Source organism: Clostridium sp. AM28-20LB, assembly GCF_003480665.1.
Classification (GTDB): domain Bacteria; phylum Bacillota; class Clostridia; order Lachnospirales; family Lachnospiraceae; genus Otoolea; species Otoolea fessa.
The window spans coordinates 394-231,079 of sequence record NZ_QUJN01000004.1 but is presented as its reverse complement, the minus strand read 5'-3'; the positions used below and the strand labels follow the sequence as shown (position 1 = coordinate 231,079).

General features: G+C 47.6%; 211 protein-coding genes, 4 tRNA genes and 6 pseudogenes (1 of these 221 cut by a window edge). 55 read left to right on the top strand and 166 right to left on the bottom strand.

Translation table 11 applies throughout. From position 1 onward, the window contains the following. From DW739_RS10380 to DW739_RS10350, 7 genes are all read left to right on the top strand, one after another. A protein-coding gene (locus DW739_RS10380; protein ID WP_044942463.1) for a C40 family peptidase crosses the window boundary here: on the top strand, positions 1-1,449 show its 3' portion. It extends 519 nt beyond the left edge of the window; the window shows 1,449 of its 1,968 coding nt (coding positions 520-1,968); its start codon lies beyond the left edge, outside the window; the stop codon is at positions 1,447-1,449. A 21-nt stretch (positions 1,450-1,470) separates the two neighbouring features. Beyond that, positions 1,471-1,737 carry a DUF4315 family protein gene (locus DW739_RS10375; RefSeq protein WP_003508256.1) on the top strand — a complete coding sequence of 89 codons (267 nt, stop codon included), beginning with the start codon at positions 1,471-1,473 and terminating at the stop codon, positions 1,735-1,737. After that, the gene (locus DW739_RS10370; RefSeq protein WP_044942466.1) at positions 1,727-2,452 is read left to right on the top strand and encodes a DUF4366 domain-containing protein; all 726 of its coding nucleotides are present in this window, start codon (positions 1,727-1,729) and stop codon (positions 2,450-2,452) included. The genes DW739_RS10375 and DW739_RS10370 overlap by 11 nt, the downstream gene beginning before the upstream one ends. Beyond that, on the top strand, positions 2,449-4,524 hold the full coding sequence (locus DW739_RS10365; protein ID WP_044942468.1) for a type IA DNA topoisomerase: 2,076 nt from the start codon (positions 2,449-2,451) through the stop codon (positions 4,522-4,524). Before DW739_RS10370 ends, DW739_RS10365 begins: the two co-directional genes overlap by 4 nt. Further along, positions 4,521-4,889, top strand: a complete 369-nt coding sequence (locus DW739_RS10360; protein ID WP_002584962.1) for a cysteine-rich VLP domain-containing protein — start codon at positions 4,521-4,523, stop codon at positions 4,887-4,889. The genes DW739_RS10365 and DW739_RS10360 overlap by 4 nt, the downstream gene beginning before the upstream one ends. A gap of 125 nt (positions 4,890-5,014) precedes the next feature. Next, positions 5,015-8,362 carry a YodL domain-containing protein gene (locus tag DW739_RS10355; protein ID WP_058118381.1) on the top strand — a complete coding sequence of 1,116 codons (3,348 nt, stop codon included), beginning with the start codon at positions 5,015-5,017 and terminating at the stop codon, positions 8,360-8,362. Between the two features lie 4 nt (positions 8,363-8,366). Beyond that, positions 8,367-8,576: a transposon-transfer assisting family protein gene (locus DW739_RS10350; protein ID WP_002584960.1), complete on the top strand. Its 210-nt coding sequence runs from the start codon at positions 8,367-8,369 to the stop codon at positions 8,574-8,576. 201 nt (positions 8,577-8,777) lie between these two features. Here DW739_RS10350 and DW739_RS10345 read toward each other — a convergent pair whose 3' ends face one another. The 3 genes from DW739_RS10345 to DW739_RS10335 all read right to left on the bottom strand — a co-directional run bounded on the left by DW739_RS10345 (position 8,778) and on the right by DW739_RS10335 (position 10,958). Next, a complete protein-coding gene (locus tag DW739_RS10345) occupies positions 8,778-10,112 on the bottom strand; it encodes a relaxase/mobilization nuclease domain-containing protein (protein ID WP_044942473.1) in 1,335 nt (444 codons plus the stop codon). Then, complete coding sequence (gene mobC / locus DW739_RS10340; protein WP_002584958.1) at positions 10,073-10,402, bottom strand: plasmid mobilization relaxosome protein MobC; 330 nt, start codon at positions 10,400-10,402, stop codon at positions 10,073-10,075. The genes DW739_RS10345 and mobC overlap by 40 nt, the downstream gene beginning before the upstream one ends. A gap of 199 nt (positions 10,403-10,601) precedes the next feature. Further along, positions 10,602-10,958, bottom strand: coding sequence for a helix-turn-helix transcriptional regulator (locus tag DW739_RS10335; protein WP_044942672.1), 357 nt, complete (start codon positions 10,956-10,958; stop codon positions 10,602-10,604). A gap of 398 nt (positions 10,959-11,356) precedes the next feature. On the opposite strand from DW739_RS10335, the gene DW739_RS10330 reads away from it, so the two are divergent. The 6 genes from DW739_RS10330 to DW739_RS10300 all read left to right on the top strand — a co-directional run bounded on the left by DW739_RS10330 (position 11,357) and on the right by DW739_RS10300 (position 16,059). Beyond that, positions 11,357-11,542, top strand: coding sequence for a cysteine-rich KTR domain-containing protein (locus DW739_RS10330; protein ID WP_003431289.1), 186 nt, complete (start codon positions 11,357-11,359; stop codon positions 11,540-11,542). Between the two features lie 16 nt (positions 11,543-11,558). Then, positions 11,559-12,542 (top strand): 23S rRNA (adenine(2503)-C(2))-methyltransferase RlmN, encoded by a 984-nt coding sequence (gene rlmN / locus DW739_RS10325; protein ID WP_002584956.1) that lies wholly within the window; start codon positions 11,559-11,561, stop codon positions 12,540-12,542. Between the two features lie 473 nt (positions 12,543-13,015). After that, on the top strand, positions 13,016-13,453 hold the full coding sequence (locus DW739_RS10320; protein WP_003502131.1) for a sigma-70 family RNA polymerase sigma factor: 438 nt from the start codon (positions 13,016-13,018) through the stop codon (positions 13,451-13,453). After that, the gene (locus DW739_RS10315; RefSeq protein ID WP_002604473.1) at positions 13,437-13,679 is read left to right on the top strand and encodes a helix-turn-helix domain-containing protein; all 243 of its coding nucleotides are present in this window, start codon (positions 13,437-13,439) and stop codon (positions 13,677-13,679) included. Before DW739_RS10320 ends, DW739_RS10315 begins: the two co-directional genes overlap by 17 nt. A gap of 455 nt (positions 13,680-14,134) precedes the next feature. Further along, positions 14,135-14,308, top strand: a complete 174-nt coding sequence (locus DW739_RS10305; protein ID WP_002604472.1) for a transposon-encoded TnpW family protein — start codon at positions 14,135-14,137, stop codon at positions 14,306-14,308. Positions 14,309-14,385: 77 nt separating this feature from the next. Further along, positions 14,386-16,059, top strand: a complete 1,674-nt coding sequence (locus tag DW739_RS10300) for a recombinase family protein (RefSeq protein WP_058118380.1) — start codon at positions 14,386-14,388, stop codon at positions 16,057-16,059. A gap of 7 nt (positions 16,060-16,066) precedes the next feature. On the opposite strand, the pseudogene DW739_RS10295 reads toward DW739_RS10300, so the two are convergent. Together DW739_RS10295 and rhuM are read right to left on the bottom strand one after the other, a co-directional pair. Then, positions 16,067-16,255, bottom strand: a pseudogene (locus DW739_RS10295) (recombinase); the annotation flags it as partial. A gap of 86 nt (positions 16,256-16,341) precedes the next feature. Continuing rightward, positions 16,342-16,551 (bottom strand): annotated as a pseudogene (gene rhuM, locus DW739_RS10290) (RhuM family protein); the annotation flags it as partial. Position 16,552: 1 nt separating this feature from the next. Here rhuM and DW739_RS14795 point away from each other — a divergent pair. The 5 genes and pseudogenes from DW739_RS14795 (at position 16,553) to DW739_RS10270 (ending at position 18,501) form a co-directional block, all read left to right on the top strand. Next, entirely contained in the window at positions 16,553-16,771 is a 219-nt protein-coding gene (locus DW739_RS14795; protein ID WP_147341928.1) for a hypothetical protein, read from the top strand. Between the two features lie 85 nt (positions 16,772-16,856). Further along, positions 16,857-17,129, top strand: a complete 273-nt coding sequence (locus tag DW739_RS10285; RefSeq protein WP_118743009.1) for a type II toxin-antitoxin system RelB/DinJ family antitoxin — start codon at positions 16,857-16,859, stop codon at positions 17,127-17,129. Beyond that, positions 17,126-17,407: pseudogene (locus DW739_RS10280) on the top strand (type II toxin-antitoxin system YafQ family toxin). Before DW739_RS10285 ends, DW739_RS10280 begins: the two are co-directional and overlap by 4 nt. A gap of 34 nt (positions 17,408-17,441) precedes the next feature. Next, a complete protein-coding gene (locus DW739_RS10275; RefSeq protein WP_107001131.1) occupies positions 17,442-17,978 on the top strand; it encodes a TIGR00730 family Rossman fold protein in 537 nt (178 codons plus the stop codon). A gap of 79 nt (positions 17,979-18,057) precedes the next feature. Then, positions 18,058-18,501, top strand: coding sequence for a GNAT family N-acetyltransferase (locus DW739_RS10270; protein WP_118492283.1), 444 nt, complete (start codon positions 18,058-18,060; stop codon positions 18,499-18,501). Between the two features lie 301 nt (positions 18,502-18,802). Here DW739_RS10270 and DW739_RS10265 read toward each other — a convergent pair whose 3' ends face one another. The 9 genes from DW739_RS10265 to DW739_RS10220 all read right to left on the bottom strand — a co-directional run bounded on the left by DW739_RS10265 (position 18,803) and on the right by DW739_RS10220 (position 30,667). Further along, on the bottom strand, positions 18,803-21,247 hold the full coding sequence (locus tag DW739_RS10265) for an ABC transporter permease (protein ID WP_118743008.1): 2,445 nt from the start codon (positions 21,245-21,247) through the stop codon (positions 18,803-18,805). Further along, complete coding sequence (locus DW739_RS10260) at positions 21,244-21,918, bottom strand: ABC transporter ATP-binding protein (protein ID WP_006426335.1); 675 nt, start codon at positions 21,916-21,918, stop codon at positions 21,244-21,246. Before DW739_RS10260 ends, DW739_RS10265 begins: the two co-directional genes overlap by 4 nt. A 176-nt stretch (positions 21,919-22,094) precedes the next feature. Next, positions 22,095-23,777, bottom strand: coding sequence for a recombinase family protein (locus DW739_RS10255; RefSeq protein WP_014080196.1), 1,683 nt, complete (start codon positions 23,775-23,777; stop codon positions 22,095-22,097). A gap of 118 nt (positions 23,778-23,895) precedes the next feature. Then, positions 23,896-24,162: a DUF6870 family protein gene (locus DW739_RS10250; protein ID WP_007884026.1), complete on the bottom strand. Its 267-nt coding sequence runs from the start codon at positions 24,160-24,162 to the stop codon at positions 23,896-23,898. Positions 24,163-24,631: 469 nt separating this feature from the next. After that, on the bottom strand, positions 24,632-25,042 hold the full coding sequence (locus DW739_RS10245; RefSeq protein ID WP_014080198.1) for a sigma-70 family RNA polymerase sigma factor: 411 nt from the start codon (positions 25,040-25,042) through the stop codon (positions 24,632-24,634). A 580-nt stretch (positions 25,043-25,622) separates the two neighbouring features. Beyond that, positions 25,623-28,133: an ABC transporter permease gene (locus DW739_RS10235; RefSeq protein WP_118544538.1), complete on the bottom strand. Its 2,511-nt coding sequence runs from the start codon at positions 28,131-28,133 to the stop codon at positions 25,623-25,625. Positions 28,134-28,148: 15 nt separating this feature from the next. Beyond that, on the bottom strand, positions 28,149-28,814 hold the full coding sequence (locus DW739_RS10230; protein ID WP_005335790.1) for an ABC transporter ATP-binding protein: 666 nt from the start codon (positions 28,812-28,814) through the stop codon (positions 28,149-28,151). A gap of 141 nt (positions 28,815-28,955) precedes the next feature. Then, positions 28,956-29,987: a HAMP domain-containing sensor histidine kinase gene (locus DW739_RS10225; RefSeq protein WP_117461331.1), complete on the bottom strand. Its 1,032-nt coding sequence runs from the start codon at positions 29,985-29,987 to the stop codon at positions 28,956-28,958. Continuing rightward, positions 29,984-30,667, bottom strand: coding sequence for a response regulator transcription factor (locus DW739_RS10220; protein ID WP_117461330.1), 684 nt, complete (start codon positions 30,665-30,667; stop codon positions 29,984-29,986). The genes DW739_RS10225 and DW739_RS10220 overlap by 4 nt, the downstream gene beginning before the upstream one ends. A 246-nt stretch (positions 30,668-30,913) precedes the next feature. Between DW739_RS10220 and DW739_RS10215 the strand changes: the two genes are divergently transcribed. Continuing rightward, entirely contained in the window at positions 30,914-31,273 is a 360-nt protein-coding gene (locus DW739_RS10215) for a helix-turn-helix domain-containing protein (protein WP_054754179.1), read from the top strand. Positions 31,274-31,474: 201 nt separating this feature from the next. Here DW739_RS10215 and DW739_RS10210 read toward each other — a convergent pair whose 3' ends face one another. The 28 genes from DW739_RS10210 to DW739_RS10095 form a co-directional block, all read right to left on the bottom strand. Further along, a complete protein-coding gene (locus DW739_RS10210; RefSeq protein ID WP_182427977.1) occupies positions 31,475-32,821 on the bottom strand; it encodes a relaxase/mobilization nuclease domain-containing protein in 1,347 nt (448 codons plus the stop codon). A 158-nt stretch (positions 32,822-32,979) separates the two neighbouring features. Next, entirely contained in the window at positions 32,980-33,327 is a 348-nt protein-coding gene (locus DW739_RS10205; protein ID WP_117819240.1) for a plasmid mobilization relaxosome protein MobC, read from the bottom strand. After that, entirely contained in the window at positions 33,324-33,488 is a 165-nt protein-coding gene (locus tag DW739_RS14935; protein ID WP_014080207.1) for a hypothetical protein, read from the bottom strand. The genes DW739_RS10205 and DW739_RS14935 overlap by 4 nt, the downstream gene beginning before the upstream one ends. Positions 33,489-33,500: 12 nt before the next feature. Further along, entirely contained in the window at positions 33,501-34,085 is a 585-nt protein-coding gene (locus tag DW739_RS10200; protein ID WP_118743006.1) for a hypothetical protein, read from the bottom strand. Between the two features lie 13 nt (positions 34,086-34,098). Further along, the gene (locus DW739_RS10195) at positions 34,099-35,058 is read right to left on the bottom strand and encodes a hypothetical protein (protein ID WP_118743005.1); all 960 of its coding nucleotides are present in this window, start codon (positions 35,056-35,058) and stop codon (positions 34,099-34,101) included. Between the two features lie 179 nt (positions 35,059-35,237). After that, positions 35,238-35,591, bottom strand: a complete 354-nt coding sequence (locus DW739_RS10190; RefSeq protein ID WP_118743004.1) for a cysteine-rich VLP domain-containing protein — start codon at positions 35,589-35,591, stop codon at positions 35,238-35,240. 4 nt (positions 35,592-35,595) lie between these two features. Continuing rightward, entirely contained in the window at positions 35,596-35,772 is a 177-nt protein-coding gene (locus DW739_RS14930) for a hypothetical protein (RefSeq protein ID WP_014080211.1), read from the bottom strand. Beyond that, positions 35,769-36,518 (bottom strand): DUF4366 domain-containing protein, encoded by a 750-nt coding sequence (locus tag DW739_RS10185; RefSeq protein WP_118727025.1) that lies wholly within the window; start codon positions 36,516-36,518, stop codon positions 35,769-35,771. Before DW739_RS10185 ends, DW739_RS14930 begins: the two co-directional genes overlap by 4 nt. Positions 36,519-36,520: 2 nt before the next feature. Beyond that, positions 36,521-36,772: a DUF4315 family protein gene (locus tag DW739_RS10180; RefSeq protein ID WP_015563850.1), complete on the bottom strand. Its 252-nt coding sequence runs from the start codon at positions 36,770-36,772 to the stop codon at positions 36,521-36,523. A 14-nt stretch (positions 36,773-36,786) separates the two neighbouring features. Continuing rightward, a complete protein-coding gene (locus DW739_RS10175) occupies positions 36,787-38,505 on the bottom strand; it encodes a C40 family peptidase (protein ID WP_118743003.1) in 1,719 nt (572 codons plus the stop codon). Further along, positions 38,486-40,756: a VirB4-like conjugal transfer ATPase, CD1110 family gene (locus DW739_RS10170; protein ID WP_118743030.1), complete on the bottom strand. Its 2,271-nt coding sequence runs from the start codon at positions 40,754-40,756 to the stop codon at positions 38,486-38,488. Before DW739_RS10170 ends, DW739_RS10175 begins: the two co-directional genes overlap by 20 nt. Before the next feature lie 46 nt (positions 40,757-40,802). Next, a complete protein-coding gene (locus tag DW739_RS10165) occupies positions 40,803-41,192 on the bottom strand; it encodes a PrgI family protein (RefSeq protein ID WP_097786401.1) in 390 nt (129 codons plus the stop codon). A gap of 3 nt (positions 41,193-41,195) precedes the next feature. Beyond that, on the bottom strand, positions 41,196-41,765 hold the full coding sequence (locus DW739_RS10160) for an MT-A70 family methyltransferase (protein ID WP_257319276.1): 570 nt from the start codon (positions 41,763-41,765) through the stop codon (positions 41,196-41,198). Positions 41,766-41,767: 2 nt separating this feature from the next. Further along, on the bottom strand, positions 41,768-42,547 hold the full coding sequence (locus tag DW739_RS10155) for a site-specific DNA-methyltransferase (protein ID WP_110104195.1): 780 nt from the start codon (positions 42,545-42,547) through the stop codon (positions 41,768-41,770). Further along, complete coding sequence (locus DW739_RS10150; RefSeq protein WP_118743002.1) at positions 42,537-43,268, bottom strand: septation protein SpoVG family protein; 732 nt, start codon at positions 43,266-43,268, stop codon at positions 42,537-42,539. Before DW739_RS10150 ends, DW739_RS10155 begins: the two co-directional genes overlap by 11 nt. 15 nt (positions 43,269-43,283) lie before the next feature. Then, complete coding sequence (locus DW739_RS10145) at positions 43,284-44,150, bottom strand: VirB6/TrbL-like conjugal transfer protein, CD1112 family (protein WP_118743001.1); 867 nt, start codon at positions 44,148-44,150, stop codon at positions 43,284-43,286. Between the two features lie 11 nt (positions 44,151-44,161). Continuing rightward, positions 44,162-44,374 carry a Maff2 family mobile element protein gene (locus DW739_RS10140; RefSeq protein WP_044963257.1) on the bottom strand — a complete coding sequence of 71 codons (213 nt, stop codon included), beginning with the start codon at positions 44,372-44,374 and terminating at the stop codon, positions 44,162-44,164. Between the two features lie 95 nt (positions 44,375-44,469). Beyond that, positions 44,470-46,305, bottom strand: a complete 1,836-nt coding sequence (locus DW739_RS10135) for a VirD4-like conjugal transfer protein, CD1115 family (RefSeq protein ID WP_118743000.1) — start codon at positions 46,303-46,305, stop codon at positions 44,470-44,472. Further along, entirely contained in the window at positions 46,292-46,690 is a 399-nt protein-coding gene (locus tag DW739_RS10130) for a PcfB family protein (protein ID WP_118718066.1), read from the bottom strand. The genes DW739_RS10135 and DW739_RS10130 overlap by 14 nt, the downstream gene beginning before the upstream one ends. Positions 46,691-46,814: 124 nt before the next feature. Continuing rightward, on the bottom strand, positions 46,815-47,528 hold the full coding sequence (locus tag DW739_RS10125) for an antirestriction protein ArdA (RefSeq protein ID WP_118742999.1): 714 nt from the start codon (positions 47,526-47,528) through the stop codon (positions 46,815-46,817). Further along, positions 47,528-47,869, bottom strand: a complete 342-nt coding sequence (locus DW739_RS10120) for a hypothetical protein (protein ID WP_118742998.1) — start codon at positions 47,867-47,869, stop codon at positions 47,528-47,530. The genes DW739_RS10125 and DW739_RS10120 overlap by 1 nt, the downstream gene beginning before the upstream one ends. A gap of 283 nt (positions 47,870-48,152) precedes the next feature. Continuing rightward, complete coding sequence (locus tag DW739_RS10115; RefSeq protein WP_118742997.1) at positions 48,153-49,601, bottom strand: ParB/RepB/Spo0J family partition protein; 1,449 nt, start codon at positions 49,599-49,601, stop codon at positions 48,153-48,155. A gap of 186 nt (positions 49,602-49,787) precedes the next feature. Then, positions 49,788-51,071: a HAMP domain-containing sensor histidine kinase gene (locus DW739_RS10110; RefSeq protein ID WP_118742996.1), complete on the bottom strand. Its 1,284-nt coding sequence runs from the start codon at positions 51,069-51,071 to the stop codon at positions 49,788-49,790. After that, a complete protein-coding gene (locus DW739_RS10105) occupies positions 51,047-51,736 on the bottom strand; it encodes a response regulator transcription factor (protein WP_118742995.1) in 690 nt (229 codons plus the stop codon). The genes DW739_RS10110 and DW739_RS10105 overlap by 25 nt, the downstream gene beginning before the upstream one ends. Positions 51,737-51,760: 24 nt before the next feature. Further along, on the bottom strand, positions 51,761-51,937 hold the full coding sequence (locus DW739_RS14925) for a DUF6019 family protein (protein ID WP_021939191.1): 177 nt from the start codon (positions 51,935-51,937) through the stop codon (positions 51,761-51,763). 164 nt (positions 51,938-52,101) lie between these two features. Next, complete coding sequence (locus DW739_RS15165; protein ID WP_243023761.1) at positions 52,102-52,227, bottom strand: DUF6040 family protein; 126 nt, start codon at positions 52,225-52,227, stop codon at positions 52,102-52,104. Next, positions 52,227-53,579, bottom strand: a complete 1,353-nt coding sequence (locus DW739_RS10100) for a HAMP domain-containing sensor histidine kinase (RefSeq protein ID WP_107001139.1) — start codon at positions 53,577-53,579, stop codon at positions 52,227-52,229. Before DW739_RS10100 ends, DW739_RS15165 begins: the two co-directional genes overlap by 1 nt. Continuing rightward, a complete protein-coding gene (locus DW739_RS10095; protein WP_338108859.1) occupies positions 53,576-54,370 on the bottom strand; it encodes a response regulator transcription factor in 795 nt (264 codons plus the stop codon). Before DW739_RS10095 ends, DW739_RS10100 begins: the two co-directional genes overlap by 4 nt. A gap of 36 nt (positions 54,371-54,406) precedes the next feature. Here DW739_RS10095 and DW739_RS10090 point away from each other — a divergent pair, with 36 nt between their 5' ends. Beyond that, complete coding sequence (locus DW739_RS10090) at positions 54,407-54,892, top strand: entericidin EcnA/B family protein (protein ID WP_107001141.1); 486 nt, start codon at positions 54,407-54,409, stop codon at positions 54,890-54,892. A 303-nt stretch (positions 54,893-55,195) separates the two neighbouring features. On the opposite strand, the gene DW739_RS10080 is transcribed toward DW739_RS10090, so the two are convergent. Then, complete coding sequence (locus tag DW739_RS10080; RefSeq protein ID WP_107001142.1) at positions 55,196-55,432, bottom strand: hypothetical protein; 237 nt, start codon at positions 55,430-55,432, stop codon at positions 55,196-55,198. A 120-nt stretch (positions 55,433-55,552) separates the two neighbouring features. Here DW739_RS10080 and DW739_RS10075 point away from each other — a divergent pair, with 120 nt between their 5' ends. Further along, a complete protein-coding gene (locus DW739_RS10075) occupies positions 55,553-55,891 on the top strand; it encodes a helix-turn-helix domain-containing protein (protein WP_107001143.1) in 339 nt (112 codons plus the stop codon). A gap of 66 nt (positions 55,892-55,957) precedes the next feature. On the opposite strand, the gene DW739_RS15160 is transcribed toward DW739_RS10075, so the two are convergent. The 12 genes and pseudogenes from DW739_RS15160 to DW739_RS10020 all read right to left on the bottom strand — a co-directional run. Beyond that, positions 55,958-56,101, bottom strand: coding sequence for a zinc-ribbon domain-containing protein (locus DW739_RS15160; RefSeq protein ID WP_243023760.1), 144 nt, complete (start codon positions 56,099-56,101; stop codon positions 55,958-55,960). A 12-nt stretch (positions 56,102-56,113) separates the two neighbouring features. After that, positions 56,114-56,383, bottom strand: a pseudogene (locus tag DW739_RS15155) (zinc-ribbon domain-containing protein). A gap of 255 nt (positions 56,384-56,638) precedes the next feature. Further along, complete coding sequence (locus DW739_RS10065; RefSeq protein WP_107001144.1) at positions 56,639-57,394, bottom strand: 4Fe-4S binding protein; 756 nt, start codon at positions 57,392-57,394, stop codon at positions 56,639-56,641. A gap of 466 nt (positions 57,395-57,860) precedes the next feature. Then, complete coding sequence (locus DW739_RS10060) at positions 57,861-59,882, bottom strand: hypothetical protein (RefSeq protein ID WP_107001145.1); 2,022 nt, start codon at positions 59,880-59,882, stop codon at positions 57,861-57,863. A 1-nt stretch (position 59,883) separates the two neighbouring features. After that, entirely contained in the window at positions 59,884-62,505 is a 2,622-nt protein-coding gene (locus tag DW739_RS10055; RefSeq protein ID WP_181357226.1) for an ATP-binding protein, read from the bottom strand. 13 nt (positions 62,506-62,518) lie between these two features. After that, the gene (locus tag DW739_RS10050; protein ID WP_243023759.1) at positions 62,519-63,661 is read right to left on the bottom strand and encodes a DNA cytosine methyltransferase; all 1,143 of its coding nucleotides are present in this window, start codon (positions 63,659-63,661) and stop codon (positions 62,519-62,521) included. Continuing rightward, positions 63,651-63,902 (bottom strand): single-stranded DNA-binding protein, encoded by a 252-nt coding sequence (locus tag DW739_RS10045; protein ID WP_107001148.1) that lies wholly within the window; start codon positions 63,900-63,902, stop codon positions 63,651-63,653. Before DW739_RS10045 ends, DW739_RS10050 begins: the two co-directional genes overlap by 11 nt. Positions 63,903-64,031: 129 nt before the next feature. Next, positions 64,032-65,210 (bottom strand): recombinase family protein, encoded by a 1,179-nt coding sequence (locus DW739_RS10040; protein WP_347560716.1) that lies wholly within the window; start codon positions 65,208-65,210, stop codon positions 64,032-64,034. 87 nt (positions 65,211-65,297) lie between these two features. Continuing rightward, positions 65,298-66,389 (bottom strand): recombinase family protein, encoded by a 1,092-nt coding sequence (locus DW739_RS10035; protein ID WP_347560715.1) that lies wholly within the window; start codon positions 66,387-66,389, stop codon positions 65,298-65,300. Between the two features lie 179 nt (positions 66,390-66,568). Continuing rightward, a complete protein-coding gene (locus DW739_RS10030; protein ID WP_107001149.1) occupies positions 66,569-66,985 on the bottom strand; it encodes a recombinase family protein in 417 nt (138 codons plus the stop codon). A 167-nt stretch (positions 66,986-67,152) separates the two neighbouring features. Continuing rightward, the gene (locus DW739_RS10025; RefSeq protein ID WP_107001150.1) at positions 67,153-67,557 is read right to left on the bottom strand and encodes an SH3 domain-containing protein; all 405 of its coding nucleotides are present in this window, start codon (positions 67,555-67,557) and stop codon (positions 67,153-67,155) included. Between the two features lie 217 nt (positions 67,558-67,774). Then, positions 67,775-67,927 (bottom strand): annotated as a pseudogene (locus DW739_RS10020) (phage portal protein); the annotation flags it as partial. Between the two features lie 269 nt (positions 67,928-68,196). On the opposite strand from DW739_RS10020, the gene DW739_RS10015 reads away from it, so the two are divergent. Beyond that, positions 68,197-68,718 (top strand): type III toxin-antitoxin system ToxN/AbiQ family toxin, encoded by a 522-nt coding sequence (locus DW739_RS10015; RefSeq protein ID WP_107001151.1) that lies wholly within the window; start codon positions 68,197-68,199, stop codon positions 68,716-68,718. A 51-nt stretch (positions 68,719-68,769) separates the two neighbouring features. Here the strand turns inward: DW739_RS10015 and DW739_RS10010 are convergent. Continuing rightward, positions 68,770-69,363, bottom strand: a pseudogene (locus DW739_RS10010) (terminase TerL endonuclease subunit); the annotation flags it as partial. Between the two features lie 295 nt (positions 69,364-69,658). Here DW739_RS10010 and DW739_RS10000 point away from each other — a divergent pair. Next, complete coding sequence (locus DW739_RS10000; RefSeq protein WP_107001152.1) at positions 69,659-70,045, top strand: BlaI/MecI/CopY family transcriptional regulator; 387 nt, start codon at positions 69,659-69,661, stop codon at positions 70,043-70,045. 1 nt (position 70,046) lies between these two features. Beyond that, a complete protein-coding gene (locus tag DW739_RS09995; RefSeq protein ID WP_118742994.1) occupies positions 70,047-71,843 on the top strand; it encodes a BlaR1 family beta-lactam sensor/signal transducer in 1,797 nt (598 codons plus the stop codon). Between the two features lie 589 nt (positions 71,844-72,432). Here DW739_RS09995 and DW739_RS09985 read toward each other — a convergent pair. The 15 genes from DW739_RS09985 to dapF (DW739_RS09915) all read right to left on the bottom strand — a co-directional run bounded on the left by DW739_RS09985 (position 72,433) and on the right by dapF (DW739_RS09915) (position 88,624). Continuing rightward, positions 72,433-73,659: a hypothetical protein gene (locus DW739_RS09985; RefSeq protein WP_118742993.1), complete on the bottom strand. Its 1,227-nt coding sequence runs from the start codon at positions 73,657-73,659 to the stop codon at positions 72,433-72,435. Positions 73,660-73,675: 16 nt separating this feature from the next. Further along, positions 73,676-74,116, bottom strand: a complete 441-nt coding sequence (locus DW739_RS09980; protein ID WP_118742992.1) for a hypothetical protein — start codon at positions 74,114-74,116, stop codon at positions 73,676-73,678. Positions 74,117-74,175: 59 nt separating this feature from the next. Continuing rightward, complete coding sequence (locus DW739_RS09975; protein ID WP_118743029.1) at positions 74,176-75,441, bottom strand: DUF6070 family protein; 1,266 nt, start codon at positions 75,439-75,441, stop codon at positions 74,176-74,178. Between the two features lie 4 nt (positions 75,442-75,445). After that, positions 75,446-75,745, bottom strand: a complete 300-nt coding sequence (locus tag DW739_RS15150; RefSeq protein ID WP_233430257.1) for a DUF6070 family protein — start codon at positions 75,743-75,745, stop codon at positions 75,446-75,448. Between the two features lie 136 nt (positions 75,746-75,881). After that, positions 75,882-78,005: a penicillin-binding transpeptidase domain-containing protein gene (locus DW739_RS09965; RefSeq protein ID WP_118742991.1), complete on the bottom strand. Its 2,124-nt coding sequence runs from the start codon at positions 78,003-78,005 to the stop codon at positions 75,882-75,884. A gap of 575 nt (positions 78,006-78,580) precedes the next feature. Beyond that, positions 78,581-79,294 (bottom strand): hypothetical protein, encoded by a 714-nt coding sequence (locus tag DW739_RS09960; RefSeq protein WP_118629645.1) that lies wholly within the window; start codon positions 79,292-79,294, stop codon positions 78,581-78,583. A 21-nt stretch (positions 79,295-79,315) separates the two neighbouring features. Then, positions 79,316-80,011, bottom strand: coding sequence for a hypothetical protein (locus DW739_RS09955; RefSeq protein WP_107001159.1), 696 nt, complete (start codon positions 80,009-80,011; stop codon positions 79,316-79,318). Positions 80,012-80,161: 150 nt separating this feature from the next. After that, a complete protein-coding gene (rlmD, locus tag DW739_RS09950; RefSeq protein WP_118742990.1) occupies positions 80,162-81,568 on the bottom strand; it encodes a 23S rRNA (uracil(1939)-C(5))-methyltransferase RlmD in 1,407 nt (468 codons plus the stop codon). 32 nt (positions 81,569-81,600) lie between these two features. Next, positions 81,601-82,983: an MATE family efflux transporter gene (locus tag DW739_RS09945; protein ID WP_118482005.1), complete on the bottom strand. Its 1,383-nt coding sequence runs from the start codon at positions 82,981-82,983 to the stop codon at positions 81,601-81,603. A gap of 131 nt (positions 82,984-83,114) precedes the next feature. Next, positions 83,115-83,747, bottom strand: coding sequence for a cytidylate kinase-like family protein (locus DW739_RS09940; RefSeq protein ID WP_022358543.1), 633 nt, complete (start codon positions 83,745-83,747; stop codon positions 83,115-83,117). A gap of 170 nt (positions 83,748-83,917) precedes the next feature. Then, complete coding sequence (locus tag DW739_RS09935) at positions 83,918-84,718, bottom strand: N-acetylmuramoyl-L-alanine amidase (RefSeq protein WP_118482004.1); 801 nt, start codon at positions 84,716-84,718, stop codon at positions 83,918-83,920. A gap of 72 nt (positions 84,719-84,790) precedes the next feature. After that, positions 84,791-85,591: a diaminopimelate epimerase gene (gene dapF, locus DW739_RS09930; RefSeq protein ID WP_118482003.1), complete on the bottom strand. Its 801-nt coding sequence runs from the start codon at positions 85,589-85,591 to the stop codon at positions 84,791-84,793. 46 nt (positions 85,592-85,637) lie between these two features. After that, positions 85,638-86,192, bottom strand: a complete 555-nt coding sequence (locus tag DW739_RS09925) for an ANTAR domain-containing protein (protein WP_022358539.1) — start codon at positions 86,190-86,192, stop codon at positions 85,638-85,640. 31 nt (positions 86,193-86,223) lie between these two features. Continuing rightward, entirely contained in the window at positions 86,224-87,543 is a 1,320-nt protein-coding gene (locus DW739_RS09920; RefSeq protein WP_118742989.1) for a glutamine synthetase family protein, read from the bottom strand. 220 nt (positions 87,544-87,763) lie between these two features. Beyond that, complete coding sequence (dapF, locus tag DW739_RS09915) at positions 87,764-88,624, bottom strand: diaminopimelate epimerase (protein ID WP_118742988.1); 861 nt, start codon at positions 88,622-88,624, stop codon at positions 87,764-87,766. 358 nt (positions 88,625-88,982) lie between these two features. On the opposite strand from dapF (DW739_RS09915), the gene DW739_RS09910 reads away from it, so the two are divergent. Continuing rightward, on the top strand, positions 88,983-89,924 hold the full coding sequence (locus tag DW739_RS09910; protein ID WP_118742987.1) for an AraC family transcriptional regulator: 942 nt from the start codon (positions 88,983-88,985) through the stop codon (positions 89,922-89,924). Between the two features lie 13 nt (positions 89,925-89,937). Here DW739_RS09910 and ytvI read toward each other — a convergent pair whose 3' ends face one another. The 8 genes from ytvI to DW739_RS09870 all read right to left on the bottom strand — a co-directional run bounded on the left by ytvI (position 89,938) and on the right by DW739_RS09870 (position 97,859). Then, the gene (gene ytvI / locus DW739_RS09905) at positions 89,938-91,053 is read right to left on the bottom strand and encodes a sporulation integral membrane protein YtvI (protein WP_118629679.1); all 1,116 of its coding nucleotides are present in this window, start codon (positions 91,051-91,053) and stop codon (positions 89,938-89,940) included. A 38-nt stretch (positions 91,054-91,091) separates the two neighbouring features. Further along, a complete protein-coding gene (locus DW739_RS09900; protein WP_107001247.1) occupies positions 91,092-92,282 on the bottom strand; it encodes a pyridoxal phosphate-dependent aminotransferase in 1,191 nt (396 codons plus the stop codon). A gap of 139 nt (positions 92,283-92,421) precedes the next feature. Beyond that, positions 92,422-93,723, bottom strand: coding sequence for an O-antigen polymerase (locus DW739_RS09895; protein WP_118684823.1), 1,302 nt, complete (start codon positions 93,721-93,723; stop codon positions 92,422-92,424). Between the two features lie 53 nt (positions 93,724-93,776). After that, entirely contained in the window at positions 93,777-94,040 is a 264-nt protein-coding gene (locus tag DW739_RS09890) for an HPr family phosphocarrier protein (RefSeq protein ID WP_107001249.1), read from the bottom strand. Between the two features lie 43 nt (positions 94,041-94,083). Beyond that, positions 94,084-95,460: a CdaR family protein gene (locus DW739_RS09885; protein WP_107001250.1), complete on the bottom strand. Its 1,377-nt coding sequence runs from the start codon at positions 95,458-95,460 to the stop codon at positions 94,084-94,086. Continuing rightward, the gene (gene cdaA / locus DW739_RS09880; RefSeq protein WP_117795982.1) at positions 95,438-96,313 is read right to left on the bottom strand and encodes a diadenylate cyclase CdaA; all 876 of its coding nucleotides are present in this window, start codon (positions 96,311-96,313) and stop codon (positions 95,438-95,440) included. The genes DW739_RS09885 and cdaA overlap by 23 nt, the downstream gene beginning before the upstream one ends. Positions 96,314-96,411: 98 nt before the next feature. Then, entirely contained in the window at positions 96,412-97,347 is a 936-nt protein-coding gene (locus DW739_RS09875; RefSeq protein WP_118742986.1) for an ABC transporter permease, read from the bottom strand. Continuing rightward, complete coding sequence (locus DW739_RS09870) at positions 97,344-97,859, bottom strand: hypothetical protein (protein ID WP_243023758.1); 516 nt, start codon at positions 97,857-97,859, stop codon at positions 97,344-97,346. The genes DW739_RS09875 and DW739_RS09870 overlap by 4 nt, the downstream gene beginning before the upstream one ends. A 283-nt stretch (positions 97,860-98,142) precedes the next feature. On the opposite strand from DW739_RS09870, the gene DW739_RS09865 reads away from it, so the two are divergent. From DW739_RS09865 to DW739_RS15145, 3 genes are read left to right on the top strand one after another with little or no spacing between them, the layout of a single operon-like run. Then, complete coding sequence (locus DW739_RS09865) at positions 98,143-98,877, top strand: LytTR family DNA-binding domain-containing protein (RefSeq protein WP_118742985.1); 735 nt, start codon at positions 98,143-98,145, stop codon at positions 98,875-98,877. After that, complete coding sequence (locus DW739_RS14920) at positions 98,874-100,010, top strand: hypothetical protein (protein WP_182427975.1); 1,137 nt, start codon at positions 98,874-98,876, stop codon at positions 100,008-100,010. The genes DW739_RS09865 and DW739_RS14920 overlap by 4 nt, the downstream gene beginning before the upstream one ends. Beyond that, positions 100,003-100,149, top strand: coding sequence for a GHKL domain-containing protein (locus DW739_RS15145; protein ID WP_243023757.1), 147 nt, complete (start codon positions 100,003-100,005; stop codon positions 100,147-100,149). The genes DW739_RS14920 and DW739_RS15145 overlap by 8 nt, the downstream gene beginning before the upstream one ends. Positions 100,150-100,204: 55 nt before the next feature. On the opposite strand, the gene DW739_RS09845 is transcribed toward DW739_RS15145, so the two are convergent. Then, the gene (locus DW739_RS09845) at positions 100,205-100,699 is read right to left on the bottom strand and encodes a DUF2798 domain-containing protein (RefSeq protein WP_117795985.1); all 495 of its coding nucleotides are present in this window, start codon (positions 100,697-100,699) and stop codon (positions 100,205-100,207) included. Between the two features lie 516 nt (positions 100,700-101,215). On the opposite strand from DW739_RS09845, the gene rpsT reads away from it, so the two are divergent. After that, a complete protein-coding gene (gene rpsT, locus DW739_RS09840) occupies positions 101,216-101,479 on the top strand; it encodes a 30S ribosomal protein S20 (protein WP_022358531.1) in 264 nt (87 codons plus the stop codon). Positions 101,480-101,639: 160 nt separating this feature from the next. Here rpsT and holA read toward each other — a convergent pair whose 3' ends face one another. The 8 genes from holA to DW739_RS09800 all read right to left on the bottom strand — a co-directional run bounded on the left by holA (position 101,640) and on the right by DW739_RS09800 (position 110,544). After that, positions 101,640-102,623, bottom strand: a complete 984-nt coding sequence (gene holA / locus DW739_RS09835) for a DNA polymerase III subunit delta (protein ID WP_107001255.1) — start codon at positions 102,621-102,623, stop codon at positions 101,640-101,642. Between the two features lie 212 nt (positions 102,624-102,835). Next, positions 102,836-105,196 (bottom strand): ferrous iron transport protein B, encoded by a 2,361-nt coding sequence (gene feoB / locus DW739_RS09830; protein ID WP_117795987.1) that lies wholly within the window; start codon positions 105,194-105,196, stop codon positions 102,836-102,838. Between the two features lie 255 nt (positions 105,197-105,451). Further along, positions 105,452-105,524, bottom strand: a tRNA-Gln gene (locus DW739_RS09825). A 286-nt stretch (positions 105,525-105,810) separates the two neighbouring features. Then, entirely contained in the window at positions 105,811-107,265 is a 1,455-nt protein-coding gene (locus DW739_RS09820) for a hypothetical protein (protein WP_118742981.1), read from the bottom strand. Next, positions 107,262-107,852 (bottom strand): sigma-70 family RNA polymerase sigma factor, encoded by a 591-nt coding sequence (locus DW739_RS09815; RefSeq protein WP_117795989.1) that lies wholly within the window; start codon positions 107,850-107,852, stop codon positions 107,262-107,264. Before DW739_RS09815 ends, DW739_RS09820 begins: the two co-directional genes overlap by 4 nt. A gap of 120 nt (positions 107,853-107,972) precedes the next feature. Then, positions 107,973-108,728: a tRNA pseudouridine(38-40) synthase TruA gene (gene truA, locus DW739_RS09810; RefSeq protein WP_118742980.1), complete on the bottom strand. Its 756-nt coding sequence runs from the start codon at positions 108,726-108,728 to the stop codon at positions 107,973-107,975. A gap of 26 nt (positions 108,729-108,754) precedes the next feature. Then, positions 108,755-109,324 carry a VanZ family protein gene (locus DW739_RS09805; RefSeq protein ID WP_118742979.1) on the bottom strand — a complete coding sequence of 190 codons (570 nt, stop codon included), beginning with the start codon at positions 109,322-109,324 and terminating at the stop codon, positions 108,755-108,757. 44 nt (positions 109,325-109,368) lie between these two features. After that, positions 109,369-110,544, bottom strand: coding sequence for an aminotransferase class I/II-fold pyridoxal phosphate-dependent enzyme (locus DW739_RS09800; protein WP_118742978.1), 1,176 nt, complete (start codon positions 110,542-110,544; stop codon positions 109,369-109,371). Between the two features lie 442 nt (positions 110,545-110,986). Here DW739_RS09800 and DW739_RS09790 point away from each other — a divergent pair, with 442 nt between their 5' ends. Together DW739_RS09790 and DW739_RS09785 are read left to right on the top strand one after the other, a co-directional pair. Beyond that, on the top strand, positions 110,987-111,841 hold the full coding sequence (locus tag DW739_RS09790; RefSeq protein ID WP_118742976.1) for a 4Fe-4S binding protein: 855 nt from the start codon (positions 110,987-110,989) through the stop codon (positions 111,839-111,841). A 65-nt stretch (positions 111,842-111,906) separates the two neighbouring features. Then, positions 111,907-112,251 carry a cupin domain-containing protein gene (locus tag DW739_RS09785; RefSeq protein WP_118493210.1) on the top strand — a complete coding sequence of 115 codons (345 nt, stop codon included), beginning with the start codon at positions 111,907-111,909 and terminating at the stop codon, positions 112,249-112,251. A gap of 114 nt (positions 112,252-112,365) precedes the next feature. On the opposite strand, the gene DW739_RS09780 is transcribed toward DW739_RS09785, so the two are convergent. Next, a complete protein-coding gene (locus tag DW739_RS09780; RefSeq protein WP_118742975.1) occupies positions 112,366-113,277 on the bottom strand; it encodes a LysR family transcriptional regulator in 912 nt (303 codons plus the stop codon). Between the two features lie 214 nt (positions 113,278-113,491). Here DW739_RS09780 and DW739_RS09775 point away from each other — a divergent pair, with 214 nt between their 5' ends. Further along, positions 113,492-114,634, top strand: coding sequence for a hypothetical protein (locus DW739_RS09775; protein WP_107001263.1), 1,143 nt, complete (start codon positions 113,492-113,494; stop codon positions 114,632-114,634). Between the two features lie 117 nt (positions 114,635-114,751). Continuing rightward, positions 114,752-115,600, top strand: coding sequence for an aminotransferase class IV (locus DW739_RS09770; protein ID WP_107001264.1), 849 nt, complete (start codon positions 114,752-114,754; stop codon positions 115,598-115,600). Between the two features lie 180 nt (positions 115,601-115,780). Here the strand turns inward: DW739_RS09770 and DW739_RS09765 are convergent. The 5 genes from DW739_RS09765 to nifS form a co-directional block, all read right to left on the bottom strand. Beyond that, positions 115,781-115,870 (bottom strand) — tRNA-Ser (locus DW739_RS09765). 80 nt (positions 115,871-115,950) lie between these two features. After that, the gene (locus DW739_RS09760) at positions 115,951-117,171 is read right to left on the bottom strand and encodes an N-acetylmuramoyl-L-alanine amidase (protein ID WP_118742974.1); all 1,221 of its coding nucleotides are present in this window, start codon (positions 117,169-117,171) and stop codon (positions 115,951-115,953) included. A gap of 140 nt (positions 117,172-117,311) precedes the next feature. Beyond that, on the bottom strand, positions 117,312-118,391 hold the full coding sequence (mnmA, locus tag DW739_RS09755) for a tRNA 2-thiouridine(34) synthase MnmA (protein ID WP_118742973.1): 1,080 nt from the start codon (positions 118,389-118,391) through the stop codon (positions 117,312-117,314). Further along, entirely contained in the window at positions 118,391-118,828 is a 438-nt protein-coding gene (gene nifU, locus DW739_RS09750) for a Fe-S cluster assembly scaffold protein NifU (RefSeq protein WP_022358753.1), read from the bottom strand. The genes mnmA and nifU overlap by 1 nt, the downstream gene beginning before the upstream one ends. Positions 118,829-118,892: 64 nt before the next feature. After that, on the bottom strand, positions 118,893-120,080 hold the full coding sequence (gene nifS, locus DW739_RS09745; RefSeq protein WP_022358754.1) for a cysteine desulfurase NifS: 1,188 nt from the start codon (positions 120,078-120,080) through the stop codon (positions 118,893-118,895). A gap of 781 nt (positions 120,081-120,861) precedes the next feature. Between nifS and DW739_RS09740 the strand changes: the two genes are divergently transcribed. Next, entirely contained in the window at positions 120,862-121,800 is a 939-nt protein-coding gene (locus DW739_RS09740) for a LysR family transcriptional regulator (RefSeq protein WP_118471832.1), read from the top strand. Between the two features lie 219 nt (positions 121,801-122,019). Here the strand turns inward: DW739_RS09740 and DW739_RS15000 are convergent, their stop codons facing one another. Both DW739_RS15000 and DW739_RS09730 read right to left on the bottom strand, forming a co-directional pair. Continuing rightward, entirely contained in the window at positions 122,020-122,229 is a 210-nt protein-coding gene (locus DW739_RS15000) for a hypothetical protein (protein WP_118471830.1), read from the bottom strand. Between the two features lie 10 nt (positions 122,230-122,239). Then, complete coding sequence (locus DW739_RS09730) at positions 122,240-122,623, bottom strand: nuclear transport factor 2 family protein (protein WP_118471828.1); 384 nt, start codon at positions 122,621-122,623, stop codon at positions 122,240-122,242. 230 nt (positions 122,624-122,853) lie between these two features. On the opposite strand from DW739_RS09730, the gene DW739_RS09725 reads away from it, so the two are divergent. Continuing rightward, positions 122,854-123,186 (top strand): helix-turn-helix domain-containing protein, encoded by a 333-nt coding sequence (locus tag DW739_RS09725; protein WP_118570462.1) that lies wholly within the window; start codon positions 122,854-122,856, stop codon positions 123,184-123,186. 136 nt (positions 123,187-123,322) lie between these two features. Here the strand turns inward: DW739_RS09725 and DW739_RS09720 are convergent, their stop codons facing one another. The 10 genes from DW739_RS09720 to DW739_RS09675 all read right to left on the bottom strand — a co-directional run bounded on the left by DW739_RS09720 (position 123,323) and on the right by DW739_RS09675 (position 133,682). Beyond that, positions 123,323-123,868 carry an NAD(P)H-dependent oxidoreductase gene (locus tag DW739_RS09720; RefSeq protein ID WP_118652971.1) on the bottom strand — a complete coding sequence of 182 codons (546 nt, stop codon included), beginning with the start codon at positions 123,866-123,868 and terminating at the stop codon, positions 123,323-123,325. Positions 123,869-123,986: 118 nt separating this feature from the next. Beyond that, a complete protein-coding gene (locus DW739_RS09715) occupies positions 123,987-124,274 on the bottom strand; it encodes an antibiotic biosynthesis monooxygenase family protein (protein ID WP_182427973.1) in 288 nt (95 codons plus the stop codon). A 101-nt stretch (positions 124,275-124,375) separates the two neighbouring features. Next, positions 124,376-125,713, bottom strand: a complete 1,338-nt coding sequence (locus DW739_RS09710) for an amino acid carrier protein (protein ID WP_118742972.1) — start codon at positions 125,711-125,713, stop codon at positions 124,376-124,378. 35 nt (positions 125,714-125,748) lie between these two features. Further along, positions 125,749-126,492: a gamma-glutamyl-gamma-aminobutyrate hydrolase family protein gene (locus DW739_RS09705; protein WP_182427972.1), complete on the bottom strand. Its 744-nt coding sequence runs from the start codon at positions 126,490-126,492 to the stop codon at positions 125,749-125,751. Between the two features lie 278 nt (positions 126,493-126,770). Continuing rightward, the gene (locus tag DW739_RS09700) at positions 126,771-127,949 is read right to left on the bottom strand and encodes a pyridoxal phosphate-dependent aminotransferase (protein ID WP_107001267.1); all 1,179 of its coding nucleotides are present in this window, start codon (positions 127,947-127,949) and stop codon (positions 126,771-126,773) included. A 129-nt stretch (positions 127,950-128,078) separates the two neighbouring features. Further along, positions 128,079-129,326, bottom strand: coding sequence for a dicarboxylate/amino acid:cation symporter (locus DW739_RS09695; RefSeq protein ID WP_118742971.1), 1,248 nt, complete (start codon positions 129,324-129,326; stop codon positions 128,079-128,081). Positions 129,327-129,599: 273 nt separating this feature from the next. Further along, positions 129,600-130,394, bottom strand: a complete 795-nt coding sequence (locus DW739_RS09690) for an SDR family oxidoreductase (protein ID WP_107001269.1) — start codon at positions 130,392-130,394, stop codon at positions 129,600-129,602. Positions 130,395-130,627: 233 nt separating this feature from the next. Next, the gene (locus DW739_RS09685) at positions 130,628-131,557 is read right to left on the bottom strand and encodes a fumarylacetoacetate hydrolase family protein (RefSeq protein WP_118742970.1); all 930 of its coding nucleotides are present in this window, start codon (positions 131,555-131,557) and stop codon (positions 130,628-130,630) included. Positions 131,558-132,182: 625 nt separating this feature from the next. Beyond that, positions 132,183-133,139, bottom strand: a complete 957-nt coding sequence (locus DW739_RS09680) for a LysR family transcriptional regulator (protein WP_117795998.1) — start codon at positions 133,137-133,139, stop codon at positions 132,183-132,185. 321 nt (positions 133,140-133,460) lie between these two features. Beyond that, entirely contained in the window at positions 133,461-133,682 is a 222-nt protein-coding gene (locus DW739_RS09675) for a DUF1858 domain-containing protein (RefSeq protein ID WP_107001272.1), read from the bottom strand. Positions 133,683-134,046: 364 nt separating this feature from the next. Between DW739_RS09675 and DW739_RS09670 the strand changes: the two genes are divergently transcribed. Continuing rightward, positions 134,047-135,003, top strand: coding sequence for a DUF3878 family protein (locus tag DW739_RS09670; RefSeq protein WP_118742969.1), 957 nt, complete (start codon positions 134,047-134,049; stop codon positions 135,001-135,003). A 92-nt stretch (positions 135,004-135,095) separates the two neighbouring features. Here DW739_RS09670 and DW739_RS09665 read toward each other — a convergent pair whose 3' ends face one another. Genes DW739_RS09665 through DW739_RS09655 form a run of 3 tightly spaced genes read right to left on the bottom strand, consistent with a single transcriptional unit; the run spans position 135,096 to position 138,785 of the window. Continuing rightward, the gene (locus DW739_RS09665; RefSeq protein WP_333490944.1) at positions 135,096-136,820 is read right to left on the bottom strand and encodes an NADH-dependent [FeFe] hydrogenase, group A6; all 1,725 of its coding nucleotides are present in this window, start codon (positions 136,818-136,820) and stop codon (positions 135,096-135,098) included. Next, entirely contained in the window at positions 136,817-138,280 is a 1,464-nt protein-coding gene (gene nuoF / locus DW739_RS09660) for an NADH-quinone oxidoreductase subunit NuoF (RefSeq protein ID WP_181986212.1), read from the bottom strand. Before nuoF ends, DW739_RS09665 begins: the two co-directional genes overlap by 4 nt. A gap of 1 nt (position 138,281) precedes the next feature. Continuing rightward, positions 138,282-138,785 (bottom strand): NAD(P)H-dependent oxidoreductase subunit E, encoded by a 504-nt coding sequence (locus DW739_RS09655; protein ID WP_107001275.1) that lies wholly within the window; start codon positions 138,783-138,785, stop codon positions 138,282-138,284. A gap of 436 nt (positions 138,786-139,221) precedes the next feature. On the opposite strand from DW739_RS09655, the gene DW739_RS09650 reads away from it, so the two are divergent. Continuing rightward, positions 139,222-140,022: a helix-turn-helix transcriptional regulator gene (locus DW739_RS09650; protein WP_118467018.1), complete on the top strand. Its 801-nt coding sequence runs from the start codon at positions 139,222-139,224 to the stop codon at positions 140,020-140,022. A 186-nt stretch (positions 140,023-140,208) separates the two neighbouring features. On the opposite strand, the gene DW739_RS09645 is transcribed toward DW739_RS09650, so the two are convergent. Together DW739_RS09645 and DW739_RS09640 are read right to left on the bottom strand one after the other, a co-directional pair. After that, on the bottom strand, positions 140,209-141,123 hold the full coding sequence (locus DW739_RS09645) for an AEC family transporter (protein WP_117796001.1): 915 nt from the start codon (positions 141,121-141,123) through the stop codon (positions 140,209-140,211). Positions 141,124-141,142: 19 nt separating this feature from the next. Further along, the gene (locus DW739_RS09640) at positions 141,143-142,438 is read right to left on the bottom strand and encodes a Na+/H+ antiporter NhaC family protein (protein WP_118742968.1); all 1,296 of its coding nucleotides are present in this window, start codon (positions 142,436-142,438) and stop codon (positions 141,143-141,145) included. Positions 142,439-142,720: 282 nt separating this feature from the next. On the opposite strand from DW739_RS09640, the gene DW739_RS09635 reads away from it, so the two are divergent. The 4 genes from DW739_RS09635 to DW739_RS09620 all read left to right on the top strand — a co-directional run bounded on the left by DW739_RS09635 (position 142,721) and on the right by DW739_RS09620 (position 147,883). After that, positions 142,721-144,211 (top strand): polysaccharide biosynthesis protein, encoded by a 1,491-nt coding sequence (locus DW739_RS09635; RefSeq protein ID WP_118742967.1) that lies wholly within the window; start codon positions 142,721-142,723, stop codon positions 144,209-144,211. 118 nt (positions 144,212-144,329) lie between these two features. Beyond that, positions 144,330-145,262 (top strand): LysR family transcriptional regulator, encoded by a 933-nt coding sequence (locus tag DW739_RS09630; RefSeq protein ID WP_118481986.1) that lies wholly within the window; start codon positions 144,330-144,332, stop codon positions 145,260-145,262. Positions 145,263-145,494: 232 nt separating this feature from the next. Next, the gene (gene glsA / locus DW739_RS09625; protein WP_118652785.1) at positions 145,495-146,427 is read left to right on the top strand and encodes a glutaminase A; all 933 of its coding nucleotides are present in this window, start codon (positions 145,495-145,497) and stop codon (positions 146,425-146,427) included. A gap of 40 nt (positions 146,428-146,467) precedes the next feature. Beyond that, positions 146,468-147,883 (top strand): alanine/glycine:cation symporter family protein, encoded by a 1,416-nt coding sequence (locus tag DW739_RS09620; protein WP_118742966.1) that lies wholly within the window; start codon positions 146,468-146,470, stop codon positions 147,881-147,883. 308 nt (positions 147,884-148,191) lie between these two features. Here the strand turns inward: DW739_RS09620 and metA are convergent, their stop codons facing one another. The 5 genes from metA to DW739_RS09590 form a co-directional block, all read right to left on the bottom strand. After that, on the bottom strand, positions 148,192-149,115 hold the full coding sequence (metA, locus tag DW739_RS09610) for a homoserine O-succinyltransferase (protein ID WP_118652781.1): 924 nt from the start codon (positions 149,113-149,115) through the stop codon (positions 148,192-148,194). A gap of 171 nt (positions 149,116-149,286) precedes the next feature. Beyond that, positions 149,287-151,248, bottom strand: coding sequence for an NAD-dependent DNA ligase LigA (ligA, locus tag DW739_RS09605; protein WP_118742965.1), 1,962 nt, complete (start codon positions 151,246-151,248; stop codon positions 149,287-149,289). A gap of 112 nt (positions 151,249-151,360) precedes the next feature. Next, entirely contained in the window at positions 151,361-152,149 is a 789-nt protein-coding gene (locus DW739_RS09600) for a pseudouridine synthase (protein WP_118742964.1), read from the bottom strand. Between the two features lie 192 nt (positions 152,150-152,341). Then, the gene (gene queA / locus DW739_RS09595; RefSeq protein WP_107001497.1) at positions 152,342-153,367 is read right to left on the bottom strand and encodes a tRNA preQ1(34) S-adenosylmethionine ribosyltransferase-isomerase QueA; all 1,026 of its coding nucleotides are present in this window, start codon (positions 153,365-153,367) and stop codon (positions 152,342-152,344) included. Between the two features lie 72 nt (positions 153,368-153,439). Next, positions 153,440-154,225 carry a hypothetical protein gene (locus tag DW739_RS09590; protein WP_118494285.1) on the bottom strand — a complete coding sequence of 262 codons (786 nt, stop codon included), beginning with the start codon at positions 154,223-154,225 and terminating at the stop codon, positions 153,440-153,442. Between the two features lie 120 nt (positions 154,226-154,345). On the opposite strand from DW739_RS09590, the gene DW739_RS09585 reads away from it, so the two are divergent. After that, positions 154,346-154,417: transfer RNA gene (locus DW739_RS09585), tRNA-Arg, on the top strand. A gap of 75 nt (positions 154,418-154,492) precedes the next feature. Then, positions 154,493-155,392 (top strand): MBL fold metallo-hydrolase, encoded by a 900-nt coding sequence (locus tag DW739_RS09580; protein ID WP_182427971.1) that lies wholly within the window; start codon positions 154,493-154,495, stop codon positions 155,390-155,392. Between the two features lie 33 nt (positions 155,393-155,425). Here the strand turns inward: DW739_RS09580 and DW739_RS09575 are convergent, their stop codons facing one another. The 22 genes from DW739_RS09575 to DW739_RS09470 form a co-directional block, all read right to left on the bottom strand. After that, a complete protein-coding gene (locus tag DW739_RS09575) occupies positions 155,426-156,028 on the bottom strand; it encodes a DedA family protein (RefSeq protein ID WP_118638582.1) in 603 nt (200 codons plus the stop codon). 107 nt (positions 156,029-156,135) lie between these two features. Further along, on the bottom strand, positions 156,136-156,798 hold the full coding sequence (gene phoU / locus DW739_RS09570) for a phosphate signaling complex protein PhoU (protein ID WP_118742962.1): 663 nt from the start codon (positions 156,796-156,798) through the stop codon (positions 156,136-156,138). Positions 156,799-156,902: 104 nt separating this feature from the next. Next, entirely contained in the window at positions 156,903-157,658 is a 756-nt protein-coding gene (gene pstB / locus DW739_RS09565; RefSeq protein ID WP_022359895.1) for a phosphate ABC transporter ATP-binding protein PstB, read from the bottom strand. A gap of 21 nt (positions 157,659-157,679) precedes the next feature. Further along, positions 157,680-158,555 carry a phosphate ABC transporter permease PstA gene (gene pstA / locus DW739_RS09560; protein ID WP_118742961.1) on the bottom strand — a complete coding sequence of 292 codons (876 nt, stop codon included), beginning with the start codon at positions 158,553-158,555 and terminating at the stop codon, positions 157,680-157,682. Next, positions 158,545-159,483: a phosphate ABC transporter permease subunit PstC gene (gene pstC, locus DW739_RS09555; protein WP_118743028.1), complete on the bottom strand. Its 939-nt coding sequence runs from the start codon at positions 159,481-159,483 to the stop codon at positions 158,545-158,547. Before pstC ends, pstA begins: the two co-directional genes overlap by 11 nt. A gap of 197 nt (positions 159,484-159,680) precedes the next feature. Next, positions 159,681-160,598, bottom strand: a complete 918-nt coding sequence (locus DW739_RS09550; protein ID WP_118523121.1) for a phosphate ABC transporter substrate-binding protein — start codon at positions 160,596-160,598, stop codon at positions 159,681-159,683. Positions 160,599-160,899: 301 nt separating this feature from the next. Then, entirely contained in the window at positions 160,900-162,123 is a 1,224-nt protein-coding gene (gene tyrS, locus DW739_RS09545; protein WP_107001489.1) for a tyrosine--tRNA ligase, read from the bottom strand. Between the two features lie 663 nt (positions 162,124-162,786). After that, the gene (locus DW739_RS09540; protein ID WP_107001488.1) at positions 162,787-163,011 is read right to left on the bottom strand and encodes a hypothetical protein; all 225 of its coding nucleotides are present in this window, start codon (positions 163,009-163,011) and stop codon (positions 162,787-162,789) included. A 103-nt stretch (positions 163,012-163,114) separates the two neighbouring features. Beyond that, positions 163,115-164,080: a M56 family metallopeptidase gene (locus DW739_RS09535; protein ID WP_118742960.1), complete on the bottom strand. Its 966-nt coding sequence runs from the start codon at positions 164,078-164,080 to the stop codon at positions 163,115-163,117. Continuing rightward, entirely contained in the window at positions 164,077-164,472 is a 396-nt protein-coding gene (locus DW739_RS09530; RefSeq protein WP_107001486.1) for a BlaI/MecI/CopY family transcriptional regulator, read from the bottom strand. The genes DW739_RS09535 and DW739_RS09530 overlap by 4 nt, the downstream gene beginning before the upstream one ends. A 64-nt stretch (positions 164,473-164,536) precedes the next feature. Further along, positions 164,537-164,842, bottom strand: a complete 306-nt coding sequence (locus DW739_RS09525; RefSeq protein ID WP_107001485.1) for a hypothetical protein — start codon at positions 164,840-164,842, stop codon at positions 164,537-164,539. 17 nt (positions 164,843-164,859) lie between these two features. Further along, positions 164,860-165,444 (bottom strand): hypothetical protein, encoded by a 585-nt coding sequence (locus tag DW739_RS09520; protein WP_107001484.1) that lies wholly within the window; start codon positions 165,442-165,444, stop codon positions 164,860-164,862. A gap of 195 nt (positions 165,445-165,639) precedes the next feature. Further along, on the bottom strand, positions 165,640-169,170 hold the full coding sequence (mfd, locus tag DW739_RS09515) for a transcription-repair coupling factor (RefSeq protein ID WP_118742959.1): 3,531 nt from the start codon (positions 169,168-169,170) through the stop codon (positions 165,640-165,642). Beyond that, complete coding sequence (gene pth / locus DW739_RS09510) at positions 169,167-169,796, bottom strand: aminoacyl-tRNA hydrolase (protein WP_118742958.1); 630 nt, start codon at positions 169,794-169,796, stop codon at positions 169,167-169,169. Before pth ends, mfd begins: the two co-directional genes overlap by 4 nt. Positions 169,797-170,035: 239 nt before the next feature. Continuing rightward, positions 170,036-171,304, bottom strand: a complete 1,269-nt coding sequence (locus tag DW739_RS09505; protein WP_118742957.1) for a S41 family peptidase — start codon at positions 171,302-171,304, stop codon at positions 170,036-170,038. Between the two features lie 212 nt (positions 171,305-171,516). After that, on the bottom strand, positions 171,517-172,794 hold the full coding sequence (locus tag DW739_RS09500) for a M23 family metallopeptidase (protein WP_118638589.1): 1,278 nt from the start codon (positions 172,792-172,794) through the stop codon (positions 171,517-171,519). A gap of 67 nt (positions 172,795-172,861) precedes the next feature. After that, positions 172,862-173,770 carry a permease-like cell division protein FtsX gene (gene ftsX / locus DW739_RS09495; protein WP_022359886.1) on the bottom strand — a complete coding sequence of 303 codons (909 nt, stop codon included), beginning with the start codon at positions 173,768-173,770 and terminating at the stop codon, positions 172,862-172,864. Continuing rightward, the gene (gene ftsE, locus DW739_RS09490) at positions 173,760-174,443 is read right to left on the bottom strand and encodes a cell division ATP-binding protein FtsE (RefSeq protein WP_022359885.1); all 684 of its coding nucleotides are present in this window, start codon (positions 174,441-174,443) and stop codon (positions 173,760-173,762) included. The genes ftsX and ftsE overlap by 11 nt, the downstream gene beginning before the upstream one ends. A 79-nt stretch (positions 174,444-174,522) precedes the next feature. Next, on the bottom strand, positions 174,523-175,611 hold the full coding sequence (locus DW739_RS09485) for a helix-turn-helix domain-containing protein (RefSeq protein WP_107001479.1): 1,089 nt from the start codon (positions 175,609-175,611) through the stop codon (positions 174,523-174,525). 293 nt (positions 175,612-175,904) lie between these two features. Continuing rightward, positions 175,905-176,279 (bottom strand): RidA family protein, encoded by a 375-nt coding sequence (locus DW739_RS09480; RefSeq protein WP_118293414.1) that lies wholly within the window; start codon positions 176,277-176,279, stop codon positions 175,905-175,907. A gap of 21 nt (positions 176,280-176,300) precedes the next feature. Next, a complete protein-coding gene (locus tag DW739_RS09475; protein WP_022359882.1) occupies positions 176,301-177,134 on the bottom strand; it encodes a S1-like domain-containing RNA-binding protein in 834 nt (277 codons plus the stop codon). Between the two features lie 135 nt (positions 177,135-177,269). Next, the gene (locus DW739_RS09470; RefSeq protein WP_118293429.1) at positions 177,270-177,986 is read right to left on the bottom strand and encodes an acyl-ACP thioesterase domain-containing protein; all 717 of its coding nucleotides are present in this window, start codon (positions 177,984-177,986) and stop codon (positions 177,270-177,272) included. A 283-nt stretch (positions 177,987-178,269) separates the two neighbouring features. Here DW739_RS09470 and DW739_RS09465 point away from each other — a divergent pair. Then, positions 178,270-178,342: transfer RNA gene (locus DW739_RS09465), tRNA-Gln, on the top strand. A 183-nt stretch (positions 178,343-178,525) separates the two neighbouring features. Here DW739_RS09465 and DW739_RS09460 read toward each other — a convergent pair. Next, positions 178,526-179,026 carry a DUF1700 domain-containing protein gene (locus DW739_RS09460; RefSeq protein ID WP_118742956.1) on the bottom strand — a complete coding sequence of 167 codons (501 nt, stop codon included), beginning with the start codon at positions 179,024-179,026 and terminating at the stop codon, positions 178,526-178,528. Positions 179,027-179,116: 90 nt separating this feature from the next. Then, complete coding sequence (locus DW739_RS09455; protein ID WP_022359879.1) at positions 179,117-181,054, bottom strand: fructose-bisphosphatase class III; 1,938 nt, start codon at positions 181,052-181,054, stop codon at positions 179,117-179,119. A 232-nt stretch (positions 181,055-181,286) separates the two neighbouring features. Between DW739_RS09455 and DW739_RS09450 the strand changes: the two genes are divergently transcribed. Next, on the top strand, positions 181,287-182,099 hold the full coding sequence (locus tag DW739_RS09450; RefSeq protein ID WP_118742955.1) for an MBL fold metallo-hydrolase: 813 nt from the start codon (positions 181,287-181,289) through the stop codon (positions 182,097-182,099). A gap of 15 nt (positions 182,100-182,114) precedes the next feature. Here the strand turns inward: DW739_RS09450 and DW739_RS09445 are convergent, their stop codons facing one another. Continuing rightward, positions 182,115-182,564 (bottom strand): PaaI family thioesterase, encoded by a 450-nt coding sequence (locus tag DW739_RS09445; protein ID WP_182427970.1) that lies wholly within the window; start codon positions 182,562-182,564, stop codon positions 182,115-182,117. A 319-nt stretch (positions 182,565-182,883) separates the two neighbouring features. Here DW739_RS09445 and DW739_RS15140 point away from each other — a divergent pair, with 319 nt between their 5' ends. Further along, positions 182,884-184,161 carry a M23 family metallopeptidase gene (locus tag DW739_RS15140; RefSeq protein WP_347560726.1) on the top strand — a complete coding sequence of 426 codons (1,278 nt, stop codon included), beginning with the start codon at positions 182,884-182,886 and terminating at the stop codon, positions 184,159-184,161. Between the two features lie 199 nt (positions 184,162-184,360). Here DW739_RS15140 and DW739_RS09430 read toward each other — a convergent pair whose 3' ends face one another. The 10 genes from DW739_RS09430 to scfA all read right to left on the bottom strand — a co-directional run bounded on the left by DW739_RS09430 (position 184,361) and on the right by scfA (position 197,304). After that, the gene (locus tag DW739_RS09430; protein ID WP_022359875.1) at positions 184,361-185,524 is read right to left on the bottom strand and encodes a phosphoglycerate dehydrogenase; all 1,164 of its coding nucleotides are present in this window, start codon (positions 185,522-185,524) and stop codon (positions 184,361-184,363) included. 140 nt (positions 185,525-185,664) lie between these two features. Continuing rightward, positions 185,665-186,750: a 3-phosphoserine/phosphohydroxythreonine transaminase gene (gene serC, locus DW739_RS09425; RefSeq protein ID WP_107001472.1), complete on the bottom strand. Its 1,086-nt coding sequence runs from the start codon at positions 186,748-186,750 to the stop codon at positions 185,665-185,667. Between the two features lie 54 nt (positions 186,751-186,804). After that, the gene (ilvB, locus tag DW739_RS09420; RefSeq protein WP_107001471.1) at positions 186,805-188,487 is read right to left on the bottom strand and encodes a biosynthetic-type acetolactate synthase large subunit; all 1,683 of its coding nucleotides are present in this window, start codon (positions 188,485-188,487) and stop codon (positions 186,805-186,807) included. 239 nt (positions 188,488-188,726) lie between these two features. Next, positions 188,727-190,403, bottom strand: a complete 1,677-nt coding sequence (ilvD, locus tag DW739_RS09415; protein ID WP_107001470.1) for a dihydroxy-acid dehydratase — start codon at positions 190,401-190,403, stop codon at positions 188,727-188,729. Between the two features lie 107 nt (positions 190,404-190,510). Continuing rightward, positions 190,511-191,596 carry a 3-isopropylmalate dehydrogenase gene (gene leuB, locus DW739_RS09410; protein ID WP_117796026.1) on the bottom strand — a complete coding sequence of 362 codons (1,086 nt, stop codon included), beginning with the start codon at positions 191,594-191,596 and terminating at the stop codon, positions 190,511-190,513. Between the two features lie 343 nt (positions 191,597-191,939). Further along, entirely contained in the window at positions 191,940-192,215 is a 276-nt protein-coding gene (gene yajC / locus DW739_RS09405; protein WP_022359870.1) for a preprotein translocase subunit YajC, read from the bottom strand. A gap of 17 nt (positions 192,216-192,232) precedes the next feature. Next, positions 192,233-193,369 (bottom strand): tRNA guanosine(34) transglycosylase Tgt, encoded by a 1,137-nt coding sequence (gene tgt / locus DW739_RS09400; RefSeq protein ID WP_118742954.1) that lies wholly within the window; start codon positions 193,367-193,369, stop codon positions 192,233-192,235. Between the two features lie 17 nt (positions 193,370-193,386). Continuing rightward, positions 193,387-195,549: a protein translocase subunit SecD gene (gene secD, locus DW739_RS09395; RefSeq protein ID WP_118742953.1), complete on the bottom strand. Its 2,163-nt coding sequence runs from the start codon at positions 195,547-195,549 to the stop codon at positions 193,387-193,389. A 19-nt stretch (positions 195,550-195,568) separates the two neighbouring features. Continuing rightward, positions 195,569-196,972 carry a thioether cross-link-forming SCIFF peptide maturase gene (gene scfB, locus DW739_RS09390; protein WP_107001519.1) on the bottom strand — a complete coding sequence of 468 codons (1,404 nt, stop codon included), beginning with the start codon at positions 196,970-196,972 and terminating at the stop codon, positions 195,569-195,571. 185 nt (positions 196,973-197,157) lie between these two features. Next, positions 197,158-197,304 carry a six-cysteine ranthipeptide SCIFF gene (scfA, locus tag DW739_RS09385; protein WP_022359867.1) on the bottom strand — a complete coding sequence of 49 codons (147 nt, stop codon included), beginning with the start codon at positions 197,302-197,304 and terminating at the stop codon, positions 197,158-197,160. A gap of 336 nt (positions 197,305-197,640) precedes the next feature. Here scfA and DW739_RS09380 point away from each other — a divergent pair, with 336 nt between their 5' ends. Continuing rightward, positions 197,641-198,000, top strand: coding sequence for a TIGR04086 family membrane protein (locus tag DW739_RS09380; RefSeq protein WP_107001467.1), 360 nt, complete (start codon positions 197,641-197,643; stop codon positions 197,998-198,000). Here the strand turns inward: DW739_RS09380 and DW739_RS09375 are convergent. Beyond that, positions 197,935-199,263 carry a hemolysin family protein gene (locus tag DW739_RS09375; protein ID WP_118742952.1) on the bottom strand — a complete coding sequence of 443 codons (1,329 nt, stop codon included), beginning with the start codon at positions 199,261-199,263 and terminating at the stop codon, positions 197,935-197,937. The two genes, DW739_RS09380 and DW739_RS09375, sit on opposite strands and share 66 nt — an antisense overlap. Before the next feature lie 645 nt (positions 199,264-199,908). Between DW739_RS09375 and DW739_RS09365 the strand changes: the two genes are divergently transcribed. Then, positions 199,909-200,751, top strand: a complete 843-nt coding sequence (locus DW739_RS09365) for a BadF/BadG/BcrA/BcrD ATPase family protein (RefSeq protein WP_118742951.1) — start codon at positions 199,909-199,911, stop codon at positions 200,749-200,751. Here DW739_RS09365 and DW739_RS09360 read toward each other — a convergent pair. Beyond that, complete coding sequence (locus DW739_RS09360) at positions 200,681-201,220, bottom strand: signal peptidase II (protein ID WP_118742950.1); 540 nt, start codon at positions 201,218-201,220, stop codon at positions 200,681-200,683. The genes DW739_RS09365 and DW739_RS09360 overlap by 71 nt on opposite strands. Positions 201,221-201,357: 137 nt before the next feature. Between DW739_RS09360 and DW739_RS09355 the strand changes: the two genes are divergently transcribed. Continuing rightward, positions 201,358-203,049, top strand: a complete 1,692-nt coding sequence (locus tag DW739_RS09355) for a S8 family peptidase (protein ID WP_118742949.1) — start codon at positions 201,358-201,360, stop codon at positions 203,047-203,049. Between the two features lie 110 nt (positions 203,050-203,159). Here the strand turns inward: DW739_RS09355 and clpX are convergent, their stop codons facing one another. After that, positions 203,160-204,647, bottom strand: a complete 1,488-nt coding sequence (clpX, locus tag DW739_RS09350; protein WP_118522674.1) for an ATP-dependent Clp protease ATP-binding subunit ClpX — start codon at positions 204,645-204,647, stop codon at positions 203,160-203,162. Between the two features lie 291 nt (positions 204,648-204,938). Further along, entirely contained in the window at positions 204,939-206,468 is a 1,530-nt protein-coding gene (locus tag DW739_RS09345) for a trypsin-like peptidase domain-containing protein (RefSeq protein WP_118742948.1), read from the bottom strand. A gap of 290 nt (positions 206,469-206,758) precedes the next feature. Here DW739_RS09345 and DW739_RS09340 point away from each other — a divergent pair, with 290 nt between their 5' ends. Next, on the top strand, positions 206,759-207,967 hold the full coding sequence (locus DW739_RS09340) for a class I SAM-dependent rRNA methyltransferase (protein ID WP_118743027.1): 1,209 nt from the start codon (positions 206,759-206,761) through the stop codon (positions 207,965-207,967). 472 nt (positions 207,968-208,439) lie between these two features. On the opposite strand, the gene DW739_RS09335 is transcribed toward DW739_RS09340, so the two are convergent. The 9 genes from DW739_RS09335 to DW739_RS09295 all read right to left on the bottom strand — a co-directional run bounded on the left by DW739_RS09335 (position 208,440) and on the right by DW739_RS09295 (position 221,852). After that, on the bottom strand, positions 208,440-209,354 hold the full coding sequence (locus DW739_RS09335) for an AEC family transporter (protein WP_182427969.1): 915 nt from the start codon (positions 209,352-209,354) through the stop codon (positions 208,440-208,442). Positions 209,355-209,382: 28 nt separating this feature from the next. Next, complete coding sequence (locus tag DW739_RS09330; RefSeq protein ID WP_118742947.1) at positions 209,383-211,080, bottom strand: LCP family protein; 1,698 nt, start codon at positions 211,078-211,080, stop codon at positions 209,383-209,385. A 13-nt stretch (positions 211,081-211,093) separates the two neighbouring features. Further along, the gene (locus DW739_RS09325; RefSeq protein WP_107001458.1) at positions 211,094-212,515 is read right to left on the bottom strand and encodes an undecaprenyl-phosphate glucose phosphotransferase; all 1,422 of its coding nucleotides are present in this window, start codon (positions 212,513-212,515) and stop codon (positions 211,094-211,096) included. Between the two features lie 21 nt (positions 212,516-212,536). Beyond that, the gene (locus tag DW739_RS09320; protein ID WP_107001457.1) at positions 212,537-214,402 is read right to left on the bottom strand and encodes an LCP family protein; all 1,866 of its coding nucleotides are present in this window, start codon (positions 214,400-214,402) and stop codon (positions 212,537-212,539) included. Positions 214,403-214,561: 159 nt separating this feature from the next. Further along, positions 214,562-215,560 carry a glycosyltransferase family 2 protein gene (locus DW739_RS09315; protein ID WP_022359149.1) on the bottom strand — a complete coding sequence of 333 codons (999 nt, stop codon included), beginning with the start codon at positions 215,558-215,560 and terminating at the stop codon, positions 214,562-214,564. Between the two features lie 6 nt (positions 215,561-215,566). Continuing rightward, positions 215,567-217,753 carry a glycosyltransferase family 2 protein gene (locus tag DW739_RS09310; RefSeq protein WP_118742946.1) on the bottom strand — a complete coding sequence of 729 codons (2,187 nt, stop codon included), beginning with the start codon at positions 217,751-217,753 and terminating at the stop codon, positions 215,567-215,569. Beyond that, complete coding sequence (locus DW739_RS09305) at positions 217,743-218,717, bottom strand: glycosyltransferase family 2 protein (protein ID WP_107001455.1); 975 nt, start codon at positions 218,715-218,717, stop codon at positions 217,743-217,745. The genes DW739_RS09310 and DW739_RS09305 overlap by 11 nt, the downstream gene beginning before the upstream one ends. 251 nt (positions 218,718-218,968) lie before the next feature. Beyond that, the gene (locus tag DW739_RS09300; RefSeq protein WP_118742945.1) at positions 218,969-219,904 is read right to left on the bottom strand and encodes an NAD(P)-dependent oxidoreductase; all 936 of its coding nucleotides are present in this window, start codon (positions 219,902-219,904) and stop codon (positions 218,969-218,971) included. 16 nt (positions 219,905-219,920) lie between these two features. Next, positions 219,921-221,852 carry a thiamine pyrophosphate-binding protein gene (locus DW739_RS09295; RefSeq protein ID WP_107001453.1) on the bottom strand — a complete coding sequence of 644 codons (1,932 nt, stop codon included), beginning with the start codon at positions 221,850-221,852 and terminating at the stop codon, positions 219,921-219,923. A 624-nt stretch (positions 221,853-222,476) separates the two neighbouring features. On the opposite strand from DW739_RS09295, the gene DW739_RS09290 reads away from it, so the two are divergent. From DW739_RS09290 to DW739_RS09270, 5 genes are all read left to right on the top strand, one after another. Further along, the gene (locus DW739_RS09290; protein WP_118652010.1) at positions 222,477-223,283 is read left to right on the top strand and encodes a 3-deoxy-manno-octulosonate cytidylyltransferase; all 807 of its coding nucleotides are present in this window, start codon (positions 222,477-222,479) and stop codon (positions 223,281-223,283) included. Next, positions 223,280-223,945 (top strand): HAD hydrolase-like protein, encoded by a 666-nt coding sequence (locus DW739_RS09285; RefSeq protein ID WP_022359155.1) that lies wholly within the window; start codon positions 223,280-223,282, stop codon positions 223,943-223,945. Before DW739_RS09290 ends, DW739_RS09285 begins: the two co-directional genes overlap by 4 nt. 30 nt (positions 223,946-223,975) lie before the next feature. Then, a complete protein-coding gene (locus tag DW739_RS09280) occupies positions 223,976-225,586 on the top strand; it encodes an aldolase catalytic domain-containing protein (RefSeq protein ID WP_118652012.1) in 1,611 nt (536 codons plus the stop codon). A 311-nt stretch (positions 225,587-225,897) separates the two neighbouring features. Continuing rightward, complete coding sequence (locus DW739_RS09275) at positions 225,898-227,277, top strand: cell wall-binding protein (protein ID WP_118472958.1); 1,380 nt, start codon at positions 225,898-225,900, stop codon at positions 227,275-227,277. 224 nt (positions 227,278-227,501) lie between these two features. Next, positions 227,502-228,041, top strand: coding sequence for a hypothetical protein (locus DW739_RS09270; protein ID WP_118472959.1), 540 nt, complete (start codon positions 227,502-227,504; stop codon positions 228,039-228,041). A gap of 154 nt (positions 228,042-228,195) precedes the next feature. Here DW739_RS09270 and DW739_RS14910 read toward each other — a convergent pair whose 3' ends face one another. Then, on the bottom strand, positions 228,196-228,351 hold the full coding sequence (locus tag DW739_RS14910) for a hypothetical protein (protein ID WP_182427968.1): 156 nt from the start codon (positions 228,349-228,351) through the stop codon (positions 228,196-228,198). Between the two features lie 269 nt (positions 228,352-228,620). Continuing rightward, a complete protein-coding gene (locus DW739_RS09265) occupies positions 228,621-230,276 on the bottom strand; it encodes an O-antigen ligase family protein (RefSeq protein ID WP_118472960.1) in 1,656 nt (551 codons plus the stop codon). Positions 230,277-230,686 lie beyond the last annotated feature (410 nt).

Sequence of the window (230,686 nt, the reverse complement as noted above, 5' to 3'; positions counted from 1 at the left end):
AAAATCTATGAGGTGGAGAAAGAAAACGTCGGTGTGGAAAGCGGACACAGGATAGAACTTGTGGGCGAGAAAGCGGGCGGCATGACGACGCGGGCAGTAAAACGCGGCATACGCAGCCATAAGCTGAAACCTTACCGGGCGGCGGCAGCAGCCGAGAAAAAGGCAGCAAAGGCAAACGCCGATTTTCTCTATCAAAAGGCGCTGCATGATAACCCCGCCCTTGCGCACTCTAACCCGATTTCCCGTTTTTGGCAAAAGCAGCGCATTAAAAAGCAGTATGCAAAGGCGTTGAAAACGGGCGGCAAGGTGAAAAAGACCGCCGAAGCCACCGCAAAGGCAGCAAAGAAAACGGCGCAGGAAACCAAACGGGCGACGTTCTTTGTCGTCCGGCATTGGAAAGGCTGTTTGATCGTGGGCGGGATTGCCTTTATCGTGCTTCTGTTTTTCGGCGGTTTGTCCTCTTGTTCCCTGTTCGGCGGCAACAGCGGAAGCGGCTTGATTGCGTCGTCCTATCTCTCCGAGGACGCGGATATTACAGGCGCAGAAAGCGCGTATGTCGCTATGGAAGCCGAGTTACAGGATATGCTGGATAACATCGAAAGCGAATACCCCGGCTATGACGAATACCGGGTAACGGCTGACGAGATCGAGCATGACCCGTATGTGCTAATCTCTATCCTCTCCGCTTGGCATGAGGGCGTGTTTACTCTCGATGAAGCGCAAAGCACCCTTGAAATGCTCTTTGATAAACAGTATATCTTGACGGTTACGGAGGAAGTCGAGGTACGCTACCGCACCGAAACGCGGACGGACAGCGAGGGCAACGAATACGACGTTGAAGTAGCCTATAACTATTACATTCTCAATGTGGATTTGGAAAACTTCAACCTCTCCCATGTTCCCGTTTACATTATGGGCGAGGAACAGCTATCCATGTACGCTATGTATATGTCGTCGCTTGGGAACAGACCCGACCTTTTCCCGCAATCCGGCTATATTTCAAAATACTATGAAAACCCGCCAGCGGATTATGAAATCCCGCCCGCCTATCTGGAAGATGAACAGTTTGCGCGGCTCATTGAGGAAGCGGAAAAGTATGTCGGTTTTCCTTATGTGTGGGGCGGCAGCAGCCCGGAAACCTCTTTTGATTGCAGCGGTTTTGTTAGCTATGTGCTGACGAACAGCGGCCTATACAATACGGGCAGACTTGGGGCACAGGGGCTTTACAACATTTCAACCCGCGTTTCCAACCCGCAGCCGGGGGATTTGGTTTTCTTTACGGGTACATACGACACACCGGGCGTATCTCATGTGGGTATCTACGTTGGCGAGGACGGGGACGGAAGCCCCGTCATGCTGCATTGTGGCGACCCGATACAATACGCAAAACTTGATACAAGCTATTGGCAATCCCATTTTTACGCCTATGGGCGGCTACATTACAACTGACTTTGAAAGGAGTTTATTTCTATGGCAAACACGAAACTTGACCGTATCGAACGGGATATTGAGAAAACGAGGGCGAAAATCCTTGAATACCAAAAAAGACTGAAAGACCTTGAAGCGCAGAAAATCGAGGAAGAAAATGCGCAGATCGTTCAAATGGTGAAAGCGGTACACCTTGACGGGGCGCAGCTTGCCGCGTTCCTCTCCGCTTACGCCAGCGGCGAAATTGCTTTGCCGCAGCCGGACGCAGACTATACCGACGAACAGGAGGAAACCGAAGATGAAGCATAAAAAACTGTTCCGCAGCGTTACCGCTTTGCTTGCCGCCCTTGTACTCATGGGCGGCTTTTCTGTTACCGCTTTTGCGGGCGGCGGTGACGTGAGCGACGAGCCGCCTACCCCCGTAACCGAAACCGAGCCGGAAGAAACGACGGGCGGCTATGAGCCGCAGCCTTTAACGCCGGAGGGCAACATGAGCCTTGTGGACGACATAACGGGCGAAGCGTCCGGCGATAAGCAGTTTATTACCGTCGTTACGAAAAACGGAAACTATTTTTACATCATCATTGACCGCGCCGAGGACGGAGAAAACACCGTCCATTTCCTCAATCAAGTTGATGAAAAAGACCTTTTGCAGCTTATGGAGGACGAACAGACCGAAGCCCCCGCTTGTAGCTGTACTGAAAAATGCGTTGCCGGAAGCGTCAACACCGATTGCCCCGTTTGCAGCGTCAATATGAGCGAGTGCGCGGGCAAGGAAGCCGAGCCGGAGCCGGAAGAAACCGAGCAGCCGGAGCCGGAGGAAGATAAAGGCGGCGGCATGGGCGGTGCTATTCTGCTTGTCGTGCTGCTTCTTGCCGCAGTAAGCGGCGGCGCGTTCTATTACTTTAAGATTATGAAGCCCAAAAAGGACGCGGCAAAAGGCAGCAGCAACCTTGACGATCTCGATTTTGACGAGGACGACGAGGAAGAATTAGAAACCGAGCAGGAGGACGAGGAAGTATGAAACTTGTAATTGCAGAGAAACCGAGCGTCGGGGCGGCGATTGCCGCCGTTATTGGCGCGAATGAAAAGCGCAGCGGATATTTTGAGGGCAGCGGCTACCTTGTGTCGTGGTGTATCGGGCATTTGATTAGCCTTGCAGACGCGGCAACCTACAACGAGCAGTACCGAAAATGGAAGTATGACGATCTCCCCATTGTCCCGCAGGATTGGCAGTTTACCGTTGCCAGCGGCAAGGAGCAGCAGTTTTCCGTACTCAAAGACCTTATGCAGCGCAGCGACGTTTCCGAGATTGTCAATGCGTGCGACAGCGGGCGCGAGGGAGAACTCATTTTTCGATTTGTCTACGAACAGGTAAATTGCCAAAAGCCCTTTTCCCGCCTTTGGATTAGCAGCATGGAAGAAAGCGCAATCCGCGAGGGCTTTTCAAACCTCAAAGACGGGCGCAGCTATGACAACCTCTATCAATCCGCGCTTTGCAGAGCAAAGGCAGATTGGCTTGTCGGGATTAACGCGACCCGCCTTTTCTCTATCCTCTATCACAAAACGCTGAATGTCGGCAGAGTGCAGACGCCCACCCTTACCATGCTGGTAAACCGCGACTATGCGATCAGCAGCTTTAAGAAAGAAAAATATCATGTTGTCCGTCTGGACGCGGGCGGTGTTTCGGCTTTGTCCGAAAGGCTGAACGAAGAAGCGGCGGCGCAGCAGATGAAAGCGGCTTGCGAGAAATCGCAAGCCGTTTGTACTTCCCTCAAAAAAGAGAAAAAGACCGTTGCACCGCCGAAGCTGTTTGACCTTACCGCGTTGCAGCGCGAAGCCAACCGCCTGTACGGGTTTACGGCGAAACAGACCCTTGATTATGCGCAAGCCCTCTACGAAAAGCGGCTTTTGACCTATCCCCGCACCGACAGCAAATATATCACTTCCGATATGCAGCGCAGCACAAAGGAACTCATTACCGGGCTTTGTTCGCTGCTTCCCTTTATGCGGGACGTGAAGCTGCAAGCAGACCTTACAAGGGTTTGCGACAACAGCAAAGTAACCGACCACCACGCTATTTTGCCGACAGCCGAGTTTTTGAAAACGGGCTTTTCTTCCCTTACCGACAGCGAAACAAAACTTATGACCCTTGTATGCGCGAAGCTGCTTTGCGCCGCAGCCGCGCCCTATGAATATGAAGCGGTTACGGCGGTTATCTCTTGCGGCGGTTATACCTTTACCGCAAAGGGAAAGACGACGCTTTGCGAGGGGTGGCGTGAGATTGAAAAGCTGTCCCGCGCCGCGTCCGAGGAACAGGACGAGGACGCAGAGCCGGAAACCGTTTTGCCGCCGCTTGCCGAGGGGCAGACCTTTGACAATCCGGCAGCGGAGATCTCCGAGCGTTACACGCAGCCCCCAAAGGCATTTACCGAAGATACGCTTCTGTCCGCTATGGAGAACGCGGGCAAGGAAGAAACGCCGGAGGACGCAGAGCGCAAAGGGTTAGGCACTACCGCAACGCGGGCGGGTATCATTGAAAAACTCATTAGCGCGGGCTTTGCCGAGCGCAAGGGCAAAAAGCTAATCCCCACAAAGGACGGGTATAACCTTGCCGCTATCCTGCCCGAAGTCCTTACGTCCCCGCAGCTTACGGCAGAATGGGAAACCCGCCTTACCGGGATTGCCAAAGGCAGCGACAGCCCGGACGATTTCATGCGCAGCATTGAGGAAATGACAGCGGGGCTTGTCAAGACCTATTCCGCGATTTCCGAGGATAAAGCGAAGCTGTTTACCCCGCAGCGGGAAGCAATCGGCACTTGCCCCCGTTGCGGCGCGGCGGTTTACGAGGGCAAGAAAAACTTTTACTGCTCCGACAGGGCTTGCAGCTTTGTGATGTGGAAGAATGACCGCTTTTTTGAGCAGCGCAAAAAGGCTTTCACAAAGGCGATTGCCGCCGCCCTTTTGAAAGACGGAAAGGTAAAAATCAAAGGTATGTACTCGACCAAGACGGGAAAGACCTTTGACGGAGTTGTGCTGCTTGCCGACACAGGCGGCAAGTATGTAAACTTCCGCGTCGAGCAGAACCGAAAATGATAAGGCTTGATGAAAAGCAATACCGCGCCGTAAAGAAAATGACCCGCGCCGCTTGTGCAAACAACGATTGCGGGAATTGTCTGCTGCTGGACGACGGGGAAACTTGCGTTTGTGTGCAGAGTATCAGCTATTCGCTGCTATGCCGCTATTTCCGCGAAGCGGTATTACCCGCCGACAGGCAGCTTTGCGAACAGATCACCCGCAGCGGGGAAACCGATTTGAAGCGTTGCGCGGTATGCGGCAGCACGTTTGCGGCGGGCAGCAACCGGGCGAAATACTGCCCCGATTGCGCGGCAAAGATACGCCGCAGACAGAAAGCCCAAAGCGAGAGAAACAGGCGTTTACGGATAAAAACAACTACATAGCAAGCACAGCAAACGAGTACCCGTTTGCGAGAAATGCCCGCGCTTCCCATAGAGAGCGCGGGCATTTTGCTTGTTGGGATAGTCCCAAACCCTTATATGACCGAGAAAGGACGTGATGAAAGAATATGCCGTATTCCTCATACGACCATGACAAATTGGAAACCGCCGAAACCATGCGGATAGAACGCCGGATATATTTTGAAGCAAAGGACAGGGAGATTGCCCCTTATGCTTCCTTGCCGATTGCGCAGCTACTTTCCATGCGCAGCGAAAGCGCGGCGGCAGAACAGGCGATTTTTGACGACCTTAAAGAACGCGCCGCCGCATGGGAAGAACAGGCGGGAAGAACGCTTTTGCTGGATAAAACACTTGAATATGTGAGAACGCCGCACGTCCAGCACACCGCTAACGAGTGGCAGACCACCGAGCATAACCGCCATATTCGCAGCAACCGGGTATATCAGATGAATTACTACATTTACGAGAATACCCGCTACGACAAAGAAGCGCAGAAATCTATCCCGTATTCATGGACGCTTACATGGAGCGTGCGCACCAACAGCCCAAGCAGAACCCAAGCGAAGATTGCCGGACAAGATAGAAAGGTTTTCACCGACAAGGCAGCTATGGAAAAGTATCTGAATGGGCGTATCAAAGCGTATGACCGTCTGTTTACGGAAATCTCCCCGCCTATCCCGCAGGAGTACGCCGACTATTTCAAAGTAAACGGTATGCTCATGCCGGACTACACCATAGAGGGCGAAGAACCCCCGCAGCAGCAACAGGCGGCAGCTATCCCCGAAAATACCGGGCAGGAAAAGGAGCGTGAACACATGAGCGAACAGTTTTCTATTATGATAGGCAACCGCAGCCGCTTTGACGCGGGCGACCCCGGCGGCTATTGGCTGGATATGCCCGCCACAAAGGAGCAGTTGCACGAAGCTATGCGGAACGTCGGCATTACCGCCGACAACCCGCAGGATTTTTCCATTCGCGGCTATTCCGACGACCCGGAGAAACATATTGCCTTGCCTTATGAAATGGTATGCGCCGCCGACGTGGACGAACTCAATTTTCTTGCGGCGCGGCTCGAACAGCTTGACCCCGCCGAGGTTGGCAAGCTGAACGCAGCCTTGCAGCAGAAAAACGGGCTTGCAAATATTGGACAGGTAATTGACTTCACCTACAACGTGGATTTCTACGTCCATATCCCCGAAGTACATAACTACCACGATTTGGGCGACTATTACTTAAATCAATCCGGCATGGTACAAATGCCCGAAGAATGGAAAGGCGGCATTGACCTTTCTACTTTTGGCAGGAACGCTGCCGCGCAGGAAAAAGGCGCGTTTACCGAGTACGGCTATATCGTGGAAAGCGGCGACGAGTGGGAACGGCAGTTTGAGGGGCGCGAAGTGCCGGAAGAATACCGCATTATGAGTTACCCGCAGCCGGAGCGCGGCGAACAGGACAAAGCCTATATGGACGCAGCCGAAACGCAGCAAGCAGACGCACAGGCCGCAGAGCCGCAGCAGCCCCGCCCCGTCGTCCCCATTATCCTTACTTCCGAAAAGCCCGCCGAAAAGGTAAAGGAGATCACCGCGCGTTTGGAACAGGGCGTACAGGCGATTTTTGACAGCGACCGCTACAAAGAGTTTCTTACTGCCATGTCGAAGTTTCACGATTACAGCTTGAATAACACTATCCTAATTGCCATGCAGGGCGGCAATTTGGTAAAGGGCTATTCACAATGGCAGAAAGAGTTTGACCGCCATGTAAAGAAAGGCGAGAAAGGCATTAAAATCTTTGCCCCCGCGCCCTACAAGGTGAAAAAGCTGGTTGATAAAATCGACCCCGAAACGAGAAAGCCCATGCTTGACCGCGAGGGAAAAGTGGTAAAGGAAGAAAAGGAAATCACCGTCCCCGCCTTTAAGGTTATAACCGTCTTTGATATTTCGCAGACCGAGGGCAAGGAGTTTCCCGACCTTTCCGTTAAACCGCTGCTTGCCGATGTGGAGCAGTACGAGGATTTTTTCGCCGCCCTTGAAAAAGCGTCCCCCGTCCCGATTGCATTTGAGCAGATCACAAACGGCGCAAATGGGTATTTCAGTTTGACCGACAAGCGTATTGCAATCAAAGAGGGCGTGAGTGAATTACAGGCGGTAAAGACCGCCATTCACGAAATCGCCCATGCGAAGCTGCACGACGTAGACTTAAACGCCCCGCCGGAGCAGCAAAACCGCGTTGACCGCCATACCTGCGAGGTAGAAGCGGAAAGCGTCGCTTATACGGTTTGCCAGCATTTCGGCCTTGATACTTCCGATTACTCTTTCGGCTATGTGGCTGGTTGGAGCAGCGGCAAGGAAATGACCGAGTTAAAAGCGTCCCTTGAAACAATACAGACCACCGCAAAGGAACTCATTACCGAGATTGAGGGGCATTTTACCGAGTTGCAGCAGCAGCGGCAAGCCGAGCAGGAGCAGGGCGATACCTTTTCCATTTATCAGTTAAAGCGCGGGGACGAAACAAGGGACTTGCGCTTTGAGCCTTATGACCGTCTGCAAGCGGCTGGACTTACCATTGACCGGGTAAATTATGAACTCGTCTATACTGCACCGCTTACAAAGGATATGACGCTGGGCGACATTTGGGAAAGGTTTAATATCGACCACCCCGCCGATTTCAAGGGGCATAGCCTTTCCGTTTCCGACATTGTTGTGCTTCATCAGAACGACGAGGACACCGCCCACTATGTAGACAGTATCGGTTTTCAGCAAGTGCCGGAGTTTTTGCAGGAGCAGCAGACCCCCGTATTTGACAAGCTGCCGCCCGAACAGCAGCAAGCCTTGTCCGACACCGTACAAGACACTTTGCAAATGCTGGTTGACGCAGACAAGCGGATTTATGGCGACGTTACGGGCAAGACCCTTGAAGCAATCGCGGCGCAAGGATATTCCTACAAGGACGGGCAGCTTGAAAAGCAGCAGCCGGAAGCGACCCCCGACAGCCTTTTGACGGGTGAAACCGTCAGAACGCCGAGGGGCAATTTTCATATTACCGATATGAGCCGTGAACAGATCGAAGCGGCGGGATTTGGTTTTCACCATGCGTCGGAGGACGGGAAGTATCTCATTATGGGGAATGGCACACAGGCTTATGCCATAGCCGCCGAGCAGCCGCAGCGGGATAATCCCTTAAAGCACGTCGAGGACACCATAGAGCAGAACGACAACAATTTTGACGGGCTTATCAACAATACGCCGCAAACGCCCACCGTTGCAGATTTTGAGCAGCGGGCAAAGGCGGGGGAAGCGATTTCCGTTACCGACCTTGCAAAAGCGGTAAAAGCCGAGAAACGGGAACAGCCGCAGAAAAAACCGTCCATTTTGAAGAAGCTGGACGAATACAAGAAACAGGCGGCGCAGCAGCCGAAAGATAAACAGAAAGAGCATAAAAAGGATTTGGAGGTTTGATAGCATGAATACCCGCTTTACCATTGAGGAAGAAAACATTGTTGCGATCTACGCCGAGGACAGCCGGGAAACAACGCTTGAAAATATCCTTGCCGCCATGCCCTACATGGACGAGGATATGCGCCAGCTTGCCGCCGCAGCGGTGAACAAGCTGCAAGCCATGACGGACAGCGAGTTTTCCGAAAGGGAGTTTATCTTGACCGACGAGGAATAGCCCATAGAAAACAGGGGCGCGGTTGCCGATTTCCGGCACCGCGCCCCTGTTCTTTTTTTGTCCTTGCGTGGACAATTAGAAAGCCGTTTTTGCGGGTTTGAATATACTTTATCGTCTATGCTGTTTCCCCGCGCTGGAAGCCGCAGAAACACAGGCGTTTTCAGCCCTTAACGTTCCACTTGCCACCCCATGTTTTGCGCCTTATCGCTCCTGCTCCCGCGCCCTGCTTTGGGACGGGTAAAGAATACTATCGACGTTCTTTTTGACAATGCCGTATTCTTGCATTTGCTTTTTCGCTTGGCGGTAATCCTCATACAATTTGCTTTTTCTGTCGTTTAAGCTGCTATACTCCTTGCGCAGCGCGGCGAGATCGGGCAGCTTCTTTATCTGCATTTCCTTTAATGCCCTTGCCGCAGCTTCAAACAGGATAATTTCGCTTTCATGCCCCCGCAGATACTTTTCCTTGTCCCGCGACTTCTTGTATTCCTCGTAAATCGGTTTTAATTGTCGGTATGTGGTCGTGTGCTTGATAAGCAGCGACAAATCAGACATACGCTGCTCTACGTCCTTAACCGCCCTTGCCGCCGCGTCATGGGCGGTCATAATATCGGCTATCTTGCTTTCAAGTTCGCTATAATACTCAATCTTGTTTTCGGTTAGGAAGTTCATGCTTTTAGCAGCCTGTTTCAGATTATGGATTTTTGCCCACCGTTCATAGCCCGCCGACTGTTGGGCTTTGATACTGTTTTCAAGATCGACGACAAGCCGGATTTTCTTATCTTCCCGCAGCGTTTTTGTTTTGGCAACATACACGCCCTTGATACGCTCCTTTATCGCTTCTTCCGTATAGGCCGCGCCGAGCGTCTTTGTGCGGGTAAACCGTTCCTGTCCGGCAGCGCGAAAGGAAATGTATTTGCCCTGTTTGATTTCATACCCCATTTCCTGCAAGCGGCGCAGCAGTTCGTCAAAATCTTTCACTTGGGGAATGAGAGTATCTATCGCCGTTTTCAGCTTTGCTTTGTAGCTTGTCCCTTGCTTTTCGGCGGTGTATTCTGCATAGCTTTTTCCCTTGTCCTGTCCCGGTACGACGACGGATAGCCCATGCTCTTTACATATCCTGTCGCTGGTGCGCCGGATAAAGTGATAGCTTTGCTTGTTGGAATGGTACTTTTTGTAGTCAACGAAGCTAACCGCGTTGAAAATCAAGTGATTATGCAGATGGTCTTTATCGACGTGAGTTGTCAAAACAAACTCATACTTGCCGCCTAATACCGCCCCGGCAAGTTCCATGCCGATTTTGTGCGCTTCTTCCGGTGTGGTTTCTCCCACCGCAAAGGATTGTATCAAGTGCCGCCCTAAATGTGTGCCGCGATCTCCGGCAGCTTCCCGCGTCCATGCAAACTCAATATCGGCGGTTTCCAGCCCGCAGCCGAAAGAGGACGCAAGCAGCTTCCCGTCTGTCTTTTCGGGATTTAAGATATAGTCTATCGCAGCCTTTAAGGTTGATTTAATAGGGTGCGTCTTTGTAACCGCCATATCTCGTCCACCGCCTTTTTAATGTCCTCTATATCCTGCCTGTAAACCGTCCCCGTCGCATTGGCGCGTTTTGCAATCTGGTTGATGTTCCGGCTCACCGCTTGCAGTTCCCGGATATATGCTTTTGTGTCGCTTCGGTCAACGACAAGAATATACCCGTCTATCGCCATTTTACGGAAGTATGCCCCATACTGCTTTATGGGAAGCTGCTTCATCTTCTCGTCGATCAGCCGCTTTTCTTCTTCCGTAACGTAAAACTTCATCTGTATATTTCTCTTTCGGTTTTCCATTTCCGCACCGCCTTTCGGTATAAGGGTTTGGGATTATCCCAACAAGCACTTTTCGCAAACGGGTACTCGTTTGCTGTGCTTGCTATCTACTCCTTATCCCGTTTCAAAGGCAGCGTTTGTTGCACTCTCTTTCTAATTTGGCGCAAAAAAAGATTGCAGCCCCTATGCGCTGCAATCTCCTGCTTCCCATATTGTGAGGTTAGTCCTCTGCTTGTTCGACTTCTGTTATCTCCCTTGCCGTTGCGGTTACAATCCGTATGCCTTTATCGCTCATACCGTCCAGCAGCGCGTCAAGCTGCCGCCGCCCGGTGGATTTCTCCGCATTGCTGTTCGGGAAGAAAAATTGATCTACCGAAATATGATACCGGGTTACAAGGTCATAGAATACCTGTAAACTCGGCTGTTGTCCCTTGTTCTCGATATTCGCAAGGTAGCGCGGGGAAATATATAACTCGTCGCTTACCTTTTTGCGGCTCTCGCCGTATTCATTTCTCGCGGCTTTTATAGCTGCCCCGAAAGCCTTAAAGTCGTACAATGGTACGGGTCTTTTTGCCATTTTCATTCACCCTGTTACATTTTACAGTTCACCTTTCTTTTTGGATATGTCCACACAATTCATATCATTAGGTTAAATACTTCCTGTTGTGTATTGACAGTAGACTGATTTTCTGATAAAATAAAATTTATGTAAAAGGAGGCGGCGTTTATGTTGCATAGCATGCGTATTAGATAAGCATTGAAAAAAAGGATTTTCCCATTTTCAACATGGGCTTTTTTGTCATGCTTATTTTGCGGATGCTATACAAAAAACTAACGACGTATAGATATAGTATAGACATAGTGCAAGCTATGCCTTAGTTTTGTTGTACTGCTCTGTGCATTATAAATGCAGGTCAATGCTCATGTTGAGGATTGACCTGCATTTTTTTGTGTAAAAAGGACGAGTGAAATATAATGCTTAAAAAATATTGGATAAAATGTCCGATTTGTAACGGAAAGACGAGAGTTCAAGTATTTCATAATACTGTATTAAAAGATTTTCCTCTTTTCTGCCCTAAATGCAAATTGACGCATATCATTGATGTAGAAAAATTAGAGATTGTAATCAAAAATACAGAAAAACAAACTTTTATTATTTAGAAGAAAGGATATAAAAATGAAACGTTTACCTAAATATACGCCTGCGGAAGTACGGAATGATCCATACGGATTTACTTACAAAGAAATGTCGGAAGTTATTGGCGAGAATGAAGCAAAAGCCTTATATGAAGAATTATATAAGCAATTACCACGCAAAAAAAATCTATCAATGTTGGTAAAAAATATTTGCAAAAGCAGTGATACTGAAAAGTATGTTTACGAACTGAAAGACAACAAATACATTGAAACGGTTTTTATCAAGCGGCGAGATGGTGGAACTGTTTGCGTGAGCACACAAGTCGGTTGTCCTGTTGGTTGTATTTTTTGTGAGTCCGGGCGAAATGGCTTTGTTCGTAATCTAACATCGTCAGAAATCGTACAACAGATTATATTGTTGCGTCGAAAAGTAAACCGTATCGTTTTTATGGGTATGGGAGAGCCTTTATTCAATTATGACAACTTGATAAAAGCAATCCATATTCTCCGAGATAGATATGGGCTCAACTTTCCAACCGACGGCATTACCATATCAACAGTTGGTCCGGTCGATCAATTAAAAAAATTGCGCGAGGAACATCTTAAAATTCAGTTGACAATATCTTTACACGCAGCAACACAATCTGCAAGAAATCGTATTATTCCTCACATGCGCATATATGCTATTGAAGATGTTGTTAAGCAAGCCTTATCCTATTCTGAAAGGCATAATCGCAAAATTGTCTTTGCGTATTTGCTTTTACCGGGTATAAATGACCGGCCCTCAGATGTAAGACAACTTGCAAAATGGTTTCGGGGCAAAAAAGTTATGATTAACGTGTTACAATACAACCCAACAAGCAATTCAAGAATTAAAGCACCACAGAAACGGGAAATAGTTGCATTCAAACATCAATTAGAGCAAGCAGGACTTGAAGTTACTATGAGAGTTTCTCATGGCAGAGAGATTAACGCGGCTTGTGGACAGTTAGCTAACACATATAATAAATTCAAAAAAAAATGATTAAAAGTGCCAGACGCATAGACGCAGAGCCGATAACGCATTAGGTCAAAAAACCTATGTGTTATCGGCTTTTTTATTTAATATTGCGCAAAAGCCGCTGTTCCCTATTATAGAATGGATTGCGGGTAGTGTATTAAAGTCGCCCTTTTTTAAGGATACGGCGGTATCGGGGAGGTATCGCCGTGTCCATTTTTATTTACTGTAACCCGCCTAATGCTTTGCGGTCAAAAAAAGCTATGCTCCGCAAGCGGGATATTCCGGCTATGAGTATGAACTGTCAATACATCTAAATACTTCTTACATTTCCTTTGCGCTCGTCCGCGTCTTGCGGACGGGCGCATTTTGCTTTTTTCAACTTTTTTCTGAAAAACGCACTCAAGAGCCATCTCCCGAACGGGTACGGAGCGAAAGGGGCAGAGAGGACAAGCCCTTAACTCCCGTCCTCTACTCCACGCGGGAAGGAGGTGAACTCTATGGAGCTATCTTCTTCCGACAAGGAAAGAATACAACATCAGTACGACGCATTAGCAAAGAAAACTTTGGTTGGCGAAGCGAAAAGCCACCGCCGCACTCTTGCGAAACGCGCAGCACGCGAAGTACCTTTTTCGGATTTGAGCGAAAGCGAACTCGCGCAGCTTTTCACAACGGACGAATACAAAAGCGATTATTTCCGTTTTCAAGTGTCCGGCTTTGATGTACTCGTCAAAAATGAACTGCTTGCCGAAGCCCTTAACGCTTTGCCCGAAAGGAAACGCGACATTATCCTTTTGTCCTACTTCTTGGACATGAGCGACGCGGAAATTGCTGAACTGCTGAATGTTGTACGCACGACGGTTTTCCGGCACAGGAAATCCGCGCTTGCGAAAATCAAACAGTATTTGGAGGGAAAAGCAGATGATGAATACCGTTAGGAAATCTGAAAATCTGTTGCCGTTCCCTGTCATTTCCGCAGCGGCAAACGGCGACACAACCGCCATGTGCGCGATCTTGAAGCATTACGAGGGTTACATAGCGAAACTTTGTACCCGCACGCTGAAAGACGACGCGGGCAATACCTATTCCTATGTGGACGAGGAAATGCGTAACAGGCTGCAAGTGCGCCTTATTACCCGCACCCTTGCTTTTCATGTAGGATAATCTTTTAGCCCATGCGGGGAGCGTGTCCCCTTTCCACGCTTCCCGTTATGGGCTATTTGTCGTTCCGTAACAGCACATCGGAAACGGTGTACTGTTACAGGCCGACAAAGCCTATTGTTCCTTGACAAAGAAAGCGGCCTTTGGTGCGCAGCATAACAGGCAACGGGTACATTCCGTCTGTACCGAGCCGGGCGGCGGGTACGCCATGACCGCTTTTCCCCGTTGGGGAAAAGTCGAGCGAGAACTACCGCGCCGTAAAACAAGTTTAGCAGCTTGTGGGCGACGACATACAAGGCGGCACAATGATACTCCCGCGTTGAACACCCTCAAAGTATTGCGCGGCGCACCCATAAGCATGGGCCGGGGTGAAACTCCCGTGAGGTTGCAGCTAACAACCGCCCGTTTTGCCTTTTGACGAATATAGTTTATCCATACAGGAAAAGGAGGTTTTTCTAATGGATAAAAAACAGACAATTACAACCGAACGCAAAATAGGGAAAATCACCTATCTTGTTCAAGCGTTGCCGAGTGAAAAGGCAACCGATACAATCCATAAAAAGATTGAAAAACTCATTGTAAAGGATTTGCAGAAAAAGCCCGGAAATCCGGGCTTTTTAGCGTCCGAGTAGTGCATTAGGCGGCGGGATATGGTATAATGATAGCAACACATTATACCTGTTTATTCGGCTGTCGGAAAGGAGGACTAATGTTACAGTCGAATAAAATCACCGCCCTTTACTGCCGTTTAAGTCAAGAGGATATGCAGGCCGGAGAAAGCGGAAGCATACAGCACCAAAAAATGATACTTCAACGCTATGCGGACGAACACCATTTTTTGAACACAAAGTTTTTTGTGGACGACGGATTTTCCGGCGTGAGTTTTGAGCGCGAGGGGCTGCAAGCGATGTTGCAGGAAGTGGAAGCCGGACGAGTGGCGACGGTTATTACCAAAGACCTCTCCCGTCTTGGCAGAAACTATCTGAAAACGGGCGAACTCATAGAGATTGTATTTCCCGAAAACGGAGTGCGCTATATCGCGATTAACGACGGAGTTGACACAGCGCGGGAGGATAACGAGTTTACCCCCTTGCGGAACTGGTTTAACGAGTTTTACGCCCGCGATACAAGCAAGAAAATCCGTGCAGTTAAACAGGCACAGGCGCAAAAAGGCGAGCGTGTCAACGGGGAATATCCATACGGCTATATCCCAGACCCGAACAACCGCCACCACCTTATACCCGACCCGGAAACCGCGCCGATTGTCAAACAGGTTTTCGCTATGTTTGTTAGCGGCGTGCGTATGTGCGAAATCCAAAAATGGCTTGCGGAAAACAAAGTCTTGACGATTGGAGCGTTGCGCTATCAGCGCACAGGACAGGCGCGGTATCAGCGGGCAATGATCGCCCCCTATACTTGGCCGGACAAAACGCTCTATGACATATTAGCAAGGCAGGAATATTTAGGGCATACCATAACCGCGAAAACTCACAAGGTATCCTACAAGTCGAAAAAGACCCGGAAGAACGAAGAAGAACAACGCTATTTCTTCCCAAACACCCATGAGCCGCTTGTTGACGAGGAAACCTTTGAACTTGCGCAAAAGCGGATTGCTACCCGCCACCGCCCGACAAAAGCAGCGGAGATTGATATTTTTTCCGGCTTGCTGTTTTGCGCTGGTTGCGGACATAAGATGTATTACCAACAGGGCGTAAATATCGAGCCGCGCAAGTTTTCCTATTCTTGCGGCGCATGGCGCAACAGGGCAAGGACAGGCAGCGAGTGTACCTCTCATTATATCCGCAAAAACGTACTTCTTGATTTAGTGCTGGAAGATATGCGGCGGATTTTGCGGTATGTTAAGGAACACGAACAGGACTTTATCTGTAAAGCTACCGAGTACGGCGACATGGAAGCGAGAAAGGCATTAGCGCAGCAGCAAAAGGAACTTTCCAAAGCACAGGCGCGTATGACCGAACTTGACACGCTTTTCCGCAAGCTGTATGAGGACAACGCATTAGGCAGACTGACAGATGAACGGTTTGTGTTTCTAACTTCCGGCTATGAGGACGAAAAGAAATCCCTTGCCGCAAGGATAGACGAGTTACAACAGCAGATCGCAACCGTTACCGAGCGAAAAAGGGATATATCAAGGTTTATTCAGATTGTCGGGAAATACAGCGACATACAGGAATTGACCTATGAAAACGTCCATGAGTTTATCGACCGTATCTTGATACACGAATTGGATCGGGAAACCAACACCCGGAAAATCGAAATCCATTACAGCTTTGTCGGACAGGTTGATACCGAGCAGGAGCCGACGCAAGTTGTCAACCATGACCGCCGTAACATGGTTGATGTAAAAAGTATCGCTATCTAACCTCAGCAAAGGTCGCTCCACTCCAACCATCATCGGTAAAATGAACAAGATTCGTAAAACCATGTTTCATAGCATAATCTTCAAGCATTTGCTTTTGATGAACTATACTGTTACTCTCTCCAGCATTATCATCATCACGAGACAGTCTTTCATACAAAGCAGTAATGCCATTGCTTTTATCTTTTTTTCTTCTCATGCTGAACTCCTTTCTTCAATTCCTATCCACTCCTTACGCTCACAAAATATCACATCAGTGTATAGGATAGGAGGAATGGAACATGGAATACGCTCTAACTGCTCGTCGAAATACTTCTCTGTCAGATACGTTCCTCGTTTCAGCCGTTCATCATCCATCACCCAGCCTTTTATGGTGTAGTCCTTGGCGATCTGGTTTACCCATTTACGAAACTGTACGGCACGCTCGGAATTGACCTTGAAGCCTACGGCAATGATCATTTGAAGGTTATAGTGTTTGGTATCGCGTGTGACCTGAATGTCCAGACGGATATGGAGTCTAAAAAAACTTCACGCAACTGACCGCCCGATGACCACACCATTGTTTCTGCTTCGCTGCGTACAGCTCGGCATCTCCATCCGGGATCTTGACTTACTCACAATCGGAATGGTGAACGACATGTACGCGGAAAGCAGCAATGATGAGTACAAAGCCTATTCGCAGATTGCTACGCAGAAGGACTTCGATGCATTTTAACAGAAAATTCACAGCTTGTATAATGACATTGTGTTGACATCACCCGAATTTCTGCATATACTATACTTGAATGGAGGTGTTCTGTATGGCAACAACTAATTTAAATATTCGTACAGACAAGGCAATCAAGGATCAGGCGGAGGAAATCTTCAATGAGCTTGGTCTGAATATGACAACTGCTGTAAATATATTCCTGAGAACCGCTATCCGTGAGCATGGTATTCCTTTTGAATTAAAACTGGAAGTACCGAATGATACCACAGCCGCTGCTATTGAGGACGGCAGAAAAATGATGAAGGATCCTTCTACTCCGCATTATTCCAGTATGGATGCGCTTAAGGCAGCTCTCGATGTATGAAATACGACATTTAGTTTACCAATCAGTTTAAAAAGGATTTGAAGCTTGCCAAAAAGCAAAATAAAAATCTTGATAAGCTGTTTGAGGTAATCGATATTCTGGCGAATGGCGGTATGCTGGAAGCAAAATACAGAGATCATGATCTTACAGGCAACTATAAAGGCACGCGTGAATGTCACATCGAACCAGACCGGCTGCTTATTTATGAGATTCGTGGAGAAGTTCTTCTTTTGATGCTTTATCGCCTTGGTTCACATTCTGAGCTGTTTAAGAAATAATCCCAAAATCGGAAGTTGTAGGAGGAAATTTTTAATGAATATAACGGTTTATCTTGGGGCAAATGAAGGAAATGACCCATGCTTACGAAAAGCAGTTGAGGAATTGGGGGCATGGATTGGAAACAGTGGAAATGCACTTGTTTACGGCGGTTCTAAAGGTGGTTTAATGGGAGCATTGGCAGACAGTGTATTGAAGGCAGGCGGTGATGTTACGGGTGTTGAGCCGAATTTTTTTATTGAAAATGAGTTTCAACATGATGGACTGACAAAACTGATTGTGACTAAGGATATGTCTGAGAGAAAAAACAAAATGATTGAGTTAGGAGAAGCCTTTATTGCCTTCCCGGGCGGCACGGGAACATTGGAGGAAATTGCAGAGGTAATGTCGAAGGTGTCTTTGAAACATCTGGAGGCACCCTGCATTCTCTACAACCTGAACGGTTACTACGATGATTTGAAAGCACTTCTAAATCATATGATTGAAAAAGGATTATCTTCTAACGAGCGACAGGAGGGAATCTTTTTTGTTGAAAATCTGGATGATATAAAGCGAATCTTGAGACGGGCATAACTTATGTTTGCACAGTAAAATGGAGTTGCATTAGCGAAAGACAGAGCACGATCAATTCCAATTTGACGGAGTAATGGATATGAAAATCCGAGAAGTGAACGAAAATAAAAAGCAATTTATATCATTATTGTTATTAGCTGATGAACAGGAGAGCATGGTTGAGCGCTATCTTGAAAAAGGTACTATGTATGTGCTTGAAGACAATGATGAAAAAGCAGAATGTGTTGTTACCGATGAAGGTAATGGAATACTTGAAATCAAGAATATCGCAGTCGATCCGGAAAATCAGAGAAAGGGCTATGGCAAAGCACTAATTGATTTTCTTGCCAGTAAATATGCAGATGAATATTCTGTTTTGCAAGTTGGAACAGGTGACAGTCCATTGACGATACCATTTTATGAAAAATGTGGGTTTGTTCGTTCTCACAAGATTCCCCATTTCTTTACTGACAATTATGACCACCCAATTTATGAGGGCGGTGTACAGTTGATAGATATGATATATTTGCAAAGATGTTTATAACTTCCAGTATTTGTCAACTTCTTACTTTTGCTCATATTATCACCTCATCAAATTCCGATTGAGATTTCACCTGTTTTAAGAGATTTAATAACTGTTATATTTTCTTATTAAATTCTCCGCAAACCCTTGAAAACACTGGATTTGTCGCAGGTGAGCTTTCCCTTATTTTTTCCCTTGTGTTATATATTCCCATATAAGTTTACAAACTCTGATAAGGGAAAATACAAGGGCACAGAATCTTTTGACGTATACTCGCAAACCAAGCTGTCACTCATTGTCCGAGTGACAGCCTGGTTACTTGCTATCCCTGATACCTTATTCTTTCTACCAGCGTTTCCTTTTTCAGATTACTGCTTAAAACGCAGGAAAGCACAATCTGCAAAAGGCTGACCAGCAAAATCATAGCAAGAATTGGTGTAATTGGAACATGATAGACATTCATTCCAAATATCCCATTATGCTTTGCATAGGCAAAGAGCACGTAGCCAAGTGGCAGACCAACGACAAGTGCTACACATATGGTGCCAACCGTAAAAATCAGTCCCTGTAACTGCAGACATAAATTTAATTGTTTATTTGTCATACCCACAGCCTGTAATACACCATATTCCTGCTTTTTTATCGTAATATTCATGATCATGGTGTTTGCCATATTCATAAAACCGATGAATCCTACAACCGCCATAAACAGATAACAGCCAAGCTTCATCGTGCGAGCTGAGAATTCTGCAGATTGTAACTGCGCATGATAAGTACCCATTTTTATATGCGAAGTATTAGAAATCAATGTATTCAGATTTTGCTCCACAGATGCCACATCTTTTTTGTCACAGTCCACCCACAGATAGCCATAGGCTGTTCCTCTCGGATTCATGGAACGGTATACACCTTCTGGAATGACAAGATAAGTGTCCGCGCTTACAAAGGATCCTGCAATCTTTCCCTGATAGGTATAGGTTTCACTTCCATTCTCAAAGTCAAATGCAATGGATTCACCCGGAGCATATCCATCTTGTTCCATCCACGTTGACCAGCCAAAGAAAATATCACCATTCTTTACCGCCTGATCATAGTCCATAGAGCCAATATCCCCATCCTGGCGCATAAAATCAAAATCATTTTTACTCACAATATCAGCCGGAAATCTTGTTCCGTTCAGATTTACAGAGACTATCTCTCTCGTCATGACATCTGTCACTCCCGGAATGCTTTTGATTTCTTCAATCAGCGAATCATTCAATGGATTATCCGTCAGAATCGTATCCAGATTATTCTCCGGATATCTTTCATCATACTCAGCAGAATAGTCAAGCTGCAGTTCAAATTGTCCATGATTAACGGAAAGACGTGCTTCATGCTCCGTGTCAATATTTCCCACATAATTAGAAATAATCACAAACAATGCGCAGGAAAGCCCCAGTGTGAGGATGGTACCAATGGTTCTTTTTTGGTTACCCATTACATTTGCCATTGCCATAGAAAACACGGTGACATTTTTTCTGCCATTTCGTTTTCCTTTTTTTTGTGTTTCTGCATTTTCTAAATACCGTATTGCTTCGATAGGTGAAATCCGTGAAACAATTTTCATTGGTTTACGCAGTGCCAAAGCAACGGTAAGAAATGATACGAAAATACAGAGAAACATAACAGGCAGGGAAAACAGAGGCACCTGCTGATTTTGAACTCCCATAGAGCCAGTTCCGGTTGATACAAGGTTCCCCTGTTCTACCAGCCAGTTAAAACCGCATTTTGCAATCAGAAAGCCCAGAAGCAATCCAACCGGTATTGAAAAAATTGTCAAAAAAATGCCCTCTCTGAAGATCAGTTGTTTCATCTGCTTTTTTGTTGCTCCCAGAGCCTTGATTTTTCCATACTCCTGTATCTTGTTGGCAATACCGACCTGAAAAATATTATAAATGACCACAACAGAGAAAAGTACAATTGCAAGAATCAACCCCCCGCATACCGCAATCGTTTCATAACTCGGCTGCAAGACCCATTGCAAATAGAGATCATTGACTATAACGTTTTTTTCTTCGATCCCACAAGCTGCTGCAATCTGCTTTATAACCGAATCAATATTATTCATAGATACATTTGCAGAATCATTTAAAGTAAAATAAATATTATACTGTCTGTCATTCTCTGCGACGTGCTCATCATAAAACTCCTGTGACCCGAAAGCAACATAAGATGCCTCGATGGTATACTCATCCCGATCATATAGGATTCCGCTGACAACAAATTCTTCCGGCTTATATTCTGACTGCATCCCTGCGCGGTAATCCAGTGTAACCGTATCTCCGATCTTTACATCACCATACCCCATTGCACGAAAAAATGCTCTTCCTGCGGCAATTTCCTGCATTTTTTCCGGATACTTTCCTTCCTTCAACTCATATTCTTTATTATAAGGAAGCATTTTTCTTGCAGTCTCATCCATGCAGACAAACCCGCCTTTTTCATTGCCTTTTATGATACCTTCGGTGCACATAGTGCCTGTAGCATCTATTTCCGCACGGCGGTTTACTTCTTTTAACTGCGATCCGTCTGCGGAAACAAACAGACCATAATTGCTTCCATATGATCCTGCCGCCTGACTTTTCTGTAAATGAATTACCCCATTTCCCACAGTACTGATGATAACAAGCAGCATCGTGGTCAGACAGATTGCCATCATGATCAGTATACTTCTTGTCCTGTTCCTTTTGTCATTGCTATATGCAATCCTGCTTATTGTCTTCATCTGAAATCCACCACCTGTCCATCCTCAATCACCAGAATGCGATCAGCGACCTGTGCAATTTCGTCATCATGGGTAATCATTACAATTGTCTGTCCATATTTTTTTGCTGTCATCTTAAGCAGAGCGATTACCTCATCACTGGTCTTAGAATCAAGATTTCCTGTCGGCTCATCTGCAAATATAATTTCTGGACGATTCACCAGTGCTCTTGCAATTGCTACTCTCTGCTGCTGTCCTCCGGATAACTGATTTGGCAGATTATAAATCCGGTTTTCAATCCCCAGAGTTGCAATAATATCATTTACATACGCTTCATCCACTTTTCTTCCATCCAGCCCCAGTGGCAGTACGATATTTTCCCAGACATTAACAGATGAAACCAGATTAAATGCCTGAAAAACAAATCCGATTTTTCTTCTGCGGAAAACAGCAAGGGCATCTTCCTTCATCCTGTATAAATCTTTACCGGCTAAAGTAACACTGCCTTTTGTAGGGGTGTCAAGCCCTCCAAGCATATGAAGTAATGTACTTTTACCGGAACCTGACTTTCCGACAATTGCGACAAATTCTCCCTGCTCAATCTGAATGTCCACCTGATTGACCGCTTTGACCTGATTCTCACCCGCGCCATAAAATTTACAAAGCTGCTTGGTTTCTAATATCACACTCATGTGTTGCCTCCTTTTCATCTTACATCCAAATTGTATCAGGGCAATCTTTCATTTCACTTTCAAAAAACGAGCAGAAGTCTTACAGAATTGTAAGATTTCTGCCCACTTAAAATTTAACCAACATATGATTAGCGCCTATTAGGAAAACACACTGTCAAAGGGGTTTGTAGCGGGGGTTAGCCCGCTACTGCGGTATCTTCCGTAGTGTTGATTTCAATGTACTCGGCAATCTTGCGGAGCTCGTCAGCAAATTTGAATTTCACGCTGATATTGCCGTTTTCATAGACCTTGATATAGTCCACAAGTTCAACCAAGATTTCACGGTTGAGGGCTTCAATGTTCTGATACTTCATAAAGGCTACCAGTGCAGGATGCTCATTGTCCACACCGTTTGCCAGTTCTGCGCGTTCAGCGTTCAGCCGGGTAAGCACCGCGGAAATATCAGAAGTCTGCCGTTCATAGTCAGCCTTCATATCCCGGTATTCCTGCTGGGTGATTTCACCGTCTTTCCAGTCCTGATAAAGAGATTGCTTGTAGCGTGTTATCTTTGTCAGTTCCCGCTCTTTTGCAGCTATCAGATCGTCCAGTCGGTAAGACTGGCTTTTTTTGATTGGAGCGGAATTGATCTGCGTGACGATTTCCGAGTAGGAAACAGCCAAATGTACCTGATGCTGTACAGCGAACAAAACAGCAGCCTCCAGCCGTTCATGCTTGATTGAGTGCATGGTGCAGGCTGTCCGGGAACGGTTCTTGTAGGTTGAGCAAGAATAATATACATTGTTGTTCTTGCCAACGCATCGGGTAATGGCCCGCCCGCAATCGGCACATTTCAGAAAGCCGCTGAATAAATGTACCTCACGGCCTTTCGGGGAAGTACGGGTATCACGCTGTAAGAGAGCCTGTACCTTGTCGAAAGTTTCATAGTCGATAATGGCCTCATGCGTTCCAGCCACTTCCACCCATTCCTCGCGTGGAACAGCTTCAATCTGGTGTACCTTGTAGCTTTTCACCCGGCTTCGGCCTTGGGCTAAATCCCCGGTGTAGGTCGGATTGGTAAGAATGGAGTGGATCATGCGGACTCCCCACATAGGATCGTCATACCCTCTTGTCGAAACAGGCAAGCCCTTTTGTACCTTGTAAGCCGAGGGGCTCGGTACGCCGTGTTCGTTCAGGTACAGCGCGATAGCACGTTTTGATGACCCTTGAATAAGCATTGTGAAAATGAGTTTGACATTTTCAGCAGCATCGGGATCAACAATCAGCCTGTGCTTGTCCTTTGGGTGCTTTACATAGCCGTAAGGAGCAAATGCTCCGATATACTGGCCGTTGCGCCGTTTGTAATCAAATACCTGCCGGATCTTTTTGGAAGTCTGATAGCAGTAATTATCGTTCATCACGTTTGTAATGGGAACGATGATATTTGAAACGCTGTCGGGGTTCTTGTAGCTGTCCACATTCTCAGCAAGGCTGATAAAGCGAACACCCATTTGAACAAACAGGTTGTCGATCAAACTTCCGGCATCGCTATAATTTCGTGCGAAGCGGGACAGGTCTTTTACTATAACGCAGTTGATTTTACCACTCATGACATCCGCCAAGAGCCGTTGAAAATCTTCACGGTTGGCGTCCGTTCCAGTATGACCATCATCCACATATTCCGTGATGCTTTCAAACTCGTCAATGTTTCGTCGGTAAAAATCGTTCAGTAGGTCACGCTGGTTCTTTACGCTGTTGCTATCGTCTTTTCCTTTTTTCAAATCTTCCTTTGAAAGCCGGATATAGATGCCCAGCCGCCAGCGGCGGATTGTGTAAGAGGGAGAGAAACTCTGCTGATACCCTCTGTTTTTTGCTCGTGCCATTGTTCCTCCTTCCCTATCACATTACACTTATATTATAACTCTGTCCGGGGAGGACAACAAGGATGCCTCCACTTCGGGACACTTTGTCTCGAAGAAGCAAAACGAGCTGTAACCGAAGTTACAGCCCGCTTCTTTGCCGCAGCAGGAAATCCGTCAGCTTATCTTGGAGAGATGGCCCGCTTTCAGCAAATTCAATTTTCACGCCAACACCACCGATGCAAAAGCAGTATGGATTTTTGACAGTCTGCAAAAATCGAGAGATGCGCTCCTTTCGGGAAAGCGCATTGTCAAAGGTCATACCGCTCACATCAGGCAGGGACTCGGCAGCCACCGCGCCAATGTCAACGCTTCTCATTTGTTCAAGTTCCTGTGTAGTTAATTTCACGGTAAACCTCCTTCGCAGATTGATAGAACGCCTCCCTCTGTTTGGTGGGGAAACGCAACAGACCAGCACCGCCGGGATGCTGGTCTGTTGCCTTACTCCACCTTGGGACACTTTGTCTCGAGGTTTATTATAGTTTTTGAATATTAGAGAGCGCCGCACATATTTACTTGGCCTGTCCAAAGACAATCGTTATTTTCTGTGCGGCGCTCTCAACGCAAGCAAAGCGACAAGCCCGGAGGAACAGGCAGCCAACCTGTTCAGCACCGGATCATGGCCTTGGGATGGCTGGGCCCATTTACAGTGTTGGTGTTGTTCGCTCAATCTCTTTTGGGAAATGTCACCGCGCACCCACCGTCTGGCGCCCCGTACTTACTCAGGGTTGCCGTTATTCCCTTGCGTTAGGAAGAAAACCTCCTCTCATAAACCGAGACATTTTTTCATCAATTCCAAGTGGGTTAAGAAGAAAAAATCAAAAAGTTTTTTTCATGCGTTCAAGGCCACGCTTGATCGACTGGCGAATAGACTCCTCATGTACGCCCTCGGCCTCGGCAATTTCCTTAATCGACTTGCCAAGAATGATATGTGCGTCAATTCTGCGGCCCTGGATCTCCGGCAGAGAATTGAGAGCGTTCCACAGACGAAGAAAGGTTTCCATCCGTTCAAGGAGCTCCTGCGGGGTCGGCTCATGCAGGCAAGCGGAATATTCAATCCCGTCATCGCAGTCCAGAGAATACTGCGCCTTGTGCCGGGAGAGCCGCCGCTGGTAGGCCATTTCATAGCGGGCATCGGCCTTGAATACCTCGGCCACCTCGTCAGAAACTTCGATAAGCTGATCCTGCGTGTACCAATAATAAAAATCTTTCAAATTGATAGTAGTCATCGTAAAATCCTCCATTTCAGTTTGTTCGGGGTTGGTCGGAAACGAAATGGAGTAACGGCGGAGAACGGCACCGCACCTCGGGACACTTTGTCTCGAAGTCTGGAAAGCAAAATGCGCCTGTGCGACACAAGGCCGCACAAGCGCACGAAAAAGTATTATCGGTTATGTACTGTTTAATTTCATGTTCAAAACCGGACTGCTCCGACGGAGGGGCTACGCTTTTTTTAGCTGGTGCAGATCACGCGAACAATGAAATAATAAAATGAACACGGCAAAATAACCTCCCATCGGCTACCGTGTCCCTACAAGTCGTCATTGGTTTGTGTAGACGCAAAGAAACGGCGGCTCTGAAAATCAAAGCCGCCGTTTCAAATGGGCGTGTTGATAGGCTGCTGTACGACGGCTTTTTTTCTTTTGCCGTCGTGCGGCAGCTTGTTCCTTTTGCGCTTATCTTAACAAGCAATCCTCACAGAAATGTCACTGACACACGCTGTTTCGACAGAATAATGGGCTGAAATCTCACGAACCTGTGAGATTTGAAAAACCGGGAGAATAATCTCCCGGTTTTCATCGCAAATATTTAATTCTGCCGCAGTCTCTCTACAACGCTTTGCTTAACATTTTGCATGAAAGTTATGACGGGGGTTGCCAAGCAGACCAGCAAAACAATAGCTGCGACAACCAACAGAGAAATTACAGGATAGTGAAAAGCTGCATAAGGAACCATTCTTCTAAAGGCTGAGTATATTGGAATATATATCGCTGTTCCCAGTGTGGCAAGCAGTAGGAAAGAAATACTCCAATAATACCCGCCTTCCCAAAGCAATACATTTCTAATTTGCTTTTTCGTCATTCCTATACTTTCAAGTGTTGCAAATTCATGTTTCCGAGTATTTACACTAACAACCATTGTGTTAATGAAATTCATAATTCCTATCAGCAAAAATACAGCGGACAACCCTGCGGCTATAATCCTTGAGGTCAGCAAATATCCGGCCATTTCTTGCTGCTTTTCATATCGTGACAGAATCGTAATGCCCGGTGACGAAGCAGTAATGGATTGAAGCTGCTCCATAATCCCTTTGTCATAACTGCTATCAATCGTATCAAAAGCAATCCGAAAGATTTTGGTTTCTCCAGACAACTTCTCTATTGCCTGCTCACTGATATACAAATCAGGGGCAGTACCTCTCTCATTTCCTCGACCATTCTGAAAATCAGCGTCCAGAAAGCCAGTTGCCACTGTAAAGACCTGTTCCCCGGACTCACCGACAACGGTGATTGCTTGCCCTGGCTGAATCAATAGGTTTCCCTCATCATCCGTCATAGCGGACAAAACCACCAACTCTCCCTTTTCAAAGGCGGTTAAGTCAATAGGCTTATCAAGCGTTTTATTAAGTTCTTCGATATATCTGGAATCTATTCCGTAAACGCCGCTCCAAAAATTATCTGTATAGTTTTTTCGTGTTTCCGCATTTGAAAAATCAAGACCTGATACGCCATCCAAGGAATCAATATATTTCCCGAATACATTTTCGTCGTAAATGACATCCATAGTGGGCCACGGTGAAGCAGAATAAGTGACGCGCAGATTTTCAATTCCCTGCATTGTTTCAATTTGCTGCAACATTTCATCAGAGAGCAGGTTTCCTTCTTCGGAAATGCTGTAAGTCAATGCGAAATCACTTTCTCCCCATTGATTTACAAAATTGTCGGGACTTAGGCTTGATAGTAGACCAGCAGAAACCAAAAACAATATTAAGCCTAAAAATAAGGACGCAAAAGTAAGGAAAGCGCTTTTAGGGTTTCTAAAAATATTATCTCGTGCCATCCGAGATAATTTTGTTCTATGGCTCTTATGATCTCGGTAACTCCTTGTATTTGCCTCCGTATAGCGTGAAGCCGCAACAGGAGAAATACTTGCAGCTATTTTCGCTGGTTTCATGCTGCCGATGATTGCAGTAAAAAATGTGAAGATTGCGGCACCCGCAAAAATAATGGGGGAAAAGGACACTATCTCCCCAAGGTCTGTATCGCTTGAGTACATCATATTCATGGCAAACGGAACAAGTCCAAGCGAAACAATACCACCGACAATCAGGCCGCTGGGAATACCGATCACCGCCGTTCTGAATATTTGAGAACGCACGATCCGCTTGATTTGTCTTTTTGTCGTGCCTATCGTTTTAAGCTGTCCATAGAATTGTGTATCTCTTGAAATTGAGATATACAGAATGTTATAAATCAGCAAATAGCCGCTGATAATGATAAAGACGATAATAGCAGCCAGTGGAAGAACAATGGTGGTGGAATTGCTCTGAGCAATAGGTACAATTTCAAAGGACTGACTTTCTGTAAACGAAATCTTCCGTTTTAGTTTTTCACAGGATCGCAGGGCATTACTGTCATCAGAAAAAGAAATCATTGCGGTAGACACACTATCAAAGGGAAGCCCTGTTTGTGTTGCAAAAAGCTCCGAAACATAAGCGGCACCACGGTTGCCTGCACGTGAAGCCGAATAATCTGTGTAATAGCCCGACAAAACAAATTCATCGGAGATATATTGATAATCTGTTCCGAGTTGATAGGAAAGGGAAATATTCATCCCTATCTGTGGATCATCAATCCCCATTGCACGCAAAGCCCATGTAGGGAGCATAATTTCATTTTTTGCTTGCGGATAATCTCCGTGTATATCCGAAATTGTTGGTACACGGTGTTCTTGCCATTCTGTTTCGTCTATCCAGGTAATACTCAGCAGGGCATCGTCCATTCCAGATGTATCAATGCTGCCCAATCTCTGACTGACACCAACTACGGATACCAAGCTGGATCGGCTCAATTCTTCATATTGTTCTTCTGAGAGGCTTGTAATTGCCACATCCGCAGTCGTGCCCATCGCACGAATTTGCTGCATTTGATAGGTTTCAAAATAACTGCACCCCAAACTAAATACAGATGTAATCATAAAGGCGGTCAAGAATAATGCGATGGTAACGAAAACATTTCTCTGCTTATTAGCGCGGTAGCTTCTTTTGGCAAGACGATTGATTGTTGCCTGATTATTGTTCCCAAATAAAATATCATCCATCAATGTCACCCCCTGTCACTGTGCGATTTTTCCGTCCTCAATACGGATAATTCGGTCGGCAAGCTGGGCAATTTCATTGTTATGGGTAATCATTACAAGCGTTTGATGGAACTTCTGACTTGTAACTTTCAGCAAACCAAGAACATCACTACTTGTCCGGCTATCCAAATTGCCTGTCGGTTCATCTGCAAGTATAATAGCTGGTTTGGAAACAAGGGCGCGGGCAATCGCTACACGCTGCTGCTGGCCGCCGGACAGATTGTTAGGCATACTGTTCAGCTTCCCATCGAGAGCCAACATTTTCACGACTTCATCCATAAACCGCTTGTCCACGGTATCACCATCCAGCTCCACCGGCAGGACAATATTTTCATAGACATTCAGCACAGGAACAAGATTGTAATTCTGAAAGATAAACCCGATGTTACGTCTGCGGAAGATGGTAAGCTGTTCATCCTTGAGTTTCGATAATTCTTTCCCTTTTACTTTAATACTGCCGGAAGTTGGCGTATCTAACCCGCCCATCATGTTCAGCAAAGTAGACTTACCGCTGCCGGAAGTACCAACAATGGCAACAAATTCACCTTCCTCAATGGATAGGGTCACGCCATCCAATGCTTTTGTAATGTTCGGTTCGGTGCCGTAATATTTCTTCAAATCTGTCGTTTGTAATATGTTCATATAGAACACCACCCTTTCTTTTTGATGGCTCTATCATAAAAGGTAAACCTCACAGAAATGTCACGGGAAACAAAATACCTCTGTTTAATTAAAGCTCAAATGTCATAGGCCTGTGACATTTTGTTTTTTAGCGTACTTATTTTATTGTCGAGGCAGAAAGACGGAAAAAGTTGAACCCCTCCCAACCTCGGATGTTACCCGGATATAACCGCCTTGCAAGGTTACGATCTCACGAGCCAGATATAGACCAATACCAATTCCATCTACATCATGTACGATGTCCTCTCGATAGAAACGCTTGAAAATTGCTCCCTGATGCTGTTCTGAAATGCCAATGCCTGTATCTGCAATGTCGATTTTCACATACATTTCCCAACTTTCAACCGAAACACGGATTTGACCGCCCTCCGGCGTATATTTCACTGCATTGTCCAAAATATTGAACAGTGCTTCGCTTGTCCATTTTCTGTCATGGGAAACGACCAAGTTCTCCGGGCAGTCCACTTGAACATTGATCTGTTTTTTCTCGGCGTTCAGAAGAATACCTCCCAATGCGGCGGCAAGCGTGTCATAAAGCGGCTGGCTTTTCTTTTCCAGAGAAATAACACCTGTTTCCAAACGAGAGGTTTTAATCATAGCCTGCATGAGAAAATCCAGTTTATCAAGCTGGCTGGCCTGTGCCGTTAGAAACTCTTTTTGTTTTTGCACAGGGACTTCATTTTCAAGCAGAGTGCTGTTAATCATTTTCAAGTTCGCAATCGGGGTCTTGACCTGATGGGAGATGTCGGAAATCAGTTCTTGCAGGTCAGCCCGTTCTTGTGCAATGCCGTTCTTGTTTTCCTGCATGACTTCATATAAACGGTTCAGCCGATATTCAATTTTATAGAAAAGACTTTCTTCTTCCACAGTCTGTTTCGGCTGCATATTCCCGGATAACATATCATCCATTAAACTGCAAAAAGCATCGGAGAACATTGCCAGTTTGCGGCGAACCAGCACCATAAAACAAACAGCGCAAACCAGCACAAAAATGCCGAACAATAATACATACCAGACAGCGGTTATATTTTGGGTCAGCCCATACAAAGCTGCTGAAACCGTCCCCATTGCCACCAGCAGGAGAACAGCAAAAAAGATACAGGCTTTGTTGACGGAAAGTTTTCGCACATTCATTTCAGCACTCCTCCGATCCACATATAGCCCATACCATATACCGTTTTGATATACTGACGGTCAGGTGTTTCGATTTTGTTTCGTACCCGGCTGATCGCCGCAGTCAGAGCGTGTTCATCCACAAAATTTCCGTCTGCGTCCCACAGCTTTTCCAACAAGACTTGCCGGGTCAAAACAATCTGCGGATTTTTCATCAGGATTTTCAAAAGTCGATATTCCAGTGGGGTGAATGTAAGTGGCTTTCCTGATAGAGTAGCACTCATTTCTGAAAAATTGATGGTCAGTGTGCCATCCTCATAAGTATCACCACCATATTGTTTTGTCAGCCTACCCAGCACTACCGCTAATTTCTTTTGAAAGACGCTCATAGGGAAAGGTTTTGTCACATAATCCTCTGCGCCCAGTTCATACCCTTTGAGCATATCGCTTTCCATATCATTTGCGGTCAGAAAAATAATAACGGTATCAGGGCGACGCTCTTTTATTTCCCGGCAGAAGTCAAAACCGTTCCCGTCCGGCAAATTTACATCCAGCACAATCAGGTCATAGTCCTGCTTTGTCAAGAAACTACTGGCCACTGATTTTGTCAGTGCAGAATCAACCGTATAGCCCGCAGTATTCAAGTTATAGCATAAAGTATTATTCAAAAGCCGATCATCCTCGACTACTAAAATTCGCATGGTATCACACTCCTTCATTTTCAGTATAGCACCCAAATGTCACAGAAACCTCACAATATTTCTGATTTTATTTTAGATACCAACCTCTGATCTTCGGGACAAATTGTCCCAAAGTTATAGGTATATTGTACCTCACATTTCCGCGATCATCAATTTTGCGTATGTGAAATTAAATAGTCAGTAGTATGAAATACACAGTCGTTCAAATAATATCACATGAAATGTAAAATCATATCAGGTGATGTTATGAAGATAGAACGAGATGAAAGACGCTTTGATTTTCACGATATAGGGCTCGCCATCAAGCGTGCAAGAGAAGCCAGCGGCATGACACAGGAGCAACTGGCCTATATTGTTGACCGCGCTCCGCGTACCATTATGTATAATGAAAATGATGGTCAGCATCCAAGCTTCAACACCTTTTATCAGATGGTTACAATGTTTGATATATCGGTGGATCAATACTTTTACCCGTCCCAGAATAGCGGGAGCGAGTGCAGGAAGCGGATTGATGCCATGTTGAACGCCTTGGACGAAAGAGAATTGAAAATCGTTGAAGCTACAATCCAAGCGATGAAAGCATCGAAAGAAACGGAGGAAACGTAAAAGAAAGCGTAACCTCCGTTTTTTGCGCCATGTTGCGGGTTGCGCGTTTTGGCAAGCAATTCGGGTGTGGCCACACTCCGAAATTTTTGCTGGCCGCAGGGCCCGCAAAAATGCTTGTTGGGGAGCTCCCCAAACCCGCTGTACTTCGGGACAAATTGTCCCAAAGTCCCGGTGTGCTGCACCGTAGTCTGCGGCCCGTCACTATCGTTCCTGGGCCTTATTTTCCCGCCCGTCCGTCACGCCGAGCAGATGGTCAATGTTCGCTTTGACCGCCACAGCCTGCCGCATATCCGCCTGGGCCTTGCGGTATTCCGCATAGAGGGCTTTTTTCTTTCCCGCCAATTCCTGGCGGGACTTTTTCATATCCGCCATCTTTGGCAGTTTTGCCCCGTCCAAAAGCTCATTCATAGTGGCCCGGGCCGCCCGATAAGCGGCAAGCTCCGCCTCATGCTCCGACATATATTTTTTACTGTACCGGGCCGCCTTGTAACCGTCAAACACGGGCCGGGTTTTTGCGTAGTCCACAGTAGCCGCCATGAGCCCGGAGGTCTTTTCCAGCTCCGCCTCCGTTTGCCGCAATTCCTCGGACAGCGTGTGAAAACGCGCTACTGCCTTTTCTGTACTGGCCGCCAGCGCCTCATAGTCCATCAAATCATTTTCCCGCAGATACTGGAGCGCAGCAGCCATCTGTTTCAGATTGTAAACCTTGGCCCACCGTTCATAAGCCGGGCCCTTGCCCTGTGCCATGCGCTCTTGAATGTCTATAATCAGATTGATACGCCGAGCAGGAGCCGGGGCCTCCTGCGTGAGCTCCGGGATCGGGCGTTTCCCGGCAATCACAGCCCGGATGTCCTCGGGATCAAAACCATCCCCGAGAGTGGATGCCCGCAGGCGGGTGGGCTTATCCTGCCCGGGAGCAAGGAAGGAGATCACACCGCCACGGCCATGCTTTACCGCAAAGCCGGACTCCTCCATAAGCCTCAGAAACGCTGGAAAATCGGCGGGCTGTTTTTGTAGGGACTCCACGATGGCCAGCCGTACCCGCTGCTTGGCAGAGGGTGGCTTTTCTCCGATCCACTGGCCATAGTGAAGAAAGCAGCCCTTGCTGTGCTGGCGCGGATTTTGGATAACAGACAGTTCATGTTCGATGCACACGCGGTCAGAGAGCCGCCGCAGGGCAAAGGACGAACCAATAAAATTATGAAATTTCCGGGAGCGGTCAAAGGCCGTTGCATTAAAATAAATGTGATTGTGGATATGGGCCTTATCGGTATGCGTACAGACAAAGAATTGATGCTTTCCCTTTGTCCAGCGCATCGCCGTTTCATAACCGATACGGTTTGCTTCTTCTGCCGTAACCTCCCCGGGCAGAAACGCCTGCCGGATCTGAAAGAACAGTGCCCCGCGAGATACGGCCCGGCCTGTCTCTGCAAGGTATTGACTTTTTACCAGAAGAAACTCGGCGGGAGCCGTGTTCGGATCGCAGAGATAGGAAGATACGGCTCCCAGCTTTTCCGGGTTCAGGCCATAGGTAAAACGATCCTCCATCGTTTGAATTGCACTTTTTCCCGCCGCTGTTTTATAAGGGCGGATGTAGGTGGTCGCCGTAAAAATCCCTCCTTCCGGCAAACAGTATTTTTACTTTGGGACACTTTGTCCCGAAGTAGAAAAAGCCGGGGAGCGGTATCAACCACTCCCCGGATGGGTCAGAGCTCTACCAGCGCGGAGAGCTGTTTCAAGAGATCAGACAGAGGCCCCCACAAAGCGGCATAGTCCCGCTGCAAGGCCGCGAGTTCTTCGGGATAAATCGCGCCGTAGGTGTTGGCTTGAATTGCCACTTGGTTCAGATTGTTGGAGCAGCGCCGCTGGAGCGAAACCAGCTCACGAACCGGCGAAAGGTCAACATGAAGCACATACCCACTCAGGGCCATTTTCCGAATATAGGCTCCCATGTTACGGATGCCGGCCTCCGCCATACGTTCTTGAATCAGGGCCTGCTCCGTTTCCGACACCATCACATGAAGATGGATCGGACGGCGGCGTTTCTTTGTCATCGCTCCTCACGCTCCCGGCTGCGGCAGGCGCGGGGCGGCTCCTTTACCTTATCCAGCGGCTTTTCCTGTTCGTCTGCCGGAACAGGGTGCGGCAAATGAAATTCACGGTGCAGGCGCAGCACCTCCAGTACAGACAATTCCTGTTCACGTTTCTTTTCCATATACGCACCTCCTTATCTATCGCCACGGTCAGGCTGCCTCCGTTGGGGAGCCGGAGCCTCCGAGCCGCGATCTGCTTCCGCCAACTTTGCCGCATTTTTCATCTGCTCGGCAATCGGACGGGGCCTGTCGGGATTATCAGGCGCAGGACGCAGCTCATAGTCGGATGCCTGTTTTTCCGTTAGCGGGCGGGTATAGGTAAGATAGCCCCAAGCCAAGAACGAGCCATTTTCCACCGGGACGCGCTGATCGTAATTGAAGATTTCATCCGGCTTGTTATAAGGCGGCTTCGGGAATGTCCCGATGTCCACAGGCCGCTGGGTCGAATAATACTTGTAAAGGCCGGGAGCCTCGGTCTGCCTGATCCCGACGTTATAAATACGCTGATAGTCCTGCACCCGGTCTGTGAAATCCTGTTCCATCGCGGTGCGGTCATTTCCATAGTGACCCCATTCATACTGCCGCTGGCCGTCCTTGTCATCATAGCAGGCCCATGTGACATAGCGGGATGGCGCGGTGGGATGTTCGCCCAATGCAAATCCCCGCCCATTTTCCAGCATGACCGCCTTCAAAATAGCATAACCTTGATTTTTGTCCATAGTACACCTCCCATCATCGAGACATTTCTTTGTTTTCTCTCTTTACAAACGGCTGGAGCTGATAAGGACTTGTACCGTCCTCGGGCCGCAGAAAGTCTATCCGGGCCGCAGCACGGATGGCGTTCTGGTTAAGCTGCCGCTGCCATGCCCCTTGGCTGGGAGCCCACTTAAAGCCGTTACTTTTCAGTTCCTGCCGCTGATCGGCATCGGGCTTTTCCTCAAAAATAAGCTGCAAACGGTTTTCAGCCTCGTTGATTTTGGCCTCACCTCCGGGGAATGTCCAGCCAGCAAACTCGGAGCGGCTGCTCAGTTCCTCAATGCGCTGGCGTACACGGCGGATGTTGGCGTTGTTGTTGGAAAGCAGATAGGCGGGGTATGGCTTGCTTTTGTCCAAGTGCCATGACTGCGCCATATCTGCTTTGAGCTTTTCTGCCTGCTCCGGCGTAAGCGCCGGGCAGCCGTCCAGCGTTTTGTGTTTCCGAAAATACGCATTGACCGCCTGCATAGTGGCCTGCTGGGACTCCAGCCCCTCCAGCTTTTTTGTCAGCTTTTCCACGGCCAGATCGTCATCCGCGCTGATCCCACCCATTCCAACAGAGCGGATTTTATCAAGCAGTTTTGAAATCTCCGCATACTCTCCATAGTTGCGATCCCGGGCGGCGTTCTGCTTGTGCTTTTTTGCCACAGGGAAATTACCGCCCCCGGAGATCAGAATAGAGGGCACCCGGGCATCAATCACATTGCGTTCATTCAGATTTTCCGCAAGTTTCCGGGCATAGCGATCCACCAGCGCGTCAATCTTATCATGGTACATGGGATCGACACGGGCTTTCTGGCGTTCCGCCGCTGCATACGCTTCATCGACCATTGCCCGGTAGCCCGCCGTAGCGGAGCCGGGCTGATAGTCGGAAAAGCTGTTCATATCTTTTGCCCGCTTTGCGGCTTCTTCGTTGATCGGATAATATTTCGGCATAGTACCTCCTTCCACAAAAGCCGGAACTTTGGGACAAATTGTCCCAAAGCCCCGGCAGCTAAAATGTTGACAGCATCTCACGGAAACAGGGCCGGACATAGAAACATACACCTCCCGCAGAAAAGGGCCTTAAAAAGCCTTGTCATAAGCGGGTTTAGGCTGGCCTAATTGTCAACACATCAGCCCCGTTTTTTCCGCATATATTCCCGCTGCTGTCTGCGGTGTGCCGCCTTTGCACAGGCCGCCGAACAATAGGTTTGCCGTCCATCAGGAGCCACGGCTCTGCCGCATACCGGGCAAGCCTTGAAATCTGGCCTTGGCCCTTCTGTCAGCAGCGCAACCTCCAGCGCCGGATCAAGGGGCAGAACTGCCTCGCGGAAGTAGCGGCAATAAGCCCCTGTCCAGCATTTCCCAAACATATAGCACTCGCAATCCAGCGGCAGGCAGCCGCAGTCCCGGTCATAGTTGGCACACCATTTTGACACCAGCCTGCGGATTGCCGCTTTTTCTGTCCGGGTCAGTTCTCGGCCCACAGTATCACCTCCCGTTGCCCGGTGGTTTGAGCTGCTCCCGGTAGCAGAACACGCAGCCGATCCCGCGCCAGTAAGGGCAGCCGTCACAACGGGAGCCCTTCGGCGGCAGGCTTGGCGGCACACCCTTAAAGTAGCTTTTTTCTTTCATAAATCCCTCATAGGGGTTGTTGGTAAATCTCATTCATTATCCTCGCTTTCGGTATCGTCCTCGTCCCAAGGCGGCCCATCGTCCTCGGAATCGTCATAATCAGCCAGTTCCTCACTATAATCTTCTTCGGGTACAGCAGCTTTTTCATGCTTCGGGCGGTAAATTTTGAAGTACCAGCCTGCACCGCCGCCCAGAACAGCCACTGCCAAAATCAGCAGAAGCATCCCGGTATTGCTTTTCTGCTGGGGCTCGGGTTCCGGCTCCTCCGCAGGTTCTGTCACCGGGGCGGGTTCGGGAGCTGTGCCAGCACACTCGGTCATGTTGACCGCGCAGACCTCGCAATCCGTATGGATGGCTCCGGGCGCACATTTTTCTGTGCAGGAGCAGGCCGGAAGTTCTCCGCCAGCGGCCTCCAGTGCCGCCAGCAGATCGGCTTCATCCACCATGTTCAAAAAGTAGGTGTGATACTGTTCGCCGTCCTCGTCCACAGGCTTGTCATAGTCAATGACAATGTAAAAGGTGTTGCCGCCGCTGGTTTCCACCGTGATGAACTGTTTGTTGGTTGCGGCATCGTAGAGCAGATCGCGGGTCACAAGGTTTCCATCCTCCGAAAAGCCCTCGCCCGGGGTAATGGTAGGCGCTGGCTCCGGGGCCGGAGTTTCTTCCACAACAGGCGGTTCCTCATTCCCGCCGTCCGAATAGGCATAGGCCGGAATCGCAAAGCCGCATAAAAGAACGGCGGAGCAAAGCCCCGCCGCCAACATACGAAAGTGTTTCATATTCAGTTTTCCTCCTTTTCTTCTTCGGACTTCGGGACACTTTGTCCCAAAGTACCTCCGTCCTTCAGCTTTTCAAACAGCAGCGGGAGCTCCGTAAGGGAAATGCTCATACCGCGCACAATGTCCACGATCTCGCTGTTTTCCGCCTCCAGCTTTTTCTGCTCCAGCTCCTTGAGCCGGGCCTGCTGTTCACTGATTTTGGCCTTGACCTTATCAATCTCGGCCTGAATTTTCATGCTTTTGGTAGTTGCCATTTCAAAACCTCCTGTCACGGTAAACGCCCGTAGGCGTAAAAATGAGATTGCCAGTAGCTTGTATTCAAATTTGCGTAGCCGATGGGATCTCCGCAATGCAGCATTTTTCCATCACCGACATAAATCCCGCAATGGCTCACGCCCGGCGTGTCATAGGTGCCTTTGAAGAACACCAGATCACCGGGTTTGGGAGAACTGGTCGGCGTACAGATGTTATAGAGCCCCTGGGCTCCCAGCCTGCCCACATTCCAGCCGGAGTGATTGATGACCCACGAAACGTACCCCGAGCAATCAAAGGAAGTGGCAGGAGAACTGCCGCCCCACACATAGGGATAGCCGATATATTTCTGCGCCTCGGCAAGCATCGCGGCAAAGGTTTCATCGTCCAGATATTCTCCGGGCACTTCGTAATCACCGGGTTTCCCGGTAATGTACTTATTCACATAGGGAGAATCCGGAAACAGGTCAGGACGGTTTCCCAGCGTTGCCATATAGATGGCATACCGGGAAAGCTGATCCTCACCCATAACGTATACAGGCACATGGGAAAAATCAAAATTTTCCAGCGTGACCGTACAGATGTAATAATCGTAAGGCACCTGATAGGTGTCCGTATGGGAGTTGCCATCCTCGTCCGTCCATGTGTCGGTTTCCGTGCGATACCGGGTTTCCACCACTACATCCTCCGTGAGAATATACTGGCGGTCAAACAGCATTTGCAGCGTTCCCTGTACTTCGTCTATTGTCCATTGCCCCTCATGGAGCGCACACAAAAGAGAAAGCAGCACATAGGGGTCATGTTCGATTTCGTCCAGATCGAAGTGGTATTCGTCATAGTCATGGGTGCTTTCATAGGTGTCCAGATAATGCTGCAAATCATCTTCCAGCGCACAGTAGGCAGCTTCGGCGGCCAGCATATCCCGATCCTCGCAAGGATAGGTGCTGGCCCCTAATGCACCGGCCCCGGCGTTCCCCAGCATAAGCATGGTAGAGGAACAGGACTGCATAGCAAACAGGAGTAACACACAGAGCACCGCAACCACGGCACCTGCGGGATGACTTTTGACAAATTCCACTGCCCGGGCGGTCAGGCGTTCTGTGGCTGTGGCAGTTTTCCCCGCCGCAGCCGCGCCCTGCTTTGCAGCCTCCTTTGCCTGCTTGCGATATTGCCTGCGGAGCCGTTGCTTCTGCCAGTAGCGGGTAAGCGCATTTTTCGTCAGCTCCGGGTGCTCCTGTGCGGCGGTGTGAAAATGGTAGTCCGCCGTGTACTTGGTATAGCGGGCCTCGGCCTTGCGTACCACTTTTGCCGGATGTTCCCGGACTTTACGGCGCACAAAGCGGGAGCCATGCCGCAGTGCGGTTTCTCCCACAAGCTCAGAACGGTGTGCGCCTTCTGTGCCGACATTTTCCTGTTCCACTTCAAAAATCTTGCCATGCACGAAGCTGTGAACGGAACCACTGGCAACACGGCCTATGCGTTTTACCGGGCCGGGCTTTTTCGGCGGCTTTTGTTTTGCCAGCTTCTCCCGGGCCTGTTCCAGCTTTTCGCCTTGGGACTCCATACGGAGCTTTGCTGCCGCAGCCTGTTCTTGCTGGCTCTTTTTGCGGAACTTGGACTTTGGGACACTTTGTCCCGAAGTGTCGGAAGCCTCCGGCCCGGACTGCTCCTCGTCAGGGGCGTGGGCGGTCTGCGACCAAGCCTCCTCCTTGGCCTTATTCGTTTTTCGTTTCATTCTTCATATCCTCCGGGCGGGTAGTCAGCAGGTCATAGATTTCTCCGCGAGGGAACCGATCCACAAACGGGATGGTCACATTTCCATAGAACAACAGCCCCTCGCCGGAATTGCTGTGTGTGATATAGGAAAGCTGGTGCTCGGAAATACCGAGCTGTTTTGCCAGAATGGTACGGTCACTCTGCGCCTGCGAAAGCAGAATCATAAAATCCGTGTTGTCCAGAATGTTCTCGATTTCACGGCTTGCCAAAAGGTCTTTGACGTTCTGCGTCAAAGCAGACGGCACACATCCTTTTTTACGCAGCATTTTCCAGACCGCCACAAAGTAGCTGGCTGTCAGTGGATCACGGAGCAGAATGTGAAACTCGTCAAAGTAGCACCAAGTTGCCGCGCCCTCGTGGAAGTTCTGATCCACCGCCTGCGAAACAAACTCGTTTGTGATGTGCATTGCAATCTTTCTAAGGTTTTCGCCCATGTTTTTCAGAACGATGCACACCACACGGCTGTCCGTCTTGACGTTGGTAGGATGGTTAAAAAGATTGAGGGAGCCTGTACAATAAAGCTCTAAGGCAGTTGCCACGCGCCGGGCCTCGGGCTCCGGCTGGCGTAAGAGCTCTTCGTACAAATCCTGCAACAGCGGTGCTTTTGCAGTTTCCAGTCCGAGCGCCTGTTCCCGGTACACCAAACGCACACAGCGGTCAATGACCGTCTTTTCAATGGGCTGCAAGCCTTCCTTGCCGCCGACCACCAGCTCGCATAGGGACAAAAGAAAATCCGCCTTCATGGAAAGCGGGCTTTCTCCGGCGGCCATATTGAGCTCCACATCCATCGGATTGAGGTGGTGCGGGCTGTCCGGGGCAATCTCGATCACCTGGCCGCCCAGCCTTCGCACCAGCGGAGCGTATTCGCCCATCGGGTCAACCACGATGATCCGATCCTGCGGGATGGTGAGAAACACATTCAAGAGCTCGCGCTTTGCGGCAAAGCTCTTGCCGGAGCCCGTAGAGCCCAAATACATCCCGTTTGCCGATTTCAGCTTTTTGCGGTCAGCCATGATGACATTGTGAGAAAGTGCGTTCATGCCATAGTAGAGGGCCTGCCCAGCCATGCGGAGCTCCCTTGTCATAAAAGGAATAAAGATGGCTGTGGAGCTGGTGGTCATACCGCGCTGGATTTCTACCTCGTTGTAACCAAGGGCCAACGAGGAAACAAAGCCCTGTTCCTGTTGCCAGTCCAGACGGCGCAGAGCGCAGTTGTATTTCTGCGCGATACCGCCCACGGTAAACACATCGTTTTCCAGACGCTGGCGGGTAGGGGCAAGGTTTACCACCGTAAAGGTCAGCAGAAACATTCGTTCATTGCGGGATTGCAAATCAGCCAGAAGCTCCGCTGCATCCTTGCTGAATGTGATCAGGTCAGGGGGAAGAATATCCGGGTCATAGCCGGAACGCACAGCCTTTCTCTGTTCCTCCACCTTCATTTTTCCGATGTCCGAGATTTTCCCCTTGATGGTTTTAATTGCCTTGAGCTGATCCACGGTCTGAATGTGCATGGTCACGGTCATTTCAGCATCCAGCTCCAAGATTTCCGCCAGCAGCTTATCCGAAAGCTCCGATGCCATAATCTGCAAGTAGGACACCGCGCCCCAATACTGGCCAATACGGAATGTGCGGGACTGGTGGAAGTCGAGGCTGTCCGGGGCAATAAAGTCTTTTGTGCCGAGCCCGGTCTGCGGGATGTCTTTCCACGAAAAGCGAAACGCCTCGCGGCTCCCCGGATGCATCTGGCTATGAAGCAGCGCAAGGCGGGCCCGCCCGTCCATCGGCTCCGAGGGAACGCCCAGCCGCTTAAAGTTTCCCATGACATCAGCCTCCACACGCTCCAGACGGGGCCGTGCCTCCGCAATCCCCTCGGCGGGTATGCCAAAGGTAATGTATTTTGAGCGTTCAATGCCGTTATTGCTTTTGGCAATCTGATTTTTCAGCATCCCGGTAAACTCATCCCGGACGCTGTTATAGTTGTCATCCGCTTTCGGGATATTGACCTGATAGCGGCTGCGGGAATGGGAACGGCGGTTGATAAAGGAAAGCTGGAACGGCAGCGAACTGTCAAAGTAGTTGAGAAATGAGCTCCATCCGCTGAATATGGCAGTCTGATCCTCGGTGGATGCCACGGAGTAATTGATGTCCTCATATTCCACGGTTTTTGTATAGAGCCCACCCGGGAGCTTGCACACACCGTCCGGGTGCATGGACAGATACGGGATTGTCTGTTGGGCAGACAGGGTCGCCCGGCCTTTACCCTTGGCGGCGGCTCCGTTTTTTTTCTTTGTGTTTTTCAATCACATCCTCCTTTCCAGCGCCCGGCCCGGCAAAGGGCGCATAAATGTTTTCGGTTCGGTAGGCCCTGATCCCCGGCCTTAGAAACTTGGCCCGGATGATATTCCGCACCACCTTTTCAAAGGGTAAGCCGTCCTTTTCATACATGGCCAGCAGGAACGCCGGGAGCATAATTCCCAGCATGAGAAACATCGCCCCGGTATTGCCGAGGGTGCCACGGGTCAGCAGATAGGCCGGAATCCCCACTGCGCCCGCGCTGCCGAAGCAGACAAGCTGGCGTTTGGTGAGGTTGAAAGCCATCTTTGTTTTGATTTTGGATAAATCGTTTGGTACGTTTACATAGGGCATAGATCACACTCCTTTCTGTACTTCGGGACAATGTGTCCCAAAGTCCGGGATGGTTGGTGTTACTTCATTTCCCCATACAGCCCAGCCGGGCGGGGTCTGCCTGGCAAAGAGCTCCACGCGGGGCAGATCGCCCATCAGGGAAATGATTTTGGCGCGGGCCTCGTCCGGCTTTTTGCTATGGGCTTCAATCGGGGAAATGATGAATTGATGAATGTTGGCAGCCTGCCGCTTTGGATGTCCCTTGGTCGCCAGCAGGCAGATTTCTGCATTGCCCCTTGTCCAGAAGCCAAGGCCGTAAAACCAACTATCCGCCTTCTTGTTCTTTTTCAGCCAGACGAAAGCAACGCTTTTGTAGGTGAAGCCCCAAGCCTCGATCAGCCGGAGCGCCTCCGGGAGCTGCGGGAAGGTGGCCCATAAAAAGAGTGCGCTGTCCGGGGCTGCAAGATCAGCCACAGGCAACGCACATAAATCCTCAATGCTCATAGTGGGATAATGATTTTCCGCCGCGCCCTGTACTTTCTTAGCCGAGTAGCGCCAAGGGGGATCGGCGTAAATGATAGAATACTGCTGGATAATTACACTCCTTTCTCGCCGGAGCTTTTTACTGCCTGCGCCGCACGGATGCGCTCACTGGCGGCGGCATAAAAGGACGGGGCCGTTTCAAAGCATACAAAGCGGCGTTCTGTGTTGATGGCTGCAATCGCGGTTGTGCCGGAGCCAACGCAAATGTCCGCGACCAGTTCTCCGGGGTGGGTATAGGTGCGGATCAGATACTCGCAGAGCTCCACGGGCTTCTGCGTGGGGTGAATGCCGCCGGACACCGTAGGCACAAAAAGTACATTTCCGGGATAGCGGCGGCCATCGTTGGACTCCGATCCCTGCCGTTCAAATTTCCCATAGTTGGAGCTTGTACCGCTTCGGGAATGAACGCGGGCATAAGGCTTGCCATAAGTAAACTGCGGATTGTAGACCGGGGACTTCTGGTAAAACACCAAGATATTCTCGGACTTTTTTAGTGGAGCCCGGTTTGCATTGAGAAAGCCCGTTCCGCGCTCCTTGTACCAAATCCACTCATAGCGGAGCATGGCGAGGTTGGATGCGCCCAGCACCTTGTCAAAGGGGCACTGTGCGAAAAACAGCACTGCGCCATTCGGCTTGACCGCCCATTTCACCGCCTCCCACAGCTCCGGGAGCGGCAGGGGCACATCCCAATAATTCCGGGTTGTGCCGTAGGGCGGATCAGTCAGCAGCATATCCACGCTATGTTTTGGCAAAGAACGCAGGCCCTCGATGCCGTCCATGAGAAACAAGCCCTCCTTCGGGACACTTTGTCCCAAAGTGCGGCTATCGGTCATTGCGGGCCTCCTTTGCTTTGGCAGGTGCAAGCCGGGCGGCATTTTCTTTTCCCGCTTGTTTCGCGGCCTCGGCCATCTGCTCCTTGATCGGGGCAGGCCGTACCGCCTGGGCCCGTGCAACAAGCTGTTCCACCGCCGCATGATACGCCTCCACACCAGCCGCATTGATCCGTTCCTGGGTGGCACGGTCAGGAATCCGAACCGTAGCCCGGTATCCCGTCCGGCTGGCAGGATCTGGTTTAGAGGGAGCACCGAGGAAAATCCCGTTTTTCCCATCCACAACCTTAAAATCGTCGATGACCACACCGCCAAAGTTGACGCTGGCGAAGCCGATCAGTTTACCCTGCGGCTCAATCGGGCGGACAGACACCGAGATCGGAACAACCGCCTCTTGCAAGACGGCATCCGTCCGCATTTTTACCGCCTCGTCAATGTTAACGCCCTTGACTTCTGCAAGCTCCGCGATGGGGGCATCAAACAGCCAGCGCCGCTCCTCCGCAGCAATCTGCTCCGGGGTCAGCAATACATCGTCCTTCTTACTCAGATAAAATTCCTCCTTTCCGTTTGCCGGAGCAGGCTGGGCGGGGTCGTCCATCAACTCTTTTCTTTGCAGGACGGCCTCTGTTTCCGCCATAAAGCGGTAAGCGTCCGCCTCAGTAAACTCCTCAGGTGTTTTTCCATTCCATAAGCGCGTTCCGTCTGCCCCGTATCTTCTCGGCATAAGTACCACCTCCTGTTAATGAGCGCCGAAGATACGCTGGGCAATGCTCCCGGTCTTAAAGAGCATGAAGCAAAGCAAAACCGTGTAGCCCACAGTTCCCCAAATTGCCCCGATGGGATCGCCGCTTGTTGCGATGCCTTGAATGAGCACTGCGTAAATTGCAACACATACAAGGATCAGCAGCCCTTGAAAGCCCACGGCAAACAAGGACTTGATGTAGTTCTGCCCGGTGCCGCCAAACTCCCGGTTGGAAAGCGTAGCAACGGGGATGGGGGCCAGACTGGTCAGCAGATAGATTTCCAGCATCCTGCCATACACCAAAACGAAAATGATAATTCCCATCGCCTTCATCGTGAAGCCAATGAGCGCAGACTGCAGCCACAGCCCCAAAAGTGGCCCCAAGTCCATCGCCTCCAGCGAGGTTTCCAGTTCGGCAAGCATATCCGCCGAAACATCGGTAGAGCCTTGAATCAGCCCGCCTGCCTGCGCGATAACGCTCTGCGACACATCGAACACGGCCATGACGATATTGAATGTATTTGACAGGATCAGGATTGCACAGGCCGTTTTGAACATCCATTTATAAAGGTTCGCAACGTCAACCTCGTGCATATTGTTCTTTTCCAAAAGCATCTGTATGAGCTCATAAGTGGCAACAAAGGTCAGCACCATTCCGGCAATCGGCAGGATCACCGTTTCGGAAAGCTGTCGGATCAGGGAGAAAACCCCGGCGTGCCACGCCGCCGGGGTAGTCCCTACCTGTGCCGCAATCTCTCCGACTTGGGCATTGACGGTATCAAAAAGCCCTTCGAGGTTCCCCATGATCCCGCCAATCAGAAGCTCTTTGAGCCAGTTTGTGAGCCAGTCGGTGAGAAAATCCATAAGCGCCTACCTTAAAACAGGCCAGACAGCAGAGGGATCAGTGTGGTGCCAATGACGATGATGCCGCCGCCCGCCATGAGCTGCTTCATGCCCTGGGACTTGGAGCCCGGGTTATCCGAGCCGTAGCCCTCCAGCAGATTAACCACGCCCCACACGCCAAGGCCAGCACCGAGAGCAATAACGAGGGTCTGTAAAGTGTCGATTGCAGATGAGAAAAATGCCATATAAGCCTCCATTTCTCCGGGATTTTCCCGGTAACAAAAAAGCCGCCCATACAGGCGGCAGGTTACAAACTTCGGGACACTTTGTCTCGAAGCGTTTATGCAAAGGCGTCTGGATCGTCGATGTCATCATAGTTGAGGATGTCCTCGTCCTCTTCCGTGAGTGCATCGTCCGGCACAGTCACCTCATACATCGTACACGCCTCGTTCAGCCGGGGCCGCCTGCGGCGGTTAATGAGCCTGTCGAGGTCAAAAGCGTTTTTCTGTTTATCGGCCTCCGCCGTATAACGGTAGTTCGGATGCCGTTTCAGATCATACTTGGGAGAGAAAAACGGGGGCAGACCCCGAAGCTGCAAAATACATTTGTCTCCCGGCATGGTTGCAAGCTCGGCTGGGGTCATTAGTTCCCGGCCCAGCCGCTGGGTGTTTTGACTGTAGCTTTCCGACTGGCCACGGGAGCGGCTGTCGGTCTGCATACTGATTGTGGCTTTTCCCAGCCAGTTCTCGGAGATTTCCTTGATAGTGCTGGCTTCGCGGCCACCGAGGAACACCACGCTGTCCATGTTGCCGAGGATTGTCTCGGCGTGCTTATCGTAAATGGCCTTGCACTGTGCCAACTGCTGATACAGCAGGCAAAGACTCACCTCGCGGGAGCGGATAACCGCGACCAGCTTTTCGAGCTGGGGCACCTGTCCCGTGTTGGCTGCCTCGTCCCACAGCACCCGTACATGGTGCGGCAGGCGGCCACCGTGAACATTGTCCGCACGTTCACACAGGAGGTTGAACATCTGCGAAAATGCAAGTGCCACTAAAAAGTTGTAGGTCTGCGTGGTATCGGAAATAATGAAGAATACCGCCGTTTTCCGATCTCCGATGCGGTCAAGCTCCAATTCGTCATAGGCCATGACCTCACGAAGCTGCGGGATGTCAAAGGGAGCCAGTCGCGCACCGCAGGAAATCAAAATGCTTTTTGCCGTCTTGCCGCTGGCCAATTTGTACTTTTTATACTGTTTGACCGCGAAGCAATCCGGCTTGCGCTTTTCGAGCCCGGCAAACATATAGTCCACCGCGTTCATAAAATCCTCGTCATCCTCCTTGACCTCCATGCCAGAAATCATATCCACAAGGGTGTTCATGTTCCGATCCTCGGCAGGCCCCTCGAAAATGATGTAGGCAATCAGGGCGCAGTACAAAAGCGTTTCCGATTTCGTCCAGAATGGATCGCCTTCCTTGCCTTCGCCCTTTGTGTTGGAAATCAGGGCATCCACGAATTTCAGAATATCGGCCTCATTGCGGATATACGCCAGCGGGTTATAGTGCATGGATTTTGAAAAATCTATGCTGTTGAATACCTTGATTTTGTACCCGCGTTTTTGCAGGAAACCCCCGACCTGTCCCAGCACACCGCCTTTGGGATCGACCACCACATAAGAGGAATGAGCCTGTAAAAGCTGGGGCGTGAGCCAGAAGCGGGTTTTGCCGGAGCCGGACGAGCCGATAATACAGCAATTCAGATTTCGGGCATTTGCGGGAATTTTCGGACGGGTATTCATCGTGAGAAACTCCGTCCCGGTCAAAATCACGTTGTTTTCAAACTTCGGATCGACAAACGGTTTGATGTCTTTTTCCGTTCCCCACCGGGCGCTGCCGTATTCTGCATCCCGCCGGAACTTCTTGGCGTTCTTGCTTTTGAAATAGATCAGCAGCCGGAAAACGATTGCGCCCACAATGCCGACAAGCCAATCCAGCGGGGCAAGACCGGGTGCAAAGTCAGCAAAGGCCGGGCCAATCGTCTGGCCCAGCCCGATGAGCTTATGTGCAAAATCGTTACCCGCCGCCAGCCGGTAGGCCGTTCCCAGCTTGAGGAACGCCCACAGGATGAACAGATAGGGAATGTTCAGAATGAGATATTTTCTAATCTTATCTGTCCTCATGGGCCACCTCCTTTGCATGTTCTTTCTGTTTCGGCTTTTCTTTGGAAAGCTGATCCGCCGCCTGTTGCAGTTGTTCTCGGATGGGAACTCGGTTCGATTTTGCTTTGCTTAACACCTTCCGGGAATACTCAGAAAAGCAGGCGGTCATTGCGTCTGCCTGTCCAGCCTTGAAAAACAACAGGTATTTGTCCGGCCCGGTTTTATAGAACGCATAGTCTACATTCCATTTCCGGGCCACGCGGTCAAAGGACTTGGCATCCCCGGATAGCTCAATGCTGTTGGTGGCTGTACCGTGGGCCATGAGCTTTCGCACACTTTGTTTTCCGTGCGGTACTTGCCGCCCACGGTATGCCTTGCGGATCTTCCGGCCCACCATGCCCAGCACATACGCCAGTCCCCGCGCCGTCAGCTTGGTTGTTTTTACGGATATGGCTATCGTGCGCCGGGAAATATCTTCATCAATCAGTTACACCGCCTCCTTCCTTGGGACAATTTGTCTCGAAGTGCCATCACCGATCCCCACGGTCTTTTTTCTGCATTTGACGGTAGCCCTCCAAAGAAGAACCGTCTATGATTTCCTGATAAGCGGCCATTTGCTCCCGGATAGAGAGCTTCGGGAAAGAGAATACCTTATGCTCCTTGGGAATATCCTGCAAGCCGTGATACACTTCCACGAAATGATCGCTTTCTTTGACAACATAGCCGCCCGGGGCAAAATGGCCGTTTTCGTGGATGCAGGCATCCCGGCCATACGCCTCATAATCGAAATACGGTTTTACCTGATTCGGCACATCCAACATTTCCAGATCGTCCACATAAATACGCCCCAGCGTTTCCTCATCGGATACGCCGGGGTAAAAGCCGTAACAGTCCAGATTTTGTGTCAGATTGATGATGTCCCGCACCGAGGAACAGTGATCGCCGCTGTCGAGGACGGCCTCCAGTGTTTCCAGCTCCGATGAGGTAAGCTCGGAAAGCAGGCAGGCCAGATGATTAAGCTCGTCCAGATTTTCATACTCGCTCAAATGATCATAGAGCCCCAGCACATCCCCATCGAAAGAGGTAATAAAAATTTCCTGATAGCGGACGCCATCCACGCCGATCCGTTTCAAGAGAGCCTCCACCTCCTGGGCGGTTGTGGGAAATTTCAGTGTTTCACCCACAAGCTGGCCCTCGCTGTACTTTCCGGCGTTGGTAACGTAGGCTTCAAACAGGGTTGCCATTAGCGGCGGCCCTGTCCCTTGACGGTCAGGATGCCCTCAAGGGTTGTTGCCGTAATTCCCAGCCGCTGGGCCACGGCAATATCATTTTTCATGGCTTCGGTCATACTGTGCCCGCAAACAACCAGCACATGAGAACGGCGGAGCAGGTCACGGCACATGTCGATGCCGCTTTTATGCTCCTCGGGAACAGCATCATTGAGAAACAGGGGCAAGTACAGGGGCGGGCAAATAGGAGAAAAGCCTGCTTCATACACGGTGCGGCAATACTGCGCCGCCAGTTCTGCGTTTTCGCTATCGCCGCAGAGCCATGCAGCGGTGATATAAGCAAGGGGTCGTTTCATCGTTCATACCTCCGATATTTTAATAAGAAAGTTCAACCCAAACCCCACGCCCTTTCCCAGTCTTGGGAAAGGGGGCGGCTCTGGAGGATATACCCCCGCCGCTTGCCGGGGAAATAGCACAGCCGGAGCAGACCGTCAAGGGCGAGCCGCCGAAAACGGCGGTGCGCTGCACCCTTGACGGCCCACTCCCGGCTGTACTAAAAAACAGGCGGCGACGGGGGATATATACCACCAGAGCCTCTGCGCGAGGGCGGGGCCCTCGGGACAAAGTGTCTCGAAGTTGTTACTTGTCAAGTTCCTGCTTTTTCGGGGCTTTTGCCTGCTCCGGCGGCTGTTTTTCTTTCCAGTCATCCAGCAGGGACATAATCTGTTCTTTCATTTTGGCGGGAGTGACCTCCTTGCCAAAATACTTTTCCAGTTCCGCAGTAGAAATAATCACGCCTCGATCCTCCTTTTTCTGTTCTGATAAGATACCGTCAATGACATCGCCGTTAAGCTTACCTTCCTTATCCAGCTCCCGGAGCCGTTTAGCCTGGGCCAGCGAGGGCGAAGCCTGCTCCCCGTCAATGGAAACAGCAATAAGCCTCTGATTTTTCGGTTTGATGTAGGAAAGCTCCACGGCAGGCATGAAGCCCATCTTTTTATCGTCTACCTTATCCAGAAGCTCCGGCACAAGGGAGTTGAGCCGCAAGTAGCGCATGACCTTTTTATAGTTCATTTCATGCGCCTCGCCTACAATCTCAACCGAGCGTTTCCCGACATCGCCTTCCGCAACACCTTTCAGCCGCCCGCCCTGATGCTTGATGTCCTCAACCTCGAGTTCCAGCAGCGCGGCCAATTCGCTGGGGAGCATCCCGTCACGCTGCTTGTTGCTGTCCTTCATGGCCTGTACCGCTTCGTGGTCGGTCATTTCACGGACGATAAAGGGCATTTCCTCCAGTCCAGCCAGCTCACTACCGTGGGTACGGCGATGGCCCGCTACAATTTCATAGCCGTTTCCATCTTTCTCCGGGCGGGCAAGACCGGGAACCATTACACCGTTTACGCGGATAGAAGCAACGATTTCCTGCATCTTCGCATCGTCCCGTACCTTAAAGGGGTGCGGACGGAATGTGTGAAACGGATGAACCTCGGAAAGTTTCAGATAAACCAGCTTGCCTTCCTCAACCGGGCGGGGCGGTGTAGTCGGCTCGGGAGCCGTCTGTTCCACAGCGGCAGTTTCCTTCAGTGCCGTATCCTGTGCGGGCTTAATGGGCTCCTTGGCATCCGGGGCCTTTCCATCGCTTCGGGACACTTTGTCTCGTTTGGACGGCTTGGGCTTGTCAGGGGCCGCCTTATCCGCCTTGGGTGGGCGGCCCTTGCGGGCCCCAGCCGATTTCTCCGCTTTCTGATTTTCAGTCGCAGCCTTTTCCGCTTTCGGCGGACGGCCACGGCGCGGCTTTTTCGGTTCCTCCGTATTGGCGGGCTGCGGTGTTTCTCCGGGGGCTGCCGCCTCTGGCGTTTCGGAGGTTTCCGCCTTTTCGACTTCGGCGCGGGCGTTCTGCCTCTTTTCCGCCATAAGTTCATTGATTTTGTCAAAGGACACAACCACATCGCCGGACTCAGGTATGGCAGGCCCGGTCTGTTCCTGCTGGGGCTCAGACGCTGCGGCCTGTTCGGGTGTAATGATAGGCTCGGCGGCCTCCGGGGAAATATTCTCCGCAGGGCCAGTATTCAATTTTTCATCGGCCATTTACGATCCTCCTTTTCGTTAAAGTTGCACAAATTTGAACGCTAAAATTTTGTAGTTATTTTTGTGCCTCCTTTCCGTCTATCCACGCAAAAAAGCCGCCCGTTTTTTATGCCGGACGGCTTTTTGCGTAATGTGATAGATCAAATATTATTTTTTCTGGTTTGTAGGCTCCGAAAAGCCTTGTATTTACAGTGTTCCTAATAGGAAGTAATCATATGGTAATTGAATCACAAACGTGCTTCCTTTTTTCTTTTTACCGGAGGTTACCGTAATCGTACCTGCGTGTTTTTCGATAATTTCTCTCGATAGAAAAAGTCCGATTCCTGTACCACTCTTTTCCATGACCTTCCTGGAACTTCCTCTGTAAAATCGTTGAAAAATTTTGTGATACTCATTCTGCGGAATACCAATTCCCTGATCCTCAATTTCCATTCTTACAAGATCGTTTCTTTTTTGTAACCGGATAAATATTTTTGAACCATCCGGGCTGTACTTGATTGCATTATCCAGAACGTTGATCACAGCTTCACCAAGCCATCTTTTATCCTGCATAACCATGCATGTTTCCAGCTCTTTTGCATAGTCAAAAACGAATTCAATTTCTTTCTCATCCGCTTTTGGATAAGTACAGTTCACAGCAGATATGACAGTATCCATAAGCGGAAGTTTTTTCTTATTAATCTGAATCAGTCCAGTTTCCATCTTGGATATTTCAAGAAGCGACTGCAATAATGTCTCCAGTCCATCCAGAGCACTCCGACAACGGATACGAAACTCCTCCTGTTCTGTGGCACTTAAGTCATTCTGCATCAGCACACTAAAACATGTATCCAAAGCTGCAACCGGTGTTTTTAACTGGTGAGAAATATCAGAAACCATTTCTTTCGTGTTCTCCTTTTCTGCCCTTGATTCTTCCTTTATCAACTGAATATGATGTCCGATTGCTTCAAGCTGGTCATTCAATTTTTCCAGTTCTGCATGATTTTCCGTTTTCAGTAAATCATCAAATTTATTTTCACGGAATCTGATCAGAATTTCTTCCAACTGGTCTAAAATTTTCTGATGACACGCATCTTCTTTTTTCTTCCAATAAAGTAAAAAAGTCAAAAGAAGCACGCATATCACAGTGCTTACAGCACCGGTCACCATAACCTGATGCCGGAATTGCGAATAAAATGCATTCCCTTTATTCCCCCAGTATCCATATTGCTCCAATAATCGCCTTCCCTGTTCGTTAGTTTCAATATCCTTATCCTTAAGCAATTCCGAAACAGCATCCAGCCCGGAAAATTCTTCCTTTGCAGCAATCTCTGTCATAAGATTCATTTTATATTTATAATCTTCATAAAACACATACGTGGTAAAGCAATTTAATATTGCAAACAATACTATGACAGGTAATACCAAGGAGAGCGCTACTGTAATCTTCTTGCGATATCTCTTTGTCACTGCCTTACCTCCTGATTCCATATATACCCAAGACCTCTGATATTCTTTATATAGACCGGTGCAGCCGGATTGTCTTCGATTTTCTCACGGAGTCTTCTGATATTGACAGCGATTGTATTTTCATCCACAAAATCCCCTTCCAGATCAAACACATTTTCCAATATTTGTGTTTTTGAAAGAATCTGTTTCGGATTCTGAAGAAAAAAAGTCAGCATTTTCAACTCCGTTTTTGTCAGACTGGTTTCACGACTCTTTATCAGGACTTTCATTTCTCCTGCGATAAATACGATATCTCCCGAAATCATCTTTCCGGCTTCCGTTTTCTCCTGTCTGCGGCGGAAATGTGCTTCTATTTTCAAAAGAAGTACCGAAAGACTAAACGGCTTTGTAATATAATCATCTGCCCCTGCTTCATATCCCATGACCTGATCCATCTCCTGATCTAGTGCTGTAAGACAAATAATGTATGTATTATAATTGCATCTCATCCACCTTACAAATTCCAGTCCATTCCCATCCGGAAGATTCACATCACAAATGGTAACATCCACATTATTATCACTTGCAATTCTTTTCGCTTTTTTCACTGATTCTGCTGAAAAAACCTCATATCCGGATTTTTGCAATGAAAATGTAATTCCACGATTTAAATTTTCATCATCTTCAACCACGAGTATACCTGGCATAGCATATGCACCTCTCTTTATTAACTATTTTTCCTCTTCGTTACATATTTGTTCTGCCTCAATATCCTCGGTAGTGACTTTCCCTGTAATATCCCTATAGGCTTCTTTTATTCCATTTTTGACCGCCCATTTAATTATAAAATATAATGCAAGTAATACGATTAGTGCTGTGCCAAAACTAATTCCTAATTCTTCAAACATTTCATTACCTCTGTCAATCTCGATTGAGATTTCACCTGTTTTAAGAGATTTAATAACTATTATATTTTGTTATTAAATTCTCCTCAAACCATTGAAAACACTGGGTTTATCGCAGGTGAGCTTTCCCTTATTGTTTCCCTTGTGTTATATCGTCCCACCAGCGTTTATGGACTCTGATAAGGGCAAATACAAGGGTGCAGGGCATGCCCAAGTAGTAACAGTACAATGAGGTTTATCGGAATGACAGATTTTATCCATTTTCCAAAATAGATTACGATAGCTGTACTCATTATATTTTCGGAAATCGGAAAATAAAACTCGTTCCGATACCTTCGATACTTTCGACGTGAATGGTTCCATTGTGGAGGTTTACAATCCAGCGCACCATAGAAAGGCCGAGACCGGTACCGCCATTTTCTCTGGAACGGCTTTTGTCTATGCGATAGAAACGCTCCCAGATTTTGTCCAGGTGTTCCTCACTTATTCCAATACCATCATCTTTCACTTCACCGACAATCTGGTCATTTTCGCCCTTCAGGATAACATGAATATGTCCATTTGTTTTTCCGTAATTGATGGCATTGGTTATTAAATTCATCATCATACGCAAAATCAATGTCTGGTCGCCATTCATAAATAAGTCGTCCTGCTTTTGCAGGGTGATCTCAATATTTTTTTCCTGTGCTTTTGTCTGCAGTTCTTCTATTACAAGTTCGCTTAATAATCCAAAATCCAGTTTTTCCATCAGATGCTGCTCATCCTGTTCGTTTCTGGCGATCATTAACATTTCTCTTGTCAGCTTTGACATTCGTTTTGCCTGCCTTAAGATGACTGCAATCTCTTCCTTATCTTCCGCAGATAAGTTTTCATTTTCCAATAAGTACTCACACTGGGAAATGATAACAGCAACGGGAGTCCGCAATTCATGGGATACGTCTGATGTGAATTGACGTTCCTTCTCAAACGAAAATTCCAAGCGCTCGAACATTTCGTTAAATTTCTTCGACAATTCGTATAATTCATCTTTTGCTTTTGGCAGAGACAATCGTTTGGAAAGATCTTTTCCATTGCTGATGTTTTCAACTTCATCGCAGATACGATCCACCTGTCTCAATGCCTGCTTGATCATAAAATATCCGATGGCCCCGATCAGAATAATGAGTAATGGGAATACAATCAACAGCATTTTCTCGGATGTCTGTATGAAAAGTTCTATAGAATGTACAGAGGTAATTCCTCGTACCCACATTTCGTCATCATCACCGTAAGTGTAAACGCTGTCATATATCATCCATTTTCGATTTGATTCGCTTATCGTTCGCGGTGTATTCGACATGAGGATAGTTTCTTCTGGAAATTGGGCTGGAATCGTTCCATAAAGTAATCGTCCGTTTTTGTCATAAATACAAAACATAATACCGTTATCGTAAAATTCGGTATCGCCGTCAAGATAAAAGGAATCATCCTGAAAATTAATATTTGAAGAGAATCCGGTCACTGCGGCACTGATTGCTTCTTCTGTCGCAGAAATTCCAATCCTATCCACAAAAAGAAGGAAGAGAACTAGAATAGTCCCAAGAACTACGGCGATGATTCCGGTGTACCATAGCGTAATTTTTTTCTTGATCGTCATCTGTTTCATTCGTTTTCCCTCATTACATATCCAACACCGCGAACAGTGTGGATGAGTTTTTGTTCATATTGTGCATCGATTTTTTTTCGCAAATAGCGAATGTATACGTCGATCACATTGGAACCGCCTTCAAAATCAAAGTCCCACGCATTCTGTTCAATCTGCTGTCTTGTCATTACGATATTTTTGTTGCGCATAAGACATTCCAGAACCATAAATTCTTTTGCAGAAAGATCAATTTCATTTCCGGCTCTTGTAACCTTTCTTGTGTCACGATCCAGAATAAGATCTGCTATTTTTAGTTGATTGGATGTAAATTGTGGCTTTCTACGCATCATGACACGGATTCTTGCAAGCAGTTCTTCAAATGCAAATGGTTTGATCAGGTAATCATCGGCACCAAGATCCAGTCCTTTGACACGGTCTTCAATGCTGTCTTTTGCTGTCAGTAACAGAACCGGTGTATCATCTTCTCGTTGCCTTAATTCTCTTAAGATTTCATATCCGTCCTTTCCCGGCAACATGATGTCAAGAATAATACCATCGTAGGAAGTCATATCGATATAATCCATCGCTTCCAGACCATCCCCACAGGCATCTACACTGTAATGTTCCTTGACAAGCCTTTTTTTGACAATGTTTCTTAAATCATTCTCGTCTTCTACAATCAGTAATCTCATAATGTAATTATTATAATACCAATCATTTTCGTGTGCTAGAGTCCTTTTTTCATTTTTTGAAATTACTATTTGTTTTAATCTTTTTTTAATCTTCCCCCTATATGATACATATAACAGCAAAAACAAAACATCCAAGAGACGGAAGGAGAACACGTTATGAAAAAAATATTAGTAGTTTTATTATCTCTCACATTAATATTTGCTTTTACAGGATGCACTTCATCCAATAATAGAGCAGCAGAAGATATAGAAATTAAGACACAGGAAGTTGTAACATCAAATACAGATGACAATGATGATAATATCAGCAACACAGAAAACGCAGTAGAGAATGCGAACGAAATGGATTATGATTTCTCTTCTTATGAAAACGATATCCGTAATATAACAAAAAGTGTAAACAATGCAAAAACATCTACAAATGCATCTGAGAATCACGAACAATTCTACGCTTTGAAAAAACAGGTAGACGCAGTTGATGACGAACTGGATAAACTTGATGATGAATTTGAGTATGCTTACCAGATGAAAGAGATTAGCTTCGAGATATACAAAGCGAGAGAACGCGCGATTGAAAAACTGGAAGATGAACTGGAATTAGCAGAAGAAGCGCTGGAAAACAAATACGGCATTGATGATTAATTCCATCCGGGCTACAAGAATGTGGCAGAACTTTCTTAATTTCTAAAATCGGGTAGGAGGTAGATAATTATTTTATCTACCGACCTCCCACACCACCTGGCATACGGTTCCGTACCAAGGCGGTTCTTTAGTTTTCACAAACTGTTAGATAGTAGTCAAGCATGGATATATATCCCAGCTTGGCTATTATTTTATTGATGATTACCGAATTTAGCACCTGTGCCATTCTCCATATAATATTAAATTTTGTGTCTATGTTTTATGAAAGAATCTTCTCTTAATCAATTTTTCTTTCCTGTAGCTTTACTTTTTCAGTTTTAACCCATCTTTGAAAGCTTCACCCACACGCTCTGTAACCTTGTAGTAACCATGAGCATAAGGGTCAAATGCAATGGCATTTACCTTGGAAATATCAATTTTACCGTCTACCATAACGCTCTCATCGGCAGTTACATTCACACTGTTGTCCTCATTATAAGTTGCCACCATCAACACTGGCATAGGAAAAATTCCTTCCGTAATTTTCAACTTTGTTCTCATAATAATCTCTCCTTAAAATTAAATTGACAGAATTATTTATCCTGCTTATAATTATATCCAATCAATTCAGAATTTCAAGTACTGGTCAAAATGATAGGTACTATCCAAGGAGAAAGTGTAATGATACAAAACTACATTGAAAATGCCAATTTTGAAGATACAGGCTTTGCTTACACCTTGTCCCTGATTTCCGGCAAACATAAAATGGTCATTCTTTATTGTTTAATGGAATTTAAAACTGTAAGGTTCAATGAGCTGAAGCGTTATCTGAAAACAATTTCCGATAAAACATTAAGTACCAATCTCAAGGAACTAGAGTCTGACAAACTGATTATCCGTACTGAATATCCTCAAATTCCACCCAAGGTGGAATACTGTCTTTCGGAACGTGGCAAGTCACTAATGGTAGTGTTAGATCAGCTTTGTGTTTGGGGTGAAGAAAACAAACTGACAGATTAACATCTTCTAATTTTTTTGAAAATATTATTTCTGACAGTATAACTTTGTACCATCTCACCTAACATACTATCTGCGGTATGGGATTTTTCCATACCGCAATACCGTACCTTTCACACGGGCATTGATAACAGATTTCCACTCGTTACCGCATTTACTGCATCTCCACCAGACATTTTTCCTCGACTTTGCATTTACTTCATCAGGCTTCAATGGCAAGTTCTTCTACGACCACTCCGAAGCAATTTCAGGGTGTGTTGTCTGCAAATCGTTAAACCCTTTCAGGAGTATGTACCCACTGCAATACGGGCAACCTGTTTTATTTATTGTCCTGCTCTTAACAGCAGCTTCCCACTCGTGTCCTTTCTCTCATCTCCAAATCACTTTCTTATGAGAACCAATAGAAACTTCTGTCGGTTTTATCTTATTCTTTTCCGACCACTGCTTTTCCAGTAGCGGCTCTAATGTCGCCAAATCGTTAATCCCTGCAATCACTCTCGCACCGGAACATATCGGTATGCACTGCTCTTAGAAAACGATTTAATATTTACCCTAACAATGGGTTCTTCTGGACATGCAACGGTAAAGGGTAAATCTCAGGAAAGGCCTGACATTAATAATGTTCTCTCTTTTGAAATGGATACAGATCAATCATGTTTCCTCTCTGTAATTAGCGGAATAGAAAGTCTGAAAGATAAATATGGAGATATGCAGGATATAAAATAAGTGGAGTTGTCGATAAATTTCGATTTATATGAACAATTCACATTCTTTTCTGACTGAGCAAGCCTTTTTAATTGCCATACCCGCAACTGCCGTCATAAAGCCACTTACCTTCCGAGCATGCTTTGGACATACGGCTACGCACCGCATACATGAAATACATTTACTTTTATCTGTCATTCCTGGCTTTTTCCTGTCAATTGCTCCTGCAGGGCATTTATCCGCACATAATCCACAACCAGAGCATGAAGCATTTGCTTTTGGAATCAGAACTGCACTAGATTTTTTATATGGTCTATTCCCCAGAATGCTTGGCGTAGATTCATTACCACTTCCCGTTTTTTCTAATATTTGATTACCAAATTCAGTTAATTGATTGTCATCATTTTCATCCGGTCTTCCGGTCGCATACTGATGCAAAATAGAATGCTCCGCAACTGCTGATACAGCTGCAATCACATGAAAACCTGCTTTAACAGCATAATCTTCCATCTGTACAAGCGTATTCTCATATGCTCTGTTTCCGTATACAGCAACAATCACACACTTACACTGATTACCTTTCATCTTCGCAAGCCGATCTAATGCAAGCTGTGGTGCTACTCCACCAAAAGAAGGCATTGCAATCACAGCTATGTCTTCTTTTGTTAATGAAATGGAACTAAAATCCAAATCTGTTTTTGAAAGGTCTATGTCTTTCACTTCATTCCAGAATTTTGTCATCGTATTTGCTACCTTTTCAGTTCCACCTGTTGGGCTAAAAATAATTCTATATTTGTTCATTTTATATTTTTCTGACCTCCGATTTAATCTGCTTTTCCTTCACATCTATCCCATTGCCTACAAACACCCAAAATGGTCGAGTTGCCGGATTGGTTGTCATCCGTTTTCATTTTCCAAAAATCATCCCAAAATGCCTGACATCTAATCCACTGTCTCAAATCGTGACATCTAATCCGAGGTTACAACCTGACACACTTTTTGCAGTAGATATGTTTCAATATAAGAAAACCGAGCTTTTTCGGAAGTCTGGCTTCAAATCCAACCCTCCGAAAAAGCCCGGAAATACACCGCTTTCTGGCACTTGATTTTATTTTCTTGACATCAAGACTACCGTCTCCACATGCGGTGAAAGTTACTTCTTATACTAAATAGCGAAACTGGTAGCTTTTGCGAAATTATTTCTATCTCTATAGTGGGGATAGGTAAACCTCCCCACTATAGAGAGCATCTCGACACTTATTGCATGTCACTTCAACTGAAGTTGTACACCTTTTTTAGTTTTAGTAAGGATTATCTTTTTATTACCAGTACATTCTATGTTATTTTCACTATCTGTCAAAACAAGTAACTTCGAATCTTTTATTTGAACAGCTTCATTAAATAATTCCTTTATTACCTGTTCTAAATTGTTTGGATATATATACCAATCTAATTTTTTGCAATAGTGTTTTCTATTATCCTCCCGATTCGTGGACAAAATCACTTCTATCGGAAGTTCTATATTACTGCCAACCACAGGTATTGTTAAGCTTGCATGGCGTGTCAAATTAATACAATCAAACGGATGTCTCCCTCTGTATTCTAAGAACAATTTATACAAATACAATACATAGCTTCTGTTCAATCGGCCAATTCTTCTATACGGATATTCTATGCAACCATCTTGATCTTTTTCATAATGCACGATAGATGTTAATCGCGGCGAAAATTCCGACTCCAGAACCGCATTCATTTTATCACCAACTGTTTGTTTAAGTTCATCTATATTTCTCAAAAACTGTTGGATTTTTACATATGTATCACACAAGTATGGCGATATTATATCCTGTATTACAGGATCAAGTTTTTCGTTTAAACTTATTTTACATTTTCCGTCTTTATTAAAACAACATAATCGTATAACTACATTATCAAGATATACCCTTGATGAATATTTGATTTCTAACCCTTTCGGCTGCTCTGTATCGGACTCCCTAAAATTATTAACATACATATACTCCAAATTTTTCTCATATTTTTCAATATCCTTTTGACTAACAACCGAAGCCTTAACCAATTCTATCACAGCGTTATTTCCACTACGCGATTGGCTAATCATTAGATCGCAATCTTGTCCTACAAGAATATAATAATTCCCGTTACTATCTCTAAAAATATCGCCGGCAGCCGGAGGTTGGTAATATTGATTAATGCTTAAATCAAACGCTTCAAATGTATTCAATTTTTGCATTTCACTTGAATATTGAATATCTTCATCATTCAATATATCCATCATTTGAGTAAGCCTTATAATATCAAATATTTCATTATTTACGTTAAGTTTATATTGAAATAGTAAATTGAGCCAATCCGTTACTACCTTATAATTTGTAACACCTTCATTAGATGCCATCTTAGCAAAATAGTATGCAATGTCCTTGTTTACTATAGCGTCATCAAAAGCTTCTTCTAATATCTTCTGATATACATTCTTCAACTTGAATAGTAGCAAACTATATGCACTCTTAGCCAATGCAATCTGCAAACCATCTGGTGCATCCTTTGACACATGCTCTGCAAAAACTTTACTGCTAATTTTTTCTTCCTTTTCTTTAGAACTCAAAATAGCAGCAACAATATTTTTTCTACCATTCTCATTAATTTGTTCAATTTCTTGTAGAATTTCATTAGCTCTTTGTTCTTCTTCCAACTGATTATCAATGATACATATTATCGTTTTATTCGCTTGGCCATACTCATTCAAGTCCTTCGCAAAGGAATCTTTCGTTTTTGCGTTAAAATTTGTATATATCTTGTATTTTTTCCATTCACCATCATTATAAATATAATCATTGAAGATTTGTTCAAAATAACTTGGAATCTGAACACCCAACCCGTATTGATTCAATATTGAAGCAAACTTTACCATGTCCTTTACGTCAATATTTGCATAATTTTTTCGCAGTTTTACTCCTATGAGGCCACCATCTTGACCGCCTCCTTCAATAATTGAGAACAACGTTTCAATATCATCCCTAGGTATCTCATTTTCCCAATCAATAGCCTCTATATAACCACTCACAGTGGCACTATATTCCTGCAATTCATCTACAAAATCTGCGCCTGCATCCTTTAATTCAACATACAATCTTTCTCGACTATTACCATTTAATCTTGCCAGTCCATAAAAAAGGCTTTCTTTGCTATTTTTAAACGCAAAATCATCTTCTAAAAATATGATAGTATCGCAGTTCGTAATTCTAAAAAATTTATCATATGTTATAGCCATTTTAACCCTCCTCATCTACCATAGATATAAGGAATTTATAACGATTACCATATGAATTTCGTTCAGATAGTAATTCGATATTTGCATTGAATGAATTTAATATTTTCTTCACTATATATAACCCCATTCCCCTGCCTTCATGATTTGGCTTACCAGATTCTAGAGGTTCGAACAAAATATCCTCCATCGTTTTAATTACACCTGTTCCTGTATCGTATACCACGATATCACTTCCATATGGTTCTACTGTTATCTGATCCCTTTCCGAATACTCATATACATTATCTACCTCCGCAAATTTTCTTCTTTTATCAATCCAGTAAATTGAATTATTAAACAAATTGTAAAAAACATGTATTAAAACGCCTTTAGGAACAAACCACGATAAACCTTCTGTTTTGCAAACTATATTAATGTCATTATCCTTGATTGTTTTTACCAGATTTTCTTCTATGTTTTTTACAACTACTTGTATTTGTTGAAGTATAAATTCATCGTAAGTACCTTTTTTGATAAACGTATTCTCTAGAAAAGAATATAAATTCGCCACATCATTCATTTTTCCTGCAACAATTGAATAACTTGTTTGAATCGGGTAAACATGTGTGTTATAAACTTTTACGTTTTTTTGTGCTACAAAGTAATCCTTCAAATAGCCAAAATGTTCTTCGATATTTTCATCTATACCCGTTTTACTAATAGAATGCAACTCATGCGTAATTGTCTCCGTTATTAATCCATTTGCCATTAATTTGTAATTGTTGTAAGACTCTACTTCTATTGCTTTTAATTGTTCATCCGCTTCTACTAATAAATTAGCTGCTTGCTTTTGTACCTTTTCGTTTTCTCCAAAATGCTCTGTAACATTTTGAAAAACCTTTTCCATCTTTTCATACAAACTGATTGGCATAGATGCTTTTTCACCTTCAATTTTAATATTGCCACTAAATTCTTTAGTGATTTTCTGCATCTCAGCCATTACTCGCTTATTACGCATAATGAACTTTTCAATGTCCGTTGAATTTTTCTTTACACGCTTCGATATATTATCTTCCAATAATCCATTTTCAGTAAGCAAGACTTTAATAATATCATTTGACTTTCTGTTTAATTCATAAAATAAATTATTGAAAACAATACCTATCAGCATCTTAAATGCATAAGAAACTTCATTCTGATTTATATCTAGTCGAGAGCTAATCTCCTGAATATTTTTCTGCTCTGGATCTCTTACTGAAACATATCCTACTGTATTACCCAAATCAAATCTATACCATTGTTGACCTTTCGTCCTGAATTGTTGCAGTTTAATCCAGTCATTTTCCTTATCTCCCAAAAAGCCGATTCTATATACATCACGATATAGCTTTATACCATTATAATCCTTTAAAAACTCCTTTAATGCTTTTAAATTATATTCCTGATCTTTTTCGATTTCTTTTAAAGACTCAATTATTATGTTCTCTCCTATTGCTGCATTCTGTTTAAACGAAAAAATTTCACCCGAAATAGGCACTATTTTTATTAGTGCTTTCATACATTCATTTGCTTTTTGTTCCGCAAACTCTTTTCTTATATTTTTATCTGTTATACCCAGCTCGAACATGTCATAAAATGTCTGTGCAACTAAGTCAAACAACTCATCGTAACGCACTTCTTGTACAAGAACATTTTCGATTCTATCTCTATTTGTATCTAACAATTCTTTATAAAATCTATGCTCTTTTTTGAGCCGTTTAAATGCTTCAGGCTTCGCCAAAACTCTATGAACACGCTCTATATACCAAGGTTGCAAACTAAGTTCATACTTTAATAGTATTTCTCCCCCATTTTCAACAATTCTAAACTTATGAATGCTCTCCGAAAGTTGCAACATTTTATCCGGAAAATCAATATCTAATTCTATATTGTTATAATACATTTGAATTGTAGTTTTCTTATTTACTTTACTAAAAGGTGAAATCAAAAAATTAATAGCCGATTTTAACTCTCTATTAACTACTAAACTTGAATTATCAAAATGTAATACCATCTGAGCCGGAGTTTCTAAAAAATCGCTAATATTAATTCCTAGAATCCATAATCTTGTATAACTCTCTCCCATTTTCCTTACTTTTTTATATGGAACAAAATAATCACTATTACTAGCACTACTTATTTCATCCCAATTAATGAACGTCAATGTAGCAAACGGTTCTGATTCAGATGCAGTTTCAACCAGTAAATATTTTCCTAATCGTTGTACCGCCAATCTACCGATACCCTTTTCTCCCAACGTTGTCTCACCATTATTGTTTTTCAAGTCTGTCCCAATTTCCAGAAACCCTTTTTCCAGTTGAAATTCATTCATACCTTTACCGTTATCTTCAACAATCAACAAAGGCTCACCCAAAAGAGACCGGGGTACTAGTTCGGATATGTCATCCATGCATACAGGAATTGAAAATTTTTCTGCCCCACCTAACATGTTACCATCTTCAAAAAGCAGAAGCTTTATATTTGGTGCTTTAGCATCAATGGAATTTTTTATCAACTCAATAATAGCCACTTCGGAAGTGGTAATTAAATCCTTTCCTAAATGCTTAATTACTCTTGGACTAATTTTTATTTGTTTATGCTCCATTTTTTTGTCCTTTCTACACATCATATACTTGACTAACAAGTTCTTTAAGTGTTTTTGCTATACATTCAGCCATCAAATAAGGAACACCATTTCCTATCATCTTAAACATAGCTGTCAAAGGAATATCATTAGGTAAAATAAATTTTTCTGGCAAAGATTGTATTGCCATTGCTTCAGCAACTGATAATCGACGTACTTTATAAGGGTGTAAATGCACCTCATTATTTCCGTATGCTGCTGTTGGAGAATATTTCCAGCGATGAAGTCTCTTAAACGATTTTCTTTTTGTATCACCTTCAAATATTCTTTTGATTTTTTCTAATCCATCCTTCACAGAAAACACCTTATTCTGGTTTGGATGTTCCGTGACCTTGTTTTTCCTAAACCAATATTCTACTGTTAACGATTCCGGTACGTCATACACAAAATCTCGCTTACTATTTTCCTTAAATTCTTCAGCAACCGGCCAATTTAAGCTTAGAATTTTTTCTATGTCAAATTGTTTATATTTCTCCCACGGAAAGCTAAAGTAGTTTCTCTCGTCAACATTAAGCACTCCTTTTCTTCTAAAATCATTTCCCCAAAATCCCACCATTAAAATTCTCTCTCTAAACTGCGGAACCCCATAACTTAAAGCATTCACAACCTTATCAGATATTACATAACCACTATGCGTTACTTTCATTTTCATTTCATTGTAAAACCTTCTATGCTTTTCCGTTTTTACAAGTCCCTTCACATTTTCAAATAGAAAAAAATCCGGTTTGCATCTAACAATCAAATCAAAATACGTTTTTGTTAATCTTCCGTTTTTCCCCGATGCACCTCTATTCTTTCCTCCTATCGAAAAATCTGGACAGGGAGGTCCTCCAATAAATCCAACAACATTGCCTGCTGCTTTTTCTTCTTGAATCATTCTTATTAATTTCTGCTTATTTTTACCCTTTGTATAAACCAAAGCACTTTTATTTGAATATCCTAAACGAGGCTCTTTTATTAGTAAGTTTCTTCTAGAAAACCTATATGCCTCCATAAAACAACTTTCATACTCATTTACAAACACTATTTCATAACCATTTTTTTCAAATGCTAAATCTAAAATTCCCACACCCGAAAAAAATGAAAATATCACTATATTTGGCATTTTATTTCTCAATCCTATCTGCTATTTTTTTATATTGCTGCTGATTAGAAGACGTCTTTTCAATCGGTTTTATTACTCCAGAAACGGTATTTACATAATTCAAGAATAAAGTTCCTAGCAACAATCTGTCACTTCGTGGAATGCGTTTCCACTCATAGCCTTTGAACAAATCTTTAACCAAAAATATTTCATCCACCTCAACAAAATCTATTTCATATATTGCTCTCTCTAATAATTTATTGACATCAGACATTTTCTTCCTCCGCTTATTCATCGTTGTAAACAATGTTGTTGACAACAATTATAACATACTGCAACGGAAAGCACCAGTTCCTTTTGTAAATAAATATGGAATGACTTTATACACTTCTGTTTTTCATATTTATTTGCACTCAATCTCCGTCCCATCCAAGAACACCACCACCAGCACTCCATCCTCAAACACCTTTATATGATCCAATATCTTCAACATAAAGTTCGTATCCATTTCCACTAGCGGCTCTACTCCATCCGTGTACTCCATAAACTTCTCCGCCCGATATCCGGCCAACAAATCCTCTCCTTGTATTTGCTTCTGCCACCATTCTAGAAAGCTTTCTCGGTTCTCAACCAATGCGTTCCAAGCCAATAAATACGCTTTTACCAACGTCTCCTCCTCTACATGTCGGTTAGTGCAGCCTACCACACCCTTAACCTTGTACCGCTCACTGCACTGCCATACCTTCCGGTCAACACCTGTGCTGCTCCGCCAGCCTTTCCGTGCAAATACTTTATTACAGTCTCCGCAAATTATCTTGAATGCAAATGGATTGCTTTCCGGCCGGTGGGAATAGGAGTTTGTCCCATGCTCCTCCAGATACTTTTTCCTGCGTTTTATTTCAAGCTGTACACATTCCCATATCCGCTTTGAAATGATGGCATCATGGTCATCCTCCACATAAAACATCTGAATTTTCCCTTTGTTCTGCGTCCGTTTCTTGGTGAGGAAATCCACCGTATAACTTTTCTGCAGCAAGGCATCACCCTTGTATTTTTCATTTTCCAACATACTCATTAAGGTTGTGGACTGCCACTTCGTACCGCCATCCCAATTTTTCACGCCTTCTCGTTCAAAAATCCTCTTGATGTAATCGGTTGTTTTTCCGTCCATGAATTCCTGATACAACCGAATTACAATCGGCTCCTGTGTCCTGTTGATTACCAGCTTCCCCGTTTCATCCGTATCGTAGCCAAGAAAACGCTTTGTACTCATTTTGTGTTTTCCTGTTTCAAACCTTCTACGAATTCCCCATGTGCAGTTCTCTGAAATGGACCGGCTCTCATCCTGTGCCAGTGAGGAAAGAATGATCAGCAGCACTTCGCCCTTTGCATCGAGGGTATTGATATTTTCCTTTTCAAAAATAATCCCTATCCCCAAATCTTTCAATTCTCGCACATAGTTCAAGCAGTCCAGCGTATTTCTTGCAAATCGGGAAATGGACTTAGTAATAATCATGTCTATTTTCCCCGCCCTGCAATCAGCAATCATGCGGTTGAATTCATCCCTCTTTTTGGTATTGATTCCCGAAATTCCTTCATCCGCATAAGTCCCTACATATTCATAAAGAGGATTTTGCTAATATAATTTGTGTAATAATTGACCTGATTCTCATAGCTTAATAACTGTTCTTCTTGGTCGGTTGACACTCGGCAGTACGCTGCCATTTTCAATTTCTGCACTGACTGTGCTGTTCCTGATTCCGCAGTCGAAATCTGCTTTGCTGGTATAACAGTAATGCTTCTTGCCATTTTTAATCACCTCCTCAACTACTGTCTGTTCCGCAATATTCAATCCCTGCAATTCTGCATCATCAATTCGTATCCCTTTACACGCCTTGACTCCCTTTTCAATGTAGGTGCTGCAGAGCCATTGAATTTTCTTCTTGTAAACCTGTCTGCGCCGGAGCGTTTTTCCGCAGTAAGGGCAAATCAGCATTCCGCTTAAGGGATAGCGGTTCTGGAACTTCATTGTGCTGTCCTGTCCGATATTCCTGTCACGCTTCCGCTGTTCCCTGACTTCCTGCACCTTTTCCCATACCTCAGGCGTTACGATTGGCTCGTAGTTTTCCGAAATGTAATAACTCTGCACTTCCCCGTTGTTTTTCCTTGTATAGTTTCTTTTGTTTTCAGGGGTATAATACTTCTGCAGATGGAAATCCCCTTTGTACTTTTCATTGCAAAGCATCCCGTTGATGGTCCCACTTTCCCATGTAGTTCCCGTCACCATTTTCACGCCCAGGTAATCAAGCAGTTCCCCAATCCTTGACGAGCCAACATTCATCAGATAAAGGTCAAAAGTCAGACTGACAATTTCCGCTTCCTTTCGGTTCACAATCAAATCTCCATATTCGTTTTTATCATAACCGAGGAAACGAGAGGTGGTAATCATCACTTCCCCTCTCTCAAACTTCTTCCGAATGGACCATTTAGTGTTTTCACTCATGCTTCTGCTTTCTTCCTGTGCAAAAGAAGCGAGGACGGCAAGCATCATTTCACCGTCCCCTGATAGAGTGTTAATGTTCTGTTCTTCAAAAAAATTACCGACACCCAGTTCTTTCAGTTCCCTTGCGAACTTTAGAACGGTGACGGTATTTCTTGCAAATCTCGATATGGATTTTGTAATAATTAAATCAATTTCTCCTGCCCTTGCCTTCTCCATCATTCTCTGGAACTGTGGGCGGTTTTCACAATAGCCGGATATACCCTAATCAGCAAATACTCCGATAAATTTATATTCCGGATTTCCAGTAATCAGTCTCTCATAGGTTTCCATCTGGTTTTCAAGAGAGTCTTCCTGTCTTCTGCTGTCTGTGGAAACTCTGGCATAAGCACAAACCCTTTTCTTTTGTAAGACCGAAGCTGGTCGTTTGTTAATCACTTTTACTCGCACGTTACATCACTTCCTTCAAAAAACCTTTTCTTAAACTCATGAATTCTTCGGAAAATGGCCTGTGCATCTTCTACCTTGTCAATGCACACCACATCCGCATTTTTCTTACTGCAAATCAGCATGAACTCCATAAACTGTCCCCAGTTACGGGCAATCGTGGCAGCCCTCATGGTAACCACCACATCTATCTTCTTTGCTGCGATTTCCGCTTTCAGACGATTAAATTCTTTTCTGTTCGGGTCGGCTCCTGAAGCTTCCTCAAAGAATATCTGCAAATCCCATTTCTGTTTTCCATATTCTTCTTCCAACCGCCTCATTACATCGTCCAGATATTTTTCATAGTCTCTGTCACGATGGTTGACTCTGCAGTAAAAAGCCACCCTATTTATCGTTCCTGCATTCACCATATAAATAAGTACTCCTTTCGTTTTTGGTAGTGTATAAATCACTCTAAACCCCTGTAAAGTCAAGCAATTCTACGGTTTCCACCCACTCTTTTTTCACTCTGCCCAAACTTGTCAGGAACCGAAAAAAGCAGCCGGACAGAAACCTGTTGTCTCTGTCCGGCTTGCTTCTAAACCTTCTCGGCATAATCCATTGAAATCCATCCATCACGATTTTTCTGATAAGATTTCAGAAGCCCCCAAAGGCTCGCACCCTTGCCTTCTGCTTCTTCCACAATAGTGAAAGCACCTTTTCCGGTGTACTTACCTGTTTTGTCGTAGTCTGTTCCCGGACCCTTGCGGATGTTCAAATCTTCGATAGATACTCTCACAAGATACGGTGTGAATGTAGCATTGGAATAAATCACTTTACCGGATTCATCAAATACGGAATATCCCTCATTTTCATCTGCACACCTCTTGGCATTTTCCAAACTATGGAATGCCCCCTTCTGTGTAGCAGCATCCGCCCATGTCTTACGCACACGATACCAGACTTCTTCCGCTTCTGCTGTCTCGTTCTTAATTCCAATCATGGCATTTAAGATTGTAATAATCTTTGCACCATATCCGGCTCCTGCTGCCCATCCCCTTCCATCTGGATTTTCTTTCTGTCCAAGCCACTACACATATTCAGCACAGCCTCTTGTGACATACTTAAATCGCGGATCAACGCATTTATACTTCAAATCCACTGTGGAAGCATAGGCTTTCAAATGCTGAACCTGTGCCCTGATACCAAACTGTGGTGTATGCATAAACTGCAGTAGTCTGCATGGCTGTCATTTCATTGACGCTCTTTCCGCTGGTGCTTCGTCCGAAATTGAACGAATACTCACCATTGCTGTAATTCCGTACAGGCTTATCCCTCGCCTGACCGAAACCAAACAAACTTTTTATTCCCATCTGCTATCCCTCTCTTTCTTTTTGTATCTGCCTGTGATAAAATCGAATCTATAAACATCGAAAAAATTCATAAAAATTTAGCAATTAAAGGCATTGATTTTTTGCTGTAAATTGCATATAATAAAAACACAGATAGAAATATCTGTGCAGCAGTTAGAGCGTCCAGTTAAAATGCTCGTTTAAAAGCGGTTAGATTGTCCAATTAAAACAATCGGTTAACAGCAGTGGGTGGAGTAATCCACCCGCTTTTTTACTTTTCAGGAGGCTCTATGGATTGGTTCGTTGCCGATAAAATATACATAAATTACCTGACACAGTTTGATTCCCGTGTCGGATATGTGGAGTATGGGGAACGTTTGAAACTCCATGTGGGAATTCTTCTTACTATCGGAGATTTCCACTACTATGTCCCTATTTCCTCTGCAAAACCAAAACATCAGAAGATGTCCAACAGTCTGGATTTCCACAAACTCCAGGATGAATCCACCGGATATCTTTATGCGGTATTAAATATCAATAATATGATTCCGGTTCCTGATAACTGCCTTACTCAGTTAAAATATAATCAGGTAGGAAGTTTCCGTTCTTTCAGCAACGAAAAGGAAAAAACCGACTATGTTTACCTTCTCCAGAAAGAAAAAGCCCTGATTGACAATGTTCAGGACACTCTGCAAAACAAAGCCCTGAAATTATACCAGAAGTGCATTGCCAAGCCGGATTCTTCCCTTGCTGCAAGATGCTGTAATTTCAAAATGCTGGAAGAAAAATGCAGTTCTTATTCCGATACATAAACAAAACCATGATCCTTCAAACCTCTCCATCTGCCGGAGAGGTTTTCTTTCTTAAAAAACAAGAATTCCCCTGCCATCATATACACTTCCCTCGCTGCCCTGATTACGAATTGCACGGTCAAGTGCCATGACGGTTGCGGCTGCAGCATCAATTTTCTCTGTGGATTTTTCTTTATCCATTTTGATATTTCCGGCAGGGTCTTGTCTGACATACACGTTGTCCATCATCCAACGAAGAACCTTATGCCCACCGTGGGCAATTCGCTCCTCAAGTGTCAGCTTCATAAGTTCCTTCGTTGGCGGACTCATATCTTTGTACCCCTGCCCGAAAGGAACAACAGTAAATCCCATTCCTTCCAAATCCTGTACCATTTGCGTTGCTCCCCAACGGTCGAAAGCAATTTCTTTTATATGGTACTTCGTTCCAAGTTCCTCTATAAATTTCTCTATAAAACCATAATGAATGACATTTCCTTCCGTAGTTTCAAGACACCCTTCTGCTGTCCACACATCATAAGGAACATGGTCCCTTCTGACACGGAGTCTCATATTATCTTCCGGTATCCAACAGTATGGTAAAATGATGTATTTCTCTTCATCATTTCTCGGTGGAAACACAAGTACAAATGCCGTGATATCTGATGTTATTGATGCTACAGGAATGTGATGAGCAAGAGGCAGCCGAGATTCTTCCAGCAATTGAATACCTCTTAGCACTTATACATAAAAGAGGTAATTCAAACGAGTAAAGGAACCAGCTAATCCGTTGTGATTCTGGTTCTTTTCTTTTTGTTGCCATCTCCAAATTTTACTCTTGTAATATTTCAATTATTACGCGAGTAAGATTTCAAGTCAATCTGTTTTTTCTGAAATTGACAACCACATAAATAGCGTCTATAATATTTTTATTACAACTGTAAGATTTAAGGAGGGATTTGAAATGAGCGATTTACCACAGATTTCTGAAGCTGAATTTGAAGTTATGAAAATCGTATGGAAACATGCGCCGATCAGTACAAATGAAATAACAGATAAATTATTACAGACCACAAGCTGGAGTCCGAAAACGATACAGACTTTAATCAAACGCCTTGTGACCAAAGGCGCTCTGACTTATGAAAAACAGAGCCGAGTGTTTGTTTACACCCCAGTCGTGAAGGAAAGCGAATACATCGGCCAGGAAAGCAATTCTTTTCTGGAACGATACTATGACGGAGATATCACTGCCATGCTGTCTGCCTATATAGAAAATGACAGACTGTCTGAAACAGAAATAGATACCCTCCGCTCCCTTCTTTCAAAGAGGTCAAAAAAAGGAGGCAATTAACGTGGCTGATTTTATGATACGCTTTTTAATATGCAATGTATTTATCAGCGGTATCATCGGAATTCTTTTGATAGCCAAGCGGATATTCAAAGACAACCTTTCCAGCCGTATGCAGTATAATCTGTGGTTCCTGCTTCTTGGGTTGCTGACATTTCCCTTTATACCGTTCCGTCTCATCGGATTTCCACAAATCTTCTCGTGGCTTGGTAACTTAAGAAGCTCTCCTGCTTCTGGTACCGCAACCGCTATAGGAGAAGCTGTGGGAATTAATCCAGCAGGAAATACAGACTGGATGAATGACTTCGCACTTTCTGTAAATAGCGAGACACCATCCATTGCCGGATACATATTGTTAGGGATATGGATTGTAGGCATTTTTGCAATGATTATATTGGTAATCAAATCCTCTCTCCGTTTACGCAACTTGGAGAAATCTGCACTTCCCCTTCAGAACAAGGAAGTCCGCAGACTGTATCATCACTGCTTAGAAGAGATAGGGATTCACAGAGATATTCCTGTCTACAGTACCGCATTTTTGAAATCCCCGATTATTGTTGGACTTTTGAAACCGTGTATTTATCTTCCGATTCATCTGATCTCTGATTATAACGAATCCGATATGCGGTATATGCTGTTACATGAACTGCAGCATTACAAGCACCATGATGCTATTGCCAGTTATCTGATGAACCTTGCTGGAGTGGTATATTGGTTCAATCCTCTTGTTTGGTACGCTCTGAAAGAAATGCGTAATGACAGAGAGGTTGCCTGTGACACCTCCGTTTTGAAGATGCTTGAAGAGGATGCTTACGAAGATTATGGCAATACACTGATTAACTTTGCAGAGAAGGTTTCACTTACTCCTTTTCCGTTTTCTGCCGGCCTTGGTGGAAACATGGGGCAGATGAAACGGAGAATTATTAACATTGCCTCTTATGAGAAGCCGACATTTATGAAGAGAATAAAAGGTACAACTGCATTCATGTTGACTGCTGTCCTTCTACTTGGATTCGCACCTTTTATTTCTACATACGCAGCAGATGGAAGCTACTACCAATGGGATTCCTCTTCTGAGAATGTTACCTATGTAGACCTCTCCACATACTTCGGAGAATACAAAGGTAGCTTTGTTTTATATGATTTAGAAAATGATGCATGGAGCATACACGACATGGAGCATGCCACCTTACGAGTTGCTCCAAACTCCACCTACAAGATATATGATGCCCTGTTCGGATTGGAAGAAGAGATCATTACACCGGAAAATTCGTTCATTGCATGGAATGGCGAAACCTATCCATTTGAAGCATGGAATGCGGATCAGACTTTACAGTCTGCAATGAATTCCTCCGTGAATTGGTATTTTGAATCTGTGGACGAACAGCTTGGAACCGCTGACATTTCCAACTATATTGAGGAAATTGGGTATGGAAACGAAAATATAAGTGGTGATTTCTCCACTTATTGGATGGAATCTTCCTTGAAGATTTCCCCAATAGAGCAGGTCGAACTTCTAACCAGGTTGCAGAATAACAGCCTTGGCTTCGCCCCTGAAAATATCAATGCAGTAAAAGATGCCATCTGCCTTTCCTCTTCCGATGCCGGAACATTCTACGGAAAGACCGGAACCGGACGTGTGGATGGCCAAGATGTGAACGGATGGTTTATCGGCTATATCGAAACTGTAGATAATACATACTTTTTCGCTACCAACATTGGTGCAGACAGCGATGCTACCGGAGGCAACGCAACTGAAATAACCATGTCTATCTTGTCCGACATGAATATCTGGAAATAAAGAAATCGGGTAAAGGTCATAGTCGTATAATCCTTTGCCCGATTTTTTTATTTTCACTTTATGCATAAAAGCGTTTCAATTATCCAGTTCTATACGTCAAGAATTAGATTTATCATTGATGTATTCTATAATTTCTCCAATAAAAAAAGATATAAATGTCCCAATTGAAACAAACAAACTATCTCTATCACCTAATGATTCAATGAAGATTGAAAATGTAAACGTAAAGTTACTATACATATAATCATAAAAAACGTATTTCAGAGAACCTATCAAGAGCATCAACCCGAACGAAATTAATGCATATATTAGGCACAGCAAAAAGCTAATGTCAATGCTGCGTTTGACAATGATTTTTCCCATAAAAAAACCTAAAATAAAAACCCCAATATCAATATATGTATATATAATTAAAAAACCCAAATAGGCTAAGGCCGCATTATATTTGGGAAATAAATAAAAACAAAGAAAATAAGCCAAAGCCACACATACAAAATATACTAAAAATGGAGAATACGTTCTAACAAACTTTCTCATAAAAACACCTCACACCACATGTAGATAATCGAATTAAAATCAAAAGCTTATCTTAATTTATTTCATGCTCTTCACTTCCAGTCGCTGACCATGATGTTTTACCACTACTGACCACATCTTTTGTAGACATACTATATGCAAATATATCAAGGATCTCCGCCTCTGAGATATACCATGAACCATCTGTGTTTTTCTTACTTCTGTATAAAACATATAATTCGCATTTTTCATTTTCCGAAAGTCTGTCATATGCAAGAAATTCTATTATTTCCTCATTCTCATTTAAGATAACTCTGGAATTTCCACTCGCGCTATATGATATCATAAAATCACATCGTTCGTCTGCGAAGTATTGTTGATATATAGTACGATATCCATCATATATTTCATTTGTTTCCATTAATGTCACATAATCACATATCGCAGAAATAGAAATATCATCCTCTTTCATATTTTCCATTAATTCATCCATTAAATCGTGTTGAATGACAAAACCATTATCCTGTGAACTGAATATTCTAATGGTCTTTCGTGGCATCATTCCCTGCGGTCCTGCTCCTGTAACATAGTTTATGATGACAATCACATCCTTTGCACCATCTCCATCTATATCCTGAAATCCAACTGCCTCTACGCTGTCAAACATACCTACGTTATCATTCTCAGTACTATTGTTTTCAAAATAAGCTGGGAAATGGTACACAATTTGATTGTCCTTAGCCAGCACAAATGAGACATCTTCCCAAAGCGTATCATAAGTCGGTAGATAAGACACAAATCGTACCTCGCCCCAATCATTCAAATCCACCTCAAAGGATTGTTCGGTTATAACCCGGCTTTCATCTAATTTCTCTTCTGATGGATAGTCCACTTCAATATCTGCAATATCTGTCAATTGCTGTATTTCTTTCGTACCATCAAAATATAAAATGACTTGCTCATCAAATTGTTCTTCGCCTGACAGGATTACTTCTACATAGTCCTCATACCATGTAACTTTCCAACAACTACTGGTGATGCTTCCACCGTCATTGTGCAATTCAAAATCTGTTTGAGATATCTTATCTTTGCCTTCCATAAGGACTAATCGTCCACTTGCTGAACCAAAAGGCCAGTCTGGTTCTCCGACTGCCTGAAGTGTCAATTCGTATTTTCCATCCGGCGAAACAGATGTATCGCAAGTTGTCTTCTTGTAATTTACCGTATACGAAATGCAAAACCAAAATACTACAAACAGTGCAATGAGCGAGCCCATAATACATAGCATAAATTTTTTCATTGATATAGCCCCCTTTTTAATGTCCTCGTATATCCAGTTCTTTCAATAGAGAATTTTCGCTTTCCCATGAATATACAATGTAATATCCGGCGTCATTTATTTCTTTCCCAAAATTCAGAGTTTCGTTGTCAATCACATCAATAGACTGTCCTTCCTGAATTTCCACAAGATACTCCCATTCATTGCTTCTGTGATCCGAATAGTAATCATCCAGTTCTTTCAAGGACAACTCGCTCTGAATTAGAATCGCACCAAAATATTGCATCCCGTTTCCGTTACCTGTCAGCTTCCCTGCCCGTGATATTGACTCTATCAGTTCCGTTTTCTCTGGCAGTGGTGTTTCACATAATTCCTTTTCCACTTTATAGGCAATGTTATTATTTATGAATGAAATGGATATTACTCCGCCTATCAATACAACTGCTACCAATGTTCCAACTAATTTTAATTTTTTCATGTGTCCTCCTTTCTTTTCTTACACATGTAAGATTATCATAGAACACCATTATCATCAAATCATTCTTTAATCCGGTATTGGTAATCGGGTATCTGCATAATTCCGTCATTTAGGATTTCATTCCCCAAATACTGAAAACTGCCATCCTCTGCAAATCTTACCGTAAGTTCATGGGTAATGACTGCATCATCGCAAATGACCATGTCGCAAACTGCCTCCACCGCTAACGTAACCGTCCCATCCTCATTTTCTTTGATGTCGACAACCTCCGGCAGAGATGTCCCAAAGAAGGTAGGCGCATAATTAAAGCATCCAAGTCGCACCCAATAATAGGTCTGGTTTTCCTCATCAAATACTGCGTAATCCCGTATCTGCTCTGCTGTTATCGGAAGATATTCCATAATCAGACTTTCAAATTCTTCTTTTGGGATACCATTTGGATAATCTTCGGAATTAAATTTTTCTCCATATTTCATTCCATACAGATATTCAAACATCCCGTTATAATCCAACTCATTCAGATTTTCTATATTCCAGTTTGAACACAAAAGGTTATTTCCCTGATATCCAAGACCTCGAACACAACGTTCAGACATTTCACGCTGTTCCTCTGTCATAGGTTTTATTCTAATCAGGCAGCTTCCATCCACAATTTCACTGACTTCCGGTGGCTCCGGCACACACAACTCATAGCAGAACCATCCTTTTTCCGTGTATTTCCATTCCTTGAGTCTCGTATATGAAATGTACGAAATTCCCGGCTCGTTGTCAGCATTCCAGATTCCTCTTGTACTTACAACATACATATCCGTTCCATCAAAAATGAATTTCATTCTGCCCAGTCCACCATCGTTGTGGATTTCATAAATTACTACAGAACCGCTTTGCCCTTCCATACATTCTTTAAGAAAACTATCGACACTTTCATAATTCCCCATGTTAGAATACGTTACCATCGTAGCAATTGGATATCCTGTGTCCTTTACCTTCTTCTGCATTTCAAGAACCGTTTGATCATCCAAAACAACATTGGATGCTATCCCTTTATCTGCAGTTTCATAAATATCAAGATAACGTTCCATCAGCTTTTTACAGTCAGTCTCAGCTTCTTCCCTTTCCTGTTCATCTACTGGAAGGTCGTAGCCCTTTTCCCATTGTTCTGCAGCCTCTTCCTCGGCACTTTTTGTTTCCTCCGTGGAAGATACTTCTTCCGTATCTTCCACAAGAGATTCACCCACAACGCTATCTTCTTTTCCACAGGCACACACGAAACACCCAATCAGAAATACTATGATCAGTAGAATGCTTTTTCTTTTTAATGCCATAATATCATCCTTTCTTTTCATACTTGTAATAGCTTCTGACCACATCCACACTTCCGTCTTTTGAATGCAAATCGTATTTTACAAATCCGCCAAAATAACTGACTTCAAGGATCGTTATTTCTGCTTCTTCCTGTGCATCCACCTTTTCGCAAAATTCCAGTACCTGCTCTGCCTCAGTCATGTTAACTTGATTTCTGCTGTCAACAGCCGGATATCCATTTTCTCCAAGGCAATTTACAATACTGCGAATCGTTTCCAAATCAGCTATCTTGTTTTCTTCTGCTGCCTTCTTATAAAGATCTATACAGATGTTTATAATTTCTTCTGCATTCTCCTAAGGTTCTTCTGGAATAGCCTAAATATCAATTACTGTTTCCGAAACTGTATCTTCTTCCGGGGGTGCATCGCTGCACCCCGAAACACTATGCATCAGTAAAAAACTAATTACTACTAAACCACTCTTCCAGAACCAGGCGGTCTTTCTTAACAACATATCCACTTCCTCCTCTTCCTTTTACATCTTCTACCATGCTGATAATCAATATAGGACGTTCTACCGTATCTTCTGCTGTAAAAATTGCAAACCATCCTAATTCCGTACCCGAAGTATCATCCTTCGATGCCTTGATTTCTGCCGTACCTGTTTTTCCTGCTAAAAGAATGTCATCCCGATGGGCTGCATATCCAGTTCCATTAGAATCATTCACAACCTTCTTTGTTCCTTCCAATACACGACTTGCTGTCTCATTAGAAAAGGCTCCTGGAATCCAATACTCAGCTACTGCGTCTTTCTGATATACCAAATACGGTTTTATGACATTTCCCTCATTACAGAAAGCAGAATAGATACAAGCCATATGTAACGGATTCACTAAAACCTGTCCTTGTCCGTAACCGCTGTCAGCTAACTGTATTTCAGTTTCAATTCCCTCTGTATTGGAATACTGCGACTCTGCCATCTTAATCTCAAATGGCAGTTCCTCATTAAAACCAAGTCCGGTCAAAGAACTCTCCATCTCTTCTGAGCCAATCTTTAATGCTGCCTTTGCGAAATAAATATTATCGGAATAAATCAAGGCATTCTCTAAAATGACTGGTTCATATGCATGGAGTGTTGTTACATGATAAGAACCCCACGATGCATCCTTTTGCCAGCTTAAGCCTACGTTCCCGTAATCTTCCATCGGATCGATTGCTCCTGATTCCAAGCCGACTGCAGCGGTAATTGGCTTGAATGTAGACCCCGGACACCACACTTGCCGGAACCGATTATACATTGGATTATTCTCATCCTCATTAAGCGCAGTCCACTGTTCACTGGACAATCCCATAATAAAATCGTTATTGTCATAGGACGGTGTGCTGACCAAGGCCAATACCTCTCCGGTATAAGGATTCATGGCCACTGAGCAGCTTTTATCTTCCTTAAACTGTTCGTACAAGGAAACCTGCAAATTGGCATCTATCGTAAGCTGAATATCCTGCCCATGCTGTACCAGAATACAAGCCAGTTCCTCCTTCTCTTTGCCTTCCGAATTTACAATGTAAATCCTGCAACCGTTCTGGCCTTTCAGTTCACTCTCAAACAAGCCCTCCATTCCGCTTCTGCCGATTACACTATTGGCTGTATAGCCTTCTCCTGCATGTTCCTCTAAATCTTCCGCAGTAACGCTTTGAACATACCCGACCAAATGTGCAGCCGCTTCTCCTAATGGGTATTCACGCACTTCAACATCAGATATCATCACTCCGGGAATTTCCAGTAGCTTTTCATGTCTTTCCTTTTCTTTCAGCACCTCTTCGTCCGGTTCAATCTTCATCAACTCGATTTCTTCAACCCTCGGAATGGTTTTTATCGGCACAAAGGAGTCATCCTTTACCCACTGTGCCGACAGCATCTTTTCTATCGCTTCCGGAGTTGTTTCCAACAGTTCTGCAATCTGTGCAATTGCTTCCTCTCTGTTTTCCACCTTGCCCGGAACGATTCCAACCGAAGAAGCTATACCTTTTCCTGCAAGGACACGTCCGTTCCTATCCAGAATTTCTCCTCTTACTGCCTGTGTAGTGGAAACTCTTACTTTATCTGTAGAAGTCAGATTCGGAAAAATCATGGAATCATCCCAAACCAACTTATATCCATCTTCGCCCTTTAGGAAGAGTGCTTCATTCTCAAAGCTGATAGTTCCTGCAACTGTATCAAAAGAAGTCTGGTAGGTTACCGCCATTTGCTCCTCATCATATGCAATAATCTGAACAGCCATATTCTGGACTTCTATACCTTCATAAATAGCTGAATTTCGAGTTACAAAATCCTCCTGACTGACATTCCCCGATGCCTCAATATGTAGCATCGCATACATTTCTTCATACTCCTGTTTTGGAATATGATCCATGTACTCCACCAGAAGTTCTTCCGGTGTCCTCCAGGCATTTTCCTTTGTTGCCAACATTCCTGCCACGCATACTGCAGAAATTACCGCAGCTATTCCTATAACAGCAATCGCAATCCATAGAAGCCTGCTTCTTGTTTTCTTTCGCTTGTTTCTGCTTTTTCCTTTCTTCATATTGACCTCCATTCATTTTGCTTTGCTGATATGGTCATATTCTATTTTCAATGTACGTTATATCTTCAAAATATTACATTCGTAAGATTTTAAAATAAAAAAATTTCTCTTTGCTGGGTATATCGTACTATGCATTCCTCCTCTCTTTTTATTACATGCGTAAGATTTCGCAACAAAAAAATTTCGTCCGCAATCCTGCTGCACTTGTGTAAATATTACATCAGTAAGATTTATAAGTCAAGTTATCTTTATACAAAAAGGCTCCTGCCAGGAGGTATCATACATTTTCGCAAAAATGATACCTTTTAGCAAAAGCCTATTATTCAGCAGAGTCTCAAAACACCCCTCTGCTACGATATTCAAATGATTCATTCATAAGGCTACAAAACACACATCCATTTTTGCTCCTTAATATCCCACAAACCGCAGAAAATCAAGGTTTCCTTGAAAGCAGACAGACGGTTTCAATATTCCCCTGAACTTTGATTTTATACTGCATAGCGAAAGTATGCAATGTATATTCAGGATTGGGGTAGTGTTTTACTTTTTTGATATTTCTTCACATATTTTTTAACTCAAAAATATACTTGTTCTGCCGGGTATTCTGTTCCCATAATATTTCGTAACGTATCGAAATTAGTATTTCTTAAACGCCTTCCAGTTACATTTGTTTGCAAATAAAGTATATAGTCCTGCAAGTTTTGAAAATTTTCATTTTGAACATTAATATCTTTCCGTAAAAAACTTCCTATCGCAGTATTTACAGCTTTGACCTCATAATTTCTCACATTCCAATATGGATGTAATTCTAATTTTTCATATATTTCTTTTAGCATTCCATTCATTGGTTGCGGATCATTAATATGTAAAATCATTAATGAACGTGCAAACAAAATCAAACTTCTTAATTTAGAATTTTCTACATTGTTTTTATTCCCATTTCCAGTTCCACCATTACCTCTTCCTACACCATTGTTATCTTCTATGAAGATACTTCGCTTCTTTGGTACTGGTTTATTCCAACTCTTAAGCATTTTCCTTCCAATTGTCTCTGAAAAAACCGGGAAATATTGGATATCCTTGATTACGTCACAAACTCTAAACATTATGAAAGAATTTTCAATATCACGATTACCCGTTGCATAACTGCTGACAATTTTCCCAGGCAATAATTCTTCAAAAGACTCTACATCAACTTCAAAATCTTTTCCTATACTGATTCTATCCTCTCCATTTTTACAATATTCTTTCTTAAAAATTGCAATCTCATATTCATTCGCTGTTCTCAATCTTTACCCTCCAATCTTATACTATTTTTGAAATAATTTCTTTAAATCTATCCCGATCCCATTAAAATTAGGCTCTAATAATATTGATTCTTTCAAATTTTTCCAAAATGACTTCTTTATACCATCATCAAAAAAGAATTCTCGAATATCCTCATCTAAGTATATGTTTTGCTCTTTACAGTCTATAAATTTGTTCTTACCATCATCAATACATGCTTCTCCTGTAAGAATAAAAGAAAAATTACCTCTTGCCGAACGTAACTGCATTTGTACAACTTGAATATGGCTTTCGCAATCATAAAAAACATCATATTTAAAGTGCTTTTTCTTTTTTAAATTTTTATTATTATCAAAAGGATCTACAATATGTAATTCTGTCAATCTATAGTCTACAGGTAAAATAAAATTATAAATACCACAGCTTCCATATCTAGAACTCTCAACAGGTATAAACATATGCTCAAAACAGAAAAAAATCTTACCATAACTGTCTGTAAAATCTTTAATTTTACAAGTAGTAGAAAGCAACTGACATTTGTCAGAATTATATACTCTTAGCAATCCCACATCCTTATCTGTATTTTCCTTTACATCTGTACAAATATCAGATAATCTATCAACCACTATTCTATTATATTGATTAATGGGTATAAACCTATATGTTTTAAGCATTCCTTTCGTATCAATAAAGTCAGTTAATAAAATACTTAAATTCATATGTATCCTCCCTACACTTTGCCTTTTGCCAAAATGTATATCAACAATTCCGAAAATCTTACCCCTGGGGTAAATCAGTTTCCGCATGTGTCTTCTGCGGAAACTGAAACACACAACCATTTTTGCCACAAATCGGCGCAACCCTTTGATTTACCGGGCTTTTCTCGTCAGAAGAGTGACTGTTTCCACATGCCCCGTCCACCCAAACAAATCCACCGGCCATGCTTCTTTCGCCCGATAACCATGCTTTGCGAATACTTTCAAATCGCGTGCCAATGTATCCGGACCGCAGGAGATGTATACCACCCGTTTCGGCTGCATAAGGGCTACCGCGTCGATAAATTCTTCGGTACTTCCGCTTCTCGGCGGATCCATGAAAACGACGTCGGCGCTCTCGCTGCGGGCTGCCATATGAGACATGAACCGGCCTGCGTCATTGCAGAAGAACTGTGCATTGGTGATGCCGTTCTTCTTCGCATTCTGCACTGCATCCCGCACTGCATCCTGATTTAACTCTACGCCGATAACTTTGCCCGCGTGTTTGCTGGCAATGAGACCGATCGTACCAATACCGCAATAAGCATCCAGTACCGTCTCCTTGCCTGTAAGTCCTGCCAGTTCCATCGCTTTTCCGTACAGCTTCTCAGTCTGAACTGAGTTAATCTGATAGAAGGAACGGGACGAAATACGGAACCGGAGTCCGCAGAGTTCATCTTCGATATATCCTTTTCCATACAGTACATGTTCTTTGTCCCCCAGTACCATACTGGTGCTTCTGCCGTTGATATTCTGGACAATCGTAGTAATTTCCGGGTGCTTTTCACGAAGCGCCTTGACGAAATTGTTCTTCGACGGGAATACCGGGGATGCTGTCACCAAAACGACCAGAATCTCGCCGGTTGTGAAGCCGCGGCGAATCAATACATGACGCAGCAGACCGTATCCGGTGTCCTCATCAAAAACACGAATCTTGAACGAACGAAGCATACTCCGGATCGTCACGATGATCTCGTCTGCTTTCTGATCCTCAATCAGACAGGAATCCACCGGAAGAATCCGATGTGTCCCCTCTTTGTAAATGCCAGAAATTGGATTATTTTTCCGATCCAATCCAAATACCGCATGAACTTTATTGCGGTAATGATACGGCTCTTCCATTCCAATGATCGGACGAACCGGACAGACACCGCCCAGCAGTTCTTCCATGCGCTTCTGTTTTTCTTTTAACTGCTGATCATAGGTTAAATGGAGATACTGACAGCCACCGCACTCACGGTAAATCGGACATTTTGTTTTTCCACGCTGTCCACCACGAACCGTTTCCTGACCGTCTTTTTCCCCTACATTTCGTTTCCTGTCCCCATGTGTGCCCCATTTATCCTCAACTCCAGACACTTTACGAGCAGCTTTTCCCTGTTTTTCCCCATTGACTCCCACTTTTGCACTATTCTTGGAAAATCCAGTTGTTTTCTCCCCCCGGCCAAACGATTTCTTTCCTTCCGTTCTTTTTCCATCAGAACCATTCCCTGCCGTCTTCTTCCATCCTGTTTCTTTCATTTTTTCTCACACTTTCTTTCTTCGCTTATCTTCTACGCCTCTCCCAACTCTGCTTCCGTCTTCACGCCCTTAAAATTCTTCTTCCAACGTTCTTTCTTAAAATGCACCGCGTAAATGAGTCCGCGCACGCATTCATCAGCTGCCATTGCAATCCAGACGCCTTCCAGCCCCCAGCCGAGCTTGCTGCCGAGCAACCAGGAGCCGGCGGCAGCTACGACCCACTGGAAGGTGATTCCGACCGTGGTCGGGGTCAGGACATCGCCGACCGCAATCAGGCATTTGGTCATAACAATGTTGACCGCGCGCCCGATCTCCAGCACAATCTCAATCACCAGAATCCTCCGTCCAAGCGCAATGATCTCCGGGTTGTCTGTGAAAATCAGGAAAATGTATTTACCCCCCAGGCACATCAGCACCGCCATCCCGACACACGCCGCAATCGCAACCTTCAATGTCGCATTCACTCGTTTCTGTATATCATTCAGACGGCGCGCTCCGATCAGGTAGCCCAGCACAATCTGGGTTGCCGTCGCGATCGCCATCGCATAAACATAATCAATATTGGCAAAAATCGTACAATATCCCTTGGTTACAGTAACCAGAGTGCCAAAGGAATTAACAATTCCCAGAATCATCATCTGGGAGAGATTGTACGAAAAACTTTCGACCCCCGTCGGAATTGCCAACAGGCAGAGATTTTTTAAAATCTGCACCGGAAATGGACGCAGATAACTCATTCCCATTTTGACGCGGTGGCTCTTGAAAAACATTCCGATCATCAATGCCAGACCAACTAACTTACTGATATCCGTCGAGATCGCCGCTCCGACCGCCCCAAGCTGCGGCATTCCGAACCAGCCGTTGATTAAAATCGCATTTCCCACAATATTCATGGCATTCATGATAACTGATATAATCATGACTTCCTTTACCATGGCAAATGCGCGGATCATCGCTGAGAAGGTCAGATAAAGTCCCTGCACCAGAATAAATGCGCCGACAATCAGCAGATACAGCGACGCCTCATCAAAAACTTCCTCCGGCACATGGATCGCCCGGTAAAGCGGCGTGTGCCCGGCAAAAACCAGAATCGTTGCCGCAAGACTGACGCCGCCGATCAGCACGATCGAGACCATGCAGGTCCGGGATGCATTTTTTTCATCCTGCGCGCCCAGATACTGGGACAAAATCACAGTAACCGCCGTCGATGCCATGCTCAGCACGATAATCACCAGGTTCATGATCTGGTTCGCATTGACAATCGCCGCCACCGAGGGCTGCGACACCCGGCTTACCATCATCTGATCGACGTTTCCGACCAAAAGCTGCAATAACAGCTCCACGAAAATCGGCAGCGACATCAGAAATAAATTCCGGTTCGTATTCATTTTGTCAATATCATTTTGATATTTCATATTTTCCCCTTACTTGTAATAATAGCAAAACAGCACATACAGCCGTCCAAACACTCTCGTATTCGCCCGGCTGCATGTGCCATTTTACACGATACTATATTGAATTGCAAGTGGAAGTCATTCTTTTTCCCTTACAAAAGCCCCCTCATTTTTAAATAATCCTTAATCAACTGAACTGCCCCGTCCACACCAATCTGCGTCGTATTGATCAAAAGGTCGTAATTCTCCGGTTTCTCCCAGTCGCGCCCTGCATAATAACGATTATAATCGCGACGTTCCCGGTCGATCCGGTGGATATTTTTGAGAACGTCTTTGTCCGCGTAGAGATTCCGCTCACGCACGCGCTCCTCACGCACTTTAATATCCGCGTAGAGGAACACGCGGATCAGTCCCTCGGTGCCATCCAGCACGTAATCCGCGCAGCGACCGATGATGACGCAGGATTCCTCCGCCGCCAGCTTCCGGATCACTTCCGACTGGAAGCGGAACAGATTGTCGGCTGAAATGAGATCGGAACCGAACGACGGTGCGCCCTTTTCCGGTGTCAATGTATTGATAATCTTGTATAAAAGCCGGTTGCCCGCCTTCTCGTCTGCCAGATGGAAATAGCTCTCTTTGATACCGCTCTCATCTGAGTTCATACGGAGAATGTTCTTATCATAAAAACTGATCCCCAGATCTTCCGCCAACTTTTTACCCGTATCCGCACCGCCGCTTCCATACTGCCTCGCAATCGTGATGATAATTTTTTTCTTCTCTGACATACCAAACCCCTCCCTTTATCTACAAGAAAATGCATGTTGCTTTCTATCTTCAGCATACCATAATGAGGGGATTTTTTCCATTCATTTTTACAAAAAGCATAGTAAAAATCAATCAAATAAGTCATTCTATTCTTATTTTCAGATAGTGCCTGTTTTTCAGCTTTTCTCCCCTACTTCACCTCCCTCTCATACAAAAGCACCGTCGGAAATCCCGCCTTCCTCAGTTCCTGTTCCATCCGCACAGCGTTGTCAAGATTTTTAAACGCACCGACCCGAAGCTTGAAATACGTCCCATCGTACACCAGAAATGCAGGGAATCCCATACGGCGCAGTTCTTCTAACTGCTGCTCTGCCAGCGATCGGATGCGGTACGCCCCCGTCTGGATCTGGTAATAATAGTCGCTCTCTTCCACCGGACGGCGATCCATGTCGTCATCGATTACATTTAGAATCCCAGATGCAACCGCCGCCGCAATTTCGTCAAACTGCGCGTCAAACCGCTTGTTATCCTCCGGATTGTCGATAAATCCGGCTTCAACCAGAACCGCCGGCATCTGCGTTTTCCGCAGCACAATCAAATCCGGCCGCTCGATCACGCCGAGATCCACATATCCGGTGCGCGCCAGCTCTCTTTGGATTGAATCCGCCAGCTGTTCTGATTCCCTGCCTGTCTTGTACACCAGCGTCATGACGCCCGAACCTTTTCCCGGCTCACTCGCCGCATTGCGGTGCAGGGAAACAAAATAGTCCGCGCCCGCCTCATTTCCCATCTCTGCTTTCTGGTAGGGCGTGTCATAGACGTCCGTTGACCGCGTGTAGACGGCATTCACCCCATTTTCCTCGAGAATCCTCCCTACTGCCAGCGCCAGACGCAGGGTATCGTCCTTTTCCATCCGATCCTCAAATACTGCTCCCGGATCTTTCGTTCCGCCGTGCCCGGCATCTATCATCACTTTCTTTTTTTCTTCCAAAAGAAAAGACTCCTCTCACATATCGTTGTACTACTACCATATGTGAAAGAAGTCCCAAAGTTTCCTGTTTAATTATCCCTCATACTCCCCGCTAAACACTTCCACCGCCGGTCCAGTCATGAACACGCGGTTTTTCTCGCGATCCCAGCGGATCTGCAGGCAGCCGCCCAGCAGCTCGACCTCAACCTCATCCTCCGTATGCCCTGCCAGAATAGATGCAACGGCAACCGCGCAGGCACCTGTTCCACATGCCATCGTTTCGCCGGATCCGCGCTCCCAGACACGCATTTTTACGTGTGTGCGGTCAATGACCTTGACAAACTCGGTGTTGGTACGGTCCGGGAAACGCTTATGAAACTCGAATTTCGGTCCGATCGTCTCCAGTTCCAGGGAATCAATCTCATCCATAAACAGAACGGCGTGCGGATTTCCCATGGAAATTCCGGTAAATTCGTATTCCGTTCCATCTACCTCGATCTTCTCCGGAAGCTCGGAAGTCTGCTCCGGCTCTCCCATATCGACGGTGACCGCCGTTACTTTGCCATTTTCAACCTTCATATCCAGATATTTAATCCCGGACAATGTCTCAACAGAAATCTGCGGCTTGTCCACGATATGGTGGTCATACGCATATTTTCCCACACAGCGGATGCCGTTGCCGCACATCGCGCCGCGGGAACCGTCCAGATTGTACATTTCCATGCGGCAGTCTGCCACCTCGGATGGGGTAATCAGAATCAATCCGTCGGAACCAATTCCAAAATGGCGGTCACTGACGGCAATCGCCAGCTTCTCCGGATCGTTTACCGTTTCTTCAAAACAGTTGACATAGACATAATCATTGCCAAGTCCCTGCATTTTTGTAAATTTCATCGTTTTTGCTGCTCCTTCTGCCTTTTTGATCCTATTGTAAAGGATCTTACGCCATTTTGTAAAGACTGATTACCATTTGTGCCGCCTCAATAAGGCTGACCTGGCTGTCCATGCTGCATTTCTGCAGATATTTGTGCGCCTCCGGCTCCGTCATCCGGTTCCGCTCCATCAAAATAGCCTTTGCGGTGTCGATCGCTTTCTGATCCTCTTCCCTGCGCTTCTGCGGCGGCTGGCGGCGCATCCGCCGTCTTTTTTCCGCCTGCGTCTGCTCAATCATGCGGACCGTCGAAACTAAATCTCCCATTTTAAACGGCGCCGGCAGGCAGACAATCCTTCCCATCGCTTCGCCGCTCCACCGGCTCGGGGAAGCAATGAGAAGCAAATCAAATCCCGGCGGCAGCTGGTCGGCAAGCTGCCGGCAGGTCATATCACCAAACCGGTAGCCGCTCACCACAATCCCGCTTCGCAAATCATCGGTTAACGCTAAAACCTGCGCGCCCGATGTGCAGGAGGCTGTGACCTGTATTCCATGTTTTACGAGTATATTTCTAATATTTCGTCCGTCCTGCGGCTTCGAAAATGCTACTATGATGTTTCCCACGTGGTCTCACCTCACTGCGATTTCGTACCCCCTAACAACGATACAGATATTCCGCTGTCTCCCAATCCGTCACATAGGCACAGAAGCGTTCCCACTCCTCTTTCTTGCCCTCGCCGTACATCCGGCAGAACTTTTCCCCAAATACACGGTGTGCAAATTCATTCTGATCCAGCTTCTGGAGCAATATCCCCAATGTCTCCGGGAACCGCGGCGCATTCTCATCGCCCGCTTCTTCATCCAGCACCAGCGCCTTCTCGATTCCTTCCAGTCCTGCTGCCAGGATCGCCGTCAGCGCCAGATACGGATTCGCAGACGGATCCGGGAACTGCACTTCCACGGAAATACGTCCGTTCCGGTCTTCCTTCACATGAACTGCCTTTTCACTTCCTTTTTCCCACACAGCCGCCGGGAACTCCGGCTGGAACACCGTGCTCCGCTCCGCCGCCAGACGTTTGTATGAATTGACGGTCGGATTCGTGAAAATCATCATATCGCTCAGATTTTTAAGCACGCCTGCCGCAAACTGCTTCGCCTGCGCCATCGCCTCGGCGCCCCGTCTGGAAGAGATCGACACGCCCACATGAAGCCCCGAGCCGTCGCCGCTCATGTTTGGCTTCGGCATAAAAGTCGCATGCAGACCGTGGCGTTTCGCAATCCGTTTGACCGCCGCCTTGAACGTCTGTAAATAATCTGCTGCCTCAATGCCCCGGCGCGCCGGAAGGACGAAGCTGTGCTGTCCGGCAGTCAGACCATGATGCGTGCTCTCGACCGCAAATCCCGCTTCCTCCAGGCTCAGAATCATGTCCCGGCGGACGCCCTCTGCCAGATCGATCGGACCCGCGTCATAATATCCGGCAACCTCATGCGTCACCGTCGTCGGTCTCCCGTCATCATCCGTGTGAAAGAGATAAAACTCACACTGGAAATTAAAATCAAAGTCCAGTCCCATCTTCTCGGCACGTTTTACCGTTTCCTGTAAAATATGACGCGAATCCGTCCAGGACGGTGTCCCATCCGCATTGCAGACCTGGCAGATCACACGCGCTACATTTTCCTGCCCGGAATCCCACGGAAGAACCTGATACGTTGATGCATCCGGCTTCAAGTACAACTCCACACTCTCGCTCTGGTCCGTCAGATACTCCGGCGCCGCCGCGCCCTCGATCCCAGCTTTCTGTAAGCCGCCGAGCGCAAACCGGTTGATTGCATACCCCTCTTTCATCGCTTTTTCCGCCTGCCTCCGCGTCATCTGGACCATTTTGCACTGTCCAAAAATATCGGTAAACTGCAGCTTTACCAAATCAACATCTTCATCAAAAAAAGGTTCGGATCGGTTCGTATTCTCTCCCATCGCCATTTCCTCCTATAAAAAACGAGGCAGCTGTCTCTGCTTCCAGTCAGCCCCCTCGCCCTCTTTTCATATACGCCCAGAATTTTCCTGCCTATACAGCCCCCAAAATTTCAAGCATACGTTTATGATCGTTTTGCTGTGTGAGAATGCCCCTGTCATTCTTTTCACAATTTTTATAAATAAAATATAGCAGTCCGATATTTTTCTGTCAAATACTTTTTTATTTAATCCGCAGCTGTTCGCTCAATTCATTTCCCAACTGGATATGTCCCACATAGCCGACCTCGCCGACCATGTAAACCATGCCGTCCTCCTTGATTTCCACTTCCAGCGTGCCGCCCGGCATATGGACGTACATATGCGGATCGGCAAGTCCCAGGCGGTATGCCGCACTCGCCGCCGCGCAGGCGCAGCTTCCGGACGCCAGCGTATATCCAACGCCTCTCTCGTAGATCTCGATCTGGATATTCGTCCGATCAAGGACATTTAAAATCTGCGTATTGACCTTTTCCGGGAAATATTCGGATGTTTCCGAATGCTCGCCGATCCGGCACACCATTTCCTTCGAAATCTCATTCATCCAGATAACACAGTGCGGATTTCCCATTGAAAGACAAGTCGTGACATATGGAATCTTTCCAAATACCATCGTCTGGTTTACCATCTCCCGCCGCTCGCCGGTCACCGGAATCTCATCACTCCAGAACGTCGGATGTCCCATCGAAATTTTCACACGGGTCGCATCCTCGTTGAGATAAAAGACTGTCTCCTCGCCTCCCAGCGTTTTCCAGGAGATTGTCGTTTTCTGCACATATCCCGCGTCCCGCAGATATTTTGCAAAAATACCCATGCCGTTGCCGCTCTTCTCCGCCTCGCTGCCGTCCGCGTTGTAGATGCGTACATAAAAATCATTTTCCCCCAGATATGGACCCGCCAGAATGCCATCCGCGCCGATGCCAAAATGACGGCTACACATCTTCTTGATATTCTCCACATTCAATTCCAGATCATTCTTATTTGGATCAAACACCAGGTAATCATTTCCCATACAGTGATATTTTTCAAGCACAACCTGTTTCATCGCGATACCTCCTGCCCCTTTTAATCAATACCATAAAAATCTTTCACAATGATTTCTATTCTACTTCCGTTCTTGAAATCACTTTATCATGCATATCCATTTATGTTTTGAATATGTCTGCATTTTCATAATATTCCATCTATGCTTTCTTTAATTTTAGGAAAATATAGCAGCTTTTAATAGAAGAATTATGCTTTAAATATTGCATATAATGCTATATAATATGAACTAAGAAATGAAATGTCTGTGTTTCAAAACATATTTATCTCAGAGGAAAACAACAAACTCAATGCATTTATACAAGATATAATTTCCCGCAACAACCAACCTGCAATACACTCAAAAAAGGAGTCCCCTTATGTCAGAAAATACCACCCACGAATCCCCCGCCTACGAAAAACGCGGCTACCTCAACCACGAATTCCGCCTTTTCCACCTGCGCGGGCAGATGGATACACCGGTTGCCTACCACTATCATGATTTCCACAAAGTCCTGATCCTGTTAAATGGCGAAGCGGACTACATCGTGGAAGGCCGTTCCTACCACCTCCGCCCGCTCGACATCGTCCTCGTCGGCGCACACTGCCTGCACAAGCCGGTCGTGCCATACCACAGCCGATATGAGCGCATCATCCTCTACCTGTCGCCGAAATGTCTGGATGCATTCTCCTGTGCTGACTGTGCGCTCGACCTCTGTTTCCAGCTTGCCAGAGAACAGCAGTCCGATGTTCTGCGCCTCGGTTCCCTTACCATGACGCCGCTCTTAGAGGCGCTGTCAAGACTGGAAAATGCCTATCAGGCAGGTGGTACAAATGACAATGGCACAGACAATGCTAACTTTGAATCCCTTGGTGGCAGCAGTTATGGCTCCGGGCTTCTTCTGCGTTTATTATTCCTGGAATTTATGGTACACCTTGATCGCGCCGCCTCCGAAAACCATCGGGAATACGTTCCGACCTCCCCTTCCGGCGAAAAAATCCTGGAACTCATGCGCTACCTCTCTGAACACCCGGAAGAAGACCATACGATCGACCAGCTCGCCGCCCGCTTTTACATAAGCAAATACCACATGATGCGTCTCTTCCGCCAGGAAACCGGCTACACCATTACCGAATACCTGACCGAAAAACGCCTCCAAAACGCAAACGAGCTCCTGCGCCGGGGCACCCCCGTCACAGAAGCCTGCTATCAATCCGGATTCCGCAATTATGCTGCGTTCCTCCGGGCATATAAGAAAAAATATCGCGATACGCCGCATAATTTATCCAGATTAAATTACCAAGAGAATTTTACTATATAGAAGGAAACCTCCCCTATTCTTCCCTCCGGAATTTCTGAATCGCCTCCATCAGCATCCTGAAATTCCGGATCATCGAATCAAACGCCCCATATTTATAAAAATTGATAAAGACAAGCCCCACCGGCACCGCCAGAATCATGCCTGTCAGCCCGCGCAGCTTAAATCCCAGATACAAAAGAAACAGCGTCATCAGAGGCGGCAATCCCATCGACTCCCCGACGATCTTCGGCTGGATGATCTGACGGACGACCTGCGTCAGGATGTAGAGCAGGATAAGCCCGGTCGCATACGCATACTCCCCCGCAAACAGTTTCACAACCGCCCATGGGAACAGCACCGTTCCCGTTCCAAAGATCGGCAGAAAATCCAGAATCGCCGTCAAAAACGCCAACAGGACACCGTAGCGGACACCCAGCACCAAAAATCCTGCCGCGAGAATCAGCGCCACCACACACATGATACGGAATTGTGCCAGAAAATATCCACCAATCAGTCCCTTTGCGTCCCGTTTCATATACTCGATATAGCGGAATACAAATGCCGGAAGATGCTCTTTCAGCCACCGCATGATGGACTCCCGGTCCGCCAGAAACAGGTACGAAGACAGGATAATAATGACCATATTTACCAGAAGATTCGGAATACTCTTCGCCACATGTCCGGCGATCTGCACGGTCGGTTCCGCCGCCCGCGATACCAGTTTTCCAAACAGACCATCCAGATTATCCGAAAATGCCAGCAGCGGCGGTTGTAAATTCTGCGGAAAATATTCTGCAAGCTTGCGCCCATTCTGCAATGCATCCCCGATCTCAGCGATCACACTCTGATATATTTCCGGTGCATCCGCCAGAAAACTTCCCATTTCCCGGTAAACCAGAAGACCCGCCCCGTAAAAAAGACCGATCACAATCGCCAGCGCCGCAATAATGATCAGCATCGAGCCGTGGCGCCGCACCAGCTTCACGCGCCGTTCCAGAAACCGCACCAGCGGATTTGCTAAAAGTGCCAGAATCCATCCGACCACAAACGGCATGAAAAAATGCAGAAGTCTGGGACCTAAAAAGATGACCAGACATAAACCAAGGAGCGGAATCACAATATTCAGAATCATTCTAAAACATCGTTTCATCTCATCCTTTTCCTTTCCAAGACGATGATACAATTTCGCTATACCAGATTATAGTGTTCCGCAATCTTTCTGAATGCCGGAAGCGATCTCTCGATCTGTCCATATGATACGCAGTATGCAATGCGCACATAACCTGGGCACGCGAATGAACTTCCCGGTACTACCAGTACATTGTACTGTTTGCATACCTCGCAGAATTCCTTCTCATTCTCCACCGGAGATTTCACAAACAGGTAGAACGCGCCCTCCGGCTTGATGCAGGAAAATCCGCACTCTTTCAATCCGTTGTAAAGCAAGTTACGGTTGCGGTCGTAAGCTTCCAGATTCACATTCGCATCTACGCAGCGCTTGATGACTCTCTGCATCAGGGATGGCGCATTGACACAGCCCAGAACACGGTTCGCAATCGTTGCCGCCTGGAATACGTTTGCGCTCTCATCCATCTCAGACGGGATTACCAGATAACCGATACGCTCGCCCGGAAGGGACAGAGACTTACTGTAAGAGTAGCAAACCACTGTATTGCGGTAATATTTTGTCACATACGGTACAACCGCGCCGTCGTAAGCCAGCTCACGATACGGCTCATCGGACAGAAGCACGATCGATGTGCCAAATTCCTTCTGTTTCTTTTCCAGAATTGCTGCAATCTTCTGCAGTGTTTCCTCGGAATAAATAACGCCGGTCGGGTTGTTCGGGGTGTTGATGATCACTGCCTTGGTCTTTTCGTTGATCTTTTCCTCAAATTCAACGAGATTCGGCTGGAAATCCACCGTATTCGGAGATACAACCACCAGCTCGCCGTCATAGTTGCGGACATAGGAACCATACTCTACAAAGTATGGTGCAAAGGTAATGACCTGCTCTCCTGGATTTAACAGGGTCTTTAAAATGACATTCAAACCACTTGCCGCACCGACCGTCATCAGGATGTTGCCTGCGTGAAAGGAGGTGCCGAACCGGCGGTTTAACGACTGAGCGATCGTCTCGCGCACATCTTCATAGCCTGCGTTGGACATATATCCGTGTACAAACAGGGAATCTTCTTCCTTTACGATATCCTGAATTGCCTGATTTACCTCTGCCGGAGCCGGTACGCTCGGATTTCCAAGGCTGAAATCAAACACATTCTCACGTCCATATTTCGCCGCCAGCTTATTGCCCTCTTCAAACATCATACGGATGGCGGAGTTATTTTTCATAAGCGGTATCATTTTTTCTGAAATCATTGGCTTGCCCTCTTTTCTGTAAAACTGATCCATGCGGCAACTCTATCTGTATACAAGCAGCACTTTAACTTACTGAATTGTCGTCTTTTTGTTATTATAGCAGATTTTATTTCATTTTTATATCTTAATCCATATATTTTTACCGCCCTGCAACCTTATGCGATACCAGAAAGGCCACAACCGCTGTCACCGCGAAATAAAACCATGTGGACGGATTGCTGAACCAGGTTGTGAAAAACGATAACAGCATGTAAAGTGCAAACTGTGCGTACAGAAGATAGGTAATCGGATTCTGCACCTGGCGCATCATCCGCATCAGCAGATACGCCGCCGCTCCTAATATGGCAGAAAAGATGAACACGCCAATTATGCCGAAATCGTAGTACGCATCATAAAACATCGTCAGCGTCGTCAGCTCTTCCTTCGTCACATAATACGGAAATGCCGTCAACGACGGAACCAGAAACTTGAGTCCCGTCAGCGTCCAGAACGGTGCCAGCATCTTCATGCCCCAGCTGTGCTTCACAAGTCCCTTGACCAGACAGTCGAAATTATCGTAATTGTTTGCAATATAGATATACGGCTGCGTCACAAAAATCGGCAGGTGCCGTTTCATCTCAAAAACCGTATTCAAGTAGGCAGTATCATGGCTGCGCGCGATCGTCAGCAGAATGTAGAGCACAATCAGCCCTGCCAGCGCAAAAACAACATAAATCGGATTCAGCTGGTGTTCCATCTGTATGTAGGTAATCAATGCCAGCAGTACCGCAAACAGAAGCTGGGAGCGCGACACGCACAGAAGCGGAATCGCCACCGCCGCTGCATCTGCCAGAAGCATACATACCAGCCGTCCCCGGCTGCGACCGCCCTCGATGCAAAAATAGATCACAGAGAGCGCCGGAACCAGCACACAGGACACCGTTAGATAATGAAGCCCGGTCACATGGAAATAGGAATAAGCATGCGGAACGCCCCGGAGCAGCAGCGGAATATAGCCCATATAGACCGCCTCGATCGCGAAACAGCCTGCCGATAGCGCCGCCAGCGCCACCGCGCAGAAAAAGACGGTTCCGGCATAAGATTCCAACCCCCGGCGCTGCACCGCGCCGGAATGACCGCCCACACGGACGGACGCCTCACCGGAAAATGCTTCCAGATAATAAAAAGCCAGATAAAAGCCCGCAAACGCCGCCAAAAGTCCCAGCCACGTTCCCGCACTCCATGCCTGACTTAAATAACTAAGCTTCATACACGCCAGTCCCTGTCCACCTACAAAGGAAAGAGCGAAAATCCCCCGCAGATGCAGAAGATTTCCACTCCGGATATAGTCTGACGCATACAGATACGCCGCCGCCGCCAGAAGCCCTGCGCCGGATAAAAGATAATGGCGGCCAAGCGCCAGAAGCAGCGAAGCCGCATAGCAAACCAAATAAACGATCATAGTTTCATCCTATCTGTACGTCTGTACACATTCTTTTACCGCACCGGTTTTCCCTACTCGCCCAGCCCGTCATCAACTATTTTCAGCATCGCCGACAGAGCTTCCTCCTCGTCTTTTCCATCACAGATAAACTCGATCTCATCACCGCTCTTGATGCACGCCCCAAGCACGCTCAGGACACTCTTTGCATTGGACACGGTGCCACGGAACTGGAACTGGACAGAACAATCGAATTTTACCGCCTCATTACACAGGATTCCCGCCGGTCTCAAATGCAGACCAGTCGGGTTTTTTAATTTAATTTTTGCTTTTACCATTGTTTAACTTCTTTCTCCTCATTTGTGGATGGCATGCCATGCTTTATGCAGCATTGCCGCTCTCTGCATCCACATTTTCTTTTGCCGAGCTTGCCCCGCTCTCCCGGTTGGAACTGCTCTGGCTGCCCGTGTCTCCACGGTCACTCTCGATGCTTTCCGTCGTCTGGGCACTGGAGCTTCCATGTTCGCTGACCCGCACTGTCACAGCCGGCGCCGACAGCATCTTATACGCGTCCCCCAGCTGGAACTGCGCCGCTGCCGTGTGCTCGCCCAGTCCCATGCCTGATACATCGACCCGGATATTCATCTTCGCCGCCGACAGGCTGCTTAAATCCTCCTCAAGTCCCTGTACCTTGACTTCCATCTTCGTATCTTCGACGGTATAGCTGTAGCTGCTGTTCTTTCCGTTTAGAGTCACATCCTCCGGTTTGACCGTAAAGGTCTTCTCTATCAACTTCTCGACCTGTAGTGTCACGTTGATCGTCGTGCTATCCAGTCCCACGATCGTAAGCCCGGACGGCAGATAATCATCCAGATCGATCTCGCACTCCACATTCTTCGTCGCGCCCTGCACATTAAGGGACGGTCCCTGAATCGTGAGCGTGCTGACCGATGCCAGATCCGTCTTAAGCCCCGCCACAGACACCGACTTGATATCCGTCTTCGGACCCGTATAGCGGTATCCATCCGCCACTTCACCACTGACGTCAAAATCAAGCGGTACTTCTTTTACTTTCAGGATCTGCATCGTATAAGAGACATCTCCGCCAACCGTCTTGACAGAATCTCCCAAATCTGACAGCACATTTCCATTGGCGTCAAAATACTCCGGTGTTGCTGTTCCACCGACATCCGCCGCAGCACCGTCAATATTAAAACGGATACCCACGCTGCTGATCTGTCCGATCAGGGAGGTTGGTCCTTTAACCGTCACCTGGGATGGCACCATTGTCACCTCACCCGCCTCGTAACCCTCTGCCGCCTTGCCCTGAGGATACGCTTTCAGCGTAAATGCCTTGGTCTGCAGCGCCTCGGTCGTGATCTTGATGACCTCCGGGGACTTCACAACCGGCGTGGACTCCAGCAGTTCCTCATTGTTCACCACTTCCACTCGGATCGGGATCGCACCCGTCACATCATACATTTCCGATAAATCCGCATAGGCGTTGAAATCCGACGCCTTTACCTTATAATCATCCTTCGTCCGGATCTTGAAACTGATCGTCGCCGTTTTTTTGCCTACCACATCATAGGCAAGATCCGCCTGCTCCAGCACCTGATCGTTCGTGATCGTGACCGGAACCTCCCTCGTCGATACCTTGATCGGGTTCGCCACATTCACGACCGCCAGCCACACAAAGAAAGCACAGAACAGGGCAATCAGCTTGATCGCAAGATTATTCGTCAGCTTTTCTTTCATTTCTGCGTCTTCCCTTCCATATTCTGAAACGACCTGTGTTTTCCGTTTCCCGTTTTACCAGAACTGACAATATATCTCTCAGTTCATCTCCATCCTTGACACTCTTAAGCCGTCCGGACACAGCCACCGACACACGCCCTGTCTCTTCCGATACAACCAGCGTCACGCTATCGGTCGCCTCACTGACTCCGACTGCCGCACGGTGTCTGGTTCCCAATGCCTTGCTGATATCCATATTGTCCGAGAGCGGCAGATAACAGGTCGCCGCCGTCACACGGTTACCGCGAATCACGACCGCGCCGTCGTGCAGCGGTGTGTTGTGCTCAAAAATATTGATCAGAAGCTGGCTCGTCACGATACCATCGACCTCGATGCCCGTCCGCTCGATCTCTCCGAGCGGCGTGCCCCTCTCGATGACGATCAGGGCGCCCGTCTTGACTTTTCCCATCTCAAAACAAGCACGCACCAGCTCTGCAATCGTCTTTTCGCTGAAATCCTCATTTTTCTTCGTATCATCCGTTGAAAACAGCGTCGTCAGCACGTTCTGGCTTCCGATCTGCTCCAGTGCTTTCCGCAGCTCCGGCTGGAAAATAACGATGATCGCCGTTACCGCAATGTACGACGTCTTTTCCAGAAGCCACAGAATCGTATCCAGTTCCAGGATCGCAGCTGCCAGAAAGAATGCAAGAATAAAAATAATACCCTTCAGAAGCGTCCACGCCCGCGTATTTTTGATCCAGATCAGCATTTCATATACCAGAATTGCTATAATCGCGATCTCTATTAAATTTTTAAAGGTTATCTTCGGTACGAACGAGATCCACGAATAAATCTCCGCCAGTATCTCTGCCATTCTTTTCCCTCCCTTTCGGGCTGCGTTTCTGTTACCAGTCACGTACATATGACCCGTCACGCATTTCTTTTAACAACAAGTTTCTTTTATAAAATAGTCTATCTTCTCTTTACTTTATTGATTTCCTGTACTTTTACATCCGTCCTCGAGATCGCAATCTTTGGAACCGCTTTCACATAGTAATAATAATCGTCATCCTCAAACTGCGTGTACTCAGTCCGGCTGTAATCGACCGAAAAAACAAACAGCTGATAGATCAGCGATGCAATAACCGCACCAATCATTCCTACAATCAGCTCCGGCACGGACACCGGAACGCCAAAGCGGAAATCGCCGATAAACACAACCAGAATCTGTAAAATAAGGCCAGCTCCGATCGCGATCCCCCAGGAGTAGTTGATCGACAGTTTCTTGAGCACACAGACCGTCAGCGCCCCCAGGCAGCATGCCGCAATCATGACAAGCATCGCCGGGTTTGCCAGCATGTTTTTGATGACCTGCGCCAGCATCTGCGTGATCTCAGTCTGCTCACTGCCTGCCAGGAAGCTTCCGTTCTGCTTCACATACAGAATCACGTAGTACAGAAAAATCCCACAGCTCATCGGAATCACCGATACGAGGCTTCCAGTCAGTCCAAGAATCATCGGGACTGCAAACGGCACCTTCAGAAAAAACAAGATCGGCGTTACAATCAGGTACGCGCTGTCACCCGGCTGAAATCCGTAATACAGCAGCACCACGATCAGAAGGAACACCAAGGTAATGAGCGCCACTTCCATCGATGCTGCAAAGAGCTGTGCCAGCAAAAAAATCCCAATCAGAAACGCAATGGCTCCAAATGGGAGAAATGCACATATAATTCCCGCAAACAGCGGCACCAGACCGCCGCTCAGTTTCGGCATCAGTCCGATGTTCTGGTTAATCAGAAACACCGCCGCAAAGGCAGTTATAAAACGCAGGAATGCATTCACAAATGCACTGTATCTCGCATAGAAAGCCTTGAGTGCTTCTTTCCCTGCAAGGAGTCCTCTCATCTGCCTCTCCTCTCTCTCTCCATTTTTCTGGCGCGCCGGTGTATATCGTAGCGCTTATCCAGATGTTTCAGTTTCGCTATGTAGATCCGGTTCATCTTTTCCTCGTACTCATACCGCCCGCCATACACGATGATCGTCAGCACGACATACAGAAAAAGCCCCCCGAGGTATAAAGCTCCTCCTCGAAAAGCCAGTCCCTTCAGTTCATCCATTCCTATCGAACTCAGAACTACTTCTACATTAAATAATATCCACATTCCAAAGAGAAGTATGCTGCACAATGTATAGCTTATAAATCCCCGGAGCAGATTGCGGCTGATATAGTCGCTTTTAAAATACTGATTGACTGTTTTCATCTGGGAAGCATGCTTCTTCTCAAACAGTGCCAGTTCGGTCATTAATTTTATCTTGTCTTCGTTGAGCATACATGGTTCCTTTTTTATATATGCCGCGGCTTCCGGTTCAATACGTCCCGTTTCTGAAACCGCTGCGCCAAAAACGCATTCTTCCATAAATTATAACATAACTTTTTTCTCTTGGCGAGGGGGCGGGGGGATTTTTCATAGGTTTTTCATAAATTTGTAAGGGATTGTCAGACATCAAAAAAGAGCTCTGCCGATCACACATTTTCGCATGATCGGCAGAGCGTATCAAGTCTGTTTCATAAGATGTAAAAACTATGCCTTTTTTGCTTCTTTTTATGTTATGATACTTTTATGATATTAGGATCAAAAGGTTCGAAACATGCGTAAGCAGCCTTTTTCCAGACAATCAGAAGAAAAGAGGGATTTTGTTTTGAAAATCGCGATTGTAGATGATTTGAAATTGGATGCCGAACAGTTGTCGCATCTGATTCTTACTTATATGAAGGAGCACCGTATTCCTACGGCTGCACCAGAAATATTTCCAAATGGTGAAACATTTCTCGCCAGCTTTACCGTCGGTTCCTTCGATATTGTCTTCTTAGATATCTATATGGATGGATTGAGCGGAATGGAAACCGCCCAAAAACTCCGCGCGCTGGATGCTTCCTGCCGGATCGTTTTTGTCACTACTTCGCCGGATTTTGCGGTGGACAGTTACGATGTGAACGCGGCTTTTTATCTGCTAAAACCGGTTACGATGGAGCGCGTTTCAAAGGCGCTGGAACGATGCCATCTTTCCGCCGCCGAGGCGGAGGTTTCCGTTCTGGTTCCCTGCCAGGGAACAGAGCTTCGCTTGCCTCTGCATCAGATATCGTACACAGAATATCTGAAGCGGCGGATTCTGGTGCACATGCGGGATCGGACCCAGCATGAAATTTCCATGAATCAGCGGGATTTTTCTGCCCTGCTTTTGTCCTATCCTTGGTTTTGTGATTGCATCAAGGGGGTTTTAGTAAACCTGGAGGATGTCGATAAGCTTCTGGAAGACCGTTTTCTGATGAAAAGCGGCGCCTCCATTCCCATCAGCCGCCTGAAATACCGGGATGTCCGGGAACAATATATCCAATATTCGTACCATTTAGTCCGGGGAGGTCCGCATCTATGATTGAATTATTTTTTAATGAATTTTTGAGCACTTTTCCGTTTCATATTCTGGCATGTGTTCCATTTCACAAAAAACTCCGCCATTCTCCGTGGAAAACTTTTCTCTGGGTCTGTGGATTCGAACTGGGCTATCTGCTTCTGTTTCTGTTCCTGATTCAAAGCGGTTTGTCCAGTGTATGGGTGCAATACCTCGCGCTCCCTTGCTTTGGCGTTTTATTTAAGCTGATGGTAGACGCCGAGATCGGAATGATTTTATTTCTATATTTATTTATCATCGATTATCTGTTGGTCGTGCGTGCCGCCGCTTTCTGCATCTGTCAGGCGCTCTTCGGCTACAACTTTTTCTCCTGGGAGACCGGGCTGGTTACCTTTCTCCTCGTTTTGTGCAGTATCTATTTCATGGCAAAAGCAATGACCCGGACCGTCGAGGGGCTTTCTTCCGTATCAATCCCGTCTTTCTGGAATACAGCGTGGCTGCTCCCCGCTTCTGTGACCCTGATTCTTTTGCTTTTAACTGGAAATATCCGAAGCGGTACCATCACAGTCGCCGCACTGCTGGCGCGGTTCATGCTTTTGATCTGCATGTTTTTAATCAGTCATTTCATGATCCTGTTTATCCAACAGCTCAGGGAACAGCTGGAAGCCAATGCCCGCAGTGAGGCGATGGAACGTCTTTTGCAGATCCAGCGTGACCAGTACACAATGCTCCAGTCCCGGATCATCGAAAACCGCCGGGCGCGCCACGATTTCCGCCAGCATCTTCGGGTGATTCAGGACTGTGCCAACCGCGGCGATTTAGAGGATCTGAAGTCATACCTCGCAAACTACGAAAAACAACATCCGACTCATTCGGACCGCGTATACTGCAACAATTATGCGCTCAACGCCATTCTTTCCTTCTATGCAGATAAGGCGGAAAGCGCCGGAATCCAGTTTGACATCCACATTCAGCTGTCCGATCACCCGGTCATCCCGGAGACGAAACTGTGCGTGCTTCTCGGAAATCTGCTGGAAAATGCCCTGGACGCTTGTCAGACCGGATGTTCCGGCTCTGAAAACACGCCGCCTTTCATCCTCCACCCTGTCCATCACCACGGACAACACCAGCGCATTCAGCCCTACCTGGATGAATGAAAAACTGGTATCGACCAAACCTGCCGGAAGCGGCATCGGAACCGAATCGATCCTCATGATCGCCGAACAGTACCACGGCGATGCACGGTTTGAATGGCGGGACGGCGTATTTTATGCTTCGGTATTGCTGAACCCATAATGATACAAAAACCAGATATCCTCTTTTTATATAATATAAATTTTCTGCTATCTCCCTACATAACCGGTTCCTGCAGCACGGTTCCCTCCGGGAATGCGGTACGGAACACGCGGCGCACCAGCGGACCTGCTACGATGAGCTGGAACGGAAGCGCCATGATGATATTCTTCGGAATATTGGTCAGCCAGATGATGAGCAGCTGGCTCCATGCGCCGGATTTCACGCAGGCTTCCAGACCGCCATATAAGGACATAACAAATACCATCGGAACGACCATGCAGCAGGAGATCGTGATTACTTTACGAAGTGTGCTGCTCTCCGGTGATACAAAGTAACGGAACGCAATTCCCTTCGCCGGACCGGACACGATGAACCAGTCAAACAGAAACGCATACACGAATGCAAACGGGAATCCGATCCATCCTTCGCGGATCGTTTCCAAGGATAAATGTCCCATATGAAGGGTTACATTGTACATACTCATCCAGAGTACCATAGTGAAACACATGATAACGGAATAGATAAAACTTTCTCTCTTATTTCTTGGCATTTTCATTCTCCTCCTATAAAATAATTGCTTCTATCCAGATGCATCGGCAAATCAGTCCGGCACACCCACGCGCAAGATGCTGTCCGTGATAAATTTCACAAAATAAAAAGCAGCAGAAATCGGAAACTCGTTTCGATCTCTACTGCTGTATGCAATCTCACTGCGTTTTTTTTACTATATTCAACTTGGGTTACGGTTCGCTATTATAACGTCTTTTTTCCATTCGTGTAAGCACTTTTTTTATTTTTTCACAATTTCATCATATTGAACGATCAATTTTTTCTATTTTTTATTCCGCTTATGCAACTTGACAAGAGCTGCTTTTTCAGCTCCCTTTTCATTTTTTCCGAATTTTTCCCTAAAAACAGGCAAATAGATATTGACAATACTGCCTTTATTCGATAGAATGTAATAGTATGTTTACATTGAACTGTCCGTGTCCAGGCTTTAATGCAAACCAAATACAAAATGAATTACGAATCAAAATAAAAGAATTTATGATGGAGGTACACTACATTGGCTAACATTAAATCCGCAAAAAAAAGAATCTTAGTTGCAGAGACAAGAGCTGCAAGAAACAAGGCTATCAGATCCAAAGTTAAAACTGCTGTTAAGAAAGTAGAAGCTGCTGTTGCTGCAAAAGATAAGGCTGCTGCACAGGCTGCATTATTAGCTGCTACCAGCGAGATCGACAAGGCTACTTCCAAGGGCGTATACCACAAGAATACAGCTTCCCGCAAAGTATCCCGTCTTTCCAAGGCTGTAAATACTCTGGCTTAATTATCCAGAGCGGATCTTTCGAATTATATATTAAAAATTAACCCAAATTAAAAAACCATTATTCTGTGGGTGTGACAGAATAATGGTTTTTTGTTACTTCTTTTCCAGCCGGATCCGTCCGAAGAACCGCTGATTCTGATGCTGGCACTGCCCTTTAGAATCAGCGCACGGAACTTCTGGGCTGACTGATCAGCAGCTCCACCGCCAGCCGGTCGCCCATCCGCCCGGTCTTGACTGCCTCCTCGGCATCCACGCAGGTCTGCACATAGGAAATGAGCTGTTCTTTCGTAAATGCCGCCGCCTGGCTGCTGAGCTTTCCGGCTACGAACGGAGGTACTTTCAATTTCGAGGCAACCGTCCCCCGGTCTGCGCCGGACGCCTGCAATTCTCGCACCAGCAAAAGCTGGTTAAACTGTCTGGCAATCAGGAACAGGATCCGCATCGGCGGCTCCCTGAGTGTCAGCAGGTCTTCGTACAGATCCATCGCCCGCTTCGTCTTTCCCGCCGTGATCGCCGCTACCATGTCGAAGATCTTGTTCGTGATCTGCACGGTCGTGATGACTTTCACATCCTCTGCCGTCACTACCTCACTGCCCATCGTGTAGGAAATGAGTTTTTCCAGCTCCATCCGGATGTTTTCCATATCATCGCCGACGCGCTCCAAAAAGAGATTCATCGTGGACGGCGTGATCTTCCGCCCATTCTGCGCCAGGATCGTCGCCGCCCATCTGGCGAGCTGCGCGCTGTCCTGCCGCTTCATCTCCGCAATGTGACCCAGATCCTTGACCTTTTTGTAGAGTTTGTTTCTCTTATCGACCGCCTCCTCCACAAATACGATGCAGGTCGTGTCCGGCATCATCGGCAGATACTCCGCCAGCGCCTCCGAAGAAGTCTTGAAAAATCCGCTGTCCTCGATCAGAATCAGACGCCGCTCGCTGAAAAATGGCATCGTGTCCGCCAGACTGATCAGCTCGTTCACATCCAGCCCTTTTCCCTCGAAATAATTGTAGTTCATCGTATCATCGCCCGAGATCGCCGCCCGCAGCTTCTTTTTATAACTCTGCTTCAAAAACGCCTCTTCGCCGTATAGCAGATAAACCGGCTTAAATGTGCCATTTTTGATGTCTTCATTGATCGTCTGCATTAACTCCGTCCCCGCCTCCTGGTTCTATTCGATAAAAACAGATCCATTTTTTCGAATGACTGTCCATCCGGTTACTTTCCTGTCTATTTTTTCACTTCCTACTATTATAAACATTTTTCTAAAATGTTGTCTACTGTAAACCCATAAAAAGAATAAAACAGCAGCTCCTTTTGTTGCTTGAAATTTTTCCTTGGTTCACTTTCAGTCAAAACCTACATTACCATCCCTAGCAAAAGATAGACCGCATACGCTACAATCCACGCAATCACGCACTGCGCCACCACGACAAAGCAAGCCCATTTTCCGCCCAGTTCGCGTCTGACCGATGAAATCGCTGCCACGCACGGCGTATAGAGCAGGCAGAAAACCAGCAGACTGACCGCTGAAAGAGGGGTCAGAATGTCACGCAGGCTCTGAGTCGTCCCGAACAGAACCGACAGCGTTGATACAACACTCTCTTTTGCCATAAATCCGGTCAGAAGTGCCGTGCAGACACGCCAGTCGCCTAATCCCATCGGCGCAAACAGTGGTGCAATCACACCAGAAATAACCGCCAAAAGACTCTGCTGGGAATTGGACACAACATTCAGGTGCAGATCAAATGTCTGAAGGAACCAGATTAAAATCGTCGCCACAAAAATAACTGTGAATGCTTTCTGCAGGAAATCCCTTGCCTTTTCCCAGAGAAGCTGGGCGACATTGCGCGCCCCCGGCATCCGGTAGTTCGGAAGCTCCATGACGAACGGAACGGCTTCACCCTTAAATAAAGTTGTTTTAAGAAGCATTGCCATCAAAATTCCCATCAGGATTCCCAACAGATAAAGTGCAATCATAACAATCGCCCCATGATGCGGGAAAAAGACAGCGGTAAAAAACGCATAAATCGAAATCTTGGCGGAACAGCTCATAAACGGAGTCAACAGGATCGTCATTTTTCGATCCCGCTCCGAAGAAAGCGTCCGGCTTGCCATGACTCCTGGTACCGTGCAGCCAAAGCCAATCAGCATCGGCACGATGCTCCGTCCGGAAAGACCGATCTTTCGAAGCAGTTTATCCATCACAAACGCCACACGTGCCATATAACCGCTGTCCTCTAAAAGCGACAGGAAGAAAAACAGCGTCACAATGATCGGCAGAAAGCTCAAAACACTTCCGACACCATTGCACACACCATCGATCAGCAGGGAATGGAGCACCGGATTGATACCTGCCGCTGTCAGCGCTGCGTCTGCCCGCTCTGTCAGCCATCCAATCACCAGTTCCAGACCATCTGAAAGGACCGCGCCAATCACATTAAATGTCAGCCAGAATACCAGACCCATGATTGCAATAAATGCCGGAATCGCCGTGTAGGTTCCAGTAAGAAGACGGTCAATCTTCACACTTCGCTGGTGTTCCCGGCTTTCCCTCGGTTTGACGACTGTCTGCCTGCAGACTTTTTCGATAAAACCAAACCGCATATCCGCAATCGCAGCTGCCCGATCCAGCCCGCGTTCCTTCTCCATCTGGCAGATAATATGTTCCAGCGTCTCTTTTTCATTCGTGTCCAGATTCAGACGCGCCTCAATCTCCTCATCGCCTTCTGCCAGCTTCGATGCAGCAAAGCGCACCGGAATACCCGCATTCTGCGCGTGATCTTCGATCAGATGCATAATACCATGCAGGCAGCGGTGCACCGCGCCACCGTGATAATCCGCATCACAGAAATCCTGCCGTCCCGGTTTCTCCTGAAAATGCGTTACATGAAGCGCATGATCGATCAGCTCTCCGATTCCTTCATTCTTTGCCGCTGAGATCGGGATAACCGGAATCCCCAGTTCTTCCTCCAGTTCGTTGACACGGACAGAACCGCCGTTCTGGCGCACCTCGTCCATCATATTAAGCGCCAGAACCATCGGAATATCCAGTTCCAGAAGCTGCATGGTCAGATACAGGTTGCGCTCAATGTTTGTCGCATCCACGATATTGATGATTCCCTTCGGGTGCTCCTGCAAAATAAACTGACGCGTCACCAGCTCCTCATTCGAATATGGCGATAAGGAATAGATTCCTGGCAGGTCGGTCACTTTCGTATTTTCATGTCCGCGGATCGTGCCATCCTTCCGGTCCACCGTCACACCCGGGAAATTCCCCACATGCTGATTGGATCCGGTCAGCTGGTTAAAAAGCGTCGTTTTGCCACAGTTCTGATTACCTGCCAGGGCAAACGTCAGAACGGTGCCATCCGGCAATGGGTGTTCCTCCGCCTTTGTATGGTATTTTCCACCTTCTCCGAGTCCAGGGTGATCGATCGCGCGCGCCATCGGAATCCCATGTTCCTTTTTGTCCGCTGCTTCGGTTCCTGCCTCGCGTACATTCTCAATCTCTATCTTCTCTGCATCCGCCAGGCGCAACGTCAGTTCATAGCTATGAATCCGCACCTCAACCGGATCGCCCATCGGCGCATATTTTACCATCGTAACCGATGCAGTCGGAATCAATCCCATATCCAGAAAATGATGCCGCAGTGCACCTTCTCCGCCAACTGTCCGAACGGTTGCAGTTTTTCCTATTGGTAAATCCTTTAATGTCATTCTCTGCCTCCATCTCTCTTCATTAGTCAAACTCATTGTATGTCATCAGACTTCTACATCCGCCTGATTTTGAAGCAAAGCATAGAGAGAAAAATACTATTGAAACTTTTTCTCAATTATGTTTCCAGATAAGTCTATTGTACTTTAGGGAATTTGTCAATCGTTGGAATCTTTAAGAATCTACCAATCAGAAAAAAAATAGAAAAGATAAAAGAAAAACAGCAAGGATGAATCATCCTCACTGTCTCAAAATAGCTGGGCTACAAGGATTCGAACCTTGAAAATGACGGAGTCAGAGTCCGTTGCCTTACCATTTGGCGATAGCCCAATCTTTTATTTCATAGCTGTCTCAGCCACATTTATTATTATATCATAAATTTTTGTTTCGTCAAGTATTTTTTTCAAACACTTATGTTTTTTTGAACAATTATAATTATTTACCAGTTCGAAACATTTTACAGTCTCGTAATGCCCCGGATATTTTTCCGTCACGAGGCTTCCTGCAAATAATTCTAATGATTCTTAAAATTCCTGCTGCCCGAATCCAACTTCTGGTAACTCCAGACATATCATGGTTCAGGCAGCAGGAATCATATATCCTCATACACTCCGCTTTAATTAGCTGACTCCGCATCTGTCTTCGTTTCTTTTTCCGTCGGCTTTGTCTCCATCTGACTGTACTCTGTCTCCGAGTGCGTGCTCTCTTTTACTACTTCTGTCAGTGTCTCCGGCGCGCGGGATGTCTCGGACGGCTTTGTCTCCACTGTCTCATCATCCGCATCGTCGTCACCCTCATCAATCAGATCATCCGCAATATCCGGCGTCTCGAAATAGCCTTTTACCGTACCAAAGGAGCCGCCGTCCCGCACTGCCACTCCGCCGAGCGTAAACGTGCACTCCGTATTGGCTGGAAGCCCTTTGACGTGAATCTCACAGGAGGTTCCGCCTGTGTCCGTGATTCTCGCCGAATAGCTCTGACCGTCCGGATCTACCACCGACACGGTCGGATTTTTCCATTTAACCTTTTCCTTAAAAACGATGTTCAGCGAACCGCTCTCGTAATCTACATAGTCAATCTTCGCTTTCTTGCCTCCCGAATCGACTTCTTCCTCGTCCTCATCTGCTGCGGCGGTTGTCTCCACCGGGCGTACTGCAGTCGATGGCTGTTCTGCCGGCGTCGGTTCATTTTCCGGCTGACCGGTGCTTTCCACGGTCGTCTCCGCTAAGGTTTCTTCCTCGGTCTGCGGCAATGTCACCTCACGAACCAGAGCCGCATCCGTCTCAATGGTGCTGTCCGTCTTCGAATAACCTACCGTATAAGCACGATCCGCGATCTCCCGCGCAATCTCTTCCATCGTCATACCGGCAAATTTTTTCATATCATTTTCGGTCAGGTCGTTATCCCGAATCAGCTCTCGCAGAAAATACGCTTTTCCATAAGAAATATTGTATTTCTCCGCCAGATCCTGAATCTCCCCGGTTACCTTCATCCGCTGGTCATAGACAACCGCCTGTACCGCGTGTTCCTGCAGGGAAGACTCTACATCCCCTACGACATCCTGACGCAAAGATGATGCCTTTTTCTCATTCTCATTGGACACGGTAACCAGAATCGCATTGTCCAGTTCATCCAGATAACCGTTCCGGACCATCGAACCGATCAATGCGTTGACCGCAATATCAAGGTCTACATTTTTCAAATTCATATCATCCAGGATCGTCTCCGCATCCTCATTAAGCGGATTCGCCTGCAATACTTTCTCGTTCCGGTTGACGGAAAGCTCAATACTCGGATTGACATCGATGCCAATCACCGAATCGACACGGTGATTCTGGTAAAATGAAACACCGCCTCCTAACACAGCCACACACAAGCAGGCGGCTGCTGCCATCGCCACGGTCCGCATCCGGCGGTACATCCGTACACGGCGGGATGGTTTTACATAGATCTCCTGTGGCGTCGAGAGATCGATTTTATCGAATACGTTGGGAGTCAGGGCGTCCATCGCCGATCGCAGATGTGACTCAATCTCATCCTGTTCCCACGCTGTTTCAGAGTGATCGGTCAATGTACTCCCTCCTCTCTCAGGTGTTTTTTCAGTTTTTTCATAGCACGGTTGTACTTGGAAAGCACCGTTGCCAGCGGCATCTCCAAATCTGCCGCGATCTCACGATGTTTTAACCCCGCTGATGTCCGCAGAAGTACAATCTGCCGTTCTTCTTCATTTAATATTTTGAGTGCTGCGTGTAATACCATCTTATCCGCAGCATCCTCTATCTGGGGACAGAATTCCCCTGTCTCCATCTCAGAAAGATCCGAAAGCCCGATATCCGCTTCATGCTTCTGGTCACGGAAGCGCATATAGCAAAGATTTCTAGCGATCGTAAACATCCACGCCAGCGGTTTGCCCTGCGACTGATAGCTTCCAGCCGAAGTCCAGACCTTTAAATAAAGCTCCTGCATGACCTCCTCAGAGTCCTGCGGATTCCGCAAAATCGATAGAATAAAACCGTATATAGTTTTATCCGTATTCTGATAAAGCTGCTGAAATGCCGCCTTATCTCCCTCTGCCACTCGCAGAAGCAGCTTTTCATCGCTCATCTTATCATAGGCGACCGGCTCTTCCATGGTCGTTAAAAGCCCCGTCAAAAACATGGACGAAATTTCCTTTCTATATAACTTAATGCAAAGAAACCAGTTCTTATTGCATTTGTTATGAATTTTTTCTGATTTCTGTCCAGCTCCTCACGGCAGCTGGCAAAAATCAATGCAGCTTTATTCATACTCGACCCGTTCCAGAAAAAGCCCCTCCGGCGGCGCCGTAAAACCTGCCAGCGCTCGGTCACAGGAAAAAAGCGCCTCCGCCACTGATTCCGGTGTCCGCTTATGAAGTCCTACCTCGATCAGTGTACCGGTCAGGATTCTTACCATATTATATAGGAAGCCATTGCCACGAAAATGCAGTTCGCACACACTTTCCTGCATGGTCAGCTCAATAGCAGTGAGATTCCGCACCGTCGATTTTTTCATCCGTTTCAACGAACAGAATGCTTTAAAATCGTGCTCACCTGTCAGATACGCAGCCGCCCGCCTCATGGCCGCTATGTCCAGAGGTTCCCCCAGACCGTACACATATCGGCGCTCAAATACATTTTTCTTCGCTGCCGTCTCAATCCGGTAGCAGTAGGTCTTGGAAACGGCATTTAGACGGCTGTGAAAACGCATTCCTGCCTCCTGCGCCGATAAGACAGCGATATCATCTGGAAGATAGCGGTTCAGGTACGCTTTCAACTCCTCCGCGCTCATCCCGGCACAGGACGCCGGAAGATGGAAATTCGCCACCTGTCCCCATGCGTGGACGCCTGCATCTGTCCGTCCGGAACCGTGCACTTCAACCGGCTGACCTGCCATTTTTTCAAGAATCTGTTCTAGTTTTCCCTGTATCGTCTTGTCCGTGTTTCCCTGCTTCTGCCAGCCGTCATAACGGCTTCCGTCATATTGCAGGGTAATTTTTATATTTCGATCCGACATATTTTTTCTCCATGTGTTATCTATCTTCATTCTTTCTTTATTCGCAAATATATCCGCCTCGCTGCCAGATACAGCACCGTTCCAGTCAGTGCTCCCGCCATATCCAGCCATACATCGCTGATCTGCCCGGAACGTCCTTCGGTAAACAGCTGAATCGTCTCATCCAGAAACGGGACCGCAAAAATAGCGATACGATGGATTTCCAGCCATATATGTCCGTCCGGTGTCAGCGCACACATTCTCCCAGTCCCATCTCCCCGATCAACCAAATCCTCTATCCGCATTTTTTCTGAGACAGTCCGGTTCCTGCGCACACAGGCATCACTCTGTCTAAGCAGCATTCCCAGCCCTGTATATTCAATAAAATGAGCACATTTGCGCACAATATGTTCGGTCAGCCATGGTACAGCCACTCCGGACTCTGCTGCCAGCTTCTGCAAAAACCGGAGGATCCGTCCGCTCTCCGCCGATGACTGTACTGCCGGACGCATGGAATTGGAGTAGATAAACAAAATATATAAAATTAAAACAATATGCCAGATCCAGACCGTCACCAGGACTCTCTGTCTTCCCCGGATATTTTTTTCCACATTCATCTATAAATTCCTGTATCCATTCTATCTTCTATTGATTTATATCTTTACTGATTGGATTGTAAAATGCCGCTCTCTGCAATCCGGCGCACCGCCAGCGCAATCGCATCCTCATCCTGCACCAGCGCCATCCGCACATGACCTTCGCCCGACGGTCCAAATGCGCTGCCCGGTGTTACCAGAACACCTGCTTTTTCAAATAAAGCCTTTACAAACTCCAGTGAATCCGTAAATCCTGCCGGGATCGGCGCCCACACAAACATCGTGCCTTCCGGTTTTTCCATCTTCCAGCCGATGGATGCAAGTCCGTCGCACAGACAGTCGCGCCGTCTCTCATATGCCGCCCTCGTCGAAGCCACACAGCTCTGGTCACCGCTGATCGCCGCGATCGCCGCTTTCTGAATCGGCAGGAACATACCATAATCCATGTTGGATTTCAATGTTTTCAGATGACTGACCACTTCCTCATTTCCCACACAGAAGCCGACGCGCGCGCCCGCCAATCCGTACGTTTTTGACAGCGAATTAAACTCCACGCCGACCTCGCGTGCGCCCGGAAAACGCAGGAAACTTCCGCAGGTTCTTCCGTCAAACACAAGCTCACTGTAGGCGTTGTCGTGAAGAACGATAATATCATATTTCTTTGCAAATGCAATCAATTCCTCATAGAAACTGTCTGGAGCCAGCACCGCCGTCGGATTGTTCGGGTAGGAAACAATCATAAATTTCGCTTTCTGAGCGACTTCCTCCGGAATTTCCTTCAAATCAATGATGTAGTGATTTTCCTCGCGCTGCGGCATATAGTAAAGCTCTGCCCCCGCCAAAGACGGACCATCCGCAAACACCGGATAACACGGATCCGGTACCAAAACCACATCGCCCTCGTCCACGATCGAAAGTGCGATGTGCGCCAGTCCCTCCTGGGAACCGAGCAAAGAGCAAATCTCTGTCTCCGGGTTCAGCTCCACTCCATAGCGGCGCGCATACCAGTCGGACACTGCCTCCAAAAGTGCCTGCTGATCCTGAATTGCATACAGGTAATTTTCCGGTACCAGACAGGCTTCGCTGAGCGCCTTTAAAATATGCGGTGCGGGGGCAATATTCGGTGCGCCGATGCTCAGATCGACGATCGTCTCTCCCTCCGCCAGCTTTTTCTTCTTCATCTGTGCCAGCATAGAGAACACACCCTCGCCAAACCGGTCCATTCTATTTGCAAATTTCATCTTGTGTTGTCCTTTCTTGAAAGAAATCTCCGATTTTCTTTCCTTTTCTATTTCTATTTTTATCTCTATGAATCCTCTTTAAAACTCTAATAATTCCCATCCGCCCGATCACTCTGTCAAATGACTTATTCAACCAATTCCACCAAATCATATCGAACTGCCCTCGCTGAATCTTATCAATCCAGCTTTGCATCCTCAGGCTATATAAGTATTAATTATAGTACATGGATATGGGAAAGTAAAGGGAGGATAACAGCTCTCGCCAGCTATTATAACTTTTCAAAAATGTTGTAAAAACAACGGACTTTTCTATGCCGGACGATTATACTTATCATGTACTTAAGAAAACAAAAAAAATCAAAATAGATGTTCTGACATATCTCATCCTTTCATGTATGAAGATCGGTCAGATGCACATGAATAAGAAAGACGAGGAATTTATATGGTACGAAGAATTGTAGAAATTGATCAGAAAAAATGCAACGGCTGCGGTCTCTGCGCTTCCGCCTGTCATGAGGGCGCGATCGGCATGGTGGACGGTAAAGCAACCCTTTTAAAAGATGATTACTGTGACGGTCTGGGCGACTGTCTGCCAGCCTGTCCGACTGGCGCGATCTCCTTTGTCGAGCGCGAGGCGGCAGCTTACGATGAGGCGGCAGTCCAGGTCCACATGGCAGCACGCAAAGCAAAGCAGGTATTAGAGGCAAACGCAGCGGCAAACACATCCGCACGTTCCGAAGCAAAACCGGCGACACCGGCATTTGGCGGATGTCCTGGATCCATGAGCCGTTTCCTGAAACGTCCTGACACAGCTGCTTCCCATGCATCCTCAGCAGCCACATCCACAGGCGGTCCTGGCAGTGCTGCTTCCGCTATCACACATGACAATTTTTCTGAATCCGCTGCTTGTGACCATTCAGAAAACACCCCAATAAGCGCTCTGTCCAACTGGCCGGTTCAGATCAAATTAGCCCCGATCCGCGCCCCGTATTTCGACGGTGCCAAACTTTTGGTCGCTGCCGACTGTACCGCTTACGCATACAGCCGCTTCCATCAGGACTTTATCCATGGTAAAATAACTTTGATCGGATGTCCAAAGCTTGACAGCATCGACTACTCCGAAAAGCTGACCGAAATCATCCGCAGCAACGACATCAAGAGCGTGACCGTTGTCCGCATGGAGGTTCCGTGCTGCGGCGGTATCGAGCACGCCGTGAAAAAAGCCCTGCAGGCAAGCGGAAAATTCATTCCGTGGCAGGTGACGACGATTTCGATTGATGGAAGGATCTTAGATTAACCCTTTTTCTGAGAATCTGCACATTATAAACAACTATAAATCTTTTATTATGGAGGAGGAACACCATGGAATACCCATATATCAAAAACATCACCCATGAAAAAGTTCAGACTTTAACCAGTCTGGTAAATGCCGAAGACGGTCAGATCGTCAGCAAGACACTGGCGCAGAATGAGGCGGTCAGCGTTACCCTGTTCGCATTCGCAAAGGGCGAGGAGATCTCCACCCACGATTCCACCGGCGATGCGATGGTAACGGTTCTGGAAGGCACCGGACGTTTTACCGTTGACGGCGTTGAGCATCTCGTTCATGCCGGTGAAGTGCTCGTCATGCCGGCGAAAAAGCCGCACGCGGTGTTTGCGCCAGAGGCATTTAAGTGGATGCTGACGGTTATTTTCCCATTTTACTAAAAATCTTATCATCCATCCAAAAACAGGCATACCGCAAGATTCTTGAATCCCTTCAAACAAAGACTCTGCGATATGCCCGTTTTTATTTTTACTAATTATCTTAAAACCAATTACTTACTCCACGTACTCATGCGTTTCCACCCACTGCAGCAGCTTTTCAATCGCCGGATTCGGGTTGCTCTGACGCCATGCGATCTCAAAATCAAGTTCTTCCGTACTGCCGTCCGCGCGGAGAAGCGGAACCACCACCAGATTCCGCGCATTCCGATAATGGCGGACGGCATATTCCGGGAGAATCGCCACGCCAAATCCCGCTGACACCTCCAGAAGCACCGTCTGTACCTCCCGTTCACGCGCCACGATATTCGGTATAAAACCGCCCTTATTGTAACAAATCAATACTTCTTCCGCCTCATCGTTGGAACGCCCCTGCGGCTGCATGATGATAAAGTCTTCCCGCGCCAGATCACGGTACATCAGATGGCTCTCTCCCGCCAGCGTATGCCCCGGATAAAGAACCGCCATCATCGGAAACCGTTTGAGGAACCGATGCTTTAAATCCTCGTAATTCTGCGTGTACAGAGACAGATTAAACGCAAGATCGCAGGTTCCATTATCTAACAGCTCATAGAGCGCGCTCATATTTTCCCGCAGCAGATGAATCGAAATATTCGGGTACGCCTCATGAAAACTTCTGAGCGTCTCCGAAAAACGGCTCTGCTCATATCCCCGGATAAATCCGATCGTCAGCTCCCCAGCTACGCCTTCCGCTGCCGTCCGCGCGAGCTTTGCCGCCTCCTCGGCGCGGACCAGAATCGCCCGCGCCTCGTTCAGATATACCTTTCCCGCCGCCGTCAGCTCGACATGGTGCTTGTCCCGCACAAAAAGCGGCACCCCGATCTTCTCCTCCAACGACTGAATCTGCAGCGTCATCGCTGTCTGCGAAATAAAACATTTTTTCGCCGCCCGCGTAAAATTCAGCTGCTCCGCCGCCGCCACAAAATATTCCATTTGTTTTAAATTCATCTCATTTCCCCATTTCTATGATCCTATATGTAATCGCGTCTTTTCGATCGAGCAAAAAAAATGAATCATGCCGCCCAATTTACGGGCTTTCGATCTGGCTTTTCCTGTTTTGTTATAAGTTTCCCTTATTATAATATCTGTTCTTTCTATTGGCAAGTTTTTCATTCATCCTTTATAATTTTTAATAGTCAACAAAAGAAAGTGAGTGAAAGGTATGAAACAATTCAAAAATTTCTACGAAGGCACATACGCCAAGTACATTCTGCCGGGCGTCCTGTTGCAATCGGTTCTGATTGGCGGCGGCTATGCAACCGGACGTGAGATTTATTCTTACGGTGCGAAATTCGGAGCGATGGGCTGGATCTCCGGACTGACGATCGGCATCGGTTTTGCCCTGTTTGCCTTCCTGACCTTTGAGATCTGCCGGATCTACAAGGTTTACGATTATAAAAACTATATCAAGCAGGTCATTGGACCGCTCTGGCCGATGATGGATATTTTAACTGTCCTCATCGCGATTCTGCTGATTGCCGTTATGGCAGCCGCAACTGGAAGTATTTTCGAGCAGGTCGGACTTCCGAATATTCTCGGCTCCGTTGTGATCGTTCTGATTTGCGGACTCTTGAACTTTAAGGGTTCCAAGATGATCGAGAAATTTGAATCGATCGGTACTATTTTACTGTATGGCGGCTATATTCTGTTTACAATTCTGGTACTCGTCAACAAGGGCGGCAACATTTCCCATGTATTCAGCACGATGGACACCAGCACCTACGACGGCTCTGTCACTGTTCCGCTGTGCATTTACACCGGTATTCTGTATGTTGCCTACAACATCAATTCCATCCCGATGGGCATGTTCTCCCTGACACGCCAGACCAAACGGAAAGAAACCTTTATTTCCGGTCTGATCGCCGGTCTTCTGATGGTTATTCCGTGGTTTTTGTCTTACTTTGCGATGATGTGCTTCTACGGTGACACCTCCATCGTCGGCGCGGATGTCACAACCCCGTGGATGGAAATGATCAAGGCAGTCAACGGCGGACCGGCACTGATGGCACTGTTCAGTCTCGTTATGGGCTGGACGCTGGTTGAGACGGCAACTGGCTGCATCCACATGATCATCGACCGTTTCGACGTTGCCATGGAGGAAAAGGGCGCTGCCAAGCTGTCCGATACAAACCGCGGTCTGATTACGGTCATCACGCTGATCGCTGCACTCGTATTATCCCGCGTCGGCGTTGTCACCTTGATCGAGCAGGGCTATTCGTACCTGTCTTACGGATTTATCCTCTTCTACCTGCTGCCGACGCTGCTGGTAGGCGGATATAAGATTATTAAACATAAAGACAAATAAATATGTAATGATAAGAACACATCCGCCTGTGGGAGATTTCATCTTATAGACGGATGTGGTATAATGTAAACACTTGACGAGGTATTTTCGAATCAACATAGAAAGGAAGTATATGCAATGAAATATGTCGGATATTACAATGGAGAAATCGGCCCCCTCGAGGAAATGAAAATCCCGATGTTGGACCGCGCCGTTTATTTTGGAGATGGCTGCTACGATGCCACCACCTTTGCAAACAACAACATTTTTGCCGCAGACGACCACCTCGACCGTTTCTACAACAGCTGCAAGCTGCTGGAAATCCCGTTTGAAATGTCGCGCGAAGAACTGCGTGCCGAGCTGCAGAAATGCATCGATGCCAATGAGATTGACCACGGTATGCTGTACTGGCAGTGTTCCCGCGGAACTACCTATCGTGGACATCAGTTTCCACCTGCTTCCGTAAAACCAAATCTGATGATTTTTACTGTTCCGTGCGACCTGATTCCATTTGATAAGACTTTCCGCCTGATCTCGATGGAGGACACCCGTTTCCTGCACTGCAACATCAAGACGCTGAACCTGATTCCAAGTGTCATCGCTTACCAGCGCTGCATCGAACAGGGCTGCCAGGAAACGGTCTTCCACCGCGGCGAACGCGTCACCGAATGCGCCCACAGCAATATCTTAATCATCAAGGACGGCGTTCTCTGCACCCCACCGAGAGATAATCTGATTCTTCCGGGCATCACGTTAAAACATCTGCTGATGTTAGCTGAGAAAAACGGCATCCCGACCAGCGAGGCACCATTTACCATGCAGGAACTGGCAGACGCCGACGAAATCATTGTCAGCAGCTCCGGCGGGCTCTGCATCCAGGCCGTTGAACTCGATGGAAAACCAATCGGAGGAAAAGATCCGAAGACGCTGAAGACTTTGCAGGATGCTTATGCGGAGTTTTATGCGGAAGATACGAAGGTACGGTAAAAATCCATAAATTTGCCAATCAAGGGCTGTCACTCAAAACGTGGCAGCTCTTTTTCGCTTGCGACATGTTTCTGCTTCGCGCAAGTGCACATCCTCGCGGAGCATTTTTTGTTTCATAGGACGCAATTTCCTATGAAATAAAATAAGGGGATCCCTGTATTTACAAGGATCCCCAGGAAGCGGAGACGGAGGGATTCGAACCCTCGTGCCGGGATGAACCGACAAACGCATTTCGAGTGCGCCGCGTTACGGCCGCTTCGCTACGTCTCCAGATATTAGGTGTTTCTCTTCGAAACACCTATACTATTATACATGATATTTTGACTTTTGTCATCTGTTTTTTTCACTATTTACTGATAATACGCATCAATTCCGTTCGCAATTCCCCCGGCAATCAATTCCTGATAATCATCCCGTGCCATCTTCTGATCTTCTTCCGGGTTGCTCATAAAGCCCATCTCGACAATGGAAACCGGTATCTTACACCAGTTGATGCCGCTCATGCTGTCTGTCTCCTGCACACCGCGGTTCTTGAAGCCGGTTGCCGCGCAGACAGAGTCCGTGATCTTCTTGGAAAGAGAATAGCTTGCCGCGTGAAGCCCGCCGTTGTACGGGTTGGACGCCGTCTGGCACATGGAAAGAGTACCGTTGACCGTCGTGTTATCCAACGAATTACCGTGAATCCGGACGAAAATGGAGGCGCCGCTCTTGTTGGCGATCTCCGCTCTCTCCGCATTGCTTAAGTTGACATCGTTGGACTCCCGGATCATGACGACCTGATAGCCTCTCTCTTCCAGAATCCGTTTTAACTTCTTCGAAACTGATAAAGTCAGCTCATATTCCGGCAGCTTCGTCGATACGCCCTCGGTGCCGGAAGCCACCTTCGCCTTCATGGTCGAGGAGCCCGGTCCGACTGGTTCTTTGTCCGGATTGCCCTTTGCCTGATGTCCCGCGTCGATCGCTACGATACGTCCGTTGGACACCGGTGCACCCTGTGCATCCGCTTCTGCCCCCTGCGCTGTGACCGTCGCTTCCTCACTGCCCGGCTCGGTCGTCGTCAGGTATTCGGAACGGATAAAACAGCTCTTGTCCTTATAAAGCACCTCGCTCCAGCCGTCTCCGATACCGACGCGCTGCACGCTGTCGCCCTGATTCAGCTGTGTCACAATCTCATACTCCGTTCCACAGCCCGAACGCACGTTGAGCAGGTTCTCAGTCGCATACACTGTCTCGTCGACACTCCGGAAGCCGCTCGCCGTCGTTTTGTCACTCTCCAGCTCGCTCTGATCCGCAACCGCCGCTGCATCCGCCTCCTGAATGCCCTGTGCATCTTCCAGCTCCAGACTTTGCTTTGCCGCATTCGGCACCTGTTTCTTCGCTGTCTGTTCCGCCGGTTCTGTCTCAGCAGCCGCCATCTGCACCTGCTTCTGTGCCTGATTCGGAAGGGTAAATCCCGCATGGCTTACGCCAATGGAACCCGCCGCGACCACAATCGCGGTCACCGCCGCCCAGAAACGTTTCCGGTAATCCGGTGTGCCTGGCTTTCTTTTTCTGCTTTCTCCTCTTGCCATTTACAAAAAACTCCAATCTTACAGAAGATTCTAACCTCTCCATGATCCGCGCATTCACTGTTTCCAATCAATCGCATCGCAGCACAACTTTGATGCCGACAGAGATTTCTGCCCAATTAAAATCTTCTTTCATTTCTAAATTATTCGATCGTACCGCCGCCTACGACATATTCGCCGTCATAAAAAACGACTGCCTGTCCCGGCGTCGCCGCTCTCTGCGGCTCATCAAATACGCATTCCACCCGATCTTCGCCAATCTTGCGGATCGTACAGGATGCCCCTTTGTGGCTGTAACGAATCTTCGCACTGACGCGCATCTCCTGATCGTCCAGATCCTCAATCGCCATCCAGTTGAGGTTCCGGCAGGTCAGGCGGTTAGAAAAGACGTCCTCATTTTCCCCGATCACAACCTCGTTCGTCTCCGGACGGATCTCCGTCACGAACACCGGATGACCAAGTGCCAGATTTAAGCCCTTTCTCTGTCCCACTGTATAATGGGTAATTCCTTTATGATGACCTAAAATATTGCCGTACTTATCTACAAAATTGCCTTCGTCAATCCGGCAATTACTATTTTCCTCGATAAATTTTGCATAATCGTTGTCCGGCACGAAACAGATCTCCTGACTGTCCGGCTTGTGTGCCACCGGAAGTCCAATCTCCTCCGCCATCTCTCGAATCTTGTCTTTCGTATATTCGCCGACCGGCATCAAAGTGTGTGCAAGCTGATGCTGGGTCAGGTTATAAAGCGCGTAGGTCTGATCTTTCGCCGCCGTCGCAGACTTGCAGATCGCATAGCGGCCATTCGGCAGCTTTCTCACGCGCGCATAATGTCCCGTTGCAATATAATCAGCCCCAATTTCCAGACTTCTCTGCAAAAGGGACTCCCATTTTACATATCGGTTACAGGCAATACACGGATTCGGCGTGTGTCCGTCCAGATATTCCTGTACAAAGTAATCCATGACATTTTCTTTGAACTCTTTTTTGAAGTTCATCACGTAATACGGGATCTCAAGCCGTTCCGCAACCCGTCTGGCATCATCGACAGCGCTCAGACCACAGCAGCCGCTGTGCTCTTCCTGCTCTACATTCGTCTCATCCTGCCAGATCTGCATTGTGACGCCGATCACATCGTATCCTTGTTCTTTTAAAAGCCAGGCAGCCACGGAGGAGTCAACTCCTCCTGACATGCCGACTACTACTTTTTTCTTTTTCATCAATACTCTTCTTCGACGTCTTCCTCGCCGATATCCGTCTTCGGTTTTACGAGTCCTTTGATCTCAATGCCATTCTTCTGAGCATAATCCCAGAGAGCAGCGTGAATTGCCTCCTCTGCGAGCAGAGAACAGTGTACCTTAACTGGCGGAAGTCCGTCCAGTGCCTCCATAACGGCTTTGTTGGTAACTTCCATCGCTTCCTGGATGGTTTTTCCTTTTACCATCTCGGTCGCCATGCTGCTGGTCGCAACGGCTGCACCGCAGCCAAATGTTTTAAATTTTACATCCTGGATAATCTGGTTGTCATCGATATCCAGGTAAATACGCATAATATCACCGCATTTTGCGTTGCCGACGGTACCCATACCACTGGCATTTTCAATCTCGCCTACATTTCTCGGATGCTGGAAATGATCCATTACTTTCTCTGAATACATCGGGTATTTCCTCTCTATATCTTCATTCACTGTGGATGTTCATTTTGCTTAAAATGTCTAAATCTTACTGCTGCGGATGTTTCTTAATGTAATCCTCATACAGCGGAGACATAGAACGAAGACGTTCTACAATCTTCTTTAAGCAGTCTACCGTGAAATCAATCTGCTCCATGGTTGTCTCGGCTGACAGGGTCAGACGCAGGGAACCGTGTGCAATCTCATGCGGCAGTCCGATCGCCAGAAGTACATGGGACGGATCCAGGGATCCGGAGGTACATGCAGAACCGCTGGAACCACAGATGCCTTCCATGTCAAGCATGATCAGCATGGATTCACCCTCGATGAACTGGAATGCAAAGTTTGCATTGTTGGAAAGTCTCTGGGAGGGATGTCCGTTGAGGCGTGCAAATGGAATTTCTTTTAATACACGCTCGATCAGGTGGTCACGCATCGCTTTTTCTTTTGCTGTGCGCTCTTCCATCGTCGCCATCGCAATCTCAACTGCCTTGCCGAATCCTACGATACCAGCCGTATTCTCGGTACCGCCGCGGCGTTTACGCTCCTGTGCGCCGCCGTGGATGAAGGAACGAGTCTTTAATCCGGTACGGATATAAAGGAAGCCGGTTCCCTTCGGTCCATTTAACTTGTGGGCGCTGGAACTGAGCATATCGATATGGCACTCATCTACATTGATCGGAACATGACAAAATGCCTGTACCGCATCGGTGTGGAATAAAATGCCGTGTTTCTTCGCAATCTCACCAATTTCCTTGATCGGCTCAATCGTACCGATCTCATTGTTTGCAAACATAACAGAGATGAGGATGGTGTCCGGACGGATCGCCTTCTCCAGCTCGTCTAATTTAACAACACCGAACTCATCTACATCCAGATAAGTAACCTCAAAGCCTCTCTGCTCCAGGTACTCACAGGTGTGCAGAATCGCATGGTGCTCAATCTTGGTCGTGATAATGTGCTTGCCCTTTGCCTGATATGCCTCTGCTGTAGAAATCAGCGCCCAGTTATCAGACTCCGTGCCGCCGTAGGTAAAGTAAATCTCGTTGGACTTTGCGCCCAGCGCTTTCGCGATCGTCTCGCGAGCCTGTGCAATCGCTCTCTTCGGCTCTGCCGAAAATTCATAAACGGAAGACGGGTTGCCGTAATACTCCGTAAAATACGGGAGCATTGCCTCCACTACTTCCGGACGCGTTTTGGTTGTCGCCGCATTGTCCAGATAAATCAACTGTTTCATAACTAATAAATCCGCCTTTCTTCTTAGTGTATGCACGCCTGCCTTTATTGTGATTGTATCACACGGAATCTCACGGCAGGAACTCCCCGCCTGTAAACATTTGCTGCGTACATAGTTTGTAGCAATAAAGGTAAAAGCTTCATCTACGTTCTTTATTATTATATAGGAAAATTGAAAAAATACAAGCAAGAATGAGCGGGTTTTTGAAAAAACCTAGTTGAAAATGGGGTATATAATGTGCTCAAGCTATTCCACCTTACTTATCCAGACAATAAAAAACCGTCCAGCTAGGAGGGGTCAACTCCTGACTAAACGGTTTTTTATTAAATCTTTGCTCCACTTCTGCCTTGAAATCCGTTACCCAATCGGCAGCAATTCCGTGGAAACGCATGTTATCCTCCAAGAGGGAATCTTCGGATAACTGCTGTAGTGCTGTCATTGGCTTCTGACCGCACATGGAGGGTTGATGCAATAGGGTTTACATAAATAAAAAGAAATAAACTGGTAACGGATACCTGTCAATACTTATACATACAAGGGATTGGTATAGAATCAGGTCGGTTCTTCACTTGACATATCGCTATTGTAATATTATTATATATTATTAGGATACTTCTAAGTGAAAACTCTTGTTTTTTCCTGATGGCTATAATATAACACGCATCAACTTGAAATACCATCCCCGGAACGAGAATATAAATATTGTTTTTTTACAATAATATAAGCATTTAAAAATAGTCCTATAAAGCAAAGGCTAATTAAGCCAAATGGAGGCGGAAAAATGTATATTAAAAACCCGGAGTATTTTATTACCACCGTCCGTGAGGGAAGCATTTCCAAAGCGGCTGAAAAATTATATCTGTCACAGCCATATTTAAGCCAGTGTATCGCACGAACCGAAAAAGAATTAGGCGTCAAGCTCTTCGATCGCAGCCATATGCCACTCAAACTAACTGAGGCAGGAAAAATCTATATGCGTTATCTGGAAAGTGTCGGAGTCCTGACCGGGCAGTTTGAGGAACAGCTCGGCGAGCTGAAAACGGGACGCAGCCGTACTCTGAATGTCGGCATGACGCTGTGGCGCGGATCCGTCCTGCTGCCGGATATCCTGCCAAGCTACTCTGAAAGCCACCCGGATGTCCGCATCACCTTACGTGAACACCACACCGCTCAGCTCTCCAAGCTGTTACAGGAAGATCAGATCGATTTCGCCCTGATGAATATGCCGCTCAATCTGGATGATTTCGTCTATGACACCGTCTTCAATGAGCGCCTCCTTCTGGTAGCCAGCAAGGACCATCCGGCTATCCGCGGTCTGGAAGCAGGCACTCCGGACCATCCGCTTCCAATCGACATGAAAAAGCTGCGCCGGGAACGCTTCATCCTGCTGCAGGAGGATCAGGTCATGGGACACGCCATGAAAAACCTCTTTGCCAAGATGAATATGGAACCAAAGGATGCCCTATACACCACCAGCAGTACGACTTCGGTCAACCTGGCGGCAAGAGGGTTCGGCATCACTTTCCTCCCGGAAGGCGGAATCCGCCACACTGCCCACGTGGAGCAGCTTGCATTCTTCACCGTAGACAATCCACCGTTCAGCGTGCCGCTGCTGCTTTTATATAAGAAGAACAGCATTATTTCACCACACGCGAAGGATTTTATCGATATGGTGAAGGAGTATTACCGGAATCTGGAAGCAAACAAAATAAAAGAATAAAGCCATAGGCTCTATTAAGCACAAAAAGCACATGAAAGTCTTCTATTGTTCCCAAATGTCTTTCATGTGCTTTTCGCATTTGCTTCTTCTGCTTAAACTTCCTCTTGATCCAGCTCCAGTCCTTTGACCATATTTTCGAATTCATATAGTAGGTCAATATACTCTTTTGCCATGTTCCAAACAGGCTGCCACATCTCCCTCCATGTGGCAGCCTGCTCATCACTTTTTCATCAATCCTGCACTGCTCTTCCATGCCATCATCATAATATCCACTGAATCATCATATAGGTTGGCATTAGAAATAGATATGGGTTTACTACAAAGCTTTTTCATCTTTTCCTCACTTTCTATTTCGGTATGATTAAAAAGTTTCCTATCATCCAAAATATGCGCAGCAGTTACAAGAACCGCTGCGCCAAATCCAAACAACTATTTTTAATTACCGCTGAATCGTGTTGGAATTCTGATTGTATGCTTTCGCTACGCACTTCCATTCACCATTCATCTTTAACAGAAGCAATACATCTGTGAAATCAATCCGATTGCCCCAGCCTTCTTCCAGAACACGTACAACCGCAAGTGATTCCTCTACCAGAAGTACATCAACGCGGGCTTTAAAATTGTCTCCACCAGGAACGGTATCTACATTATGATAAAACTGCTCAATCGAACCATGCTCCAGTTTTCCATCCAGATAGCCAAACAGAACCGCTTCATCGGTAAACAGCTCTTTCGCATATTTACTGTTTCCCTCTGCGACACTCTTAACAAATTTCATTGCTGCTTCTTCTACCGCCTGGTACTCTTTTAATTCTGCTCTCATAATCGTTTCCTCCTTAATGAATACATTTTAATTTTATGTAAAGCAATTTGCCTTATATGTTTATTTTCTTTCGCGGTGTCCAAGCTGTTCATGTAAGAGGACATCCATCCGCACATTCTTTTCGGTTCAAATTGACTTTACTTAATAACTATATTATAATTATATCAATAATAATCAAAAGAACAAGTACGCACATAAAAGTGCAATACTAACCAAAAGGAGAGTGTAAAATGGAGGCCCGCTGCATATCAAAAGAACAATTGGAAACCACTGGATTTAGCTACACACTGTCATTAATCAACGGAAAATACAAAATGACCATCCTCTATACCCTGATGGAATTTGGTGTCGTCCGTTTCAATGAAATGAAAAAGTATATCGGTGGAATTTCTTACAAAACACTTAGTTCTACCCTAAAAGAACTTGAAATGGATCAATTAATTCATCGCGAAGAATACCCACAAATTCCTCCAAAAGTAGAATACAGCTTAACCGAGCGCGGAAAGTCCCTGATTCCCATTTTAGACGGAATGTGTGACTGGGGTGACAAGCATCGGCTATAATTTCATACCCACAAACGCCATCCTGGCTTTTCTTCTAAAAAGTGATGGCCGGCGTTTGTGCTCTTCACTCCGCTCTTCCATTCAAATATGCCTTTGAACCGTTTATTTTCCGAAAATGGGCAGCAATAGACATAAATTAAATGCTTTTTCCTAATTCATATGCCTGTTCCACTTCTTTTTTCCCGTCAACGTCTCCCGGCATCATATTGCCGCCCGCCAGGACATGGCCCAGATTTTTCCATCTTAAATGTTCCATCAGGTGATCGTAATATACCACCGCATCCTCAAACCCATTTCCTTCCGCTGCCATCAGAAGTGCAGATGACTTATTGCCGCGAAGGTAATTTTTATTTCCTTCTTCAAGTGCAAACAAACGATCCACTGCCGTCCGGAGCTGCCCACTCATATTCCAATAATATAGCGGTGATGCCATAACAACGACATCTGCCTCTTTCACCGGCTGATAAATCTGCTGCATATCATCTTTTTGGACGCAGGGATATTCTTCCTCATTTTTTCCTCCAAAACATCCTTTACAGCCATGGATCTCCATCTTTCCAAGCCGGAAAATCCGGACGGTATTTCCGGCCTCCTCGGCGCCTTTTGAAAATGCATTTACTAATGCAGCTGTATTTCCCTTTTCCCTCGGGCTTCCATTTAAAATTACAATTTTCTTATTCACAAACTCTTCCTCCATGCTTGAATATATATCAATACTCTGCCCCCTATTTCCGGAGCAGCCAAAAGACATTTAGGTAATTCTATCCTAAATGTCCTTCAGCTTTACCATTTACCGGCCTTTATTTTTCATAGACATCTGATACTTCTGCTTCTACATATTTTTTATAAAGCTCATTCCACTCATTCTGAACCAGTTCAGAGCTGCAATGCGCTTTAAAATCAGCCTCCTTTTCCCAGGCATCGGATACTACCATTTTATCAGAGTCCGTGATCGATTCACCAATCTGATAATAAATATTACCCTTTTGCTTGCGGAAGTTTTCAATCAGCTGCAAGCGTCTGAGTTCCGCTGCGTATTCACTTCTTTTCCCGCTTTTAATCGTCAGTACTGCAACAAAGTTTGTCATCTTTCCATCTACCATTTATTTAATACTAATACTTTCAAGTTTACACGTTTTTGCATTTCAATAGTGCCGATTACACTGCAACCATCCACAAAATCATCCTCTTACGCCTCTACTTCCCCATTTTTCAGACGTTTAAAGTAATCAAGTGTCAGTTCCCGCATTTTCGGAACCCAGAACATAATGCCAATGACATGAACTAAAATTATAATCATATTTCCGACATCTACCCACGGCAGAGCTGCATCTACACCAACCGTTCCGCCTAAGAAGCAAAATACAACTACCAGCACCTGCATTATTTTTCTGGCTGCTTTACCGAGCAGGTTCTCTGCCAGAATTCCGGAAGAAGTTGACATGGATAACGCCGAGGATGCTGCAAACAAAATCAAGCTGATGGAAGCTACCAGTCTTCCGATTAAGCCAATCGTGCCAAATGCATTGATTGCAAGGACAGAACCCGGAGCACCTGTTGTCCATGTTCCAGTTACCAAAATAACCATCGCACTGAATGTACAGATAACCATCGTACACATGAATACTTCAAAAATACCGAACATTCCCTGTTTTACCGGTTCATTGGTATTCGCCTGGGCATGAAGGATACTTGCACTTCCGTTTCCGCCATCATTCGAATAAACACCTCTTGCGCATCCATTTTTAATCGTAGCTGAGAGCGCCGCTCCTGCAAATCCGCCGGTTGCTGCCGTTCCGGTAAATGCGTTCGTAAAGATAGATACAAATGCTGGAACAAAATTTTGAATATTTAAAATAATCAGGATTGCTCCCGCTGCCATGTAAATAAATGCCATCGTCGGGACCAGTTTATCGGTTACCTTTACCAGGGCACCTAATCCGCCCAGGAGAACTGCAATAATAATCACGCAGCAGATAATGGTTGTAATCATTGGTTGGACGCCAAACGTAGCAACGGATGATGTAATGGCTCCTGTATGTACGCCGCAGCCAATTCCCATACCAAAGCAACAGGATACCGCCCAAATCCATCCAAGCGGTTTCCATATCTTCGCCAGATAAATATTGGCTCCGCCACGCCACTGTCCATTTTCATCTTTCTGCCGTGTGTAAACGCCCAGCAGAGCCTCCGCATATTTTAAAGCCATCGCGATAAATCCAATCACCCACATCCAAAAGACAGCTCCCGATCCACCCAGTGCAATTGCGCTGCCGACACCAATGATGTTTCCTGTTCCGATCGTGTTGGCCAGTGTAGCCACCATAGCCGACCAGCTGGAAATACCTGATTCATCCTTATGATGTGCTGCATCTCCAAAGGTTGTCTTAAGCATATGTCCAAAATGCTTGATCTGTACAAAATCGCAGGCGACCGTGATAACCAGACCTCCGCCAATCAGAACAATCAGCATCGGAAGTGTCCACATCCACCCAGTAAACGCCATAATTGCATTATAGATTGCCATACGTATCTCCCTTCTTAATAAGCTCTGCTTTCTTATTACTCGTACATAGATGCAAAATATACAAACATCCGATCCTGATCCAACGTTCCACTAACCGGATCCGCATGCATCAGTTCCGGATGCCACTGAACCGCGATAATCGGAAGTTCCTTATGGACCATTCCCTCTATAATGCAGCTTCGTTTACACTCCACTTCAACTTTTTCTTCATTTTCAATTTTTCTCATCCATTCTTCTTTTTCTTCTTTTGAAAGGATTCCGGAAAACCATACCTGGCCAATCTTAAATCCCTTTCCCGGCTTCTTAACCGCCTGATGATGTGCAGAGTTTACAATTCCGCTCGCCCCATACATCAGCTCAAACGGTGTTCTCCGGATATTAATCGTATTATGCAGCTTAATTTCACCTGACTCATATGTATGCATATTGCCTTTTTCCAGATCCTGGATAATGGTTCCTCCAAAATATATGTTGACAAGCTGCATTCCTCGGCAAATCGCTAAAATTGGTTTTTTAGCCTTAACGGCCGCGTCCACAACTGCAAGCTGAAGCTCATCCAGTTCCCGGTCCAGATTTTTGCTGCCCTGGTTCTCTTCCCCATAGAGAGCCGGGTCCACATCCGGAAGACCGCCTGGAAACAAGATGCCATCGCACTCTTCAACCACCTTCGGATCCAATGAAATAACCAGTTCTGTATCCAGATTTTTCATCGCATCTGAAATGCCATCATACATCCCGTGTTCGTCTCTTTCTCGTTCTACATACATGACTTTTTTCATTTGTTTGTTCCCCTCCTGTTTTGTCATTATAATAATTTTTTTGCAAAGCGATCTTTCTATAAGCTTGCTCCTATACAGCATTTGCAGTTCTCTTCCTCTTAAGAACTGTTCAAGTTGAAGGATCATGTCTCCAGTCATTGACAAACATCTGTAAAGGACAAACTGTAAAGCAAAATAATACGCAGACAGGTTGCCACACCTTCTGGATATGACAACCTGCTCAAGTTTTTTATATGTGTATTAGGTTGTATGAAGTCTATTTCTCTATAATTCTAAAATTACTTACGAATCTTCTCCACAAATTCCTTCAGTCTCTTGCATCCCTCAACAACATTCTCATAGCTGTTTGCAAAGGACATACGGATATAGTGGTCGCCTTCGCTTCCGAATACATCGCCCGGTACCATTGCTACCTTGGCATTTTCAAGAAGCAACGGGGCAAATTCCTGTCCACTCATGCCGAGTTTTTCGATGTTGATGAAGATGTAGAACGCACCCTTCGGGCAGCGGCAGCTCAGTCCGTCGATCTCGTTGATTGCTTTAACTGCATAGTCGCGGCGTCTCTGATACTCTTTTACCATGTCTGCTACTTCGTTCTTCTCTTCTTTCAGCGCTACGACGCCGGCTTTCTGTACGAAGGAACTTGCACAGGTAACCACGTGCTGATGCAGCTTATTGACAGTCTTGACAATCTCTTCGCTGCAGGCTGCGTAGCCGAGACGCCAGCCGGTCATGGAGTATGCTTTGGAGAAGCCGTTTAATGTGATGGTTCTCTCCTTCATGCCCGGAAGAGAGGCGATGCTGATGTGTTTTGCATCATCGTATAACAGTCTCTCATATACCTCATCTGATATAATCATGATATCGTTCTTCACAGCAATCTCTGCCAGTTCTTTCAGCACATCCTCTGCCAGCACACCGCCGGTCGGATTGCTCGGAGTGATAAGAACGAGTGCCTTGGTCCGTGGGGTAACCTTTGCACGAATCTCATCCAGATCAATCTGGTAATCATTCTCCTCTTTCAGTGTATAGGTAATCGGAACCGCGCCCAGAAGCTTCGGAACATTTAAGTAGTTTAACCAGCCCGGATTCGGAACCAGAACCTCATCGCCCTCGTCGAGAATTGCTGCCATGACATCAAAAACTGCCTCGGAAAGACCTACACTGACGATGATCTCAGTCGGTTTGTACTCTACATTGTTCTGCGTCTTTAATTTCCAGGCAATCGCCTCCCGCAGCTCCATGGTACCAAAGTTGGAAGTATAGAATACATCGCCTTTTTTGATATCCTCGATGCAGGCATTCTTGATGTATTCCGGTGTATCGAAATCCGGACGTCCTAACTCAAAGTGAATGACCGTCTCTCCTGCGCGCTCCATTGCCAGCGCCTTTTCGTTTACTTTACGGATTCCAGACGGAACCAGTTCATCCATTCTTTTTGCGAATAATTTATCCATAATAAAATCTCCTTTTCATTCTGCATATACTCTCAGATTCTCATTGGTCCGCATCTGCTGACACTTTTCCAAGAATATTTTATTTTTCCTGGTAGCCGGCCGGAATTCCGTTTTTCTGTTCTCCAGCCCTTACGCTGCCTTTGTCTCGGTTTCCGCACCAGTTTCCAGCGTATGCATCATGCCCTCGCTGCGTGCTACCACCATAGTGGTTACCACATCACCGGTTACGTTAAAGGTTGTATTTGCCATATCAATCAGTCGGAAGATACCGGCAATCAGACCTACAATCTCCAGCGGAAGTCCCATGTTCGTCAGAAGAATCGTGGTCATGATGATCGCGCCTCCCGGAACACCCGGACAGCCCATAGCTACTAATACAGTAGAAATAATAATGTTTACCAATGCGGACGGTGTCAGGTTCATTCCATAAATCTGTGCCGTCATTACGATAGCCGCTGCATAGTAGATACATCCACCATTCATGTTGATGGTTGCGCCAAGCGGCAGGGAGAACGATGATAACTCGGAAGATACGCCAAACTCATCATTCGTAACAGAGGTTGTGATCGGAAGAGAACCGCTGCTGCTGGTGGTGCTGGCCGTTACAACCCATACTTTCCAGATACCCTGCAGCCATTTCTTTACCGGGAACTTTGCCAGAAGCGCTACCATCGGAATATACATCAGTAAAACAAGGATTACATCGGAAGCATAAACCGTGAGAATCAGCTTTCCGAGCGGTCCAAAGATTTTCAGACCATATGCACCAACTGAATCTGCTAACAGTGCACATACACCAATCGGAGAAAACTCCATAACAATGGCTGTGATTTTATACATTGCATTGGCACAGCTCTGTACACCTGCTAAAAGGCGTTCCCCCTCTTTTCCCATCATGATAAGTGCTACGCCTAAGAATACCGAAAATACGATAATCTGCAGCATATTTGTGTTGGTAAAAGAAGTGAAAATGTTGGATGGGAACATATCGATTAACGTATCAATGATACTCGGCATCGCCTGCGCCTCATAATCAGTCGATTGTGATAACGCGGTTAAATCAAATCCTTTTCCTGGATTGATGATGTTTGCCATGATAAGCCCTAATCCTACACAGAGTGCAGATGTCAGCGCATACAGTCCAACCACCTTCACGCCAATGTTCCGAAGCTTTTTCAAGTCTCCTAAGCTCGCGACTCCCGCTGTGATGGAAAAGAATACCATCGGAACGACAATCATTTTAATCATATTTAAAAAGATGGTTCCCAGAGGTTTTACAATGGTTGCTTTTTCTCCAAATACGAGTCCGATGACAATACCAAGGCCAAAACCGATGAACGTCTTTGTCGCCAAGCTCAATTTCTTTTTTTCTTTCATGAATATTCCCCTTCTTATGCAATACCCTCACTTACTGTTCACACATATGTGACCACCATGTTGTTTCACAGCACTTTCTATTTCAAAAGTGCCTGCTTTAAACAACCTCCTCTATGCTATATTCTCTCCCAGATTTCATTTCCCCAAATGTCCTCCGGGAGAGAGGTATCTGCAGTTCCGGGTAAATTTCCCAATTCACCTGCAAAACATGCCTTCCGTGAACTCTTCCGGATGTCCTGCATTCCGGAAATGCATCTTTGCCATGTTTTGCAATTAGTATGCTCTTGTCATCGCACCGTCTAACAGGATGGTCTGACCAGATACGTATGTATTTGCCTCGGAGCACAGCCATGTAGCCAGACGTCCGTATTCATCGATGGTGCCGTAGCGTCCCATCGGGAACTTCTTCAGGTCTTCCTTCTCGTAATCTGCTACGCTGATGCCAGCCTTGTCTGCACGCATCTTGTTCAGATTCTCAATTCTTGCGGTGCCGATACGACCTGGTCCAATGACATTGACTAAGATATTGTCTTTGCCGACCTCACTCGCCAGGGTCTTGCTCATGCCGACAACGCCCATTCTCATGGTATTGGAAAGAATCAGGTTGTCCAGGCAGTCCTTAACGGAAGAAGAAGTTGAGTTTACGATACGGCCGCCGCCGAGACGTTTCATGGACGGGAGTACCGCACGGATGGTTCTTACGTAGGAGAGCAGGCACATCTCAAAAGCACCCTCCCATGCCGCATCATCAAAGCTTACGAACGGTCCCGGCTTCGGACCCGGACACATATTTACGAGTGCGTAGATATCGCCCAGTGTTTCAACGGTGTGTTTTACAAGTGCCTCGATGTCCTCCGCCTTGTTAACATCGCAGAGGAAGGTCTCCGGACGGTTTCCGGTTTCTTTCTCAATCTCAGCCTGTGCTTCCAGAAGCTGATCTTTAAACGGTTCTGCGGTACAAATCATAACCTTTGCACCTTCTCTTGCCATCTCGGTTGCAATTCCCTTGCCAAGTCCGGCTGCTGATGCCATACAGAGAACTACTTTGTCTTTTAATCCTAAATCCATGTTGCTACCTCCTGCTTAAAATGAATATATAAAATGATTTGAATGTTCTTTTTGAATTTTTCGTTTTTTTGAAGTATCTTATTTCCCAAATGTATCTGATATGTGTCAGTTTCTTGGAATTGGGATGGCGCTTTCACGCCATCCCCGGTACATATTACAAGGTGATTCTATTTGGGGGAAATCACCATGCAGCCCGTTTTTATCTCCATCCATCACGGATGAAATCTCATTTTTTACGCTTCTTTCTCCGGATGTTTCTTTAAATCAACAACCGGGTTTACAAGTGGTGTCATCTCGAATCCGTCCGGTCCGGTGATGCGGCACTCTGCTACATCGCCATCCTGGATGTGGAACGCTCTCGGTGTTCCGGTGGAAAGGATGTCTCCGGCGTACCAGCCCTGGATGCTGCTGTGCAGGGATACCAGACGCGGCGGTCTGTGGGTCATGTTTGCTACTACGTTTTCTGCATGAACTTCACCGTTGTGAACACTCTGAACCAGAAGTTCATTGACATCCGGTACCTCATCCGGGGTTACAAGCTCCGGACCGAAGGAGAAGAAGGTCGGGAAGTTCTTTACGATAGTTAAATATCTCGGATTGCCGCTTACATAATCATTTCCCTTTAAGATGGATTCCTCGGTCATATCAAGGATGGTGGTGTAACCGACGATGGCATCCTGCCAGTTTTCTTCGGATACATCTCTGCAATCCTTGCCCATGATGATTCCAAGCTCAGCCTCTGCGGTGGTTTTCTGTGCTTCTTTTAACTTCGGAAGCAGGATTTCATCGCCCGGACCAATCAGGGTGTCTGCCTGCTTGAAGAAGCTTCCCGGAAATCCCTTCGGAGCTGCAGAACCGATGTCTCCGGCATGGTCTACATAGTTAAGGCCGATACCAAAGATACGTTTCGGGTTGCGGTAGAGCGGTCCGTATACAACTTTCTCGCTCGGAACCAGTCCCGGAATACTTTCCAGCTCTTCCTTGCCGCCTGCGTTATACCATTTTGTCAGTCCCGGAATCTGCTGCTTCTGGATGAGACTCATGACATCCTCGGCCCATGCAGTTCCCTTTGCTGCATTCAGTGCCTCAATCGGAAGCACTCCATTCTTTAAGACGATACCGGCTTTTTCTGTTCCGTTCACTTTGATAGTTGCAAATCTCATATGGTTTCCTCCTTTATCTGTCAGAGATTGCTTCTTCAGAAGTTCTATTTGTCTGTTTCTTTTCATTTTGTTTCAGCGTCTGAAACCCAACCTCTTGAAGCTCTCTGTTTCTTTCTGACATTACTTTACCATTCCCACCAAAAATGTTCCAACTCTCTTTCGAATATGGACGTATAGGTAAATGGTTATGGACCATAACGTGTCTAAAATGATACTTGACCTTCCCTAATAAGCGAAAATACGCCTGGATACAGGCTTTCCTTGTAGTTGGAGGAAGTGGAAATGCCTGTTCCAGACGTATGATTTTAAATATATATAATCGTTTTATTATGGCTTTTATAAGTTAATCATTCTAGTAGTATGTTTGATGTCCATAGGAGAATCCTTATGCCTGTCCATGGCACTGAGAATTTGAACACTTATTTTAATATGCAGCCTTGAAAAACGGCACCAGTGCAATCGCTTTCGCACAGTCATGGGAATAGCCGCCGCCCAGGCTCTGCATCCGAGTTTCTATTTTTTCAGCTACGGGATATACTCTAGCATTTTATCTGATAAAAATCCAAGTCACTTTTAAATATGGCTCTATAAGCAGATTCCTATCAATATTTTATGAAATTTTAAACTATTTTTTAGCCAGTAGAATGTATTTGATAAAATCATCCACTGTTGCCCCCACGCCCGGATAGCGCTTCATCGACAAAAGGATTGCACGCTTTGCCAGCGGATCGCCAATCTTGTAATAACAGAGTTTTTCCGTTTTCTCTGTGTATTTCAGCAGTGCATCCCTAAAAAAGATGATACCGGACTGTCCGCTCCGCGCCACATTATAGGCAGTCTGAAGCTGATCAAAATACATAATCACCTTCGGCTCGAAACCAGCGTGGGCACAGATATCCATACTCCTTTTATAAGAATCCTGATTCTTTTTCAGCATCAGAAATGGTTCTTTCGAGACTTTGGAAAGGTCCACCGCACGCACCGCTTCATCCAGAAAACTCCGCTCCAGGATTGATTCCCTGGAGATCTGAAACTCTTTCAGCTTCTCATTCACAGCAAAGGAAGCAGGAACCGCCATAATCATATACTCATACCCCAGCGTCACACTCTCAAACATCTCCGGGTCGAGTGCCTCGACATCCATCGTGATATCAAACTGCCCGGTTCTAAGCCCCGCATCCATCCCTGAAATATCCGTCTCCGTCACGTTGATCCGGCACTTTGGATTCAGTCTGCAATAGCCCCGGATCACCTCCGGAAGAAAATACGCACAGAAATATCCGGAGCTTCCGATGTTAATCACACCGGAACGGATACCCGCCAGCTCTGCAAAATGCTGCTCCATCTCATTGCTGAGCTCGTATATCTTCCGCGTTTTTTCCAGATAATACTGCCCCGCCGGGGTCAGTGCCACCGGGTTCACATTCCGGTCAAAAAGCGAGATCCCATATAACTCTTTCTCAATCTTTTTAATCGCACCGCTGAGCGCCGGCTGGGAAATATAGAGTTTCTGGGCTGCTTTTGAAAAACTTCCTTCCTTCGCAATTTCCATCACGTATTCATACTCACGCTTACTGAACATACTCCCATCCCTCCATTGTATCTCTATGTACTCTATCAGCTACCCGCTTTTATCCGGTTATATGTTTTAGTCTCTCTCCCGGAAAAAAAGTAAAAATATTTTTATCGCAATTATAACGGGTTCTTTTTATCACGTCAATTCTGTAATGTATACTATTTTTACACAATTTTCAGTCTCTAAACAACAATCCGAGCATTTTTCACTCTTGCTTTATGAGGCGTTCTTTCCTATAAAACAACGAAAAAGACGCTATGCTGAAGCCTCATTACTTCGTACACAGCGTCTTTTTATCCAGAATTTTATTAAAATCTAAAATTTGAATTATTCAGCCTGCTCAGACTCTTTCTTTGCGTTCAGGTACTCCTGGATGTTTGCCATAACCTCGTCTGCGTTCAGACCGTGTACCATGCAGGCCTCCTCCAGAGACTCACCGATCGAAGACGGACAGCCAACACAGTGCATGCCTGCCTCCATCAGAACATATGCAATACCCATATCATACTGAAGCATCTCGCCCATCGTGGTTGCTTTTGTGATTTCCATGATAAATTTTCCTTTCTATTCATACTTGCAGTCTCTTACGCAGCTTTGCGGTTTTCACCGCCGCTGCAAAAACACCGCGATTATTCTTATGCTTTCTTATATTAACACGAATCGCGCGGTTTTACTATCTTTTTTTGTGAAACATAGAAAATGTTACGATTCACTGGAAAAATTTTTCTGAGCTGAAAATTTTGTACAATCCGGCAGCAGCATTGCTCTTCTCTTGCATCCTCTTCTTATTTCTCTTATAATTACCATGATTGTTCTATGTTTTCCTGTATTGAGAATACGATAGTCACTGGCTCCGTTTTTCTGCCTGTGTCGGAAAACATTTTGATTTTTATACATTAAGGAGTTTTATAAAATGGATCCCTTTTCCATGTTAGAATTACTATTATCCGAAAACCAGTTCGAACTTATTCTCCCGGAAAACGGCACTTCTGCTCCCGACACGATCCGCCTGGTTTACCTGATGAATGATGCAGTCGAAAGTTTCCTTCTCTTCCACAACGCCCGCCTGACCGGTACCTACGATCCGGCATACGAGGGCGAACTCGATGCCCTCTTAACCCAGGATGAAAACGAACGCTACGCCCTGATCGTCCATCAGGGAGACTCGGTTGTCACACTCTTTTTCGAAGATCTGACTCTCGAAAATCACTACTATGACTACAGTCAGATCGGGCACTTCTGGATGAAAGGCTACGAATACCTCCGCCAGCTCGAATACCGCATCGCCATCCTGCGCGACAAACTCGACTATCTGGGGGAAAACTCCTGCAACGCAAACGAGCGGGAGCTTGCCTCCCTCGCGGAATTTCCTCCGCTAAACGTCTGCTGCTACCCGACGGTCCCGGAAAAATACCGCGTCATCCGTGAAAATCCCTGGCATCTCTCCGAAGACGCTTCGCGCGTCTTCCAATCCATCGCCGTCGAAGCCGGTGATCCAAAACTGCTACATCGCCTGAAAGACTATGAGCAGCACCCCACCAAGCGCCGCGCCCGTCAGATTGCCCGCCTCCTGCACCGGAACGCCCATGCCAAGACAGTCGATCTCCTGACCCGAAAGCTTCAAAAAGCCTCTTCCGCCTACCCGTCCCGCACCTTCGGAAAAGCCCAGCAGACCCGTCACCTGGCTCTCGAACTTCTTGCCAAAAAAAGGCAGAAAGAGCTTGAAAAGCGCGGCATCCGCTCCGAACTGCTACGTGAAGAACCCTTTACGACAGCGCAGGATTCGATTGAATTTAAGATGCATTTAATGATATGGGAGAAAGGGATTTTGAACCGTAAGACGAGGATTGAAACCTGGGAGGAGCCGTAGTGGGACGTGAAAAACCTGAGAGCGGCAGCACTGGAAGCCGTTCTCAGGTTTTCACCTTGTTTTTAAGAAAATGATGGTTGGAATAAAATAATTTATTGCAACAGATCCTGCCGGTTGCAGTACTCTGTATGCAGCAGCTTATGTGACAGCTCCCCGCACGGTTCTCCCAGATACGTCTCATAAATTTTCTGGATCGCCGGGTTCTTGTGCGACTGTCTGACCGGAAGCTCTGCCTCTGCCTCATAGATGGCTTTCTTCCGCTTCTCCATGATCGACCATGTCTTAGGCGGATTTCCACCGCCGCCGATGCAGCCGCCCGGACATGCCATGATCTCGATAAACTGATAATCGGCGGTTCCGTTTTTTACCTTTTCCAGCAAAACTTTCGCATTTTTAATGCCATGTGCCACCGCTACCTTGATGACTCTGCCGTTCAAATCAACCTGTGATTCCTTGATTCCCTCGAAGCCGCGGACCGGTGTATAGTCGAGATGTTCCATCTCTTTGCCGGTTACCACCGCGTAGACGGTGCGGAGTGCCGCCTCCATGACGCCGCCAGTCGCACCGAAAATAAGTCCCGCGCCGCTTCCTTCGCCAAATGGATCGTCAAACGGTGTATCCGGAAGCTCGGCAAAATCGATTCCACCGGCACGGATCAAGGCAGCCAGTTCCTGAACCGTGATGGAAATATCCACATCCTGGTAGCCGCTGTCCTTCATTTCCGGACGGGTACACTCAAATTTCTTTGCTGTACATGGCATAACCGAAACGCTGCAGATATCACCCGGATCGATTCCCTCGCGCTTTGCAAACCAGGTTTTAATCAGCGCGCCGAACATCTGCTGCGGAGATTTCGCCGTCGATAAATGCTTTGTATACTCCGGTGCATAGGTTTCACAATATTTGACCCACGCCGGACAGCAGGAGGTGATCATCGGCAGGGTTCCGCCGTTCTGCAGGCGGTTCAAAAGCTCGGTTCCTTCCTCCATGATCGTCAGATCGGCAGAGAAATCGGAATCGAATACCTTGTAAAATCCCAGGCGCTTGAGAGCCGACACCAGACGTCCTGTGCTGACAACGCCCGGCTGTTCGCCCAGTGCCTCCGCCAGCGTAATGCGGACGGACGGAGCCACCTGAATAATCAGTTTTTTGCCTAATTCTTTCTGGCGATATAATCCGTAGGTATGATAATGCACCGTCAATGCGCCGGTCGGACACACCTGCACGCACTGGCCGCAGTTAATACAGTTGGTATCAGCCAGTTTTTCCCCATAGGCCGGGGCGATCAGCGTATGGAATCCACGGTTTTCCTTCGAAAGGACGTTGATTCCCTGAATCTCATTGCAGACCTCCATACAACGCCCGCACAGAATACATTTCTGCGGATTCCGCATGATGGCCGGGGAACTCCAGTCCTCCTTCTGATGGCGGAGCTGCTTGTCATAGCGGATGTCCAGATGCATACCAACATCCTGCGCTACCTTCTGCAGATCGCATTTTCCATCCTTCGGACATACAAGACATTCCTGCGGATGTCTCGCAAAAATCAGTTCCAGAATATTTCTTCTCGCTTTCAGTACCTTCGGGGATGCCGTCTGCACGACCATTCCCTCCGAAACCGGTGTACTGCACGCGGTCGGAAGAAGTCTCTGTCCTTCTACCTCAACCACACAGATACGGCAGACCGCCTTGATGCTCAAATCCTCATGATAGCAGAGAGTCGGAATGTGGATACAGGCTTTCTTCGCCGCCTGGAGGATCGTCGTTCCTTCCTCCACCTCTACCGGCTGTCCGTCGATTGTCAGATGTACCATCATGCTTCTCTTCCTCCTCTCCGCTCAAATCGTCCCGCGTAGGATGTTCCCCGGCTGCGATGTCTCGCATACGCGTCATACGAATCATACATGACATCGCGTTCACCGACTGCTGCACGCCGTCTTCCCATCCGGCTGTTTCCATCGTTTCTATAATCTTCTTCTGCTTCATAAATTCCTTCCGCCACGGCTGCCTGAGCGCAGACCGGGCAGTAATCGCGGTCGATGTGCGCCAGATATTCCTTACGGAAGTTCTGGATACTCGTCTGCACCGGAACTGCGGTCGAATGTCCCAGGCCACAAAGTGCGGTCAGGCGCATCGTCTCCGTCAGCTCATCGATTTTTTCCAGATCCGGCAGAGTCGCCAGCCCCCGGCTGATGCGGGTTACCAGGTTGTAAAGCTGCTGGCCGCCCTCGCGGCACGGTGTACATTTTCCGCATGACTCGCCGCGGAAGAAGTCCAAATTGTTTCGCACAATATCTACAATACAGTTGCTGTCGTCGATGACCAGAATCGTACCGCAGCCAAGACGTCCGCCGGATGCCGAAACTGTATCAATATCCAGAGTCATATCGATCTGATCGGCATTGATGATCGCACCGGAGGTACCACCGGTCTGCACGCCCAGAAGCCCTTTTCCATCCGCGATGCCGCCGCACACTTCATAAATGATATCTTTGAGGTTCACGCCCATCGGAAATTCAAATACGCCCCTGCGGACTACATTTCCACAGACCGTAAAAAGCTTTGTGCCAGGGCTGTTCGCTGTGCCGATGCTGCGGTACCATTCCGCTCCGTTTAAGAGGATCGGTGCAATATTCGCCAGCGTCTCTACGTTATTTAACATGGTCGGTTTTCCAAAGAGTCCGTGAATGCTTGGAAACGGCGGACGGAAACGTGGCTCGCCTCGTTTTCCCTCAATGGACTCAAACAATGCCGTCTCCTCGCCGCAGACGTAAGCACCCGCACCGGAGCGGAACTTGATTTCAAAGTCAAAACCGCTCTCCATCATATTTTTTCCTAAAAATCCGCGTTTTTCCGCATCCTCCAGCGCATCTTTTAATACCGGGAACAAATATGTATACTCGGCTCTCAGATAAATATATCCGGTATGGGCGCCGACTGCTTTTCCAGCAATCGCCATGCCCTCGAAGACCGCACACGGGTCGGTCGAGAGAAGAATCCGGTCTTTATTCGTTCCCGGCTCTCCCTCATCGGCGTTACAGACGATGTATCTCGTTGGGTCAGATGCGTGGGCGGTAAACTCCATCTTGCGATAGGTCGGGAATCCCGCACCGCCGCGTCCACGAAGTCCGGAGGCGCGGATCACATCGATAATCGCTTCACTGTCCATCGAAAGTGCTTTTTTCAGCGCTTCAAATCCGCCGCGGTCCGCATACTCCTGTGAACTTCTCGGATTAATCTTGCCGCGGTTTTTCAGCAATACGTGCATTTCCTCCATACTATTCCACATCCTCCCGTATATATTGTTTGATAATATCCCGCACCGATTCCGGCGTCAGGTTGCCGTACACGTGCTCATTGATCATGATCGCCGGGGATATTTCACAGAGTCCCAGGCAGGGACAGTATTCCAGGGTGAACCTTCCGTCCTCGGTCGTCTCCCCGATGCTGATGCCGAGCTGATCCTCCAGCGCCTGAACGACTGCCTGCGCCCCATGTACGTGGCACGGCGCGCTCTTGCACATCCGGACAATGTAGCGCCCCCTCGGTTTTACCGACAGCATCGCATAAAAGGTGATGAAACTGTACACCTTGTTCATCGGAATATCCATCTCCCTGGCGATGACTGACGCCACCTCCTTGGAAAATGCCGACACAACCTTCTGCGCCCGGATGATCACTGTCATCAGCATATCCGGTCTGCCCTTGTATTCCGCCGCAATCGCAGCCACCTGTACCAGCTTTGAAGCCGGTGTCTTATATACATAACTGTCCCTGTCCATCCTGCTCCCTCACTTTCAGTTTGTATTTTTCCAAACTTATTTTTTGTTTGACTAACTGTCTGTTTGATTTTTTCTCAATTATAGGGATGCACTGACAAATTGTCAAGAAAAACTTACAGTTTGGTTTGTTAATTGACAAACAGTTTGTCTGAGAGTATGATGAAAGAAACAGGTTTGCTCTCATTTCCCGTTATCTTGTACCTGAATTTTTGATTTTTAAACAAAAAAGGAGAACATTCTCTTATTTATGTTCCCTATCTACTAACTTTTTTCTATAGAAACAGGATTGACGCAGCAAAATGAACGCGATAAAATTTTTTTCAGGAACTTTGACAAAAGAAAAACAATCCCTGTACATTTCATTTCCCGAGTTATTTTAAGCCGCAAAATTTTGCAATACACACTCGGGGCACAGAGCACCCCAAAGGAGGTATTCATGGAAATTTCCAACTACATGGACTTTCAGTTTCTCATCCGTTTTCTCGAAGGACTTCAAAAGTTTCTCGGAGATAACTGTGAGATCATCGTCCACGATTACCGCAAAGGCTACGATCACACGATCGTCTACGCATTCAACTCACAGCTAAGCGGACGCGACGTCGGCGGTTCCCCGCGCGGCGGCATGATCACACAGCTTGGCAATGATATCGAGCCGCTCAAGCATTCGATCATTTCCCTCGATACCAGCCAGAAAGACCGGCTTTTTAAGTCCTGCACAACGCTCATCGAGAACGAACATCACAAAATTATCGGATCTGTCTGCTTAAATATGGATGTTCGCGATCTCTATCTGGCACAGAGCGCCCTGCAAAATCTGATCGGACGCCCGGGCACCATCGGCGTATCGGCAGCTGTGGGCGCACAGATCGATGGCATGTCTGGCTGCACACCATCCGGAATGGCTTCTGATGGCACCTTTTCCGGAACTGGCAGCACGGACGGCACGAATGGCGCAAATCAGGCAGCCATGTCTGACCGCGACTTTATTCTCAAAAAGAATGTCGATGATATTTTACAGCACTATATTTATCAGGCAGAGTCCATGATCGGAAAACCGATGATGCTGATGAACAAGGAAGAAAAGATTCGTGCACTCGACTATCTTGACCAGAAAGGCGTCTTCAAGATCACAAAAACCAGCCTGCTCCTGTGCGACGCGATGCAGATTTCCAAGTATACACTGTATAATTATCTGGAAGAAGCGCGGATTTCACGAAAGAGTGAAACGAATGAATAAGAATCATAAACTAATTCTTTCAACCTCTGTTTGCTTAACCTTTAATTCATTTTAAAATATAAAAGACCTGAAGAGCAGCCATTTACCGCACCTTTCAGGTCTTTTTATATTCATTTACCATATTTACATTATTTTCTCAATTTTTCTAGTATTCTTTCTATTATTGTTGCTTCTTACCTATTCTTTTTATCCTATAAACAGACACCACGCCGGAATCGTAATCATCGAAATCAACGTCGTGAGCACTACCGTTTTCGCTGCAAACGGTGCATCGCTGTCATAGCGCGCCGCAAAGATCGCTGCAGTTGCACCGGCTGGCATTCCCGTCATGATGACTGCCACACCTGCTGCCACCGAATCCAATCCGGCCGCCAGGCTGATTCCATATGCTAGAAGCGGAAGAAGGAACAGACGGAGCACACTGAATTTGAGGGCCGTCGGATTAATAATCTCACGCAGTTTCACATCGGTCAGAATCGTACCGATAATAAACATCGTCAGCGCCGAGTTACAGTTTCCAATGTAGGTAACCGTCGATTTCAGCACGCCCGGAAGCTGCAGCTGTGTCGCCATCAGGAACATACCGATGTAGACACCGACCAGACACGGGTGCGTCAGGACATTTCTCAATACCTTTTTCCGGTCAGAACCGCCTCCAACAAAATAGGATGTACCCGCCGACCACATGACAACGCGCATCGGAATCAGGAAAATGGATGCGTAGAGAAGTCCCATACTTCCATATACGCCTTCCGCAACCGGGTTTCCAAGGAATCCGCCGTTGGAAACGATCGTACAGTATTGAAGCACCTTCCGGTGCTGCTCTGAATATTCCTTAAACAGCACTTTGTTGAGTGCCACACAGACAAGCTGCAAGACAAATCCAACCGCCAACAGCAACCCGCACGTTTTAAAAATCGAAGCATCAAATGAAATCAGGCACGATTTCACAATATTGCAGGGAATCACGATATTCACGCAGAGATCCGTCAGACATTTTTCGCCTTCCTTGCTGATGATCCCTCGACGTTTCAGTACCGCACCCGCCAGTATCATCAGGAATAAGGAACCCTGTAGGTTGCAAAGTTCGAGTAAATTCATATGGCTCTTCCTCCTTTTCCTACGACCTTCTTATGAGACGAACCAAAAAACTCCAGATCGGCAGTATGTACAGATACGACGCCACCACCACACTCGCAATCGGAGCACCGACGGCTGCCAGAGGAACGGCTCCGGCGATCGACCACGGAACCAGCGGTGCCAGCACAACCGCCGTATTTTCCAGATCGATTGCAAATCGTTTATTATCTGGATTTCCTTCCTTGCAGAGCTGATGGGTCAGCATGATCGAAAGCGTCTGGTTACAAGCGATCATGGAAGCAACTGCCGCCACCGCAAAGGTCGCACCAAACGGAGTAATTTTCCGGCTCAACGCCTCTATTTTCCCCTGAATCGGCTTCAAGAGCCCAGTTCCCTCGAAAATTCCTGCATAACAGGAGGACAGGCTCACAATCGCAGCCACCTTAATCATTGATTTCAGTCCGCCGCCGTTCATCATAGCATTGAGCGCCGGATCGCTTGCCTGATAACCGGTCAGGCACATCTGTAAAATTTCTTCGATTGTCCGCCCCTGCAGCACCACGCTCAGAAACGCCGCCAACACAATGCTGATCAGCATCGTTTTCTTGACCTCCACCCGGAACACAGACAGCACCAGGATAATCGCCGCCGGGATTACCGCGCTCCAATGAAGTACAAAACGATTGGAAAACAGCCCTTCCACATCCATCCGTCCGTTTCCGGCACTCATGGAACGTCCCACTATATAATAGAGAATACATGTAGCCACAAATGGCACCAGCGATGTCTTTATCATTTCGCGGATATTTTCATAAATATCCGTCTTCGTCAGCACACAGACAAGATTCGCGCTGGACGATACCGGTGAACAGCGGTCGCCAAAATAGATGCCAGAAAGAATCGCGCCGCCGATCCAGAACGGGTCAAGCTCCATCGCACGTCCCATCGCCATACAGATAACGCCCATCGTCGCGCCGGTTCCAAAGGAGGTTCCGGTCAGGATCGACACCATACAGTTAAGAAGGAACGCGATCACCAGAAATGCCGACGGCGACACCAGCTTCGACGACCAGCACACGATCACGGCGATCGTGCCGGATGCCCGCCACAGCGCTGTGATAAAGCCAATAAGTCCGAAAATCATCAGGATATTGCGGACGGTTTTAACGCCGGAAAGCGACATTTTTCCGAGTTCCGCAAGGCTGTGCTTCCGAATCAAACCGTACACACAGAAGATCAGATAGCCGCCCGCCAGCGCCCAGAGCACCGATACGCCGGTAAACACGCAGCCTGCCAGCGCCGCGATAAATGCAAGTAATACAATTCCCTCCAGCATACTTCCTCTCTCTTTCCTACCAACCTGTTATTTTTCATCATAATCTTTTGTTTTTGATGTTTTTAGTATATTCCTGTTCCACCTTAATGTCCATCTGTTATTTTATGTATTAAATACAGCTAATTTTTGTATCTTACGCAAAAAATCCCTGCTTTTTCTCTATTCGTTTGTTTCTTGATCTAAAAAAGAAGACTTCCCAACATTTTATAATCGTCCAGCTTTCTTCTACTTTTTTCTATTTCTTCATATACTTTTCTGACATACCCTCCCCGGAGATCTGCCATGCGAAGATTTCATCCTTTGATTACCGGAACCCTGCTCCTGACGGCAGTCGGATTTTTCTGCCGGATTCTCGGCTTTTTCTACCGCATCTTTCTCTCCCGGACGATCGGCGCCGAAGGTCTGGGTTTATATCAGATGATTTTTCCCATACATGGCATCGCATTTGCTCTCTGCGCCGGTCCAATCCAGACTTCACTCTCCCGCCTGACCGCCGCCTCCCCGGAAAAGGGACGCGCCTTTTTGCGGGTCAGCCTCGCACTCTCACTATCGATCGCCCTGCCGCTGACCTCTTTGATCTACACCTTCGCCGATTTTCTCGCCGCGCGCGTCCTTCTTGCGCCCGAATGTGCGCCGCTTCTGCCCGCACTCGCCCTCTCGATCCCCTTCTGCGCGATCCATGCCTGCTGCTGCGGGTATTATTATGGGCTCAAAAAAACGGCAGTCCCGGCATTTTCACAGGTGGTCGAGCAGTGCATTCGCATTTTCTCCGTCCTGCTGATCGTCCATGTCTGCCGCACGAACAGGATTCCGATCACGGTGCTGCTGGCTGTCTGGGGGCTGTTGATCGGGGAAGCGGCTTCGGCGGTGTTCTGTCTGTTAGTTTATGGATGCTCGAAGTCCGTTGCCATACTGCCAAATGCAAACACACCTATTACTCCCCTGCTCCTCCCTCTCCTCACCATGGCACTCCCCCTCATGGCGAATCGCCTCACGCTCAGCTTTCTCCAGAGTCTCGAAGCCATCTTTGTACCGAACCAGCTTCTCCTCTCCGGGCTCTCGCGGGTTGAATCGGTCAGTATTTACGGAGTCCTCACAGGCATGGCACTCCCCTTTGTCCTCTTTCCATCCGCCATCACCAACTCCCTCGCCGTCGTCCTGCTCCCGGCAGTCTCGGAGGCGCAGGCGCAGAATCAGCCGGACAAAATCGAACGCACCATCTCCATGGCACTCCGCTACAGCCTGTACATGGGAATTCTCTGCGTCGGGCTCTTCACCCGCTTTGGTCCAGCACTGGGCGAAACCTTTTACCACAACGCCGATGCCGGACGTTTCATCCAGATTTTATCCTGGCTCTGCCCGTTTCTCTACCTCTCCACTACCATGGGAAGTATTTTAAACGGGCTTGGGAAAACGGGAACCGTCTTCGTCCACCATACGGTTTCCATGCTTCTCACCCTGTCGCTCGTCCTTTTCGCCATCCCGCGATGGGGAATTTTCGCCTATCTGGCGGCGCTTCTCATCAGCGAACTGGTGCTCGCCTTTCTCCACATCCACGCCCTCGCCTGCGAAGTCCCGATCCGCCTGCCAGTCAGCCAGGGCATTGTAAAACCGGCATTCTGCCTGCTGGTTTCGATTGGGATGTTAGAAGTTATTCCAAACGCGCCTTACCTGCCTCACCTGTTTCCGCCTGTCCTCATCCAGTCCGGTATCCTTTGCCTGCTGTATATAGGAGGACTGCTTCTCTTACATACAGGTACAGTCAAACAATAAATTATATGCTATTTTGCTATATCCCTTAAATGCAATAAGTTTAGGTATTTTCTGGCAATTTACATTTTTTTATTTTATACTTATTACATTCAGGGGGATTTACAAAGGGGGAACTTTTTTGAAATACGATATCAATTTTCGGCATTTAGAATATTTTATCAAGGTAGCGCGCCTCGGATCCATCAATAAAGCCGCCCAGGCGCTCTATATTTCCCAGCCGTATCTTGGGAAAATCATGCACGATCTGGAAGAAAATCTCGGTGCCAGGCTCTTTAACCGCAGCCGCTCAGGCGTAACATTAACGCCTGAAGGAATGGAATTTCTGACACATTCCGAAAAAATCATTGACGAAATGGAACAGCTCTGGTTTCAGAAAAAGAAGGAACAAATCAAAATTTCTGATCCGCTGGCTGTCTCCATGACACGTTTTTCTCATATCATGGAAAGTTTCAGTGAAATAGTCCTGCGTCACCGCGATCAGCCATCCTTCTCCCATCGACTGTATGAAGGCAATTCAGACGAAGTCATCGAGGATGTGGTATCCGGGCGTGTCGATGTAGGCGTGTTTCATTTTGACAGCCGCAAACGGCGTGAAATGGATGCCCTGCTCGAATCAAAAGGGCTGGAGTACCATTTTCTTGCCAACATCGAACCACACATTATCATTTCCCGCAAACATCCGCTTCTGCTGCAACAGAAACCGGTCAACCTGCACACACTGGCAGAGTACGGCTTTCTCTGGTATCTTGGACAATGCGATGATTATATTTACCAACTTCTCTCCGAAGGGGATCAGGATGCAGAAAAAATGCGCTCGAAAATCACCTATCTTTCCAGCCGCGCCACCCTGATGTACATGATCTCGATCAGTGACTGCTACAGCATCGGCATCCACGATTTCGCCAAACAAGAAGCCTCCTACCACTCCACTTCTATTCCGATTCCAAACTGTGGTTTTATGCTGGAGTTTGGATATGCAATGCGAAAAGACACGCCAATGACGGCGATCGTACAAGAATTTATTTATGACTTAAAGAAAAAACTTCTCTAAAAAAACATCATCAAAGCTGCCGGACATTCACAGCCGTCCCGGCAGTTTTTTTTGATCCTTTTCAGCACCTCTTCCCCGTTCATCATAAATATTTATTCATATCTGACATATATATCCCGTTATACCTTTTTGTCATATCCCTTAAAGCTGACACGCATTATACAAACTGCCTTCCCCATGCTACCATACTATCAGAAAGCAACACCGAATAAAAAACAGGAGGCGTTTAAGTATGAAAGATGTACTTGAACAAGCCGTTGCACTGGGAAAAACACATACCCATGAGGGTGCAGTTGCCACCTACATACCAGAGCTTGGAAAGGTAGATGGCAGTCAGCTCGGAGTCAGTGTTTTTTGCCGGAACGGCAAACGGATTTCCGTCGGAGATACGAAAGTCCGATTCAGCATTCAGAGTATCTCCAAAATCATCACCCTTGCAGTCGCGCTGGAAATCTGCGGCTTCGACCAGGTATTTAAAAAAGTAGGCATGGAGCCGACCGGCGATCCATTCAACTCGCTGATGAAACTGGAAAATACAGACAGTTCGCCTTACAACCCGATGATCAACGCGGGAGCCATCGTGGTGGCAAGCTGCCTTGCTTCCGAAATCAGTTTTGACACCATGCTTGACACCATCCGGGCTCTCTGCATGGATCCGGACATCGACCTTGATAAAAAGGTCTATCACTCGGAAATGTCCCATATTTCCCGCAACCGGGCAATCGCCTATCTGCTGGAAAGCAAGGGCTACATTGAAAAAAATAAGGATGTAGAAAACAGCCTGCATTTTTATGTCAAAATGTGTTCTCTCAGTGTGACAGCCGAAAGCCTCGCTGGACTGGGACTGATTCTCGCCAACGATGGCATTCATCCAGACACGGGAAAACGGCTTTTAAGCAGCCAGACAGTTAAAATCGTCAAAACACTCATGTTTACCTGCGGTATGTACGATGGTTCCGGCGAATTTGCCGTCCGGGTCGGCATCCCATCCAAAAGCGGCGTCGGCGGCGGTATCTTATCAGTGGTAGACGGCGAGATGGGAATCGGCATCTTCGGACCGGCGTTAGATAAAAAGGGGAACAGCGTCGCTGGAGAATGCGTACTGGAATATATGTCACATGAACTGCATCTCCATATGTTTGATCCGCAGCGGCACACTTTATAGCAAAAACAATATGTAAATTGTATGAGAGGGGTATTTTAAAATGGCAGATTTATACGCAAAGATAATCGGCACAGCAAGCAACTATCTTTACAGCTACGTGTTAATCATCCTGCTGGTAGGCGGCGGCATCTATTTTACCATCCGCACCAAAGGGGTACAGCTTCGTTACTTACTTGAATCCATCCGGGTTATCCTGGAGCCATCCGACAAGGAAGATGAGTCTATTTCCGCCTTTCAGGCATTGATGGTTTCCACTGCTTCGCGCGTCGGCACCGGAAATATCGCCGGCATTTCTACCGCCATCTGTTTCGGCGGTCCGGGCGCTATCTTCTGGATGTGGATGACCGCGATCCTCGGAAGTGCAACCGCATTTGTAGAAAGTACGCTGGCACAGATCTACAAACGCCGTGCCGAGGACGGAAGTTGCTACGGCGGTCCTTCCTACTATATTGAAGCCGTTCTGAAAAAAAGATGGCTGGGTGTTCTCTATGCTATTTTCATGATTTTGACTTACATGGTTGGATTTAACCTCGTTGCATCCTTCAATGTGGCAGATTCTTTTAAAGTATACAGTTTCTACAATCCAAGCCTGACTCCGATTCTCATCGGTATCATCCAGGCTGTTATCTTCGGCATCTGCATCAGCGGCGGCGGCAAACAGATCGCTAAAATCACAGGAATTCTTGTTCCGGTAATGGGCGGACTTTACATTGCAGCTGCCCTGCTGATGATTATTCTCCACGGAAACATGATTCCGGGTATGTTCGCAAGCATTTTTGAAGGGGCTTTTGATATTCAGGCTATCTTCGGCGGCTTCATGGGATCCGTTGTGATGCTCGGCATCAAGAGAGGCTTGTTCTCCAATGAGGCAGGTGTCGGTGCTTCCGCTACCGCAGCCGGTTCCGCGGGTGTCAGCCACCCGGTCAAACAGGGTCTTGTTCAGGTATTATCCGTATTTATCGATACTGTTGTCATCTGCTCTGCAACCGCATTTTTACTGCTCTGCTCCGGCGTTGCACCGAGTGCAGACATGGCTGGCATGGCATATGTGCAGGCAGCTATGAATAACGTATTCGGCACCGCAGGTGTTGTATTTATCACAGTTGCCCTGATTTTATTTGCCTTTACCACGCTACTCGGAAACTACTATTTTGCTGAAACCGGCATGGCTTATCTCTGCGGCAAAACTCCGGTCAAGGGCGTCCGGATTACCCAGAGAGTGATCGCTATCGTGATTGTCCTCATCGGTTCTGTGGCAAGTCTCGGCATCGTGTGGGATACCGCCGATGTTCTGATGGGACTGATGGCAGTCATCAACGTACCAATTATCTTCCTGATTGCCAAGCCGGCGCTCCGCTGCCTGGAAGACTACCGGGCACAGAAACAGGCTGGGAAGAATCCGGTCTTTAAAGCAGCTGATATTGACTTGAAAGAAGAAACCGATTTCTGGAATTAATAAAAACAAAAATCCGCATAAACAGGGCTGTCAGAATCTTTCCCACACATGGTTTCAACCACACTGTGCAAAATTCCGACAGCCCTGCCTGTATTTTTTCATATCTGTATTATATCTATCTTTTTACCGTTTTATTAATCTGCAGCCTTATTTGCGGTTCTTCCAAATCAAAAACATTCCAGCTGCCAGCAGCACCACTCCGACGGCGGCTCCCACCATCCAGTTCGAAGAAGATATTTTCCCCGATCAATTTTATCGAAATCTCTATTTCTATATCTTATACTCTCATAAATAGCAGATTTCTGTTCCTACTCCTGCTCATCCTCTTTCAGCACGTACGGCGTCATCTGGTATACATAGTAATTCAGCCAGTTCGTGTACAGCGTGTTGGACATATTTCTCCATTTCAGCACCGGCATGGAAAATGGATCGTTGTCTGGGTAATAGTTGCACGGTACCTGCGGATTTAAGCCTTTTTTCAGATCGCGGTGGTACTCGTTGTTTAACGTCATGCGATCATACTCTGGATGCCCCTGAACGAAAATCTGGCTTCCATCCTGGTTCATCACCAGAAATACGCCAGCCTCATCCGATTTCGCCAGAATCTGCAATTCCGGATGTTTCAGAATATCCTCTTCCCGGTCTTCCGTGTAACGGGAATGCGGGCAGTAAAAATAATCATCGAGGCTACGGACCAGCGGGATCTTCCGGTTCAAAAGACGATGTCTGTAAATACCGGAAAGCTTTGTCTTTCTCTGATGTTTCTGAATTCCATAATGATAATAGAGTCCCGCCTGCATGCCCCAGCAGATATGAAACGTCGAGGTCACATGCGTCTTGCTCCACTCCATGATCTTCGTCAGCTCGTCCCAGTAGTTGATCTCCTCAAACTCCATATTCTCCACCGGCGCACCGGTAATAATCATACCATCAAAGCGCTTGCGGCGGATCTCGTCAAACGTCACATAAAACTTATTCAGATGCGTCTGCGATGTATTTTTCGAAACGTGCGTTTCCAGCATCAGGAATGAACAGTCCACCTGCAGCGGCGTATTCGAAAGTGCCCGCAGAAGCTGCGTCTCCGTATCCTCCTTGATCGGCATCAGGTTCAGAATCAAAATCTCAAGCGGACGAATATCCTGGCTCATCGCCCGATCCTCATCCATCACAAATATATTCTCCGATTCCAAAATTGCCTTAGCAGGAAGATCCTTTTGTATTTTAATTGGCATGGTTATATATCCCCTTTTTATATAAAATTCGTTTGAATTTTAGGATTCTATTATATACCGATATAATTCATTTCTATTACAATAAAAACTATATCAGCATTCCTAATCATAACACAAGCTGCAAAAAAAAGCCAGCTAAACACTGTCTGGCGTCCGGCTTTTTCACCTCTCTTATAGCTTCAAAAACTCCTCCTCCGAAAGAATCGGCACCCCCAATTCCCGCGCCTTCTTATTCTTCGAGGACGACGACGCCACATCATTATTGATCAGATAATTCGTCTTGGACGTCACGCTTCCGGTCACCTTGCCGCCGCGGCGCTCAATCAGCTCCTGCAGCTCTTTCCGGTTTTTGAAATGTTCCAGCGAACCGGTAATGACGAAATTCATCCCGGCGAATGCCTCATCTGCACCCTCGCTGCTTTCTTCGTCTCCTGCCTCAAAGGTCAGCTCCGCCAGCAGATGATCGACGATCGCATTATTCTTTCCATCCGAAAAGAATGCCGTCCACGCCTGCGCCAGAACTTCCCCGATTCCATCAATCTCGACCAGCTCTTCCACGGTGGCGTGGCGCATCGCCTCAAAATCATTTTTAAAATGACGGCAAATCATCTTGGCATTTGCCAGACCGATGCCTGCAACGCCCAGACCGTACACCATTCTCGGCAGGGTCGTGTGGGACGCTTTCTCAGCCGCCGCAATCAGATTGTCATACGATTTCTGCCCGAATCCGTCCATCTCGACGATCTCTTCCTGATGGCGGTCCAGATGGAAAATGTCCGCATACTCATGAATCATGCCGACGCCGATAAATTTCTCCAGCGTCGCCTCTGAAAGCCCCGCAATATTTAACGCATCGCGGCTTGTAAAAAGAGTAAAACTCTTGATTTTCTTCGCCTGGCAGTCCGGGTTCGTGCAGTAGAGTGACTTTACATCGTTGATCTGGCGTACCTCCGTCTGACCGCCGCACACCGGACATGCCTCCGGAATGTCCCGGACACCGCTGCGCGTCAGATTATCCGCGATCTGCGGAATGATCATATTTGCCTTATAAACCGTAATCCGGTCGCCTGCCCCCAGTTCCAGCGCCTCCATGATGCTGATGTTGTGGACACTGGCACGGCTGACCGTCGTTCCCTCCAGCTCCACCGGTTCAAACACCGCCACCGGGTTAATCAGCCCTGTTCTCGACGCACTCCACTCAATATAGAGAAGCTTCGTCTCCTGAATCTCATCCGCCCACTTGAATGCGATCGAATCACGCGGGAATTTTGCCGTCCGCCCCAGCGACTGGCCGTAGGCAATATCATCATACAAAAGCACCAGTCCATCCGACGGCGTATCATTTTCCGCAATCGCCTCAGAATACATTTTGACCGTCTCCGGCAGCGTCTCTTTTGTCACCTCATGGTACTCTACGACCTCAAACCCCTGTGTTTTCAGCCACTCAAACTGCTCTTTCCGCGAATTTTTGAAATCAATGCCATCCGCCTTTACAAGGCTGAACGCATAAAAATGGACATGCCTCTGCGCTGTGATTTCGCTGTTTAACTGACGCACCGAACCGCTGCATAAGTTTCGCGGATTCTTATATTTCGCATCGACATCCTCGATCTGCTCATTGATCTTCTCAAAATCCGAATACCGGATGATCGCCTCACCGCGCAGGATAAGCTCACCCTGGTAGGAAATATTTAACGGCACATTGACGAACGCCTTTGCATTTGCCGTGATAACCTCGCCGATCTCACCATTTCCACGCGTAACCGCCTTGACAAGTGTTCCATTCTGATAGGTCAGGACGATCGTCAGACCGTCCATCTTCCAGGATAAAAGCCCGGTCTGCCCGCCGAGCCAGTCTGCCAGCTCTTCCACGCTCTTCGTCTTATTTAACGAAAGCATCGGCTTCTCATGGCGCTCCTTCGGAAGCGCGCTGACTACCTCATATCCTACATTCTGCGTCGGGCTGTTCGCAAACACAATTCCCGTCTCTTTCTCCAATGAAACCAGTTCATCATAAAGCTTATCATACTCAAAGTTGCTCATGATCTCCCGGCTCTCCTGATAATAGGCGCGCCCTGCTGCCCGCAGCGTCCCAATCAGCTCCCGTATCCGTTTTGTCTTGTCCTCTGCCATCTATCTGACTCCACCTTTCCCATCGCTCTCTCCAACTACCTCTGAATGCGTTTTCAAGCATTTCTATGCAACCTCATATGTGAACCTGCACTGACTGCCAGACAACATTGTCTCAGCCATTCTTCTTTCCGTTCAAAATATCTTCTAATTTCTGTCTCTCTGCCGCTGTCGCTTCCCGGTACTCGCCTGTTTTCAGCCCATCCAGCGTAATGTTCAGCATCCGGACGCGTTTTAACGTCTGCACCTGGTACCCCAGCGCCTCGCACATCCGGCGGATCTGGCGGTTGAGCCCCTGGGTCAGGATGATCCGGAAACTCGTCTTCCCGGTCTTTTCCACCTCACAAGGACGGGTAACCGTATCTAAAATCTTCACTCCTGCGCTCATCTTCCGGACAAACTCACTATCAATGGGTTTATCCACCGTTACCAGATATTCCTTTTCATGTCCGTAACGAGCCCTTAGAATCCGGTTGACCAGCTCGCCCTCATTCGTCATGAGAAGCAGCCCTTCTGAATCCTTGTCCAGACGCCCGATCGGGTAAATCCGGACCGGATAATCTAAAAATTCTACGATATTTTCTGCCCGATCTTTATCAGAAGTCGTGCAGACAATCCCCCGCGGCTTATTGACCGCTAAAAGCACCGGCGCATCCTTGCCGGACACCGCTACGCCATCGCACGCCACGCGCTGTCCCGGCATCAGCTTCTGCCCGACCTCTGCCACGCGCCCATCGATCGTCACACGCCCGTCCGCGATCCGCCGATCCGCCTCCCGCCGGGAGCAGATGCCCGCCTCGCTCAAAAAGCGGTTTAAACGAATGCCTTCCGTTGGAATCCGGGATTCCTGCTTTTCACCTGGCTGTAATCTCTTGTATGATTTATCATTTTGATTTTTTTGCATTTTATTCATCTCATTTCGATTTATTGTGCCGTAGGATTCCGGCAACCAAAGTATAAAAATTATAACATTTTCGTCCATAGGGTTCAAACAGTTTTCGAAAGAATAGAGAATGTTTCATAGGGTACACTTTCCTATGAAATAAAAAGACCCATAGCACGTTCACTATGAGTCTTTCTTAAACACATATCCTGCTTACTGAATAAACATCGCATCCCCAAAACTAAAGAAGCGGTATCTCTGCCGGATCGCCTCTTCATACGCCGTGAGCACATGTTCTCTGCCTGCCAGTGCGGATACCAGCATGACGAGCGTGGACTCCGGCAGGTGGAAGTTTGTGATCAGGCAGTCCAGAATCTTGAACTGGTAGCCTGGATAAATGAAAATGTCCGTCCAGCCGCTGCATGCGCGGATCGTGCCGTCCTCGGCTGCTGCGGATTCCAGCGTCCGGCAGCTTGTCGTACCGACACAGATAATGCGTCCGCCATTTTTCTTCGTCTCATTAATCATATTAGCAGCGTCTTCTTCGATGCGGTAAAACTCCGAATGCATATGATGATCTAAAACATTTGAAACCTTGACCGGTCGGAAGGTTCCCAGACCCACATGGAGTGTCACATGCGCAATCTTCACTCCCATCTCCTGAATCTGTGCCAGCAGTTCCTTGGTAAAATGAAGTCCGGCAGTCGGAGCAGCCGCGGATCCCTCATGTTCTGCATAAACGGTCTGATAACGGTTTTTATCTTTCAGACGGTGTGTAATATACGGTGGAAGCGGCATCTGGCCAAGCTGGTCAAGAATCTCCTCGAAGATCCCCTCATAGGAGAACTGAATCAGACGATTTCCCTCTTCTACCACATCAATGACGGTTCCTTTTAACAAACCATCGCCAAAATTAATCACGGTTCCCGGTTTTGCCTTTTTACCCGGCTTTACCAGTGTCTCCCAGATATCGTTCTCACGACGTTTCAGAAGAAGAATCTCGATATGTGCATCCGTTCCCTCCTTGCTTCCGATCAGACGCGCCGGGATAACCTTCGTATCATTGATCACCAGACAATCGCCCGGATGAAGATAATTGACAATATCCTTAAACACCTTGTGCTGCATCTCGCCCGTCTTTTTATCCAGCACTAAAAGCCGGGAAGAAGAACGATCTTCCAGCGGATCCTGCGCGATCAGCTCCTGTGGTAAATCATAATAAAAATCTTTTACATCCATTCTTTCTGCCTCTTTTTCTTTCTATCTATAAATCTCTTTATTTTTCCATTCAGTTAGACAAAGTAAAACATTTTAAGGATTCGACGCAGACGGCTCTGTCTCATCCCGCATATACGACGCGCCCTGTTTCATAAATTCCACGCGCTCTTTCAGCGCTTCATCCTGCTCCATCGCCGCATCCATTGCTTCATCCGTCTGCTTGCTGAGAAGGCGCACATCCTCATTGACCGACAGCTCTTCAAAATACTGCGTCAGCTCTTCGGACATTTTCCCGTCATCGATCTGCCAGCTTCCGTCCTCCGCCCGGATCGCATAGATCCGCACCAGACTCGGTGCCGGTGTCTCCACGCCCGTATACAAAATCTCATAATACACATACGCTGCCATCTCGCCGTCCCTAAGCCCCGGCGTCGTATAACATTTCACATTCTGGTACCCGGAAATGTACTGCTTCTGTTCTTCAAATTCCTGACGGTAGTGTTCTTCCTCACTCGTATCCTGTGAGGTAAACAACTTCACAAACGTATCCATATCACAGTCGGAAACCGCCTGAAAATAAGTATTCATCAGCTCTGTGATCCCCGGCTCGCCATTCTCTGTCAGAATACATCCGCCAAAGTCCTGAATATATTCTTTCGTGTCCGGCTCAATCACCATTCCAGATCCACCTGTATCCACCATTTCTGCCGGTAAGCCATCCTTTTTCCCCAGAATGTTTGTTATTTTCCCGGAAAACATCGCCACCGCGCCAATCAGAATCAATACAATCACCGCCGCAAGCAGCATCACATAGCGGCGCAGTTCCCAGTCCGTTCCGTTCTTCCGGCTGCGTCCCGGTTTCTTTTTCGGTTCTCCCACCCGACCGCCTCCTGACTTATTCGATTGTTAATATTATAGCGGTGATTTGGTTACTCGGCAAGCGGTATTTCCGAAAAAAAACTTGCAATTTTCTAAATATTATAGTATCATACAAGTAATGCGTCTGTAGCTCAGTGGATAGAGCGCCGGCCTCCGGAGCCTGAGGCGTAGGTTCGATTCCTATCAGACGCATTCTTAAAAAGCGACAGCGGAGATATCTCAGCCGTCGCTTTTTGCATTATTCATGATAAAAGGAGGACCCTTCCCGTGGAACTCATACACGTTTCTGGAAATACAGACTGTCTGCTTGGCAAAACAGCCATCGGCGTCTACCGCATCGACGACACCCGCTGCATCCTGTTTGACAATGGTTACTCAAAGGAATATGACGAGCTGGTCGGCTCTCTGAAAGACGCCGGGCTGACCCCGGCGGGGCTGATCGTTTCCCACGCGCACATCGACCATCATGGAAACAGCAAACGCCTGCGCGAAGCCTTTCAGATTCCACTGGCTATGTCGCTTGGCGAAGCCGGGCTGATCGCCTCCCAGGCGGCGCTGGAACGGTATACCAATTATTTCGGGCGCTCCGAGGAGGAAAAGATTTCCATCGACACCGAGCAGCGCTGCCCGGTTGACTGTATCATCCAGCCGGAGGATACTTCCGTGACACTCTGCGGCGTAACCTTCCCGGTTCACCATCTGCCGGGGCATTCCCTCGACCACATCGTCATCGGCACACCGGACGGCGTCTGCTTTGCCGGAGACGCGCTTTTAACCGAAAATGTCCTGCGTCACGTCAAGCTTCCATACTGCGACCACGTCGGTCTGGATCTGGAAAGCAAGGAAGCAATCACAAAACTGCCTTACCAGCACTGGATTTTATCGCACAAAGGTCCATTTGATGGCAATATCCGGGAACTGGCGGACAAAAATATGGATCTTGTCCGTCTGCGTCTCGCAGAGCTGGCAAAGCTTTTGCAGAGACCAATGACGCGTGATGAATTTTATCAGGAAAGCCGACGCCTGATCGGAATGCACATCGGTACCTACGACCAGCTCATCCGTCAGGAACGCCACCTGCGCCCATATCTGGAACAGCTGGTGATCGATGGGACGGCACGGCTGGAAGTAAAGAATGACACCATATATTTTTGTTTGAATGAATAAACTCTTTCTGCATGAATTTTCACTCTCCTGTTGTTATCGTTTCCGAAAATACACACACGCCACCGCAAATCCCAAGATTCCCGCTCCCATCACAGCGAAGCGGGAATATGTCTTTAACAGCACCAGAATACGTTCCCACGATGCCCCCGCCACCGCGCCGGCTCCGATGAGTACCGTATTCCAGATAAGACTGCCCGCTGTTGTCAGAAGGAGAAACGGCAGCAGTTCCATCTTTGCCATCCCCGCCGGAATCGAGATCAGGCTTCGGATGATCGGAACGAACCGGCAAAAAAAGACGGCTGACCGTCCCGTTCTCTCCAGCCATCCGTCTGCATCTTTCACATCATCCGCTTCTACTCCCAGCCGTTTTCCCCATGCCCCGCCCAAAAATGCATAAAACTTCTGCACGGGAATATGCCGCCCCAGCTCATACAGAATCAGCGCCCCCAGCACCGAGCCCGCCGTCGCTGCCAGAACTGCCCCGGCTATGTTCATCCGTGTATATGTTGTCATAAATCCACCAAAGGTTAAAATCACTTCCGACGGGATCGGCGGAAACAAATTCTCAATTAGAATCAGGGCAAACATTCCCACATATCCGTATGAACTTAAAAGTTCCAGCACTATATCACGCATGATATATCGCACTCCACGTTATTTCCACATATTCTATTTATTTTATGCGGAATGGAAAAAATCCAGGCATCTAATTTTCATTTTTCATGCCCGGATTTTAATTAAACCTAGAGAATCATCACATCCCCCACGGCCCCCGTATCCGAGAACTCTGTCCACTCGCACACATTGACCGCGTGATCGGCGATTCGCTCCAGGTACTTGGCAACCATCAAAAGATCGACTGCCACATCGGATTTATCCCCGTCTTTTTTCAGAAACTCAATCACTTCCCGTTTTACCCGTTCAAAGAAGGCATCGATCAGATCATCCCTCTGTTCGAATGTCTCCGCCGTCTCGGTGTCACGCTGGGTAAACGCGTGAATCGCATCCTTTACCATCGTTTTCACATTTGCCACCATGGCCGGAAGATGTTTGCTTACAAGACTAATATCTGCATCCTCCAAACGCAGGGACAGATCGGCAATGTCCGCCGCCTGATCGCCCATCCGCTCCAGATCGGTCACTACCTTCAGTGCCGTCGAGATATGGCGCAGATCGCTGGCAACCGGCTGCTGCTTTAACATCAGCATCAGGCAGTGTGTCTCGATCTTTCGTTCCATATTGTCCACATCCCGGTCGCCTTTGATAACCTTCTGTGCCAGCTCTTCATTATGCTCGGTAAGCGCTTGAAAACTACTGTCAATCGCATCCTGCACCATCTGGCTCATCACGTTCAATTCCTGATTCAGCCCTTCTAACTCCTGTATAAATGCCTCTCTCGTCGCCATCCCGTATCTCCTCTCCATCTCCCCTGTTTTCTGCCCAGAAAATTTCCACTTCTGAACAGCAAACTGATTTTCTACTTATTTTTAAATCCTCAATCTTACGCCTATCATCCAAACCGTCCGGTAATATAGTCTTCTGTCTTCTTTTCACGCGGATGCGAGAACAGATCCGTCGTCGGTGCATACTCGACTACCTCTCCTACCAGGAAAAATGCCGTATAGTCCGCAATACGGGTCGCCTGCTGCATATTATGGGTAACGATGACAACGGTATAATTCTTCTTGAGTTCGCCCATCAGATCCTCGATTTTCAGCGTGGAAATCGGGTCCAGTGCCGAGGTCGGCTCATCCATAAGAAGAATCTCTGGCTCAACTGCCAGCGCACGTGCGATGCAGAGACGCTGCTGCTGTCCACCGGAAAGTCCCAGTGCAGAACGTTTCAGGCGGTCCTTGACCTCATCCCACAGGGCCGCGCCGCGCAGACTCTTCTCTACGATCGCATCCAGCTCTGCCTTTCCCTTGATACCGTGAATCCGCGGTCCATACGCGATATTGTCATAAATACTCATTGGAAATGGGTTCGGCTGCTGAAATACCATGCCAACCTTCTTGCGAAGAAGCGTCGTATCGACCTTCGGATCGTAGATATCCTCGCCGTCGATCAACACCTTTCCATTGATTGTCACATTCGGCACCAGATCGTTCATGCGGTTCAATGTCTTTAAATAGGTAGACTTACCGCAGCCGGACGGTCCGATAAACGCTGTGATCTGATTTTCATATATATCCAGATTGATATTTTTTAATGCATGATTGTTTCCATAGTACAGATTCAAATCCGACGTAGAAATTTTTGTCTCCATATCATTTCCTCATTTTTTACTTTATTTTAATTTTGTCACATCAAACCGGCTGGTCAAAAATCTCGTCAGCAGGTTGATTCCCAGCACGATAATCAGAAGCACGACCGCGATTCCAAACGCCTGATCGTATTTTGCTTTCTGCATCGACAGGTAGAGCTGGATGGTCAGCGTGCCGCTCGACTCAAACAGTTTTCCAAACAGGTTTTTCGGAAGCTGGAAGCCGCTTCCGGCAGTAAACAGAAGCGCCGCCGACTCGCCCACGATACGGCCAATCGAAAGGATGACGCCGGTCAGAATACCCGGTGCCGCGCTCGGCAGCAGGATTGTCCGGATCATATACCATTTCGTTGCACCGATTCCCAGCGCGCCGCTGCGGTAGCTGTCCGGAACGGTTTTGAGTGCTTCCTGTGTGTTCCGCGTAATCAGCGGAAGCACCATCAGGGTCAGCGTGAAGGATCCGGTCAGAACCGAATAGCCCAGCTTCAGCGTCATTCCGAAAAAGACCATACCGAACAAGCCAAAAATAATCGACGGAATACCGGACAGGATCTCGGTTGTAAATTCAATCGTCCGCACCAGCTTTCCCGGCTTTGCGTATTCGTTCAGATAAATGGCGGAGCCGATTCCGATCGGCGCTGCAATGATAAGGGTAATTACAATGATGTAAATCGTGTTGATGATATTTCCCAGAATACCAAAGGTGCCCTTTAAAGAACTCTGCACCGTGGACAGAAACTGCCAGGAAACCTGCGGCAAACCGCGCACAAACACATACCCCATGATGCCAACTAACAGCGCGATCGCCACGCCAGCTGCCAGATAAATCAGCGCTTTTAAGATATTGTCCCCGATGCGGGTGCGCTTCTGGTAAATACTTTTCATACTATTATCGGTCATCTGCGCCGCCCTCCTTCACAAACATCCGGCTGAGCACCGTGTTGATAAACATGATAAATACGAACAGCACCAGACCGATGGTAAAGAGCACTTCCCGGTGAAGTCCCTCTGAATAAGACATTTCCGCCACGATCGCGGTTGTCAGGAAACGGACGGAGTTAAATGGGAGCGGCAGATTGACTGAACTTCCAGATACCAGGCTGATCGCCATTGCCTCCCCGATCGCACGTCCGCAGCCTAAAACCACCGCCGTGATGATGCCGGAGTGCGCCGCCGGAACGATTACTTTGAAAATCGTCTGGATATGCGTTGCACCGAGTGCCAGCGATGCGCTTTTTAAATGTTTCGGGACTGACCTAAGCGACGCCTCACTGATATTGATGACGGTCGGAAGAATCATGATTGCCAGAACCAGAACCGCCGATATCAGGTTCGCACCGCCGGTAAATTGATGCGTCGTGGAACCGGCAAAGATTTTCATTTCCAGCTTATACATCAGGGGATTTAAAATCAAAATTCCTAAGAGTCCGTAGATAACCGACGGAATACCTGCCAGAAGCTCAACTGCCGGGCGGACCACTGCCGCTACCTTCGGCGGCGCAACCTCTGCCAGAAAGATGGCGGTAAACAGCCCAATCGGAACACCGATCAGGATCGCCAGAAAGGTTCCGACGATGGAAGTTAAAATAACGTAGAGAATTCCGAAAGACGCCGGATTTCCAGTCGGCTTCCAGACGGTTCCAAATAAGATTTCCGGAACACCCACCTTAAAAAGTGCCGGGGTACCGCTGATAATCATGTATAAGGTAATTGAAAAAACTGCCACCACCGCCAGCAGGCCGCAGGCGGTAAAAATAATTTCCGCTGCCCTCTCTACCGCTGATTTCGTGGCATGGCTTCCAAAAATGGTAAATTTCTTTTCGTGCATATGTCTCTCCTGTCTCGGATTGAACAGCGAGCCGCTTCCGGTCAAAGCAGAGTTTCCTTTCTGCGGCTTGACTGCAAGCGACTCGATATTATTTGAATCTATTCAATATTATATGTATTCGTGAATTACTGATTTTTCTATCCTTACCTGTTTTCACCGGTAATTTTATCCACATTCACAAATTCCGATGCAGTTTCTTACTTCGTAGTAATCAGGCCTACCGATTTAATCAGGTCATCGCCTTCTGCAGAGTATACATAGTCAAACAGCGCCTGTACCAGCTCGTTCTGCTCAGAAATTTCTCCCTTGGTTGCCATAACGAATGGACGGCTTAAGAAATAGCTGCCTGCCTTGATGTTCTCCTCCGTCGGCTCTACATCATCCAGTTTAACTGCCTTAACGGTATCATCGACTACATCCAGGGAAACGTATCCGATGGAACCCGGTGTAGATGCTACTTTTGCCATAACTGCACCGGTGGAATCCAGCTCGTTTGCATATTTGCAGGCATCTTCCAGACCCAGAAGCTCCTCAAATGCGCCTCTTGTACCGGAACCTGCTTCCCGTCCGACTACGACAATCGGCATATCGCTGCCGCCTACATCCTTCCAGTTTGTGATGCTTCCGTCGTAAATGCCGGTCAGGTCATCCTTGCTCAGACCATCTACAGCGTTGGACGGGTCAACGACAACGGCGATACCATCGATAGCTACGATATTTTCAACAGCACCTTTTGCTTTCTCATCATCCTTTAATGCTCTGGAAGAATCACCGACATCACACTGACCTGCCAGCACGGACTCGATACCTGCGGAAGAGCCGGTAAATTCAGCCTGTACAGTCACGTTCGGATATTTCTCCATGAACGTTTCTGCCAGTGCATTTGCAAATTTTTCCATCGAAGTGGAACCTGCCAGGGTGATAGAACCACTCAAATTTTTTGCATCTGCGCTGTTCTCGGTTGTATCTGCTGCTGCATCACTTTCAGCTGCGCTGGTTTCTGCGCTTGTGTCTGCTGCACTTGTATTTGTATTGCTGGAACCACATCCTACCATTCCAGTTGCCAGAACGGCTGCTCCTAATACTGCGATTGCTTTCTGAACATTTTTCTTCATAATAAAATTCCTCTTTCCTCTCTCTTTTTTCTCTCAGAGTTTTTTATCTTTGATTTCTTACAGTACGCAGTATAAAAGATTCCTGGATTTACAGAAATCATATTTTGGTATCGTTTATGTAAAATTTGGGTAATTTTTGTGGGAGTGAATGTAAGATATGGTTTCGGATTTGCTCTGCTTCTCTCCATGATCGGAACCGCCGCCGGACATCTCTCCGGGCTTCGCTTGAAAGCCCGGCAGAGATCGCCGGCGGCGTGATTCTGATTTGTATGGGGTGAAGATTCTGGCGGAACATCTCCACTTATTTTAAAACAACCTTCTTAAAGTTCTTCTTACCTCTCTTGACAACCATTCCTTCGCCAGCGAGCTGATCCTTCGTGAAGACTGCCTTGATATCTTTTACCTGGTTTCCGTCTACAGATACGCCGCCCTGCTCGACATTTCTTCTTGCCTCGGAACGGGACGGAGCCAGACCGGATTTCTGCAGGATGGAGAGAATATCGATCTCATCACCGTTGAAATCATCCTCAGTCAGTTCGTAGGTCGGCATATTGGCTGCATTTCCGCTGGAGAACAGTGCTTTCGCTGCTGCCTGTGCCTTCTCAGCCTCTTCCTCGCCGTGTACCAGCTTGGTCAGCTCGTAAGCCAGGATCTCTTTTGCAGTATTTAACTGGCTGCCTTCCCATTTATCCATCTCATCAATCTGCTCAAGCGGCAGGAAGGTCAGCATACGCAGGCACTTTAATACATCGGCATCGGCTACGTTTCTCCAGTACTGGTAGAACTCGAACGGGGATGTCTTGTTCGGATCCAGCCATACAGCGCCGGACTGGGTCTTACCCATCTTCTTGCCCTCGGAGTTTAACAGCAGGGTGATGGTCATTGCGTGTGCGTCCTTGCCAAGCTTTCTGCGGATCAGCTCGGTACCGCCTAACATATTGCTCCACTGATCATCGCCGCCGAACTGCATGTTGCAGCCGTATTTCTGGTATAACATATAGAAGTCGTAGCTCTGCATAATCATGTAGTTGAACTCTAAGAAGCTTAAGCCTCTCTCCATTCTCTGCTTGTAGCACTCAGCGGTCAGCATACGGTTGACGCTGAAATGCGGACCAACCTCGCGCAGTAAGTTTACATAATTCAGATTCATCAGCCACTCTGCGTTGTTGACTAAGAGCGCCTTGTCATCAGAGAAATCGATGAAACGGCTCATCTGCTTTTTGAAGCAGTCGCAGTTATGCTGGATCGTCTCCGGTGTCAGCATCTGGCGCATATCCGTACGTCCGGACGGATCGCCGATCATGCCGGTGCCGCCGCCAAGTAATGCGATCGGCTTGTTGCCTGCCATCTGCAGACGTTTCATCAGGCACAGTGCCATGAAATGTCCTACATGAAGGCTGTCTGCGGTCGGGTCAAAACCGATGTAGAAAACGGCTTTTCCTTCGTTGACCAGTTTTTTGATCTCTTCTTCGTTTGTAACCTGGGCGATCAGACCTCTGGCTACTAATTCTTCGTAAATCTGCATTTTCCTGTTTACTCCTTTTTATAAAAAATAATTTTGCTTACTCGTTTTGCTTCTCCACGGGATTCCTTTTTTCAAAAATACATCCGATTCATCCTTTATTTTCTCTCCGAAAATCATTCTCAAAACAGAACAATAAAGGTACTTTGGAACGTCTGTGATTTCACAAGACACATTTTTCTATAAAATAAAAAAGCCCCGTCCTCCAAAAAGGACGGGGCAAAATTCCCGTGTTACCACCTTTGTTCGCAGACAGCTCGCGCCCATCTGCCTCTGCCGGTACCCTCTGATACCGTGACCGGATAACGTGTGTCTCTCACGTCGCAGCCTACCAAATCAACCGCCGCACATTTTCCACGCAGCCTTTTCATCGGATCCGATTTTAGATTCTTCGGTGCGAAGCTCCGGGATGTATTCGAATATCCGGTTCACGCGCGCCTCTCATCATCCGGCTGCTTTCTGTGCGCTCTCCTGCGGATCTCTACTTGTTCCCTTCATTGCCTTTGTAAGGTTATTGAGTATATTCTGTATTATAAGCGAAATTTATTATTTGTCAAGGCAATTTCTCAACTTCAAACTTCACGCTATAAAATTTTTACATTACTTTAAATTCAAGCGTAAAAAGTAGTGTACATATTTATTAAATATAATTATCATATTATTACTTTAGTCACACAGTTCCCAATCTCCCAGCCACGTATCCTTAGAATAATTATATAATCTTCTATATAATTTCCCGTTTTCAACTTTATAAACATATTTTATAACATCTGCTCTAGCTATTGAACTCGATTTTTCAACAGCCACCTCTTTCTCTTGTGCAAACGCAGTCCCTGAAAAAATACATGTCATAGCAATTATTACTGCTAAAATTCTGATCGTTTTTTTCATTTTTATTTCCTCCTAATATTAATATTCTTTAATTCATTTGGTATTTCATCCAATGTTCCTATATATGTACCATTCATATATAATTCATACCCGTTTTCTGTCTTTACAAAAAAGTTATTTTTTTGACTATATCATCTTCTTCAAAATACGGTGCATGCAACTTCAAATCAGCTACTGGTTCTATTACTATTGTACCAGACAATATAATAGCAATTAAGAAAAAGAACAACTTAATATTGACCTGTTTTTTTTGTTCTTCATTCAATATAGAAGAAATTCTAATTTTCAAAAAACTTCCATTAAAAAAAGATAGTGTTCCTCTCCTTTTTAACGCTTTTGTCCTAGACATTTTTAACAATATTTCAACATAATGAATTTTTTCTATTTCAGATAACTCATTACAAACAATTAAATCATTTCTTATTTCTAATATGTTAGAAAAATAATACCGAACTATGTATACTAACGGATTCCACCAGTATAAAAGACATAATATTTCAAAAAAACACTTTAAAAATAAATCTCTTTTAATGTAATGTCCCACTTCATGCAAGAGTACTATTTTTTTTGTTTCTTCATCTATATTCGGTATTATTATATACGGATTTTTTATACCAACAATAAATGGATCTTCTATACTATCAACTTTCAATATTGGTATTTTTTTCACTTTTTTATACTTTTTAACACGAATATACTCTATCGGTCTTATTTCTTTTATTAATTTTATAAATGATATATATGATAAACTTTTTTGCACTAAGATAAGAAAACTTCCAAGTAAACTAATCAAAAAAAGTACAGAAAAATGACTTAAAAATCCTATTTTCCCCCGCATAAAGCGACAAAGTTCTGGATATAATATTTTTATTCCTATCGTATGACTTATTCCGCAAATATCTATTGGAAAAAATAATCTTACTCCTGTTAGTACAGTGCAAAAAATAAGTAATTTTACTTCATACAAGCTATAATTTTCTTGCTTTTTCCATATATAAACCGACAAAAAACCCAATAGCAAAATTGAACTACATATTGCCGATAAAATTGATGTATATGTTATTTTCATAAAATCTCTTTTTTTCTTTTTTGAACTATACGTTCTAATTCGTCAATAACCGACTCTTCATCTACTGCTCCATTCAACAAAGCTGCTGTTATTGTATTTACAAAGGACATAGGATTTCTAGAATTTTTCATACATTTTTCTATTTTTTCTTCTATTTCTTCATCCTGAGTCTTTTTCGCTTTATATCGCCTAGCAAAAACTTTTCCAGTCTGAACTGTATCAATAACCTGAACATAACCCTTATCAAGCAATTTTCTTAACACAGTATGGACTGTTGGCGTTGTCAATTCTTTTTCAGATTCTACAATTTCTGTCACCGTCATGGGTTTTTCATACTTCCACAAAACCTGCATAACATTCATTTCTCGTTCACTTAAATAATTATTCTTCATAAAATTCCCAATCTCATAATTTATAGAAACAAAGGGAGCAACTGACGCCCCCTTTGTTTTTCACTCAAGTTCCAATACTACTAACTAATATTATCATTTCCAAGATCCACATTCCATAAATCACTCTATCTTTTTTCATTAGCTCATACCATTCAGGCGTATCTAATAATCTTGGTTTTTTAATTATATAATAATAACAAAAAATCAAAATACAAAGAAAAATTCTAACAGTTCCCACCTGATCATACCAATTTCTAATTCCCATTATGGAAGCAATTCGCTCCCCACAAAGACACAGTTCCATTAATAAAGCGGCAAACGTTGCTTCTCTTCCTTGACGGAATTCATTTGATACTCTATTCTCTTTCATTGCATCTCCCTTTTTTATTACCAATACTCATACTTGGTATAACCTGGCGTCCACCCTAATACTCCATCATTATTATAGCCATATGTATAAGATATTGTAACTTTTGCATAGTTTATGCCACCCTTTTGTGCAGCTGCTAAAACTGTTTTAGCAACAAGTGCTGCCACTGCTACCCCTGCTCCTGCTCCGCCTACCTGTCTTGCGATAAAATTAGTTATTGTCGCTAAATCTTTCATTTCTTGCAAATCAATTGTATACACAATATTTACAACGGTTCCTATAGCAGCTGTTGCTGGTAATCTTCCAGTTATACTAGATGCCCTCGAAGCACCTGTAGATCCTCCACTACCACTTTTGCTTACTTCCAATAATTCTTTAACTTCCGATCTTGAAAAACCAAAATCTTCCATTAACATATCTTCCACAACAGTTTCATCCGTTACCGAAGCATATTTATCATAAATATCTCTCAATTCATGTTGATCAATCACAACCTTTGTTGCCACTTTATCTATTGAATATGGCGGCGCTTCCGCAAATGTTGGGATTACCAATGAAGTTGACATAACTATCGACAATAAAATACTCATAATTTTTTTCATAAAACCACCTCTTAACGTTATTCACATTATTAATGAGCATCCCACATTTTTGCTGCATTGGAATCCCTCCCTTCTTTAAATTTAGTAAACAAGCTTTAATTTGATTATATATTATCATCTTTGATTATATATGTCAATATTAAAAATATATTTTCATTTCAAATATACTTTCAATCTTTTCTACACAATTAAAAACTACTCTTTCGCCAGCGCCGCGAGCCCGGAAAGAATCTCCCGCGCCTTCACAAGCATCATCTCGCAGTCCGTATGTTTCTGCCGCACATCGCGGTAATAGAACGACGGCACATCACCCGTCCTGAAGGTCAGCGTGCCCTTATATTTCTCCATCAGCGCCGGAATGCCGGAGACGTCCAGATCGGCTTTCTGGTACATCTGAATCGTGATATCCTGCTTCTTTACATCGACCTCCACGACACCCGCCTGATGAGCAAGCGCTTTTAGATCGGCGATCTTTAACAGGTTCTCCACCGAACGTGGAATCTCGCCAAAGCGGTCGATCAGCTCATCCTGCATATCCATATACTCTTCCTGGTTCTCAATACCGGAAATCCGCTTGTAAACGTCGAGTTTCTGATATTCATTGCGGATGTAGGACGGCGGAATATACGCGTCGATGTCGCAGTCCACCACCGTCTCGAAGTCCTCGGCTTCGTTCTCACCGCGAAGTGCCAGCACCGCCTCGTTTAAGAGCTTGCAGTACAGGTCATAACCGACCGCCTGCATGTGACCGTGCTGTTCCGCGCCCAGAAGATTTCCGGCGCCGCGCAGCTCCAGATCGCGCATCGCAATCTTGATACCGCTTCCCAACTCCGTAAATTCACGGATCGCCTGCAGACGTTTTTCCGCCTCCTCACGCAGCAGCTTGTCGCGCCGGTACATGAGAAACGCATACGAAGTCCGCCCGGAACGTCCGACGCGACCGCGGATCTGGTAGAGCTGCGACAGCCCCAGCCGGTCGGCGTCGTGGATGATGATCGTGTTCGCATTCGGAATGTCCAGTCCCGTCTCAATGATGGTCGTGGACACCAGAACGTCGATATTGCCCTCGACGAAATCCAGCATAATTTTTTCCAGTTCATGTTCGTGCATCTGCCCGTGGGCGAACACGACGTTTGCCTCCGGCACCAGAGCCGCCACATGGTTTGCCACCTCGTCGATGTTGTTGACACGGTTGTAGACATAATATACCTGTCCGCCCCGCGCCAGCTCCCTGTGAATCGCCTCGCGCACCATCTCGTCGTTGTACTCCATGACGTAGGTCTGAATCGGCAGGCGGTCCACCGGCGGTTCCTCCAGGACGCTCATATCCCGGATGCCAATGAGACTCATATGCAGGGTACGCGGAATCGGCGTCGCCGTCAGCGTCAGAACGTCTACATTTTCCTTTAATTTCTTGATCTTTTCCTTATGTGCCACACCGAAGCGCTGTTCCTCATCGATGATCAGAAGCCCCAGATTTTTAAAGACAACATCCTTAGAAAGGACGCGGTGCGTTCCGATCACGACATCCACCTGCCCTTTTTTCAGATCTTCCAGCGTTTTTTTCTGCTCGCCCGCCGTGCGGAAACGCGACAGCATATCGACCCGGACCGGGAAATCCTTCATTCGCTGCACAAAGGTATTGTAATGCTGCTGCGCCAGAATCGTGGTCGGCACCAGATACACGACCTGTTTGCCCTCCTGAATCGCCTTAAACGCCGCCCGGAGCGCGATCTCTGTCTTGCCATATCCAACGTCGCCGCAGATCAAGCGGTCCATGATGCGGCGGCTTTCCATATCTTTTTTTGTCGCCTCGATCGCCTCCAGCTGATCCTCCGTCTCCTCAAACGGGAACATTTCCTCAAACTCCCTCTGCCAGACCGTATCCGGTCCATACTGGTAGCCCTCGCTCCGCTGGCGAGCCGCATAAAGCTCGACGAGATCCTTTGCAATATCGCGGACCGCCCCGCGCACCTTGCTCTTCGTTTTATTCCATTCCGTTCCGCCCAGTTTATTGAGCTTCGGCGTCCTGGCATCCGATCCCGCATATTTCTGGATTCCTTCCAGGCGCGTCGCCGGAAGGTAGAGATTGCCGCCATCACGGTACTCAATCTTGATGTAATCCTTGACAACCTTGTCCTGCTCGATCTTCTCGATGCCCCGGTAAATGCCGAGTCCGTGGCTCTCATGCACCACATAATCACCGATCGAAAGCTCGGAAAAGCTCTGGATCTTCTTACCCTGGTAGGAGGTCTTTTTCTTCTTTTTCCGCCCCCGTCCGCCGCCGAACATGTCTCCCTCGGTAATCACGACGAACTTAATCAGCGGATATTCAAATCCCCGGTGCAGCTTTCCATAGGTCACCAGGATTTCGCCCGGTTTCACAGTGTTTTCGCCCTCATCCGGACAGAATGCGCTCAAATCGTACTCCCGCAGATCGCCCGCCAGACGGCTCGCGCGCGTCCGCGAACCCGCCAGCAATACCACACGGTATTTTTCTTTCTTCCAGCGCGTCAGATCGCTGATTAAAAGCTCAAATCCATTCTGATAGGAATTGACATTTTTGACGCTCAAACTGTACTTTTTCTTAACCGTCATGCCAGAGAGCTTCTGATCCAGCCCCAGCAGTAAAAGAGTCCGCGGGCGCATCGCCATCGCCAGCGTCTCCTTCGCCGAATAGAGGAAGGAAGTCTGCCCCGGAAGCAGATAGCCGCCCTCGAGACGGTGCGACATACTCTCCCGGAACTCCGTCTCGGTCGTCTCTGCTTTTTCCTTCAAGCGCAGCGGCTCATCCAGGAAAATCGTCAGCTCATCGACTGGAAAATAGTTTAAAAACGACACCGTTTCCTTGCAGAAATACCGGATATAGCTTCCCAGCCCATGCACCCGGAAGCCCTCGCGAAGCCCCTCTAAGACCTCCGAAACAGCTGAATCCATCCGGTACGCCTCTTCCGTCTTCATGGCATCCCGGAGCTTTTTCACGTATTTCCTGCGGTCTTTCTCGATCGCCTCGGTTCCATCCTGAATCTGCTCCGGCGTCAGCGCCATCTCCGTCGCCGGATAGATCACTGCCTCATCCACCTGCTCGATCGATCGCTGGCTCTCTGGGTCGAAGGTACGGATCGAATCGACCTCGTCGCCCCACAGCTCGATCCGGTACGGCACCTCCTCCGTCAGCGGGAAAATGTCAATGATACCGCCGCGCACCGAAAACTGCCCTGATCCCTCAACCTGCGCGACCTTCTCATATCCCATTTCCGCCAGGGCGTGCGTCAGCTTCCCGACCTCGACCACATCTTCTGCCCCGATCGTGAGACTCCGCTTTTTCATCCACGCAAGCGGCAGCAGATGTTCCATCAGTCCGTCGATCGTCGTGACCACCACGCCGCCGGAACTCTCCAGGATCCGCCGCATGACCTGAATCCGCTGTTTCGTCAGCAGGTTTCCGTGGATATCCGACGTATAAAACAGCAGATCCCTCGCCGGGTACAGCGAAATATCCGTATCAAAGCACCGGTAATCCTCACAGATCTCCCGCGCCCTCGAATCATCGTAGGTGACAATCAGCTTCCAGGGCGTCAGATCCGAAAGCTCGGACAGCAGATGCACCTTCTGCGAATCCAGGCATCCCGTGACAAGAAGCGGTCCCTGTCCGCGCTGTAAATCCGTCTTGAGATCCTGGAACTCGATCATCTCCTCTAACGGATTTGCAAATAAATCGCTCATTGTGTCTTGACTTCCTCCTTCCTATCCGCCTTCTGCTTCTCTAGCTTCTCCTTCTCTCCGCGCGCCGCGCCGTTAAAATGGTTCATCGCCGCCTCAACGCCCTCTGTCATCATATCCACGACTGCCGCCGCACCGTCCTTAAACGCCGTCGTCATCGTTTCGGCTTCCTCTTTCGGAAAATGTCCCAGCACATAGTCTGCCAGATCCATGCGCGCCGACTTCTCGCCCACACCGATCCGCACGCGTGGAAATTCCTGCGTTCCCAGATGGGCGATGATATTTTTGATTCCATTGTGGCCGCCCGCGCTGCCTTTTTTGCGGATCCGAATGCCGCCCGGAACCAGGCTGATATCGTCATAAATCACGATAAACTCCGATGGATCTACCTTATAATAATCCATCACCTGACGGATGCACTCGCCGCTCAGGTTCATATACGTCTGCGGCTTTACCAGAATGACCTTATTTCCCTCGATCACGCCTTTTCCGATCAGTCCCTTAAATGCTTTCTCCCGGACATCAATGTTATACTTGTCCGCCAGCGCATCCAGCGTCATAAATCCCACATTGTGGCGGGTTCCCTCATATTCTCTTCCCGGATTTCCAAGTCCTGCAATTACATACATAATTCTATTTCTCCCTCTTTTTCTATAGTATCAAAAATACCAGATTCTTCACTCATCGTCTTTCTCAAAAAGCCAAAACAGACACGACTTTAAGCGTTAAATCCTGAAACTGCCACTTTTTCAAGCTGTTTCAGGATCTAACGCACTTATTTTTCTGGATACTTTTAAAGTTACTGTTCACGGATAGGCACTTTTGGAATCGAAAGTGCCGTAAGTTTTGGAGTCGTGTAAATAAGAAGTTACTTTCCCTTCACAACCTCAACCGCCTTCTGCAGCTGATTATCCTTCTCCTCTGGAATCACGACTTCCTGCGCCGCCTCTTCATCCAGCTCCACCTCGAGATCCGGCTCGATGCCTTTTCCATGGATATCATTTCCATTCGGCGTATAATAATGGTCGGTCGTCAGCTTAATCGCGCTTCCATCCGAAAGCGGCATCAGCGTCTGCACGATACCTTTACCGAAAGTCTTCGTTCCGACGATCGTCGCCACGCCATAATCCTTCATCGCACCGGTAAATACCTCCGACGCGCTGGCGGAATTGCCATTTACCAGCACAACCATCGGGATCTCCAAGCTGTGTCCATCCTCAGCGTCGTATGTCTCCTCCGTGCCCTTCTTATTTGCCACGGTCAGGATCCGTCCGCCATCTTTCAGGATATAATCCGCCATCGAGACAACCGTCGTCACCTCGCCGCCCGGGTTGTTCCGCAGATCGATGATCAGGCGCTTCATGCCCTCGCCCTGCAGTTCCTCGATCTTGGATTTAAACTGATCGGCAGTCACACGGTCAAACTCCACAACGGAAATATATCCGATCTCTTCATCCAGCATCTTGCCTGACACCGTCTGCACATCAATCGGTCGGCGGGTCAGGGTGATATCCTTGTACTCGTCGCTATTTTCACGATAAACCGTGATCGTCAGCTGGCTGCCTTCCTCGCCCTTGACGTAATTATTGACCAGAAGCGACAGATCCATGCCAATCACCTCGGTGCCATCTACCTTATAAAGCGCATCACCCGGAAGGATGCCTGCCTCCTCGGCCGGACTGCCCTCAAAGACGCGCACGATCGTGCTGACGCCGGTCTGGACATTCTGGGATACCAGAGCACCGATGCCGCAGTAAGAACCATTTGTCTCATCCAGGAAGCTTGTCAGCTCGTCCGGCGTATAATAAACCGCATACGGATCATTTAAACCACTCAAAAAGCCCTGATAAATGCCGGCTTCCTCCTCGGATGTATCAATTTTTTCCTCAAACAGGTACTTTTTATCGATAATATCCTGTATCTGCTCCAGCTTTTTCGTGACATTCTCAAAATTGACCGGCTCCTGTGCCTGCGACGGTGTTCCCTCGGTCTGTACCTGTACCTGTGTCTGGTTATCGATCACACGGCGTCCAAACATGTAAATCCCCGCCGAAGCACCGACCGTGATCAGACACACCAGTGCTGTCACCAGCACACCGACCATCACACCGCGCCAGAATTTATTTTTACTGTCCATCTCTTATGCCTCCTGATTCCTGTCTATTCCTTCCGGATTTGTAACTGTTCAGTACCTTCACAGTCACGCGCAAAAATCCATCAAAAATTGCCTACGGCAATGGGATTTTTTCCTGCTGGTCCATGTTTTCGTACGGTCAGCGCAGTAAATGCGCAGACCTACTGAACAGTTACCCGGATTTCATCTTTTGCAGCCACCTGATACTTTCCACACTACGGACTTACATAGCTCGAAGGGTTTACATAACTTCCGTTCTTGCGGACTGCAAAATGCAGATGAGAACCTGTCGAATATCCGGTCGAACCTACCTTCGCGATCGTCTGTCCGGCTTTTACCGTATCCCCTGCCGATACCAGAAGCTGGGAACAGTGCATATACACGGTTGAAAGTCCATTTCCATGGTTGACCACAACATAATTTCCAGCCGAATAACTGTAGGTTGCAATCGAAACCGTTCCTCCGGCGGCTGCCACGATGCTGCTGCCGGTCGAAGCGCTGATATCAATGCCCTTATGGTTCGAGGACGCGCCCGCCGTCGGTGATTTACGTTTTCCGAATCCAGATGTAATGCGTCCGCTTGCAGGGCACGGCCAGCGCAGCGAAGAACTTCCCGTCGAAGTAGTAGTCGTACTGCCAGTATTCCCTTTCGCGGTCGAATTATTCGTCTTTCCCGCTGCGGCGGCTTTTCTGGCAGCTTCCTCTGCCGCTTTTTTCGCCGCCTCTTCCGCTTCCTTCTTCTTAATCTCCGCCTCCATCTGCACGATCTTGGCTTCCTGCGCCTTGATATCGTCCTCATACGCTTTCGCCTGCGCTGATTTCTCGCCGATCTGCGCGTTGACGTTCTGGAGTTCTTTATTTTTCTCATTCAGGAGAAGCTGGACCGAATCCTGCTTTGCCTCCGTCTGCGTCTTCATCTCCTGCAGCTCCGCCTTCTCCGTCTCCAGCTTTTTCTTACTGTCCGCGATGGACTCTTTCGTCGCCACATACTGGTCGAGCATCTTCCGGTCATACTCCGAAATCTTTGAAACATACTCTGCCCGGTTTAAAAGCTCCGAGAGCGAACGGGCTTCCAGAAGCAGATTTAAGTAGCTGCTGTCGCCCTTCTCATACATATATTTGATACGCATTTTCATCGAAGCATACTGCTTTTTTTCGGTTTTCTGCGCTTCTTCCAGCTTTACCGCCGTCTCATCGATGCTTTTCTGCTTGCTGGAAATATTATTTTCCAGCTTCGTGACCTGCGACTGCAGATCATTCATCTTCGTGTCCAGCTCCTTGACATAGCTCTCGGTGTTACTTTTCAGCCCCTGAAGGCTTTTGATCGCCTCCTCGGTCTTCTTTTTCTCCTGTTCCAGGGCGCTTTTCTTATCCTTGGCGCTGCTTACATCCTTTTTCGTCGCTGCCGCCACCGAGGTCAGCACTGGGGAAGACGCCAGCGCCGCCGTCACAAGGAACAGAGCCGCACGTATTTTCAATCCCTGTTTTTTCATGTTCTCATCCTTTTTACCGCAAATTTCCGCTGCCGCCGCATTCTCCTACAGCAGCCGCCAATGTTTCTTACACCTTTAAATGTCTGCGGATCGTAAAGAAACTTCCGACAAAACCGATTCCCACGCCCAGCGCCATCGCCACGGCTACCATGCTCGGGAAAATGGTCTGAATCGGGATAAATTCAATCAGGTTCGACAAGATATCAAACCGTTCCATCATATATACAACCGCCTGGCGGTACAGAAAATACGTGATCGCCAGCGGAATCAGCGCGCCAACCAGACCGATCATCACACCCTGTACAACGAACGGCGCACGGATCATGAAATTCGTCGCACCGATCAGGCGCATGATCCGGTTTTCCTCCCGTCTAAATGCAGCTGCCGTCGTGATCGTATTGCTGATAAGGAAGATAGCAACTGCCAGCAGAATAGCGATGATCACCGCCGACAAAAGTCCCAGCATCTTGTTGAAGCTCGAAAGCCCGGACGCCGTATCACTCGAATAATTGATCTTCCGGATTCCCTGCACCGTGCCAAGCCATGCAACCATGTCATCCTGCATGTCAATGTCTTTCAGATAGATCTCGTAGGACGCCGAACCGGCTAACGGGTTGTCATCCGCAAATCCTTCTGCCAGATCCTCGACTCCCTTAAAATATTCTTTCTTAAAATTCTCCCATGCCTCCTCGGCAGAAACATACTTTACTTCCTTGACCTCATCGCGGGCGCGTATCTCATCCCCGATTTTCTGTATATCGTCCTCACTCATATCTTCATTGAAAAAAACCGTGATTCCTACTGTAGATTCTGCATTCCGCACCATATACTGTACGTTGGCAATCAAGCCAAAAAACATACAGAACAGGAAAATACATGCCGAAATAATCGCCACCGACGCCAGTGAAAACCAGATATTCCGGATGATATTGCGCATGCCCTCCTTGGTGCAGTAAATCAATGTACTAATTTTCATGCCAGATACCGCCTTTTTGATCTCCCGTCAGCACGCCGCGCGTCAGCGTGATCACACGTTTTCCCATCTCTGCTACGATCTCCCGGCTGTGCGTTACCACAAGCACCGTCGTCCCGCGCCGGTTTATCTCCTCCAGAAGCTCCATGATCTCCATAGAATTATGTACATCCAGGTTTCCCGTCGGCTCGTCCGCCAGAAGTATCTCCGGCGAGTTGATCAGCGCACGGGCAATCGCAACACGCTGCTGCTCGCCGCCCGAGAGCTGGTTCGGGTATGCTTTATATTTTGAAGAAAGCCCTACCAGTCGGAGCATTTCCGGCACATTTTTCTTAATCTCACGGGGCGATACGCCGATGACCCGCTGTGCAAACGCGACATTTTCATATACTGTTTTATCCTTCAACAGACGGAAATCCTGAAACACCATTCCCAGCCGTCTGCGGTACTTCGGAATGTAGCGTCTCGGCATCTTTTCCAGATCCATATCGTTGACGATAATCTGGCCGGAAGTCGGCTCCAGCTCCTTCAAAAGAAGCTTTAAAAGCGTCGATTTGCCGGAACCGCTTCGTCCCATGATGAAAACAAACTCGCCGTCCTGAATCTGAATATTGATTCCCTTTAAGGCTTTATTCCCCGTCTTGTACGTCTTGGTGAGATTTTTAACCTCTATCATGCGTAAATCCTCTTTTTCAATTCTCCAAATGAAATTGCTGCGGCAAAGGCAATCTTCCTCCCCGCCACAGCAATTTGGATTAATAATCCAGGTTTTCCATGTATTTCATATATTTTACAACCATCAGGGCAATCTTAAATGTGATCGCATCCTCAAACACCCGCAGATCCAATCCCGTGCTCTTCTGGAGCTTATCCAGACGGTATACCAGTGTGTTGCGGTGAATGTAAAGCTGTCGGGAAGTCTCTGATACGTTCAGGCTGTTCTCGAAGAACTTGTTGATTGTCGTAAGAGTCTCCTCATCAAACTCATCCGGCGATTTGCCATCAAAAATTTCCTTGATAAACATCCGGCACAGCGGCAGCGGCAGCTGATAGATCAGACGTCCGATTCCCAGCTTGCTGTATGCGACCACATTTTTGCTGCTGTAGAAAATCTTTCCTACATCCAGCGCCATCTTCGCCTCTTTATAAGAACGCGATACGTCCTTGATCTCGTTGACGATCGTACCGAATGCCACGCTGACACGTGTCAGTGACTCGGTATTGAGCATATCTACGATCGATGTGGCTGTCTTTTCCAGATCGTCGTACGTCTCGCCCGGCTTCACTTCCTTGACTAGAATAATGTTCTTCTCATCCACTGCCGTGATAAAATCCTTCGTCTTGGTCGAGAACAGGCTGCGGACGGTCTCAAGTGCATTCACATCCTTCTCATGCTGCGTCTCAATGATAAATACGATCCGCTTGACGTTCGTCTCGATGTGCAGCTTCTTCGCACGGTTATAAATGTCAACCAGAAGCAGATTGTCAAGCAGCAGGTTCTTGATAAAATTGTCCTTGTCAAAGCGCTCCTTATAAGCTACCAGCAGGTTCTGAACCTGAAATGCCGCCATCTTGCCGACCATGTATACGTCGTCGCTTCCGCCCTTGGCAAGAAGTATATATTCTAACTGGTGATCGTCAAACACCTTGAAAAACTGATATCCCTGTATCACCTGGCTGTCCGCCGGAGAGTCTACGAAAGCCAGAATTGCACTCTCATATTCCTCAGCGCCAGTAAATGTGGATGCCAGCACCTTGCCTTCCGTATCACAGATACAGAGATCGACACGCGTAATTCCTTTTAACCCCTCAATGTTTGTCTGGAGTATCTGGTTCGAAATCATATTCCTCTCTCCTTTTCTTTTATCCTCCGTCCAGCTGTGTTTCCGGGTCTTTCAACCTGTCATTCCCCAAACCCGTTTGTTACCCCTCCGGCAATCTGTGCCTGTGGACCATAACCGTTCCCCATCTGAATCTTGGACGGATCTTTCCCTTTATTTTAAAGCAAAGTGACGAAAAAAAAAAGAGGGCGGACGAAAAAAAGTGAATTTTTTCGTCATTTTGCCCTCACACGCCGGGATTTTCACAGACTGTGACTTGTTTTTCCGGCGAAATTTTCCAAATATGCGATTCATTCTTATTTTGCTGCGATCGCTTCCATCTCCATCAGGACGCCCTTCGGAAGTTTAGATACCTCGACGCAGGAACGTGCCGGGCATGCGCCCTCGAAATATTTCGCATAGATTTCATTTACTTTTCCGAAATCATCCATGTTCTGGATAAATACGGTGGTCTTTACAACCTGCTCCATGGAAGCACCTGCTGCCGCCAGAAGATTCTTTACATTGGTTAAAACCTGCTCTGCCTGAGCCTCAATTCCCTCCGGGATCTCGCCGGTTGCCGGATTGACCGGAATCTGACCGGATGCAAATACCATTCCATTTACCTCGATTGCCTGGGAATACGGACCGATCGCTGCCGGTGCATTGGTTGTGCTGATTACTTTCTTCATGTCAAATCTCTCCTTTGTCTTTTATTTTAAACGGATAGAATCTTCGTTTACCTCTACTTTTCCTTCTTTTAAAAGGTGTCCAACCGCACGCTTGAACGCGTTTTTGCTTAGATTAAATTCGCGGCGGATAATCTCCGGCTCCACGCGGTCATTGAACGGCAGAACGCCGTTTTTTTCTTTCAGACGTGCCAGCACCGCCTCGGCATCCGCATTCATCTGACGGTACGCCACCTCGCGCAGGCTCAAATCCATTTTTCCATCCTCGCGCACCTTCGTCACGCGTACCTTTAAAACCTCGCCCAGACGGCATTTTCCATACAGCTCACGGTTCGGAATCAGACCGAAATAGCGGTCTGCCACTGCCACGAACACGCCCAGATTTTCATTGATCTCATAGACGCGTCCCTCGGTCCACTCGTCCTTCTTGTACGGCGCATCACTGCAAAGATACGAATATACCTTCATCGTCGCCGCCAGACGACCGCTCTTATCGATATACAGCGCTACCAGGCACTCTTCCCCGGCGCGAACCGGATATACCTGCTCTTTAAACGGGAGCAGCAGATCTTTTTCCAGCCCCATATCGAGAAAGGCGCCGATCTTCGATACATCCTTGACCTTCAAAACCGCCGTCCCGCCCAGTTCCAGCTTCGGCATCGAGGTCGTCGCAATCAGGCGATCCTCGGAATCTTTATAAATAAATACCTTGAGCTTATCGCCCACTTTTGTGCCCTCCGGCACCTGTTTCTTCGGAAGCAGGACCGCCGCCGCATCATCTTTCTTCTGTCCCAGATACACGCCGAAGTTTTTCTCCCGCACTACCATCAGTTCCTGTACTCTTCCCAGTTCAATCATGTCATTCGTCCTCTCTTTTCTGCCGATCTCTTTTTTTATTTAACGGTTGCATTTTTCATTCACTGGCAGACAATCCACGCCGAATCTTTCTTCGGCTGCAATAATTCAGTTTCTTCACTGCTACATACAAACTCTTTACAAACCAGTCCTTGCCAGCCACAAATTCGCATACACCTGACCTTCCGCATCCTGCAGCGATACCACGTATCCTTCCGGCACCTGCGCCAGTTTCGGGTACATCACATTCCCAAGCACTGCCGCCTTCCGGTACTCCACTCGCAGTTCTCCGAGTGCAAAGTCCACAGGCAGCAATTCACGCGCAATCGCCACATACTGTGCATTGTTCACGTGCCGGTTCGTATCGAGATGATGGCGTTCCACCGTGACCGGCGCCGCCGTCTCATACGTCTCAGGCAGGCGGATTTTCTTCGGCGCTGGCGGCATTGCAAGCGGTTTATCTTCAATCTGGTAGCCCTCCAACTGGCTTTCCGGCACCCGCACCGGGCATCCTTTTTCCAGATCGTAGTAAAACCAGGTCGAATCCGCCCGCACCAGCGGGTTTCCCATCTCATCCTCGATCGTGAAATTCCGGTAGCCATAGATTCCCTTAAACCCATACGGCCAGGTCGAAATACGGATCCGCTCGCCAAAATGCGGCTGTCTGAGAATCTCTATCTGCCATCCGCTCAGCCACCACGCCCGTTTTTCCTCATTCAGATAGGAAATCCCGAGTTTCAGATCCTCCGACTGGAACGTCGAACAATCCTGAAGATAATTCATGATTCCCACCACAGAAAGATTTCCCTCTTCATCCGTCTCACTGTACCGGACCCGGCTGTCAAATGTATACATATCGCTCTCTTTTCCTTTCCGGCTTCCGGCTCTCCGCACCATCTTAGCGCATCCGCCATCTGCCGTTTCGTCCTATACTGCCTTAACATTCTGTCATGAAACTCATTATATCCGATTCGAACCACGTTGTCTACTTACAGACCCAGAATATTGCAGAATTTGCCGGACGCATGGCGCGGTTTCTGCCACAGCAGCCGCCCAAACAAAAAAAATTATCAAAAAAGCGAAAAAAGTAGTTGACGAATCTGTTTCCTTACAGTATAATATAAATCGTTCAATTCATTGGGCTATCGCCAAATGGTAAGGCAACGGACTCTGACTCCGTCATTTTCAAGGTTCGAATCCTTGTAGCCCAGCTAAAAAGCATTTGTTTGCCAAAGACGGCATGACAAGTGCTTTTTTTGTATTATGGAAACTCCCTCTGAAATGTTCCATAATACAACATTTTTCAACTCAATAAACCTCCATATGTTTGCGAGAAAACAAGAAAAGAACCCCCGCTCCGGTCATCCCTCACAGCCGGCGACAGGGGTTCTTTTCTATTTCCAAATATTCTTAATAAATGTATAGATCAGCCAAATCAGAAGAATCGGTCCCGCCAGATGAATCAGGATGGTGAAAATACCTCCGACCAGTACAAACAGCACAAATAAGATCGCGATAACCACCACGCTGACAATTACCTTCCAGTACCATTTATTCAAATCGATGTAATGGAAGTTCGGCGGCAGACCGCTGTCGTCCCGCTCCGAAAAACCGCCGTTGTAGGAGGACGCTGTGCGCCCGCTCCCGGCAGCGTTTCCCGAAGTGTACGAACCGCCCTGGCCGGTCTCCCCGGCGCCCTCGCTGCTGTCGATAATGGTTTTCGCAATCAGGCGTGGACTGCCGATCTCCTCGATCACTTCTTCCTCCCTGCGCCCTTTCGCCGCCTCCTGGCTGATATACTGATCGTAATAGCTTATGTTGCTCTGGATGACTGAAGCCGAAACCTCGCCGTCCAGCGCCTCCCGAAGCTCCTGTAAAAACTCTGTCTTTCTCATCTTGTCTCCTTATTCCTCAAACCGTCCCGTTTCTTCCGTTTCACCCAGCCGAAAGAAACAAGCTTCCAGTTCCCGTCCCTTTCAACTGCCTCAGCGTACGCGCTCTTTCAAAAGTCCGCTCCGGTACGCTTTCAAGAGCTCTTTCAGATCCTCGATGCGGCCCGCCAGCTCCTTGCCCTCATCGGTATCCGCCACTGTGATGCGCTTCTGCATTTTCTCCACAATATATACCTTCGGCGTCCGCTCGCGCTCCGGGTCAAATGGCTTGTGTTCCGCAAGCGCGAGATGGTGCGAATTGAAAATCAACGTATATCCGGCGATTCCCGTCCGCTCCTGGTAGGCTTTCGACAGCCCGCCGTCAATGATGAAGAGCTTGCCGCCAGCCCGGATCGGTGTCTCTCCACTCTTAATCTTCACCGGCATATGCCCGTTGATGATATGCGAGCCCTTCGTCGGAAGTCCAAATTCCTTCAAAATCATATCGCAGGTCTCTTCTTCCTCACTGAGCTGGTAATACGGGTTCATCGTCTCTCTCATCACTTCCGGATCCTCGATGAAATAATGCTCAAAGCTGCGGTTTTTGTCCTTTCCAAATACCGGCGATTTCGCACCATTCCACAGATACCACATAAAATCGCGGCACGCCTCCTTCTCCGGCGCGTCCTCTGGAAGAAAATAGGCATTTTTAACCTGTGTGTCAATAAAATCCATCAATTCCTTGCCGCGGTACATCTTGCCGCCCACCATCAGACCGTCAAATTCCCGATTCTCCGTCATCGGGATACAGCCGTGATAGAGCAGGTTGGAATTGCAGCATTTATACATGCTTCCGTTGGAATACAGGAAACGGACATGCTCATGCAGCCGCGCATTGTGGCGGAACGACAGCTCCAGCGTGTGAAGCAGCTCTTCCTCTTCGTCCGTCAGCCGCAGCGGATCCGCCGGATCCACCGTCGGGAAATTCATGTCGCGCATCGGATACTCTTTTCCATCGATCGTAACCGTGCCGCGGTCATAACGAATCGCTGACAGAAGTATCCGCTCTTCCATCCCGTACTCCGGATGGCGCTTGATGATCTGCCCCTCTTCCTTATACTGTAACACCGCGATCGCCTTGTGCATCTTCGCCGCCAGCTTCGGATCCACTGCGTCGTAAATATTTTTGTCAAGAATCTGCGGCAGAAAACAGGTACACGGATCGTCCCGGTACACGCGCTCCGCAAACATCGACAGCGGGCGCAGGTTAATTCCGTAGCCGTCCTCCAATACATCAAATCCATTGTAACCGAGCGCCATACGCAAAACATTGCAGATACACGCCCGGTTGCCCGTCGCCGCGCCCATCCACGAAATATCATGATTGCCCCACTGGATATCCACATCATGGAAATGCATCAGTTCCTCCAGAATGATATCTGGTCTCGGACCACGGTCAAATATATCGCCCAGGATATGAAGATTATCGATCGTCAGACTCCGGATCAGGCTGCAGATCACGACAATAAAGCTGTCCGCCACCCGGACGTCAATCAGGGTATTGATGAGTTCGCTGTAATACTCCGTCTTATTGTCATCGGTATTATCGACATATAAAAGCTCATCGATCACACCCGAAAATTCCTTCGGCATCTTTTTTCTCACCTTGGAACGGGTGTATTTCGACGAAACCTCCCGGCAGATCTGCACCAGACGGTACACCGCCGTCTTCTGCCAGTCCTCCGTGTATTCGTTCGCCTGTTTGATCTGATTGATCATTTTTTCCGGATAATAGATAAGGTTCGCCAGCCGTACCTCGTCCTCCTCCGAAATAATATGTCCAAATGTCTCGCGGATCTTCTCCCGGATGATACCCGACGAACTGCGGAGCAGATAAATAAACGCCTCATGCTCACCGTGCAGGTCACTGAAAAAATATTCCGTGCCCTTCGGAAGTCCACAGATTGCCTGTAAATTAATAATATCACTCGCCGCCGCCCGGATATTCGGATACTCCCGCGAAAGCAGCTTCAAATATGCTAAATCCCTCATGTTATCAGCTCCCAAACTGCGCTGTCTGCCCGGATATTGTCGTGACTCGTTATCGTCGCGCTCGCTTTGGGTAAACAGCACATTATCTACATTGCATTTGCCTTTTTGATAGATTTATAGTAGCATAGATTCAGATCAGGGTCAAAATATATTTTCGGCACTTTCGGTTCCAAAAGTGCCTACTCGTGAACAGAAACATACTTTTCCATACATAAATACAGGAGGAACATTCATGACGCAACCACACACTCTCTACGTGTTTGGCACCGGCAACGCCACGATGACACGTTATTATAATACCTGCTTCGCCATCCGATCCGGCGAGGAATATTTCATGACAGACGCCGGCGGCGGCAATGGCATCCTGCGGATTCTGGAAGAAATGCAGGTTCCGTTAAACCGCATCCACCATCTCTTCGTGACACATGAACACACCGACCACATTCTCGGCGTGATCTGGATGATCCGGATGATTGGCACTGCCATCAAAAAGGGAAATTATGAGGGAATTTTTCATATTTACTGCCACGACGGGCTGATCGACACGATTCAGACCTTCTGCCGCCTGACACTCCAGAAGAAATTCTGCGACCTGATCGGCGATCCGATCCAGCTCATCCCGGTTTCTGACCGTGAAACCCGGCAGATTCTCGATATGGAGGTCACCTTCTTTGACATTCATTCGACCAAGGCGCGCCAGTTCGGCTTCCGCGCCGTGCTGCCGGACGGCAAGATCGTCTGCTGCCCGGGCGACGAACCGCTGAACCCGCTCTGCAAAGAATTTGCCAGTGGCGCCGACTGGCTCTTCCACGAAGCCTTCTGCCTCTACCGTGACCGTGAAATCTTCTCCCCTTATGAAAAACACCACAGCACCGTCAAAGATGCCTGCGAACTCGCCGAACGCCTCGGTGCGCGGCATTTGATTCTGTGGCACACTGAAGATAAGACTTATCCGGAACGCGCTGCTTTGTACCGCGCTGAAGGGGAAGCCTATTATCATGGGGATTTGCTGGTACCGGAGGATGGGAGTGTGATAGAGCTGTGATTGTATCTTGCAGCTCTACCTCTTCCTCAAATGATAATACGTCATCGTCGCCGATGCCAGCAGCGTCTCCTTATCATCATAAATCTTGCATTCGCACACCGAAAATGCATAACCATTCTGTATTTCCTGCGCCCGGGCGATGATTTTGGATGTGTTTTTTCCAGCTTTCAGATAATGGATCGTGCCATCCACGGTCGGGACTGCGTAGTCGCGCCCGGTCATCGCTGCGGTGCCGCCCACGGTATCCGCCAGTGAATACAGGACGCCGCCGTGCACGATACCTAAGATATTCATATGCCACGGTTTCAATACAATCTCTCCAACTGCATAGCCCGGGCGTGCCTCGGTGATCTCCATCTCGATTTTCTTCCGGAAATCATTGGCTGCATCCGTCTCCTGTCCGCGCTTGTCCCAGACTTCTGAGAATGAGCCGGACGGCTTTTTCTTTTCTTCCTTCTTTTCCATTTCATGTACCTCCTTGTATATATGATTTACTCTCTTTTTTATCTCTCTGCAGGTCATCTATTATTTTCTTCTATTTTTTCTATCACTTTTCTCTCTGATATAATCTGTTTGTATAATCTGTTTGCCTGAATCAGCCCATCCTTTTTCCTCGCCTCAAACGCTTTTTCTCATATTTTTCCAAAGATGGACTCATACTTTCTCCCATCCTCTCATACAATCTTATCAGATTGCAAAAATGTTATTGTTCACGCATACGTGCCCAGTAACGGAATTTGCCGTGGCTTCGCATTTAAATACTATCGCACAGGAGGGATCTGTCTTGAAACGAAGTTCTGTTATCATTGCACTGGAAATCTGCGCCATTGCGGCGCTCTTTGTCAGCTGGTCCTTCCAGCGTCCAAACAGCCGTCAGGTCACGGCCGGGAATGCGTCGGAACATTTTATCCGCTGGGTGGATTTCGATGTGACCGCCGACGCCATGACACAGGCGTTCCGCTATGATGTTGATACCTGCCAGCAGGATCTCCATCTGAACTGGGTCGATCTGCTCGCTTACCTGGGGGCGCGCTACGGGGGCGATTTTTCACATTATCAGGCGTCCGATATGACGGAAGCTGCCGAACAGCTCCAAAATGGCGTTACAGTGGAAGAATTGACGAAAAATATGACCTCTTTTGCCTATTATCGTGAGGCTTACGGCGCGGTTCTGGATGGAATGGTCGGACTGTATGAAATTGAGATTCCGAAATCGGAAGCACCGGCTTTTGCACTGGCGGACGCGCAGATACAGGAGGGGGATCCGGCTGCCAATACTTCCTACGCAACGACACCACCACCAACAACAGCAACAACAACAGCAACCACAACTGGTACAGACACAATCGACTCAGCCAGTCAAGCTTCACCAGAAACTTCAGCCTCATCCAACACACAAACTTCTCTCGAAACCCCAGCCCCCACTCTCTCCGATCCCGACGCTGTCCCCCTGACTCCCTCCGGTGAGGAAAAAGTCTGGGTTACCAAATATGGTCTGAAAGCGTTTCTCCCACTGGCGAAAAACTTTCCCTACAGCCACTATGACGATTTCGGTGTCTCCCGCAGCTACGGTTACCGGAGACGGCATCTCGGGCATGATATGATGGGGCAGACGGGAACGCCTGTGATTGCTGTGGAATCCGGGCGCGTCGAGGCGCTCGGCTGGAACCAGTACGGCGGCTGGCGCATCGGCATCCGCAGCTTTGACGGGAAACGATACTACTATTATGCACATTTACGCAAAGACTACCCCTACCAGTCAAACCTGAAAGAGGGCAGTCTCGTCACCGCCGGGGACGTGATCGGTTATCTCGGGCACACCGGCTACAGCAGCACTGAAAACACCAACAACATCGCTGAACCGCACCTGCATTTCGGATTGCAGCTCATTTTTGACGAATCCCAGAAAGAAGGAAACAACGAAATCTGGATTGACTGCTATGAACTGATCCGTTTTCTGGCGATGAACCGCTCCGAAACTGTCAAAAAAGATGGCACTAAGGAGTGGACGCGTGTTTATGAAATGAAAGATCCTAGTATCGATCAATTTTCCACCCCATGACAAGGTTTTCTTACCAAGTCAATCCTGTCGCTTAATATAACCCGCCACTGACAGTTTCTCACCAATATATACATATAATTATCAAGTTAAAAAGCCATGCAGAGATTCTTCAATAAAAACATTCTGCAATCCATAAAAATACAGCCGGAAAAGGTGCACCCAAAACCGCACTTTCTCCGGCTGTTTTCAATAAAACTTATTATTTGATCACGCGCACGCGCATCATACCCTGAATAGCTTTCAGCTTCTCAATCGTCGCCGCGTCTGCCTTGGTCTCCAGATCAACCAGCGTATAAGCGTATTTATCACGGCTCTTGTTCGTCATGTTTGCGATGTTCATGTCAGTCGATGCCAGGATCGAGGAAATCTGTCCGATCATGTTCGGCACGTTCTTATGAAGAAGTGCAAGACGACCTACGGTTGTGCACACGCCCATATCGCAATTCGGGAAGTTGACGGAATTCTTGATATTACCATTGTCCAGGTAATCCATCAGCTCTTTGACTGCCATCACGGCACAATTATCCTCGGATTCTTCTGTGGATGCGCCCAGATGTGGGGTTGCGATGACGTTCGGCATCTGCATTACTTTTGCATTCGGGAAATCGGTGATATAGCGTTTTACACGACCGGAAGCCAGCGCCTCTGCCATATCGTCGTCATTTACCAGAAGGTCACGCGCAAAGTTTAAGATAACCACGCCGTCCTTCATCTGTCCCAGGCTGTCTTTGTTGATCATCTGGCGGGTGCTGTCAAGCAGCGGTACATGAACGGTGATGTAATCGCATTCCTGATAGATCGTATCAACCGATGTGATGTGCTTTACGTCTCTGGAAAGCATCCACGCTGCCTTGACAGAAATAAACGGATCATAGCCGTATACTTCCATGCCAAGCGCTGCAGCTGCGTTTGCAACCTCTGCGCCGATGGCGCCCAGTCCGATAACACCAAGCTTTTTGCCGCGGATCTCATGACCGGCAAATTTCTTTTTCGCCTTCTCCATATCTTTGGAGATATTTTCATTGTCCTTCTGCTCCTTGCACCAGTCGATGCCGCCGACTACGTCTCTGGCTCCCAGCAGCATGCCAGCCAGCACCAGCTCTTTGACACCGTTTGCATTGGCGCCCGGTGTATTGAATACGACAACACCAGCCTCCGCACACTTGTCAAGCGGAATGTTGTTGACGCCCGCTCCGGCACGTGCAACAGCACGCAGTCCCTTCGGAAGTTCCAGATCATGCATGGCAGCACTGCGGACCAGAATGCCCTCTGCCTCCGCCAGGTTGTCAGTCATCTCATAATTTTCGGTCAGTAAACCGGTTCCCAGCTTGGAAATCGGGTTCAGGCAATGGATTTTTCTCATTTTTTAACTCTCTTTTCTTTCAAAATTTCAAATCTTCCCATACGCGGGCTGTTTTTGTTTTAAAAAGTCCACTGCTGCAGCAGAAAGGAACGGATTCCCCCTCCCTTTCGCCGCAGCAATGGCATAAATTTTAAAATTGATTAATTTGTATGTTTTTTCTCAAATTCGCGCATGAAAGCAACTAATTTCTCAACGCCCTCGATCGGCATTGCATTGTAGATGCTGGCACGCATACCGCCGACGGTACGGTGACCTTTTAAGTTCACAAAACCTGCCTCTTTGGCTTCCTTGACAAACAGGGCATCCAGATCTGCATCGCCGGTGACGAACGGTACGTTCATCAGGGAACGGTCTTTTTTCTCAACGGTTCCCTTGAAGAGCTTGCTCTCATCGAGGAAATCGTAAAGGATCTTCGCCTTCTTCTCGTTGCGCTCCTTCATGGCACTTAAACCGCCCATTTTCTTGAGCCATTTAAATACCTTGCCGCACATATAGATGGTGTATGTAGGCGGTGTGTTGTACAGAGAGTCATTGTCTGCGTATGTTTTGTAGCGCAGCATGGTTGGTGTTCCCGGAAGAACATCCTCGGTGATCAGATCCTCGCGGATGATGACGATCGCCATACCAGCCGGACCTACGTTCTTCTGGACACCACCCCAGAGAATACCAAACTTACTCACATCGAGCGGCTCTGACAGGAAACAGGAGGAGATGTCTGCTACCAGTGTCTTGCCCTTGGTGTTCGGAAGCTCATGGTATACGGTTCCGTAAATAGTGTTATTTAAGCAGATATACACGTAATCTGCGTCCTCATCCACTGGAAGGTCCGAACAATCCGGGATGTAGGAAAAGGTCTTGTCAGCGCTGGATGCAATCGCGTTGGCAGTACCAAACATCTTTGCCTCCTGATATGCTTTCTTTGCCCACTGTCCGGTGATGATGTAATCCCCCACCTTATTTTTGAACAGGTTCATCGGAACCATGGCGAACTGCATATTGCCGCCGCCCTGTACGAATAATACTTTGTAATTGTCCGGAATCTGCATCAGTTCGCGCAGATCCTTCTCTGCATCATCAATGATGGCCTGGAAATCCTTGGAGCGGTGGCTCATCTCCATGACGGACATACCGCTGCCCTGGTAATCCAGCATCTCTGCCGCTGCCTCTCTCAGTACCTCCTCCGGAAGCACTGCCGGACCTGCCGAAAAGTTATAGACTCTGCTCATAATAAATCTCCTCCTGTCTTACACAAAAATGTGATAATAGCCCCCATTTTACAACTATTCGATGCGTAAGTCAATCTCATCAAACGCTTCCTCGATCGGTTTTCCAGCCGGAACCATCGGGAATACCTTGTCATCGCTGCCAATCTGGCACTCGATCATAACCGGGATATTTAAGCTGATCGCCTCGCGCAGCACCGGCTCCACATCCTCTTTCTTCGTGATACGGTATGCCTTCGCGCCCATGCCCTCTGCCACCTTGACGAAATCCATCTGATCGTAAAGCTCCGTCTGGGAATAGCGTTTTCCATAGAACAGGGTCTGCCACTGGCGCACCATACCCAGAACATGGTTGTTAAATACAACCTCGATAACCGGAATATTGTAGCGAGTTGCCGTCGCAATCTCGTTCATGTTCATACGGAAACAGCCGTCTCCGGCAATATTGATAACCGTCTTATCCTTGCAGCCCATCTTCGCACCAATCGCTGCGCCCAGACCGTAACCCATCGTGCCCAGACCGCCGGAGGTCAGAAGCTGTCTCGGACGTTTGTATTTATAATACTGTGCCGCCCACATCTGATGCTGTCCGACATCGGTACAGATGATCGCATCGCCGCCGGTTACCTTGTAGATCTCTTCCATGATATACGGACCGGTCAGAACTTCCTTGTTGTAGCGGAGCGGGTACATATCTTTCAGACGCTCAATGTGGCTCAGCCACTCGTCATGGTTCATCGGATCCAGACGCGCGTTTAGCTTACGCAGAATAATCTTGACATCACCAATAATGCTCGCATCGGTCTGGATATTTTTGTTGATCTCCGCCGGATCGATATCTATGTGTAAAATCTTTGCATTGGTTGCAAAATGGTTCGGATCGCCCACAACACGGTCACTGAAACGCGCGCCTACAACGATCAGCAGATCGCACTCTGCCACACCGAGGTTGGATGTCTTGGTTCCGTGCATACCGATCATACCGGTATAAAGGACATCGGTTCCGTCAAATGCACCTTTACCCATCAGGCTGTCCCCCACCGGCGCCTGAATTTTATGTGCAAATGCGCTTAATTCATTGGCAGCATCTGACGCCACTGCACCGCCGCCGACGAAAATAAACGGTTTTCTCGCCGCCTTGATCATCTCGATCGCCTTTTCCATGTCTTCCTCACGGATCAGCTCTGTCTCGCGCTCGATCGGCTGCGGTTCCTTCGGCTCGTACTCGCAGGCCGCTGCCGTCACATCCTTGGTGATATCCACCAGAACCGGACCCGGACGGCCACTCTTAGCAATCACGAACGCACGACGGATCACATCTGCCAGCTTCGTGACATCCTTTACGATAAAATTATATTTCGTGATCGGCATGGTAACACCCAGAATGTCGATCTCCTGGAAGCTGTCTTTTCCAAGAAGCCCTGTCGTTACATTACAGGTGATGGCTACCATCGGAATGGAATCCAGGTTAGCCGTTGCAATACCCGTAACCAGGTTTGTAGCTCCCGGACCAGATGTCGCCATACACACACCGACCTTACCGGTTGCTCTCGCGTAGCCGTCTGCCGCGTGGGACGCTCCCTGTTCATGAGAGGTCAAAATATGGGTGATTTCATCCTTGTGTTTATAAAGTGCATCATAAATGTTGAGGATCGCGCCGCCCGGATAACCGAACACCGTGTCTACCCCCTGCTCTTTCAAGCATTCAATGACAATCTCTGCTCCTGTCAATGTCTTCATCTGTCTAACCTGCTTTCCTTCCTTAAACCATTTTAAATGCATATACTCCCGGGCTTTCATCAACCGCAAAAGCGGGGCTGAAAAACTCCGAGAGTACATATCCCCGCAAAGCTTCCGAAAGCGTCTGTCGCGCTGTCAAGCTCTCCGTAGGGGCAGCCTGATAAATCGTCCCATCCACTGCCTTTTAGCATCAAGCAGTACTTTTCGTCTCAAAAGCACCTGTCTGAAGCCCGCAATGATTACTTCTGTGTCTTCGGAACCTCCAGGATTGCGCCCCGGTTTCCGCTCGTTACAAGCGCTGCGTAACGTGCCAGGTATCCGGTCGTAACCTTCGGTTCTCTCGGCTGCCATTTCTTTCTTCTCTCTGCCAGCTCCTCGTCGGATACGAGTACGTTCAGGGAGTTATTATTGATATCGATGGAAATAATATCGCCTTCCTCAACCAGCGCGATCGGTCCGCCGACTGCCGCCTCCGGAGAAACGTGTCCGATGGATGCACCTCTGGATGCGCCGGAGAAACGTCCGTCTGTGATCAGAGCTACGCTGGAACCAAGTCCCATACCTGCGATGGCAGAAGTCGGGTTCAGCATCTCACGCATGCCCGGACCGCCCTTCGGTCCCTCGTAACGGATGACAACAACATCGCCAGCCACGATCTTGCCGCCCTTGATCGCTGCAATCGCGTCTTCCTCACAGTCAAATACACGCGCTGGTCCCTGATGTACCAGCATCTCCGGTGCAACGGCAGAACGTTTTACAACGCCTGTATCCGGTGCCAGGTTTCCTTTCAGGATCGCAATACCGCCAGTCTGGCTGTACGGATTGTCGATCGGTCGGATAACCTCCGGATTCTTGTTGACACAGCCCTTGATATTCTCGCCAACGGTCTTGCCGGTTACGGTCATGCAGTCCAGATTCAGAAGGTTCTTCTTGGACAGCTCATTCATAACCGCATACACGCCGCCTGCCTCGTTCAGATCCTCCATGTAGGTCGGACCTGCCGGTGCCAGATGGCACAGGTTCGGGGTGCGCTTGCTCATCTCATTGACCAGCTCCATGTTCAGGTCTACGCCTGCCTCATGTGCAATCGCCGGAAGATGCAGCATACTGTTGGTAGAACATCCGAGTGCCATATCCACGGTCAGTGCATTTAAAAATGCCTTTTCTGTCATAATATCTCTCGGACGGATGTTTTTCTCATACATCTCCATAACCTTCATACCAGCGTGTTTTGCCAGTTTGATTCGCTCGGAGTAAACTGCCGGGATCGTACCGTTGCCCTGAAGGCCCATGCCGAGTACCTCTGTTAAGCAGTTCATGCTGTTGGCGGTGTACATACCGGAACAGGAACCGCAGGTCGGGCAGACCTTACATTCGAATTCTTTCACATCTTCTTCCGTCATGGTGCCTGCTGCGTAGGAACCAACTGCCTCGAACATGCTGGAAAGACTTCTCTTCTGTCCCTTTACATGACCGGCTAACATCGGACCGCCGCTGACAAATACAGTCGGTACATTGACGCGGGCTGCTGCCATCAGAAGTCCCGGTACGTTTTTATCACAGTTTGGAACCATAACCAGCGCATCGAACTGATGTGCCAGCGCCATACATTCGGTGGAATCTGCGATCAGATCACGGGTAACCAGAGAGTATTTCATGCCGACATGTCCCATAGCGATACCATCACAGACTGCGATCGCCGGAAATACAACCGGTGTGCCGCCAGCCATCGCTACCCCCAGCTTCACGGCATTTACAATCTTGTCCAGGTTCATGTGTCCCGGAACAATCTCATTATAAGAACTTACGATACCGACAAGAGGTTTGTTCATCTCCTCTTCCGTCATACCGAGTGCATTAAACAAAGAACGGTGAGGTGCCTGCTGCATCCCTTTTCTTACTGCATCACTTTTCATCTTTTCGTCTCCTTCTATCTCTTTCGACGACCTCCGCCCCTGGTGACAGGGGCGGTTTTTACGTTTATCTTTGATTTTATCGCATTTATGAAATTTTTGCAATCTTTCTATTTAATTCTCTCACAGATCAGCCTGCCCATCTCAACGGTTCCAACCTGCTTGCAGCCATCCGCCATGATATCCACGGTACGGTAGCCCTCGGTCAGTACCTGCTGTACGGCATCCTCGATGGCTTTTGCTTCCTTATCCAGATCGAAGGAATAGCGGAGCATCATCGCTGCGGAAAGAATAGTTGCAATCGGGTTTGCGATGTCCTTGCCCGCGATGTCCGGTGCGGAACCGTGGCTCGGCTCGTAGAGACCAAATTTGCCCTCGTTTAAGCTGGCCGAAGACAGCATACCGATGGAGCCGGTAATCATGCTTGCCTCGTCAGAAAGGATATCGCCAAACATGTTCTCAGTCAGGATCACGTCGAACTGTCCCGGATTCATGACAAGCTGCATCGCGCAGTTATCAACCAGCATATGGGTCAGGGTAACTTCCGGATAATCTTTAGCAACTTCCTCGACTACCTTTCTCCACAGGCGGGAGGAATCCAGTACGTTTGCCTTATCGACGCTAATAACGCTCTTGCGGCGCTTCATCGCGATATCAAATGCCTTGATTGCGATCCGGCGGATCTCATTTTCATTGTAGGTCAGGGTATCTACCGCGGTCGTCACGCCGTCGATCTCCTTCGTGTAACGGTCACCGAAGTACAGACCGCCGGTCAGCTCACGCATGATAACCATATCGAAGCCGTCGCCGATGATCTCTTTCTTTAACGGGCAGGCATCTGCCAGCTCTTTGTAGAGGTATGCCGGGCGGATATTCGCAAACAGTCCCAGACCTTTACGGATGGCAAGAAGTCCGGCCTCCGGACGCAGGTTCGGAGCCACATCGTACCAGCGGGAATTTCCCACGTTGCCGCCGACTGCACCGAGCAGGACGGAATCACTCTTTTTCGCGGTCTCCAGCGCCTCATCGGTCAGCGGTACGCCGTACTCGTCGATGGAGCAGCCGCCCATCAGGATTTTTGTATAATTAAATGTATGACCGTAGACGGCGCCTACCTTGTCCAGCACGCCGCATGCCTCTCTCACAATCTCCGGTCCGATTCCGTCGCCCGGAATCACAGTAATATTGCAATTCATAATAAAATACCTCCCTTGTTTCAAACGGTTACTTTTTATCATATCGGATTCCGTCCTATTTTGCAATCTTCTGACGAAGGAAAACCGGTATTCCCCATATAGTAATTTGGAATTTATTCTATAACCTGGGGTTATCTGTAAAATAAAAAAGAATGTGCCTTGGCACATTCTCGCGCCGAGCGCGGTCGCTTGCGACATGTTTCTGCTTCGCGCGAGTGCGCATCATTGGCACGTTAGTGCCTTTTTGTGTAATAGGGAATTCCAAGGAATTTCCTGTTACACAAAAAAAAGGACCGCCGCCCCCATCGGGAGCTGCGATCCTCTCACTTTCTTACCGTTCTTCTTAGACTTCCGGTTTCTCAACCTGAACGATTGCATCCTTACGCATCGGGATGCGGCAGTTCTTGTTGCTTCCGAACTCTACGATTACAGTATCATCGGTCATATCGATAATCACGCCGTAGAAGCCGCTGGATGTCAGAACGCTGTCGCCTACTGCTACGGTTGCCATCAGTTCTGCCTGTTTTTTCTTTTCCTTGGACTGTGGACGGATTGCCATAAAATAGAAGATGGCAATGATAAATACAAGGTAAACGATCATTCCGCTTGTGCTGCTCATGTGGTATATTTCCTCCTTTAGTTCGATTCACCCATCATGCCTGCAAGTTTCTTTGCTTTATACTCAGCATAACAGTGATGTTCGATCGCGTCGCGAATCTCTTCCATCATTTTATTATAAAAATACAAATTATGCAAGACGCATAATCTCATCCCCAGCATTTCCTTCGCCTTAAACAGGTGGCGGATATATGCGCGGGAGTAAGAACGGCATGCCGGACAGCCGCAGCCTTCCTCGATCGGGCGTGGATCCAGCTCATATTTGCTGTTCAGGAGATTTAATTTGCCATGGTTCGTGTATACATGGCTGTGACGTCCATTCCGAGACGGGTACACACAGTCAAAGAAATCGACGCCCCGGTCTACCGCTTCCAGGATGTTTGCCGGTGTGCCAACGCCCATAAGATAAGTCGGCTTGTCCTCCGGCAGGTGCGGAACGACTGCATCCAGAATCCGATACATTTCCTCATGGCTCTCGCCAACTGCCAGACCTCCGACCGCATAGCCATCGAGGTTCATTTTGCTGATTTCCTTCGCGTGTTCGATACGGATATCCTCGTAAATCGCCCCCTGATTGATACCAAACAGGAGCTGTTTCCGGTTGACCGTATCCGGCAGTGCATTGAGGCGTGCCATCTCATCCTTGCAGCGTGCCAGCCAGCGCGTCGTGCGCTCTACTGATTTCTGTACATAGTCCCGATCGGCAAGACTCGGCGGGCACTCGTCAAATGCCATCGCGATCGTCGAACCTAAGTTGGACTGAATCTGCATACTCTCCTCCGGTCCCATGAAAATCTTGTGACCATCGATGTGGGAGTTAAAATAAACGCCCTCTTCTTTAATTTTCCGCAGTCCCGCCAGGGAAAACACCTGAAATCCGCCGGAATCCGTGAGGATCGGGCGATCCCAGTTCATAAATTTGTGCAGACCGCCAAACTGTCGGATCAGCTTGTCGCCGGTACGGACATGGAGGTGGTAGGTATTGGAAAGTTCCACCTGCGTGCCGATCGTGCGGAGATCATCGGTCGAAACCGCGCCCTTGATCGCCGCCACCGTGCCGACATTCATGAAAACAGGCGTCTGGATGGTTCCGTGGACCGTTTTCATTTCCGCGCGTTTTGCGCGGCCATCTTTGTATAAAATCTTGTATTCCATCTTTTTTCCTATACTTTTTACTTCTCTGCCTTTGCCTTCTTGCCAGCCGGTTTGGCATTCTTCTCCATGCGCTTTTTATTCAGCACATACCAGACAGAGCCGGACAGGCATACGGACGAATACGTACCGCAGATCAGACCTACCATCAGCGGAAGAGCAAACTCACGGATGGAAGATACACCCAGGATGTAAAGAATCAGGACCATGACGAAGGTCGTCAGCGTCGTGTTGATGCTTCGCGTCAGGGTCTGGCTGATACTGGTGTTGACGATCGTCTCAGCGGACTCTTTATTGCCCAGAAGCTTCATATTCTCACGGATACGGTCGAAGATAACGATCGTCGCGTTGATTGAATAACCGACAATCGTCAGCATGCAGGCGATGAACGTCGAACCAACCGACCAGCGCAGCATCGCATAGCAGGTCAGAACAACCAGTACATCGTGCATCAGGGCAAGAACCGCGCCCGCCGCGAACGTGATATTGCTGAAACGGAACCAGATGTAGATCAACATGCAGATCGTCGCAATCGTAACCGCCACAATCGCATCGCGCTTCATCTCCTGGCTGACTGCACCGGAGATACTATCGGCTGTGATCTTCTCTTTATCCACACCAAACTGATCCGCCAGCGCCTGGTTTAACTCCTCGCGCTCGTCCATATTCAGGGTACGTGTCTTGATGATAACCTCGTTGCTTCCGGCTACCTTCTGGGTCTGTGTACCAGCTTCGCCGGTAATCTTCTCTACCACCGGAACCACCTGGGAGGAAATATCTTCCAGAGACATATCCTCGTTAAAGGTTACATTTGTGGAGGTACCGCCTCTGAACTCCATGCTGTAGTTGAGCGGCACACCCAACGAAGACTGATTGTGAATCATACTGCCGACACCTGCCAGAATGATCACGAGCGACAGTGCAAAGTAAAGCTTGCGGAGTTTCAAGAACGGACGCGTCTTCATATCCTTGCGGCATCCGTAGAACTTCGCATCCTCAAAGCCCATCTCATAGAAGCAGTTCAGAGCAAATTTGGTTACAAACAGCGCCGTGAACATAGAAAGCACGATACCGATTGCCAGCGTCGCCGCAAAGCCCTTGACGGTACCGGAACCTCTCCAGAACAGAACAGCTGCCGCAATCAGGGTGGTCACGTTTCCGTCGATGATCGCGGAAAGTGCCTTGGAGAAACCTGCCTTGATCGCATTTTTAACAGAAGTTCCCAGACCAATCTCCTCTTTGATACGGGTGAAAATGATGACGTTCGCATCCACCGCCATACCGATGGACAGGATGATACCAGCCACGCCCGGAAGCGTCAGGGTCACCTCAAATGCTACCAGCAGGATCAGGATCAGGCCCACATACAGGCACAGAGCCAGAGAAGCTGCCAGACCCGGAAGCAGATATACGGCAATCATAAATACAATGACAATGGCAAATCCGATCAGACCTGCCTTTAAGCTGGTGGAGATCGCCTCCTGGCCCAGCTTCGCGCCAACTACGTTGGAACGCAGCTCCTCCAGTTCCAGGGACAGGGAACCGATACGGATCGTGGACGCAAGATTATTTGCCTCTTCATAATCCGCCATGCCGTCGATCTGGCACTGGCCGCCTGTGATCGCCTCACGGACGGTCGGAGCGGAAATAATCTGATTATCATAAATGATATAAATTGGTTTTCCGATGCCATTCGTGGTCGCCTCAGCAAATGCCTGTTTACCTTCCTCGGTAAAGGTCAGGGAAACAACATACGCCTTGGAACCGGTCGTCTTATCCTCGGTCATGCCGGCTTTCGCGCTGGCAACCTGTTTACCATCGAGGATCTGATTTCCTTCAGAATCCACGAAAATCAGGGAACCCGGTTTTCCTAACTCTTCCAGAATCGCGTTGGCATCCGATACACCCGGAATATCTACGTTGATACGGTTATTTCCCTCCTGGTAAACCTCCGCCTCGGTACTGTAATTCTGTACACGCTGCTGGAGCTTGTAGATCGTATCCGCCATATCCTCGGAAGACGGATTTTCTTCTTTCGCCTGATAGGTAATGCTGACACCGCCAGCCAGGTCAAGACCCAGCTTGATCTGATTCATCGTCGAATAGCCGAAATAGCCGAATACGCCGATGGCAATCAGAAGGAGCAGCATCCCCAGGAAGCTTTTTCCTTTTTTGTTCTTCATTCCTCTCTCTCCTTGTTCTCTACTCGTCAGAGCCGTCTGCAAGAGCAGCTTTTATCATGATCGCGCACTCGATACGTTTTTTCTGCATCTCGCACCCGATATCATACGCATCCGTGATGGAACCGTGGAAGTTGTAGGAATTGGCCGCACAGCCGCCGCTGCAGTAAAATCTGGCAAAACAATCCCGGCATTTGTCCTTCGCATAAACATTGCAGAGCTTGAACTCATCGCGGACTGCCGTGTTGGTCACGCCCGTATCTACATTGCCGAGCAGGAAATCTTCATTTCCTACAAACTGATGGCACGGATAGAGGTCGCCCCACGGGGTAACTGCCAGATACTCAGTTCCTGAACCGCATCCGGACAGACGTTTTGCCACGCACGGTCCCTGTGTCAGATCGAGCATAAAGTGGAAGAACGTGAAGCCGCGTCCCTCTTTGTGTCTCTTGACATACTCTGCTGCCAGACGGTCATATTCCTCGAGAATCTGCGGAAGATCCGCCTCTTTGATCGCGTAGGGCTCTTCATCCGGTGCTACGACCGGCTCAACCGACATTTTCTTGAATCCAAGATCGGCAAAATGCAGAACATCTTTGCCAAAATCCAGGTTGTTGTGTGTGAAGGTACCACGCACGAAATAATCGCGGTCTCCGCGCTTCTCTGCAAATTTCTGGAACTTCGGCACGATCAGGTCGTAGCTTCCGGTTCCGTTGCGGAATGGGCGCATCTTGTCGTTGACCTCTTTTCGTCCATCCAGACTGAGCACGACGTTTGACATCTCGCGGTTGCAGAATTCCATAATTTCATCGTTTAACAGAACGCCGTTGGTGGTCAGTGTGAAACGGAATTTCTTGTTGTGCGCCTCTTCCTGGGAACGTCCGTACTCGACTAACTGTTTAACCACCTGCCAGTTCATCAGCGGCTCGCCGCCGAAGAAATCGACTTCTAGGTTCCGGCGGTTTCCAGAATTGGCAATCAGGAAATCCAGCGCTTTCTTGCCGACCTCAAAGGTCATCAGCGCTCTGCGTCCATGATACTCGCCCTCTTCTGCAAAGCAGTACTGACAGGCAAGGTTGCAGTCATGCGCGATATGCAGGCAGAGTGCCTTGACAACCGTCTGGCGCTTCTTGAAATCCATAACGAAGTTTTTGTAAATGTCAGCGGTAAAGAGTTCTTCCTGATCGATGAGCTCCTGAATGTCCTCAAACGCCTCTCTGATCTCTTCCTGGCTGTATTTCTCTTTTAATGCTGCCGCCGTCTCGTCTTTCAGGGACTGGGCAATCTGAAACGGCTTCTCGCTGTCCGGAATCCGCTCCGATAAAAAGGAAATCACATCGTACAGAAGCGGATCGACCGAATGGACGGAGCCACTGTTGACATCCAGTACGATATAATATCCATTATTTATATACTGATGAATCACTGTCTTTCTCCTTCTATAAGACATAGGCAGGCAGACAACCCGGAACATATGCAGTCCTCTCCTCGGACCGCGCTCCGTCTTGTCTGCCTCCCTGTGTCAACTCTGCGTTTTCTCAGACTCCAGCTCTCCCACTCATGAAAAGCTCTGATTTATCAGAAAACGCCTCATTTGTTTTGTACTGCCAATTAGCGGTTCTGGTTCTCGCAGCTCTGGTTACCTACAGTACAGGATGTCTTACATGCAGACTGGCAGGATGTCTGGCACTCGCCGCAGCCGCCTTTCTTCATGCTGTTCTTCAGTGTGCTTGCGCTCAGTGTCTTTACGTGTTTCATCTCTATGTCCTCCTTCATTTTTTTAGTATATAAAGTCCTACAGATTATATCATATGTTGCCCGCTTGTGCAAGCATTTCAATTTACCGTGTTTCTCACAGATTCCGGCTTTTTTGGAACTGTTCACGGGTAGGCACTTTTGGAACCGAAAGTGCCGTAAGAAAACGTGGTGGCAGCAGGAATTTGCCGTATTGAGATGCGAAGCCACGGCAAATTCCGTTACTGGGCACGTATGCGTGAACAGTAACGCTTGTTTGTAACAATGTTTCATTCTGCAGGCATATTTGTCCTTCTTTGTTCATACGAATAGAAAAAGAATGCACACAGGTATTTTATCATGGAAAAATCAGCTATCCAGATTCTGCTCCGTTCTTCCCTCTTCTCCTACGCGGCAACCGCTGTCTTTCTGCTTCTGCTCGCGTTTGGGATGTACCGGTTTCAGTGGGGTGAAAAGGAAATCACGCTAGGAGTGCGCGGCATCTACATTCTCGCCTGCTTTCTGGCAGGACTCGTCGCCGGAAAGAAAGCAAAAAGGCGCCGGTTCCTCTGGGGATTCTGTGCCGGCGCCCTTTATTTTCTTATTTTTCTAGCCCTGTCTTTTGCGATCCGACAGTCCCTCAAGGAGACTGCCTCATCCCTGCTGCTTTCCTTCGCCCTCTGCGCCGGAAGCGGCACCATCGGCGGTATGTTTAGCTAACGCCGCCTCCGACGGGCTTAACAGGTACAGATGAATCTTATCGATCCGGTTCTTATCCACACATTCGACGACGAGGCGGACGTTTTCCACCACAACCTCTTCTTTTTCCTGTGGAAGATGGTTCAAAAGTCCGATCACCAGTCCGCCAATGGAATCATATTCGTCTGACTGGAGTTCCAGATTCAGGCGTTCATCCAGATCGTCAAGTTTGACCGAACCGTCTACCATGTATTCCCGCGGGGCGATGCGCTGTATGGACTTTTCCTCGTCTCCATCGTACTCGTCCCGGATATCTCCGACAATCTCCTCCAGCATATCTTCCAGCGTGATAAGACCGACCGTCGAACCGTACTCGTCGAGCACGATCACGATGCTGATCGCTGCTTTCCGCATCTCGCGCATCAGCTCAGCAACCTTCTTAAACTCATATGTATAGAGAGGTTTCCGCAGATATTTCCGGACAGAAAAGCCCTCTTCCCCGCCTTTTAAGAAAATATCCTTGATGTTCAGAACACCGATGACATTGTCCGTCGTCTCCTCATAGACCGGGTAACGCGTGTATTTCTCACTGCGGAATACCTCCATCAGCTTGTCATACGTCGCATCCACGTCCACAAACGTCATGTTGACCTTCGGAAGCATGACATCGCGCGCCACGGCGTCCCCAAAATCAAACACATTGTTGATCATCTTCTTCTCTTCGGACTCGATGACGCCCTCTTCGTGGCTGACCTCCACGATCGTCCGCAGCTCATCCTCCGTGATGGACTCGCCCTTTGCCTTCACATCCACGCGAAGCAGCTTCAACACTAAAAACGAGAGCTGGTTGACCACAAAAATGACCGGTGTCAGCACCGTCATGATATAATAAATGATTTTAGCGAACCGAAATGCAATCCGCTCAGCCTGTATAGTCGCAACCGTCTTCGGCGTGATCTCGCCGAAAATCAGGATTAAAAGCGTCAGAATGCCCGTCGCAATCCCTACGATCTTGTTACCCCAGATGTGGGTGGCAAGAACCGTCGCAAGAGAAGACGCATACAGGTTTACCACATTGTTGCCGATCAGAATCGCACTCAGCATTTTGCTCGGATCCTCTATGATCTTCAATACATACTCTGCCTGCTTATCGCCATTCTCCGCCAGCGTCCGCACCCGGATCTTGTTGACCGTCGTCAGCGCCGTCTCCGTCGAAGAAAAGAAAGCCGACATCAAAAGCAGAAGTATCAAAATCAATAGCTGTATCCCATCACCAGAACTCAAAAAACTCAACTCCTATCTCCCCATGTAGGGGATTACTCTTTTTTAAGGTTGATTCTACCGTATTTCATAGGTTCTGTCAATAAATACAGGCTTGCATTTCCATACTTCTGCCGTCTCCGGGAGTTTGACCGTTGAATAATAGAAAAATACCTTGCAGGCCGCATAGAACCTGCTTTTTTTTGTGTCAAAAAAATTCGGAGTCTTTTTATATTGCAAAAAGCTATATTAATAACGAGGGAAAAAGTACATCTGTTAATGTGCGTAAACTGGGAACACTTAAAGAACTCCTTATTAAACATGGACCTCATACTCTCTGCTCCACCATGCCTGATATCCCGTATTTTCGGTCACTATTTCCTTATCATTAAAGCATATTTCAGTCTCTGCCGGAATCTCAACAAAGCTTGGGCGTGACATATAAATCTTTATGTTATCCATTTGAAATATCATTTTAAGAACATTCGGACCACATTCTTCCATTGCACTTTATTTTACTTTACCCTATAATGTTTATAAAAACAATCCAATTCTTACAGTCATAAAAGATACAAACCAGCGTTACTGTTCACGGATAGGCACTTTTGGAACCGAAAGTGCCGTAAGGAAACGCGGTGGCAGCAGGAATATCATAAAGGAGATAAGCAAATGAATTTATCCCTCGGAATCGACATCGGCAGTTCCAGCACCAAGGCGGCGGCGCTGGATGCGCATGGCACTCTGCTTGGTACGCTTCAGGTTCACGCGGATGACCCGCGCACCTCGGCTTACGGTGTTCTCGGGCGTTTCCTGGATCAGCAGGGCGCTTCGTTTGACGATGTTGAAAAAATCGTCCTGACCGGGCTCGGTTCGACGTATTTCCATGAAAATATCTTCGGCATCCCGACCATCCATGCCCTGGAGCTGGATGCCATCGGGCGCGGCGGCTTATACCTGTCCGGGCTTGACGAAGCGCTGGTGGTCAGCCTTGGAACCGGCTCTGCCTTTATCCGCGCTTCCAGGACAAACGGCTTCCGTCATCTGGGCGGAAGCGGTGTCGGCGGTGGGACACTTGTCGGCATGGCGGAGCGCTTTCTCGGCGTCACCGACATTTTTGCCCTCTCAGAGATGGCGCTGCGCGGCAATAAGGCCATGGCAGATCTCCGCATCGCCGACGTGCAGGAGGAAGATGTTCCGGGACTTGCCGCCGACTTAACCGCCGCCAATTTTGGGCGAATCAAAAGCGGCGCCTCGGATGCTGACCTGGCTGCCGCTCTTTTCAATATGATTTATGAAAATGTGGGTGTGATGGCGTCCCTGGCGCTCAGCCAGGACACCACCCGAAATGTCGTCCTGACCGGTTCTCTCGCCAGCCTTGCACCTGCCGCAAAGACCTTTGACATTTTCAATCAGATGCACGATGTCTTTGGAATCGACTATATCATTCCGCCTCATCCGTCTTTCGCCACGGCAGTCGGAGCGCTTTTATGTGATCCTCTGCCGGAGAAGTAAGATCACGGACGGCTCCCAGCAGATCGGAGGCTGCGATCAGGGCGCTTCCTGCGAAGATAAAAAAGTCTCCCAGATTAAAGACGACCTTTTCCAGGTATTTACACCGGATGCTGAAATAATCTACCACATAACCGCGTTTGAGGCGGTCATACAGGTTACTTAAACCACCCGCCGTGATGAGGGCAAACCCGATCCGATCGGCTTTTCTGCCTTCGTCCCGGCACAATAACCATGTCAGAATGCCCGCTGCCGCCGAGGTAAAGACAACCGGCACCATGCGAACCAGTTCTTTCTTTTCTTTTTTTACCCCAAAACAGAAACCGTCGTTGTGATTGCGGTACAGGCGGATCTTTCCATGGCTTTTTTCCATGTCGCGCGGAAAATCTTCCGGTTTCTGGGCTTCTATGTTTTCCTTGCAGAAATAATCGATGCCGAACAGGGCAGCTATCATATACAGGTATTTTTTCATAAGGGCACCTCCTCATATAAATGTCATTATCTAACTTATATTTATTATAACAAGTTTTTCCGACAGAGTATAGGGAAGCTTTCGTATTTTACCGCATATCTTATCTTAAATTCTAAAAAATCTCTATGGAAAACGCTATGAATTGTTCTTCTCTTCCAGACAACCAAACCGCCGATTTTATCGAACGTTTTTTTCCTTTTACCTATAACCAGATTTTGGAAAATGATTCCGGCTGCTATGATTTTGTCAATCATGAGTATGTGATCTGGCACCGGTCTCTGGCGGAGGCGCTGCCGCTCTCAGTCCAGCAGTATGGCTATGACTCGATCCCGAATCTTTATACCATATTAGATACATCCAGCCTGGACAGCGCAGGAATTTCCCGGACCGCAGAACAGCCATTCCTGGGAAACAAGGGGCGCGGGACGCTGATTGGGATTGTGGATACGGGGATCGATTATACAAATCCCTTGTTACGCGATCCGGATGGAAGCACGCGCATCGCCGCCATCTGGGATCAGACGGTTCCGGGCGCGGGGCTTAGCACGCCGGATCCGATCGATGCGCTGCACTACGGAAGTGTCTACCAGCGTTCCCACATCAACGAGGCGCTGCGCTCGGAAGATCCGCATTCCATCGTCCCCACCTCGGATCCTCTCCGCCACGGCACGCAGATGGCGCTGATCGCCGCCGGTTCCGAAGATGCCGATGCTTTTTTCTCCGGGGCGGCGCCGGAATCGGAACTGGTCGTTGTCCGCTTGAAACCAGCCAGAACCTATCTTCGCGATTTTTTTCTGATCCGCGAGGATGCCATCGCCTTTCAGGAGGACGACATCATGCTCGGAATCAAGTTCCTTCTTTATATTGCCAGGCAGGAGAAAAAGCCCCTTGTGATCCTGCTGGGTCTTGGCACCAATACCGGAAGCCACAGCGGCACTTCGCCGCTTGGTCTATATCTGAACAGCCTGTCGCGCGCCAGCGGGCAGATTCTGGTCGCCGCCGGAGGCAATGAAACCGGGCGCGGGCACCATTTTCGCAGTGTATTTCCTGCTTCCACCTCCTATGAGGATGTGGAACTGCGGGTCGGTCCCAGCGAACGGGGATTTACGCTGGAACTGTGGGCGCGTGAATCGGAGCTTTACAGTGTCGGATTTTTATCCCCCTCCGGCGACGAAACGGGACGCATCCGGCTCTCCGGCGACGAAGAACGCCGGATTCCCTTTCTTCTGGAAGGAACGACCATTCACCTCAACTATACCAGCTCCGAGCTGGCGACCGGAAGCGAACTGATCCTGATGCGCTTTGATGCCCCCGCCGCCGGAATCTGGAAAATCCGCGTCTACCACACGCTCTCGATTCAGGGTGAATACCATATGTGGCTGCCGGTGCACGGCTTTATCTCGGATGAAACCTTCTTTCTGCGCCCGGATCCGGACACAATCATCACCGATCCGGGCAATACAGCAGCCATCATCACCACCGCCGCCTACAGCCACCAGACGGGCGGGATCTATCTGCATTCCAGCCGCGGTTTTACCCGCACCGGAGCTATCAAGCCCGACCTTGCCGCCCCCGGCGTCCGGCTCCCGCTTCCCGATTATCAGGAGGTAACCGGAACCTCATTTGCCGCCGCCATGACCGCCGGAGCCGCCGCGATCCTGCTCTCCTGGTCTGCCTATACGCCATCAGCCCCGCGGATCAACACCTCGATTGCCAAGGCGTTTCTGATCCGCGGGGCTGACCGCCGAAATTCCATCGAATATCCCAGCCGGGAGTGGGGGTATGGGACGTTAAACCTATATAACTCTTTTTTATCCATGAGAAGTTAATTAACTTCTGCTGTTTTCTCTTCACACACAAATTGCTTTTCCGGATCCTTACATCGCTAACTTTCACCACATCCATGACACCGTTCACCGATCATGTTCCTGAAAAGCTATTACCCCCGCATCTCTATCCGCGGACCGCCCTTCTTCTCCAGATACGGGCGCGTGATCACAACGGATCCGATATTCGGATCTTTCGGGATCTCATACATGATATCCATCATAAAATCCTCTAAAATTGCACGCAGCGCACGGGCACCCGTATCTTTTTCCAGCGCCCGCTCAGCGATCCACTCCAGTGCATCGTCCTCAAACACAAGTTTGACCTCATCCAGCGCCAGCAGGCGCTCATACTGCTTGAGGATCGCATTTTTCGGTTCTTTCAGAATCCGCATCAGTAATTCCTTTGTCAGCCCCTGCAGGCTCACAAGCACCGGCAGACGTCCGAGAAACTCTGGAATCATGCCAAAATTCCGCAGATCTTCCGTTGTCACCTGGCTCAAAATATCCGGATCATTGTCAAATTCATCCTTCAAATGGGAGTTGAAACCCATCGTGGAACGCTTTTTCAGGCGCTCCTTGATGATATCATCCAATCCTGGAAACGCGCCGCCACAGATAAACAGGATGTTGTTCGTATCCACAGTCGCCATCGGCGTGAGCGCATTCTTCTGGTTTGAGCCGACCGGCACCTCTACCTGGCTGCCTTCCAGAAGTTTTAAAAGCTCCTGCTGTACCGACTCACCGCTGACATCGCGGCTCATCGTATTTTTCTTTTTCGCAATTTTATCGATCTCATCGATGAAAATGATGCCGTGCTCAGCTTTCTCCACATCATTTCCAGCCGCTGCCAGAAGCTTGGAGACTACGCTTTCTATATCATCTCCGATATATCCAGCTTCCGTGAGCGCCGTCGCATCCGCGATCGCCAGCGGCACATCCAAAAGCTTCGCCAGTGTCTTGACCAGGTACGTTTTTCCGCTTCCGGTCGGTCCCAGCATCAGGATGTTGGATTTCTCAATCTCCGGCTCGCCGCCCTGCATCTGCATTCCCTGTGCCGCCGCGTTTTCCGCCTTTTCTTCCGTATTTTCATTTGCCCGAAGCTCGTCCTGCTGCCGGAGAATCACGCGCTTATAATGGTTGTAGACTGCCACTGAAACTGCCCGTTTCGCCCGCTCCTGCCCGATCACATACGCATCCAGCTGCGCCTTGATCTGGTGCGGTGCCGGAACATCCTTCATCGTCAGAAATTTCTCCGCGTCTTTTGCCTTGCTCTTTTTCTTGATCTTATTTTTCTCTGGAATCTCTGTATTCGGCATCTGCATGCCCGCAAAATCATTGAGATTCATGTTCATAAACGGCATATTTTGAAGCTTGGAAAAGTCCATGCCCGACTTGGAAATCGAGTCAAATGCTTTCTGCATACACTCATGGCAGAAATTCATCCCACCCGGCATCGTGATCATCTCTCCCGCCTTGCTCTCCGGGCGGCGGCAGACGTAGCAGATTTTCTCGTAATCATCCGAATGATCTGTACTGGTTTTATTTGTATCTGTTTCGTTTATATTGGTTGTCGTATCTATATTCTGGTTATCACTCATATTTTTATATCTCCTCCAATCTGAAAGCACCTTTTCATTTTATCATAGCTTGTGAAAAACGTAAATCATAACAGCAGCCGTCATTTCGTTTTAAAAATAAAAAAATTTCCTATGAAACAAAAAGACAGATGAATCACCGCCCTCTCTGATTACAAGAGGATCTACCGGCGGTTCACCTGCCTTCTTTTCTATATCTTCCTGATTTTATTCATTTCCGCTTCGCAACAGTTCCGTATCTTCACCGTTACGGGCAAATATCCATTCCAGCCCACTTCGCTGATGGGATATTTTCTATCTTCCCAGTTTTCTCTGCGGACTTGCCTGTGATTCACTCCGACTCTCGTTCTGGCTATCCTGGCTCTGCGGCATATCGCTCTTGGAGCCCAGTGTAATCTGTACGTTTCTCTCGACATATTTGCCATTTTCCAGACTCTGTACCGTCATGGTAACGGTGGAACCTGCCTTATAGTAAGTCAGCAGTTTCTTGAGATCATCACCATTCTTTACCTTTTCACCGTCAAACTTGGTGATAATATCACGCTCCCGCAGATCCGACTTGGATGCCGCGCCGCCCGCAACAATCTTGTATACATAGATACCTTCCGGCATGCCATACGCCTGCGCCATCTGGCTGTCGATATTCTGAGGCTGGATTCCCAGATATCCCTGCTCATTCTCATCGACAGCTACCTTCGTCGTCTTCGTCATCAGGTCGCTGATAATATCCTTTGCCTGTGAAATCGGGATCGCATAGCCGATGCCCTCAACACTGGTGTCCGAATACTTCGCCGCATTGATGCCGATAACTTCACCGTTCATATTTAAAAGTGCGCCGCCGCTGTTGCCTGGGTTGATCGCCGCATCGACCTGCAGAAGTGTCCGCTCTACGTCGTTGATGGTTAGCTTTTTATTTAAAGCGCTGACATAACCGACGGTAACCGACTGCCCCTGTCCCAGTGCGTTACCGATTGCCACAACCCCCTGTCCCAGCTTCAGGGAATCAGAATCGCCCAGATCGGCTGCCTTAATCTGTTTTCTCGTTTCTTCCGGTATATCCGAAAGCTGTACGGCAATGACTGCCAGATCCGAATCGGAATCAGTACCTTTGACCGCTGCCTTAACGCTCTGGTTATCAATAAAGGTAACCGAAAGTTCCTCGGAATCTTCAACGACATGGTTATTGGTAATAATCAGAAGTTCCGTGTCATTCTGTCCGGCAATGATTCCGGAACCGCTGCTCGGCACCTCGTACTGCTGCTGACCAAACAGCCAGTTGTCCTGTGTATAAATCATCTTGTTGTTGATCGCTACAACGGACGGCATCGCTTTCTCTACAATCGAAGAAACATCGTTGCCAATGGAGGCCTGCGTTTTAGTGCCCGCATCTGCCTGTGTCTCCTGGGAAACCTGACCGATCGTTTCCTGTGCGGTCTCACCCGGAAGAAGCCGGTTTGAAAGTGCATTCACGCCGACCATGGTTCCGCCTGCCACACAGCCAAACAAAATGCCCGACATCACAAGTGCCGCAATTTTCTTACCAGTATTCTTAGAGCCATGTCCCCGGCCACTCCGTTCTTCCGGAATATAGCTGCGTTCTGGCTGCTTCTCTGCATTCTCTTTCGGATCTGCTCCGGCTGCTGCCTCCGGTTCTCCATCGAGACTGCCCCGGTAACGGGAATCATGATAACCGCCATAATCGGAAGTTTCTTCTTTTTTAGCAGTATCGTTATTCTTTTCCTCATAAGCGCTGTCCGAATAAGCGCCCTCCGTATAATCTACATCCTGATCGTGTCTCTCATTTCTTTCATTCTCGTCATACATATATTCATACCTCCTGTTCTCAGGAATCACAGCTGCGTACTGTCCATTTTGCGAACCTTCCCGCAGCGGATTGTTCATACTCTTATATTCTGTCTCAGGCTTTCTGCCCTCTCTCTGTTTACATGAGATAGTCTATCAGTTATTTGTGATGTAATTGTGAAAATAAAATCATAAATCTGTGAAGCTTAAAAACATCTCTCGGTTTTCACTTGTCAGTCCTTCTCTCCTCTTGTATACTTAATGAAAGAAACGAATTTTACATTTTATATGAAAGGACTGTTACATCCATGATGAATACACAGGCAGTTGTCCATATCCGCAAAGGCGAGGCTCGTTCCCTGAAAGCCGGCGGTATGTGGATCTATGATAATGAAATTGAACGAATTGAGGGCGACTTTGAAAATGGCGATATCCTTCGTGTCGAAGATTTTGACGGTTATCCGCTCGGATGTGGTTTTATCAACACCCGCTCCAAGCTTACCGTGCGGATGCTTTCCCGCAAAAAGGATACTGTCATCGACGATGCTTTTATCGAAATGCGCGTCCGCAATGCCTGGGAATACCGCCGTCAGACAGTTGATACCAGCAGCTGCCGCCTGATTTTCGGCGAAGCAGATTTCCTTCCGGGCATCGTGATCGACAAATTTTCCGATGTGCTGGTCGTTGAATCCCTGGCGCTCGGTATCGACCGTCTGAAACCGCTGATTCTGGAAAAACTCGTCAAGGTGCTTGAGGAAGACGGCATTCATATCCGCGGTATTTACGAGCGCAGCGACGCTAAGGTCCGCTTACAGGAGGGCATGGAGCGCTATAAGGGCTTTATCGGAGAACCATTTGATACAAAAGTAGAGATCGTTGAAAATGGTGTCCGCTATCTGGTAGATGTCAAGGACGGGCAGAAAACTGGCTTTTTCCTCGACCAGAAATACAACCGTCTGGCAATCCAGCGTCTCTGCCCGGGCAAACGCGTTCTGGACTGTTTTACCCACACCGGCTCCTTTGCCTTAAATGCAGCCGTCTCCGGCGCCAAAGAGGTCATCGGCGTGGATGCGTCCGAACTTGCCGTCGCACAGGCGCGTGAAAATGCAGAGTTAAACGGTGTTTCCGGCACTACCACCTTTCAGTGCGCGGATGTCTTTGACCTGCTTCCGGAATTAGAGGCAAGAGGTGAGCAATTTGACGTCGTGATCCTCGATCCGCCTGCCTTCACAAAATCCCGCAGCTCGGTCAAAAATGCCATCAAGGGCTACCGCGAGATCAATATTCGCGGTCTGCGTCTGGTAAAGGACGGCGGCTACTTCGCCACCTGCTCCTGCTCCCATTTCATGACGCCGGAGCTCTTCACAAAGGCGATTCAGGAGGCAGCCCGCAGCGCCCACCGCCGCCTGCGCCAGATCGAATACCGCACCCAGGCAGCCGACCATCCGATTCTGTGGGCGGGGGATGAGACGTCCTATTATCTGAAGTTCTACATTTTCCAGGTTGTGGATGAAAAGTAAAATCACAGAATATTTGTAAGACTATAACCAAGCAATATGAACTGCTATTATAAATCATGAATCTGCAAATTCTCTCAGAGCAATCTGAGGGGATTTGTTTCGTTTTATCATTGTCTGTTCTGATAAATTATGATATACTTCGTACATGGGAAAAACCAGAGAGCCAGGCGGCTTACCCTCTGTTATCGGAGGGTTGCTAGATTTCAGCAAAACTTGTTTATCAAAGACTGGAACGAGGCACAAATCTAACCCTCCAGACGAAAGAAAGGAGGGCATTGCCAATGACAATTTTCAAGGGAAAACGAAAATAGCCGCCATTACTGCAATAATGACGGCTGTTAATAAAACAGTTGTTTAATTTATTCAGGTAAGCCGCTCCTCTGGCTTTTCCTTTTTTCTATCCCTAATATAACATATCTTTTCATCCAATGCAAGCGAAACCCCCTTTATAGAAATACGAACTCATAAGGGATTACCGCTGCAGCACCATACACCAAACCGGTGCCGACACCATCGAAAGCAGCGTCGTAAATACCACGCACTTCGTCGCAAAGACTTCATCCCCGCCATATTTCGCGGCAAGAATCGCCGTCGTGCTTGCTGCCGGCATCGCTGCCAGCACCACGGAAATCCCCATCACCAGCGTGTCGATATGGAACAGCAGACAGCCGGCCCACACAAACGCCGGGATCAGGATCAGGCGCACGGCGGCATAGTAGCAGCTGAGCGGCGTGATCATCGTCTTCATATCTGCCTCCGCCAGAACGGTTCCGACGAAAATCATGGAGACTGCCGTGTTTGCCTTGTTCAAGCTATGTACCGTATCTCCCAGGAATCCCGGAATCTGCATCTGTAAAAGCATCAGCACAAAGCCGATGAATACGGAGACAATACACGGATGCGTGCATATCTTTTTAATCAGCGTCCTCCGATCCGGCGCCTTCGTAAAATACGTCATTCCCAGAGACCACATCGCAGTTCTCTGCGGAATCAGGTAAAAAGAGGCGTAGAAAAGCCCCATCGAGCCGAAAATGCCCTCCGCCACCGGATTTCCCAGAATCCCGGCATTGGACGCCATCGTCGCGTATTTGAGGACCTTCTTCTTTTCCTCTTCCACACCCGGATACAGTACCATATTTAAGATATAACAAGCCACCTGAACCATACACGAGACGAGCAGCGCCTGTGCGCTGCTCTTTAAGATATCCATGCTCAGTTCTACTTCAAATGACTCGATGATACTGCAGGGAAGTGTCACAAAGATGACCAGATCCGCAATGACCCTTTTTCCCTCATCCGTGATAATTCCCTTCTTCTTTAAGAATGCACCCAGAATCATAAGGGAAAATAACATTCCCTGCATCCGGTACAAACCATCTAAATTCAACGCATTTCCTCCGTTTCACACTCTCTCATCACTCAATGATGATTCCCGCATCCGTCTTACTTCCCGGTGCACTGCTTCCATTCGGGGAACCGCTGCCGGAAGGTTTTTCTCTGCCATTCTCCGTGCCGGTGCCAGAATTTCCGCCCGGAAATGCCGGCGAAGAACCGCCAGACTCTGCCTCACTGCTCTCCCGCGCATTTTCCTTTGATGCATGCGTACCGTCCGGACGGCTTTCCTGCTCAGAAACGTCATTCTCCTGTGTTTCCGAAGCATTACCGGTCTCTTTCTCCGACTCGTCGCTGCCGCTCCCGGCTTTCTGGCTTTCGTCCGCGCCGCTCTCCTGCGTCGGATCCAGGATGGAAATTGTCGTCGCCTCGGTCGTCTTCGGCAATGCCTTCGTTTCTGCCTGTTTCGTGCCATGAACGCCTGTATCTGATACAATTTTCTGACTGATCGTCCGGACCGTCTCAGTCGGCGTGTATTCCTCATCGCCAAACAGGAAATGATGCAGCTCGATGACATTGCTCTCCAGCGTCTGCGGGATGACGCAGGCGCCCTTGCGTCCCATCTTCTTTTCCCTCAGCTCCGACGGAAAACCGGTCGTCTCGGTCAGATGGTAACGCGTAATATTTCGTCCTATCTTCAACAGATCATTGATCTCGATGCTGGTCGCCACCTGTGGAAATACCGTCTGCACAATATTGTTGATCGTCGCCCAATCTGCTTTTTTCATCTTCTCAAACGCGAGGGAAATAACCTTTCTCTGTCGTTCGGTACGGGCATAGTCCGTATCCATCAGACGGAGACGCCCATATGCAACCGCCTGCACACCGTCCAGATGGTTCATGCCCGCTGATTTAAGCTGGGTCGAAGCGACGCCGGTCGCCTTGACCGTCTCAGAAATGAACGCATTGATATAATAAAACTCTGATTTCGTGATCTCCACGTCAATGCCGCCCAGAATGTTGATCGCATCTGCAACGGCTTTCCAGTTAAAGGTCGCATAATCGTCAATATCGATATCCAGGTTCCTATTGAGCGCCTTGACAACCTGCTCCGGTCCGCCCTGCATATAAGCAGCGTTGATTTTGTTGTAGGTATTCTTGTCGCTGATATTTAAATATGAATCCCGGTACACCGAAACCAGACGTATCTCACCGGTTCCCTGATCGATGTTGCAGAGAATATTGACATCCGAGTTGTTGCCCTTTCCGACCGATGAGTTACGGCTATCCACGCCGAAAACCGCGATCGTCCAATAACCGCTCATCTGCTCCTGCTTCTCCTCCGAAATCTCGACGTTTTTGATCTCATCCGGGTTCCACGGAAGCCGCTGCATCAGATCCAGACGGCTGCTGATATACGAATATCCCGCAAAGCAGAGAATCCCGATCAGCATCACGCTCTCCAGAAGAATAAACCATATCTTCCGCTTCTTTTTCCGGCGCGCTTTCAATTTAACCGGGTCGGCGTAAATATCCGACCGGTTCATGGTCCGGGTTTTCTCCTGATTCCGGCTCTCCCGGCTGCTGCCAGGCTGCGTCTGTCCCCTCTTTGCCGCTTTCTGACCACTTCGGCTTCTATCTCCGCTCCGGTGGGATCCGTCCTCCCGGCGTCCCGTAAATGAATCCGTGATCAGTGTCAGACCATCGTCTTCCATCTCCGACGGTTTTGCCCGTCGGCTCCGGCGGTGTCCTGACCTATCTCTTTCTTCTTCATATCCCATGTGGTTTTCCTCATCAATACGCGTTTTTATTTATAAAGCCCTTAAAAACCGTCAAAAACATGATTTTAAAATCAAATCCCAGCGTCCAGTTCTCGATGTAATACAGATCATGCTCAATCCGCTTCGTGATCGAGGTATCGCCCCGGTAACCATTGACCTGTGCCCATCCGGTCATTCCCGGACGCACCTGGTGTTTGATCATATAACGCGGAATCTCTTCCTTGAATTTTTCAACGAAAAACGGGCGTTCCGGGCGCGGTCCAACCAGGCTCATATCGCCCTTCAGAACATTAAACAGCTGCGGAAGCTCGTCAATGCTCGTCTTCCGGATAAATCTTCCAATCGGAGTCACACGCGGGTCTCCCGGCGTCGTCCACTGGCTTTTCTCCTTTGCCGCCGACTGTACCGCCATCGAGCGGAACTTATACATCTTAAACGGCTTATTGTGAAGTCCCACCCGCTCCTGACAGAAAATGACCGGTCCCGGCGAAGTCGCCTTTATAAGAATCGCCGTCACCAGCATCACCGGTGAAAACAGGATGAGCGCCATCATGCCGCCGACCAGATCCATCGTCCGCTTCATCGTTGCGTTGAGCAGATTCGTGAGCGGCACATGGCGGATGTGGATCACCGGAAGTCCCTGCAGATCCTCCATAAACGGACGGGTCGGGATAAAGTTATAATAATCCGGGATAAATTTCGTATGCACACCCGATTTTTCACAGCCTGCCACGATTTTTTCCAGTTTTCCATACTCCTGGATGCTCAGGGTGATCGCGATCTCATCCAGCGTATTGAGCGCCAGAATCGTATCCAGATCGTCAATTTTGCCGATCACGCGCACTCCCTTATATTCTTTGCCCCACTCCTCATGGTCATCCAGAATACCGCGGATTTTATAGCCCCACTCCGGGTTGACATTCACACGGTCAATAAATCCTTCCGCTGCCCGGCTGTAACCGACCAGAAGCAGATGCTTCTGGTTATATCCCTTCGACCGCATCGACCGAAGCGCTATCCGCAGGATATTCCGCATCAGAATCTCAGCAAAGAGATTGATGCCAAAAAACAAAAATACCATCGGACGGGAGAAGTTGTGGAAATACTCATTTTTACCGCCCAGGTAAAGCATCAGTGAGATCACCAAAAGACCGATGATGTTCGCCTTAAAAATATTGGCTAACTCCACCCGTCTTCCCTGAACCCGTTTGGGCGTGTAAAGATGAAAAAATGCGTATAAAATCAAATAAAACGGTACAATAAGAACGCCAGCCGCCAGATAGACGACTGCCATTGCGCTCTTATTATGCCCTGTTACATTAAACCACGACGTTCCATTGACGATAAACCACGCAAGTGCGTAGGCGCATGCAATGACACATGCGTCCAGCACTACGTGGAAATGGTTCAGCCGTTTCTGGTTATCTTTTATCATAGTATATCACCTGAATTCAGATTAAGCTCCCGGACCTGCCGGACCGCCGGGGCCTGCTGCATCGCTGTTTCCGGAATTCCCCGGATCCTGAATCTCTGTGACCGGGCTTTTCACACCGGAATTATCTGATGCACCCGGAGAAGTCTTTTCACTGGATGCCGCTGTCTCTGCCGCTGTCGTGGTTGTAGATCCCGGTTTTGCAACGGAAGACTTCGTCTCCGATGTGCTGCCTGGTCCGGATAAAGAATCATCCGCCTCGGTTGTCTTATCCGTATGATTTTTCTTGCCGGGAGTCGTCGTTGTTCCTGGTCCCTTACTGCTGTTGCTCTTCGACTCTTCTTCCTCCCAGTCAATCCAGTCTTCATCCGGATCAAAGATCTCGTCCAATCCGATCGAGCTCTCGCTCTCGCCCTTCTTGGTCTCATCCCCGCTCTCGTCATCCGACTCGTCCGAAGCACTCGTCGATGACTTCTTAGCGGCATCCTTCGCCGCTGCCTGCGCGGCAATACGGCTCGCCCGTTTCTTGATAAACGTCTGGGCGCTGACACCCTGATCGACCGGAACATGACCAATCAGCTTCGCATTCGTCGTAAGCCCCGTTACCTGCGCGATATGGCTGCTGTACTCCTTGACATTGGACGGAACCTGATAATCTTCCTCATCAAACAGGAACTTATGAAGCTCTTTTACGTTGTACTCCAGTGTCTGCGGGATAACGCAGTCACCGATCTTTCCAACATCCTGCTCACCTCTGGCTGCCGGGAATCCCGCGGTCTCACCAATATGGAACTTCGCGATATTGCGTGCCAGCGGAATCAAATCCGTAATATCAACATTGGTTGCAAGCTGCGGCATGATCGTCTGAATCAGACAGTTGAGTGTCGCCCAGTCTGCATTTTTTGCCTTATCAAAGGCTTTCTGAAGAATAATTCTCTGACGCTCGGTACGCGCATAGTCCGTATCTGAATAACGGATACGTCCGTATGCAACTGCCTGGATACCATCCAGATGTACATTGCCCGCATGGGTCAGCTGATGAGAACCGATACCAGTCTCCTTTACGGTCTCCGTGATGAAGGCATTGATCCAGGAGAACTCTGCATCACTCAGCTCGACATCTACACCGCCCAGAATGTTGATGGCATCCGCAACCGCTTTCCAGTTGAACGTCGCATACTGGGTAATGTTAAGACCCAGGTTCTTATTCAGCGCCTTAACTGCCTGCTCCGGACCGCCCTGTGCGTAAGCGGCGTTGATCTTATTATAAGAGTTTTTATCGTTGATATTCAGATAACTGTCCCGGAATACCGATACAAGGCGGATCTCACCCGTCTCCAGATTGATATTGGCAATCATGTTGACATCCGCGTTCGTACCTTTTCCGACATTCATCTGCCCGTGCTCACTTCGCGAATCGACACCGAAGCACGCCACGGTCATGTAGCCCTTCATATCATCGATCTGTTCCTGGGACAGATTGACGTTCTTAACCTGGTCCTCGTTGAAATCAATCTTCTGCATAGAACCGAAGGTTCTGTGATACATATACCAGAACGCACCGCCCAGAATCATCAATATAATCACGACAATCTCCGCCGCAATGATCATATGCTTTCTGTGGCGCGCCGATTTACGGTAATGGCTGCCGCGGCGTCCCGAACTCTTTTTTCCACTTCCAGCGCTCTTAGGACCGCTGTAGCCGGAACGTACTGAACTGCTGCCCGCCTCACCTTTTCTCTGGCTATTTTCGACTGTACTGCTGACTCTTCTGCGGCTGGTGCCGGAAGCAGAACTGCCGCGCGAAGAATACCCTGCCTGACTGGCACGGCTGCTTCTGCCCTCGCGGCGCGCCCTCATGCGCTCCAGCTCATCATCCTCATAATTCATAAGCTACCTCATCTTTCACTTGCTTGCTGCCGCTCAGACATTGTCTGATAAGCAGCCTTTCTCCGTGTTGCATCTGCTAAACCATGACCGTTCACACATCGCGCAAACTCTAAGTTACTGTCCACACATACGCGCCCAGTAACAACTCTAACCTTTTCCTCACGATTTATCAGATGCTGCTTTTTTCTCGATCTGTCTCACAGCAAATTCATAGACATAGAGAAATGTCCCAGCTAAAAGTTCCAGCTCTATCGCCAGATAATTTTTAAGCCGTTCCGGGCGGTACGCCACTTTTTTACACTTCTTTGCCGTCCGTATGCCTTCTTTCAGACCTTCCAGATAATCTTTTCCAAACCCGAGTTTCCTGAAAAATGAATATTTCACGAAAATCCCCGCTGCGATCGGAATCGCATTTATGATAAGCTGTAAGCACGGCATATTTTTATAATTCAGATACACATTGTTGCGTGCCGCCAGCTTAACCTTGAATGAATTGTACTTGGAACCGCTGGTTCCGCTTCCGACGTGCCATACCAGCGCCGCCGGGCAGTATATATTGTCATAACCCGCAATCCGGGCTCTATAGCCCACATCAATATCTTCCAGATAGGCAAAATGCATCTCATCGAAATAGCCTATCTCCTCAAATACCTCTCTCCTGTAGATCGCTGCGCCCGCGCACGCCGAGAATACCCGGCTTGAACGGCGGTAATGCGTAAGATCCCGTCCCACGCCGCGCTGGTACGCCCAGCCAAGCAGGGAATACATATCGCCTGCATCATCCAGCCTGTCTGGATGGTACATCTGGATCATCCGGCTGCTGACGGAAAAGATGCGCTCCGACTGACCGATCGCACGCACCATCTCCGCCACGAAATACTCGTCCACCCGGACGTCATTATTTAAAAGCAGCACATACGGTGTGTCTGCCGCCTTGATTCCGACGTTGACTGCACCGGAAAATCCCGTGTTTTCCGGCAGGAAAATCGTATCGATCTGATGTTCCTTCAGCCACTCCACACTTCCGTCCGTCGAACCGTTGTCCACCACCAGTGTCCGGAAATTCGGATACGTCTGTGCATTCAGTGAACGGATGCATTCGTCCATAAATTTCAACCCATTATAATTGGGAATAATAATTGTCGTTGTAATCTCCATCCCGGGTTATACCTCCAGATGATACGGTTCTCCGATTTTCTCTTTTTTCAGATCCCTGAGGGCGAAATTGGACTTCCGCAGCGTCAGGTTCGGATTGTAGTAAGGATCTCCATCTTTAAGGATCTCCGGCCAGCGCTCCGAGAAAATCTTGATCTCCCTGTTAAAACGCGCCACCTTCTCCGGCGTATCCTCCAGTCCTCTTGACTTCGACTCATAATGATACAGCAATGCGTACGGATTGTAAACCACTAAATGATTTGATGCCCGCACTTTCATGCAATAATCGATATCGTTAAATGCGACCGCCAGCTTCTCCGTAAAGCCGCCGACCTCATCAAAGAGTGCTTTCTTTGTCATCAGGCACGCCGCCGTCACAGCGCTGTAATCCTGTGTACTCATCGCACGGTGGAAATAGCTGTTTTCCGCCTTATGAAGCCCTATAAACGTATGCCCTGCGATGCCGCCGAAACCAATCACGACGCCCGCATGCTGGATCGTATCATCCTGATAGAGCAGTCTCGCGCCAACTGCGCCGACGTCCTCACGCTGGCACAGTCCCAGCATCTCCTCGATGAAATTCTCCGCAATCAGCTCGGTATCATTATTTAAAAACAGCAGATATTCGCCCTTTGCGAAGGTCACGCCGAAGTTGTTGATCGCCGAATAGTTAAACTCGCGCTCCCAGGTTACCACATGGACATTGGAAAATTCCTTCTGAATCTTTTCATAGTATTCAAAGGTTTCCTTCTCCGTGCTGTTGTTCTCTACAATGATAAACTCAACATTGCGGTACGTTGCCCGCGTCTCAATCGCCCGCAGGCATAGATCCAGATCCGTATGGTGATCCTTGTTCGGAATGATGATCGATACCAGCGGTTCCCCCTGAATTTTATATACAGAGTGATAAATGCCGTAGTCCACACCTTTTTCCACGCGCTCCGCCTCGATACCGACGCGTTTATAATGATCCATGATCGCGCGCGCACCCGCATCAAATGCGTACAGCTTGCTCTCCGGGTTGCTCGCTGTCGAATCCTTGTGGCAGCGCCAGTGATACAGCACCTTCGGGATATGGCGAATCTCCTTCGCCTTCTCCGTACAACGGAAAATAAAGTCATAATCCTGCGCTCCGTCGTATTCCTGACGGAAGCCGCCCACCTGCGCTGCCAGATCGTGGCTGACGACAAACAGATGGCAGATATAGTTGACGCTGCAGAGCAGATCGATATTGAAATCCGGCTTAAAATGCGGATCAAACAAAGCGCCGCCGTCCATATCCAGCTTATCCTCATCCGAATAGAAGCAGTCGCATCCCGGATGTTCCTGTAACAGTTTCGCACACTCATAGAGAGCATTCGGTGTCAGCTTATCGTCATGGTCCGCCAGCACAATATAATCGCCGGTCGCCATATCCATTGCTGCATTCGTATTGCCGGAAATGCCCTTATTTTCGCCTAAAATTACGTATTTAAAGCGGCTGTCCTTCTTCGCATACTGCTCCAGCACCCGCTCGCAGCTTTGTCCTGCCGGACTGCCGTCCGCCACGCAGACCTCCCAGTTTGCGTATGTCTGTTCCGCGATCGAATCCAGCATTTCCCGCAGGAATCGCTCCGGTGTCTTAAATGCCGGAATCACGATCGAGAATTTAACCGGCGCGTCAAACGCCTTTTTCCTCTGCTCCTCCAGCTCCTCCGCCGTCGGCTTCGTCAGTGAATACCACTCGCCGTAATCGTAGTCATTGTCAATTCCCTGCAGTTTGTGCTTGGATTTTACCAGCAGGGCTTTCAGACCATTTTCCTTCCAGAAATCCAGACAGACCCGCACAGTCTCCATGTTCATCAGATCGCGGATCTTCTGCATCCGCTTGTGCGCCACACTGCTGCGCTTGCGGATCAGTTCTTCATTATATTTAATGCGGATTTTGCGTCCCTCGCCTTTTGCGATCAGATAATAATCTTTTCCGCGCTCATACGGGAACTGGATATCAAATCCAAGCTCTTTTTCTACCGTTCGCCCAAAATAAATCTGGCTGACGTCGTCGCGGCGGGTCGCCACATACTGAAACCGGATCGGCTGATGTGCCCCATCTTCAACCTGATAGGTGATCTCCGTCTCCGGCGTCTTTCCGATCGCCCAGCCATTGAGCTGAATCGAATTTTCACGAATCCGAACTACATCGACATTACATTTCATGCTGTTTGCCCCCAACTTTTTTTACCGGTGTATCAAAATTCAGCCGCTCTTCCTCCACTACCAGCGGACGCTTCATGACTCTCGAATTGATCGATAAAATATACTCTCCCACCAGACCAATGAAAAAGATTTGAACCGACCCTAAAAAGCACATTCCAATCAGAACCGGCGCCATACCAGCCGGAAAATCATACCAGTGAAGCAGTTTCATCACCAGATATACAATCGCCACGATCATACTGATCGCCGCGCAGATACTTCCAAAGATCGTCGCCAGGCGCAGACCGACCTTCGTATAGGAGGTCACACTAAGCATCGCGGCATCGTAGAGCCGGTAAAAATTGTTGTGTGTCTTGCCTGCGCGGCGCTGCGGCTGGATATATGGAATCTCCTTACGCTTATAACCAAGCTCCGCCACGATTCCGCGCAGAAACGGCGTCGGATCGTCAAGCTCCCGCAGAATCTCAATAAAATCGCGGTCATACAGACCCGAACCGGTAAAATGCTCAATCTGCTCGACATCGGAGAGTTTCTTTATCATCTTGTAATAGCAGCTCCTCAGCGCATACATGATCGGGTTTTCCTTGCTTCCCGTCTTGATGCCGATGACAATCTTGTAGCCATTTTCCCACTCATGGACATATTTCGGGATCATATCGACCGGATCCTGAAAATCTGCCACCATGCTGATCACGCAGTCGCCGGTACACTGTAACATTCCATAATACGGGGAATTGAACTGTCCAAAGTTTTTGGCATTAAAAATTGCCTTGATCCGTGGATTCTCGCTGCAGATCTTCCGAAGAATCGGGCGCGTCTGGTCCGTCGAATCATTGTCGATAAAGACAAGCTCATAGTCATATTCCGGCAGATCGCGCTCCAGCGTCTCCACAACCGCCTCGCTGATCGGACCTACATTCTCTTCCTCGTTGTAGCAGGGAATTAATATACTGATTTTTTTCATACTTTTCTGATTCCTATTAATTTGCTTTTTGTTTGAACTCTTCTATTTCGTTCCACCAAATTTCGAACACAAAAAAAAGAGAAAGCCGCTTCGGCTATACTGCCTTTATTTTAAACGTCTTTCTCTCTTTTGACAACCTACAATTTTCTTAACGATTTTTGGCTGCTTCGCTATTTACTTGGCATAAACTGATAAAATATGTCCAAATATTTACCATTCTCTCCCGTCACTCTGCACAGAGGGCAGAAAAATCATTTCTGAAAAGCCAGAATTTTCTTCATTCCTTCTTCAAAATATACCTGTGGCTTCCAGCCAACCACCCGCTCCATCTTGCGGATATCCGGGATCAGATTGACGATTCCCTCTGCATTCGGCGGGCGGACGCCAAATTCCATGCTGCCCTGCCTGCCGCACAGCTCATAGACCGTCTCGACAAACCCGCGCAGCGGTCCTGTCTCATCCATCGGACCGCCCAGATTGTAGACACATCCGTGATCCGTGAGATTTCCCGCATATTCTGCCAGATCCGCCAGAGCGCGCCCCGCATCGTCAATATACATGAAGTTCCAGAGCTGCGTGCAGGCGGTCATCGTCATCTTCTCCCCTGCCCGGAAGACCCGGACACAGGAGGAAAGAAGCGACCACGAATGATCGCCCGGTCCATACGTGCTGAAAATCCGTGCATGCCCATAATCCAGTCCCAGTTCCCGGCAGAGCACTTCCGCCTGCTGCCGGACTGCCAGTTTCGCGCGTCCATACGGGGAGGTCGGCTCGCAGACCGCCTCCTCGTCTGTCAGCTCACTCTTGATGCCATACTCCGCCTGCGAACCTGTAAAGAGAAACCGCCGGCACCCGAGGTCTTTCGCCACGCGGACGGCATTCAGCGCGTCCTGCACGCTCTCCTCCTGGACTGACTCATTTTTCCGTGAATCACTCCCTGCACCGCGCCAGCCCATATGGAGAAACACATCGCATCCGCCCGGAATCCGTTCCGGCAGTTTCGAGAGCTTCCCCAGATCCTCCTCCAAAATCGTGAGTCCCTGCGGAAATTTTCCATTTTCCCGCAGCAGATCCGCTTTCGTCGAATGTTCCCGCAGTACGGCGAATACCTGATGTCCGCGATGTAACAGCTCGCGCACCGCCCCCAGACCTACAAAGCTGGTGGCACCTGTGACAACTATCTTCATTCTATCGTTTCCTTTACTATTTTTTAATACGCGGAATCAGCATGATACGGTCCATCTCCTCGTCCGGCAGGAATGGGGACAGATCCTCCAGAGGTGGCGATACAAGCGTTCCGTCCGGCAGTCTCTTCGCCGCGGACTTTGGCTCAAAGTTCTGATCCAGCGTTACAAATACCTCGCAGATTACCGGGCCGTCCATCGCCAGCGTTTCTTCTACCTTCTCGCCCAGCTCCTTGTTTCCATGAATCGATACATATGGGAATCCATACGCCCACGCCAGCTTTTCCATGCTCGGGAATCCAAGATCGCCGCTGTCCACGCCGATACCGATGAGCGGCTCGCCGAAGAAATTCTTCTGGGTCTGGCGGATGGAATGGTAACCGCCGTTATTGATAATGAAAATCTTGATCGGCATCCGGTGGCTGACAACTGTCTCAAGCTCCTGTAAATTCATCTGAATACTGCCGTCTCCGGTAATCAGGATAATATCCTGGCTGTGATCTGCCACGCACGCGCCGATCGATGCCGGAAGTCCGTAGCCCATCGAAGCGATGCCGGAGTTCGAGATAAATCTCTGTCCCTTTTTCACAATATTTGCGTGTCCACACACAACATTTGCAGATCCATTCCCCACAACCACGATCTGATTCTCATTTAAACGGCGGCTCATCTCATACGCAAATGCATACACGTTTGCCTCTGTCTCCGTGCCGCCGTTCATGTGCTTCGGCAGAACCACCGGATAATCATGCTTCCAGCCCTGGCAGATACGCAGCCACTCTGCCTGCGCGTCCTTGTACTCCTGCGTCATCGAAGCCGCGCCGTCCGCTTTTCCTTCCTCCGAAAGAACCTCGTCCATCACGGTCAGAAGATCCTTCACATCCGCGTGAACCGGCATGTCCACATGCAAGGTCGGCTTTTTCAGCTCTTCGGCATCGATATCATTCACAATCACATACGCCTCGCGCGCCCAGGTAGTAAAACGGTAACCGACCTGACGGAAACTCAGACGGCTTCCGAGCGACAGCACCAGATCGCTGTTCTGGATCGCGAAGTTGCCCGGGCGATCGCCGACGTTGCCACCTTTTCCGATGTACAGCGGGTGTTCGTCATAGATACAGTCGATGCTGTCCGCGCCGGTCACAACCGGGATTCCCAGCTTTTCAACCACGCGCATGAAAACATCGTGCGCCGCGCCGATACGGATACCATTTCCGGCATTGATCACCGGACGTTTGGAGGTGCGGACTTTCTCGATGATCGCACGCGCCGTCTCCTTCGTCACACGTGCCGGAAGTTTTGCACGAAATTCACCTTTTCCGGCGGTATCCTCCGGGATCTCGGACGCGCTCTCTGCCGCCCAGCCGGTTCCGCCCGCCTCATAATCCTCCGGATCAAAGCCGATCAGATCGTCTGTCTCAATCATTGCCGCCTGCACATTCAGCGGAATATCCAGCCAGGTAGGACCCGGACGGCCGTTGTACGCCAGATACAGGGCTTTTTCCACACAGAAGCGGATACGCATCGGATCGATCACCATCTCACAGTATTTTGTCATATTGGCAACCGATTTGGTGATATCATACTCCTGATCGCCCATCGCGCGCAGGTGAAGTCCCGTGCTGCGCGCTGTCGTGTCATAACGCACCTGTCCGGAAATGACAAACATCGGGATTGAATCCAGAAATCCGCCCGCAACGCCGTTCATCGCATTGATGCCGCCAGGTCCCGTCGTCACGCACACTGCCGCAATCTTGTTGTGGATGCGGGCATACGCCTCCGCTGCCATCGCACATGCCTGCTCATGATGATTGTAGAGGCAGTGAAGTCCTTCCTGATGCCCCAGCGCATCATCCAGATGCATCGCGCCGCCGCCCGTGATCATAAACACATCCGTGATGCCGGATGCGAGAAGCTTTTCTGCTATATAATTAGAAAGTTTCTGTTTCATTTTGATTTCCTCCTGAAAATACCTTGTCAAGTGTTCATACTACATCATAAGAACCTATTCTCACCCGCCCACTCACGAACCCGCGCTATCGCGCTCTACCGCCCTGCTTCGCATGGCTGTTCGTTCGTTAATGGCGCAAGAAAAGAATATGTCTGCTTCGCAGCCGTATTCGTTTCTTCTGCGCTCATTATACCATGACCACTAAATTCGTGAAACACCTCATTAAGTGGTCAGGTATATGTTCTCACTAGACTCGAAAATACCTCGTCAAGTGTTCACATTATATCACACATATTTCTCTTTTCATAGCCAGCACGGCGTTTTCCCTTCTTCTGAAACGTTCTTTTGTTACTGTTCACGCATACGTGCCCAGTAACGGAATTTGCCGTGGCTTCGCATTTAAATACGGCAAATTCCTGCTGCCACCACGTTTTCTTACGGCACTTTCGGTTCCAAAAGTGCCTACCCGTGAACAGTAACTTACATTTTTCTTATGTTGTCTTGTGTTTTTCCTATTTCTTTTCTATAATAAAGGTCGGCATCCGATTCACATCGGTATGCCTGAATCGTTACGGTTCAGTTTACTTTATGTAACTGCATTTTTATCATACAGAGGAACGTCTTATGAATCGATTAGCACAGAAAAAAAAGGTCTGCGCGCTGATTCCGGCGCGGCTTAATTCGGTTCGCTTTCCGGGAAAGGCATTGAAACAGATTGATGGGATTCCAATGGTTGTGCGGGTTCTCGCGGCGGCGCGGGACAGCGGTGTATTTGATGCCGTTTACGCTGCGACCGACAGCCCTGAGATTGCTGCTGTTTGCCAGACATATGGATTTGAGGCGGTTTTCACCTCCCATTCCCATCAGAATCCGACCTCCCGCATTCAGGAGGCGGTGACGATTCTGGAAGATTCCAAGTCTGCTTCTTCGCGGAAATTTGATTTTTATGCGATGATCGGCGGGGATGAACCGCTTCTGACACCAGAGATTCTGCAAAATTTTATGGAGCAGGCGCTTACTGTTATTACCTCAAAAGAAAATGTACAACGTCCATTTCTCATCAATGCCATGGCAGATATCCTGAACGATGCCGAGACAGCCGATCCATCCAACATAAAAGTGGTCTGCCGCCCGGACGGCACAGGGCTTTACATTTCCCGTGCGCCAATTCCATTCCGCAAGGGGACGCTTGACAAACCTTCCCGGAAATTTGTGAGTATCGGGCTTTATACGCGGGAATCGCTCGATTTCTTCTGCCAGAGCAGACCGGGTATTCTGGAACAGATCGAGGGCGTGGATTTGCTGCGTTTCCTCGAATATGGGAAAACGATCCTATTTCTTCCCATCTGCGGATATACGCTTTCCGTAGACACCCCCGCCGACCTTGAAACAGTACAGGCGATTTTACACAGGAGGACTAGCACCCTATGAATAAGAAAACATACCGCGGCGTGATCTTCGACCTCGACGGCACGCTGCTCGATACATCCGAAGGCGTCTTTGCGAGCGTGCGTCACACGGTAGAAGCACTTGGAAAACCTGCCCTCGACGAGGCGACACTCCGCACCTTTATCGGACCGCCCGTCAAGCTGTCGCTCATCCGCCTCTATGGACTGGACGAGGACGCCGCGAACCACGCAACCGAGATTTTCCGCACCCAGTACAAGGATCACGACCTGCTGAAAGCCGAGCCATACGCCGGTATCAAAGACCTGATCCGCGCACTCCGCGCACAGGGCTGCAAGATCGGGGTTGCCACCCTGAAACGTGAAGATTATGCGCTGACTCTGCTGGAACATTACCATTTCACAGAACTCTGTGACTCCATCTGCGGCAGCGATTTTGCCAGCAAAATGACGAAGGCTGACGTTCTGCACAAGTGCTTAAAAGCTTTGGAGTTGTCTCCATCCGAGGCAGTTCTTATCGGTGATACCTCTTCCGACGGAAAGGGTGCCAAAGAGGCAGCTGTCGATTTTATGGCAGTCACCTACGGCTTCGGACCAGATACCGCGGAGGCATGGCAGGAATATGCGCCGGTTTATACGGCAAAGGATACGCATGATATCGGGGCGTTTCTAGGAGTCAATTTTTAAAATTACAAACATAACAAGAGGACAAACATCATGAAACAAGTCAAATTACTCGACTGCACTCTCCGTGACGGCGGCTACGTCAACGACTGGGAGTTCGGTCACGACAATATTGTTACTATTTTTGAACGTCTGATCAGCGCGGGCGTGGACATTCTGGAAGTTGGTTTTCTGGATGACCGCCGCACTTTCGACCGCAACCGCACGATCATGCCGACAACCCAGTGTGCCGATCAGATTTTCGGCAAGCTGGACAAGGGAAATACGATGATCGTCGCCATGATCGACTACGGAACCTGCGATATTTCTAATTTAAGCCCGTGTTCTGAGTCCTACATCGACGGCATCCGCGTCATTTTCAAAAAACATGTGATGCATGAGGCGATCCAGTTCTGCCACGAAGTCAAAAAACTGGGCTACAAAGTGTTTGCACAGGCGGTTTCGATCACCAGCTACTCCGACCGTGAGCTTCTGGATCTGGTTGACCTTGTAAACGATCTGGAACCGTATGCGATGTCCCTTGTAGACACCTACGGTCTGCTTCATCAGGATAACCTGCTGCACTATTTCCAGCTCTTAAACTACAACTTAAAACCATCGATCGCGATCGGCTACCACTCCCACAATAACTTCCAGCTCGCATACTCGAACAGCATGGAAGTCTTACGCGAACCGGCAGACCGCACCGTTTTAGTTGATGCCACCCTGTACGGCATGGGAAAAAGCGCCGGAAATCTTCCGATCGAACTCATTTCCATGTACATGAACACCGTATTCGGACGCAATTTCAATGTCAGTCAGATGCTCGAGGCGATCGACATCAGCATCATGCCGTTCTTCCGCAAGAGCCCATGGGGATACAACCTGTTCTTCTATATTTCCGCCTCCAACAACTGCCATCCGAACTACGTCCGCTTCCTGATGGATAAACACACCCTGTCGCTTAAATCCATCAATACGATTCTGGATGCGATTGAGCCGGAGAAAAAACTGCTCTACGACAAAGATTACATTGAAACACTGTACCGCAGGTATCAGAGCACAGAATGCAATGACGAAGCCGATATTCAGGCATTGAGTGCTTCCTGGAGCGAGCGCCCGCTTCTGCTGCTCGGTCCGGGAAAGAATCTGGAACTGGAAAAGGAGACAATTCTTTCCTATATTAAGGCGCACAATCCGATCACAATCTCCGTCAATTTTATCCCGGAGGGAATTCCAATCGATTATGCGTTCTTAAGCAATTCCAGGCGGTATGTCCAGCTCAACAACCGCCTGCTCGAGCACGCCGACGCCCAAGGACGCCCGGTGCGCGTCATCGCGACCTCGAACGTGACGAATGTCAAAGATACACATTTTGATTACACCTTAAACTATAATTCCCTGATCGACCAGAATGCAGAGATCATCGATAATTCCTTTGTCATGCTGCTGAACGTCCTGACCAAAACAAGCGTCCACCACGCCGCCTGCGCGGGATTCGACGGATATACGGTCGATGGAGACAACTACTATAATTCCGCGATGGACTACCGGATCGCGCGGGAAAAATCACAGAGTATTAACCAGTATGTGATAGATACGCTGGAGAGGCTGGCAGGAACGCTGACGCTGGAGTTCCTGACGGATTCGAAATACGTAAAATAAAAAATTATATTTTCATATAGAAAAAGGGGTGTTCCAGCTGGTTCACCCCTTTTTCCGTTACTGTTCACGCATCGTGCCCAGTAACGGAATTTGCCGTGGCTTCGCATTTAAATACGGCAAATTCCTGCTACCACCACGTTTTCTTACGGCACTTTCGGTTCCAAAAGTGCCTACCCGTGTACAGTAACCTTTTTCCACATCTCTCCACCCTTTCCAGCAACGCACACTATCTTTTTACGCATAATCCCCGTATAATAAGCCCCGTAATGCAGCGATGGATTTTCGCATTTTCAAAAAGGAGAGATTATACCATGCGTAAGCAAACTAAAACTTTAGCTGTTTTATCCGCTGCGGCTTTGTTCGCGGCTGCTGCACCTATAATGACAAATACGGGAACTTACAGAGTTCTGGCGGCTCAGAGCGGCTGGACAGAGGAAGATGGTCGTCTTTATTACTACGATGAGGACGGCTATAAAGAGACAAACACATGGAAAAAGCGGAATGGCGACTGGTTTTATCTCGATGAGGAAGGCGAGATTGCTACCAATCAGAGAGTCGATGACTATTTCGTCAACGATGAGGGGCACATGGCAAAGAACCAATGGGTTTCGGCTGAAAATGAGATCAGCTATGACAGCCCGGATTCTCCGGACGGCGGCTCCTGGCTCTATTTTGGCAAGGACGGCAAGATTGTAACTGCCAAATGGATGAGCATCAACGGAAAAACCTACTATTTCGACGAGGACGGACTGATGCAGACCGGGCTTCTGGAGCTGGACGGACAGACCTACTACCTCGGCGAGGAGGATGACGGCGCCAGAAAAACCGGATGGATTCTGCTGGAAACCATCACGAAAGACACCGACGATGAAGATATCTGGTGCTATTTTGACACCGAAGGACGCATGATCGTAAACCAGATGGACCGCAAAATCGACAATGGCTACTACACTTTCATCGACGGCCAGATGCAGACAGGCTGGATCAATGTCGCGGAAGCTGGCTTTGTAAGCTCCAGCACACCTTCAAACGAAGCAGCAACAGCGGACAACTCTGCCACAGACACTGTCAGCTTAAACGATTTCCGCTATTACGATCCGGAAAATGGCGGACGCCGGGCAAGCGGCTGGTACACCATTGAAGGGGCACCGGGCATCAGCGAAGAAGAAGAGCCATTTTCCTTCTTCTTTAAAAACGGAACCGCTTACTTTGCCGAGAAGGATCTTGCTATTTTCACCATCAATTCCGAGCGCTACTGCTTCAACGAGCGCGGTGAAATGCAGACCGGACTTCAGAGCCTGAAACAGGCGGATGGCAGCTTCGCCTCCTACTACTTCGGCGACGACGGCGTGATGCGTACCGGCAAGCAGACCATTTACAATGATGATTTAGAAGAAAACCAGATCTGGTATTTCCAGACCAAAGGCTCTCTCAAAGGACAGGGCTACCATGGCGAGCGCGATAACCAGGTTTATGTAAACGGTCTTTTAAAGAAGGCGGATCCGGAACTCCGCTATGAGCCGGTTTCCATCAGTGAAAAACGCTACCTGGTAAACACCAGCGGCACCATCCAGAAAGCAACCTCTTCCTCCTCTTCCGCTTCCCGTCCGGAACTCGGAAAAGGGTTCAAGGATATCAAAGACAGCAATGATACTGTCTGGACAGTTGACACATCTGGAATCATCCAGTAGAATATAATATTGCATCCGTTCAAATACCGCAGGACACTTTTGTGACACCGCGGTATTTTTTCTAAAAGATGTCTTTTTTTATCGTTTTGAAATTTTTTTTGGAAATTTTTAAATTTTTTTCTAAAAACCAGTTATAATGTTCTCGATTAAAACGTATTATAATAAGGGGAATATTTTCATTTTTCTCCTAATGACTCAACTCTTACTTCTACGGAGGCAACTCTATGCGTGGTTTAAATGTTTATTGCTGTCCAAACTGTGGACATTATGGATTCTTTCAGCTCGTTGCCAATGCGGTGTGTCCGCATTGCTCAATTGCCATGACTCCTCTTCCCATTCCGTATCAGGATTTCATGGACTTAGACTATCCACAGCGGCAGATCCTGATTTCCAGACACATGATTAATGCGGCGATCCCTTTGGATTCTAAAGCCAAACCGGCGAACAAGGCTAAGGCACCAGAGCAGACAAAGCCATCCGGCCGGAGCAAATCACTGGATGATGAAAAATCGTCGGTTCAAAATGCAGCACCCGATAACACCAAACTGATGACAGATCCTTCTGCAGCACCGGGTAAAACAAAATCGTCTTCCACTTCCTCGAAGATCCATCCGGATATTTCAAAAGATTCCGACAAGGAAACGCTCTATCAGGAAGTATTGGCTCTAAGAGAGAAAAACGAGCAGCTGGAGCAGACTGTCTCCTGGATGCATGATTTAATCTGGGAATTGACGCGCCGACTACATATTACACAGAGTAGATAAAAAATGCCGCATGATTCATTCTGGTTTGATAACATACCTTCTGAATCATGCGGCTTTCATATTCGATCTACTATTTAATTTTTGATTTGATTTTTCACCTGCTCCATCTGGTATAAATGAGCCTCTTCTTTTCCATCTTATCCAGGCTCTCCGCTTATCCCGCCTTCTCCGTCTTACAGAGTATGTAGTGGTCAATCATCCGGTTTAAGCTTTGATTCATCTGATCCAGAGTTTTAAATAACTCCCTCAGCTCACGCTTTAATTCTTCATTTTCCTGCTCTAAAACGACCAATTTTTTAGCTTCATCCATAAACTCTCCTCCTTTTGACTGCCTGTTCTTCCATTCAGATGACCACACTGCATAACGCAGCTCTGCCAGGCGATCATATCGTTTTTTCTTTTCATATTATTTATAAACCGATTTTAAGAAAAATAAAAGAGTCTATCGATCGCAAATTTCGACACGGGTTACTGTGCACACATTACTTTAAATTCTAAATCGACAAAGTTCGTCATTTCGGCTTTTCCGCCGAATCTGCTCGGATTTGCTGTCTATTTAATCCGTTCTGTCTATTTGAGCTATTCTGCCTGTTCTGCTTTCTCTCTTGTGAGTGCAAGCCCAATCGCCAGCATAGCCCACATAATCGGTGTCGCGATCGGGAGGTTGATATTAACAACTGCCTGTGCTCCATAGCAGAGCACCGCCAGAACAGGCGCCAGGATCCAGGCGCACTCTTTCCATTTTTTGCACATCTGCACGCAGGTGCCGCCCAGAAACGCAAGATAAGATACAAGCGCAAGCGGTCCCATTGTAACAAGGTACTGGAAATATTCGTTGTGGGCGCTCTCATAGAAAACTCCATACCGATCCAGCGCATCCTGCCTGAAATCCCAAGTCAGAATTCCATATGTGTCTGGTCCAAAACCAAACAACTGATGCAGGAACGGCAGCTCGCGATAGGACTGCCAGCCAATTCTCCAGCAATATCCCCGGTTCGTCCCCCAGTCATCATCAAAAACAAGATACTGGGACAACGCGCTGTACCGTTCCGCATGTCCTCCCAGATTTGCATCATAGAGGACAAATGCCACTGCCAGGCATCCAAGAATCAAAACGGCACACCAGCCACGCCAAATCCATCGTCCCGGTTTGCTCTCTGGATTCGTCTGTTCCATCTTCCGTTTCCAAACACAGAGAATCCCCGCCAGAATCCAGAATAAAACGACGATTCCCTCCAGATAACGATAGCGCACCAACACGCCAAACACACCGCCCAGACCGATGACCTGATCGGCATATACTTTATTGACCGTATCTACTGCCTTGATCACGGTCATAAACGTAGCCGCCAGAATACCATAATCTGCGATGCCCCGCCATGTCGTAAATAAAAACAGCGGCATCACCGCAAACAGCATTCCAAGTGATAAATATGCATTATCACTCTGTCCGGTAATCAATGCAAAAAAGGCCAGCGCCGAAACCAGATAATACCAGATACGGCGTCCCACTTTTCTCTCACTTACAAAACAGCCGCAGGCAACCGCCATCGTAAGCGCCACAAACGCCGTATACGTGTTGATATTTCCCAATGTAGATACAAACAGGTTTCCCTGTTCATTGCTCACGCCCTTTTTCCATCCCAATAAATCCATCTGGAAATAATCTGTGATTCCAAACAGGCAGACCAGAACGGACGATGCCAAAAACACATCCAGGTACCATTTTCTCATCCGACCATACTTGCTGCTCACAATCGTTCCCAGCACATACAGCGTAATCAAAAAAAATCCGCTGAATCGTCCTTCATTGCCCCAGAACGACTCATACACATAATCCGACAGCACCGTCGATATCAGTGCCAGTCCCCAGAAAACTGCCAGTGCCTTATAGGCAAATGGCTGCTTTTTTAATTCAGACGGTCGAAACGCGCAAAAAAAATGCCGCACATGCGCCCCGCCAAACCGCTTTAAGTCCATGCACGCAAATACTATCGCTGCGATCAGGCATGACGCCAGCATCGCAACCGTGCTGAGCCAGTAAAACTGATATTTCGATACCAGAATATCATAATAATAATTATGGAAATATAGCGGAAATGCCCCAAACACCACACACAGATACACCGACACAATCCATGAAAAAACCTTTCGTACTTTTCCTTCCCATGCCTGCTCTGCCAAAATGGATGCAGCCGGAGCTCCCTGCTCTCTTGCAATCTCTGTCTGTTCCATCACATTCTTCTCCTTTTCTTATTCGTAAAACCAGAGAAACGGCTTGTATCAGTATAGCATTTCGTTTTGTGGATAGCAAGGAAGGAAATCTTAAATTTCCCCTATTATCTCGTTACTGTTCACGCATACGTGCCCAGTAACGGAATTTGCCGTGGCTTCGCATTTAAATACGGCAAATTCCTGCTGCCACCACGTTTTCTTACGGCACTTTCGGTTCCAAAAGTGCCTACCTGTGAACAGTAACATTATCTCTCCCTTTTTTTGCAACTTGCGATACTTTTCCATATCCGAAGTATAATGACCTGGTAATGCAGTTAGGATTTCGAGAAAATTATTTCAAAAAGTAAAAGGAGCTTCCTGTATAATAAAAAGCGTAGACGTTGAAAATTGAAAATACCTCAGAGTACAAT

Excerpts from the sequence above, each read along its gene's own strand:
- DW739_RS09540 (WP_107001488.1), bottom strand. The coding sequence starts at position 163,011 with ATGAAAAAAACGATCAGAATTTTAGCAGTAATAATTGCTATGACATGT.
- DW739_RS09345 (WP_118742948.1), bottom strand. The coding sequence starts at position 206,468 with ATGTATGACGAGAATGAAAGAAATGAGAGACACGATCAGGATGTAGAT.
- DW739_RS09875 (WP_118742986.1), bottom strand. The coding sequence starts at position 97,347 with ATGAGAGGACTCCTTGCAGGGAAAGAAGCACTCAAGGCTTTCTATGCG.
- DW739_RS09550 (WP_118523121.1), bottom strand. The coding sequence starts at position 160,598 with ATGAAGAAAAATGTTCAGAAAGCAATCGCAGTATTAGGAGCAGCCGTT.
- DW739_RS09985 (WP_118742993.1), bottom strand. The coding sequence starts at position 73,659 with ATGAAAAAATTTATGCTATGTATTATGGGCTCGCTCATTGCACTGTTT.
- DW739_RS10075 (WP_107001143.1), top strand. The coding sequence starts at position 55,553 with ATGATACAAAACTACATTGAAAATGCCAATTTTGAAGATACAGGCTTT.
- DW739_RS09270 (WP_118472959.1), top strand. The coding sequence starts at position 227,502 with ATGCGTGGTTTAAATGTTTATTGCTGTCCAAACTGTGGACATTATGGA.
- DW739_RS09355 (WP_118742949.1), top strand. The coding sequence starts at position 201,358 with ATGAATTGTTCTTCTCTTCCAGACAACCAAACCGCCGATTTTATCGAA.
- DW739_RS10060 (WP_107001145.1), bottom strand. The coding sequence starts at position 59,882 with ATGGCTATAACATATGATAAATTTTTTAGAATTACGAACTGCGATACT.
- DW739_RS09445 (WP_182427970.1), bottom strand. The coding sequence starts at position 182,564 with ATGGAAAAGAAGGAAGAAAAGAAAAAGCCGTCCGGCTCATTCTCAGAA.
- DW739_RS09650 (WP_118467018.1), top strand. The coding sequence starts at position 139,222 with ATGGAAATTTCCAACTACATGGACTTTCAGTTTCTCATCCGTTTTCTC.
- yajC (WP_022359870.1), bottom strand. The coding sequence starts at position 192,215 with ATGAGCAGCACAAGCGGAATGATCGTTTACCTTGTATTTATCATTGCC.
- DW739_RS10335 (WP_044942672.1), bottom strand. The coding sequence starts at position 10,958 with ATGGCAAAAAGACCCGTACCATTGTACGACTTTAAGGCTTTCGGGGCA.
- DW739_RS10205 (WP_117819240.1), bottom strand. The coding sequence starts at position 33,327 with ATGACAAAGAAACGCCGCCGTCCGATCCATCTTCATGTGATGGTGTCG.
- dapF (WP_118482003.1), bottom strand. The coding sequence starts at position 85,591 with ATGAAATTTACAAAAATGCAGGGACTTGGCAATGATTATGTCTATGTC.
- DW739_RS10170 (WP_118743030.1), bottom strand. The coding sequence starts at position 40,756 with ATGCACCCGGACGGTGTGTGCAAGCTCCCGGGTGGGCTCTATACAAAA.
- DW739_RS10105 (WP_118742995.1), bottom strand. The coding sequence starts at position 51,736 with ATGCCAGGTATACTCGTGGTTGAAGATGATGAAAATTTAAATCGTGGA.
- DW739_RS10360 (WP_002584962.1), top strand. The coding sequence starts at position 4,521 with ATGATAAGGCTTGATGAAAAGCAATACCGCGCCGTAAAGAAAATGACC.
- DW739_RS09535 (WP_118742960.1), bottom strand. The coding sequence starts at position 164,080 with ATGAAAATAACATATACATCAATTTTATCGGCAATATGTAGTTCAATT.
- DW739_RS09635 (WP_118742967.1), top strand. The coding sequence starts at position 142,721 with ATGCGAAGATTTCATCCTTTGATTACCGGAACCCTGCTCCTGACGGCA.
- DW739_RS10285 (WP_118743009.1), top strand. The coding sequence starts at position 16,857 with ATGGCAACAACTAATTTAAATATTCGTACAGACAAGGCAATCAAGGAT.
- DW739_RS10255 (WP_014080196.1), bottom strand. The coding sequence starts at position 23,777 with ATGGCACGAGCAAAAAACAGAGGGTATCAGCAGAGTTTCTCTCCCTCT.
- DW739_RS09365 (WP_118742951.1), top strand. The coding sequence starts at position 199,909 with ATGAATTTATCCCTCGGAATCGACATCGGCAGTTCCAGCACCAAGGCG.
- DW739_RS10355 (WP_058118381.1), top strand. The coding sequence starts at position 5,015 with ATGCCGTATTCCTCATACGACCATGACAAATTGGAAACCGCCGAAACC.
- tgt (WP_118742954.1), bottom strand. The coding sequence starts at position 193,369 with ATGGAATACAAGATTTTATACAAAGATGGCCGCGCAAAACGCGCGGAA.
- DW739_RS10120 (WP_118742998.1), bottom strand. The coding sequence starts at position 47,869 with ATGAAACGACCCCTTGCTTATATCACCGCTGCATGGCTCTGCGGCGAT.
- holA (WP_107001255.1), bottom strand. The coding sequence starts at position 102,623 with ATGCAGACGATCAATGAAGACATCAAAAATGGCACATTTAAGCCGGTT.
- DW739_RS09505 (WP_118742957.1), bottom strand. The coding sequence starts at position 171,304 with ATGGACAGTAAAAATAAATTCTGGCGCGGTGTGATGGTCGGTGTGCTG.
- phoU (WP_118742962.1), bottom strand. The coding sequence starts at position 156,798 with ATGGCGACGAGAGAGGCATTTATACAGGAGTTAGAAGGGCTGAATCAG.
- DW739_RS09965 (WP_118742991.1), bottom strand. The coding sequence starts at position 78,005 with ATGAAGAAAGGAAAAAGCAGAAACAAGCGAAAGAAAACAAGAAGCAGG.
- serC (WP_107001472.1), bottom strand. The coding sequence starts at position 186,750 with ATGAGCAGAGTCTATAACTTTTCGGCAGGTCCGGCAGTGCTTCCGGAG.
- DW739_RS10210 (WP_182427977.1), bottom strand. The coding sequence starts at position 32,821 with ATGGAGGATCGTTTTACCTATGGCCTGAACCCGGAAAAGCTGGGAGCC.
- DW739_RS09980 (WP_118742992.1), bottom strand. The coding sequence starts at position 74,116 with ATGAAAAAATTAAAATTAGTTGGAACATTGGTAGCAGTTGTATTGATA.
- DW739_RS09475 (WP_022359882.1), bottom strand. The coding sequence starts at position 177,134 with ATGATTGAACTGGGAAGAGTACAGGAACTGATGGTAGTGCGGGAGAAA.
- DW739_RS09695 (WP_118742971.1), bottom strand. The coding sequence starts at position 129,326 with ATGAAAGAAAAAAAGAAATTGAGCTTGGCGACAAAGACGTTCATCGGT.
- DW739_RS09885 (WP_107001250.1), bottom strand. The coding sequence starts at position 95,460 with ATGAAAGAAAAGCTGACGAATAATCTTGCGATCAAGCTGATTGCCCTG.
- DW739_RS09460 (WP_118742956.1), bottom strand. The coding sequence starts at position 179,026 with ATGAGAAAGACAGAGTTTTTACAGGAGCTTCGGGAGGCGCTGGACGGC.
- DW739_RS10260 (WP_006426335.1), bottom strand. The coding sequence starts at position 21,918 with ATGAGTGTGATATTAGAAACCAAGCAGCTTTGTAAATTTTATGGCGCG.
- DW739_RS10215 (WP_054754179.1), top strand. The coding sequence starts at position 30,914 with ATGAAGATAGAACGAGATGAAAGACGCTTTGATTTTCACGATATAGGG.
- DW739_RS10165 (WP_097786401.1), bottom strand. The coding sequence starts at position 41,192 with ATGCCCTATGTAAACGTACCAAACGATTTATCCAAAATCAAAACAAAG.
- DW739_RS09340 (WP_118743027.1), top strand. The coding sequence starts at position 206,759 with ATGAATACACAGGCAGTTGTCCATATCCGCAAAGGCGAGGCTCGTTCC.
- DW739_RS10080 (WP_107001142.1), bottom strand. The coding sequence starts at position 55,432 with ATGAGAACAAAGTTGAAAATTACGGAAGGAATTTTTCCTATGCCAGTG.
- DW739_RS09500 (WP_118638589.1), bottom strand. The coding sequence starts at position 172,794 with ATGAAAAAACAGGGATTGAAAATACGTGCGGCTCTGTTCCTTGTGACG.
- DW739_RS09910 (WP_118742987.1), top strand. The coding sequence starts at position 88,983 with ATGTCAGAAAATACCACCCACGAATCCCCCGCCTACGAAAAACGCGGC.
- DW739_RS09620 (WP_118742966.1), top strand. The coding sequence starts at position 146,468 with ATGGCAGATTTATACGCAAAGATAATCGGCACAGCAAGCAACTATCTT.
- DW739_RS10365 (WP_044942468.1), top strand. The coding sequence starts at position 2,449 with ATGAAACTTGTAATTGCAGAGAAACCGAGCGTCGGGGCGGCGATTGCC.
- DW739_RS14930 (WP_014080211.1), bottom strand. The coding sequence starts at position 35,772 with ATGAGATTTACCAACAACCCCTATGAGGGATTTATGAAAGAAAAAAGC.
- DW739_RS09295 (WP_107001453.1), bottom strand. The coding sequence starts at position 221,852 with ATGAAACAGAAACTTTCTAATTATATAGCAGAAAAGCTTCTCGCATCC.
- ilvB (WP_107001471.1), bottom strand. The coding sequence starts at position 188,487 with ATGAAGACATTGACAGGAGCAGAGATTGTCATTGAATGCTTGAAAGAG.
- DW739_RS10025 (WP_107001150.1), bottom strand. The coding sequence starts at position 67,557 with ATGATTGGAATTAAGAACGAGACAGCAGAAGCGGAAGAAGTCTGGTAT.
- DW739_RS10185 (WP_118727025.1), bottom strand. The coding sequence starts at position 36,518 with ATGAAACACTTTCGTATGTTGGCGGCGGGGCTTTGCTCCGCCGTTCTT.
- pstA (WP_118742961.1), bottom strand. The coding sequence starts at position 158,555 with ATGACCGATAATAGTATGAAAAGTATTTACCAGAAGCGCACCCGCATC.
- DW739_RS09530 (WP_107001486.1), bottom strand. The coding sequence starts at position 164,472 with ATGAAGAATAATTATTTAAGTGAACGAGAAATGAATGTTATGCAGGTT.
- ytvI (WP_118629679.1), bottom strand. The coding sequence starts at position 91,053 with ATGAAACGATGTTTTAGAATGATTCTGAATATTGTGATTCCGCTCCTT.
- DW739_RS10155 (WP_110104195.1), bottom strand. The coding sequence starts at position 42,547 with ATGACCGATAGCCGCACTTTGGGACAAAGTGTCCCGAAGGAGGGCTTG.
- DW739_RS09315 (WP_022359149.1), bottom strand. The coding sequence starts at position 215,560 with ATGGAGATTACAACGACAATTATTATTCCCAATTATAATGGGTTGAAA.
- tyrS (WP_107001489.1), bottom strand. The coding sequence starts at position 162,123 with ATGCAGATTTACGAAGAATTAGTAGCCAGAGGTCTGATCGCCCAGGTT.
- DW739_RS10235 (WP_118544538.1), bottom strand. The coding sequence starts at position 28,133 with ATGGATGATATTTTATTTGGGAACAATAATCAGGCAACAATCAATCGT.
- DW739_RS09300 (WP_118742945.1), bottom strand. The coding sequence starts at position 219,904 with ATGAAGATAGTTGTCACAGGTGCCACCAGCTTTGTAGGTCTGGGGGCG.
- DW739_RS10345 (WP_044942473.1), bottom strand. The coding sequence starts at position 10,112 with ATGGCGGTTACAAAGACGCACCCTATTAAATCAACCTTAAAGGCTGCG.
- DW739_RS09455 (WP_022359879.1), bottom strand. The coding sequence starts at position 181,054 with ATGAGGGATTTAGCATATTTGAAGCTGCTTTCGCGGGAGTATCCGAAT.
- DW739_RS14910 (WP_182427968.1), bottom strand. The coding sequence starts at position 228,351 with ATGGATGAAGCTAAAAAATTGGTCGTTTTAGAGCAGGAAAATGAAGAA.
- queA (WP_107001497.1), bottom strand. The coding sequence starts at position 153,367 with ATGGATGTAAAAGATTTTTATTATGATTTACCACAGGAGCTGATCGCG.
- DW739_RS09670 (WP_118742969.1), top strand. The coding sequence starts at position 134,047 with ATGGATCCCTTTTCCATGTTAGAATTACTATTATCCGAAAACCAGTTC.
- DW739_RS09775 (WP_107001263.1), top strand. The coding sequence starts at position 113,492 with ATGAAACAATTCAAAAATTTCTACGAAGGCACATACGCCAAGTACATT.
- rlmN (WP_002584956.1), top strand. The coding sequence starts at position 11,559 with ATGAAACGTTTACCTAAATATACGCCTGCGGAAGTACGGAATGATCCA.
- DW739_RS09770 (WP_107001264.1), top strand. The coding sequence starts at position 114,752 with ATGAAATATGTCGGATATTACAATGGAGAAATCGGCCCCCTCGAGGAA.
- DW739_RS10220 (WP_117461330.1), bottom strand. The coding sequence starts at position 30,667 with ATGCGAATTTTAGTAGTCGAGGATGATCGGCTTTTGAATAATACTTTA.
- DW739_RS10180 (WP_015563850.1), bottom strand. The coding sequence starts at position 36,772 with ATGGCAACTACCAAAAGCATGAAAATTCAGGCCGAGATTGATAAGGTC.
- DW739_RS10135 (WP_118743000.1), bottom strand. The coding sequence starts at position 46,305 with ATGAGGACAGATAAGATTAGAAAATATCTCATTCTGAACATTCCCTAT.
- DW739_RS10315 (WP_002604473.1), top strand. The coding sequence starts at position 13,437 with ATGATGAATACCGTTAGGAAATCTGAAAATCTGTTGCCGTTCCCTGTC.
- DW739_RS15165 (WP_243023761.1), bottom strand. The coding sequence starts at position 52,227 with ATGAGTACAGCTATCGTAATCTATTTTGGAAAATGGATAAAATCTGTC.
- DW739_RS09815 (WP_117795989.1), bottom strand. The coding sequence starts at position 107,852 with ATGTTTTTGACGGGGCTTTTAACGACCATGGAAGAGCCGGTCGCCTAT.
- DW739_RS09680 (WP_117795998.1), bottom strand. The coding sequence starts at position 133,139 with ATGTTCAGTAAGCGTGAGTATGAATACGTGATGGAAATTGCGAAGGAA.
- DW739_RS09685 (WP_118742970.1), bottom strand. The coding sequence starts at position 131,557 with ATGAGATTTGCAACTATCAAAGTGAACGGAACAGAAAAAGCCGGTATC.
- DW739_RS10000 (WP_107001152.1), top strand. The coding sequence starts at position 69,659 with ATGAGCGATTTACCACAGATTTCTGAAGCTGAATTTGAAGTTATGAAA.
- metA (WP_118652781.1), bottom strand. The coding sequence starts at position 149,115 with ATGCCAATTAAAATACAAAAGGATCTTCCTGCTAAGGCAATTTTGGAA.
- DW739_RS09725 (WP_118570462.1), top strand. The coding sequence starts at position 122,854 with ATGGAGGCCCGCTGCATATCAAAAGAACAATTGGAAACCACTGGATTT.
- DW739_RS09760 (WP_118742974.1), bottom strand. The coding sequence starts at position 117,171 with ATGGCAAGAGGAGAAAGCAGAAAAAGAAAGCCAGGCACACCGGATTAC.
- pstC (WP_118743028.1), bottom strand. The coding sequence starts at position 159,483 with ATGCACGAAAAGAAATTTACCATTTTTGGAAGCCATGCCACGAAATCA.
- truA (WP_118742980.1), bottom strand. The coding sequence starts at position 108,728 with ATGTCGGATCGAAATATAAAAATTACCCTGCAATATGACGGAAGCCGT.
- DW739_RS09715 (WP_182427973.1), bottom strand. The coding sequence starts at position 124,274 with ATGACAAACTTTGTTGCAGTACTGACGATTAAAAGCGGGAAAAGAAGT.
- DW739_RS09845 (WP_117795985.1), bottom strand. The coding sequence starts at position 100,699 with ATGCCAAGAAATAAGAGAGAAAGTTTTATCTATTCCGTTATCATGTGT.
- DW739_RS10100 (WP_107001139.1), bottom strand. The coding sequence starts at position 53,579 with ATGAAACAGATGACGATCAAGAAAAAAATTACGCTATGGTACACCGGA.
- DW739_RS09895 (WP_118684823.1), bottom strand. The coding sequence starts at position 93,723 with ATGATCGTTTATTTGGTTTGCTATGCGGCTTCGCTGCTTCTGGCGCTT.
- DW739_RS09360 (WP_118742950.1), bottom strand. The coding sequence starts at position 201,220 with ATGAAAAAATACCTGTATATGATAGCTGCCCTGTTCGGCATCGATTAT.
- DW739_RS10175 (WP_118743003.1), bottom strand. The coding sequence starts at position 38,505 with ATGAAACGAAAAACGAATAAGGCCAAGGAGGAGGCTTGGTCGCAGACC.
- DW739_RS10150 (WP_118743002.1), bottom strand. The coding sequence starts at position 43,268 with ATGCCGAGAAGATACGGGGCAGACGGAACGCGCTTATGGAATGGAAAA.
- DW739_RS09525 (WP_107001485.1), bottom strand. The coding sequence starts at position 164,842 with ATGAAAGAGAATAGAGTATCAAATGAATTCCGTCAAGGAAGAGAAGCA.
- DW739_RS10275 (WP_107001131.1), top strand. The coding sequence starts at position 17,442 with ATGAATATAACGGTTTATCTTGGGGCAAATGAAGGAAATGACCCATGC.
- DW739_RS09655 (WP_107001275.1), bottom strand. The coding sequence starts at position 138,785 with ATGGACAGGGACAGTTATGTATATAAGACACCGGCTTCAAAGCTGGTA.
- DW739_RS09920 (WP_118742989.1), bottom strand. The coding sequence starts at position 87,543 with ATGGGAGAGAATACGAACCGATCCGAACCTTTTTTTGATGAAGATGTT.
- mfd (WP_118742959.1), bottom strand. The coding sequence starts at position 169,170 with ATGAGCGATTTATTTGCAAATCCGTTAGAGGAGATGATCGAGTTCCAG.
- DW739_RS09380 (WP_107001467.1), top strand. The coding sequence starts at position 197,641 with ATGGAAAAATCAGCTATCCAGATTCTGCTCCGTTCTTCCCTCTTCTCC.
- DW739_RS09900 (WP_107001247.1), bottom strand. The coding sequence starts at position 92,282 with ATGATTTCAGAAAAAATGATACCGCTTATGAAAAATAACTCCGCCATC.
- DW739_RS09975 (WP_118743029.1), bottom strand. The coding sequence starts at position 75,441 with ATGGCATTAAAAAGAAAAAGCATTCTACTGATCATAGTATTTCTGATT.
- DW739_RS14795 (WP_147341928.1), top strand. The coding sequence starts at position 16,553 with ATGTCCAGACGGATATGGAGTCTAAAAAAACTTCACGCAACTGACCGC.
- DW739_RS09705 (WP_182427972.1), bottom strand. The coding sequence starts at position 126,492 with ATGAAAAAAGTCATGTATGTAGAACGAGAAAGAGACGAACACGGGATG.
- DW739_RS09645 (WP_117796001.1), bottom strand. The coding sequence starts at position 141,123 with ATGAATTTACTCGAACTTTGCAACCTACAGGGTTCCTTATTCCTGATG.
- DW739_RS09520 (WP_107001484.1), bottom strand. The coding sequence starts at position 165,444 with ATGAAAAAAATTATGAGTATTTTATTGTCGATAGTTATGTCAACTTCA.
- DW739_RS10030 (WP_107001149.1), bottom strand. The coding sequence starts at position 66,985 with ATGGTGAATGCAGGAACGATAAATAGGGTGGCTTTTTACTGCAGAGTC.
- DW739_RS09780 (WP_118742975.1), bottom strand. The coding sequence starts at position 113,277 with ATGAATTTAAAACAAATGGAATATTTTGTGGCGGCGGCGGAGCAGCTG.
- DW739_RS09280 (WP_118652012.1), top strand. The coding sequence starts at position 223,976 with ATGAAACAAGTCAAATTACTCGACTGCACTCTCCGTGACGGCGGCTAC.
- DW739_RS09275 (WP_118472958.1), top strand. The coding sequence starts at position 225,898 with ATGCGTAAGCAAACTAAAACTTTAGCTGTTTTATCCGCTGCGGCTTTG.
- nuoF (WP_181986212.1), bottom strand. The coding sequence starts at position 138,280 with ATGGAGGAAATGCACGTATTGCTGAAAAACCGCGGCAAGATTAATCCG.
- nifS (WP_022358754.1), bottom strand. The coding sequence starts at position 120,080 with ATGAAACAGTTGATTTATCTGGACAATGCGGCGACAACCAAAACGCGT.
- DW739_RS10145 (WP_118743001.1), bottom strand. The coding sequence starts at position 44,150 with ATGGATTTTCTCACCGACTGGCTCACAAACTGGCTCAAAGAGCTTCTG.
- DW739_RS09805 (WP_118742979.1), bottom strand. The coding sequence starts at position 109,324 with ATGAATGTGGAAAAAAATATCCGGGGAAGACAGAGAGTCCTGGTGACG.
- DW739_RS15145 (WP_243023757.1), top strand. The coding sequence starts at position 100,003 with ATGAATGAAAAACTGGTATCGACCAAACCTGCCGGAAGCGGCATCGGA.
- DW739_RS14935 (WP_014080207.1), bottom strand. The coding sequence starts at position 33,488 with ATGGAAAAGAAACGTGAACAGGAATTGTCTGTACTGGAGGTGCTGCGC.
- DW739_RS10225 (WP_117461331.1), bottom strand. The coding sequence starts at position 29,987 with ATGAATGTGCGAAAACTTTCCGTCAACAAAGCCTGTATCTTTTTTGCT.
- DW739_RS09600 (WP_118742964.1), bottom strand. The coding sequence starts at position 152,149 with ATGCAAAAAAATCAAAATGATAAATCATACAAGAGATTACAGCCAGGT.
- DW739_RS10110 (WP_118742996.1), bottom strand. The coding sequence starts at position 51,071 with ATGGAATCAGGAGGTAAGGCAGTGACAAAGAGATATCGCAAGAAGATT.
- DW739_RS10195 (WP_118743005.1), bottom strand. The coding sequence starts at position 35,058 with ATGCCGAAATATTATCCGATCAACGAAGAAGCCGCAAAGCGGGCAAAA.
- DW739_RS10265 (WP_118743008.1), bottom strand. The coding sequence starts at position 21,247 with ATGAAGACAATAAGCAGGATTGCATATAGCAATGACAAAAGGAACAGG.
- DW739_RS10270 (WP_118492283.1), top strand. The coding sequence starts at position 18,058 with ATGAAAATCCGAGAAGTGAACGAAAATAAAAAGCAATTTATATCATTA.
- DW739_RS09790 (WP_118742976.1), top strand. The coding sequence starts at position 110,987 with ATGGTACGAAGAATTGTAGAAATTGATCAGAAAAAATGCAACGGCTGC.
- DW739_RS09730 (WP_118471828.1), bottom strand. The coding sequence starts at position 122,623 with ATGAGAGCAGAATTAAAAGAGTACCAGGCGGTAGAAGAAGCAGCAATG.
- DW739_RS09305 (WP_107001455.1), bottom strand. The coding sequence starts at position 218,717 with ATGAAAAAAATCAGTATATTAATTCCCTGCTACAACGAGGAAGAGAAT.
- DW739_RS10045 (WP_107001148.1), bottom strand. The coding sequence starts at position 63,902 with ATGTCTGATGTCAATAAATTATTAGAGAGAGCAATATATGAAATAGAT.
- ftsX (WP_022359886.1), bottom strand. The coding sequence starts at position 173,770 with ATGAAAATTAGTACATTGATTTACTGCACCAAGGAGGGCATGCGCAAT.
- DW739_RS09740 (WP_118471832.1), top strand. The coding sequence starts at position 120,862 with ATGTATATTAAAAACCCGGAGTATTTTATTACCACCGTCCGTGAGGGA.
- ligA (WP_118742965.1), bottom strand. The coding sequence starts at position 151,248 with ATGGCAGAGGACAAGACAAAACGGATACGGGAGCTGATTGGGACGCTG.
- DW739_RS09430 (WP_022359875.1), bottom strand. The coding sequence starts at position 185,524 with ATGAGAAAAATCCATTGCCTGAACCCGATTTCCAAGCTGGGAACCGGT.
- DW739_RS10330 (WP_003431289.1), top strand. The coding sequence starts at position 11,357 with ATGCTTAAAAAATATTGGATAAAATGTCCGATTTGTAACGGAAAGACG.
- ftsE (WP_022359885.1), bottom strand. The coding sequence starts at position 174,443 with ATGATAGAGGTTAAAAATCTCACCAAGACGTACAAGACGGGGAATAAA.
- secD (WP_118742953.1), bottom strand. The coding sequence starts at position 195,549 with ATGAAGAACAAAAAAGGAAAAAGCTTCCTGGGGATGCTGCTCCTTCTG.
- DW739_RS10370 (WP_044942466.1), top strand. The coding sequence starts at position 1,727 with ATGAAGCATAAAAAACTGTTCCGCAGCGTTACCGCTTTGCTTGCCGCC.
- DW739_RS09710 (WP_118742972.1), bottom strand. The coding sequence starts at position 125,713 with ATGGCAATCTATAATGCAATTATGGCGTTTACTGGGTGGATGTGGACA.
- rlmD (WP_118742990.1), bottom strand. The coding sequence starts at position 81,568 with ATGAAAGAAACAGGATGGAAGAAGACGGCAGGGAATGGTTCTGATGGA.
- mnmA (WP_118742973.1), bottom strand. The coding sequence starts at position 118,391 with ATGAAAAAGAAAAAAGTAGTAGTCGGCATGTCAGGAGGAGTTGACTCC.
- DW739_RS10350 (WP_002584960.1), top strand. The coding sequence starts at position 8,367 with ATGAATACCCGCTTTACCATTGAGGAAGAAAACATTGTTGCGATCTAC.
- scfA (WP_022359867.1), bottom strand. The coding sequence starts at position 197,304 with ATGAAACACGTAAAGACACTGAGCGCAAGCACACTGAAGAACAGCATG.
- DW739_RS09690 (WP_107001269.1), bottom strand. The coding sequence starts at position 130,394 with ATGGATTTAGGATTAAAAGACAAAGTAGTTCTCTGTATGGCATCAGCA.
- DW739_RS09480 (WP_118293414.1), bottom strand. The coding sequence starts at position 176,279 with ATGAAGAAAGTAATCAGCACAACCAATGCACCGGCAGCGATCGGTCCG.
- DW739_RS09325 (WP_107001458.1), bottom strand. The coding sequence starts at position 212,515 with ATGATAAAAGATAACCAGAAACGGCTGAACCATTTCCACGTAGTGCTG.
- DW739_RS09870 (WP_243023758.1), bottom strand. The coding sequence starts at position 97,859 with ATGGAAGAATGCGTTTTTGGCGCAGCGGTTTCAGAAACGGGACGTATT.
- DW739_RS09940 (WP_022358543.1), bottom strand. The coding sequence starts at position 83,747 with ATGTCAGAGAAGAAAAAAATTATCATCACGATTGCGAGGCAGTATGGA.
- feoB (WP_117795987.1), bottom strand. The coding sequence starts at position 105,196 with ATGACATTAAAGGATTTACCAATAGGAAAAACTGCAACCGTTCGGACA.
- DW739_RS10300 (WP_058118380.1), top strand. The coding sequence starts at position 14,386 with ATGTTACAGTCGAATAAAATCACCGCCCTTTACTGCCGTTTAAGTCAA.
- DW739_RS09700 (WP_107001267.1), bottom strand. The coding sequence starts at position 127,949 with ATGGATAAATTATTCGCAAAAAGAATGGATGAACTGGTTCCGTCTGGA.
- pstB (WP_022359895.1), bottom strand. The coding sequence starts at position 157,658 with ATGGAGACAAAAATTTCTACGTCGGATTTGAATCTGTACTATGGAAAC.
- cdaA (WP_117795982.1), bottom strand. The coding sequence starts at position 96,313 with ATGGCAGAGATACTGGCGGAGATTTATTCGTGGATCTCGTTCGTACCG.
- nifU (WP_022358753.1), bottom strand. The coding sequence starts at position 118,828 with ATGTATTCAGAGAAAGTAATGGATCATTTCCAGCATCCGAGAAATGTA.
- DW739_RS10320 (WP_003502131.1), top strand. The coding sequence starts at position 13,016 with ATGGAGCTATCTTCTTCCGACAAGGAAAGAATACAACATCAGTACGAC.
- DW739_RS09675 (WP_107001272.1), bottom strand. The coding sequence starts at position 133,682 with ATGGAAATCACAAAAGCAACCACGATGGGCGAGATGCTTCAGTATGAT.
- DW739_RS14920 (WP_182427975.1), top strand. The coding sequence starts at position 98,874 with ATGATTGAATTATTTTTTAATGAATTTTTGAGCACTTTTCCGTTTCAT.
- ilvD (WP_107001470.1), bottom strand. The coding sequence starts at position 190,403 with ATGAAAAGTGATGCAGTAAGAAAAGGGATGCAGCAGGCACCTCACCGT.
- DW739_RS10375 (WP_003508256.1), top strand. The coding sequence starts at position 1,471 with ATGGCAAACACGAAACTTGACCGTATCGAACGGGATATTGAGAAAACG.
- DW739_RS10200 (WP_118743006.1), bottom strand. The coding sequence starts at position 34,085 with ATGGACAAAAATCAAGGTTATGCTATTTTGAAGGCGGTCATGCTGGAA.
- leuB (WP_117796026.1), bottom strand. The coding sequence starts at position 191,596 with ATGAATTGCAATATTACTGTGATTCCGGGCGACGGAATCGGACCGGAG.
- DW739_RS09330 (WP_118742947.1), bottom strand. The coding sequence starts at position 211,080 with ATGGGATATGAAGAAGAAAGAGATAGGTCAGGACACCGCCGGAGCCGA.
- DW739_RS09485 (WP_107001479.1), bottom strand. The coding sequence starts at position 175,611 with ATGATTTCGAACCAGATACTCCAGACAAACATTGAGGGGTTAAAAGGA.
- DW739_RS10125 (WP_118742999.1), bottom strand. The coding sequence starts at position 47,528 with ATGGCAACCCTGTTTGAAGCCTACGTTACCAACGCCGGAAAGTACAGC.
- DW739_RS09265 (WP_118472960.1), bottom strand. The coding sequence starts at position 230,276 with ATGGAACAGACAGAGATTGCAAGAGAGCAGGGAGCTCCGGCTGCATCC.
- DW739_RS09800 (WP_118742978.1), bottom strand. The coding sequence starts at position 110,544 with ATGAAATTTGCAAATAGAATGGACCGGTTTGGCGAGGGTGTGTTCTCT.
- DW739_RS10140 (WP_044963257.1), bottom strand. The coding sequence starts at position 44,374 with ATGGCATTTTTCTCATCTGCAATCGACACTTTACAGACCCTCGTTATT.
- DW739_RS10305 (WP_002604472.1), top strand. The coding sequence starts at position 14,135 with ATGGATAAAAAACAGACAATTACAACCGAACGCAAAATAGGGAAAATC.
- DW739_RS09470 (WP_118293429.1), bottom strand. The coding sequence starts at position 177,986 with ATGTATACATTTGACAGCCGGGTCCGGTACAGTGAGACGGATGAAGAG.
- mobC (WP_002584958.1), bottom strand. The coding sequence starts at position 10,402 with ATGGAAAACCGAAAGAGAAATATACAGATGAAGTTTTACGTTACGGAA.
- pth (WP_118742958.1), bottom strand. The coding sequence starts at position 169,796 with ATGTATGTAATTGCAGGACTTGGAAATCCGGGAAGAGAATATGAGGGA.
- DW739_RS09285 (WP_022359155.1), top strand. The coding sequence starts at position 223,280 with ATGAATAAGAAAACATACCGCGGCGTGATCTTCGACCTCGACGGCACG.
- DW739_RS10065 (WP_107001144.1), bottom strand. The coding sequence starts at position 57,394 with ATGAACAAATATAGAATTATTTTTAGCCCAACAGGTGGAACTGAAAAG.
- DW739_RS09290 (WP_118652010.1), top strand. The coding sequence starts at position 222,477 with ATGAATCGATTAGCACAGAAAAAAAAGGTCTGCGCGCTGATTCCGGCG.
- DW739_RS10090 (WP_107001141.1), top strand. The coding sequence starts at position 54,407 with ATGAAAAAAATATTAGTAGTTTTATTATCTCTCACATTAATATTTGCT.
- DW739_RS09785 (WP_118493210.1), top strand. The coding sequence starts at position 111,907 with ATGGAATACCCATATATCAAAAACATCACCCATGAAAAAGTTCAGACT.
- DW739_RS09575 (WP_118638582.1), bottom strand. The coding sequence starts at position 156,028 with ATGCGTGATATAGTGCTGGAACTTTTAAGTTCATACGGATATGTGGGA.
- DW739_RS09955 (WP_107001159.1), bottom strand. The coding sequence starts at position 80,011 with ATGAATTTAAGTATTTTATTAACTGACTTTATTGATACGAAAGGAATG.
- DW739_RS10115 (WP_118742997.1), bottom strand. The coding sequence starts at position 49,601 with ATGGCCGATGAAAAATTGAATACTGGCCCTGCGGAGAATATTTCCCCG.
- DW739_RS10245 (WP_014080198.1), bottom strand. The coding sequence starts at position 25,042 with ATGACTACTATCAATTTGAAAGATTTTTATTATTGGTACACGCAGGAT.
- clpX (WP_118522674.1), bottom strand. The coding sequence starts at position 204,647 with ATGAGTGATAACCAGAATATAGATACGACAACCAATATAAACGAAACA.
- DW739_RS09310 (WP_118742946.1), bottom strand. The coding sequence starts at position 217,753 with ATGAAATGTAATGTCGATGTAGTTCGGATTCGTGAAAATTCGATTCAG.
- DW739_RS09320 (WP_107001457.1), bottom strand. The coding sequence starts at position 214,402 with ATGAATTATGAGGATGATGAGCTGGAGCGCATGAGGGCGCGCCGCGAG.
- glsA (WP_118652785.1), top strand. The coding sequence starts at position 145,495 with ATGAAAGATGTACTTGAACAAGCCGTTGCACTGGGAAAAACACATACC.
- DW739_RS09945 (WP_118482005.1), bottom strand. The coding sequence starts at position 82,983 with ATGAAATATCAAAATGATATTGACAAAATGAATACGAACCGGAATTTA.
- DW739_RS14925 (WP_021939191.1), bottom strand. The coding sequence starts at position 51,937 with ATGTTTGAAGAATTAGGAATTAGTTTTGGCACAGCACTAATCGTATTA.
- dapF (WP_118742988.1), bottom strand. The coding sequence starts at position 88,624 with ATGAAACAGGTTGTGCTTGAAAAATATCACTGTATGGGAAATGATTAC.
- DW739_RS09450 (WP_118742955.1), top strand. The coding sequence starts at position 181,287 with ATGACGCAACCACACACTCTCTACGTGTTTGGCACCGGCAACGCCACG.
- DW739_RS09640 (WP_118742968.1), bottom strand. The coding sequence starts at position 142,438 with ATGCTGGAGGGAATTGTATTACTTGCATTTATCGCGGCGCTGGCAGGC.
- DW739_RS10015 (WP_107001151.1), top strand. The coding sequence starts at position 68,197 with ATGGATTGGTTCGTTGCCGATAAAATATACATAAATTACCTGACACAG.
- DW739_RS09665 (WP_333490944.1), bottom strand. The coding sequence starts at position 136,820 with ATGATGGTACATCTGACAATCGACGGACAGCCGGTAGAGGTGGAGGAA.
- DW739_RS10055 (WP_181357226.1), bottom strand. The coding sequence starts at position 62,505 with ATGGAGCATAAACAAATAAAAATTAGTCCAAGAGTAATTAAGCATTTA.
- DW739_RS09890 (WP_107001249.1), bottom strand. The coding sequence starts at position 94,040 with ATGGTAAAAGCAAAAATTAAATTAAAAAACCCGACTGGTCTGCATTTG.
- DW739_RS10230 (WP_005335790.1), bottom strand. The coding sequence starts at position 28,814 with ATGAACATATTACAAACGACAGATTTGAAGAAATATTACGGCACCGAA.